This window comes from Flagellimonas meishanensis, from assembly GCF_019880545.1.
GTDB classification, from domain to species: domain Bacteria; phylum Bacteroidota; class Bacteroidia; order Flavobacteriales; family Flavobacteriaceae; genus Flagellimonas; species Flagellimonas meishanensis.
Window position 1 is genome coordinate 865,072 of sequence record NZ_JAINVW010000003.1, and the last position, 230,686, is coordinate 1,095,757.

Here is a 230,686-nt window from a genome sequence, read left to right on the forward strand (position 1 = left end):
TTTATCACGGAGATACAACTGGAAGCATCCCCGCATTTTAGAAATTGAAATGGAAAAATTCAAGACCTCCAAAGAATCCCGGGTGTCCATCACCGAGCTCATGCTCCCCTCCCACTCCAATTTTGGGGGAAAGGTGCACGGTGGGCACATTCTCAATTTGATGGATCAAATTGCCTTCGCCTGTGCTTCCAAACACTCCCAAAGTTACTGCGTAACGGCATCGGTGAATCGGGTTGATTTTTTAAACCCCATTGATGTTGGTGAATTGGTCACCCTCAAGGCCTCTATAAACTATACGGGGGAAACCTCAATGGTGGTAGGCGTTCGGGTGGAATCGGAAAACATTACCAGTGGCGAGGTAAGGCATTGCAACTCCTCTTATTTTACCATGGTCGCCAAGGACAGGAATGGAAAGAACAAGGCCATTCCAGGGCTGATACTAAAAACCAAGCAGGATATCCGTCGCTTTGCCCGAAGCAAGGAGCGGAAACAATCCGCTTTTCAGCGGGATAGTAAATACGAGTCGCAAAACTTTAAAGTGGAAGAGTACCTTGAATTCCTGGACGGAGAAAATGTAAGACTGGACTTGGACTAATCCAGTTGTGAGGCCGCATCCTTGTCCAAAAACCAAATGAGTTTCCCCGATTTCGGATTGACCAGTGTGGCTGGATATTTTTCAGAGCCACTCTTTCGTTCAATAACCGACTTCACCTTCTCCTTTTTTGATGCCCCCGTGACCAAAAAGACCACCTCCTTCGCCTGATTGATCACCTTGCCGTTTATGGATACCCGTCTCTGTCCGGATTCAGGATGCCTGGCCACCACACAATGGTCCGCTTCATCCCAAAGGTCAATTTCATGGGGGAAAATTGAAGCGGTATGGCCATCATCGCCCATGCCTAGGATAACCAAATCGAATTGGGGAATTTCCTCTACCCTATCCAAATTGATTTCCAATAAATTGGCATAACGCATCGCCTCGGAATGCGGATCGTTTTCTCCCAAAATTCTGTGAATGTTTTCCTTGGGCACCTGAATTTTGGAAAAAAGGTGCTCCACCGTCATTTTATAGTTGCTTTGGTCATCCGTAGGTGGTACACAGCGCTCATCACCCCAATAAAAATGAATCTTGCCCCAATCTATTTTATTAGAAAAGTTTTCAGCCAACACATCAAAAACAATTTTTGGTGTGCTCCCTCCGGAAAGTGCGACATGAAAGACCCCATCTGCATTGGCCGTTTCAGCAAAATAGGCCGAAAACTGCTCGGCAACTTCCTGTTTATCCTTATAGACGTTTATTTCCATGAAACTGTAATTTTTTTAACTAAGCCCTTATTCTCGACAGTGCTCGAACCGACATGCGTTAACGATAAAAGTTCTAACAAATAACGCAGAACCCCGGGTCATCTGCCAAGTTCTCTCCCGGATTGCGCCAAAATCCATTGCCTTCAATCAGGTCATCTGCGTTTTCCGGACCCCAGACCCCTGCCGCATAGCCATACATACGGACATCCTTGCCATTTTTCCAATAATCGAGAATCGGGTCGACAAATTCCCAAGCTGCCTCTACCTCATCAGCACGGGCATATAAGGTCGCATCTCCCTGCATGGCATCCAACAACAGGCGCTCATAGGCTTCCATAACATACGTCTGAGTCAAACTGGAATAGTAAAAATCCAAGTTGGCACGCTCCACCTTGAAGCCCTGCCCAGGGACCTTTACCCCAAACTTGATCAGTATGCCTTCATCGGGCTGTATTCGGATTATCAACTTGTTGTCCTTGTTGTTCATTCCAGAATCCTTAAAAATCTGATGGTGGGGCGACTTAAAATGAACCACCACTTCGGTCACCTTGGTCGGCATCCGCTTTGCGGTCCGCACATAGAATGGAACCCCCTGCCAACGCCAATTGTTTACATAAAACTTAATGGCAGCGTAGGTTTCGGTAGTGGAATTGGCCTCCACCCCATCTTCCTCGCGATAGCCTTTTACCTTTTTTCCATTCACCTCCGAAGCTACATATTGCGCCCTTATGGTGTGCTTATACAGCGTTTCTTCATCCCTCATAACCTGCAAGGATTTCAAGGCCTTTACTTTCTCATTCCGTATTTCCTCGGGTTCATCACCAATGGGAGGTTCCATCACCACCAAAGAAACAATCTGCAATAAATGGTTTTGGAACATGTCTCTGAGCGCTCCTGATTTATCATAATAGCCACCCCTTTTTTCGACACCCACACTTTCTGCATTCGTGATTTCCACATGTTTGATGTAGTTTCTGTTCCAAAGAGGTTCAAAAATGCTATTGGAAAATCGGGTGACCAACAGGTTTTGCACGGTTTCCTTTCCCAAATAATGATCTATTCGGTATATCTGGTGCTCATTGAAATACTGGTGCAATCCCTTGTTCAGCTTTTTGGCGCTATCCAGGCTATAACCGAACGGTTTTTCCACTATTAATCGCTTCCATCCATTATTCTGTGTGCTCATGCCAGCATCGGCCAAATTGTGTGCAATGGTTTCATATAGTCTTGGGGGTGTGGATAGGTAATATATTATATTGCCCGAGGTGTTGTATTCCTCCTTCAGGGTTTCAACCCTTTTCCGAAGATTGCCATAATCGGTATCGTAATCACCTCCCAAATCCTGGTAAAACAACATATTGGCAAAACTTTCGGCCCTTCCGTTTTCAAGAGTTCCCAGTTTTTCTTTCAAATAAGGACTCTGGTGTACAACTCGGTTTCGAAAATCTTCATCGGTTAAATCGCTGCGACTGGTCCCCAAAACCACAAAATTCTCCGGAAGTTGCCCCGCCAAATACAGATTGAAGAGGCCGGGAATCAATTTCCTTGCCGTTAAATCGCCAGAAGCACCAAAAATTACCAGTATTTGATTGTCGGTCTTTTTCATATAGTTTCAAAGCTAAAAAGATGTTCTAAACCGCCACATCCTTTGTGATGATGGCATTTATATTTGAGCGTAACGAATATAACGTTTATTTTAGGTTCGAAATTCAGCACAAGGGGTTCATCGTGTTGTCTTAACATAAATGCATAAAGATGTAAAATATGCCAGGTACGTATGATTTTGGCCTTGTGGGCCTTGGGGTAATGGGCCGTAACTTTATTTTGAATGTTGCAGACAATGGTTTTACCGCTTTCGGAAACGATTTGGATGAGGAAAAAGTGAACGCACTTATTGAAGAGGGGGGCGACACCAAACGAGTGAATGCCCATACCAATGTTGAAACTTTTGTTGGTGCACTTACGACTCCCCGTAAAATCATGTTGCTGGTACCTGCCGGAAAAATTGTGGATAAGGTCATTGAAACCTTGCTACCCCATTTGGATGAAGGGGATATCATAATCGATGGTGGCAATTCATTCTACACCGATACAGACCGGCGTGAGGAATCCCTGAAAGAAAAAGGCATCAATTTTTTCGGCGCAGGTGTCTCCGGTGGTGCCGAAGGGGCCCGCAGAGGACCTAGTATAATGCCAGGGGGCTCAAGGGAAGCATATCAACATGTGAAGCCGATTTTTGAGGCGGTGGCGGCCAAGTATCAGGGTGAACCCTGTGTGGCCTATTTGGGACCGAAATCCGCTGGAAACTATGTGAAAATGGTGCACAATGGCATCGAGTACGGACTGATGCAGCTTACTTCGGAAATCTACGATTTGCTCAAAAAATCCGCAGGTCTTACCAATGAGGAGCTACATGCAACCTTTGCCAGCTGGAATGAAGGTAGACTACAATCCTTTTTGGTGGAAATCACATCAAAAATATTCAGTAGGAAAGATGATTTGGGAACAGGCCATTTGGTGGATAAAATTCTGGATAAGGCCAAACAAAAAGGGACCGGAAAATGGACCTCGCAAAACGCCATGGATCTCGGTATCCCCATACCCACCATTGATATTGCCGTAAGCATGCGCCAAATCTCGGCACTAAAGGAGGACCGTATAAAAGCTGATGCGCTATATGACCGCCCCTCACCACAGAAGGTGGATAAGGACCGTTTTGTGGAAAAAACGGAACAGGCGCTCTATTTTGCTTTCATAATCACCTATGCCCAAGGTATGCACCAATTGGCAGATGCATCCAAAGAGTATGGATATGAATTGAAACTTGGGGAAATCGCAAAGATTTGGCGTGCAGGATGCATAATCCGAGCTACCCTATTAGCTGATATCACCAAGGCGTACCAAGAGAACGACAAATTGGAAAACCTCCTGCTTTCCCCCACTTTTCATCAAAAGGTGGAACAGACAGTGGCCTCGGCAAGGGAATTGGTGGCCTATGGAGCCACAAATGGGATTCCATTGCCCGGACTTTCCAATGCACTCACCTATTTTGACTCGTACACCAGTGCCCGACTGCCCCTTAACTTAATACAGGCCCAGCGTGACTTCTTTGGTTCACATACCTATGAGCGCATGGATAGGGATGGTATTTTTCATACCGAGTGGGAAAAATAAAATAGTAGCATCCTCAAATAAAAGTTATTCAGACTGCAGGGACCCAAAAAGCTATTTTGATGCTGTGTCAAACACTTATTATGAAACAAAACATTGGAATCTGTTGCTTATTGATTTTGGGAATTCTTCTCGGATCGTGCATCGATTCAAAAAAGAATGGAAAAAGTCCAGCCCAAAGTGCTGAAAGTGGCTTTCAGCAGGTGACCGTAAACAACGAGTATGTGCTCTCCCTTCCCAAGTATATGGAGCAGGCTTCGGGACTGAACAATGAGGCATCCTTGCAATATCAAAATAATACCAAGGCAACATATACGATTGTCCTTTCAGAGTCAAAAGAAGGTCTTGAACAACTTTTGGTTCCGAAAAAAGGAGATAACACAGATGTTTCATTGATTTCCCAGTATGGTAAAATGCAACTGAGGCTGTTGAATGAGAGCATGAAAATAAAAAGAAAAAACACTCCTTCCAGCTTGAACATAAATGGAATGGATGCAGAAATGTTGGAAATTGAAGGTGCCGTTCCCGGTGTGGAAAACGATATTTTTTATCTGTTGACCATCATTGAGGGTAAATCCAAAATCTATATGGTTATGTCATGGACTTTGAGCGATAACAAACAGGTGTATTCAAATACGTTTGATCAAATTGCCAAGTCATTCGAGTTGATGAATTAAGGTTCCAGTATGCTTTTTACAGGATTGAAACCCTTACAGCGATTTAGTCTGCATTTCATCTAAATTATGATATTTTCCAGCATTTTATTTTAAGGTTCTGCCAACGCTTTCCTACATTTGTAAGTCAAAAATAACCCCCAATGACCTGCACAAAAAGTTTTCTTTCATTTCGATTTGGAACCATTCTATTTGCCCTTTCCCTTTTTGTAGCCTGTAGCCCTGAAGATGGTGCCGACGGAACCAATGGTAGAGATGGTACAGATGGTACAAATGGGGCAAACGGGCTCAATAGCCTAATAACCACCTTAATTGAACAACCGGGTGAGAACTGTTCCAACGGTGGCTATAAAATTGAGGTCGGATTGGATTCGAATGCCAATGGTCAGTTGGAGGCCTCCGAAGTGGATGCTACCGAATTTCTTTGTAATGGGGATACTACAGGGGCATCTTTTCTTTCTTATGTTTCTTTGATCAACCAAACTGGGTCCCAAGACCCCACAACCACGGTGCTCGAAAACACACTTAATCTTTCGATTGTTTGGACTCGTGAGTCACAAGGAAAGTATGTGGGATCCCTGGATCGGACCATCGATATAGGGAAGACCGTTATTTTTTATACCACGCCCACCACGCATACCGGTGTGCGGGGAGAAATTGTGGGCGCCAATGAAGTGCGCATCGAACTGCAAAATGGGATCAATGCTTTTGCAGATGATTTTAGCAATCTATCTTTTGAATTAAGAGAATACGAATAGGTCCCTGTAAATCCAATAAAGTTTTTATAGAATTATGAAAAAAGTTACCCCAATCCAAACAATTCTCCTCTTGCTTGTTGGCACTTTGTCCTTTGGACAGAATTCGTTTCCAGCTTCCGGTAATGTAGGTATTGGTACATTGACCCCTGGATATAGTCTTGAAGTTCTGGGCACCATCAATGCAACGCAGCTTTTCGTAAATGGAACTGCCATGCAAAGCTCTCCTTGGAACGTGGCTGGGGCTAGCGTTTTTTATAACACGGGAAATGTGGGAATAGGCACCAACACCCCCGGGTTCGCACTGGACGTGAACGGCACGATCAACGCCGCCGACATACTGATAAACGGAGGGGCACTGCCATCCTCACCCTGGAGCCTGGCCGGGAACAATGCCTTCTATAATCTCGGAAACGTGGGGATAGGCACCAACACCCCCGGGTTCGCACTGGACGTGAACGGCACGATCAACGCCACCGACATACTGATAAACGGAGGGGCACTGCCATCCTCACCCTGGAGCCTGGCCGGGAACAATGCCTTCTATAATCTCGGAAACGTGGGGATAGGCACCAACACCCCGGGCTTCGCACTGGACGTGAACGGCACGATCAACGCTACCGACATACTGATAAACGGAGGGGCACTGCCATCCTCACCCTGGAGCCTGGCCGGGAACAATGCTTTCTATAACGCGGGAAATGTGGGTATAGGCACCAACACCCCCGGGTTCGCACTGGACGTGAACGGCACGATCAATGCCGCCGACATACTGATAAACGGAGGGGCACTGCCATCCTCACCCTGGAGCCTGGCCGGGAACAATGCCTTCTATAGCGCGGGAAATGTGGGTATAGGCACCAACACCCCGAGCTTCGCACTGGACGTGAACGGCACGATCAATGCCACCGACATACTGATAAACGGAGGGGCACTGCCATCCTCACCCTGGAGCCTGGCCGGAAACAATGCCTTCTATAGCGCGGGAAATGTGGGTATAGGCACCAACACCCCGGGCTTCGCACTGGACGTGAACGGCACGATTAACGCCACCGACATACTGATAAATGGAGCAGCACTTCCCATATCTCCGTGGAGTGTGGCTGGCAACGATGTTTCCTATTCCACAGGCAACGTAGGGATAGGTACATCAAATACCCAAGGATACCTTTTGGCAGTGGCTGGCAATATGATTGCCGAAAGTGTAAAGGTTGAACTTCAGGGTAATTGGCCCGATTTTGTCTTCGAAAATGGGTATGACCTCCCAAGTTTGCATTTCATTGAAAACTACATTAAGACCAATGGTCATCTTCCCAATATCCCCAGTGCTAAGGAAGTGCGCGAAACCGGTATTGAACTAGGGGAAATGAATGCCAAATTGCTCCAAAAGATTGAAGAGCTCACCCTGCACACCATTCAACAGCAAAAAGAATTGGACAGTTTGAAAGCAATCAACCAAGCGCTTGCTGAGCAGAATAAATGGATAAAGGAATTATCTGAGAGGTTGGAAAAACTGGAACAGAACAAACATTAAAAAAAGGCCGCTGAAATTCAGCGGCCTTTTTCATATATATATGTTTGGTTTCATCCTACTTGCTCAAATACATCTTTCTTCTGGAGTAAAGATTATAGAACTCATCATCCTTAAGACTGTCTATAAATAGGATGCTTTCTCCGGTACTCTTCATCTCCGGCCCGAGGTTCTTGTTCACGTTCGGGAATTTATTGAATGAGAACACCGGCTGCTTTATGGCAAACCCCTCCAATTTGGGATTAAACGTGAAATCCTTGATTTTCTTTTCGCCCAACATTACCTTGGTGGCATAATTCACATAAGGCTCTCCATAGGCTTTCGCAATAAAAGGAACCGTTCTGGAGGCCCTTGGGTTGGCCTCGATGATGTATACCATGTCATCTTTAATGGCAAATTGTATGTTTATCAACCCCACGGTGTTCAATGCCAATGCAATCTTTCGGGTGTGGTCCTTGATCTGTTGCATTACAAATTCCCCCAAATTGAACGGTGGCAAAGTGGCGTTGGAATCCCCTGAATGGATGCCACAAGGTTCTATATGTTCCATTATCCCGATGATGTATACCTCCTCACCATCACAAATCGCATCCGCCTCGGCCTCTATGGCCCCATCCAGGTAATGGTCAAGAAGCAGCTTGTTATTCGGTATTTTACGGAGTAAATCCACTACATGCGCCTCCAATTCCTCTTTGTTTATGACAATTTTCATGCCCTGGCCTCCCAAAACGTATGAAGGTCTTACCAAAAGAGGGAAATTTAGTTCATCGGCAAGGGCCAAGGCTTCGTCAGCGGTTTCTGCAACCCCAAATCTTGGATATGGAATGCCATTATCTTTCAACAAGGTGGAAAAACTTCCCCGGTCCTCGGCCAAATCCAAAGACTTGAAGCTTGTACCTATGATGTTTATGCCATATTTATCCAATTTCTCAGCTAACTTCAAGGCAGTTTGCCCGCCCAACTGCACAATCACACCTTCAGGCTTTTCATGTCGGATAATATCGTAGATATGTTCCCAGAAAACGGGTTCAAAATAAAGCTTGTCCGCCGTATCAAAATCCGTGGAAACCGTTTCAGGGTTACAGTTGATCATGATGGTCTCGTAGCCACATTCAGCAGCGGCCAACACCCCGTGTACACAGCAATAGTCAAACTCAATACCTTGCCCAATTCTATTGGGTCCCGATCCAAGTACCACTATTTTCTTTTTATCGGTGACGATGCTGTCGTTGGCTACAAATCGTTGCCCGTCGGGCGTTTCTATTTCTTCCTCAAAGGTGGAGTAGTAATAGGGAGTAACCGCCTTGAACTCGGCAGCGCAGGTATCCACCAGCTTGTAAACCCGATTTATACCAAGATCTACCCGTTTGGCATGAACCTCGCTCTCCCAACAATCCAACATGTGGGCTATTTGGCGATCGGCAAAACCTTTTTGTTTGGCTTCCAGCAAAAGGGATTTTGACAAACTTTCAATGGTGTGCTTTGAAATTTCCTGTTCCAAATAATGCAATTCCTCATACTGCTTAAGGAACCACATATCAATTTTGGTGATGTCATTGATGGTCTTTAGCGGAATTCCGAGCTGTATCGCATCATAAATGACGAATACCCTATCCCAACTGGGCACCTTCAATTTTTGGATAATGGTATCATAATCCTTGTACCCTTTGCCATCGGCACCAAGGCCATTGCGCTTGATCTCAAGCGACTGGGTGGCCTTGTGCAAGGCTTCCTGAAAAGATCGTCCGATACCCATTACCTCGCCCACGGACTTCATCTGCAGTCCAAGGGTTCTATCGGAACCTTCAAATTTGTCAAAGTTCCAACGTGGAATTTTTACTATGACATAATCCAAAGTGGGTTCAAAAAGTGCCGAAGTTGATTTTGTAATCTGATTTTCCAGTTCGTCCAACGTGTAGCCAATCGCTAGCTTGGCGGCTATTTTGGCTATAGGATATCCCGTTGCTTTGGAGGCCAGTGCCGAGGAACGCGAGACCCTTGGATTGATCTCAATCGCGATTATATCCTCTTTCTCATCGGGACTTACGGCAAATTGCACATTACATCCTCCCGCAAAATCCCCTATGCTGCGCATCATGTGGATGGCCATATCCCGCATACGTTGAAACGTACGATCCGAAAGTGTCATGGCAGGCGCCACCGTAATGGAATCTCCCGTATGGATGCCCATGGGATCCATATTCTCGATGGTACAGATAATGACCACGTTATCGTTCTTATCGCGAAGAAGTTCCAGTTCATATTCCTTCCAGCCCATCATCGCCTTATCGATCATCACTTCGTGGATTGGCGACACCTCCAGTCCGTGACTTAGCAAGCGATCAAAATCCTTGGGATCATAGACTATGGAGGCTCCTGCCCCACCCAAGGTAAATGAGGCCCGGATTACCAGTGGAAAACCAAATTCCTGGGCAATTTCTTTTCCTTTTAGAAAAGAGGTGGCGGTGGCCTGGGGCGCCATGCCCACGCCAATCTTTGTCATCAGCTCCCTAAACTTTTCCCTATCCTCGGTAATGTTTATGGCATCAATATCCACCCCGATGATCTCCACACCAAAATCTTCCCAAATACCTTTGTCGTCCGCTTCAATGCATAGGTTCAATGCGGTCTGGCCTCCCATGGTCGGGAGCACGGCATCAACGTTGGGGTGTTTCTTTAAAATCTCTATGATCGATTTGGTGGTCAATGGTTTCAGGTAGATATGGTCCGCCATTACCGGGTCGGTCATGATCGTGGCTGGATTGCTATTGATCAGGATGGTTTCAATCCCATCTTCTTTTAAGGACCGAAGTGCTTGGGATCCGGAATAATCAAACTCACATGCCTGGCCAATGACAATGGGACCAGAACCAATAATCAAAATGGATTTTAAATCTTCTCTTCTAGGCATTCTACTGGGTTACTCGTGGTTAAAAATTTAAAAATAGGTCAAAAAAAAGGTGCTAATCTTGATAAAGTAGCACCTTTAATTAAAAGTTATTGACAGTCATTATTTTTTGTGTCTTGGCTCAGAGGATACAGTTAGTTTTTTTCTTCCCTTGGCTCTTCTTCTGGCCAGAACTTTTCTTCCATTGGCAGTCGCCATGCGTTCCCTAAAACCATGTTTGTTTCTTCTCTTCCTCTTTGAAGGCTGATACGTTCTTTTCATTTCCCGAACTTTTTACTGGATTTTTGCTTTGACGGAAGGTTTTTACTTCCCGAAAAATTCTGGGCGCAAATATACAAAGAGTTTTTACTTTGGCAAACGCCCTCCAATTTTTTTTAATTTAGTTTTTAGTACTTTTGCCTCTTCTTAATCCTAGCTAAAATTACCTGTAGAACCATGTTCAACAAAAATATAAAACTCGTTATCGCCGCATTGATCATTGGATATGCCATTTATCAGTTCGTGGAGGGATTTATTGGCAACGGCATTGCACTTATCCTGCTTTCCCTGGTCTTTATTTTCCTTTATTTTAGAAATGAGTTTATCCTATTGGCCTTTCTCCGCATGCGAAAACAGGATATGGAGGGCACCCAAAAGTGGTTGGGCAAGATCAAGAACCCTGATTCGGCCTTGACTAAAAAACAACAAGGGTACTTCAACTATCTACATGGGATCATTTATTCCCAGAAAAACCTGACCCAGGCGGAAAAGTATTTTAAAAAGGCGCTGAAGTTTGGGCTCACCATGGATTATGACGTGGCTATGGCCAAATTGAGCTTGGCCGGCATCGCCATGCAAAAAAGAAGGAAGCGCGAGGCCACCCAGTTACTCCAGGAAGCTAAAAAGTTGGACAAGAACAACATGCTTGGCGAACAAATCAAGATGATGCAGCAGCAGATGAAGAAAATTTAGCGCCTATTTTGCACTTCTGTAATACCCTTTATTGGGTATTTCCACCACATATTTTTTGCCCGTGGAGTTGTTTAGATGGGGTTCCCTTAACCAGGGATTATGCCTTTTCAAAACCTTGTAACTGATTTCGTATTCTTGCGCAAAATCTGCCCAACTGGCCACAGCGGTATCCACTTCCACCGAGAATGAGGGCACGGCTTCGTAGAGATCATCCTTTTCCAGTTTAAAGCCATACTTTTCTGGATTTGAAATGATTTCCTTAATAGCCATGATACGGAATACATAGCGCCCGGTCTCCTCACCCAGCAATAGATCATAATAGTTGTCAGCCTTTTGGATTCCCATGTACTTGCGGATTCCCGAAGGTCCGGCATTGTAGGCCGCAGCGGTCAAGGTCCAGGTACCAAAGCGTTCTTTCCACTTTTTAAGGTAATCGCAGGCCACTTGCGTGGCTTTTTCCACATGATAGCGCTCGTCCACATTATCATTGACTTCCAAACCATATTCTTTTCCGGTGGCTTTCATGATCTGCCAAATTCCGGTGGCTCCTGCCGGAGAAACGGCATTCGTCAACCCGCTTTCGGCCATGGCGAGATATTTAAAATCATCGGGGATGCCATTTTTGGCTAAAATCGGTTCGATAATGGGAAAATACTTGTTGGCCCTCTTCATAAGCAACAGGGCGTTGGACTGCCAATAGGTGTTCACTAAAAACTCACGGTCTACGCGTTCCAAAACTTCCGGGTCATCAATGGGAACCAGCTCTCCTGCGAAATTGAGGTCTTCAGGAATTTCTATGGCACTGACTTGGTAGCCCTCGGCCACATTTTTATCATTGGTTTCCTCGGCCTGTGGTTCCACTTTTTCAACAGCATCCGATTGTACGGCAAAAATCAGGGAACTGAGCACAGCTACCAATCCAATGGCAGCCAATATATTTTTTAGGGATTTCATATCAATCTTTATTCTTTTACTATCAAAGATACTAATATAGAACTTCCCTATTCCAAAATAATTGCCGGCAGTCGCTCATTGAACCATTTGGCCCGATGAATGATCATGGTATGTGTGCCATTTTTAACGGTAATGCATTCCTTGATGTTTCCGATGGGAAATACAGCGTCTTTTTCGCCATGAATGTGCACCAAGTTTGTGGGAGGCTCATCTTGTTTCCAGTTTACAATTTGGTCCAACGACCAATCGATGTACCGTTTATCGCGAACGGACAGATATTTTTCATACAGTTCCAACCGCTTGGTCACGGTTTCGCCAAAGGCATATTTGGCCAAAAGTTCCACATTGGTCACCAGTCCTGTGGGCAACAATTTGTGGGCCTTGGTGTATTTGGCAAAGATCATGCGTTTGGGCAGCTCGCTATGGTTTTTAACGGAGGAAACGATAATGGTCCTGGAAGGTTGGCAAAATTTGGCCATTTCCTGTACCAAAAGCCCCCCAAAAGAAACTCCCAACAATACCGGATTGCTATGATGGATCTTTTTGCACATTTTTTCGGCGTAGGCACTCAGGGACATGCCCTTATCGGGAACGAACCAATGCAATTTATGGGTTACGAATTGGTCTTGGGGCAGTGCTATGCCATCAAAAATGGAAGGATTGGCTGCCATTCCCGGCATCAAATAGATATGCTTTTTATTGTCGGGCATTTCTCGCCAAATATCGAATAAAACTAGGAAATTAGTCATTTTTTGACTACTTTTGTATCCCTTTTGCAAATAGCCCCGCAAAAAAATAACATAACATCATAAAGGGCGCCGACCTGGATTCACTGTGTTGGTATTGTGACCGAATCAATTTAAAATAAAACTATATGACAGAAATGGAAATCAATGACAATAGTTTCTTGCGCCAATTCGAAACAAAAGTAGATGGGCATTTAGCAAAAATTGAGTACTCTTCCCAAGAACGAAAGGTATTTTTGACCAAACTGGTAATTCCCGAAGAAATTGAACAAGAAGGCTTTAAAGAAACTTTTATCAAAGCCGTTCTGCACCACATCCAAGAACAGAACCTGAGGGTAGTGCCTACGAGCCCACATATTGCAGGTTTTTTGAGAAAGAACAGACAGTATAAGGAAATGTTGCCCGTGGGCATCCGCATTTGATAGTGTGGCCCTTAAGATTACCAACCTCCTTTTAGGAGGTTTTTTTATGCCAAGACTTTATCGGAAACAAATTCAAAGCGCACCAATCCGTCCTCATCAATTTCCGTGAGTTCCACCTGATGCAGGGTGTTCACCAAAGCTGGATCCCAGGGTGCTTTTACCTTTACATAGTTCTCGGTAAATCCATGAATATAGCCCGATTTGTTCTCGCCCTCGAACAAAACGGTTCGCACACTGCCCAACTGACCTTCGTAAAACGCCCTTCTTTTCTTTGCTGAAAGGCCTCGAAGCATTTTGCTGCGCTTTCTGCGGACATTTTGAGGCACCACATCTTCCATTTCCGCGGCCAGGGTATTGTCACGCTCCGAGTAGGTGAACACGTGGAGGTAAGAGATGTCCAAGGCATTCAAAAAGTGATAGGTTTCCAAAAAATGCTCGTCCGTTTCCCCGGGAAAGCCCACGATCACATCCACCCCGATACAGGCATGGGGCATGGTCTCCTTGATCTGTTTAACCCGGTCCACATAAAGATTGGTGAGATAGCGACGGCGCATTTTTTTCAAAATGGCATCGCTTCCGCTTTGTAATGGGATATGGAAATGCGGCACAAAACTATTGCTCTTGGCCACAAAATGGATGGTCTCGTTTTTCAACAAATTGGGTTCTATGGATGAAATTCGCAACCTGTGGATGCCCTCCACCTCGTCCAACGCCTTTACCAAATCCAAAAAGGTGTGCCCATGCTTTTTGTTGCCAAACTCCCCTTTCCCATAATCCCCGATGTTCACCCCGGTCAATACAATCTCCTTAATGTCCTGCGCAGCGATTTCCCGGGCATTCTGCAGCACATTTTCCAAACTATCACTACGTGATATGCCCCGGGCCAAGGGTATGGTGCAATAGGTGCACTTGTAGTCGCAGCCGTCCTGCACTTTTAAAAAAGCACGGGTGCGGTCGCCAATGGCATAGCTGCCCACATAAAAATCAGCTTCCTCTATTTCGCAGGAATGCACTTCACCGTGGTCATTTTTGGAAAGGTCGTTGAGGTAATCGGTAATTTTGAACTTTTCAGTGGCGCCAAGTACCAAATCCACACCGTCCACGGCAGCAAGTTCCTCGGGTTTTAATTGGGCATAGCAGCCCACTGCGGCCACAAAGGCATTGGGATTGCGCTGCTGGGCCTGCTTTACGATGGTCTTGAACCGTTTGTCCGCATTTTCGGTGACGGAGCAGGTATTGATGACGTAAATGTCCGCCTTTTCGGAAAAGTCCACCCGCTCAAAATCCTCCTTTTCAAAACTCCGTGCAATGGTAGAGGTTTCGGAAAAGTTGAGTTTGCATCCCAATGTATAAAAAGCGACCTTTCTGTTCATGCGTAAGCTTGTAAAAGGTTTGCAAAGATAGTAATTTGATTGAAGTGCATTTTTTGAAAACACCTAGCTCAAAAGATAAGTTTTGGAAATCAGCCATATAAGAAATTGCTGACCAAATTAATAATCTTTACAAGCAATATTTTATCAAAAAAACATATTATTGTTGAAGATAATTAAGTCGCAGATCTTACAATCGTTTTGGTTTTGTTCTGCGGTTTTCGAAAAACCTCCTCATGAGAATTACAATATTGGTTTTTGCTGCCTTCTTTCTGTTACAAAGCTGTCAAGTCTACAGACCAAGGCAAATTTCGGAAATGAAAAACGGAAAGACCTACGAGTTGACCCTATACAATGGACAGACCGTTGAAGGCATATGTTCTAAAATCACCGAGAACAGCATTTACTTAAAAACCAACGAGAACATTGTAGCGTTCCCTAAGGAAAAAGTAAGCAGTTTAAAACGAAGGAAAACGAACTTTGTGGCTTTGGTGGGAGGGATTGCTTTGGTGACGGCGGGCACCATATTTTTGATTAACAATTCAGAAGAAAAAGCCATTCCATTCCAGATTGCGGATTAAGAAAAGTTGAAAACAAGTGTTCGGTTTAAGTGGGTCCCTGAGCATGCGTTTTCAATTGACATTAATAATACAATGAAGCCATTTCTTTCTAACTCTAACCTCCTATTTCTGACTTCGCACTTCAAACTTCTGACTTCTGATTTCTGATTTCAGACTTCTAACTTCTAACTTCCGACTTCGTACTTCTAACTTCCGACTTCAGACTTCCGACTTCACCCTTCACCACTTTGGCCTCAAAACTTGCCCTTGAACTTAAGAATCTGTTGATAACTACTTAAAACCTAAGGCAAAGCCCCTATTGAAATTGTAATCCATTTCAACTAACTTCGTTATCGGTCGATATAATTCATTAAAACGGAATCATATCTTAAGCGTTGCCAGTAATTTGAATGAACCACTTCAATATCATATCAAGTCTAATTTTATTCGGATTATCAATCCTATGTTTTTGGCTTCCTTTTAAGAACGGAAATAAAAAAACTGGAATTGTAACTGGAACTATTTTGAGCTTATTAATTGCTTGGACTATATTGGCAGAACTAGAATTTCTTGTGATTTTTATTTGGCCATTTATTTTGGCCTTTCAAATTGTATTTCTGACTTACTGGATATTTAGAGTATTTAAAAGACCGAAAACTGGAAAATATGTTTCGTTATTGCTGACTTTTGGTTTCATATTATTATTTATGTCACCTTGGATTAGTGACTGGATTTTTAGTAAAAATGACGCAAGGAAATTATTAGCGGAACATAACATTGAGCTAAAAGACGACTTTAAAATATTGAAAAATGAAAGTGGTGGATTTATGGATTACTCACATACTCTAAAAATCCAAATTTCGGAATCAGATAAAGTAAGAATAGCAAAGGAAATTAGGGAATCAAAAGGATTTTTGGAGTTTAAAGATTACAAAAAGGACTTTCCATCAGCAAACTATGAGACTTTTGAAAAATTGAATTACGAAACCGAAAATCACCTAAATAGAGAATATTGGACTGAAAAACCAATGGAAGATGGAACAAGTCATTTTTATTTTCAACTCTCAAAAACAAAAAACGAATTACAATATATTGGAACTGACTATTAAAAAAACTACTGGCAACACCGTATAAAATTAATTGCTGGTGCAAGCCTACTTACGAAAATCCTCGCGGATTTTCTATTCCGTTTGTATTTGCTAAATTAGTTGCTTAAAACACGCAACTAATCTTATACAATCACGATAACGAAACTTCCAAGATTTTTTAGTAATTCCGCCACTTTTTCGTCAGTTCAAAAACGGTCTCCAAAATGCGCTGTTCCTTTTCATCAAAGGCAAAGCCACGGCGTTCCATCATGGCAATGGCCACCTCAAAGGCCTTTTTGGGCAAAAACGTGGTAAAGCCGGAGGCACCGCCCCAACTAAAGGAGGGCACAAAGTTGCGGGGAAAGCCGCTGCCAAATATATTGGCACTCACCCCGATCACCGTTCCGGTGTTGAACATGGTATCGATGCCACATTTGCTGTGGTCGCCCATCATCAAGCCGCAAAATTGAAGCCCTGTTTTGGCAAAACCTTCGGTTTTGTAGCTCCATAAGCGTACGGGTGCGTAGTTGTTCTTTAGGTTGGAGGTGTTGGTGTCTGCACCCAAATTACACCACTCGCCCAACACGGAGTTGCCCAAAAAACCGTCGTGCCCTTTATTGGAATACGCAAATAGTACGGAATTGTTCACCTCTCCACCCAGTTTGCAATAGGGTCCGGCCGTAGTGGGGCCGTAGATCTTCGCACCCATCTTCAAAACGGCATGGTCGCAAAGGGCGAACCCGCCGCGTATGGAACAGCCCTCCATGATCTCTGCGTTTTTGCCAATGTAAATGGGCCCGGTGGAAGCGTTCAAAATGCTGAACTCCACTTTGGAGCCCTCTTCCAGGAAAATGTTTTCAGGGTTAAGCACCCGGTTGGTCTTGGAAAGCGGTTGACTCTTCCGTCCCGCTGTCAACAGGTCAAAATCGGCCTGCAGGGCCTCGCCGTTTTTGGAGAAAATATCCCAGGTGTTTTCAATCTGCATCACCTCCGCTTGGTACGGCACCGACCGATAATCTGAAAAAATGAAGTCCTTTTCGGGATGAGCCGTAGCATAGGCTATGGGATTTCCTTCGGAAACCAGCACCTCGCCGAGCTTCAGCTGCCCGATGCTTTCCACCAAAGCTTTGTTTGGCAGGTATTTCCCATAGATCACCACATTGGTTCCCGAGGCTTTCAACGGAAATTTTTCGGATAGGTAGGGTTCTGTCTTGCTGCTGCACGAAGTTCCCAACCATTTTTCCCACTTTTCGCGTACAGTCAAAATACCTACCCTGATATCCGCAACGGGTCTGGTAAAGGTAAAGGGCAATAGGGATTCACGCGTGGTTCCGTCCGCAAGGATATAGTTCATGGTGGTGTGGTATATGCACAAAAATAAAAAACGCCCCTGAAAACCATCAGGAGCGTCGGAGTTATTTCGTTGAAAAGGTAAACCTACTCGGCCTTCTTCTCTTCTTGATTGAATTTCTTGTACTTGTTCTTGAACTTATCGATCCTACCGGCGGTATCCACCAATTTGGTCTTACCAGTGTAATAAGGATGTGATGTTCTCGAAATTTCCAACTTCACCAAAGGATACTCAACGCCATCCACGGTAATGGTTTCCTTGGCCTCTGCAGTGGATTTTGTGATGAACACATCGTCATTGGACATGTCCTTGAATGCCACCAATCTATAATTTTCCGGGTGTATGCCTTTTCTCATCGTCTTAAATACTTATTCTCAGAATTTTCGAGGTGCAAATTTAATGATTTCTTTTATACGGACAACCCAAAGTTCTTAAAAAAGAAAAAAAGTAACTTTAACTGTAACAAATACTTCGCAAAGGCCACTAACCTATCGCAATCAACACTAAAAAACAAGACATGGAAGAACAACAACCAAAAACAGGAAAATTTTCCCTGAATTACGGGCTGATTCTCGGAGGCATAAGTGTAGTTTTCGGGATTATGCTCTACACACAGGAGATGCACACCTCACAGAGCTCGGCACTTATGGTAATCGGAATTGCCATTGCCGCTGTGGTGACCTTTTTGGGCATTTCGGCCTTTAAAAAGGCCAACGGCAGCTACCTTAGCTTGTCGGAGGCCCTGAAAATCGGTGCCGGTATTGCCCTTATCGCCGGTATAATCGGTATTGTGTACAACATTGTATTGGTAAACTATATTGACCCCGATGCACCATCAAAAATCATGGACGCACGTTTGGGCCCAGCCCTGATGAATGGGGAGATCACCCAGGAGGAATTTGATATGCAAAAAGAGCAGAGCATCAAGTTTTGGTGGATGGGCTATCCCATAATCTTGATCATAAATATCTTGATCGGTCTTGTGCTCGGTTTGGTTACGGGACTCATCCTGAAAAAGTCCAAGCCCGCCTATTAAGCCAAAAAAGTGCTACTTTTGAAGGGAATTCCAGAAAAGAGCAATGCAAATTTCCATTGTTATCCCTTTGCTTAACGAGCAAGAATCGTTGAACGAATTACATGATTGGATTGTACAGGTGATGCAATCCAATCATTTTTTATACGAGATCATCTTTATTGACGATGGCAGTACCGATGGCTCATGGGACACCATTACCGAGCTCTCCCAAAAGAACAAGAGCGTCAAGGGCATTCGTTTTTTAAAGAATTTTGGAAAGTCTCAAGCACTGCATGCCGGTTTCAAGACTGCCCAGGGCGAGGTGGTGATCACCATGGACGCCGATCTGCAGGACAATCCGGAGGAGATACCCGAACTCTATAGGATGGTGCATGAAAACGGTCATCATTTGGTGTCAGGTTGGAAGAAGAAACGGTATGATGCCATCATCACCAAAAACATACCCTCCAAACTGTTCAATTGGGCAGCAAGAAAGACTTCCGGTGTTCGCCTGCACGATTTCAACTGCGGACTCAAGGCATTTGACCAAGATGTGATCAAAACCATTGAAGTATCTGGCGAAATGCACCGATACATCCCCGTTTTGGCAAAAAACGCAGGGTTTTCCAATATTGCGGAGAAAGTGGTACAGCACCAAGCGCGTAAATATGGTAAGACAAAATTTGGAGCCGAACGTTTCATCAACGGTTTCCTGGACCTGGTCACCATTTGGTTTGTTTCAAAATTTGGACGCCGGCCCATGCACTTGTTCGGTGCGCTTGGTGTGCTCATGTTCATTGTTGGCTTCGGTTTCGCCCTGTATTTGGGCATAGACAAACTATTCCTGAATCCTACGGGAAGATTGATAACCAATCGTCCGCAATTCTTCATTGCACTGGCTGCCATGACCATCGGGACCCAGTTTTTTCTGGCTGGTTTTTTAGGTGAGATCATCGTACGGACCAGAAAAAATGACACCCGCTACACCGTATCGGACAAAATTAATTTATAAGCGGTTCTTAAACCCGTAAACTTTGTATTTTTAAATTCACAAATACGACCTTATGGATGCTATCGAAACCACGGCCAAATCTTGGCTCACCGATTTTTTTGATGAAGACACCAAAGTTGAGATTCAGAATCTTTTAAAAAACAATCGCGAGGAGCTGAAGGAGCGTTTCTATAAAAACCTGGAATTTGGTACCGGGGGAATGCGTGGCGTTATGGGCGTTGGCACCAACCGCATCAACAAATATACACTGGGAAAAAGTACTCAGGGCCTGAGCAACTACCTCAAAAAAACAAATTCCGATGATCGGCTGAAAGTGGTCATTGCCTACGATTGCAGGCACAATTCGGATACCTTGGCCCAAGTCGTGGCAGAGGTTTTTTCCGCCAATGGAATAACTGTTTATCTTTTTTCGGAGCTACGCACTACGCCCGAGCTGTCTTTTGCTGTCAGACATTTAGGGTGCCATGCCGGAATCGTGCTGACCGCCTCCCATAATCCACCAGAATATAACGGCTATAAGGTCTATTGGTCTGATGGTGGTCAAATTGTGCCGCCACAGGATGGCGAAATCATCGCGGAAATCAATGCAATTTCTTTTGAGGACATAAATTTCAATGCCGATAAAAGCCTGATACATAATATTGACAAGGAAGTGGACGAAGCCTTTTTTGAGGCGTCCGTTCAAAATGGAAATTTCAACGCCAAGGGCAAGGATGATTTTAAGATAGTATTCACCTCGTTACACGGTACTTCAATAACAGCGATTCCAGAAGTTTTGAAAAGGGCCGGTTACAGCAATGTAACGACCATAGCGGAACAGGCAAAACCTGATGGGTCATTTCCAACGGTAGAGTCCCCAAATCCCGAAGAGCCCGAAGCACTTTCCATGGCTATTAAAAAAGCTGAGGAAATTGGGGCCGACATGGTTGTGGGCACGGACCCGGACAGTGACCGATTAGGGATTGCGGTGCGCAATTTGGATGGTGAAATGGAATTGCTCAACGGTAACCAAACCATGGTGTTGATGACCAAATTTCTTCTAGATCAATACAAGAAAAAAGGTTTTAGGGGCAATGAGTTCATCGCCACCACCATTGTGTCCACCCCCATGATGGAACAAATGGCAAAAGCCTATAACGTGGAATTCAAAACTGCGCTTACGGGATTCAAGTGGATCGGAAAAATGATCAAGGATTTTCCAGAATCCACATTTATCGGAGGTGGTGAGGAAAGCTTCGGATACATGGTGGGGGATTTTGTTCGCGACAAGGATGCGGTCACCTCTACCCTACTGGCCTGTGAAATTGCAGCTGATGCCAAAGCCAAGGGCAGTTCATTTTATGAAGAATTGATTGACTGCTACGTCCAATTTGGTTTTTACAAGGAAAAATTGATCTCCCTCACCAAAAAAGGCATCAGTGGCGCCGAGGAAATAAAGCAGATGTTGGTCGATTTCAAGGAAAACCCTGTGGAATCTGTGCAAGGCTCCAATGTGGTCTGGATTGAGGATTACAATACCTCCATTGCCAAAAATGTGCGAACCGGGGAAGAAAAAACAATCGATTTGCCCAAATCCAACGTGCTTATCTATGAAATGGAAGATGGCACCCGCATTGCAGCCAGGCCCAGTGGCACCGAGCCCAAGGTGAAGTTTTATATGAGCACCAACGCAAAACTGGGGAGAGCAGAGGATTTTAAATCCGTAAATTCGCAGTTGGAAGCCAAACTGGATGGCATCCGGTCCGAATTGAACTTATAGGTGAATGAACTACTTTAAAAAGATTCTCCGTTTTGCGGGACCCTATCGCAGATATGGTGCGTTGAACATATTCTTCAATATACTTTATGCATTGTTCAGTGCGCTGTCCTTTGCGGCGCTAATCCCTATGCTGGATGTGCTTTTCAAGCCCGAACACAAAGTCTACACCGAACCTGTCTATGAAGGTTTTGGCAACCTAAAGGATTACCTTCAGGATTATATCAACTATCGGGTCACCGCATACTCCGGGGATGATGACATGAAAGGACTGGTGTTGGTGATTAGTCTTGTATTGGCCCTCTTTCTGTTTAAAAACCTGTTTAATTATTTGGCCATGTACTTCATCACCTTTTTGAGAAATGGGGTGCTCAAGGACATTCGCAACAAAATGTACCAAAAAATAGTGGACCTTCCCGTTTCTTTCTTTTCAGAAAAGAGAAAAGGGGACGTTATTGCCCGTATCACTTCGGACGTATTGGAAATACAACATTCCTTTCTATCCATCCTGGAGTTGATCGTGAGGGAACCCTTGACCATCTTTTTTACCATTTTGGTCATGTTTGGAATCAGTGCCAAACTCACCCTTTTCGTTTTCATTTTCATCCCGGTAGCCGGAATGATAATCTCAAGGATTGGAAAATCATTGAAGCGAAAATCCGATAGGGTACAAAAAGAGCAGGGTGAACTTCTCTCCATTGTTGAGGAAACCCTAAGTGGTCTCAGGGTGGTAAAGGCCTTTAATGCGGAATCAAAATTCTTCAGCACCTTCAAAAACTCCACGGAAAGATTCTTCAAGTTTTCCAACTCATTGTTGAACCGTCAAAATTTGGCCTCCCCAACAGGAGAGTTCCTCGGTATTCTTGTTATTGGGGTACTGCTCTGGTTTGGTGGTAAAATGGTGTTGGTGGACCAAACCCTCGATGCTTCCTCATTCATAGCCTATATGGGATTGGCTTACAACATTTTAACTCCGGCCAAGGCTATTAGTAAGGCATCCTACGGCGTAAAGAAAGGAAATGCAGCCGCAGAGCGGGTCCTGGAGATATTGGAGGCTGATAATCCCATTAAAGATGCAGAAAATGCTATCCAAAAGAATGATTTCAATGCGTGCATCACACTTCAAAATATTTCCTTTAAATATGAGGATGACTACGTACTGAAGGATTTTGACCTAAAAGTGAATAAAGGGCAGACCGTCGCATTGGTCGGTCAGTCAGGAAGTGGGAAAAGTACCATTGCCAACTTGGTTACGCGGTTTTATGATGTGAACAAGGGTGAAATACAAATAGACGGGGTCAATATCAAGGAGATCAGTAAAAAATCGTTGCGGGGCCTTATGGGATTGGTAACCCAGGATTCCATCCTTTTCAATGATACCGTTAAGAACAATATAGCCCTGGGCAAAGAAAATGCCACCTTGGAAGAAATCATGGAAGCGGCCAAAGTGGCCAATGCGCATGATTTTATTTTGGAACTTCCCCACGGGTACGATACGAATATTGGTGACAGCGGAAACAAGCTCAGTGGGGGCCAAAAACAACGACTGTCCATAGCAAGGGCCGTGCTTAAAAATCCACCCATAATGATTTTGGACGAGGCCACCTCCGCCCTGGATACCGAAAGTGAGCGTTTGGTGCAGGATGCCTTGGAGAAGATGATGCAGAACAGGACCTCATTGGTTATTGCGCATCGTTTGTCCACCATTCAAAATGCAGACTCCATTGTGGTCATGAAAAATGGAAAAATTGTGGAGCAAGGCACCCATGACGAACTGATGAAATCCAAAAAAGGGTACAAGAAATTGGTGGAAATGCAATCCTTTTGAAACAACATTTCCATGAAACACTAGTATGATTTCCCGACTGCACTTGAAATGCCAATACGGTCTGTCAAATTGGTTGTCGAAAATATTTCATCCATTGTTACACATTCCTAATTGATGATTCGTAATAGATAAATGCACATTGCCAATTGTTCATCGAAAAATTAAACCTTTTAACTTTACAGGAGTCAAAGCAGCAAATTGCATGGACAATTGATCACTGAGGAAACCTTAGTCAAAGAGCTCAAACAACAAGAAACACAGGCCAGGGCCTTTGAGGTGTTGGTGGACGCCTACAAAGAACGCCTATATTGGCATATTCGGAGGATTGTGCTCGATCATGACGATGCGGATGACGTGCTTCAGAACACATTCATCAAAGTGTATCGAAACATTGAGGGATTTAAGGGTGAAAGCAAGTTGTTTTCCTGGATGTACCGCATCGCTACCAACGAATCCCTTACTTTTTTGAAACAAAAATCGAAAAAATTGGGCCTCAGCGATGACGAATTGAAGAACAGCATGGTTGAGAATCTTCAATCCGATGTATATTTTGAAGGAGATGCCATCCAACTGAAATTGCAAAAAGCGATGGCAACGCTCCCCGATAAGCAAAAATTGGTCTTTACCATGAAATATTTTCAGGAAATGAAGTATGAGGACATTTCGGAGGTATTGGACACGTCCGTAGGTGGATTGAAAGCTTCCTATCATTTGGCGGTAAAGAAAATAGAAGCGTATCTTAAGGAAGATTAAACCTTTGGATAAAGAAAAGGTCAAAACAAAAATGAAAAAGGACAAAAAAAATAGTTTTAACACTCCGGAAGGTTATTTTGAAGGCTTCCATGACCGACTCATGGACAAAATAAACCAAGAGGAAATCGAGGAAATCTCTGTCCTGATCCCAGAATCGGATGGATTTGTGGTTCCCGATGACTATTTTGAAACGCTTTCCGAAAAACTGACTGTCAAATTAGCCAAAACCCAATCAGGGAAAGTTATCCAACTAAAACCCTATAAAAAATTCTTTTATGCAGCTGCGGCGGTCGCCGCAGTTATTTTGCTGATTTTCGTTCCCACGTGGAAATCGGACACTCCAATTGCCTTCGAGGATTTGGCCAGCACCGAGATTGAGACCTATTTGAACTCCTCGGCTTTGGATATGAGCAGTTACGAGATAGCCGAGGTGATTTCCCTTGAAAGCTTGGAGCTTAACGATGTGTTGGAAAGCGAACTAGAGGAGCAGAACATTTTGGACTATTTGAACGAAAATGTGGAGGATATTGAAGAATTAAATTTAGATTACAGTGAATATGAATAAAAACATACTCTTTCTAGCTCTGTTTTTGGGTGGCCTCTTCTGGTCACAGGCCCAAGGTCCGGTCAGGGAGCGCATAAAAACACTCAAGGTTGCCTTTATTACCGAAAGGGTTGGCCTAACCAGCAAAGAGGCCCAAGAATTTTGGCCTGTTTACAATGAACATGAGGAGCAATTGGAATCCATCCGGCAAAGGGAACGGGCAGAGTTTGGTTCCAGGGCCTCATCCCCTCAATCCCTTTCCGATGCCGAATCCGCTGCACTTTTGGACGAACTGATTGCCCTTGAAAGCGAAAAACACCAAATGAATCAAGATTTCATAGCACGGATGCGAAAAGTGATACCTCCTAGAAAGGTTTTACTTTTGATTCAAGCCGAAGAAGATTTTAAAAAACGACTGTTGCAACAGTTCCGCAAGCGACAAGGGGGAGGGTAAAAATGGAGGTCTTTTGATGCTTCCAGCAAGGTGCACGAAAACTCACGGTCTTCATCATCCCAAGAAAATACTGAGACATTGGGCCAGTCTTTTTTTCGGCCTGCACTAACCCCAGAAATGATACCTTTGCAACCTTATCACATACCATGCGCTTACATCGAAACCTTGTTTTTGCCGTAATAGATGCCCTGAACATGATTTTCAATCAGGGAGAATATGCCGATAAGGTCATAGAAAAGGTATTGCGGTACGACAAACGTTGGGGTGCCCGTGACCGCGCCTTCATTGCAGAGACCACCTATGACATTGTGCGATGGAAAAGGCTATACACCGAAATAGCGGAAGCCAATGACCCCTATTCCCGACAGCACTTGTTTCGTCTTTTTGCCGTTTGGTGTGTATTGCGCGGCATTCGACTTCCCGATTGGAAACAATTGGAAGAGACCCCAGAGCGTCGTATAAAGGGCAGGTTCGATGAGCTTTCAAAAATCAGAAAATTTCGGGAATCCATTCCAGATTGGCTGGATGAACTGGGGGAAAAATCCCTTGGAGATGCCCTTTGGACCAAAGAAATTGCCGCTTTGAACAAGCAGGCCGACGTCATTCTCAGAACCAATACCCTGAAAATCCAAAAAAAAGGATTGCAGGCTTTGCTCGATGCTGAAGAGATTGCTACTGAAACCCTGGAAGGCTACCCGGATGCCTTGAGGCTCAAGGAACGGAAAAATGTATTTACCACCCAAGCCTTTAAAGATGGTTTATTCGAAGTCCAGGACGCGTCTTCCCAATTGGTGGCTCCCTATCTGGATGTGAAGCCGGGACAGCGGGTCATTGATGCCTGCGCGGGTGCCGGAGGAAAAACATTGCATTTGGCTGCCCAGATGGAAAACAAGGGGCAACTGATTGCCATGGACATTTATGAAAGCAAGCTTAAAAAACTCAAGATCCGGGCAAGAAGAAATGGTGTGCACAACATGGAAACCCGTGCCATAGATTCAACGAAGGTCATCAAGAAATTATATGGGAGCGCCGATAGATTGTTGTTGGATGCACCCTGTTCAGGATTGGGCGTTTTAAGGAGAAATCCAGATTCAAAATGGAAATTGGAACCTGAATTCATAGACCGCATCATGGGTGTACAGCAAGATATCCTTCAAAGTTACAGTAGAATGCTCAAAAAAGGAGGGCAAATGGTCTACGCCACATGCTCCATCCTGCCCCAAGAAAATTCCAAACAAGTATATCGATTTTTGGAATCGGAAAGTGGTCAAGGTTTTGAACTCGTCAAAGAGCAAAATATCTATGCTTCCAAAAGCGGTTTTGACGGCTTTTATATGGCGCTGCTTTCCAAATCCCAATAATTGTTTGATTTGCGTAACTTTGTGGTATGGACAAAAAGGTATCCATAGAGGAATTCTATCAATCCACACAGCATTACGTCCCTGAAAGGGTAAAAACGGGCATTGGGCATTTCAATGTGTTCAAGCTGGACGAATTTGCCGGGCCAAAACCCAAGGCCATGCCCTTCAATCGTCGGGACTATTACAAAATCAGTTTGGTAAAAGGCCGCAGTCGGGTGCACTATGCGGATAAGATTGTTCCCGTTGAAAAACAAGTGCTGGTGTTCTCCAATCCGCAGATACCCTATAATTGGGAACGTATTGACGAACAATTGACCGGTTATTTTTGTGTCTTTACGGATAGCTTTTTTCACCAATTCGGCGATTTGAACCAATACCCTGTCTTTCAGCCCCATGGCAATCCGGTATTTCCCTTGACGGATGAACAAATGCAGACCGTGATTCCCATTTTTAAGCGCATGTTCGCAGAAATTGATTCGGATTATGCCTATAAATATGACCTGCTTCGGAATATGGTGTTTGAGCTCATCCATGCCGGTCTTAAAATGCAGCCAGCAAGCGAACTGAAAAACAGTGGTTCCAATGCCGCAGAACGCATTTCAGCATTATTCATGGAGTTGTTGGAACGTCAATTCCCGATTGAAAGCCCCATGCAGCGTATGCAACTGCGCTCGGCCTCGGATTTTGCCAATCAGTTGAGCGTGCACGTGAATCACCTCAACCGGGCCCTTAAGGAAACCAAGCAAAAAAACACCTCGGGCCTAATCACAGATCGCGTTATGCAAGAAGCGAAAATACTACTGCGGCATACCAACTGGAACATCTCGGAGATTGCCAATTCCCTTCGCTTTGAAGAAACGGCCCACTTCTCCAATTTCTTCAAAAAATACGCTGGGCACTCCCCTGTCTCTTTCCGTAAATTGGAGATTGTTTGATTTTTACAACTCTTTGATTCTTCCATACAACCCGTTTGGGGAAACTCGAGGGAACTTTGTGGTGTTCATAATTAAAATGTAAAACACCATGAGTACAAAAAAGATAGCACTGGTCACCGGGGGAAGCCGTGGACTCGGTAAAGACATGGCCATCAATCTGGCGAAAAAGGGATTGGACGTGGTTATCACGTACAATGCCAACAAAGAGGCTGCATTAAGCACGATTGAATCCATTGAGGAAGTGGGTGGCAAAGCAATCGCGATACAGTTGGACGCAAGAAACAACAAAGCCTTTGCCGATTTCAAAAAGGAATTAAGCAAACAATTGGAGACCAACTTCAAAACTTCAACCATTGATTATTTGATCAATAACGCTGGCTTTGGTCATCACGGTACCGTAGCGGATACCACGGAAGAGGCTTTTGACGATTTGATGAATGTCCATTTCAAGGGTGTCTATTTCCTTACGCAAACCCTGCTAGACATATTAAACAATGGTGGGGGAATCGTCAATATTTCCAGCGGGTTGGCCCGATTTTCATTGCCAGGGTATTCCGCCTATGCCAGTATGAAGGGGGCCATAGAGGTTTATACCCGCTACTTGGCCAAGGAATTGGGTGAGCGAAAAATAAGGGCCAATACGGTGGCTCCTGGAGCCATCAATACCGATTTCAACAAAGAACGGTTTGAAAAAGCCCCTCAAGTTGTGGACATCATTGCGTCACTGACTGCTTTGGGAAGAGTGGGAGAAAGTGAGGACATTGGTTCCATTGTGGCTTTCCTTTGTACCGATGATGCCGCTTGGATAAATGGCCAACGCATAGAGGCTTCCGGAGGAATGTTTGTATAAACTCCTCTTATTTTTAAGTAAAAAAGCCCCAAAATTGGGGCTTTTTTATTGTCAGGGCTTTGGATTTATTCTTTTAATGTAGGGTACTCTATCCCCAATTGTTCCAAGTAGGAATCATATTGGGTTTCGTCATAATAAAATTTCTCCAACGCACTTCTAAACTGGTCCTGCTTGTCCTTGTTCAGGTAGGTCGGAGGCATATCATCCTCGGAAATCATGGGCTCGTATTTTTGTTCCTTGCTCTGTTCGTTGTTGAAATAATCCCAAGCCTGTTTCACCAATTCCGGTTTCAGCAGAAAATCCAAAATGGTCATGGCCTCAGCCTTTGCCCCTGCGGTCACGCCTTTATGGGCTATTGGTGTAGCCATAGCAATGGCATTGCTCCAATGATGTCCTTGTAATCCAGGAATATTGGAAGGGAAACGCATGGTAACCGTAGGTATTTTCCAAGATACGTCCCCAATATCATCCGAACCACCACTTTTGGGCTCTTTTACCGGCAATCCCAATTCTGATAATTCCATGGCCAATCCGGTAGTGTCCTTTGAATTGACCTCTTTCTGAACCGCCTTGGCCAAAGCTTGATCGGCTTCGGACCAGGTGGGCAGCCCCACCTTCTCAATATTGCCATACATGGTCTCGGCAATCACCTTGTTGAAATGTCGTGGCCATGCGGCACCCAATACTTTCGATTTCATCGTGGTTCCTGTCATTAGGGCGGCACCTTTGGCCATATCGTTGGCCATGGCATACATATCCATGATACCCTGGTATTCCACATCCCTAAAATAGAACCAGATGCTGGCCTGGGAAGGCACCACATTGGGCTGGTCCCCTGCATCGGTAAAGATGGAATGCGAACGTTTTAGTGGGTGCAAATGTTCTCGTTTGTAGTTCCAGGCAATGTTCATCAGCTCGGCAGCATCTAGGGCACTTCGCCCCCGCCAGGGTGCTCCTGCGGAATGTGCCGCTTCCCCTTCAAAGGAATATTCCACAGAAATGAGGCCCGTGCCCCATGCCTGCCCCCACGAAACGCTGAGGTTGTTGCTTACATGGGTAAATATGCACATATCGATATCATCAAAAAGGCCGTCGCGCACATACCAGGCCTTGGCCGCCACCAACTCCTCGGCGATACCCGGCCATACAATCAAAGTGCCCGGAATATTTTCCCTTTCCATAAGCTGCTTAACGGCCAACACAGCGGTAATGTTCAACGGAATTCCGGAATTATGCCCTTCTCCATGACCAGGCGCTCCATCCACCATGGGCTTGTGATAGGCTACCCCGGGATATTGGGAAGCTTTTGGGATACAGTCCACGTCACTGCCCAAAGCGATTACCGGACCTTCCCCGTTGCTCCATTTGGCAAACCAAGATGTCGGGATGTTGCTCACGGAGTGTTCAATTTCAAAACCGTTTTCCTCCAAAATCCCAGTGAGATATTTGGAACTTTCCACTTCTTGAAAGCCCAGTTCAGCAAAGCTGAAGATTTTGTCCACCATCACCTGGCTCTGTTTGTGGTTGGCCTCCACAATCTGCGCCGCTTCGCTTTTGAGTTTTTCAATTTGTTTTTTGGAGTATTTTTTTTGGGCAAACGTTAAGGTTGCACAAAAACAGCACAACAATCCCAAAAACACAAGTTTCCGAGTTTTCATAGGGTTGGATTTAGAATTAGCATCAATGCTTCTAAGATAGGGAAACCATGGGGATTTTTAATTCACTTATAGTTTGAAATAGAAATTTTAAAAAGTTGTCAAAAATTCCTACATTTAGGTGCTTTATAAGCATTTCTCCCCACCTCTTACAGTATTCATTCATAATGTTAGCATTGCCTACTATTGAATTAAGAATAAATAAAATTAACTATGAGTGATGACATTTTAAGAGAATTAAGGAACCATTCTAATTCAATCTTTAAAAACTTAAATACTGAGCTGTCAGAAGTTTCGGCAAGAGACTTTAATGAAATGCTTCAAGCTTCTGCGAATAGAATGACCCGTGAAAGGAGGACATCTTCGGAAGATATCCGTATCGCCAAAGAAGCATATACAAGGTATATAAACAATTTGCACTTGCTTAGAGAAAGAAGGACTTCGGGGAAAGATATTATTCGATACGAAGCTTTAAATAAATCTAGAAGTAGTTTGTGTCCATTATGGCCAATATGCTAAAATGAGTGAAGATTTACGAAAAAAAGCGTTTGATTTTGCCTCTGCAACAGTAAAACAGTTGATTACCTTATCTACTGCTTTGATAGCGCTATCAATCACGTTTAGAGGTGACTTTGACAATATGGGCAGTGAGACCTTATTATTAATCTGCTGGATTTGTTTTTTTATATCAGTACTTTTTGGAATAATGACACTAATGGCGTTGACTGGGACATTAGAAAAGTGTGCGGAAAAAAGTGAAAACGAAGTGAGTCTAAGCATTTATGGTCCCAATGTTAAAAGGCCTTCAGCTTTTCAAATATTATTTTTCTTATTTGGTCTTTTGTTCTTAGGAGTTTATGGTGCTCAGTCAATTTTTGGAAATAAAAACGAAAACAATAAAACGGATGAAATTAGAATAATTAAAGAGTCGACTTATAAATTAGTAAAGCCTAAACAGATTGATACCCTAAAAGTCGAATAGTATTTTCAGATTGCCCCCAATATAGGTTGAGTTTTCTTTTACTAATATCAACAACCTCCGTTAACAACTCCCCTATTCCATTGCTCAAAATCCATCCCAAAATCGTAAATTTGCACTTTCTTAAACCGCTCAACGCAAAAATTGTATGATCCATTTTTTTGGGGACAGGGCGACCAAAGTCTTTGCTGTCCAGACCACTAAAGAAATCTCCCAAGAAGACACTACAAAATTGATATGGTTGTTCGGCAACCAACCCCGAATAGAAGCGGCGTCCCTGGACGCCTTTTTTGTTGGGCCACGCGCCGCCATGGTCACCCCGTGGAGCACCAATGCCACTGAGATTACACAGAACATGGGCATTTCCGGAATCATTAGGATTGAGGAATACCATGCCGTACCCGAAAACTATGCGGATTACGACCCCATGCTCTCCCAAAAATACAAGGGCCTGGACCAGGACATTTTTACAATCGACATAGTACCAGAAGCCATTTTGGAGATTGATGACATCGCCGCTTACAACCAGAAAGAAGGTTTGGCCTTGAACGACGAGGAAATCGACTATTTGGAAAACCTTGCCCGAAAATTGGGTCGCAAGTTGACGGATTCTGAAGTGTTTGGATTCAGTCAGGTGAATTCTGAGCACTGCAGACATAAAATTTTCAACGGAACATTTATTATTGATGGCAAAGAAATGCCATCCTCATTATTCAAACTCATCAAAAAAACCTCCGAGGCCAATCCCAACGATATTGTTTCAGCCTATAAAGACAATGTAGCGTTCATCAAAGGTCCAAAAGCAGTACAATTTGCCCCGAAAAGTGCCGATAAGCCCGACTATTATGAAGAAAAGGAATTTGACTCCGTTTTATCGCTAAAAGCCGAGACCCATAACTTCCCAACTACCGTGGAGCCCTTCAATGGTGCGGCCACCGGTTCGGGAGGGGAGATTCGGGATCGTTTGGCAGGCGGAAAAGGATCGTTGCCTTTGGCAGGAACCGCTGTTTATATGACTTCATACTCCCGTTTGGAGGAAAATCGTCCTTGGGAAAAGGGCATGGCAGCACGAGAGTGGCTCTACCAAACCCCGATGGACATTTTAATTAAAGCATCCAATGGGGCATCAGATTTTGGGAACAAATTTGGCCAACCTTTGATTGCCGGCTCTGTGCTCACCTTTGAACATAAGGAGGAAGCCAGACGTTTGGGCTTTGACAAGGTGATCATGCTCGCGGGCGGAATTGGTTACGGCAAAACAGACCAAGCCTTGAAGGATATACCAAAAAACGGAGACAGAATAGTCATTCTAGGTGGGGACAACTACCGCATTGGGATGGGTGGCGCAGCTGTTTCCAGTGCAGATACTGGGGAGTTCAGTTCGGCTATTGAGTTGAATGCCGTGCAGCGTTCCAACCCCGAAATGCAAAAAAGGGCATCCAACGCCATCAGGGGATTGGTGGAAAGTCATGAAAATCCTATTGTTTCCATACACGATCACGGTGCGGGCGGGCACCTCAACTGCTTATCCGAATTGGTGGAGGAAACCGGGGGCAATATCAACACCGACAAACTGCCCATTGGCGACCCTACCCTCTCAAAAAAAGAATTGATTGGTAACGAGTCTCAGGAACGTATGGGATTGGTGATCGGTGAAAAGGACCTGGATCTTCTAGATCGAGTTGCGGCCCGCGAGCGTTCGCCCATGTACAACGTGGGACAGGTTACCGGGGACCATCGATTTACTTTTGAATCCCATCAAACGGGAGAAAAACCTATGGATTTGGACTTGGTTGACATGTTTGGAAGTTCGCCAAAGACCATTATGGAAGATACTTCCGTACAGCAGTCCTACCCTGCCCTATCCTATTCTTTGGAGCATTTTCACGACTATCTGGAGCAGGTGTTACAATTGGAAGCAGTCGCCTGCAAGGATTGGTTGACCAACAAAGTGGACCGTTGTGTGGGCGGTCGGGTTGCAAAGCAACAATGTGCAGGTCCGCTGCAATTGCCACTGAACAATTGTGGTGTGATGGCTTTGGACTTCAAGGGCAAGGAAGGAATTGCAACCTCAATTGGGCACTCCCCAATTTCTGGTTTGATTGATCCCATTGCGGGAAGTCGGAACAGCGTGGCCGAAGCCCTGACCAATTTGGTTTGGGCTCCTTTGAAAGATGGATTGAAATCAATCTCGCTTTCTGCCAATTGGATGTGGCCCTGCCGCAATGAAGGCGAGGATGCGCGATTGTACGAAGCCGTAAAAGCATTATCCGATTTTTCCATTGCACTTGGCATCAATGTGCCCACAGGCAAGGATTCGCTTTCCATGAAACAGAAATACAAGGATGGTGATGTGATTTCACCCGGAACGGTAATTGTTTCAGCAACAGCGCATTGCAACAACATTACCAAAGTTGTGGAACCCGTGTTTCAGAAAGATGGCGGTACAATCTATTACATCAACCTTTCAAAAGATGGCCATAAATTGGGTGGTTCTTCCTTTGCACAGATATTGAATGGTGTGGGTGATGAGGCTCCTTCGGTTTTGGATGCGGATTATGTAAAAACGGTCTTCAACACCCTTCAGGGATTGATCAAAAATGACCAAATTTTGGCCGGGCACGATGTGGCTTCTGGTGGATTGATTACCACCTTGTTGGAAATGTGCTTTGCGGACCAAGATTTGGGGGCGAGTCTAGATTTGTCCTCAATCGGCGAAGCGAATACCATCAAACTGTTGTTCTCGGAAAACTCTGGATTGGTTTTTCAAGCTAAGGATGGTTCGGTAGAACCGATTTTGAAAGAAGCAAACATTGAATTTGTGACTATTGGTTCGGTCCGCCCTGGAAATGATTTACAAATCAAAAACAACGGCATTGAAATCGGCCTGAATATTTCCTCACTCCGTGATGTTTGGTTTAAAACTTCCTATTTGTTGGACGACAAACAAACCGCCCACAGTTTGGCCAAAGACCGTTACGACAATTACAAAAATCAACCCCTTCAATACGTTTTCCCAAAAGGTTTTGATGGTAAGGCCCCCAATAGACCACAATCCCGACTAAAAGCAGCCATTCTGCGAGAGAAAGGAAGCAATTCGGAACGTGAAATGGCCAATGCCATGTATTTGGCAGGATTTGATGTGAAGGATGTGCACATGACAGACCTGATCTCGGGCAGGGAGACTTTGGAAGACATTCAGTTTCTAGGAGCTGTGGGTGGTTTTTCCAATTCGGATGTTCTAGGAAGTGCCAAAGGCTGGGCGGGTGCCATCAAGTACAATGAAAAGGCCAACAAGGTCATCAAGGAGTTCTTCTCTCGACCTGATACGCTTTCTGTAGGTATTTGCAATGGCTGCCAATTGTTCATGGAACTGGACCTCATCAATCCTGAACACGAGACCCATGGCAGAATGACCTATAATGAATCACACAAACACGAAAGCAATTTCACTTCTGTGAAGATTCAGGAAAACAATTCTGTAATGCTATCCAACATGGCCGGGACTACTTTGGGCGTCTGGATTTCCCATGGTGAGGGCAAGTTCAGTTTTCCGCATAGCGAAGATCACTATTACATTGTTGCCAAATACGGCTATGAAGACTATCCCGCCAATCCCAATGGTAGCGATTACAACACAGCAATGCTCTGCGACAAAACGGGAAGACATTTGGTAACCATGCCCCATATTGAACGATCTACCTTCCCATGGAACTGGGCGTACTATCCAAAGGATAGAAATGATGAAGTGTCGCCATGGTTGCAAGCTTTTATAAATGCCAGAGAATGGATAGAAAACGTGAACAGTGAAGATTAGAAGGGCACAAAAAGATGATGTTCCTGCCATTGTAGAGATGTTGGCCCATGACAAATTGGGAAAGCTACGGGAGGATTACAGGACGCCCCTTCCAGATACATACCTGAAAGCGTTTGATAACATATCCAGAGACCCCAACCAAGAACTTGTGGTCATTGAAAACGAGCAGAATCAAGTCATTGGAACATTGCAATTGAGCTTTATCCAATATCTTACCTATCAAGGCGGCATCCGAGCGCAAATTGAAGCCGTTCGCATCCACGAGGATTACCGAGGAAAGAGAATCGGAAAAAAGTTGTTCCAATGGGCCATTGAAAAATCCAAACAAAAAGGAGCCCATGTGGTGCAATTGACCACGGATAAGAAGCGTCCCGAAGCATTGTCCTTTTACCAATCACTTGGGTTTGTGGATTCCCATGAAGGCTTGAAATTGCATTTATTGTGATATTATAAAAGAATTAGCATCCTTTTTGAATTCCCGATTTTAAAATCCCACTTCCTTTCCCTATTTTGCAATTACCTAATAGAAACTTAGTATGCAAAATGTTACCCGATTATTCGATTTCCCCTATTACCAGATGGAACATCTTCCCCTGGAAAAGTCGTTGGTCACCAAATACAACGGCAAATGGGTAGCAACCTCAACCAAAGAGTACATCGACAAGGCCAATGCCATAAGTAGGGCCTTGTTGCGAATGGGCGTTAAACCCAATGACAAAATCGCCGTGATCTCAAGTACCAATCGCACAGAATGGAACATTTTGGATATTGCCGTGCTGCAGGTTGGGGCACAAAATGTTCCCATTTATCCTACCATGTCCGAGGAAGATTACGAATATGTGATAAACCATTCAGAATCCATATACTGTTTTGTTTCCTGCGATGAAGTGTTGCAAAAGGTACTGAGTATCAGCCCGAAACTTAAAAAACTTAAAGAGGTCTATTCTTTTGACCAACTGGACAACTGTGAAAACTGGAGCAAGGTTCTTGATTTGGGAAAAGACACCTCCAACCAAAAAGATGTGGAAAAAAGAATGTCCGAGGTTAAACCCTCCGACCTGGCCACTTTGATCTATACTTCCGGAACTACCGGAAGACCCAAGGGTGTTATGCTTACACACGATAATATTGTTAGCAATGTGGTGGCCAGTAAGAAACGGGTTCCTTTTGATCCCGGTGCCAATGCACTGAGTTTTTTACCAGTCTGCCATATTTTTGAACGAATGATCATATACCTCTACCAGTATTGCAGTATTGAAATCCATTTTGCCGAAGGTTTGGATAAAATCAGCGATAACATCAAAGAAGTGAAGCCAAACGTTATGACCGTTGTTCCCAGATTGTTGGAGAAGGTTTATGATGCCATTATCGCAAAAGGGACCTTGCTTACAGGCATTAAAAAGAAACTCTTCTTTTGGGCCGTAGAGCTCGGGCTGAAATTTGAGCCCTATGGAAAAAATGGTTGGTGGTATGAAAAACAACTAGGCATTGCCCGAAAATTGATCTTCAGTAAGTGGAAAGAAGGATTGGGGGGCAACTTAAAAGTCATGGTCTCCGGTGGAGCGGCCTTACAGCCAAGACTGGCCAGGGTGTTCGCCGCCGCGGGGATACCGGTAATGGAAGGTTATGGCCTCACAGAGACATCGCCCGTTATTACGGTGAACGACGAACGGGAACACGGATGGAAAATTGGGTCCGTGGGTAAGGTCATCGATATGGTTGAGGTTAAAATTGCCAGTGATGGTGAAATTCTGTGCAAGGGCCCAAATGTGATGCTGGGTTATTACAAGGACAAAGAGCGTACAGATGAAGTCTTAAAGGACGGATACTTCCACACAGGGGACATCGGCGAGATTGATTCCGACGACTTTTTAAGGATCACCGATCGTAAAAAAGAAATGTTCAAGACTTCAGGAGGAAAATATGTGGCGCCCCAGTTATTGGAGAATCGCATTAAACAATCCCGCTTTGTGGAACAGATCATGGTGGTAGGTGAAGGTGAAAAAATGCCCGCTGCGTTGATCCAGCCCAGCTTTGAGTTTGTTCGTGAATGGGGCGAAAGGCACGGGCACGAGTTGGGCGACAATGCCAATTTGGTGAAGAATCCGCATGTAATTAAACGCATTCAAGAGGAATTGGATAGCGCCAACGAGGATTTTGCCAAGTGGGAAAAGGTGAAACAGTTCCGCTTGACCCCAGAAGTCTGGACAGTGGATGGGGGGCAGCTTACGCCAAAACTGAGTTTGAAAAGAAAGAAGATAAAGGAAAAGTATTTGGATTTGTACAATGACATCTACGGTCATTAGCACAACCTTTATTAAACACAATCGGAATGTGCCCACTTAAGTGGGCACATTTTTTTTGCACGCTATTTTGATACATTTATTATGCATGCATAATAAATTTTGCCTATATTTGAATCCCTCAACCTAGGTTCATGAAAGAATTGACCATAGACTACGCACTGCGTGCCACATGGCAAGCGGTAAGCAAAATGTACAACGAAGAAGCCAAAAACTATGGCCTCACCATGGCCATAGGCTTTACCTTGTTGAGCATCGACCCAAAACAAGGAACACCAAGCACTGCGCTGGGACCCAAAATGGGTATGGAAGCAACAAGCCTATCCCGAATTTTGAAGAGTATTGAAGAAAAGGGATACATTGAACGAAGACCCAATCCCAATGATGGTCGTGGCGTTTTGATTCACTTGACGGCCTTGGGCCTTGAAAAACGCAAAGACTCCAAAGATGTGGTGTTGCGATTCAATGAAGTGGTCAGGGAACATGTTTCTGGAGAGGATCTGGCAAGTTTTTTCAAAACCACCGACATAATTAACAAACTTATCGCAGATAAGAAAATATACCTTAAAACAACTAATTAATATCAACTGCTAATGAAAAGGCATATCAATAAAGTTGCCGTAATCGGTTCAGGTATCATGGGAAGTGGCATCGCCTGTCATTTTGCCAATATCGGGGTTGAGGTTTTATTGTTGGATATAGTCCCTAGGGAACTCACCGAAAAAGAGAAAGCCAAGGGACTTACCTTGGAGAACAAAGCGGTACGCAACCGTTTGGTAAACGATTCGTTGACCGCCGCCCTAAGATCAAAACCCTCCCCTATTTATCATAGTAAGTTTGCGGAACGAATCACCACCGGCAATCTGGAGGACGATATTTCCAAAGTGAGCGAAGTGGATTGGATCATAGAGGTGGTCGTGGAACGGTTGGATATCAAAAAACAGGTGTTCGAAAAGTTGGACAAACATCGCAAGCCCGGCACTTTGATTACCTCGAACACCTCCGGTATTCCCATCAAGTTTATGAACGAGGGACGAAGTGAGGATTTTCAAAAACATTTCTGTGGAACGCATTTCTTCAACCCGGCACGCTACTTAAAACTTTTTGAGATCATCCCGGGTCCAAAAACATCCAAAGAAGTATTGGAATTCTTGAATGGTTATGGAGAGCAATATTTGGGTAAGACCTCTGTGGTGGCCAAAGACACTCCGGCCTTTATCGGGAACAGGATTGGAATTTTCAGTATTCAAAGCCTCTTCCATACAGTAAAGGATTTGGGAATGACCGTGGAAGAAGTGGACAAACTTACCGGACCTGTCATCGGACGGCCCAAATCGGCCACGTTCAGGACTGTTGATGTTGTTGGTTTGGACACTTTGGTGCATGTGGCCAACGGTATTTATGAAAACTGTAAGGACGATGAACGTCACGACATTTTCAAACTGCCAGACTTTATCAAGACTATGGTGGACAACCAATGGTTGGGCAGCAAATCCGGTCAAGGTTTCTACAAAAAGGTCACCGGCAGTGATGGTAAAAGCGAAATCCTTACCCTGGATTTGGACACGATGGACTATCGCTCCAAAAAGAGTGCAAAATTCGCCACATTGGAGTTGACCAAGACCATCGACAAGGTCATCGACCGTTTTCCAGTACTTGTAAATGGCAAGGATAAAGCGGGGGAATTCTACAGAAAAAGTTTTGGTGCCCTTTTTGCCTATGTCACGCATCGCATCCCTGAGATATCCGACGAAATCTACAAGATTGATGATGCCATGAAGGCGGGATTTGGCTGGGAGCATGGCCCATTCCAAATTTGGGATGCCGTGGGTCTGGAAAAGGGTCTGGAATTGATTAAGGCTGAAGGATTGGAAGTTGCATCTTGGGTCGATGAAATGAAATCGGCCGGGATCGATTCCTTTTATAGTGTTAAGGATGGAGCAACCTATTTCTATGATATTCCTAAAAAAGCGATGGAGAAAATTCCGGGTCAGGATGCCTTCATCATTTTGGACAACATCAGAAAATCCAATGAAGTATTCAAGAACAGTGGTGTGGTCATCGAAGATTTGGGCGATGGCATTCTCAACTGTGAGTTCCAATCCAAAATGAATACCATAGGCGGTGATGTGCTGGCAGGTCTGAACAAAGCTGTTGACTTAGCCGAAAAGGATTTTCAAGGTTTGGTAATTGGCAATCAAGCTGCAAATTTCTCCGTTGGAGCCAATATTGGAATGATTTTCATGATGGCCGTTGAGCAAGAATATGACGAACTCAACATGGCCATAAAATACTTTCAAGACACCATGATGCGCATGCGCTATTCCTCAATTCCTACCGTTGCCGCACCGCACGGTATGTGTTTGGGAGGCGGCTGCGAGCTTTCACTGCATGCGGATAAAGTTGTGGCTGCGGCTGAAACTTACATAGGTTTGGTGGAATTTGGGGTCGGAGTCATTCCAGGTGGCGGAGGTTCCAAAGAAATGGCACTTAGAGCCTCGGATACCTTTAGAAAAAATGATGTGGAACTGAATGTGCTTCAGGAATACTTCCTTACCATAGGAATGGCCAAGGTGTCCACTTCAGCATATGAGGCCTTTGATTTGGGCATTCTACAAAAAGGAAAAGATGTGGTAGTGGTCAACAAGGACCGACAGATTGCTACGGCCAAAGCCTATGCCAAACTGATGGCAGAAGCAGGCTATACCAAGCCACCCAAAAGAAAGGATGTAAAAGTGCTCGGAAAACAGGCTTTGGGTATGTTCCTCGTGGGAACAGATTCGATGGAAGCCGGACATTATATTTCCGAGCATGACAAAAAAATTGCGGATAAGCTGGCCTATGTGATGGCAGGTGGTGATCTTTCCGAAGCGACCCTGGTAACCGAACAATATTTATTGGATTTGGAACGCGAAGCCTTCCTATCATTATGTACCGAAAGGAAAACGTTGGAACGTATCCAGCATATGTTGAAAACGGGTAAGCCACTAAGAAATTAAAAATGTTGAATTATGGATTTTTAAGATCCAACATTGAAAATCAAGCATTCAAAATCAAGACATGAAAACAGCATATATAGTAAAAGCCTACAGGACAGCGGTCGGGAAAGCCCCCCGGGGACTGTTCCGATTTAAAAGACCCGATGAATTGGCCGCGGAGACCATCGAATACATGATGAAGGAACTCCCACAATTGGATAAAAAACGTATCGACGATGTTATAGTGGGGAATGCCATGCCCGAGGCCGAACAAGGGTTGAACATGGCCAGACTTATCTCGCTTATGGGATTGAACATTGAAGATGTTCCTGGAGTGACCGTGAACCGATATTGCGCCTCTGGATTGGAAACCATTGGTATAGCAACGGCTAAAATCCAGTCCGGAATGGCAGATTGCATCATCGCCGGAGGCTCGGAAAGTATGAGTTACATTCCCATGGGAGGTTACAAACCCACGCCTGACTATGCTACTGCAAAAGAAGGCCATGAAGATTACTACTGGGGAATGGGCCTCACCGCCGAAGCGGTGGCCAAACAGTTCAAGGTGTCCAGGGAAGATCAGGACGTGTTTGCATACAATTCGCACATGAAGGCGCTTAAAGCCCAAGAAGAGAACCGTTTCCAGGACCAGATTGTGCCCATTGAGGTCGAACATACTTTCGTTAACGAAGCTGGAAAAAAGGAAACCAAAACCTACACCGTAAACAAGGATGAAGGCCCAAGAGGTGACACCAACATTCCAACCCTGAACAAACTTAGGCCAGTTTTCGCCGCTGACGGAAGCGTGACCGCTGGGAATTCATCACAAATGAGTGACGGAGCCGCTTTCGTTTTGGTCATGAGCGAGGAAATGGTGAAAGAACTCAACCTAGAACCTATTGCCCGATTGGTCAATTATGCTGCGGCAGGAGTTGAGCCAAGGATTATGGGCATTGGGCCTGTAAAGGCCATTCCAAAAGCACTTAAGCAAGCAGGATTGAAACAAAGCGATGTCGAACTGATTGAATTGAATGAAGCTTTTGCATCCCAATCCCTAGCTGTAATTAGAGAATTGGACCTGAACCAAGAAATTGTGAATGTAAACGGAGGCGCCATTGCCTTGGGTCATCCGTTGGGATGCACTGGGGCAAAACTGTCCGTACAACTGTTTGACGAAATGCGAAAAAGAGACATGAAAGGAAAATACGGTATGGTCACCATGTGTGTTGGAACCGGACAAGGGGCCGCGGGTATATATGAATTTCTTAACTAAATACGACAGATTTGAGATTTTGAATGTTGAATTTTCTATGAAGGAAGATAATCTTATAGTAACAAAAACATTTGATTTTTCATTAGCCATCATTGAGTTATTTAAGACGCTAAAAGTGAACAAAGAATTTGTTTTATCAAAACAACTTTTGCGAAGTGGAACAAGTATTGGAGCCAATGTGAATGAGGCAACGGCAGCCCAATCAAAAAAAGATTTTATCCATAAAATGGCTATTGCGTCCAAGGAGGCAAGGGAAACAAAGTACTGGCTTTATCTCCTAAATGAATCTAAATTGGGCAACGTGAGCTGTGAAAAGGAGATTGATGAAATCAATTCAATAATTAACATTCTAACCAAGATTGTAAAGACATCGCAAGAAAACTTAAAGATTAAATCCAACATTTAAAATTTAACATTAAAAATATTTTGCCATGGAAACCCTAAACAAAGATATTTTAAGAGGCGGTCAATTTCTGGTCAAAGAAACCAACTGCGAAGATATTTTCACATTGGAGGACCTCAATGAGGAACAAAAAATGATGCGTGAGAGCACCAAGGAATTTGTGGATCGTGAACTTTGGGCGCATTGGGAGCGTTTTGAGAAAAAAGACTACGCCTATACCGAGGAATGCATGCGAAAAGCAGGCGAATTGGGATTGTTGAGCGTTGCAGTGCCAGAAGCCTATGGCGGAATGGGAATGGGATTTGTCTCTACCATGTTGGTCTGCGACTATATTTCGGGTGCCACAGGTTCTTTTAGTACCGCATTTGGAGCGCACACAGGAATCGGCACCATGCCCATCACGCTATATGGAACCGAAGAACAAAAACAGAAATATGTTCCCAAACTGGCTTCTGGAGAATGGTTCGGAGCCTATTGTTTGACCGAACCCGGAGCAGGTTCCGATGCCAATTCAGGCAAAACCAAGGCCGTTCTTTCGAAAGACGGCAAATACTACAGCATCACCGGACAAAAAATGTGGATTTCCAATGCAGGATTCTGCAATTTGTTCATTGTTTTTGCCAGAATTGAAGACGACAAGAACATCACCGGGTTTATCGTGGAGAATGATCCTGAAAATGGTATCACATTAGGGGATGAAGAGAAAAAATTGGGCATCCACTCCTCCTCTACCCGTCAGGTTTTCTTTAGTGAAACCAAAGTTCCTGTGGAAAACATGCTGTCTGAACGTGGAAATGGCTTTAAAATAGCCATGAACGCCCTGAATGTTGGTCGTATCAAACTGGCCGCCGCCTGTTTGGAAGCACAGCGCAGGGTCATCAATGAGGCCGTTAAATATGCCAACGAGCGTGTTCAGTTTAAAACCCCTATTATAAACTTTGGTGCCATAAAGGCAAAGATTGCCGATATGGTCACCAATGTTTATGTTGATGAATCGGCCTGCTACCGTGCGGCCAAGGATATTGAGGACAGGATAGCCATTCGCGAAGCCAGTGGAAATTCGCATCAGGAAGCCGAATTGAAGGGCGTGGAGGAATATGCCATTGAATGTTCCATCCTAAAAGTGGCCGTTTCCGAACATGTACAGCACACAACCGATGAGGGCATCCAGATTTTTGGCGGGATGGGCTTTAGCGCCGATACCCCAATGGAATCTGCCTGGCGTGATGCCAGAATCTCCAGGATCTATGAGGGCACCAACGAAATCAACCGTATGTTGGCCGTGGGCATGTTGGTTAAAAAGGCCATGAAAGGCCATGTGGACCTTTTGGGTCCTGCTACTGCCGTTGGGGAAGAGTTGATGGGAATCCCATCATTTGACACTCCCGATTTTTCAGCACTCTTTGCCGAGGAAAAGGATATGATAGTGCGGTTGAAAAAAGTTTTCCTGATGATTGCCGGAAGTGCCGTACAAAAATTTGGGCCGGATCTTGAAAAACATCAAATGGTGTTGTTATCGGCATCCGATATATTGATACAGGTCTATCTTGCAGAATCTGCGATTTTGAGGACTGAAAAGAATGCAAAACGCTTTGGGGAAGAATCACAGGCCGCACAGATTGCCATGTCCAAACTGTACCTTTACAGAGCGGTGGACACCATCATCCAAAAAGGTAAGGAAGCGATCGTATCCTTTGCAGAAGGTGATGAACAACGCATGATGCTCATGGGATTGAAACGGTTTACGAAATATGCAAACCAACCCAATGTAGTTGCACTGCGCACACAAATTGCGGACAAAGTGGCCGCAGATAATGAATATACCTTTGACTAATTCAAATAATGCTCTTCTGAGTTTTTTTGAAGGCCGCCCCAAAAGGGCGGTTTTTTTTGTTTACCCAATCGATTCCAATATCCGTTCCTCGCTCATTTTTTTGGAGAAATTGATGGCGCATTCAATCAAGGCCAAATGCGAGTAAGCTTGCGGAAAATTCCCCAATAGGCGTTTTGTTTTAAAATCGATATCCTCACTGAAAAGCCCCAAATGGTTACTGTACCCCAATAATCGATCAAAAAGTTTCAGTGCCTTTTCTTCCTCCCCTATCTTAAAAAGACTGTTGATAAACCAAAAAGTGCAGATGGTGAAGGATGAGGAGGGCAATCCAAAATCATCCTCATTTTTATAGCGATAAAGAAGTCCATCATTGCTGAGGTTTTCCTCTATGGCCCTTACCGTGCTTACGTATTTTGGGTCCTTGGCATGGATAAACCCATAGGGTTCCATTAGGAGTACCGAAGCATCCAAGTGCTTGGATCCATAGGATTGAACAAAAGCGTTCGTGTCCTTGTTCCATGCATTTTGGTGAATGTCCCGCTTTATTTCTTGCTCCAGAGCGGACCATTTCTCAATCTTTCTTTGCTTTCCGAACATTTTGGCCACTTTTATGGCCCTATCCAACGCCACCCAGCACAACACTTTGGAAAAAGTGAAATGCCTGTCCTCTCCCCTGAACTCCCAAATGCCCTTATCGGGCTCCTTCCAGTGCTTGGCCACGATCCAAACAATCCCCTTGGTGATGCTCCAGAGTTCTTCCACATTCTCAATATCGTTGCTGAACTTAACCAGTTGCTCATAAATAACATCCATCAGAATGCCATAAATGTCGTTCTGCCGTTGTTTATAGGCTGCATTTCCGACACGCACAGGTTTGGAGCCTTTATATCCATCAAGATGGTCCAGAGTACGTTCCGTCAGTGTTTTTTGCTTGTTGATGCCATACATGATCTGAAGCTTCTCATCCTTGTCTGGCATCAAATCAATGATAAATTGAAGGTATCGTTTCGCGGAATTTTTATGCCCGAGTTCAGAGACCACCTTGATTACCATGGAGGCATCGCGAATCCAACAAAATCGGTAGTCCCAGTTACGCACCTCACCAATGGTCTCCGGCAAGGACGTGGTCGCTGCGGCCAGCACCGCCCCTGTTTTATCGTAGGTAAGCAGCTTCAAAGTGATGCCACTTCGCGTGATTTCCTCGTTGAATTGCTTATATGTGGGTGCTTTGGCAACCCAGTCCAACCAATACACCTTGGTCCTTTCAAGCTCCAAGGCCATCCTATCAATGCTGGGTTTTAGAATTTTCTCATTGTAGCACATCAGAAAAAAACCATCTTCCTTCAGCGTAATCTCCCCACCGTCCATTACGATGTTTTTGTTGAACGAAGTGTAAAGGAACAAGGTGTCAAATTTTTGTTTATGCGTTAAGCTGACCACATAATTTGCCTTTATGTAGTGTGTGGTCAATCCCATTCCATACTCCAGTCTGGGGTCGTAATACACTGAAAACTTGGGAGCGCCGGAAATATATTTGACATAACGGACCACTTCAGGTGGCGCATTGTACTTGCCATTGGGCTTATGGTGGCGGGGCATAAAATCGTGGATCTCAAAAATATCATCTCCGTCAGCGAACCGGGTGACCAGAATGGCGGTGTTTTTATGATATTCCTGACGTATTTCGTATTTAGCGTCCGTTTTTATCTCAAAACTACCTCCTTTGCTTTCATCAAGCAGTTTTGCAAAGACCGAGGGGGAGTCAAATTCTGGAAGGCAGCACCAATCCAACGATCCGGTTTTTGAAATCAAGGCCGCGCTTCTACAATTACCGATAATACCGTAATCCAAGTTATCCATAGGCTAAATATCCGCAAAACGTTTGGAATGAATTGCTTTTGCCGTCGAATTTCACGAATTTTAAAAAAACTTAAAAGCAAACCCTGCCAAAAGCATCCTTTTATGGGCAAAACTATCATAATCTCAAATCGACTACCTGTTCAATTGCAAATTAGCAATGGAAAAATCAATGCCGTGCCCAGTGTGGGAGGATTAGCTACTGGGATGAAATCCGTGCACAGCGGTGGCGAGAGCCTTTGGATAGGTTGGTCGGGGTTAACCGATGAGGAAACACCCCCGGAACTGGAGCAAGACATTGATGCGGCCCTTGCCGAACATGGCTGCGCCAAGGTCACCCTAAATGCCACTGAGGTGGATGGCTTTTATTTTGGGTTCAGTAACCGGACCATTTGGCCCCTTTTCCATTATTTCATGGAATATTCTGAGTTTGAGCTCGATTTTTGGGAAACCTATAAAGCCGTGAACCAAAAGTTTGCCGATGCCATCATTGAAAAATCCGAAGACGGTGACATCATCTGGGTGCATGATTATCAGCTATTGCTGGTGCCCCAGATGGTCCGTGAAAAAAGACCAAAAACATCCATTGGATTCTTTCTGCACATTCCCTTTCCCTCCTATGAGATTTTCAGGACGCTGCCCTGGCGGGAAGAAGTCCTGGAGGGATTACTCGGAGCGGACCTTATCGGTTTCCATACCTACGACTACGAACGTCATTTTCTGAGTGCGGTTAGAAGAATTCTGGGCCTGGAAGTAAACTTTAACGATGTTTTTGTTGACAATCGCGTAATAAAGGTAGATTCCTTTCCCATGGGAATCGACTACAAGAAATTCAGGAAGGCGGCCCTTGATCACGATAAAAATAAGAAAAGTGACCTCCAAGAACGTCTGGACAGTCATAAGGCCTCTGCACCGGACACCAAGCTCATTCTCTCCATAGACCGTTTGGATTACAGTAAGGGAATTGCCAAAAGGATAAACGCATTCGAATACTTTTTGAACAAGTATCCAGAGTACAAGGAAAAGGTTAGGTTGATCATTTTGGCAGTACCTTCGCGTTCCAATGTGCCCCAATATCAATTGTTGAAAAAGGAAATTGACGAACTGGTGGGGCGCATCAATGGTGAGCTATCCACCGTCAATTGGACACCGATCTGGTATTTCTACAGGTCCTTGCCCTTCAAAAGCTTGATCGATCTTTATACCTCAAGCGATATCGCCTGGCTCACACCACTGCGTGACGGCATGAATTTGGTGGCCAAGGAATATATTGCCACCCGCACCGACAAAACAGGGGTGCTTATTTTAAGTGAAATGGCTGGGTCGGCCTACGAAATGAACGAGTCCCTGCTCATCAACCCCAACAATTTTGAGCAACAGGCAGATACCCTTAATCAGGCCATCAACATGCCCAAGGAGGAACAGATTTCAAGGAATACCTTTCTTCAAAACCGTTTGGAACGCTACAATGTAGAGGTCTGGGCCAATGAATTTATGAAGGCCCTAAAGGACAAGAGCAATGTTGCCCTCAATACCGTTGTGGCCAAAAAGGTAACGGATGGCATATTACAGGAAATGGGCAAAAAATATAGAGCCGCCAAAAACCGCCTGCTCTTCCTGGATTATGACGGCACTTTGGCCGGATTCCATAAGGATCCCCAAAAAGCATCCCCCGATGGTGAACTTTATGAGCTTTTGGACAAAATCAGTGCACAGGAAAATACCACGCTCTTTTTGATAAGCGGAAGGGACAAACAGACTTTCGGAAGGTGGTTCCTTCCCAAGAAATATAACATGATCGTGGAACACGGCGTTTGGATCTCTAAAAATGGGGAGGAATTCAAAATGCTGGAAAAAGTGAAGGGAGAGTGGATGGAGAAAATTCGTCCCGTACTGGAATCTTTCGTGGATAGGACACCTGGTTCTTTTGTGGAGGAAAAAAATTATTCCCTGGCATGGCACTATCGAAACACCGACCCTGATTTTGGTGACAAAAGGGCATCCGAACTCAATACCGTACTAAGAAGCCTAATAGGCAACGATGATATCAGTGTGCTAAACGGCAATAAGGTGATGGAGGTGAAGAGCAGCAATGTGAACAAGGGCCGTGCGGCGATACGGATGTTGAGCGAAAACGACTATGATTTTGTATTCGCCATAGGCGATGACTGGACGGATGAGTACATGTTCCAAGAGCTTCCCGATTCTACCCTCACCGTGAAAGTTGGGTTCCAAAAAACCCATGCCAAATATTATGTTGAGAATACTAAACGCGTAAGAGAACTTTTAAAACAGTTTGAGTAACTATGAGCAATAGATTGTTTGTCCTCTTTGGCCTATTTGCAGGGTCGATAGCACTGGGGCAAGGAAACACCGAAGTATATTTATTTGATCTCGAATGGAAAAATGGGGCACCCATTCTTTCCAATCCGAAAAACATCTCCAATAATGAAGGGTATGATAACCAGCCCTCTTTCTGGGATGATGATACCGTTTTATTCTCATCCACACGGGCGGACCAAACCGATGTACTGCGTTTCAACATCAGTAAGGGAAGCACCTCGGAATGGATTACAAATACTCCCATTGGCAGTGAATATTCGCCATTGCGAATACCAAATTCCAAAAACATATCGGCCATACGACTGGATCTGGATGGACTCCAAAGACTCTATGAATACGATGTCCATACAGGAGAATCCGAACCATTGAACAACCTGAAGATTGGTTATCATGTGTGGCACAACGATCATATTTTGGTTTCTTCAGTCTTGGTTGAGAACCGTTTGGACTTGGTAGTCAGCAATCTTAAGGATGGTTCCAACCACACCCATCAGAAGAATGTTGGCCGATCATTACATAAAATTCCGGGAACGAACCTTATTGGATATATCAGCAAGGAGAAAAAAACCTGGGAAATAAAATCCATGGACCCCATTTCTGGGGCTACACAAAAAATTGCGGAGGTATACAAAAATGAGGAGGACATCTGTTGGTTGGATGAAAACACCCTACTAACAGGAGCTGGAAAAACACTTTTAATGTTTGATACCCAAAACGGGGTGGACTGGGAACAGCTTTTTCGTTTTCAAGAGGAAGAAATCAACAACATTTCCCGAATTGCGGTGAACAATGGGAGGACCAGGTTGGCCTTTGTTGCCGAGGAATCACCAAAAATAATTGTCCAGAAACAGTTGGAAGCCTATAATACAAGGGACATCGACGCTTTCATGGACACCTATTCCGAAGACGTAAAACTGTATAACTTCCCCAACACCCTTTTTTCAGAAGGAAAGGAAAAAATGCGCCAACGCTACGCTACTTTTTTTGAAAACACGCCCGATCTTCATTGTGAAATCAAAAATCGAATGGTCATCGGAAATAAAGTGGTCGATGAGGAATATGTCCGGATAAATGGTACATACATCAGCGCAGTGGCGATTTATGAAGTTGAAAATGGCAAAATTGCCAAGGTCACTTTCATTAGATAAATTTTTCATAGCTTCAGATTTTAAAAATCCCATTAGAATGAAAACATTATGTTCCTTACTATGTTTTTGGATATCAATACAATGTTTTGCCCAATCCGACCCAAGAGTATACGAAATCATCAACGCCGTTTCCTCCGAAAGGATTGAAAAGGATGTTACCACCCTTGTGGGCTTCGGCACAAGACATACCTTGAGCGACACCATCTCCGAAAAAAGGGGAATAGGTGCTGCCCGCAGATGGATCAAGTCCGAATTTGATAAAATCTCATCCAATTGCAACGATTGTTTAGAGGTGTTCTATCAAAAAGACCTGGTAAAAGAAGGAGACGGTCGAAGAATTATCAAAGATGTTTGGGTGGTCAATGTGGTTGCGATACAGCGGGGAACCAAATATCCCAACCGGTTTATCATCATGAGCGGGGATATTGATTCCCGTGTCAGTGATCCCGTCGATTTTACATCAGATTCACCAGGAGCCAACGACAATGCCAGCGGTATGGCAGGCACTATTGAAGCAGCACGTGTACTTTCAAAGTATCAGTTTGAGAGCAGCATTATCTTCGTAGGCCTTTCCGGAGAGGAACAAGGACTTTACGGTGGAAGGGGGCTTACGGCCCATGCCAAGGAAAAAGGTTGGGACATTGTTGGCATCCTCAATAACGATATGATTGGTAATATAACAGGAGTAGATGGTGTGGTAAGCAACAGGGATTTCAGAATATTCTCCGAACCAGTTCCGCCCACGGAAACCGAAGATGAACGACAGGCCCGACGATTTTACGGAGGTGAGGTGGATGGCATAAGCCGTCAATTGGCCCGCTACGTCCACAAAACGACAAGAGCGTATATGCCCGAAATGAATCCAATGCTCATTTATCGCTTGGATCGCTTTGGAAGAGGCGGGCATCACAGACCTTTCAACGATGCAGGCTTTGCCGGAATCCGGATTATGGAAGCCCATGAAAACTATACCCAACAACATCAAGATATCCGGGTTGAGGATGGCATCGCTTATGGTGATGTGTTGGAGCACGTTAATTTTGAATATGCCAAGAAATTGACAGCGGTAAATGCCATTTCCCTGGCGTCCATTGCATGGGGTCCCCCTGCACCATCCACCGTTGAGATTGGGGGAATTGTGGAACCATCCACCAAACTAAAGTGGAACAAAGTAGATGGCGCCGCGGGATATAAAATCTATTGGCGGGATACCACCTCTCCCACTTGGGACAACTTCAAGTATGTGGGTGATGTCACCGAGCACACCCTGGACGGCATAGTTATTGACAACTACTTTTTCGGGGTGGCATCCGTGGGCAAAGATGGACATGAAAGCCCGGTGGTTTTTCCCAATAAGGTGTTTAGATAATCAAGCTTTTAAACTGCGAATCATTTTTATAGTATGAAGCACTTTTTTTTACTGACATTGGCCATTCTTGGCGGCTATTTTGTTTCGGCCCAAAATTTTACACGTCAGGACACCCTCCGGGGAAGCATTACCCCGGAACGGGAATGGTGGGATTTAAACTATTACCATCTAAAAGTTGAAGTGGACCCAAACAACGAGTTTATTTCTGGAAGCAACACGGTACGTTATCAGGTGTTGAAGCCTTCCAACATCTTGCAGATTGATTTGCAGGAACCCATGCAGATAGCATCCGTGACCCAAGACGGAAAAAAACTTGATTTCACCTCTGAGGGAGCCGCACATTTCATCGAATTGAATAAAAAACAACGTCCAGGGGACTTCAACCAAATAGAAATTGAATACTCGGGACACCCACGAAAAGCCGTTAGGGCACCTTGGGATGGAGGTTTCTCATGGAAACAGGATGAAAATGGCAATCCATTTGTGGCCACCTCCTGCCAACGACTCGGGGCCAGTGTTTGGTGGCCCAACAAGGACCATATGTACGATGAAGTGGACAGCATGCGCATTAGTGTGACCGTTCCCAAAAACCTAATGGATGTTTCCAACGGAAAATTGGAAAAAGTGGAGGAAATTGGAAACCAAAAAACCTTTCACTGGTTTGTTTCCAATCCCATCAACAACTATGGTGTCAATGTGAACATTGGTAATTATGTCCATTTTGGAGAAAAATACGAAGGAGAAAAAGGATTTCTGGACTTGGACTACTATGTATTGCCCGAGAACTTGGAAAAGGCCAAGGAACAGTTTAAGCAAACTCGTATGATGTTGGATGCCTTTGAGCATTGGTTCGGTCCTTACCCCTTTTACGAAGATGGATTCAAGTTGGTGGAAGTCCCATACCTCGGCATGGAACACCAGAGCTCCGTTACTTATGGCAATGGATATCAAAATGGGTACCTGGGCCGAGATCTTTCCGGTTCTGGTTGGGGATTGAAGTTTGATTTTATCATCATACATGAAGCAGGCCACGAATGGTTCGCCAACAACATCACCTATAAAGACATTGCCGATATGTGGATTCATGAGGGATTCACCGCCTATTCGGAAAATTTATACTTGGATTATCATTTTGGCCCAAAGGCGGCCTCTGAATATGTGATTGGGACACGTGCAAACATTCAAAACGACAGACCCATAATTGGGCCATACCACGTCAATAAAAGCGGTTCGGGGGATATGTACTACAAAGGGGCCAACATCCTCCATACGCTTAGGCAATTGATAGAGGATGACGCGCTTTGGCGACAAGCTCTCAGGGGCCTCAATTCCGAGTTTTATCATCAAACCGTGACTACCAAGCAAATCGAAGATTATCTAAGCGAGAAAACAGGGAAGGACCTCTCGGCGTTCTTTGACCAATATCTTAGAACCACCATGATTCCCAAATTGGAATTCAAGTTGGAAGGAAATTCCATCACCTATCACTACATAAATGTGGTTACCGATTTTGATATGCCCATACGCTTATTTGTGGATGGCAAAGAGTACTGGCTTTTCCCCAATAATAATTGGAAAACTGAGCATTTGGAAGGAGAAGAATTGATTTTTGACGACAATTTTTACATCGAAATCGAAAAAATCTGATTTGGACCAGCTCGACGAACACTATTTTAGAAATGATGGTGAATGGCGCGAATGGCTCCATGAAAATCACAAGGTATCGTCGGGAATTCACTTGATTTTTTACAAAGTGGAGCACGAAAACGATAGCATGCGATGGGAAGAAGCAGTTCGCGTAGCACTTTGCTATGGTTGGATAGATAGCACTGTAAAGAGTCTGGGCAACGGGAAACGGCGTCAATACTTTTGCCCCAGAAAACCCAAAAGTGTCTGGAGCAAGGTCAACAAACAACATATAAAAGAACTAAAAGCTGATGGCCTAATGCACGCCAGTGGTTTGAAAGCCATCAAAATTGCAAAAAAGAATGGGTCATGGACTGCTTTGGATGATGTGGAAAATGGAGTGCTTCCAGAAGACCTGCAAGCCGCATTTGGTACGAATAAAACGGCACTTACAAATTTCAAAAACTTTACCCGTGGACAGCGTAAAAGCTATTTGTATTGGTTGAACCAAGCCAAACGGGAAGAAACTCGGGCCAAGAGAATTTCCGAAATTATTTCCCTATCGGAACAAAACATAAAATCCAGAAATCCGGGCAATAGGTAGGGCCTTAACAACACTTTAAGAGTTCCAAAACCGCTTTTACTTATCTTTAAGCGACTAATTAACTTCCAAAAATGAGAAAGCCAATTTTCCTGTTGATGCTACTAGCGTCGACCCACCTCTTTTCACAAGAAAAAAAAGATGAAGCCAAGTGGGATGTTGCCAATCCTGCTGGGGATTTTAACTACCAGGATCATGCATTTACCACGGATGAAGGCACGTGGATGAACCTGGATGTAAGTCAGGATGGCAAAACAATTGTTTTTGACCTTTTGGGCGACATCTACACCATGCCCGTCACCGGTGGCAAAGCAAAGGCTCTACGCACCGGTATTCCTTTTGAGATTCAGCCCCGTTTCAGCCCAGATGGTTCCAAAATTTCCTTTACCAGTGATGCCGGGGGTGGTGACAACATTTGGATTATGGATACCGACGGTTCCAATGCCAAGCAGGTCACTGAGGAGGATTTCAGGCTACTGAACAACCCGTATTGGATGCCCAACGGCAATTTTTTGGTGGCCCGGAAGCATTTTACTTCACAGCGATCCCTTGGGGCGGGGGAAATTTGGCAATACCATATCACTGGTGGTTCTGGACTGCAGCTAACCACGCGAAAAAATGACCAACAGGATGTCAACGAACCCTGCGTTTCACCCGATGGTCGATATTTATATTATAGCGAGGATATGTATCCGGGCGGCTTTTTTCAATACAATAAAGATCCCAATACGCAGATTTATGCCATAAAACGATATGATTTTGAAACCGGGGAAACCATCACTGTGACCGGTGGACCTGGGGGCGCTGCAAGACCTCAAGTTTCAAGGGATGGAAAATTGTTGGCTTTTGTGAAAAGGGTTCGGACCAAATCGGTGTTGTACCTGCATGATTTGCAAACTGGCGAGGAATGGCCCCTATTTGATGACCTAAACAAGGACCAGCAAGAAGCTTGGGCCATATTTGGTGTCTATCCCAACTTTGGTTGGATGCCCAATAATCGCGAAATCGTGTTCTGGAACAAGGGCAAAATCCATAAAATTGATGTCGCCTCCCTGGAAGTTACCCCTATTCCTTTTAGTGTGGATGCAAAGATCAAGATTGCAGAGACCTTACGGGTTGATTCTCCAGTGGCGCCGGATCAGTTCACGGCCAAGGTAATCCGGCATGCCGTAACCTCTCCCGATGAAAAAACACTGGTATTCAATGCTTTGGGCTATTTATGGACTAAAAAACTGCCCGACGGAACACCCAAACGCCTGACCAAAGGGACGGACTTTGAATTTGAGCCTGCTTTTTCCCCGGATGGAAAGACCATAGTTTTCGTGACCTGGAACGATGAAAACTTGGGGGCCATTCACACAATACCTGCCTCCGGAGGCACATCAACTCCCCTAACATCCGAAAAAGGAATCTATCGCACCCCTTCTTTTAACGCCAATGGCAAAGAAGTCACTTTCAGAAAAGAATCTGGTAACCAAGATCAAGGCTTGGCTTTTGCCAAGAAATCTGGAATCTATACCATGAATACCAATGGTTCCAATAAAAAATGGATCGTTGAGGAAGGTGAATATCCCACTTTTTCCAAAAATGGGGACCGCATCTTTTACCAAACTGGAGGCCTTTATTTTGGTGATCTGACCAAGGAATTGAAATCCGTCAACCTGAATGGAAAGGATGGACGAGTGCACTTAAAATCCAAATACGCGAACCGACTGGTTCCCAGTCCCAATAACGAATGGATAGCTTTTACCATCCTTCACAAGGCCTATATTGCGCCTTTGGTGCTCAATGGCAAAGAAATTGACTTGGACAATAAGTCCAAAGCGGTACCTGTATCCCAAATTTCAAAAGATGCCGGAATCAACCTGCATTGGTCAGCGGACAGCAAAAGGGTATTTTGGACGCTGGGTGATGAATATTTTTCCAACGACATCAAAAACCGCTATACTTTTCTCCCTGGCTCCCCAGAGGAACCCGAAAAGATGGATAGTGTTGGCATAAAGGTCAACTTGGTGCAAAAGACCCACAAACCATCGGGCAGGATTGCCTTTACCAATGCTCGAATCATTACCATGGAAGGTGACGAGGTCATTGAAAATGGCACTTTGGTGGTCAATGGGAATCAGATTGAATATTTGGGCAAGGCAGACGAAATCAACATTCCTTCCAATGCCAAGGTCTTTGATGTATCTGGAAAGACCATTATGCCCGGAATTGTGGATGCCCATGCGCACGTTGGCGGTTTCCGTTATGGGCTGACTACTCAAAAACATTGGCAACTCTATGCCAATTTGGCTTTTGGCGTCACCACTTCCCATGATCCATCGGCAAATACAGAGTCTATTTTTGCCATGTCCGAATTGATTAAAAGTGGCGATATGGTCGGTCCTCGATTGTACTCCACAGGAATCATTCTTTATGGTGCCGACGGCGATTTCAAAGCGGTGATCAACAATTTGGACGATGCCCGTTCAGCCATTCGAAGAACCAAGGCTTTCGGTGCCAAATCGGTAAAAAGTTACAACCAACCTCGACGCGATCAGCGCCAACAGGTGATGCAAGCGGCCAGGGAATTGGGCATCAATGTGGTCCCGGAAGGAGGTTCTACTTTTTATCATAATATGACCATGATCATGGACGGTCACACAGGAGTGGAGCACAATATCCCCGTGGCACCGGTATATAAGGATGTTTTGGAACTCTGGAAGACCAGCAATTCGGGATACACACCCACCCTTATCGTGAACTATGGCGGCATTAATGGTGAGTACTGGTTCTATCAAAAAGACAACGTTTGGGAAAATGAAAAACTTTTGAAATATACCCCGAGAGGATTGGTCGATGCCAGATCTCGTTACCGGACCATGGTTCCTGATGAAGAGTATGAAAATGGACATATTTTGGTTTCAAAAACTGCTACTGCTCTCGCCAATGAGGGCGTAAAAGTGAATATGGGTGCCCATGGTCAGCTGCAAGGGCTTGGAGCCCACTGGGAACTGTGGATGCTGCACCAGGGTGGCATGACCAACATGCAGGCATTACAGGCAGCCACTATCAATGGTGCAAATTACATTGGAGCTGGGAACGATATCGGTTCACTAAAAGTGGGCAAACTGGCCGATTTGATTGTTCTGGATAAAAATCCTTTGGATGATATCCGGAATACCGAAACCGTAAAATATACCATGGTAAACGGTCGCCTGTTTGATACTGAAACCATGAATGAAATTGGCAATTCCGAATCAAATAGAACAAAGTTTTGGTGGGAAAACAATAAATATAATGCTGCCTTTCCCTGGCACGAAGATGTTCAAAGTTTCACCAGACCCGGATGTGGTTGCCATGTAGGCCATCAATAATCAAAAAAACAAACCCAAACTAAACATATGCAACGAATTATTTTCTTCCTATCATTTTTATTGACAGTTCCACTTTCGTCACAAGAATTTTCATTGGATTTGGTCCAGGATATGAAACCAAGAAACATTGGCCCCGCTGGGATGAGCGGCAGGGTCACTGCCATAGATGTGGTACACGCCAATCCGGATATCATGTATGTGGGCACCGCTTCTGGCGGCCTGTGGAAATCCACTTCGGGAGGCATCAAATGGAGCCCCATTTTTGATGAGGAAGTCACTGCTTCCATAGGTGCAGTAGCCATTCAGCAATCCAATCCTTCTGTAATTTGGGTGGGTACCGGGGAAGGCAACCCAAGAAACAGTTTAAATGGCGGGTATGGAATATACAAATCCTTGGATGGAGGAAAATCCTGGAAATCCATGGGACTGGAAAAAACAAGACACATCCATCGGGTGATTATAGACCCAACTAATCCTGACGTGGTCTATGTAGGTGCTATCGGTTCCCCGTGGGGCGAGCATCCGGAACGGGGTGTCTTCAAAACAACCGACGGAGGCAAAACCTGGAACAAAATTCTTTTTGCCAACAACAGAACCGGGGTAGCCGATTTGATCATGGACCCAACAAACCCCAACAAACTCATCGCTGCCCTGTGGGAACACAAACGTGATCCTTGGTTCTTTAAGTCAGGCGGTGAGGGCAGTGGCCTTCATATCACCCATGATGGCGGGGCAACCTGGAAGAAACTATCCGAGGAAGATGGACTGCCCAAAGGAGAATTGGGAAGAATTGGCGTTGCCATTGCCAAAAACAAACCCAACATAGTCTATGCCTTGGTCGAGGCTAAAAAGAATGCGCTATATAGGTCTGAAGACGGTGGGTTTACATGGAAAAAAGTCAATGATAAAAACGACATTGGCAATCGTCCGTTCTATTATTCCGAAATTTATGTTGATCCCGAAAATGAAAATCGGGTTTTCTCCATTTTCACCTATGTGAATGTATCGGAGGATGGTGGCAAAAACTTTGAACAATTGATGCCTGCTTACCAAGTGGACAATGGCGTACACCCGGACCACCATGCCTGGTGGATACATCCTGAAAATGGACAATTTATGATCGATGGCAATGACGGCGGCATGAACATCACCAAAGATGGTGGCAAAACCTGGCGATTCATTGGCAATCTGCCCGTAGCGCAGTTCTATCACATAAGTGTTGACAACGAGTATCCCTATAATGTTTATGGTGGAATGCAAGATAATGGATCGTGGCGCGGACCTGCCTATGTTTGGCGTGACCAAGGCATTCGCAATAGCTATTGGCAAGAAATAGCTTTTGGAGATGGTTTTGATGTGGTTCCAGATCTGGATGACAGTCGATATGGCTACGCCATGAGTCAACAAGGGTACGTGCGACGATACGATTGGATGACAGGCAACAACTACACCGTACGACCTACCCCACCGGATGCGGATACAGAACTTCGTTTCAATTGGAATGCAGGTATCGGGCAGGACCCTTTTGACAATAGCACCATCTATTTTGGAAGTCAATTTGTACACAAATCCACGGATAAAGGGTTGACTTGGGAAGTGATTTCTCCAGATTTGACCACCAACGATCCGGAAAAGCAGAAACAAAGTGAAAGCGGAGGACTCACCATGGATGCCACTGGTGCAGAAAACCATTGTACCATTTTGGTGATAGAGCCCTCCACAGTTGAAAAAAACATGATGTGGGTCGGAACCGATGATGGTAGGGTGCACTTCACCCAAAATGGCGGGAGCACGTGGACCGAGGTCACACAAAACATCAAAGGTCTACCAACGGGAAGCTGGATTGCCCAGATAAAAGCTTCAAAGAAAAATAAAGGTGAAGCCTTGTTGATTGCCAACGATTATCGCAGGTTCAATTACACACCCTACGCCTATAGAACCAAGGACTATGGAAAGACTTGGACCCGTATTGTGGACCAGACTGACGTGAAAAGCTATACACTGTCCATAATAGAAGACGACGAAAATCCCAATCTAATGTTTTTGGGCACCGATGATGGACTATATATTTCATTCAATGCAGGCAATGACTGGCAAAAATGGAACAAAGGTTTTCCAACGGTTTCCACAAAGGATTTAGCCATTCATCCCAGGGAACAAGATTTGATCATTGGCACCTTTGGACGCGCAGCATGGGTATTGGATGATATAAGACCATTGCGGGCCTTGGCAAGCAATAGTTCCATTCTAGAAAAAGAAATCAGCCTTTTTAAAAGTCCAGATGCCTATTTGGCCGCCTATCAGCAACCGACCGGAAGCAGATTTGGTGGCGATGCCCTCTACAATGGCGAGAACCGAAAAGAAGGAGCCATGATCACCTATTATTTAAAAGAGGGCAAGAAAGACCCAAAAGATGAATCCGAAGACAAAGAAAACAAAGATGCCAACGGGAATGGTGAAGCAACGGAGAAAAGTGAAAAGGACAAAGATTCCATCATCTTCAAGTTTTATGATGGAAACCGATTGATTCGAACTTTGAAGCAAAAGACCCCAAAAGAGGCTGGTTTCCATCGCATGTACTGGACATTGGATGAAAAAGGTCCCGATACCCCTGCACGAAAAATCAGTAAAAAGACGGAAGAATCAGGCGGTGTCACTGTAAAGCCCGGAACATACAAAGTGGTGGCCCATTACAAGAAAACAAAGGATTCTACACAAGTTACTGTAAAAACGGACCCTAGACTTAAGGTTTCCATAGCCTCCATCAATGAAGTCTATGAGCTAGGCAAAAAGTTGGAAGACTATACGCAAAAAGCAGCGGATGCAGTAAAACAATTGGTGCTGGGCAAAGATTTGGCCAACAAATACCAAAAGGAACTGAAGGAGTTGGACGAGGAAAGATTCAAGGAGCAAATCGAGGCGTCCAAAAATATAGCGAAGGAAGTAGACTCCGTAGTTGCCCTTTTTATTGGAAAGGAGGACAAGCGGCAAGGTATCACAAGAAATCCCCAAACCTCGGTAATGCAGCGATTGAACACCGCAACTTCCTATGTGAACAGCCGTAAATCAGGCATCACCAAGACCGAGGAACGTCTAGTAGCCTTCGCAAAGGAAGAACTGGAAAAAGCACTGGGGAAAACCAACGCTTTTTTCAACGAAAATTGGAAATCCTATAGAGAATCCATGGAATCTTTGGACCTTTCACCCTTTAAGGCAATAGAAACCTTTAGTTTGGATTGATGCAAAAAAACAATAGGATATCATCAGCGGTCCTTATCCTGCTAATGGGCACACTAAGGTTGGTTGCCCAAAACCCGGGTGAAGAGGAATTCGGCATTTGGTATATGTATTTTGGCACCAACCGGGTCTCGGAAAAGCTTAGCGTGCATTCCGAGGGACAATTTCGGTATTACGAAGTTCCAGATAATTTCAACCAATTGTTGCTCCGTACTGGGTTAAACTATCATATCGATGCCAATGCCATGGCCACCGGAGGCTATGCCTATATCAAAACCGATGGAAGCTTTTCGGAGCCTGAAGGTGCTTTTGACAGTAGGGAGCATAGGATTTTTGAACAGTTCATTTTGCGAAACCAGGTCTGGAAGTTGCTTTTTGAGCATCGATATCGGTTGGAGCAGCGTTTTCTCGATTTTGGCCCGACCCGGGATACCCAACATCGCGCCCGGTATCGAATTCAAGTGACCCTACCCCTATCGGATAAGTTCTTCCTGAACTTTTATGATGAACTGTTCGTGAATCTTCAAGACGATCTATTTGGACAAAACCGACTGTATGGCGCGGTTGGATTGCATCTCAATAAAATCAGCAGCATGCAATTCGGATATTTGAGAAACCAGTTTGCCAATGCCGTTTTTGATCGTTGGCAGATAGGTTTTTTCTTTAATCCCGACCTAAGAGATATCTTTAAGAAAAAAGAGGCTCCTTGATCTAAAAGTTTAGGATAGTTTACTTCCCAAGCTGTGGACAATGGGATTGCCTCATAACCAAAATACATTTCGTCATGGGGCTTCAAAAGGTAAATTTCAAAAACAAAAGTGGTCAAACCTTGGTGGGCAGATTGGAACTTCCCGTTGATCAGCATCCCCATAATTTTGTGGTCTTTGCCCATTGCTTTACCTGCACTAAGAATTTGCTTGCCGTTAAGAACATAAGCAAGGCACTTACCTCGAATGGATTTGGTGTGCTTCGTTTCGATTTTACCGGTTTGGGGGAGAGCGAAGGTGATTTTGCCAACACCAACTTTTCCGGCAATGTGGAAGATCTGGTTGCCGCTGCCGACTATCTGAAAGAGCACTATGAAGCCCCTACCCTGCTGATTGGACATTCCCTTGGCGGGGCCGCTGTGCTGTTTGCCGCTGCGCAGATACCCGCTGTCAATGCTATTGCCACCATTGGGGCACCATCCAATCCCGTGCACGTGAAGCATCTTTTTAAAAGCGAGTTGGATGAAATCCAAAAACAGGGAGAGGCCACAGTAAATCTTGGTGGGCGTGATTTTAAAATAAAACGGCAATTTGTGGAAGACCTGGAGCGTAAATCTTTGCCAGAAACAGTAAAGGCCCTACGAAAACCGCTGCTGATCATGCATTCTCCCCAAGATGATACCGTGGGCATAAAAAATGCAGAAGAAATCTACATTGCGGCACACCATCCCAAGAGCTTCGTTTCGTTGGATGGAGCGGATCATTTATTGTCCAAAAAGGAAGATTCCCGCTACGTGGGCGAGGTGATTTCAGGATGGGCCAGGCGTTATTTGGATATTCAGGATGTTCTCAATAACAATCTGGCGACCAAGCACCAAGTGGTAGCCAGTTTGGACAAGGAAGATGCGTTTACCACCTCAATGAAGGTAGGCAACCATTACATGATTGCCGACGAACCGGAAGATTACGGGGGAAATGACTTTGGGCCATCGCCCTACGAGCTTGTATCGGCGGGGCTCTCTGCATGTACTGCCATGACCGTTCAAATGTATGCCAAACGAAAGGAATGGCCCTTGGAGAACATCGAGGTGCATACTTCTTATGGAAAAACGCATGCCCAAGACTGCCAAAACTGTGAAACGGAAGGCTCCAAGATAGATACCTTCCATCGGGAGATCAAACTGGTGGGCAATCTTGATGAAAAGCAAAAGGAACGCATTATGCAGATAGCGGACAAATGCCCCGTGCACAAAACATTGCACAGTCAGATTCAGATAGTAAGTAAATTGATTGAATAGCGGCCTACAAGCGCATGTGAAGGATGTCAAAATAGTCCAGTTCCAGCTCCAATGCCGCCCTGTGAATACTGCGGAGCGATCTCACATAATTGTGCTGGTCTATATATCCCCTGAACTTATCCTTCTTTAAACGGTGGTATCCCTTGCAAAAAGCCCGTCGCTTGCTGCAATACATAAAGAATTTGATATAGTTGGACACCTTATCGGGCAAAATGTGGGTATTTGGCTTTGTGACTCATGTTTACCTCTCTTTGAAACTAACGGGATAATTGACAGATCATTATATCGTGATGAATATGGCCATCCGTGGCAAACAAACGAAGCCCAAAAAAATTGACACCTCCATGAATTATGATTACCTTAGGGGAAAACCTAAAAATACCTAGAATGAAAAAAATACAATCCGTGATCTTAGGGTTATTGTTGATCACCGCGTTCAGTTGTAAAAAAGTAAAAAAAGAGGCGGATGAGGCCTCTGAAATGGTTGAGGAAACCGTTGAAGAAATAGTGGAAGAAGTGGAAAAGAAAGAACTCACCTTTAAAATGGAGCCCAAAAGCGACAGCTATGTTGAAGGTGAGGTGACTTTTACCGAAGAAAACGGAGTGGTCATCATGAAGGCCACATTTTCTGGACTTACTCCAGGGGAACATGCTATCCACATTCATGAAAAAGCGGATTGCTCCTCGGCCGATGGAACCTCCACAGGCGGGCATTGGAACCCTACCTTTCAACCGCATGCCAAATGGGGTGCCGAAGGTGGTTATCACAAAGGGGACATTGGAAATTTTGTGGCCGAAGCCGACGGAAATGCCACCGTGGATTTTGCAACAGATCAATGGTGCATCGGATGTGATGATGAAACCAAAAATATTGTGGGCAAGGCCGTTATCGTGCACCAAGGGGTGGATGATTTCACCTCCCAACCCAGTGGGGCCGCCGGGCCAAGAATTTCATGTGCCGGAATCATCCAATAGCGGAAGACCAAAATTTTATAAAGAAGCCGCATGCTGCGGCTTTTTTTATTCAATGCTTCAAAATAAATTTCTAAAGAGAGATTTAATTTATGTAACTGGTTACGTATTTTTCATATATTTGTTGAGTTTTTATAAGTACCATGAAAAACGATTTCCTAACCAGCCTAAACCACATGGGGTTTACGGCCCGCATGAAGCGGATGAACGAGAAAATAGCCTCCAGTACAGTGGAACACTATACCCGCATGCAATTGGAGATAGAACCCAATTGGCATGTGGTCTTTTTGCTTCTGAAGGAGAAAAAAAGGCTCACGGTTACCGAAATGGCCTCCAGTTTGGGTTTTTCCCACCCGGCGCTTATCAAAATAACCCAGAAAATGAAATCCAAAGGCTATCTTGAACGTCATAAGGATTCCAATGATGGCAGAAAAACACAGCTACAGCTTTCCAAAAAAGGCGAATCAGCACTTGCCCATTTGGAAGCAGAATGGCAAAAAATTGAAGAAATATTGAAGGAATTGGTCCCTGCAGATTTTCTGAAGCAGCTGAATTATTTGGAGATGGCCTTCGATGAACGGAGTTTTAGGGAGCGTTACGATAAACGTTTCAACAGCAGGCCATCGTTCACTATTAGAAATGCCAGGGAGTCTGAGTTCAAGAAGATTGGCAAATTAATGGTCGAAGTATATTCCAGTCTGGAAGGATTCCCCAAACCCAGTGAACAGCCAGCCTATTATGACACCCTAGCAAACATAGGCGGGTTTACGAAAAAACCCAACACCCAGCTTTTGGTCGCCATTTCCCATGAAGGCAATCTTTTAGGCGCAGTGCTATATTTTGATGATATGCAATATTATGGCTCCGGAGGTACGGCCACTCAGGAAAAGAATGCTTCAGGGTTCAGGCTTTTGGCCGTTTCTCCATCCGCTAGGGGTTTGGGAGTTGGCAAAGCCTTAAGCGAAACCTGTATTAAAAAAGCCAAATCTTTTGGAAACCATCATCTAATCATCCATACGACCGATTATATGAAAATTGCCTGGAAAATATACGAAAACCTGGGCTTCATACGATACAGCGACCTTGATTTCAAACAAGGTGATCTAAAAGTCTACGGGTTTCGGTTGAAGTTAGATCAACCCTAACGGGTACAAAGCATCCATTGTACGGTACCTATAAAAAACGGCTTGGAGTTCCAAGCCGTCTTCGTTTCAATTACAATCTAAACCACTCATAGTTTCACCCCCACGCCAAAGCCAAAAATCCATGGATTGATGTCAACGTCGGCATCCACTGTGGCACCAAGCGCAGTGGTTGCATTCACAGTGGCGGTGGTGTTCAAGAATAATTTTTTTAGATCAACATTCAAGAACCATTTATCATTCAGCATAAAATCAAAACCGCCTTGCAATGCAAAGCCAAGTGCCGAATCATAATCCACGTCATCCGCTGTGGGGCCCTCATCCACGCCATAAAAGATGGTGAAGTTCACACCTGCTCCAAGATATGGAACAAAATCCCCACCTGTAAAATGGTACTGCCCTGTTAAGGTCGGAGGCAGTAACCACACATGCCCCAAATCTATATCACCAACAGCTGTGCCGACAGCGGTGACATCGTGCTTGGCAGTTGCCAAGATGAGTTCCACGGACCAGTTTTCATCAAAAAAGTAGGAAATGTCCAATTCGGGCACAAAGGCGGTCGAAATATCAGCATCCCCTCCAATAGCTTCAATATCAGCACTTTCGTCAGGAGCAACCACAATTCCCCTAAGTCGAAATTGCCATTTACTTCCGTTACTGTCGCTTGTGTCATCTTGGGCTAGTGTCAGGTTTGCAAATCCCATCAAAAAAGCCAATGCAATTGTTACTGCTTTTCTCATCATGTTCTGTTTTAAGGTTCCGGCAAAATTACCTTCCGCTTTTTTTAAGGAATATGATGTTTATCATTGGAGGAATTTGGACAGAAAACTTATTTGTCCCATATACCGAAGATTATGGTCGTTTATGGCATGGGAGCCCATTTGGACATGGTTTATTTTAGGGTAAGAATGGATGTTTTTTAAAAAAATAAATCCTAAAACCATTTTTTGCGCTTAAAAATGATGATAGTGACCACGGCGACAAAAATCATGATTCCCAACAGCACAAAATATCCATGGGCCCATTTTAGCTCGGGTATATTTTCGAAGTTCATGCCATAAATTCCCGCCAAAAAGGTAAGCGGAATAAAAATTACTGAAAAAATGGTCAAGGTCTTCATCACCTCATTAAGCCTATGTCCCTGTATACTGAAAAACAGGTTGATTTGGCTCTCCAACTCCTGAATGTCCGATTCAATTTCGTTCAAAAGTCCATTGACCTGTTCGCGCAGTTCACTGAAGTACTTGTTTTGGAAGCCTTTTACCTCAACGCTCTCCAGTTTTACCACCACATCGCGAAGTCCATGCCCTGCTTTCTTAAACTGATGGATAATTGCTTTCTTCTGCTCCACTTCTACCATAAACTGGGGTGTGGGCTCTTGTTTGGTGGTGTAGACCAGGTCATCCATTATCACCATTTCCTCATACTTTTGTTTGTAATTGTTCACGATCGTCTCCAAAATGAAAAAGAGCAGATAGTCCGCCTTCTTCTTCCTAATGATTCCCTTGTTGTCGAAAATCCGTTTTCGGATCCAATCAAAATGATCCCCCTGCTTTTCCTGGATGCACCATACAAAATCCTTGGCAACCACAAAGAACATTTGTTCCGCTTCCAGCTCATTATCCTCCGTTTTTAATATCCTTGCCGCCAAAAAGAGCTGGTCCTCCAATTCTATCACCTTGTTGCCTAAATTGGGATTGAGCAAGAGCCTTAGCAAAAAGTCGTCCAGTTCATTGCCCAGCACCATCTTCCTGAACTCTTCCGGGAAGTCCAAACCATAGGTGTTTACCCAGGTTATGGTCTTGTCGCCCTTGGATAACCGCCCATCGGCTTCCAGGGAAAACTTGCGGTTGTAATAGCTTTCTTGAGAATAATTTATTACCCAAGTATTGTTTTCAAATTCAGTGGCCATCGTGTAGAAATAAAGGATGTTATTTGTAGTTTAGAGCAATAAGTTAATTTAAAAAATTTGAATAATGTCATGCTAGACGTAATGCCCTTTAAAACCGAAATCCTGATGACCATCGTTTTGCTGGTTTTGATTTTTGTGATCAACTCCTTGGGGAAACGTGCCATACGAAGATTTGGCAGGATCAGTTCCATCGACATGAACAACCGCAAAATAATTTTTTATCTCCACAACCTTATGTTTTATGCTCTTGCTCTGGTCGGCATCTCCATAATCTGGGGAGTCAACCTGCAGGAGTTCTCCGTTTTCCTTTCATCTATTTTGGCCATTTTGGGCGTTGGTTTTGTGGCCCAATGGTCCATACTTTCCAATTTGACCGCCAGTGTCATCTTGTTTTTTAACCATCCTCTGCGACTCGGGGACCGTATCAGGGTATTGGACAAGGATTTTGACTGGACCGGAAAAGTAGAGGACCTTAGTGGTTTTTATCTTTTTATGCGGACCGATGACGGAAGAAGAATTACCATTCCTACCAATTTGGTCATACAAAAAGGCATCGAAATCCTACAGCCCGAGGTAGAGGCTTTTGATGATGAGGGGGAATTTTGATATGGAGTTTCGTTTGGTGCGAATGAACTGCTCAATAATTAGCTTGAAATCATAACCCATTTTTAACATGGATACCCGGTTAAATTCCATTAAGTAGCATATTTTGCTTTTCTTTGATAGGTAAATCTTGCCCCATGAACCCTTCTGCTTCCGGTTGGATAAAAAAGTTTGGACACCTCGTTGATGATGGACCCAAAGCCTTCGATAACTTCGAAGGGCTGTACCATGAGCTGAAGAAAAATGGGTTTGTTTATGGCATCCATCTTGACATTCCAGCCTTTATTGAAGTGGAACACACCTTGACGGAGGACGAGGCCGCCAAAATAAATCTGCTAACCGCCCTTTATTTTTCCTACCTCTTTGAAACCCGAAACACGGATTTCGACACTTTCGTAAACACTGTTTTTGATTACTATAAATCGCTGGAGGTTGGTAAGATTTCCTTTTTGAACAAAATACTGAGTGGTACGCATACAGTTTCGAAACTGGAGAAACTGATGGATTCCAGGATCTATATGGGTGGAAATGCCTTCAGCAGGGCCTTTGGCAACAGCATCACCAATTCCCTTTTGTTTGTGGACATCCTCATTTTCCAGAACTATCTTAAAAATCCGGGGCAAACCATGGAGCATGCCCAGTTGTTGGAATATGTTACCATGAACATTGTATACAGGGCACTGAGTTCCAAAAAAACCCATGAAACCGACGAAAAACTGATTCAGGTCTTGGCTGCATCTTTGACCTATGTGGACTTAAATGATGCAAAATTCGATGGGTCATATAGAGCGCTTTTCCAGAAAAACTTTACGGAATACGAAAAAGATTATTTTCTGGATATGGCCTGCCTGACCATTTGGGAGGACAAGGCATTGGACTATACCGAATCGGATTACATTTTTAACCTTGGACTGGACTTGGATAAGTCAAAAATCGAGGTGAGATCTGCATTGAATTTTGTGCAGGATTTTTTTCAGAAAAACGCCTCAAGGGTACCCTATTTGAATGACAAAAATTTGGCCGTACAGTTCTATGAAGGAATGTCAAAAAGTGTGAGCAAACTCATCTTGAGAAACAGCAAAAGACTCAAAAAAGAGCTTGCTGAAAGTCGGGAATTGGTCACTCTATTGTCTAAATCCACCGTTAAGGAATTGGACCCTGAAGAGCGAAAAAAAGTGCAGAAACAATTGATCGATGTTTTTAAGAGCATCCCTTCCTTGGCCATTTTTATGCTTCCTGGAGGTGCCGTATTGTTGCCCATTTTCATAAAGCTGATCCCAAAATTGCTCCCTTCCGCATTTGACGAGAACCGGGTGGAGGATTCTTAGCTCTTTTTGCCCTAAAAAAGCACTATAAGAAATATTTATAGTGCTTTATTTATGAAATCAACAATTTGTTTTCCAGTACTTTTACTCCATTTATTCCAACCATAGCTTAAAGTCTCTTACGCGCTCCCTGCTTACGATGATTTCTTGCTCATCGAACCGGTTCAGCTTGATTTTTAAGCGGGAATTGGCATAGGCAATGATGTCTTTTATATGGTTTAGGTTCACATAAAACTTCCTGCTCACCCTAAAAAAAGTCTTTGGCGATAACTCCTCTTCCAACTGCTCAAGGGTTGTGTCCAACAAATAATTTCTACCGTCGGAAGTGGCCGCGTAGGTGCCCTTGTTTTCACTGTAAAAACATTCCACATCATCGGCGTTCACAATTTTGATATGCTGGCCCACTTTGACCGTGAACCGCTTTTTGTATTCCCGTTCCAAAGGGTTAACCAAAAGCTTTTTTATATCTTCAAAATCGATGGACATATTGTTGGAATTGTTCTGAAGATTCCGGTACTTTTTTACCGCTCTTTCCAACTCTTCATCATCGATGGGTTTCAACAAATAATCAATGCTATTCAACTTGAAAGCCTGCAGGGCATATTCATCAAAAGCGGTGGTAAAAATAATGGCGCTGCTCACATCGATCATGTCAAAAATCTCGAAGGACAATCCATCCGATAATTGAATGTCCAGAAATATGAGGTCTGGGTGCGGATTGTTCTGAAACCATTCAATGGATTCGTCCACCGAATGGAGCATGGTCGATACCTGTACATCCAAAGCCTCCAACAATCGGTTCAGACGTCTTGCCGCAGGCTTTTCGTCCTCTATTATGATTACCTTCATTTTTACCATTTGAAACTACCTGTATCGTTCATGTTCCTTCCCATTCTCCTTCTCGATGTATTTTTGAATCTGTCGTTCCTCCCATTTTTGTGTCAACGGCCAATAGAAAACCCAAAGTCCATGTGCCACAAGAATCAGTCCCCAGATGATTGGGGTAGAAATGATTTCCCAATCCAACCAATGGGCCACATAAAAATCCACGCCGTCAATCTTGTTCTTCAGATAGCCCAAAACTTCCAATTTCAATACGATCAGCGCAATATTGACCACTATGAAAGCCACGATATGGGAATAGAATTTCTTTAACTGTTTTACCCGTTTCTTGGCCTGTTCCAACCTATTGTATGCCTCTTCCATGATTATTTGAACTTGTCCATTCTCTTTTTGTCCTCATCGATGTACTTCTGAATCTGCCTTTCCTCCCACTTCTTGCCAAATAGTAGGTTAAACCCAAAGGTTTTGGAGGCATGGAACAGTAAACCTATTCCCCAACCAAACAGTGTGATGAAGTGGGGCCATTGCCAAAAATGGTCGGTGTGGAGGTAAATGTTGACCAAAACAAAGGCATTGATGATTATGTAGATCGAAAGATGCACATAAAAGCCCTTAATTTCCTCAACCTGCTTTTTTGCCCGTTCCAATTTATTCTGTTCCAAATCCATGGTCACTTCCATTTTTTTGATTCCTCCTCGTCTTTCATCAGCTCCTTTATTTTTCGCTCTTCCCATCCTTTACCAAAAAACGGGTTCAGGTTGAAAGTGCCCACTGCGTGGAAGAACACCCCTATTCCCCATCCAAAAGCAGCCCATAAAAACCACATATAACTAAATCCGTTGGTAAGGTAATTGATAAGTGCCAATGCGGATATCACCAAAATGTATGACCATAGATTGGCATAAAACTTTTTCAGTTCGTCCACCCGTTCCTTGGCCCTTATATACTTATTTTCTTTGCTATTGTTTTCCATGATATTGGTTTGATCGATACTTATTAAAGATACGGATTCATCAGAATTCCTCTTTGTCCATTAGTTCTCGGATCTTGCGTTTTTCCCAATTGGCTCCTAAAATGTAATCTGCGCCATACACATGTAGCCAATGTCCAATCAACCCCAAACCCCATCCCAATGCAGGGAAAAACACCCACAAGTAATCCGCCGTCATAACGTTGATGAATGCCAAGAATGTAATCACCACAATATAGACCAACAAATGCACGTGAAAGGATTTTATGCACCTCACTTTCTGCTTGGCCCTTTTGTATTTGTATTCGTCCATGTTTTCCATATTCGTTTTCTTTTGATTGATGCTTAACTTAATCCTTGAACAAACTTAAGAGCAAGGCTACAGAATTTAAAAAATGGATTCGCGAACTGTTGTTTTTTGGGGATGAACTGTGAATGGGCTTAAAATGGGCTTTGCTTCCTTGCTAAAAGTTTGTCATCAGCATACCATTGTTCCCTAAAAACCATCCTTGTCCATCAATTCCTGGATTTTCCGCTCTTCCCAACGTTTGCCCCACAATGGATTGTAACCAAAGGCCTCCATGCCATGTGCAAGCACCCCAAATCCCCAACCCAATGTGGGGAAAAAAGCCCACAAGAAATCTGTGGTCCTTAGATTGAGCCACCACAAAAAGGGAATCACAATACAATAGGCAATCAAATTGCTGTAAAAATCTTTGATGTTCTTTACCCTTTCCTTTGCCTTCAGGTATCTTTTCTCTTCTATATAACTTTGTTGGGTTTCCATAACGGAAATCTGCTTGGTCAGCATGGGCAGCCCCACACTGAACTGGCTGGGTGTTTTGTTTATCGTCACTTCCCTGTCGGTCAAAATGTTGTAGCGTTGCCTTATGTTCTGCAGCCCCACGCCACTGCTTTTTTTCACCACTTGCTTCTCCTGCAGATTGTTACTGACTATTAGCATTCCATCCTCCTCATAAACCTTTAAATAGAGTGGTTTTGAAGCCGTGACAATATTGTGCTTAACGGCATTTTCCAAAAGCAACTGCAGGGAAAGTGGCACAATCTTGGCCTCGGGATTGGAGCAATTTTCAGGAATATCGAAAACTATACTGTCCTCAAAACGCATTTTTAGCAAGCGGACATAGGTCCTGGCAAAATTGAGCTCCTCATCCACCGTGACCAGATCCTTGTTTTTCTGCTCCAGTACATACCGATACACTTTGGACAGGGAAGTGGTGAATTTTTGGGCCTGCTCGGGTTCTTCCTCGATCAAACTGGTGAGCACATTTAGGCTGTTGAACAAAAAATGGGGATCCAATTGATTCTTCAGGGCATCGAAGCGGGCAGAGGCCGAGCCGGCAATGATCTTTTGCTCCTTGACCTTTTTCTCCTGCCAACTTTTATAAAAATAGAAAGCATGGAAAAAAACGGTCACCACAATGGTTATCAAAAGTGCCACTACATAGAAAATGGGTCTTTCCCCATCCACAAACTCTTCCCAACTTTCGCCCTCAAATCCGATATTGGTGGTGATGCGGATCCATAGGATGCCCAACATGGTAATGGCCACACCTCCCAAACCCGTGATCCATAATCGATATTTGGCATATTTCTTCCAAACCACTTTATGGTTCAGGTAATCAAAATATAAGCTATTGAGAAACGTAAGTACCACAGAATAAAAAATATAGTACCCCACTTCTCGGAGGAAACTCCCATCGAAGATGATCGGCTCGCCGGAAAGGGCCTCCAATCCATTGAAAATGATTGCCAAAACCAATCCAATGGCAATGGCAACCAATAATAACTTTACCAGATATGTTGTTGTTTTCCTAATCACCGCACTGTTTATAAACCATTTCTGCACGTTCCTTGCCCCATGAAGGATAAAAAGGTGTATCAACGCTAAAATTAGCAAAAAGTTCCAGTGCCCGTTCCACATCCTTGCAATATGGTGTGGTATCCTTCCCAAAATAGCGGGCACTGCCCATATCCCACTCAGCCTTTGAGAAAACCACCCTGGGATTTTCAGGTGCAAGGGCCAACGCCTGCTGGTACAGCTGTGCGTTCAATGGGGACAATGTCATTCCATAAGTGGCCCCATCAAATGAGATCCATGCCGTATTGATCATGGCCTCCTGCACCAAGAGCTCAGGGTTATCGGGAGATATGGCCTTGGATAAATCCAAAAACTCCTTGGCCTTTTCCAATTGTCTGGTCAATTTTTCCTTGTCCTTTTCGCCAAAGGAGATTAGGGTGTTCAGCTGCGTTACGTAGTAATGGGGTAGCCAGTTATCGGGTTCCGCCATTGCAATCCGTTCAAAAAGGTTGGATGCCTCCACCACTTTTTGGTCTTTCCATAGTTGAAAGGCCTTTTGCATTCCCTGGCTATAGCGATCTTGTGCCAATGCGATGCTGGACACGGCCAAAAAGGCCAACGCGATACATTTTTTCATGACTGTTCTGTTTTTGTTCGATTGTTCTGGAGCAAAGATGTGCACCATCTACCGGTTGACAAATAAGTAATTACCGAACTGTATATTTTAAGGGATGAACTGTGCCGGGCGACACCCAAAACCCTTTTGATAATGGCCCGGTTTCTAAACCTATTCCATTTTTTGTTTCTTTTTTGGTGAAAAGGCCTGCATTTCTGTAAGAAAAGGGAGCGTGCATCAGGTTTTTATTAACAATTTTAACATTATTGCCTTTTTAAATAATTCATTTTCAGATTTTTACTATATTAGAAAGCCGATAACTAAGCATATCATCGCTTCAAAATATCTTCGGTTAGTTTCCCGCTCATAATAGACCCTTACTTGCAGTTGAGGATGGTATATGGTATTTGAAATTTAGCAAGTTGTTGCCCGACATTTCAAATATGACTGATTTCGTTATCCAGTAATCCGGCTAAACCATCAGTTCCCGAATTGTAGTCTATTTCTATAGAAATCAACCTTAAATCCATAAAACAATGAAAAAAATGATTCTTCAATGCACCCTGTTGGTGTTAGTGTTAAGTGCCTGTCAACAAGCCCCTGTGAGGTATACCCAGAATTCACCCGAAATTGAAACGGTCAAGCAACTTATTTCCAATTACGATAGCAAAAACTACGATACCAGTATGTATGCCGATACCTCCAAGACGTATTACAATACCAAGGACAATCCGATGAGCGCCAACGAGGCCATGGATTTCCATAAGGATTCAGATACCAACTATATCTCCCGAGGATTTGGCGGTTCGCACCAAGAGTATGAAATGGTTATTACCGATAAAGGGGAGACTTGGGTGAACTCTTGGCTGGATTGGAAAGGAACTTTGGCCGCCAACGGTAAAGAAATCGATATCCCAATACACCTGACCTTTCAATTTGTAGATGGAAAAATAGTGAGGGAACACGGTTATTGGGATCCCACCACGGTGGTTTTAGAGCTACAAAAAATTGAAATGGAAGCCAAAATGGCCGAAGAGGAACAAACAGAATAATCACTAACTAAATATCAACCTAAAACTGTAAAAATGAAAAAAGTACTGATTACATTATCATTGATTCCCTTTTTAATGTGGGGGCAAGAGAGCCAGCAGGCGCCTATTTTTATGAACGTTATGATGACCCCGCATCCGGAAAAAATTGCGGCCTTTGAGATGGGAATTGCCGAACACAACAAAACCTATCATGGCCCGGGAGCAAGCCAGGTAAGCGTTTTTTGGGTGACAAGCGGGAAAAATTCCGGTAAATATATTTGGAGCTTGGGGCCAACCGCTTGGGCGGCGATGGACGAGGCGAACAACTATGATGAGGCCCACACCAAACACTGGAATGAAAAAGTAGCTGCCAATGCCCTTCCAGAAATGGAGACCACCTATTGGAAAAACAGCTTAAAATACTCCAATTTCACCAAGGATTTCAGCTTGAAAAACCTTTCAATCTTCATGATAGATGTCAAAAGGTTCAAGTACAGGGAAATGATGTCCGTTTTAGATCGTGTGCACAAAGTGTTCAAGACCAAAGATCCGGATCATCAATGGGGCGTTTATTTCAATGAGCTTAACAATATGGATGGACAAGATATGGTCTGGGTGGACTTTTTTGACCAATCAGCTTGGATGGGAAGAGATGACATGTTCCCACAGTGGTATGAGGAAGTGCACGGTGCCGGAAGTTTTCCAGAATTCTTAAAGGATCTGGATGATACCACTCATGGTGATTCTGCGGAACTCTGGGTTTTCAGAAAAGACCTTAGCGGGGCAACTGGCGATGTGCCTGGTCCAAACAATTAAAAAATAATTGTCAAAAAAAAAGCAGAAAGGCCCTTAAAAAGGGCCTTTTTTCATTTGAAGCTAAATCTCCAAAACAGGACAAGGTAAAATCATTTACTTCTGATTATCAAGTGCTTCTGCCCTGTATTTCATCGAAAAAAAACATAGAAGCTATAGTTTTGAGGTCATATTTGCCATATTTGCTCCCATTAGTTTATCAAATAAAACCCCATACTATGAAAATGAAGTTCTTATTTATTGCCAGTTTTTTTCTGTTGGCATTTACAAATTGTTCCGAGGACAACAATGGCACTTCCGATACTGGAAGACTGACCTTGCAACTTACCGATGCCCCTTTTCCATTTGATTTAGTGGCCGAGGCCAATGTAACTGTGTTCAAAGTGGATGCAAGACTTGCGGATGGTGAAGCCAATCAGGATGAAGAATCCATGGATGACGAAAATGAAGGTTCCGAATTCATAACCTTAATGGAGCAGGAAGTTCCTGTTAACCTGCTCGATTTGACCAACGGCACGACCGAACAATTGGCCGATGTGGAAGTTCCGGTCGGCACTTATGATTTGATTCGCGTATACGTGCGTGGAATCAACGTGGTGTTGACCGACGGAAGGACCTTTGACCTTAAAGTACCCAGTGGGGCCCAAACAGGAATCAAAATTTTCATCGCCCCCGCCCTTACCATTGCCGGGGGAATCAGCAGCGATCTTCTCTTGGACTTTGATGTGAGCCGTTCCTTTGTTGCCAAGGGCAACACGAAAACAGTGGATGGCATCAACGGTTTCAATTTTAAACCTGTGATCAAAGTGAGCAATCTCTCCACCGCGGGAACATTATATGGAACCGTTACCACCTTGGAAGAAGAGGCCAATGTACCGCTGGAAAATGCACAAATTTCCGTTTTCGATATTAACGATGCGCCTGTTACTTCAGGAGTAACAGATGCTGATGGGAATTATATGATTATGGGACTTGATGCAGGCAGCTATAAAGTGTTCGCGTCTTTAAATGGGTTCGTTGACAGCGAAATGATGGATGTGGAAATCGTTGCTGGAAACAAAACAACCCAGGACTTCATTCTGGACCCAGAGGGATAATTTGCTTTTTTAAAAATGACATGGGCGGGAGTTTTCCCGCCTTTTTTTTGCATCCTTCGGAAAGTTTTTTCAATCCTGCACAATCAGGTCCGCAAAACCGTAGTATTTATATCTTTGTCGGTTCAATGGATTGCCATTCATCTTAATCAGTAACATGTACATTCCCCATTATTATAAAAATGAAAACCTGGATGAAGTAAAAGGTTTCATAAAACAAAACAGTTTTGGAATTTTGATCAACCAAGTGGATGGAAAACCCTGGGCCACGCACATCCCCTTGGAATTGGAAAAGGATGAAAATGGTAAGGATGTCCTTGTGGGCCATATGGCCAAGGCCAATCCACAATGGAATAATTTTCAAGATTCGCCCGAAGTGCTTTGCATCTTCAATGGGCCGCATGCCTATGTTTCTTCTTCTTGGTACCGGGAAGAAGAAGTCCCAACATGGAACTACATTGCTGTGCATGTGTATGGAAAGATACTTATACTGAATGAGGCTGAAACCATGGCATCCTTGCACAGGTTAGTGGACAACTATGAGCAAGGCTCCAAAAATCCGGTGTCATTGGAGAAGATGTCCCCGAAAACCTTGCGACAGGTAAAAGGTGTTGTGGGCTTCCGAATTCAAATTTCTGACATTCAGGCCGCATATAAACTTTCACAGACCCGTACGGAGGACCATGCGAAGATAATTTCAGAATTATCGCAAAAAGATGATGCCTCTAGCCAGGCCATTGCAGATCACATGGCCAACAACAAGAAATAACACCTGGTTTTTACTCATTGTCCTGGAACATGGTATCTGCCCAATTTGAATATCTGGGATTCTCCACGTGCATGATCCAAATATCATCGGTGTACTGGCCTTTCATTTTTGAACGATAGGCTGCGTAGGCTTCCTCATTTTTTTGGTATTTGGCCAAGTACACGTAGTTGAGACCATTATCCGGGTTCTTGAAATACCTGGCATCCAACCCCTGCGACTTGAGCTTGGCCATAAAGTTTTTAAGGTACTTTTCGTTCTTGAACACATTGGCAACTATATAATGTCCTTTACCTACCCCATCCAAATTGATGAAACGTTCAATGGGCATGTAGTCGCCCCCGGTGAAGGTTCCCTTGGTGTGTGCTTTTTCTTCCTGTTTTAGCGTTGGGGAATCGTTGGAGGCCACCCGATCGGTCTCCATCTTGTTGTAAATGGAGTCAAGATCTTCATTCTTTGCCAAATATAGTTTTTGGGCCTTCGCTTCAATTTCAGGACTTTCATCGTTGGTGTGCCTTTTTACCATGCGCATGACCATTTCGAACCGTTTTTCCAAATCCCTCTGCCTATGTTCCTCAAGGGAATCCATCTTAAAGATCAGCTCATTGATCACAGCATAGTTATCCTGCTGTTGTGCTTTCAGTTCTTCAATCTGTGCTTCCCAAAATGCCAGATCTTCCTTGTTTGTGGGACGCAAGGTGGTCTTGGCATCCAACCTGTCCTTTTTTTCAATTTTTTGGTCCTTTGTATCTGCACCAAAAGTTCCCTGGATTGGCTTAGGGTCTGTGTTCGTATCTGCAACTATCATCACGTTCTTGGACAGATTGGGTATAAACGTATACGCTATGGACACCTCATGGGTGACACCCAGATTGGTAAGATCGCTGCTTATGTTCTTTTCAAAGTTGTACCCAAAGGAAAGTCTTCGGTTCAGGTTGAATCCCGTCCCCGCGGAGGCTCCATAAAATTGGTCATATCCTCCCTGTATCCAACCCAGCTTGGGCAAGTCAAGAATCAGTCCGCCACCGAAAATGGGGTCTTGGTTGGCTTCAAATCGGGCCCTTGCCAAAGGCAATAACCTCCCATCTTCCAAAATACCAGCACCATTCTCAAACTCATGGGCAAATTGGATGTGACCGGAAAAGGTCTTCTCGTTCAACTCGGTCAGGGATTTCCCTGTGTTGAGATTGTAATCCACCAAGTTTTGCGCAAATAGCCCAAAGTCAAATTTTCCTACGGAAAGGTTTATTCCCGGTTGCAAGGAAATGATCGATGTCTGCGTGGCATCATTTAGCAAGGGATCATCATCCAAAGCCACTGCCCTATCCGGATCAAAATTGCTCACATAATAGGGAATATTGACCCCAAAGGTAAGGCTGCTCTTCTGCCCCAGCCGAATGCCGTGGGCATAATTTGCCATAACGCCGAGGTTGGATATGATTCCTTCCTGCTGATTATAAAGACTCAATCCGAGCCCAATTCTTTCATTCAATCTGCCACTATAACTCAAAAAATAGTTTTGATTGTTATTGTCAAAGCTGGCACTTTGGCTTCTGTGGAACAGGTTTACATAGGATTTGTCCTCCCTGACCACCGAAAATGTAGGGTTGATCAAGAACCGATTGAATTTCAACAGATTTTGAAATGGTACATTGTAGCTCACATACGGATTGTTTTCCTGTGCGGAGGACATATTGCACAGAAACAGGCTCACCGCTATCAATAAGAGAATCCAGCGGGCATTATAAGCTATTAAGAATTTTTGGAATAGGGGTAGTTTTATTTCCATAGCCGAGAACTTTTTGTAGGTTAACCGACCTGCAGGGGACAGGTATGTGTATTTTAATTAAACTCATTAGTAAGATTTGGGATACTTATAAAGAGATTTTCAATATTTCATTATAATTTTACGGCAATTCTCGCTAAAATCCCAATTTACTCGTTGAACGGCGCAAAAAATTAGGGTATAAAATCCTCCCAAAGGCCAACTTGACTTTCCATTTCATCGATTCGCCCTTTTTTCCAATAAATTTTTATTTGTCCTGCTTTTCATTTGCATTAATTTTGATAGGATGTTCGCATACTAAATTGGTCATGAACAATAGTGTGAAAATTGTACCCTTCTCTGAGGAATATGGCGGGGCTTTTAAGGCATTGAACGAGGAATGGATTGTCAAATACTTCAAGATGGAGGAGATGGACCATATCTCCCTGAACCGACCTAAGGAATACATCCTCGACAAGGGAGGCTATATTGCCATAGCCCTATGGAACGACGAGGCTGTGGGAGTCTGTGCCCTTATTCCCAGCGATCGCGAAGGGTTCCAATTTGAATTGGCCAAAATGGGTGTCTCTCCGAAAGCACAGGGTAAAGGTATTGGCAAATTACTGGGAAACCACATAATAGCAAAGGCCAAGAGCCTTGGTTGCACAAAACTCTATCTGGAAAGCAACCGAATCTTGAAACCTGCCATCAATCTGTACCTAAAACTGGGCTTTGTGGAAATGGTAGGAGCCAAATCACCCTACGAACGCAGTGATATCCAAATGGAGTTGGATATGGGCAAGTAACCTTCCGAAGAACTTTTTCCCATTCATCACATATACCACAAAACACCGGGAATCGATATTTCCTGGGATTCGATAAGGTTATTCATTCTGTGCATCTACACAAAAAAGATGGGAAAAGTATTTATATATCACTAAAAATGAGTACCTTAAGATAGGGTTATTAAATTTGGGTATCATGGGAACAGTTAAAAATTTGAACAAATGGGCAAATGCCCACACATATTATCCTTTGGATTTGCTCCGGGTGGCCTTCGGCGTTTTTCTATTTGTTAAAGGCGTAGAATTTATGTCGAACCATGAGCAAATGATGGTCATGGCGGCACCATTTGAGGACATGCCGGGTGGTATGATCATTTTACATTACATCGCCCCTGCACATTTTGTAGGTGGATTTTTGATTGTGGTGGGCTTGTTGACCCGCTGGGCCTCCATTGCACAGCTGCCCATTTTGTTGGGTGCGATTCTCACAAATTTCCTCGGTGAGATGAACACGGTCAATTTGATTATGGCTCTAGTGGCTTTTATGGTCTGTATTTTCTTTATTGTCTATGGTTCCGGCAAACACTCGGCAGATTACTATCTGAAGATGCAAAAATAGGGTCTACAGATTGTCCAACTGGTTGCTTTTGCCATCGGAACTAATGGTCCAAAAGAAACCCACAAAGAAAAAACTATCCGCTGCGGGCCTAATGGCCCTGCGGTCAAAAATGCCATTGGCATTGGGCACATCGGCGTATTGGTAATTGTTGACGTTATTGAACCCCAACACATTATTCACAGAAAAATAAAGGATTTTTTGCTGGTCTATAAGATAGGCCCAGTTAAAGCTCAAGCTGTTGAACGCCTTTGTTTTTTCTGCCATAAATTCGGGCGTGTTCGGGTTATTGTATGGCCTGCCGGAGGCAAAGGAATAGGAAAATCCCACTTGGGACCGTAAATCATCCACCCAATATTTGGTTACCAGCGAAGCATTGTGCCTCGGTGCAAAGTTTGGCGTTGCCCTCTCCGTAAAATCCCTGAAGTCTCTTTCTGTGTCCAGATAGGAATAGGAAAGCCAATAGTCCAGGTTTTTTACACTTTTATTGTCCCTCCAAAAAATATCCAATCCGGTGGCATAGCCAGACCCATTATTGTCAAAAATCGAATTGAATTGGGGCTGCTGTGTATCATGCTTCACCAAATTGTGGTAGTCCTTGAAATACGCCTCCGCCCTGAACGTCTTTCCATTATCCAAGTATTGATAATTAAGGATATAGTGCGATGTTCTTTCAGATACCGGTGTTTCATCAAATTTGAGCACTTCATTTCTGGGGTTTTGGTAAAAATCACCATAGGCCAAGGAAAACTGACCTTTTTCCCCAGGCTTGTAGGCCAGCGAAACACGGGGAGAAATAGTGAAATTGGCCAAAAGTGAGCTGTATTCTCCCCTTGTCCCCACCTTCATGGCCAATTGGTTGTTGAAAAAAATGTTGGTCTCGGCAAATCCCGCCCACAGTTCATCGTTGAAACCACTCCCAAAAAGCTGCCCTTCGGATGAGAAAAGGGTATCCTCGTAGTCGACAACAAAAAGTTCGCTGCCCATGTCCAGTTCCAATCTGCTGCTGAAACTTTTGTGCAACTTCACTTTGGCATGCATTGCCGTTTCCCGGGTTTCTATGGTGTCCCCAAGCAGCACAATGTCGTTGGTGTCCCAAGTAACCGAAGCTCCAACGGTCATGCTCCAGTCATTTTCAAAGAAATGTTTGTAGGAGCTGTTGACATATAGGTTATCATTCGTCAATTGAAATCGGACAAAATCAACAAAGTTGATATCCTCTTGTTCTATATCCAATTCCGCATGATTGAAAGCCGTGTAAAATTTGAACATGCTTCGGTCACCCTTGCTCCTGAAAACGGCTTCGCCCGATATGGATTCATAGGGGCTGTTCCAACGAACACCCTGTGTGGATGGAATCAGACTTTCATAAGGCGCCAAGTTGATATATGAGGTGTTCAAGCTCAACGATTGATCTCCCCAAATCTTGGTATGGCCCAAACCCGCTCCTACCGACATGGCAGAAACATCGGTTTTTTCCTGAACGGGCACATCCGAGGTATTCAACAAGAGTACGCTGGATAGGGCTTGGCCGTACTCGGCGGAATACCCGCCTGTGCTGAAGGTAATCCCCTTGAACAAAAATGGGGAAAATCTACCGCGTGTGGGAATGTTGTTGGCGGTCGCATTGAAAGGTTGAAAAACCCTGAGTCCATCCACAAATACTTGGGTCTCACTGGCATCCCCACCTCGCACAAACAGTCGACCATCCTCATTGACCGTGGTGGTGCCCGGCAAGGTTTGCAACGCTCCCACAAAATCGCCCACAGCACCAGCCGTGGTCACGATGTCCAAGGGTTTCAGCACAGAAACTTTGGAATTGTCGCCGGCCTCAAAAGTTCCTGCGGTCAATGTAACCCCCGTCAACGTGTTGATGGATTCCACCAAAGCAATTTTCAAGGCATTGAGGTAATTCACGTCACCCAACTCGTAATGGGGTTCGTAGGAAAGCATGGAAACCACCAAAGTTTGGGTCCCTGTTTCGGTGGTCGCAAAACTAAAATATCCATTTTCATCGGTGGAGGCACCATCATAAGTGCCCTCCAGGTACACATTCGCACCTGCAATGGAGTTTCCCTTCATATCGGTCACCAATCCGGATATGTCCGTTTGGGCGTGTAGGTTGATAACAAAAAATAAGCTGCTCCAAAATACTAGGTGTTTCATGACCACTTTTTTGATGGATCAAAATTGCCCCATCATCTTTTGAAGAACTAAAAGGAAATACTGAATTGTCCATTTTAAAGGATGAATTGAATCTCGTTTTCTTGCAGTACAATTCAGTGTAAAAAAACTACAATTCGGTCATGAAGATTTCTTTCGTGAAGGCTGCCGGACCAATTTTGGGACCATAATCAAATTAAAAAATACATTATGAAAACTGTAGTACTATCATTGACACTTATGTTGGCAGGTCTAATGGGATATGCCCAAGAAAACGAAGGAATCCAAATTAAGGTTACCATTGACAATGTAACCAGTGATGAAGGTCAGGTCTTGGCCAGCTTGCACACTGAGGATACTTTTATGAAAGGTCCGGGAATCCAAAACATGGCGCACACTATTGAAAATGGCACGGTGACATTTACCTTTAGTGGTGTTGCACCGGGCATGTATGCCATTATGGCCCTTCATGATGCCAATACGAACAACAGAATGGATTACGAGGATAATGGCATGCCCAAGGAAAGCTATGGACTTTCCGGAAACAAAGCTGCTTATGGCCCGCCTAACTTTGAAATAGCAAAGTTTGAGGTCGCGCAAGAGGATCTGGAGCTCAGCATTCGGTTCTAAAAGTTCGTCTTCCTCTAATCGAAAAGCCTGCTTCTCGCGGGCTTTTTTATTTTCTCAAAAAACATTTACTAACTATAAGATTTATTGATGGTTTTTCATATTTTTATATTTCAAACTTATTGTTTATGACCATTACCCAACTTCAATATGTGCTTGCTGTGGCCGAGTATAGGAATTTTACGCTGGCCGCTGAAAAAAGTTTTGTTACCCAACCTACGCTGAGCATGCAGGTGCAAAAATTGGAGGATGAACTCGACGTACTCATCTTTGACCGTAGCAAAAAGCCCATATCCATTACGGAGGTTGGAAAAAAAATTGTGGCCCAGGCCAAAAATATCGTTGCCGAAGCGGAACGCATCAAAGATATTGTGGATCAGGACAAAGGGTTTATTGGTGGGGACTATACCCTGGGAATAATCCCAACGGTTATGCCGACCTTGCTCCCCATGTTCCTGAACACCTTCATCAAGAAATATCCGAAAGTGAACCTTATTATCAAGGAACAGCCCACCGACGTAATGATCCGTAACATTTTGGATGGCCATCTGGATGCTGGCATTGCGGCCACGCCCTTGGAGATAGAGTTTATCAAGGAGCGCCCATTGTACTATGAGCCTTTTGTGGGTTATGTGCCAAAAAACCATCGCCTTTCCGGGGAAAAATCATTGACCACCGAGCATTTGAATTTGAACGACATCCTGCTCTTGCAAGACGGGCATTGTTTTCGGGATGGTGTCATCAATCTATGCCAGTCGCCCAAAAACAATAATGGCGAACAGTTCAGGATTGAAAGTGGCAGTTTTGAAACTTTGGTCAGTTTGGCGGACGAAGGCATGGGCATGACCCTTTTGCCCTACCTGAACACCCTACAACTTGAATCCGGTAAAAAAGCATTCCTAAAACCATTTGACAATCCATCTCCGGCTCGGGAAATTAGCCTGATCTACCACAAAAGCGAGCTGAAGATTCAAATTACCGAAGCGCTGAAAGAAGTCATTTCCAGCATTGTACGCGGTGCAATAGCCTTTCAGGATGTGAAAATCATCAGCCCATTGTCAAAAAATTAGCGGACTCGCAAATAAAAAGGGCCACTAAAAAGTGACCCTGGATATTCATGCTTTCAAAAGCAGCAGCGTGGGCTGCAATTCTGGCTTATCAACGATAAAATACCGAAGCCAGATCTTAAGTTCTTCTATTTCATCAGGTAACAACCGTGAAACAGCTTTCTTCAATTCTTTCGCGAAGAGTTTGGCATCAAAACTAACTTTCTGAAGTACGGTTTTGGTGTAATCTAACATAGCTCTGGGCATGGGAATTTTGTTTTGTTTAAAAATTGGTTGCTATCGAAATTAAGGAAAAACAGCCTTATTTGTTCATTCAGCCAGTTAAAAATTGGATAAATTCGTGTTAAATTCGATAAACAACCTTATGCAAAAACTTGGATTCAAATGTTTTAACTGTTTGATTGCCATTTTTTTATGTGGTTCATTTTTGTTTTTTGGATGCTCCTCGCTCAAAAAATCCTTGGATGCCAACCTCAATATCGAACCATTCGGGAATTCCTTGCATGGATTGGTCGTTGTTGATGGAAATACCAAAAAACCGGTTTACCAGCGTTTGGGCAATACTTACTTTACCCCAGCGAGCAATGTAAAGATCTTTACTTTCTACACTGGCCTAAAATTGCTCCCTGAGCGCATCCCCACGCTCCGGTATGCCTCGGTAAACGACACCCTGTTCGTAGAGGGCACCGGTGACCCCACATGGATGCATCCTTATTTTAAGGATAGCACGGTGATTGCCTGGCTGCAAACACAACCCGTGATCGCCCTTCATCTTAAAAATTTTGAAGGAGAACGTTTTGGGCCTGGATGGGCCTGGGAAGATTACGATCTCTACTTTTCACCAGAAAACAACGCCATGCCATTTTACGGGAATGTGGTTTCCCTGATCAATGTGGACAGTTTGAAGGTTTTCCCTGCACATTTCAAGCAACAAGTGATCGAGAAAGATACCTCCATGGCCAGGGATGAATACTCCAATACTTTTTATCTGGGAACGGACCAGGACAGTCTTCAAGTTCCATTTAGGACCAGCGATGGACTGACCCATCAATTCCTTGAAAAACTGTTGAAAAGAAAAATCACTCTTGTGAACAAGTTTCCAGCCCGTGAGAAAAAAATGCTCTATGGCATGGAAACCGATTCCATTTACAAGAGGATGTTGCTGAAAAGCGACAATTTTTTGGCAGAGCAACTCTTGATAACGGCCTCATCAACACGCTCTGACACCCTGGGTATCCAAAGGGTAATTACATACATGCTTGAAAACGATTTAAGGGATTTGGACAACGAACCACGATGGGTGGATGGTTCCGGACTGTCACGTTACAACCTGTTCACCCCAAAATCCATAGTGCAGGTGCTGCAGAAACTATATGACGAAGTTCCAGAACAGCGCTTGTTTTCCTTGTTTCCGATGTGGGATTCCACGGGAACGGTTGAAAAATGGAAGGATTTGGACACCAAGCCGTTTGTTTTTGCCAAATCCGGTTCCTTGGGCAATAACTACAACCTTAGTGGATACCTCAAGACAAAATCCGGCAAGCTGTTGATCTTCAGTTTTATGAACAATCATTTCCGAATATCTACCGAGGAAGTACGCCATCAGATATACCAAACCTTAAAAGTCCTGCGCGAGCGTTATTGACGCAACAGATTGTTAATTTGGGCATATTGCAATAGCATGATGGTCTTAGCATCCCGTATTTCACCCGTCCGGATCATTTCAAGTGCTTTTGGGAACGACATTTCCAAAACCTCAATATGCTCCGTCTCGTCTTCAGCACCTCCTCCCTCGCCCACTTTCATCCGGTCTTCGTATTCAGCAATAAAAAAGTGAAGGATTTCGGTCACGGAACCCGGCGACATATAAGATTCGAACACTTTTTTTACCTTATCCAACTTATATCCGGTCTCCTCCTCCACTTCTTTTTTAATGGTTGCTTCGGCATTGTTCTTTTCCAAGAGTCCTGCGCAGGCTTCAATCATCATACCATCTGGGTTTCCGTTTACGTAGGTTGGCATCCTGAACTGCCGTGTGAGCACCACCGTATTCTTCACGCAATTATATAATAAAATGGCTGCCCCATTGCCACGATCGTAGGCTTCCCGGACCTGGGTCTCCCATGTACCATCTTCCCGTTGATATTCAAAAGTAATCTTATGCAACGTGTACCAGTTGTCGGACAGCAGCTCTTTTCCAATATTTCGGACGTTTCCGTATTTCATGATTTGATCTTAAATGGATACCGCCTGATTCAGGTAACGGCGAAAGGGGAGCATCTCCATATATACTTGAATTATTTTTTCCTTAAAATCACTTCGGAATATCGCTTCCCTTTTTAGTTGATGCTCAACGCCGAAGGTTTTGTTCCTGAGCAGTTCAATATGGGGGTGGTCATTTGAAAAACCCTTGGGCGCCTGGGTTAATTTTTCATCTTCGTACAGACTCCCGAATATTTTTTTAAAGGAAGGTTTGTCCAGTATGGCCTGCAGTTCCTCGCCATCATAATCAATGCCCTCCCGAATACTGCGAAGGGTCTTGGCATCGGGCCGCCATAACCCTCCGGCCAAAAGACATTGTTTCAACCCGATTTCGATATAAAAATCGGCTGAACCGGGCGCTTTGTCCAACCCGGCACCAAAATGATCTTTGTACACCGGCTTGTGCGGATGGAACATTAAATTATTGTTGATGCGGTTTATCCCCCGCTTGCCAGGAGTGGGGTAATAATCATCGTGCAGCTGTGCGGCGGTTACGTCCAAATCATCCAACCAAAGTATGAATTCCGCCCGAAGCGAATGGTACCACTTGCGATTGGCATCCATCCATTCCTTGTTGTTGTTCTTTTGGAGTTGTTCCAGAAAATCAAAAAGATTGTGAAAATCCATGTTGCGAACATAGAAAAAAGACACCTATTTTTTGGTTTTGCCAACCCTTAATTTCAAATGGTGCAAAAAGATTTCGCACTTCCATTTTATTCGGTTCGAAATGACCAAAAGTATCTTTTCAAGAAACATCCAACTTCCTGAGCCAGCATTCCAACTCCTTTATCCCAAACCCTAACCCCTTTTGCTTGTGTTCTTGCCATTGACTTCAAAATCCGCCATCTCGCATTCAAAATCTAGAATCTATTATCCCCATCCAACAAGTCCCCCAGACCTCCTAAAATGCTTCCTTCGCCTTTATCTTTTCCGCCTCCCTTGGGTGCAGCGGCCCAAACGCGTCCTGCCAATCGGCTAAAGGGCAGCGATTGAATATAAACGGTTCCTGGCCCACGAAGTGTGGCAAAGAAAAGTCCTTCGCCTCCAAAGACGGTATTGCGGATGCCACCGATAAATTCGATATCATAATCAACCGTCTGTGAAAAGCCAACAATGCACCCGGTATCCACTTTTAACACCTCGCCTGCGGCCAGTTCCTTTTTTGCCAAGGTTCCCCCGGCATGCACAAAGGCCATTCCATCACCCTCCAGCTTTTGCATGATGAATCCCTCACCGCCAAAAAGCCCGCGGCCCAGACGCTTCGAGAACTCAATCCCAACGGAAACCCCTTTCGCTGCGCATAAAAAAGCATCTTTTTGACAGATGAACTTGCCTCCCTTTTCGAAAAGGTCTATGGGCAGTATTTTTCCCGGATAGGGCGAAGCAAAGCTTACTTGTTTTTTTCCTTGGCCCACATTCAGAAAAGCTGTCATAAACAGGCTTTCACCAGTTAAAATACGTTTGCCTGCGGAGAAAATCTTTCCCAACACCCCAGAATCCTGTCCTGAACCATCGCCAAAAATGGTGCTCATTTTAATATCGCTGTCCATCATCATAAAACTGCCGGCCTCCGCAACCACCGCCTCTTGGGGGTCGAGTTCTATTTCCACATATTGCATTTCTTCGCCGTAGATTTCATAGTCTATTTCGTGTGCATTCATTTTTTGATTGTTTTTTGTTTACTGCCCAATAAGTTGATCAGTTTCTCAATTTGTTACGGTTTTGTGCAACAAAAAAGCAGTCCGAAAGACTGCCTTTATGATGCTGGAAGGCTATTTTGATGCCTAAATTTCCACTACAGCTGCATCCGGTGCATTTTTCTTCACCGATGCAATGCCATTTTCCATGGCAGAAGTAGAGGTGTACATTTCACTTTTGCCAATGACCTGTCCGTTGGACGCCTTTAAGTTGAAATATGGACTGCCATCCTTGGCGGTCTTACGCTCAAAGCGGTCGTCGTTCTGAGAATTGGTCCTTACGGACTCAATGCCGTTCTCGCAGGCCGACTTACTGTTGTAAGATTCGCTGGTGAGGATAACCTGACCGTTTCCGGCCTTTAGGTTGAACATTGTTTTGCCAGAACTTGTGGATTTAATTTCAAATTTTCCCATGGGTATTAAATTTCTGTTTTAGTGTTGGAAATGAAATTACTAAAAATTAACATATATAAAAAGAAGATGTTCAGCTTTTCACCTTCACTGTCCATTCAAAATGAAAAGTGGACACCGTTACGCCTTCAGAATTTACCCCGACCGACTTCATCCAAAGGGTCTGCCCCTCCCCTGTTTCAATGGTTTTTTGAATAGCCTGGGCAATTGAATCTCCATCCTCGCAGGTAAAGATGATCCTGCCCGTGGCTTTTTTGGTGAAAGTTGCCTTGTTGTTCGCCACCAACATGGATATGTTCTTTCCACTTTTGTGAATCTCATTCATTACCATGGCGCCAGTGCTCAACTCGGCGGCCATTCCCTGCACTGCCCAAAACATGGATTTGAACGGGTTTTGATTGAACCATCTGTGTTTCACACGGGTTACTGCCTTTTTTTCATCAATATGGGTCAAACGTACCCCGCACCACCATGCGGATGGAAGTTTAAGAAAAGTGAACGTGTTGATTTTGCTAGGTGTCAATGCCATGTCATCCATTTAGTGCATGCTAAAATACCTAAAATAATAACTACAATGATATGTTAAATAAATGTTAATTAATAGTACTTTGTTTTGCATAGTACCATCTTTTGGATATATATTTGCATCGTAAGCTAATAGGTAAACTAATTTGTATTCAAAAATCATCGATCAAAAATGGCTGCAACTTTAACCAAACACGAAAGAAACCTGTCCGCAATAATCCATGCGTCCACCTTCTCGAAGTATTTTATTCCCTTTGGGAACTTCATACTTCCCTTGATTTTGTGGACCGCAAATAAAAAGGAGCATCAATTTGTGGACTACAATGGAAAACAGGCCCTCAACTTTCAGATAAGCATGTTGCTCTACTCGATTGTCGCCGGCTTGATCAGCATCCCATTTTTTATCGGTTTTTTACCGGATATGTTCGATTGGGATTTTTTTCGTCTACATAAGCTGAGTGATCTGAACAATTTGAACATCCACATCAGCAGTGACGATTTTAGGTTTGGAAGATTGTTCTGGCCAGCGGGCATAAGCGGTTTGCTTCAAGTGGCCCTGGCGGTGATCAATATAGTTTATACCATTTTGGCGACCATTAGAACCAATGAGGGGCAAACTTTCAAGTATCCATTAACCATAAAATTCATCAAGTAATGGGGAAGCTGCTGATTATTGGAATATTCTTGACTATGGGGATGCTTTCGCTTAGTGCCCAAGTCTCAAAAGATTCAAAGTTGTACCAAGAAATAGTTAAAATGGACCAAATTTATTTTGGTGCCTACAATGAGTGCGACATGGCAAAACAAGCAGAGCTATATGATGAGGATATTGAATTCTACCACGATTCAGGCGGCTTGGAAACCAACAAAGTAGCATTATTGCAAAGCATTGAAGATAATATCTGTGGAAAAGTGACCAGGGCATTGGTGCCCAATAGTATTGAAGTTCACCCGATACCTGGTTTAGGTGCCGTAGAGATAGGGAAGCATAGCTTCTTTAATAATCAAGAGCCTGATGCTAAATCGGATGCGAGTAAATTCATCATCATTTGGAAACAAAATGAAAACAATTGGAAAATAAGTAGGGTCATCAGCCTACACTGATCTAAAATAAAAAGGAGTTTAATCACTTGCCCTGAACGAAGTCGAGGGGCCAATCAAAAAACGAACAAATCATCAATCAAAAAATCAATCAATCAAAAAACGTTTCCACTCCCCTGCTCATCACAGGGGACTGGAGTGGAAACAAAAAAAACGAACAGTAATTAAATAAGAACCATGAAGTTATGAACATAGAAAACACAAAGGCACAAATGCGCAAAGGGGTTCTGGAGTATTGCATACTCTCCATCATCAAGGATGAGGACAAGTATGCCTCCGAAATTCTTGAAGCCCTAAAAGACGCTAAGATGCTGGTGGTGGAAGGGACCATTTATCCCTTGCTGACAAGGCTGAAGAACGCTGGACTGCTCAACTACCGTTGGGAAGAATCCACCTCTGGGCCACCCCGCAAATATTACGCCCTTACGGAAACAGGCCAATTGTTCCTAAAGGAACTCAACGGCACCTGGGACGAACTAAGAAATGCAGTGAATCTGGTAACCAACACTAAATAAGAACTTAAAGCAATGAACAAGACAGTAAATATAAATCTCGCCAATTCGCTTTTTCACATAGATGAAAACGCGTACAACAAATTGAGGCGGTACCTGGAATCCATAAAACGCTCCTTCGCCGGCACCACGGGAAGTGAAGAGATCATAGCCGATATAGAGGCACGTATTGCCGAGCTCTTTTTGGAGAAGATGGAAAACGAACGTCAGGTAATCACCCAAAAGGAGGTGGACTCCGTAATAAACATCATGGGCCAGCCCGAGGACTATATGGTGGACGAGGACATTTTTGAGGACGAGCCCAAAAAGAGCTTCGAACAGCCAACATCAAGGACCAAAAAACTCTATCGGGATATTAACCAAAAATACATCGGTGGTGTCTGCGCAGGCCTGGAACACTATCTAGGTTTTGATGCCCTATGGATCAGGCTAATCTTTATTCTATTGGCGGTATTCACAGGTTTCGGACTTATTGCCTACCTGCTCCTTTGGATCTTGGTGCCCGAAGCGGCCACAACTTCCCAAAAACTGGATATGCGGGGAGAGCCCATCAACATCAGCAATATAGAACGCAAAGTTAAAGAGGGGTTTGATGATGTTGCGGACAAAGTAAAAAGTGTTGACTACGAAAAAGTGGGCAACAAGGTCAAAAGCGGCTCCAAGACCTTTTTTGATGCCATTGGCGACATTATTATGTTCCTGTTCAAGGTATTTGGCAAATTCATCGGCATTTTGCTGATAATCATTGGTGCAACTACCCTTATTGGATTGTTCATCGCCCTGTTTACCATAGGTATGGTCAATGCAGTGAACTTGCCCGGTGTGGATTTCTATGACATTGTGCTTACCACAGGGGCCCCGGTTTGGGTAGTATCGCTGCTATTGTTCTTTACCTTGGGCATCCCGTTCTTCTTCTTGCTCTATCTGGGCTTAAAGATTTTGGTGAACAACATAAAATCCATCGGGAACATTGCCAAGTTTTCCCTATTGGGGCTTTGGTTGATCTCTTTGGGAATCCTTATTGCCCTCGGCATTCGACAAACGGCTGAATTTGCCAACGTGGGCAGTGTTAGCATCAAGGACCAAATGGTTATGGAAAATACCTCGGACACACTTCGTATTAAAATGAAGGATTCCGAATTGGATTATGGAATGGAAAACATGCACTTTGGAAGAATGGCCTTTGCCTATGATAACAATGACAACAAGATTCTGATTTCGGATGAAGTGGAAATAAGGGTGCGCGAGGCTGAGGATTCCATTGTGCACATCAATGTAAGAAAGGATGCGCATGGCAATACGGCACTTGCTGCCCGCGAAAGGGCCAAGCAAATCAATTATGGATATGCGTTCGAGGGCAACCAAATCATTTTGGATGAGTTCCTCACCACGGACCCTGCCAACAAGGCACGGAACCAAGAGGTGACCTCCACCATATATATTCCCAAGGGCATGGTGGTGGTGTTCGACGAATCGACTCGTGGATATGTTGGACGCGGTATTTCAAACGACAGGGATTATTACAGAAGCAACATGGTGGGATATACCTGGGTAATGGGAGATGATGGGGAACTGAAGTGCCTGGACTGTCCGGAAGAAGAGGAAGAACAAACGGATGAGGAAGAAGAAGGCGGTAAGATCATCATTAATGAAGACGGTGTGAACATCGATGTAAAAGATCGGAAAGATTCCTTTAAAATGAGAATAGACCAAGACGGGGTAGAAATCAAAGCTGGAGAAAAGAACAACAATTGAGTCACGCTTTTTGACAGTTCGGTAACCTTTCTTAAGACAACCTTAGAATAAACAAGAATTTTGAATCAATCATTAAAAACAACAATCATGACAACACTAGCTAAAATTGCAATTGCCATCTTCTTTTCCATTTTTGCATCTTCCTGTATGTTCGATGTTAACTTTGGCGATGGCAAACGAGGAAATGGAAACGTGGTGGAAGAAACCCGAAACGTGAAGGAGGATTTTACCGTGGTTTCCGCTTCAGAGGGCCTCGATGTATTTGTTACCCAAGGTGCCGACTACAAAATATCTGTGGAGGCCGATGAGAATATCATAGATTTGATAGGAACGGATATCCGAGAAGGAAGGCTACGGGTACATGCCATAGAAAACATTGGCAGGGCCACCAAAAAAGTATATGTTACACTTCCCAAGGTCACCGCCCTAAAAAGTTCCAGTGGTGCAGACCTTATCGCTCAGAATGTAATTGAGTCCGAAAGCATTGAACTGGAGGCCAGCAGCGGTTCGGACCTTCATGTGGAATTGAACGCACAGGATGTTACCGCGCAAGCCAGTAGCGGTGCCGACATCAAAATTGCAGGACAGACAGATTATCTGTATGCGGATGCCAGCAGCGGCGCGGACATAAAGGCACGTGATCTTACAGCCAAAAATTGCAATGCGGAGGCCAGCAGTGGTGCGGATATTTCGGTCAACGTTTCCGAATCCTTGATAGCGGATGCCAGCAGCGGCGCCGACATTTCATACACTGGGGAGGCTAGCGTGGAAAAGAAAAAATCGGTTTCCGGCAGCGTCCGTAAATATTGATTGGGCAAGATGTAATATAAGGGCATTTGTCCTTTGCCACCAACCAAATCGACCTAACCAAGTGAAGACCCGGCATAAATCGGGTCTTTTCATTGCTATATTCTCATTTTTTTAATACAACACTTGATTCATTATTAGAAATTATTGTACCTTATTAGAGCAATCTCAACAAATTCTCAACTATGAAGAAAATACTAGCCTTGGCCGTATTGATGCTTTTTTTGGTATCGGCCTCAAGATTTGACCCGCCAACACCGGTGCATATGCATTCCATTGAAGGAACTTGGGAATTGCAAAGCTTTTATAACTACGATGATGGAGTGAACATCTCCGATACCGTGCCCAAAACGGAAGGTTACAGACAGGTAAAAATGTATTATAATGGAAAAGTGATGTGGTCCAGATACGTACCCAATGAGTCCAATGGCAGATTTGGCTATGGTTCCTACTACATTACGGATGACGAACTACACGAAACCATTATCTATGGGGATTCCGAAATGATGAAGGCCCTGGACACCTTGACGGAGTTTGTTTTTGAGCTAGACCTTAAAAGTGATACCTACAGTCAAATAAGTTTGGATGAAAATGGGAACAGAACTTTTTCGGAGAACTATAAGCGAATTGATTAAATGAATTAGCACTCCATTAAAAAAGGGCATCTTATCTAAGATGCCCTTTTTGTTTTTCCACTGATTTAGCCACTACTCCGTATCCACGGTTTCCTTGCTTTCCACAAGGGCCAGATAGCGTTCCGCATCCAAGGCTGCCATACAGCCGGTCCCGGCCGCAGTAACCGCCTGTCGGTATTCCTTATCTTGAACATCGCCGCTGGCGAAGACCCCAGGTTTGTTTGTTTTTGTGGATTTTCCCCGGGTGATGATATACCCTGTCTCGTCCATTTCCAATTGTCCCTTGAATATATCGGTATTGGGCTTATGACCGATGGCGATAAACAGTCCGGTAATGGCAATTTCTTCCTTCTCCCCTGTTTGGTTGTTCACCATCCTAAGACCTTCCACAACTTGATCACCCAAGACCTCGTCGACCTCTGTGTTATATCGTATTTCTATGTTGTCCAGGCTATTTACCCGATGCTGCATCGCTTTGGAGGCCCTCATGTGGTCTTTCCTGACCAACATGGTAACTTTTTTACAAATATTGGCCAAATAGGACGCTTCTTCGGCTGCGGTATCACCTCCACCCACAATGGCAACTTCTTGACCTTTATAAAAGAATCCATCGCAAACCGCACATGCGGAAACCCCTCCGCCCCGTAAACGTTGTTCACTGGGTGTATTTAGATATTTTGCGGAAGCCCCGGTTGAGATAATGACCGTTTCTGCTTCTATCTGTTTGGAATCGTCCACCGTGATTTTGTGAATACCTCCATTTTCGTCGCTAAACTCAACGGCGGTGACCATACCAACCCGTACTTCTGTTCCAAAACGTTCGGCCTGCTGCTGCAACTGTACCATCATTGTGGGACCATCAACCCCTTCGGGGTATCCTGGAAAATTGTCCACCTCGGTAGTAGTGGTCAACTGGCCTCCTGGTTCCATGCCCGTATAGACCACAGGTTTCAAATCTGCCCTTGCAGCATATATGGCTGCGGTATACCCCGCAGGACCGGAGCCTATGATCAACGTTTTTATTCTTTCAACTGGTTCTGACATAACTGATAACTTCCTAAATAGGTTAGACTACAAAAGTAGGTTTTTTGAACAAAAACTTACAGGTACACAGGCTGGTTTGAGGGGGCATTTTCTTAAAAGATGTGAACAATCCCATTTGAAAACTACAAGCTTCTTTGCGGTGGGCACAAAATAGAAAAGAAGCCATGGAAGACTTCTTTTTCGGTAAGCAGGCTAAATGTTTGGCTATTATATTCCAGAAAACCGTCACAACCAAGGGGCTCAACCTCAAAAACCCCTTGGCGCAACGGGAACCTCATTTAAACAAGATGATTATAGGTAAAGAACACTAAAAGTACCCTACAAATTACCCCATCCTATTTGGAGGTTATTCAGTTTAATAACTAAGAACTTTTGTTTACTGGGACAAACATACCATGATAGCATGCTTAAATAAGCTCGGAATTAATCAATGGGGCATATCTCTTAACGAATGGGCCATTTGAGTTCATATTTTTTTTGACCACCCTTTTTTTGATGGAAAAAAAACCGAAAAAATTCACAAAAAAGTTTGTAGCCCGATCTAGTTCTTAAGGATTAGGGCAACTTTAATGAAAATAATCTGTACAATGGGATGGATATGCGAAGTCAAAATCAAAAAAGCGAGCATCTTAGGCATCACTTTCAAAAATGACCAACCTGCTTTTTACATGGGCAGCTCCAGATCTGAGATTATGAGCACTTTGGCCCCTTCCCCATCACCAGATTGGGATTTGTAGATGATTCGGAACATTTTTCCAACATGTTCTTTGGACTGCATATCATATTTCTGTGAAGCGGTGTCCTCAATGGCGAAGAACCGAAAAGCCCGGTCTTCATCATCCACAAAAAGATACTCTTGGGAATCATATCCCTTGTAAGTGGCATAAATGGTGGAATCTTGCTCAATACCTTGATGGGTAATCGCAAGCAGTGAAATTAGGAGGATGTAAATTGCTTTCATGCCGAAACGTAATGGTTAATAAGGCTTTTTTTTTGACCTCTATTGAAGACTGATCAGTTTTACGCACTTTAGTAGTTACTCCTGCCTGAGCAATTAACTACTTGCTTTCATCATGTTCTTCTTCACCAAGGTCTTCATTAGGAACGCTGGAACCGGTCGAATATTTTGTGGATTGAAGTTTAGATCAGCGTATTTCTCTTGTAAAACAAAAATCAACAACCTTTTTCAAAATAAGCTGTGTTGCAAAAGGTAAATCTTAATCACATTCAAGCGGGTCACATATCCAAAAGATAAGCGAAAATCAATGGGGCCACTATGGTGGCATCCGACTCCACAATGAACTTTGGTGTTTCAATCCCGAGTTTTCCCCAAGTTATCTTCTCATTGGGCACGGCACCTGAATAGGAGCCATAACTGGTAGTGGAGTCACTTATCTGGCAAAAATAGCTCCAAAAGGGGGTGTCGGTTTCTTCCATATCCTGGTAGAGCATGGGGACGACGCAAATGGGAAAATCCCCGGCGATACCGCCTCCTATTTGGAAGAAACCAATACCGGCACCTGAATTTTTCCTATACCAATCTGCAAGCATGGTCATGTACTCTATACCCGATTTCACGGTACTTGCCTTTAGTTCCCCTTTCAATACATAACTGGCAAAAATGTTGCCCATGGTACTGTCTTCCCATCCCGGCACTACCATGGGCAGGTTTTTTTTGGCCGCAGCGTACATCCACGAATCCTTTATCGGTATTTCATAGTACTCTTCCAACACGCCTGATAAAAGCAATTGGTACATAAACTCATGTGGAAAATATCGTTTGCCTTCCTGTTCTGCCTTTTTCCACAGCTTAACAATGTGTTTTTGCAGTCTTCTAAAAGCCTCTTCTTCTGGAATACAGGTGTCCGTGACCCGGTTCAATCCTTCCTCAAGCAATGCCCACTCATCCTGTGGTGTCAAATCGCGATAATTGGGCACACGTTTGTAGTGGGAATGTGCCACCAGGTTCATGATGTCCTCCTCGAGATTGGCCCCCGTACATGAAATGATATGCACTTTTTCTGACCGGATTATTTCAGCGAAAATCTTGCCCAGCTCCCCAGTGCTCATAGCGCCGGCCAATGAAACCAACATTTTTGATCCTTGTTCCAATTGGTCTTCATATCCCTTGGCGGCATCGACCAGCGCAGCTGCGTTGAAATGAAGAAAGTGTTTTTGGATGAACTGGGATATTTGCCCCTTACTTTTCGTCATAATCCTGTGATAGGTTGTTTTCTTTTTTGAACTGTTCCTTGGTGTCAAGGAAATCGTCACCATCATCAACAGTATCCGATGGGGCAAATTTATAGCTCAACATTTTATAGTACAGTTTTGCGGCCAAAAAATCTGAGGATTTTTCATTTTGTTTGGGACACAGTTCCACTATATCAAAACCGACCACATTTTTTTCATTAAAAACCCTTTTTAGGAACTCCAGGGTCTCATACCAAAAGAGTCCGCCAGGTTCGGGAGTACCAGTCGATGGCAAAATGGAAGGGTCCAGGGCGTCCAAATCGAAGGTGATGTAGACATTGTCGGTCAGCAGTTCGAGCACGTTATCCATCCAAAAATCATCAGAGACCATTTCATGGGCAAAAAAGACTTTGTCCTCATCCATTACAAACGTTTCCGCCTTGTCCATACTCCTAATCCCGACCTGTACCAAGTTGGTAGTCTGACTGGCCTCATACATGGCACATGCGTGGTTGTATTTGGAACCATTGTACTCTTTTCTCAAATCCGCATGGGCATCGATCTGAAGTATGGTCAAATCTTCATAATACTCATTAAAGGCGCGAATGGAACCAATGGAAATGGAGTGTTCCCCGCCTACCATGGTCACCAGTTTTTTTCGGTTTATATATCCTTTCACCACCTTATGTACCTTTTCCACCATATCCTCAGGCGAATTGAAATCTGTTAAGGTATTGGTGAGATAAATCCCTTGTTCATAAACCTCGGAGTCGGTCTCTATATCATAAAGTTCCATGTTTTCCGAGGCATCAAGAAAAGCCTCAGGACCTTTGTCGGCTCCCTTTCCCCAGGTACTTGTACCATCATAGGAAACAGGGATCAACACTATCTTCGATTTTTCAGCAGTTGCAAATTCCTCTGGAATTCCAGCATAAGTTCTTTCTGATCTCATGGTATTTTGTGTATTAATATCCGCTTTTTTGGTAGTTTAAATTTTCTTTGGCATGATGGATTTCTTCCTTGGGTCGACCGTATCCCAGAATGGACAAAAAATCCGAGGCCGTTTGCTGTTCGGAAAAGACCGAGGTAACCAGGTTCCCTTCACCATCCTTGTCAATCAAAATATGTTTTGGCTGGGGAATAAGGCAGTGTTGTAGCCCGCCAAACCCGCCAATGGTTTCTTGATAGGCTCCCGTGTTGAAAAATCCGATGTACAAGGGTTTTTCCTTTTTGTATTTGGGAAGGTAAATGGCATTTAAATGCTGTTCCGAGTTGTAGTAGTCATCACTGTCGCAGGTGAGCCCACCCAACAGGACTCGCTCATATTCGTCTTCCCATCTATTAATGGCCAGCATAATAAAGCGTCTGCTGATTGCCCATGCATCCGGCATGGTGGTAATGAACGACGAATTGATCATATTCCACTTTTCCCTGTCGTTTTGTTGTTTCTGATACAAGACCTCATAAATGGTTCCCCCGCTTTCACCTACGGTGAAACTTCCAAACTCGGTAAAAATGTCCGGCACATCAACTTCGGCCTCACCGCATGCCTGTTGTATCTGGTTTACGATTTCATCCACCATATAGGGATAGTCATAATCGAAGGCCAGGGAATTTTTTATCGGAAATCCTCCCCCAATGTTCAAACTATCAAGTGATGGGCAGATTTTCTTGAGACTGATGTATACCTTAAGGCACTTGAGGAGCTCGTTCCAGTAGTAGGCAGTGTCCCTTATGCCGGTATTTATGAAAAAGTGGAGCATTTTCAGTTGCACATTGGGATTGTCCTTTAGGGCCCTTGTGTAGAATGGCACAATATTTTTGTAACCAATGCCCAATCGGGAGGTATAAAACTCAAACTTTGGCTCTTCCTCAGAAGCAATTCGAATGCCCACTTTAAAGGGGCCGTTTATTTTTTCCTCCAAAAGGCCCAGTTCTTCATAATTGTCTATGATCGGGATGCAGTTTTCATGTCCCGTATTGATCAAGGTAGCAATGTTTTCCACGTATTGATCACGTTTAAACCCGTTGCAGAGAATATAGGTCGAATCTGAAATCTTTCCCTTGCGCTTCAGATTTTCCACAATGTCAATATCAAATGCGGATGAGGTCTCTATATGAATGTCGTTTTTTAAGGCCTCATTGAGCACATGCTCAAAATGCGAACTCTTGGTGCAGTAACTATAATGGTATGCCCCTGCATATTTATGTTTTTTCATGGCTTCTTGGAACCATGTCTTGGCCCTTTGTATGTTCTCCGATATTTTGGGCAAATAGGTGAATTTTAAGGGTGCGCCATACTGTTCAATCAGTTTGGAAAGGTCTATGCCATGAAACTGCAATTTATTGTTGTTCAGCTGAAATTCCTCTTGCGGAAAGTCATAGGTTTGTTCGATAAGATCGATGTATTTCGTCTTCATTAGTACTTAGCATTAAAAATAGGAAAATGAGTGGTTTCGATGATAATCAACCTACAATCAAATGCGAAATACAAAAACCTTATACACTGGTGAATTTGAAGTACCCAAATACGACATGCGGATTGCAGCAAATGTCGTGGAAGTCAGCCCTATGATCCGGTGTCTTATCCTTAAGACGGCTTTTTGGCTAGACTTCCTTATCGCCAAAAGCCCGAACTTGAAAAAAGTTTCCAAAATAAAAGGGAATCCATCTTTTAGTGATGGATTAAATAACCGTGTAAACTTACTTAAAAAATGAATATTTAAAACCATGTGCCAAAAATTATTTAACATCCATAATATTATAAATTTCAACCCGTTGCCCTGAAAATAGGTGCGTCTTCAAGCCCATCGTCCACCGTTTGGCCATCAAGTTGGACACCATGCGGTTTTGCTCCTCCATAAATCCAGCCGTTGGTACTGGAGCCCGTCAAACCAATACCCTTCCAGGGCAGATCCATCCCCCTTACAGATTTATAAATCCGTATGAGTTTTATAGAAATCCAAGAGCGGGACTTTTAAATGCATTCCATATTTGGGACATAGTTCAGAAAAACGAATATGTCCATGGAAAATAGAGCACCTCTTAGGATTCGAACATGCTGTATAGGATTGCTATTGATCTTAGCCGGCTGCATCAAAGACGGTCCAAAGCTTATATTCGAGGGTGAAGAAGGCAGGTTTGAACTGGAAATGGTGGCGGACAGCATCCAAGTTCCCTTCGGAATGTGTTTTTTGCCCAACAACCACATGTTGGTTGCCAATCGGTTCCGAGGAGAAATAATCCGAATAGATCTTGATTCTGGAAAAAAAACCGTGCTTCGGGGAGTTCCCAAATCCTATTGTCGCGGCGACGGAGGGGCATTGGACATCCTGCCACATCCAAAATACAAAGAGAATGGCTGGCTTTATTTTGCCCACTCCATTGGGGATTCCATAGCCAGCACCATGGCCATCGAACGTGGGAAGATCAAAGGCGATTCACTGACCCAAATAGAACGGATTTTTACCGCCTTTCCCTACTACAGTTCTCCAAGTCATTATGGAACAAGAATGGTCATACAAGATGAATACCTTTTCTTTACCATGGGCGACCGTTATGATCTTATGGACTCGGCCCAGACGTTGGACAATCACCTGGGAAAGGTAATGCGCATTTTTGATGATGGGAGAATTCCGAAGGATAATCCGTTTGTGGGCAGACCAAACTCAAAACCGGAAATATGGAGCTACGGGCATCGAAATCCACAAGGTTTGACCCTCCATCCTGAAACAAAAAAGCTCTGGTTGCACGAGCACGGGCCAAAAGGTGGGGATGAGCTCAACTTGATCCAACCTGGCATCAACTATGGTTGGCCCATTATCTGCCATGGAATAGACTACGACGATACACCAATTGGAGCGGGCATTACGCACAAAGAGGGCATGGAGCAGCCCACACATTATTATGTGCCATCGATAGCACCAAGCGGCATGGAGTTTTACACAGGGAGCAAATTTGAAAAATGGCAGGGTAATCTTTTTATTGGGGCCATGGCACTAACACATCTCAATCGTCTCATTCTGGATAAGGACCAGGTGGTTCATGAGGAACGGCTTCTGCAGGATTTTGGCCGAAGAATCCGCGTGGTACGGCAGGGACCCGATGGATATCTATACATTGGGATTGATGGCGGTGGGATTTACAGGCTTAAGCCCATTGATGGGTAGCTTTGCCATTTCTCCAAAAAAATACCCATCTGATAACTTCCCGGTACTATAAATTAGGTTTGCTTATTCCTTCTGATAATTGAAATTGGGCTCCGATAAGAATCCAAATGCGTCCTTTACCTCTTTTCATGTGAACTCAAAAGTTGAGAATATAATTGGTTTCCTTAAAATTAAAAACACTGAAAATCAAATGATTAACAGTGTTTTGGTTTTACTTAAAGCGATTGAGTCGGGATAACTGGATTAATATTTCTTCGCAATACATTAAATATCAGTACTTTACACTTATGCCAAAATTGCTTCGCAAAACTCTAAACCGTATTCAAATCAGCACATTTTGATGCAAAATCTTTGGGTGTTTTAGCATCTATGAATATACAAAGAAGAAAACATTTAAAAAGCACGTATCCATCTGTTTTGCCTACCCCCCGAGCACGGTGCTCAACTTGAACATGGGCAGGTACATGGATACAAGTATAACGCCCACGAAGATTCCTATGACCACAATGATGAGGGGCTCCATGATGGTCGAGAGCAATTTTGACCTTTGTTGCACCTCGGATACATATTGTTGGTTGAGCTTTTCGAAGATGAACTCCGTTTGATTGGTCTCCTCGGCCACTTTGATCAGGGACACCATCCTGTTGTCGAACATTTGGCTGCCCTTGAAACTCTCATGTAGGCTTGCCCCTTTCATTATTTTGGACTCCATTGCGTCTAGGGCACTTTGCAGCGGGTGGAAACCCACCATCCGCCTTACCATCTGGACACTGCTGAGCATTGGGACCTTGGAGGAGGTCAGCAGTGCCAATGCCTGGGTGAACTGAGCCAGGTACACGGCACGGACAAATTTGCCCACATAGGGTATTTTAAGGAGGAGGAAATCCCACTTTTTCTGGATTCCCCCGATCTTTAGGATGGGTTTTCTCAGAACAATGGCCAATATCAAAACCATGATGGCCAACCATCCATGATCTTTTATAAAATTGGAGATGGAGATGATCCATTTTGTAATGGCCGGAAGTCCCACCCCGTTCTGCCTGAAGATGTCCTCAAACATGGGCACCACCATGCGAAGCATGAAGATGACCACCAGGATGGCGGTGCCCAAGATGATCATGGGATAGGTGAGCGCGTTGACCAGATTGCGCCGCTGTTCGTTCTTTTGGGCAAAGAAAGTGGCCAGTTCCCGTGCGATCTTGGCCAGGTTGCCGCTCTCCTCACCGATTTGGATGGAATACTGTTCATATTCGGAGAATTCCTTTCGGGTTTTCATAATCTCCGAAAGGCTTTGGCCCGAATCCAGTTCATCCAGCATCTGGGCATGGAATTCCTTGAGCCTTTCTTTCTTCTCGTTTTCCCCAAGCAGTCCAAGGGCCTCCCGCAGGTGCACCCCCGCCTTTAACAAAAGGGCCAGTTCGCTATAAAAGTCCTCTTTTCGCCTATTGTTGAACAGGGTGCCGAAAAGCGTGAACTCCCTTTTAAGCAAACCTTCCAAATCCTGTTTTTGGGAGGTCCCAGAGGTCTTTCTGTCCAGGGTATGTTCCAATTTAAATCCCATCCTGTCTGTTCAAATAACTGGTTGCTGCGTTTCTTTTGAATACAAAGATCCTGTGCCCTCCATGTTCCTTGGCGGTATGGAGGTCCAAAGCGTCGATTTCGCCCGAGAACCTTGCCTCTCCATTGAAGTAGCGGGACTTTTCCATGATCTTTATATGGAAGGTGTCCCTGTCCCTGACCACAAGTCCATCATAAAAATGATAGGTACGGGTCTCAACCTCGTTCACAAACAGCAATTGCTGTCGGGGCGCATCGAACCGAACCCTGTCGAACCGGTTGAAATCCATCCAGAGGCCCTGCCGCAAAAGGTCGACCTGTGTGTTCCTCTCAAAATTGACCGATATGCCGTACATCTGCTGTTGCACCAGTCGCAATACGCTAAAAGCCATGCCCACCACGATTGTGGTAATGAGCAGTGCCACCATCACTTCGTTTAGGGTAAAGGCCGTTATTTTTTTAAGGTATCTACTCATTTCGAATTTCAAAGCTTATTTCTCTATTGTTTTCTTTATGGACGGCCATAAACAAGGTTCGCTTATCGGACTGCCATTCCTCATGGGTCACCTGAACATTCCAAGGCCCAACCTCACCATAGTAGGGTACCTCCAGCTTGCCATGTCCATAGCGGTATTGCAATAGCAGGAGTTCTTGACGGATAGCGTCATCCCTTTGGGATATCCCTTCCACAAAAAGGGAATTAAGCAACATACTTGCCACCATGAACACAATCACGATCAATACCGTGGCCACAAGAGTCTCCATCAATGTGGAGGATGTTATGCGTTTCAATAGAGCCATTTCATTACTTGGTTTGCTGGTTGGTCTGCCAAGGGCAGTGCTGCATATTCTGATGGAAGCGAAGGCGCGTCTATCCTTCCATGGAACAGGTGGTTCTGATAAATGTTTCCATTTTCCAACGCAACTAAGGCATTGGTGGTGACACTGCCCACAACACTTCCCTTCAATTCCAGATTTTGGGTGCAGTACACCTCTCCCAAAACCTGCGCATTTTCTTCTATTTTGATATGGGCCCTCAGTCCGTTTTCCTCATTTTCATCCAGATAGACCACCATTCCGGATACCGATGTGCCTTTCTCCAAAAAAATGTTTGGGGTATTGGATTGATCTTTTTCCTTGCTGTAGGTTTTCGGTCGTTGTACCGCCAATACCGAAGGATAATCCAACAGGCAATTTTTGCCCACCGCAATCTGCTCACTCGCCAGGGCCTGGAAATTTCCACTGACACCATCTTGAATCTGGATATGGGGCGCGACCAAAATCACATCCTGTAACTGGGCAGAACTATGGACCACAATTTTGTTGGTGGCCCAAACCATGATGTTCCCCGTAAGTTGGGTCAGTTCTAAATCAATTAGGAAACCTTTAATGATCTGGGTCTCTTCCTTAAAACTATTTTTGACGACCATTCCCTTTTTGTAACCCACCTCATTGCCTTGGGGCTCAAAGGAGAATTGAGTCGTTTTCTTGAGTTGTTGTGTAACCGCTTCGTCCAATTCGGGTAGTTTGGAAGTGCTACGCTGTTTTTCGCCATAGATCAGTTGGGATTTTGTGTAGCCATATCCTTGGATGTTTCCCATTTTTATGCCGCGCTCTGGTAGATAGGCCGTTCCGGTGATTTTTGCATCCCCTGCTATGACCATGGGTCTCTGGTTTTCCTTCAGGTATAATGCTGGCCTGTTTTCGTTGGCCTGGCCGACAAAACCCATCTTGGTAAACTGTAATTTTCCTTTTTGGGCCGATGCGCTTCGCAGTTCCAAAATCCCCCAATGGTTTCTTTGGATTTTGGTCTGGATTCCGATTCCATTGTCTTTTGGATTTTCCAAAACTTCATTGGAAGACCATAGTTTTCCAAAAGAATATTCCAAACCCTTGTCCGCAGCCTGAATCAATTCCACGGTGACATCGGTTTTTTTCTTAAAAAGTATATGGGAATAGGACAGCAACACAAAGGCCATCAGCAGAACTGCGATCAGTGCTCCTATAAAGAGCACAAACTGCAATGCCCCTCCCCGTATTTTTTTGGCCCAGATCATTCGGTCAATGCAATGGTTTCGACGATACTTCCGTACCTGATGGTAATTTGTTCCGCATTTCCGCGAAGGAGTCTAATGCCATCTAACTCTTCTCCTTTAGAAATTATATGCTGCGTTCCATCAACGGTCAGGAAGAACATCTTGTTGCCCGAGCCGGACTGTGCCACCATACCGGAATACAGTATGTTGCGTTTTGGGGCAGAGCTTTTTTTGACCGCTTTCCGCAGTGTCTTTTTGGAGGTGGGAAGTGTCCCCAGAAAAGGGTCCCGATAGTTGGCAATCAGACTAAAGGTGTCCTTTTTGTTAACGAGTCTAGCAATCTCGGCAACAGGCTCTGGAACCAACACGGGAACTGGTTCAGGGGAAAGGGCTCCGACCATCTTAAAACCGATGATTCCCCATACAATCAATACTAGGCCCAACAGCAGATATGTTTTTGTCTGTTTTTTCAATTGGTGATGTTAAGGTTGAAGGGGGTACTCGCTTCGCTTTCATTCCCTGCTGCGTCATAGGCCCGCACGAACCAATAATAGGTGCCCTCGGTTAGTTCCGTTGAATAAGTCTTATTTGCCCCAAGGCCCTTAATGGCCAAATTTTGCAGTGCCTCGTCCAAAAAAATAAAGATACTGTCCCGCTCGGCAGTTCCGGAAATATCCTCCCGGGTCCAAACAAAGCTGACCTGCGTTTCCGCTTGAGAGGAAGCATTGGCAGGACTGACCAATTGGGGCGTGTTTGGAGCAACCAAATCGAGGTCGTCATCTCCATTTACTTGGAAGGAATTGACGGTATAACCAGTTTCAAATCCAGAATTGAACGCCTTGATACGCCATTGGTAGTTACCATTGAACAGGTTTTGATCAATTCGGGTGGCGACATTGCCCAGGGAGTCCACAGCCACCACGCTGTCCAATACCAATTGTACGGCATTTTCAAAGTCCGGGGTTGCAATCTGGATGTTGTATGCCGTGGCATCCTCCACGGTCTCCCAATCGAAGCCAACCGCATTGGTGGTCAACACGCTGCCCTCGGTGGGGGCCAAAATAGGAACCGTCTGGTCCGAGATATCCGGTACTTCCAGAATATCCTCACAACTCCATATGAGCAGGGCAAGACCTACGAGAATATATACACTTCTTTGCATGTTCATAGTTTTAAGTAGGTTTTGGTCCTGTTCAACTTGTTAGGGTCACTTTCTGTTTGGCCGGGACAGGAATTTCCATCCAAAAGAATGGCGGCAATTTCGGGATTGCCACTTTGGTCCAATTTCCAGCACAGACCTGATACCTCAAAATCGAATATTTGAAGGGAGGACATCTTAATTTGGGACTTTATAAGACCACTGTGCAACTCCAAGGTCAATGCACCATTGACTTCCCGTAGGTAGTAATGCTCAGAGGCATGGATTATGTGCTTTGTTTCCTCATCGGTTACAAACGAAATTCCGGTCAATAGGACCAAGTCCTTGTCTTCCTTTAGGTAATCCTGCACAATCTGATTGGTTGAACTGTTCAACTGGGCCGTTAGGCCCATAGCATCGCTAATTTGCGCTGTAAAGAATCGAGCTTGGACCTCAGTGGAATCCCCATAGGCTGTTTTGGGTTTGTTGCCTTGCTTTTCTTCATGTTTGTTGTACCTGGACCATAGGGCAGGGGTGAAAGCCACGGACTGTAGCGATACTGCAATGGGTTGCTCCAAAGATGGTTCGCCCATTTTTTGAAAATCTTTTGTAAAAAGCTTGGAACGGTATTTTCCTATGGCCCCTATACAGGGAATGTTGGATTCTACTTTTTGCATGTTGCCCAGCGGGCCACAGGAATGGAGCCCCAATACCAGGAGCATAACAGCGATTGTAGGTTTCATTGATAAGATTCTGTAAGGCTTTAACGCTTTTTTCGTTAAAGTGTTGTGTGAAATGCCTTTAAATTTTGACGGAACCTCCCGATCCATTTTTTGGGGAAACTCACAAGAATTTTCAGCGCCCCTTGGCTTCCTGAGGACTTCGGCGCCCTTTTTTAAATATTCTTATACTTGGCAACCGCTCGTTACAGATTGCTGGGAGAGGCTACACTAAATTTTATACTTAAGCCCTACTTGAAGTCCTATGGAATTTGTTTTTATTTCCCCGTTATCGGGCAATTCTACTTCACTTACATTGGTAAGTCCCAAAAATTGCCGGGCCCCAATATCCAAATAAAGACTGTCGGTCAACAAAATTTTAAGCCCCGTTGCCAAGGCCAAACCAAAGTCTGTTGTTTTTGTGTTTTCAGTATTGTCCACTACGGTTTCCGATTCACTATTGGGAGTGGTGAATATGGAAATGTTTTCCTGTTTTAATAAAATGCCCACAAATCCGCCGGCACTCGCATAAAACTGGGTTCTGCCGTTGGTCTTGTACCCCAATAGTAAGGGCAGGTTCAGATATTCGTAGTTCTGCGTATTTTCATTTTCGCTGACAAACGTGCGATCACCCAGTGTAACCGTAGTGGTGCGAATGACGCTTTTATTTTCATAGGCTATTCCACTGGATAAAAACCAATTATCGGAAAAATTATAGTCCAGGGTCAGTCCTGGTGATACGTTGAACCGTTTATGGAAATTCCTATCGATGTCATCGGTGCCTCTTAGCCAGGTTACCACTGGGGTTATACTGACACCGATATCCAGTTTGGATTGTTGTGCATAACTAAAACTTATAAAGAACAGGGCCAGTAGGCAGGTATTGTAAGGGGTCATAAAAAATGATTGGTGTTTGTGATGGGTTGATTTCAAAGGATATATAGTATTTTATTTTTTAGTAAGATATTTTATAATCAAAAATCTTGTTTTCAAACATTTTAGGGTTCTCCTTTTACGCATTAATACCCCCCTAGATACAATCTAGGGGGAGCGGAGTAGTGAATCAATTAAATTTCCCTTTCTATAATATTTAACCTCAAGTGTATCCCCCGTATCATAATCAAATATGTATTCAGGCCCATCTTTCAATCCATTGATATAATATGTCTTTCGGGTCAGTAACCCTTTGGGATTAAAATGTACACTAACCCCTTCCTTCTTGCCATCCAAAAAAGTGTCCATATAATTTAAAGAACCATCATCGTAAAATCTTATTGACGGACCATTTATCAAACTATCATTTTTCAAATAAATGAAAGACCTCAAATTCCCATTTTCTTGAAAATTCAAAGATGCTCCTGTTATTTTGCCGTTATTATCATAGTACTTTATCAATCTTGGTTTACCGTTTTTTGATCTCATTTCATAATAGCCCCTTTTAATATCATGTTGTGGGCATTTACATGAAGATTGGAAAAGAAAAAAAAGAGTAAAAAAAATAAATTTAATATGGTATAAGCCAAAAATATTTTTAAGCATGACATTTAGTTATTACATCTACAAGGTTTTTTTTCATTTGTACTACCTAGGTTCCATTTGAGAAAATTCCATGAGGCTTGATTATTGTTTATAAAACTTTGCTGCATTTCATACAGACGGGGTCCCATACGCTTTTGTAAACCTTCTAAATCATTTTGATTAAAAGCAGCCTCTATAAATCCACCAAATTTATATGTCATCATTCCTTTTTGAAAAATAGTTAAGCCTGTCGCTCCTCCTGAACTCCATGGGTTTTTAGTTATTGCTAAAGATCCGGCATAAATTATAAAATCAAAGAATGCAGATCCGGCTTTTCTCTCTGCCAAGTTACCCGTTGCCCGGGCTTCTGCTAACAATTCGGGATTTTTCCAATGGGTTTCTTTCGCCCTTTGTACCATTTTATTGTAGACATCATCATCATTGTAAAGTGCCAGAGCTATCAAATCTATTTGCGCTAATCGCAAAACTAAAAACTCAGGCATTCTAGAATTATCATAAATTTTGCCATACTTGTCTTCTGGTCCAATCCCATCTAATGCTTCAAAATATGGCATCGGCAATAATGTATTGGTTATTTGCTGTCCTTCACTATCAAAGAAAATATTAAAAGGGTCAGAAGTTTCCTTTATTAAAACCAATTGTCCATCTTTGGTTAGTTGCCACCAATCTGATCCTCTTAGTTCAAATCCGTTAATAGCGTTATTACCCATACCTAGATATGGACTATAATATTGATTGGAAGGGTCTGTTGTCAACCAACGTCCTATACGGCTATCCCATAAACGTAATTCAAAGGCTTCTTTACCGGTTTCAGAATCTTTTTCCTGTCCTTGGAAGGCATAACGGTAGGCTTCTGGGCCCAATAGGCTCCTACCTGGCATGGACATGCCAAAAGGGTAGTAGTCCGTAAACCCATCCCCATAACCGCTTTGGGCGCCACTTTTGGTAAACACGGCCCGTACATTGCCCAAATGATCTGTCAATTCATAGACATAGGAGCGGTTCTCGACTGCACCTAAACCGGCATAGGCCACCCCAATACGGCCACCGCCGTAAACAGGTTGTTCGGCCAAGGCCATACTACCCGCTCTATCATCATAGATGGCCATGACCTGTCCGGCCGCATCCCTTACATAATAGGTGGTACTGGCCAAACTGCCACTGACATAACTTTCCTTTTTTACCCTATGGTTCCTGTCATTGTAAAAGAACTTCACCAAGGGCTGGCCATCTTTTCCTACTTCAGTGACCAAACCGCTGGCATTGTAAATATAGAAAATTCCTTCAGATAGGTTGTCGGTCAACTGTCCAATACTGTTATATTGGTAATTATCCGTAGCGGTCTGGTTGCCAATGTCCTCTGCATTGGCCACATCGCCTTCGGTGTCCAACACCTGTTGCAATTGGTTGGGTTTTGCGGAGCTGTATACATAGGTGAGCGCATCCATGGCATTGCTGCCATCCTGTGAGCCCTTGTTACGCACCAAGCTTTGAATGTTTCCATTGGCATCGTAGGTGATGTTGCTCACATCGTAATCGCCTTCCATGATACTGCCCCCTCCGGTACTGTTGATATGCACTGTAACGGTACTACCCTCTTGGGCATGAAAGCTTGGGGTAAGCGTAAAGCGCTGTGTGGCTTCCAATAATCCGGATTGGCCCGAGGTAAAGGTTGCACTGCTGCTGTCGATATCCAGAATTCCCCCGGTTCCCACAGCGGAACTGCTTGGGTCAAAATTCGCCGCCGTAAGCCAATTGTTACGGTCATAGCTGTACACGTACTCGCTCTCCCCAATATAGGGATGGCCACTGTTCCAGCGTATCCCTTTGATGTTTCCGTTGTATTGGTCCACACCATAGGTGGAATGGCCAATATTGGTCAACGGTCTAGCAAAATCGTTGTTGTGGTAATCTACCTGCATGCCAAAAAGGTCGTTGCCATCACTGCCGGGATCATTGGCCATGTTCAAGGCTGGATGGTTGATACTCTTCAACTGTCCGGCCAAATTGTAGACATAATCCACACCTTGTGCACCAGCAGCTAGCTGCACCCTTTTGAGCCCTCCGGTTTCGTAATAGTAGTATTCCGCGTGCAATTCGTAGGCCGCATCATCGGTGGAGGTTTCCACTTTGATCAAACGATCTTTGCTGTCATACCCATAGCGGTGGATGAACTGTTCTCCCGTAACCCCCTTTTGGAAGATCACTCGGGTCACCAGACCGGTTAGGGGGTCGTATTCATAATCTATGGTCTTTGCCCCAAGTCCCTGAATATTCTGTACCAACCATTTTACCCTACCGTAAACGTCATAACTGTACCAGGTTTCGCTGATATCATTATGGGTCTGTGCCACGTTCCCCGACACAAAGCTTTGGGAAGGGTACTGGGCTGCCCGTGACCCCAAGGCAGTGGCCATGGCCGCATCGTCCGCAAAGTCATAGGTGGTGAACTGTTGTTCTTTTTTAGTGCCGATAGGCAATATTCCATCCGGATCCGCGGCATCAAAACCAGTGCTTACCAACACCCCACTTTCAATAGGTCTGCCAAAGTCATCGTATTCGGTATATGAGAATTCGGCATCCGCAAAGTTGCTGTCTTCATTGGGGTCTCTCTGTTTACTGTTCTGCGAGAAGCGAATCTGTCCATCCTCACGATATTTGAACCAAGCTTCACCTTTGTCGGGACTAATGGTATGCACCAATTGCCCCAGAGCGTTGTATATGTACTCTGTAAAGGGCTTTGTTGCTTTGGTGGTCCCTATGGGCTGATAGGATTTCACCAGACGATCGGCCTCATCGTATTCGTTAAGGCTGTAGTCATAATAATTCACATCATGAGTTACCAAATAGGGCTCGGAACCATCATAAGCTCTGGCACCTACAGCTATTCTGTAAAAGCCACTCTGTAAAGTGGACAATGATTGGAAGATTTTAGTATCGGCAACCAAATCATACACATCTATTCGATAGAAGCCAGAACTTGGCCCTTCCGATAGTGTGACACCGCTACATCCTTTTGGGATATGAATATCAACATATGCCTGTTCGCCAATAGAAAGGGTTACACTATATTTTTGCTGATTTGGATTTTGTTCGTTTCCACTTCTAGCACTCGCAAGCACCTTTCCATCGGTATCCACAAAGACTACATTTTCAGTTCCATGAACATCCCGAGTTATCGTTTTGGATATTTTTAGATTGTTGTAGGTTGATGATCCAAAAGCCATGATCTGTGAAAGTTCTTGGCCTGCCGGCATAGTAAAACTGTAGGCTTGCGGCCATAGATCTCCAGGACCGATAGAACCGTCTCCACTAGTGTCAACTTTATTACCTCCAATGGATTTAAGGACACTTCCTGGGTTCAATGTGCTATAAATGGTACGCGAGAATGGATGATCTGTGATGTCCTGATAATCATTACCTAGATAGAATCCATTATTATTTTGTTCGCTGTAATACCATCCCAGCGTACCATAAGCTTCTCCTACTATTGATGGATCGCTTGTGGTATCGGCAAAGTCCGCTAAGGAATAGGTGCTTCCACTTCTGCGCGACATCGTTTCCGAGTGAGGTTGCACCGCCTTGGTTGTACCCTTTGTGCTTTAGGCCGAAAGGGTAGTAGTTGTTCTCCTCCACGATTTGAAAACCAACAACTTACAGCATATTCTGGAACCCCAAGGAACACTGCTTGGGCACTTTCAAAGAACATTGTTTTGAAAAAATAACGGAAATAACCAAAACCGCAAAAACTTTCAATGCAGCTCGTCCGCTTAACCAGCTTTAAAAAGGGGGAGCGGTATGGGTGGGTGAAAAAACAGCAACCGGAAAAGGGTTGCTGTTGTAATCTATGTTATACCACTGGTTCATAACCAAGAGATTCAGGAGTTGCTAAATCAATCTGGGATATCTATATCTTTATAAGAATTCAATTTAAAATCAGATGGATATATCGTGACTTTGGCTATGAGATATAAACTCAAATCTTTTGAACCATCATATATTAATTCCCAGAATTTATCATAAAAATTTGGGTACATTTTCCCATTCTTATCTATCATAATAATCTCGTGTAAATGCTCATCTATTCTACGATATTCCCACCCCTCACCGTCTATCTCATTGTAAATTGTTGAAAAAAGATATGCAAATATTTGGGGGCTAAGATCTAAAATATCGTCATGAGCAAGTCTTTTTAAATGTGAGTCTAACAATTGTAATTTTTGTATTCTATCACTACATGAGATTTTGAGATTAGTCTTTTTGGCAAGTTCATTAATAAGTGTTTCCTTATTTGAAATTAACTCTTCAATATCAGATAGATAACGGCTCTTACCAATATCTGAACTCATGAAATCCAAAAAAAATTCTTTAGACGGAAAGAGTACTGCTTCATCTACAAAATCGTAAATAACTAGGAATGTTTTATCTTCTAAAATGTAATACTTCTCTACCTCTCTACTTAACTGTTGATCAGTATCTTCCCGATATGACATTTTATTTAAAATCTCTTCAGCCTCAATTCTAGATATCTTTCGCATCACCTTTTGATTTTGTGCTGACATAGAGAAAAATAATAAACTAACAAATAAACAATATAATATTTTTATTTTCTTCATTAATCAAATCTTAGAGGAACACTACTAGGACCTGGCATACCAATTGGAGCATGAACCTTTTGTCTAGGTATATTAGGAGATAGCGTTACTGCAGGTGAAAAATACAAATTTCCATTTGACATTTGAAAAGCAATAGATTGTCTCACAGTGACATTTAATCTAGTAGCATATGCCACAACGCTGGGATCTATAATTGTGTTGGCAGTAGTATAAAAGTTCACTATTGCCCGACCTTGTTTCCCACCAGGGGTTGAATTAGCAGCTGCGTCAATTAGTCCTAATACTTGATAATCCGAAGAACCAGATTTTAGAGAAATAGTACCACTGACGGCTTTCACCTCATGAAAAAAACTGTTTGGAAGGACAGTAGTACCAAACAATGTTACCACCTTTGTCGAAGTAACTGCGTCTGGCTTTACGGCTCCAAATTTTCCGCCAGTTAATGCTTTTCTTCGTTTTGATTCAAATGTTTTGTTTTGATTTGAAAAAAGAAGAAAAAAGTCCAAAGCAGCTCTTTCAAAAGCTAAACCTGCCTCTTGCTTGCTAGTTACACCTGCTGCCGCTGCTTGGGCAAACAACATATGAGTAGTAAAGGGAGTGATAAAATCCCCTTCACCAGGTTCAACAGTCCCAACCGATATAGGATTAGCTGCCGCATCGGCCTCCATCTGTCCAACTCTACTCAAGTCAGCCATATTTCCTTTGGCCACATTTTTTGCGGCACTGGAACTGACACCTCCACCACCGCGGGATAAATCCAACCATTGGTCATTCGTCAAGCCATCGGCTCCATAATTTCGACCAAGTAAGTTGGTAACGCTATTTGCACCACTCGGATCAGCCCAGAACACAGGATTATTATCAAACCCTTGATAGGTCGATAGAGAATAATGGACAACTGGGTCCACTCTGTTAAACCTGCCTATTGCCGGATCATATCCTCTCAACGGCATCTCATACAACCCTGTTGTCTCATCGAGTTCCACCCCATTATACTTCCACTTCTGCGCCACATCGTTGCCCAGCGGTGAAGTGCCTTGGTTGTACCCTTTGTGCTTAAGGCCGAAAGGGTAGTAGTTGTTCTCCTCCACAATTTGAAAACCAACAACTTACAGCATATTCTGGAACCCCAAGGAACACTGCTTGGGCACTTTCAAAGAACATTGTTTTGAAAAAATAACGGAAATAACCAAAACCGCAAAAACTTTCAATGCAGCTCGTCCGCTTAACCAGCTTTAAAAGGGGGGAGCGGTATGGGTGGGTGAAAAAACAGCAACCGGAAAAGGGTTGCTGTTGTAATGTATCTTAACCACTAGTTGCTCCTGTACTGAGCCTGTCAAAGTAAACTGACGGGAGTGTGGAAAAAACAATTCGTTACATTACTCTTAATCTTTACTTATTATTTTTGACTTGGAAATTGCTGACTAGGAACAAATGAATATCGAACTAAAAAAAGGTGATATTACCAAATTAAATGTGGATGCCATTGTAAATGCAGCTAATACTTCCTTGCTTGGGGGAGGTGGGGTTGACGGTGCCATACATCGTGCAGGGGGCAATGCAATTTTAAAAGAATGTGAACAAATACGGGACAAACAGGGAGGGTGTAAAATAGGAGAAGCTGTTATAACCTCGGGGGGTAATCTACCTTGTAAATATGTGATACATACCGTAGGGCCCAAATGGAATGATGGCAAAAGTAACGAGGAAGAACTTCTTCGATTATCATACGTCAATAGTCTTAGATTAGCTTTAAAATATGGTTTAAAGACTATTGCATTTCCCAATATTAGTACTGGCATATTTGGCTTTCCGAAGGAAAAAGCTGCACAAATAGCCATAAAAGTAGTAAGGGAGTTAATGAAAACGCCAGGCAAAATAGACGAGCTCACGTTTATTTGTTTTGATAATGAAAATTATGCTATCTATAAAAAGATAATGGAATCATTAAATCCAAAGAAGTAGCATATTAAATATTTGAACTACTTCTTTGGAATATTTCAACTCAGAGAATAGGGAAGAAATCTATCTTTCCATCATAAAATCAGACTTTCCAGTTTTTTAAAAGAACTTTCCAGTTCTTCTTTTTCATCTGGTGCATGCAATATGTTTAGCAATTCTTTCTGATTACTATTATCCCATACATGTATTCCTATCCAACCCAAACTCCAAAAATCAACTGTACCATCTATTCTTTCAGAATTAAATTCAGCTTGGACAAGAGAACCTAAATCGCCTTCTTTCTCGAAAGATTTATATTTTACTTCATAGCTCTTCAAAAGCGGTGCAACACTCTTTTTAAACCAATCAATATTTTTTAATACATCCATAATCTATTTGGTTGCAAGAACCTTTGTTATATTTTTTACTTCAGGGAGCATAGCTCCTCCTTGTTTTTGTAATGAACTTTGCATTGCCTTGCTTGCGTTAGGCCCTATTATCTTGAACCAATTCGCCCTACCTCCTTGTAATAAACTTGTGGCGGGAACTTGGAACTCTACATATACAGAACCTGCTCTAGCTGCGGTAAAAGAAGTACTTCCCCCTACGGAAACAAAAGTTTGCCCGCCAGCACCTTCAACCATACGTCCCGTTTCTCTCATTACCGCTAATTCGTCCGCAGACATCCATCTTCCTACTGTAACCCATTTTGAGCCAGTTCCGGCGGCACCTGCAATTCCCGAAGAAAAAGGAGCTCTTGCTCCACCTACTGGGGCTCTTACAGGAAAGAAAATGTTACCAACAAAAACCATGCCATAGGAAACGAATAGATTCTTGGTTAGCATTGTGACTTCTGCATTGTGGTTGCGAACAAATGCGTTATAGGCTTCCGTTGTTTCAGCAACTATACCCCCATCTCTTGTATAGGTAAAGCCCATTGCTGATAACATATCTTCAATATCACCCACAGTAGCATCGGCACCACCTACCCAAATTTTTCCCTGTCTGGTTAAATCTTGACTTCCATCTATCAATTCAACCCTCCCCGATTTAAGGTCCAAGTAATGATTTTTGCATTCATCACAATCAGCAGACTGACCCTTGTTACTAGAAAAAGTTCCGTCGCTATTGTTTGTCCATTTTTCATTATTTGATGACCTTCTGAACAAATCTAAAACGAAAGATTCCGCATCAGCTCCACTTGGATCAGTCCAAAAAACAGGGTTATTGTCAAAACCTGAATAGGTAGAATACTCAAAATGAACAACTGGATCCATTGAAGTAAATCTACCCAACGCAGCATCACACTGCCTAAAATCCATCTCATACAACCCTGTTGTTTCGTCCAGCTCCACCCCATTATACTTCCACTTCTGTGCCACATCGTTGCCCAGTGTGGATCCGCCCTGGTTGTACCCTTTGTGCTTAAGGCCGAAAGGGTAGTAGTTGTTTTCCTCCACAATTTCCAAGGTGCCGTTATTGTCCACATAGCTCAACCGTACATTGCCCAAATGGTCCTTGTACTGGTACACGTAGTCATAGCCGCCCATACCGTCTGGCGTAACGTACCCCTCCGGTTGGTTAAAGAACTGCAAGGTGCCGCCTTGGTACACATGGTTGCCCGCATAGTCTGTCACAGAACCTCCCCCGGATACCGACTTTTGCAACTTGGCACCCGTGGCATCGTAAATATATGAAATAGTACCAGAACCTGTCACAATTGTTGTAGGAAGATTCAGATGATTATAGCTAATGCTTGTAATTCCCTTATTGTCGTCCCGGGTCATGTTGCCGTTGGCGTCATAGGTATAATCCGTGTCGTCCACCGCACTGTCCTTAAAACCATAGGTGTCGTTGCCGTCATCCCTGACCTGGGTCAACTGGTTTCCATTATACATGTATGTTAGGTCATCCATTATATTAAAATGGGAAGTGGTCGCCAGGTCTGGACTTGGTACCACATGCCCCATCCTAAGCAAGTTTTCAATATTGCCGTTCTTGTCATAGGTGACAGGGTCTGCGATGCCTCCTAAATTGAACTTACCATCATTGCCAATACCCATGGTGATACGGTTCAGCGCATCATAGGCGTAGCTGTACCAACGTTGGGTGTTGTCGTTGGCCGTTTCCCATTCGGTCTCGCTGATATTGCCATTGAACAGGGGTGTGCCTCCATGGGCAACGGTGTTGTAATTGATTCCAAAATTGAACAGGTCGTTGTCTGCATTGGCATCGTTATTTATGGCTTTGAGCCATCCCCTCACGTTATATGCATAGTCCACGGTCTGCAGTCCTTGGGTACCCGCATAGTCGGTACCGGGTGTGCCACCCACTTTTTTCTGTACCAACTGGCCCAGTTCGTCGTACTGGTTAAAGACGATGAGCTCTTCGGCTCCGCCGCTTCCCCCGGCGTTGGCATCCACCCTAAGGGTGAGGGTACCACTCAGGGTCACGGGATTGTTCGTTGCCTTGACCTCGATTCTGTTCGTGGCTGTTTGGGAACTGGAATAGGTGGCCGCCAAAAGTTCCAAGTTGTTCTGTACTGTGACCGGCTCGCAGTTATACCCCAAGGCTTCGTTCCCGATGCATTGGGTCTGCGTTAACAAGCGGCCCACGTGGTCGTAGGTAAAGTTTTCCAAAGTGGCCACAGTGGCACCATTGCGGGTGTGCTCGATACGCACCCTCAATGGTTTTCCCACAAAGTCCAATTCGGTTTCCACGATGTCCGTGGTGCCCAAGTAGTCATTTTCGCTGCGGGTATAGATGGGCCTTCCTTTCTCATCGTAATAGGTGGTTGCGGTAATCCAGTCGGTTGTTCCCAATACTTTCACACGACTTCCGGTAGCGAGCCCTTTTGTGCGTGTTGTATTGCTCACACCAAAAGAGGTTATGCCCGTTGCCGAAGTGGGATTGAAATCATAATTGTCGTAATAGTTTATAGTCAACACTTCTGCCAAGTCAACCAATCTTCCTGGAAGAATGTTGTTCGGGTAAGCGGTATTGTCATAAAAAATAGAAACAGATTCGCTGAACGCGCTGTTTTGGTCCGTTTCCTGGGAAGTTACCCAAAGGATTCCAGCAAATCCATTGACCTCATCCTGAACATCGGTACGCAAAATGCCCTCCGCGGTGGTCGCAATACCGGTATAGGCGACCCTGCCGTAAGAGTCATATTTGGTAAACAGCCATTCATCGGAGTTAGTATCCTTATCCCTTTGGTTAGCATCCTGGGTTAAAATGGGCTGGTCGAGGTTGTTGTAAACAATGTACTCCCTTTCCTTACCTGGTAGTTTCTTTTCTACCAAGCGGTTGCGGTGGTCGTACACGTATTGGTACCCCAACGCTGCAAGATTAGCGTTCAAGTTGGATAAGGTCGCTGTGGTGGCCTCCATTTTAGGGGGCAGCACATAGCTAAGGTTTCCATAATCGTCATAGACGTAATAGGTGTCGTGGCGCACTTCGGTCTGTGCCCCAACATCGGCATAGGTGCGTTTGAGCACTACCCTACCTTGCTTATCGGTGAATTCCTCGGTGCTGTGGTTTTTTCCAGAGGTATGGTTTTCATCGTAGGTGATGGTCTTGTACAGTTCACCCTCGGTATATTCCAAACCAGCACTGTCTTCCGTCAACGATGGTGTGTAGGTATTGTTGGCAAAATTGGTCGTGACCTCAAACTGGCGTACATCATCGTCCACTGCATTGGTCTGGTATTCAAACTGGATTTCATGTCCTTGGCCCAGGGCCCAATCGTTGCCTGGTGCCGCCTGTTTGAGTACCCGGTTCAATGGGGAGGCTTCGAGTTCTTTTTGGGAAAAGGGATTCGCAGTATTTTCATAGGTTGAGGTATTGTACCACAAAATTATATCTGAAAGGGCATTTATTTTATAACTACCTATGGTGCCCTCCGAACTGGCATAGGGAAGGTGCTCCTTCTCCAAACGACCAAAATCATCATACTCCGTATGGGTCACAACATCATTGTATGCCGGAGATTGTTCCATACCTATCTGCTGTATCGGTCGCCCCAGACCATCAAAGTAGGTAATTTGTTGTATCAGGGTGTCATTCGATACAAAATAATCAGGAAAAGCTGCTGTCTTTGGCTCTTGATAAGAACGGACATATACATAATTATCTCCAGATATGTTGACGGTAAAGTTAGGGGTGCAATTCGTAAACGTACCACAGTCATTCTCTGGATTGTATACTGTGTTGTTATCACAGTCACCAAAACTCTGTGCGTTCATTACATAACCATTTCCTGGACTTGTGCACCGTTGTTGGCTGGAGGTATAATGCCCGTCCCCATCGGGATCAAAATACCACCAAGTTTCTGGATTGATGTTGAATCCGGTGGTTGGATCATCATTACAATCTCCAGTACCTGTAACAGATAAAACATAATCGGTGCTAGGCTTTTCACATTGTTGTATACTTGAACCAGAATAGCCGTCACCATCTGCATCCAAATACCATACAGTTCCAGGATTTATTTGCATGCCAGTGGCCAGGGAGTCATCACAATCCCCAGGGCCAATAACCGAAGTGACCCATATTACTGGATCGGGATTCTGACATGCAACAACCTCTCCCGCGGAATAGCCATCACGATCCTCATCCCTGTAAAAGGTGGTTAAATTATTTACTGTCACCTGACGGGAAGCTGAAGAAGCACCCCCGCAATCATTAGTGGCCAGCACAGCAACAGTTGCGGTTCCAACAAAAGATGCATTCCAATCCACTGTTCCGGTTGACGTTGATATTGTTCCAGCATTTGATGGAGAAATACTCCATTCATAATCGGTAGCGTTGCTTGCATTTGCCGTATAGTTGGATTGTCCGGTCCCGATACACCGTTCCACTACTCCAGAAGTAATGGAAGCATTGCCAAGAGGGTAGCCGGCTGTTAAGGTAATTGAGGCATCTTGCCAAATATTGCAACCATTTTGAGCACTTACTGTTATCGTTTGGGTACTGCCAGCTGCCATAAATACTTCTCTTGATTGCGCTCCCCAACTTGAATTGATGCCACTTGTATATAAGGTAACCGTTGTATTTGGACAAACATTATTTATGTCACTTACATTGGCACTTATTGTTACATCATTAACCGTCCGAACAGCAATAGTCCACTGGTTGTTCATCTCTATAGAAGGTTTTGTTCCACAAACATCACCATGTGTTGCAATTACCTTGTAGGTACCTGGTATCGCTCCTGACCAAGATATGGAGGAACCTGTTCCCGATATTACAGAACCGAAAGTGGAATTGTTCCTATAAAGACGATAAGAGACTCCATACTGGGAATCTGATAAGGTGACCGTTCCGGAAGAATTTGAACAGACCTCAGAAGGTCCTGAGAGGTTGAACTGTTGTGGATTTGGGTTTACAGCATTATCAATAATACCATCACAATTGTTGTCCTTTCCATCACATAGTTCAATATGGTCAGGATTGCTCAAATTGCCATCAAAGGCGTTATCGTCACAATCCCCTGATTTGATTGCTCTATACACCCCTGACGGATAACTGGCATATTGAAAATTGCCTGTTCCCCAACCATCACCATCCTTGTCTTCATACCATTTTATCTGTCCGCTACCCTGTGCATTTCCTGCCAGACATAAAAGAACAGTGAATGTTGTAAGTAAAAGTTGTTTTTTCATGGTGATTTGGGATTAATTTTGCGTGACACTGATATCCAAATACTGATAGTCATAATCTGTGATCAGATTATTTTGTTCGTCCCGCACTTCTTTTAAACGGTTGTTAGCATCGTAGTGGTAGTAGATGGTATAACCTCTGGGGTCAGTAATGCTTGTAACCCCTATCAATGGATCATAGGTATATGTTGTTATCATTGCGTGCGATAGATTGGGGTTGGTACGCAGACCATCCAGCGAACCCCTAAGCAGGCCCTCTTGACCGTTGCTGCCTATAGTATGATCATTATCATTGTTAGAGTTTGCAATTATACTGCCCAAATTGGGAATATTATCATATTCAACATTTTCTAATTGCGCTATAGGGTACATCCCATTATATCCCCAAATCAATGAAACAGGGGCACCGTCAGCCTTTCTGTATTGTATTAGGTTTCCATTACCATCATATTTTTCATAAAGCAAACGCAATTCGGTAGGATTGGTCTGGCTATCCTCGATTCCTTTATGACTTATTTGACTGCTTGGCATGGGAATATTACCCATTGCTGTTTGCATACTATAAGCAGTGTATTGACTGAATAGTTTGATTTCATTGGATTCATCCGCATCTGCCAAGAATTGTTCTGATCTTATAGTTGCACGCGTTCGATTTTGAGCGAGAAGATCTGGCATGTTGGCTTCGCTCTGTACATCATGTGGATAGTAGAGATGACTGGTAAGAATCTTGCCTTTACTATTTCGCATTACCTTTTTTGTGAGTTGTCTATGTACAGACTTTTCATAAAAATATTCTGTATAATTCTCCTCTATACCATTAGGGAAATAGGTTCTGACCATTGAACTCTTCAGACGTTGAATGCTTCCCTGCTTTATTTCGTCCGCGCTTATTATTTCGTATGGATCGGGAACAAGAAAACCTGATTTAAACCAAGACATTATAGGCATATTAAAGAATGGCTCTTGTCCTCTATCATATTCGTTGTACTCGTAAAATATTGATTGCTTTAACTCTCCAGTTCTGGAATAAATGGAATCCGTTATGACGCTGCCGTTGATATGAGAGTTCGTATTTGGAAGCTTTCCCAAAATATATACCTCCCCATAACCAACATCATAGTGGTCATAGCATGTTTCAAAGTCTTCTGCCTCTACATAGCCTCCAGGGATAGTTGGATTGCAGCCTCCACTAGACAGTCCTAAAAGAACATGAGATAACCCTACATCTCTTTTAATATAATCGTTAGGTCGGTTTACATAAGTACTCACCTTATAACCATTGGAGGCACCAGTTCCATCCAAGAATGTCTCCGTGACTTTTGAATATCCGATATGGCTTCCAGATGCAGCGTTCACAGTTCTTAGTTTATTTTCTGAACTTAAGTACATGGAAAAATCTTGACTGTTAAATGTGATTGCGGTATCAGGTGAATATTCGAAAAGACTACTTGTTGGAGACCAAAAAATCAAATCGTCCATGAGCACTCCACTAGACTTTTTACCACCATCGGGAAAGGTCATGTCATAGTAATACTCTTTAGTTTCCAGAATAACACCATTAACGTCTTTATTAATGATCTTTGCCAATCTTGCACCACCCACTTCAAATTCTTCATATACATCTGATGGCGGATCAATTGCATTACCAGTCCAAACAGTCGCATAAGCAGATGCATAAACTGCTTGGGTCCCTGATGGACTCTGCCATGTTGTACTATACAGTTTGTAATTGCCTATTGGAAGTGAATACTTTCTGGTTAAGTTGCTTGAACTGTATGAACTAAAATCTATAGGGTTAATAGCGTTTTCACCAGTAGCGGTATTAACAATCCAGATTGCTTGCCCAACAGGGGTAATGTTATCACAATTTGGGGCACAACCAAAAGTTGCAGTAACCTCAATATTCAACACATTTCCTTGATTATCTACATATTCACTGTTATCACAAAGATCTGTGTCCACCACTTGAAAAGTCGTGCCATTTTGTGAAGCATTAATAGATATAGTGTTAATACTACAATTAACATAGGCAGATTCTTCAAAAGAATACGTGGAATCATCAGCCATTTTTAAAAGCTGGTAAGGGAAATTATATGATTTGGAACTCCTTAAACCAGATGATTTTAAACCTCCTCCGGAGTTAAAAGTTGGGGTGTAATAGTTTTTCTTTAAAGTTGTCTTGTTGGGTTCATATACAAATTCCGTAGTCCCCCCGGTAGGATATATAACTTTACTAAGAATTCCTTTGCGTCCAAAAAGAAAATTGGTGCTCTTATCCGCTCCGATCATCTTAAAAAAAGCTTCATATGACTCTTCATTACCCGTTGGCGGCACCAGCATGAATCGTTGAAAATTCGCTATTCTTGTAGTGTTGCTATCCATGCCATTATAAAAACCCCAGTAGTCAGTGCCTTTGGTATCTTTGGCAGGTAATTCGTTGGGACATTCATAATCGAAAATGTATTTTTGGTCCTGAATCTGAAAGCTATCCAATTTTAGGCGCAAAAACCTTACCTTATCGATTTGATTTTGTTTGTCCTGGTTGAAATAAGAATACTCAAATTGTGCGCCTTTTATTAGATTGTTGTGGTAATCGTAAAGATTGATTCTCTGTAAACTATGACTTTCTAAATTATTTGGATTATAACTACTAAGATTCCATTGAGTATTGGTCAGTGCATAAAATGCATCAGTGTCAAAATCATCCTCTCTGACTCCTAAAATAAACTTCAACCGACCAAAATCGCCTTGGATTTCATCCAGAAACAGAATTTTATTGCCGGATAGGGAAGTCGAAATCTTTTGAGGTGTAGTTACAGTTTTAATTCTGTCAAATGATGCTGCATTTGAATTAAAGCCAGAAATCTCGTTATAAATAGGAAAATTTATATGAAGTCCCTCGGAATAATAAAACCGAAGTACCGCATTGTCGACTACAGGGTCATTTAAAGGAGACTCTATTCTAGAAACTTTCCATGAAGTGATCAAATCTCTAGAATGAAGCCTAGCTTGTCCAGTTACTTTATTTAGAGCGTCCATTTCCGTCAATCCAGTAGTATTTGGATTAGAAATAAAAGAGGTTGACAGTTCCGGTTGGTCAAAATGGTATATAAACCCCATAGGGTCGACCACCTTAAATCTTTTGCTATTAACAAAGTAGTCGACTTTGAAATTAAGCTCACCAAGTGTAGTCGCAGTAATAACCGTATCATTTACTACTTTTTTTCTTAGGTAGAAATTTACTGATCCATTTGGAGTATGTGCGGTAAATAAATCAGGCTCTAAATCTCTTGGGGCGTCTTGGTCATATTCTGTATGCAGCAGAAAAAGTTCATCCCTATCCAATTTAAATTGTGAGTCATTAGGACCTGTTGGAGACAACAAGTCTTCGGAATAAATCCAGCCTTGGTTTTCATTTCCTGTATCGGATCCAACCCTTAAATCATCAAAACCATTTATTTGTCTTGTAATAACAATACCTTCAGAGAGGTTCCAACCTAATCCTACCCATGAAGCCTCTTGATTAAACCGAACTCCAGAAGTATTATACTGAAGGTTGATAGGAATTTTCAATCCATCCAGTTCTACTGTGTGAAATGGAATATTTATGTTGGCCGTGCCATTGTATTTATTGACTGGGGTGTCACCAAATTTACCCAAGCTTGCCACCTCTGGATTGCCAGGAACCAATTGCACCTCATAAGATGAAGGTCCTATGTTTCCAGGGTTTGTTTGTGCGATTGTCAAAAAAGTTGACATCGTCCCAAGTATAGTGATATATAACTTCCTTATTTTCATAATAATCAACCTATTCTTTTGATGTTTCCAGTTCCTTTATTCTTTTTTCTTGATTCAATATGTGCAAAGTCAACTCCTCAATCTTCTCCAAAAGCAACCTGTTCATCTCACCTAATTCTATACCATTGGCTTGAACCTCTTTTGCAGACGGTATATTCGGTAAATGACCCTTTTCTTCTATATGTTTTTGGATCTCTTTTAAGGAAGGTAGCTCGTAGTCCTTCTCAAACACATAATCTGGCCAGGTACCCGATAGTTCTACCCGCACCTCTTCGGTGATGAGCTTTCCGTCCACGGCCATTTTGTACCCGGTGGGCACCGACGTGGTCCCAACAGCGACCTCTCCGGAATAGCTGGCCGTGGCACCAGTTTCAGTCCAAACGGATGTCCCCCCACCCGAAGCGGCATTGGTGGTCACCGATAGGATATTGCTGTCCACACTCTCGTTGCCGGAAGCATCCAGGGCACGCACCTTGAAATCGTAGGAAGTGGAAGCTGTGAGTCCGGTAGCTTGATACGTAGTAGCTGTTATATCATTGGCGATGATTGCACCATCACGGTACACATCATATCCGGTCACCCCGACATTGTCCGTGGCCCCGCTCCATGAGAGATTGACAGTGGTGTCCGTTTGACCATTACTTGAGATTGACGGGGCGGTTGGAGCTTCGGTGTCCGAACCGCTGTTGGTTGTCACAGAAACTATATTGCTGTCAACGCTCGCATTTCCAGCAGCATCCAGGGCACGAACCTTGAAATCGAAGGGTGTAGAGGCAGCAAGTCCCGTGACCTGATAAGTGGAGGTACTGACATTGTTTGCTATGATGACTCCATTTTGATAAACATCGTATCCGGTCACCCCCACATTGTCCGTTGCCCCGCTCCAGGAAAGGTCGACAGTGGTCTGGGATTGGCCAGTACTTGATAAGGTAGGTGCAGTTGGAGCTTCCGTGTCTGGTGTACCTTGAAGAGTAATCGAGACGCGATCGATGTACAGTTCGTCACCCACTGCACCTCCTGCATGAGATCCAGTAAAGACATAAATCGTGGGATTCGCAGATGTTGCAGTGACAATAAAGGTGTATTCGGTCCAGTTGCTACTTGTTGTAATCAGTGTGGGGTTTGTGAATCCAGTTACCCCGGTCCAGGATGCGAATGCGGGATCTGAAAACTGGCTACCCGACTTGGCCCAAATACTGATATCATAGGTCTCACCGACCGTGGCAGAATAGGTGTACTCTACCCGACGACTGGCGGTCGCGTTTCCAGTTCCTGTAGATACCACCTTCATGGCATAGGATCCGTTATAAGGATTTGAAGTGTCCGCTGTAATTGTGGCGCTACTGGTCCATCCAGCCGTAGAATTGGATTCGTTGTTGACACTCACGGCATTGCTATGTGTGTGTAAATCTTGGGAACGTACAGAGACGGTCCCAAACCAAAGTAAAGTGCATACAAGAAGTGGATGAAGATTTTTCATGATTGAAATTGTGGAGTTAATAAAAAGTTTGTTCGAAATGGGGGATTGAAAATCTCCCTTTAAGGTTGAAAGTGTCCATAAGTAGGTTATTAAAATAAAGTAAAAACTTACTTTGGGAATAAGCTATTACATCACAATTATATAAAAACTTTCATCCAACATTAACAAAATTTTAATTTTTTCGATGAACTACAGAAAAAGTTGAAAAAGCTTACAATAATTAAGATGAAGTATAATAATTGCCATTTTTTACAGTTATTTCTTGCACCAGATCTAATGAATAACCTATGCTTGCTTTAAATAATGTAAGAAAAATACAGGCGTTGAACCTGCAGGAAACCCTGATCGTTCTGGCCATCATCGGCATATTGTTGCTGTTGGCCCTGCCGAACCTGATGCCCTTGATATCCAAGGCCAAGGCCATTGAGGCCCAGACGCAGCTCAAGGCCATCCACAATGCCCAGACCACGCACCGATATATGTACAGCAGGTTCACCGCCGATATAAATGAGCTGGACTTTGTGCCCCCAAAAACAGTCGCGGAAAACGGCACAGCCAACTATCGGTACGAGATAGTCGCGGCCACCGCAGCCACCTTCAGGGCCAGGGCGGAAGCGGTAACCGACTTTGACGGCGATGGCGTGCTCAACGTGTGGGAGATCGACGAGAACGGTAACCCCAAACAACTTATCAAGGACTGATGCTGATTTTACAAGTGCTCACCATGCTGGGCTGCGGAATGGTCGCGGTCCAGGACCTGCGCGACCGCGAGGTGATGTGGGTGTTTTTCCCCATTATCGCCGTGCTGCTGGCAAGTATCCATGTCCATCACTTGGGCATGGACAACTTTATTTTCTTCGCGCTCAACAATGTCATCTTAGTCAGTTGTGTGTTGGCGCTGCTCTGGGCAATAACGAGATTTGTGTTCGGGAAGGAGTTCCTGAACGTGAGCTTTGGGCTGGGCGACATGCTCCTAATGTACGCCCTTGCCGTTGGCTTTCCCACGGTGACCTTTATTGTCCTGTTCGTGGGCTCCATCCTTTTTTCATCAATCGCCTTTATTGTGCTCAGAATGTGTACCAAGACCAAGACCGAGACCGTGCCGCTGGCTGGCCTTATGTGCATTTTCCTGATTGCCATACTGCTCATGGCCCATTGGTCCAATATGCCCTCTCTCTATATGATATAAATGCTGGAAAACCGATACAAGATACCGTCCCATTTGCAACAGTGCATCTCCGCGGAGCAAGCGTTCCACTACCGGATAGTCCCGGTGGGCAGGGATGGGAACGGGTTGCACCTGAAGACCGATGCCGGATCCCTTGGGGACCTGCTCAATGAACTGAACATTGTGCTGGATTCCAGGATTTCCCTGGAACCATGCGACAGTGATGAACTGCAACAATACCTCACGGCCAACTACAGACAGCAAACGGACAGGGAGGCCTCCAGATTGGCATATTCCAATGACTTTTTGGAAAGGATCCTCCAGGAGGCCAAGGCCATAGGGAGCAGTGATATCCATTTTGAGCCCTTCGAGACCAGGTGCAGGGTACGCCTTAGATTGGACGGCAGGCTCTTGGAATACTACACCATACCCCTACAGGATTATCCCACCATGGTGAACAAGGTCAAGATAAGGGCCAATCTGGACATTGCCGAAAAACGATTGCCCCAGGACGGTCGGATCACCATAAAATCAAGTGGGGAAGAATTCGATATCAGGGTATCTTCCCTACCCACCCTCCATGGGGAAAAATTGGTGCTGCGGATTTTGAGCAGGGATACAGGGGCCGTTGAACTGGATGGGCTTGGAATGACGGCCGTGGAGCTGCGCAGGTACCGGGAAGGCATAAAAAGACCCAACGGCATCGTGCTGATATCCGGGCCCACCGGTTCGGGAAAGACCACTACCCTCTACGCCACGCTCAAGCTTTTGAACGATGGCACATCCAACATTCTGACCATTGAGGACCCCATAGAGTATACCCTAGAAGGGATAAACCAGGTACAGCTCAAGGAGAACATCGGCCTGGATTTCCCGAACTCCCTGCGCACGTTCCTCAGACAGGACCCGGACATCATTATGGTGGGGGAGATCCGCGATGTGAATACGGCCAATATGGCAATAAGGGCCGCGCTCACGGGACACCTGGTACTCTCCACCATACACACCAACTCGGCATGGGGCACCGTTTCAAGGCTGATAGATATGGGCGTTCCGCCCTTTCTTATCGCCAGTACCCTGAACATGAGCGTGGCCCAGCGATTGGTGCGAAAGCTGTGCAGTGCATGCAAACAAAAGGCATTGGTCGACAGGACCGTATTTCCAATGGGGTTTGATGTTCCCGGTTCACTGGAACACCACTTTCGGCCCGTAGGATGCAATGACTGCCACCATACAGGGTACAGTGGAAGGAAGGCCATTTATGAGATCCTCCCCGTTGACAGTGGGTTGGAAAGTGCCATAAAAAACAACCAGCTGCAGATTGAAGAACATTTCACCGAGAACGGCATCCCTACGTTGAAGACCAACGCCATTGCCCTGGTGCAACAGGGCATCACCTCCATTGAGGAGGTATACCCCCTATTAAGTGACCGATAGATGAAAAGAATTGTCCTCATATCATTCCTGTTTGTCCAATATGCGGTTTTCGCGCAATATGGAGGGGATAGGATACAGAACATAAAGAACAACCTGGAGCTCCTGGCATCGGATCATCCGGCCTATAACGAGACCCTGAAACTGGAGGTGAACGTGTCCAATGTGGCCCTGCCGAATTTCTTGATCGCCGTTTCCAAGGTACACAATCTGAACCTGAGTGTCTCCAACGATGTTTCCAACATCAACATTGTGAACAATTTCTCCGATGTAACGGTTTCCGACCTGCTCATCTTTCTATGCAAGGAATATGGGCTGACCATCGATTTCACGGGGAGCATTCTCTCCATCAAACGGTATGTTCCCCCGCAGCCTGAGATTGTCGAAAAGACCTTTCAGGTGCAGATGCAGCCGGATACAGGGACAATCACCCTGGATGTGAGCGACATTCCCCTGGAAAGGGTTTTTAGAAAAGTTATGGAGGTCTCCGGAAAGAACCTCCTCTATGCCAATGCCCTCAGGGAAAGGCCGTTGAACATCTACATCAAGGATGCTCCCCTTGATCTGGCAATGGAAAAAATGGCTGAGCTCAACGGGCTCGACCATTCCAAGTCTCGGGACGGTTTCTATCTTTTCAGCAGCCCCGATGGTCAAGTGGCCAATCAGGGACAGGGCCTGTTCAAAAAAGGGATGTACTATGAAGTATTGGATACGGTGAACAAGATCTTGAACGTGGATTTTAACGGAGCCCCAATAGCGAATATAATTGAGGCACTGAGCGTTGAGCTAAATCTGGACGTCTATACGGCAACACCATTGGAGCAGGCCGGGGAGGTAACTTTTAATGCCAGGAACATTTACTTTGATGATCTGCTGTCCCATATGTTCGAGAGCCAACAAAAAGGGACTGCCCCATTGGCTGATGGCAACAACCCAAATGGACGTGGCCGGGCCGGAAACTACAATAATGCCACCACAGTCCAAAACAATGGACCATCTTCAAATTTTACCTTTAAAAAGGAAAACGACATCTACTTTTTTGGAACTGCCGACCAGTTGAGCCTAAGAAAAGTGGAGATCGTCCAGATGATGCACCGCTCGGTGGAACTGATGAGCGATCCAAGATCCTATTCCGGGGGATATCGGACAGCGGGAAGGACCAATACGGGAAATGTCAACTATTTTGGCAACGGCCAACAAGGGTCCGACTTCCAGGGCCCCCAACAAAATTTGGGCAGCCAGCGAAGCCTGAATACCAGAAGCGGCGATTTTGGAGACTATCGGGACGGGGCCGAGGCCCTAGTGAACATTCTGCCCGATGAGATCAAGTCCGATCTTGACATCAGGGTCGACTTTGAGCTCAACAGCTTCTTTGTAAGCGGTCCCTCGGCAAACATCGAACGATTCAAAAGTTTCATAAAGGAGATTGACAGGCCCGTGCCCGTGGTCCTGATAGAGGTCATGATCATCGAGGTGCGAAGGTCATCCATTGTGGAGACCGGGATCAGCTGGGGCATCGGTGACGGGCCCATTGGGACCAAGGGAAACCTGTTTCCGGATACCGAACTCACCCTGGGTGCAAATACCGTGAACAAGGTCATAGGCGGCTTTGATGGTTTCGGTTCCTTTAACATTGGAAAAGTGGTGCCCGAGTTCTTTGCCACTATAAAGGCCTTGGAGGAAAACGGGAACATCAAGATCCGTTCCACACCAAAACTATCAACCCTTAATGGACATAGGGCCAATCTTTCCATTGGGGAGACCACATACTATGTGATAACCAACCAGAACTTCTTTGGGTCCCAAGTGCCCACTACCTCCGAGATCAGGAACTATGCCCCAATCGATGCGGAACTGGGGGTTAGTATCAAACCACTGGTCTCAGGCGATGGACAGGTGACCTTGGAAATCAATGTCATCCAATCTGATTTCAGTGGGGAACGTATCGAGGAGGATGCCCCGCCGGGCCTGACCTCCAGGGAATTCAGTTCCATCATCCGGATGCAGAACCAAGACCTGGCCATATTGGGTGGGCTCGAGGAAAAGATAAAAAATGATTCTGGGAGCGGGGTACCTCTCCTTGCCAGGATCCCTGTCATCAAATGGCTGTTCAGCAAGAGAAAGCGGGAGGACACGAAACAAAAATTGACCATTTTGATAAAGCCGACCGTCATCTACTGAAAATGAGGCACTGGTTCCAACATATCATAGAAGGTTCGGTATATCAGGGATTGGAAATCTTTGAAGTGGATGACAGTATCTATTTTTCATTGCTGAAGGTGCAGAAAAAAAATGGGGAACTCAACACTGTCTTTGAAAGGGCATTTCATACAATCGAGGAGTTGACGGGGCATATCAATGCAAAAAATGTAATCCTGTTGGTCATCAACTCGTCCAAAATATTGAAGAAGCAGGTCTCCCTAGATCCAAAGTTGGATGTCGGGCAATGGGTCGTCAACGCTTTCCCAAATCTGGACCTTGAAAGTTTTTATTATGGAATATTGGATGTCGGGGGACTCGGCATTGTTTCCATTGGGAAAAAAGAGGACATAGATGGAACATTGGATATGCTGAAAGGCCATGGAATCGTCCCGTCAAGGGTTTCTTTGGGCATTTCCGACCTCCAAAACAGCATTCCCCATTTGCAAGTATCCAACATCCTTGGATCCAACTTTCAACTTAGGAACATAAGCGCTTCCGATTTCGTTTTCGAACCCAAAGGTTCAACCCAACAAAATCCGATGAAAATAGGTGGATTGACCATATCCACAACGGGCCTACTCCCTTTTTCAAGTGTGTTGGGATACCTAAAGGGCTCTAGGGAAGAATCCAACCTATCGGTACTTAACCGACGATTCGATAACAACTTTAAGAACCATCGCCTTTACAGTGTTGGCCTTAAATTGGGAATCGGGGTTCTATTGACGGCTTTGCTTTTGAACTTTCTGCTGTTCACCCACTATAGGGCGAAGGTGGAGTCCATGGAAACCTTGTCGAGCTCCGAACAGCAACTCAGTATGTTGAAGACGATCAAAGATCGGATTGCCACAAAAGAACAGAGGCTAAATATGCTCCTGGGGTCTTCAAACTCAAGATCGACATTTTACATGGACAGGATCGCACTTGGGTTGCCAACCTCCATTCAATTGGACCAAATGGAATACCAACCACTGTTAAAACCGGTCCGTGAAGGCAAATTGATAGCGTTGGACCAAAACAACATCCAAATTTCCGGACAATCCAATGATAAGGACGGATTTGCCCAATGGATGGAAAAATTGGATCGAGAAGATTGGGTAGAAAAAATGAAGATATTGGGCTATGAGTATGCCGACAAGAATTCTGACAGGTTCTCCTTAAAGATTGAAATCAATGAAGCTGGACAATAAAAACAAATTATTGGCGGGAGTCTTCTTTATGCTACTTTTTTTGAGCTACCCATTGGCTTTTAAAAAAACCATGGCACTGAGGGAGGAATACACTACCAATGCTGACAAACAGCAGTTAGCTGCACATGTCCCGCAAGAACTCTCGATGATGACACAAAAAGAAAAGTATCTGGACGCACAATTCAAAGCGTTCAATCTGGGGACCTCATCACTTCAGAACGACCTACTTAAGTTTTTGAACGAAATTACCGTGACCAGGAATGTAAAGATCATCGAGTTTAAGTCGCCACATCGGTTCTGGGAAAAGGATTCTCAGGTAAAAACCTATATTTTTAGTCTGGAAGGAGGTTTCATGGACATCCTGAAGGTTTTGCATGCCTTGGAAGAACAGGCGGGCTTTGGAACAATTTCACATGCAGCCTTTGAAAAGAAGAAAGACCATAGAAGGGGGAAAAGCCATCTACAAGTGCTCGTGTTTTTGGAGCATGTGGAGTAAACTTCTGTACTTTTTATCCACTATTTTTTTTCATCCATAAATCTTAAACCAATCATATTGGTCCTAAATCAGCAGAAACCAGCGAGTGAAACCGAGCTTTTCGCTGCAAGGGTCCTAAACCTTGCTAAATCAATACTACCTAGAAGAACATTATTAAAAAAAATGTACTTCTTAAAAATTGTATTGTCCTCCCATGTTTATGGAAATAAAAAAGCCGAGCATATTGCTCGGCTTTTTGGTCGGGATGACTGGATTCGAACCAGCGACCACACGCACCCCATGCGTGTACGCTACCAGACTGCGCCACATCCCGAAAACGGATTGCAAAAATATAAATTAATATGGAATGGTATTCCTATTTCAACACAATTTTAAAAACTCAACCCATTCCCTTAAGTAAGGGTTGTGGGTTGAGCTTCCATAACTGAAACAGTGGCTTTATTCATTTAACGATACAGGGTGAAATGGCCAACATATTGCTGCCTTTCCCGGTCATTGGCATTTACCACATACCAATAATCACCGGTTGGCAAAGGATTCCCGTCATAGGTGCCATCCCATTTTTTTACTTGGTCCAATCGGGCCACTACCCTACCATAGCGATCGTAGATCACCACATCGATATTGGGGAAGAATTCGCGGTTTTTTGGATACCAAAAATCATTGAGATTATCCCCATCCGGAGTAAAGAATGGCGGCATTTCTGGCATTCCCTCAAAATTGAAAGGCATTACCAGACTGGCGACACACCCATTCCTATCCCGAACCATGATGGTAATACTCTCATCGGTAGTGGTATTGAAAACATTCACCTCACCGTAGGATTCTCCCTGGAAGAAGAATTCATAGCCTCCAAAGCCACCAGTGGCGACGGCTGTTATTTCGTCCGCACCTGTTTTCGTGGCCTCCAAGGTCAGGGGTTCATAAGCATCTATTTCAAACTCTACGAAGGTCACACATCCATTTTGGTGATAGATGTATACGGTATGGCCTCCAGGGGGAAGGTCCCCAAAGGTCCGTTGGTCTGTGGCGAGTGCCACATCATCCACATCCAAAGAAAACAGTAGGTTGGGCAGCAACGATTGATCCGCTATGGAAACGGTGGCCGTACTGTTGGGGAATATGCCATCACAGCCATACTCCACAATGGGCTCTGCAATCAATTCGATGCCTATTCCGATTTCTGCCACCACGCTGGTTTGACAGCCATTGGAATCCCTAACAAAAATGACATAGGTCTCACCACCCAACAGGTTGTCGAAGAACATGGTGCTGTTCTGAACAAAGTCGGCATCATCAGCCGAATTGACACTTGTGAAGTACGGCGCAGTTCCTCCACTTACCTGCAAGGTCATGGTGCCATCCGCATCGCCCAAACAGGTTTCGGGAGTAGTAGACACTACGCCTGCGACCAATTCCATGGGTTGGGTAATCTCTACGGTACGTGTTATGGTACAACCCAAATCATCCTGAATAATGATGTCATAGGTTCTTGGTGATAGGTCTGTGAAGGTTTTTCTATTTGGATTCGTCGGGTCGTCACCTTCAAAGAATTCGCTCAACGTATCGGAAATGGAATATCGTATGGCTCCGGTTCCCCCGCTAGCTTCTATGATAATCTGGCCATTGGTGTCCCCAGCACACAAAACGGGGACGGCTTCCAAATATTCCAAAACCAATGGTGGTTTGGGTTCAATGACAATGGGGTCTGAGATGGCCTCACATCCCCCACTCTGGGCATACACGTAGTAGGTTCCGGGATTCAGTTCCCTAAAGATACCTGAGGTTTGTGCTGGCCTAACTGTATTGGCGACCGTCGGGTTAGGAGGTGTGTTTGAGTTTAGCAAAGTGTACACGTAGCTCCCGATTCCACCGAAAGCTTCGGAGCGGATAATACCAGTCGCCTCCCCAGCACAGTTGATGGTAGCGTTGGTCAAATCCAAAGCTATTACCAACGGTGCCGCGGGATCTAAGGATATTTGATTAGATCGTTCAAAAGGACACCCATTGGAATTTTGGACATCGTATTGGAAAGGTCCGGGATCCACTGTGATATCCACTACAATCTGAACGCTGGTCATTCCCGCACCAAAGGGAATAAATGGGTCCGCAGTTCCCGATCGGCGATAGAAATAATCCACACCAACCTCAGGATTGGTCACCGTCAACCCCATTCTTCCCAAATCCCCACAACCTGGTGGTTGCAATTCCACCAACTCGGCCACTACAATTTCGGGATCTTGAACGGTAATGGGAACCGTGGTGAAACTACAGTTCCATCCATCAAATATGGTTATGGTGTAGTCCCCTGCTGAAAGATTGGCAAATGTTGGTGTTGTTTGAAGTCCACTGTTCGTACCATCGGTAATTCTGTTCAATTGGTACAAATAGTTGCCTGGACCCTGTCCTCCAGTCACATTGAATGTTTCTATAATTCCATTGTTGTCATTATTACAGGCCAATCCCTGAACCACTTGTATATCGGCGGTAATTGGTGTGGGCAAGGGCAAATCAACTGTGGTACTGGTTACACATCCCCTGGCATCTCTAACGTTGACAGTATAAAGTCCTGTTGACAGTCCTTGGAAAATGGGATTTGTGTTTGGATAATCTACCAGAACAGTGATTCCATCAGGGTCAACCAACTGATATTCATAAGAACCCCATCCTCCATCACCGGAGGCTGTGATTTCACCTATTCCAGGTACATTACAGGTTACCGGAGAAGTCTGGTTTGCATCAACTGTCAAGGCCCTATCTGGAGATCTTACAGTGGTTACGTTACTTACCACATCACAGAAAGGGGAATCCAGCGCTTCCACATGAACCACTAAATTTCCAGCGGGCAGGCCTGTGATTATCTCCGGGGTATTGATAGGAGCATTGGTGTCGAAAGTTCCTGTTACCCCGGTTGATGTTTCCACACCAGCGTTGTCCCTTGTGAACACTTCATAATTGTATGTTCCGCTGTAATTGTTGATTGCCAAACTTATCTGTCCATCATTTCCATTGAAACAGGTAACCGGCTGTACCTCGGCTATTAAGGCTTCAATGGTATTGTATTCGGGCATATTGATGGTGGCAGTCAAATAGGTACAACCTCCACTTCCAATATCGGTCACTGCAAAAATGTAGTCTCCCGGAGTGGCTATGTCCCAATTCACACGGTCTGTTCCTCCTGAATTACGGGCAGGCTCGGAACCCAATGGCAAAATCTCAACTTCATAGTTTCCAGGGCCCTCATTGACAATGATGTCTATGCTTCCGGGATTTACTCCGGTTCCAGTTGCATCACAGGTAATTGGATTTACATTGTAGCTGAAAGTGATATCCGTCGGGGTGTTGATGGTCACCGTAGCCGTTTCTTCACATCCGTTCTGATCCCTAGCGGTTAAAATAATGGTTTGATTGGTACCATTATCAATTACCTCAAAGGTATTGCTGGTCTGGAAGTTGGTCCCATCGAACTGAGGAGTGCCATCGTTCATGCTATAGGTGTAAGGCCCCGTTCCCGTAGCCGTTCCACTTCCATCACCATTGGTATCTGTAAATATGGTAATCGTGGCCGTACTGAACTGATTGCTGGATGGATTACAGGTGAATTCCGTGTTTGTGGCATTTACTTGTAAAATTGTGGGCTCGCCAATAATAATGTTTCCAGACCGATCCGTACAACCACGGTCAGAGACCACCTCCACTTGATAGGTGTTTGGAGCCAAATTATCAAACAATGGGGATGCTTGCGGACCCGCAAGGACTGTGGCACTAGCACCATCATATAGAACATAGCTAAGTGGTGTATCAGTGTCACTGCCTGGTTGCAGTTCCACGGCGATGGTACCATCATTGGCCCCATTACAGGTGACATCGCTATTTGGAGTGGCGCTGATTATTGGTGTATTCACCGTGGATACACTAACCAGAGCCTCGTCGGTGCACAATGGAGTGGTATTGGAACTCAAATCGGTTACCAAAATGTTATAATCCCCAGGAAGTACATTGTTGAACACATTGGAACTTTGGGCAGGACCTATGTTGGCCAACGTCCCCGCATTCCTGAGCTGATATTCAAAATTACTACTGCCTCCGGAAGTGTTCACGGTAATAACACCATCTCCGGCATTACAGGTTGGCAATGATGTGGCATCGGCTGTTATGGCAAAGAAATCAAAGACTTCTGCTGTAACCGTATTGGTACATCCGTTGCCGTCCCTAACAGTTATAAGGTAACTTCCGGGATTGGGCACAATAAATGTCGTCGCAGTTTGGTAACCACTACCTATGTCATATTGGAAAGTTTCCTCGGGAAGTCCAGAACCCGTGGACAGCGGTGAAACCATATGAATTTGATACCCACTGGTTGCAGTACATTGGTTCACCACGTCAATTACAGGGGTAGGCACACCTGCTTCCTGCGTAACGGTCAAAGTGGTCAATGCGGTGCATCCGTTGGCATCTTGCACATAAAAATCATAATCGGCCGGATAAGGACCCGCTATTTCAAAGGTGGTCTCGGGATTGAAAGCGGTTGGAGCCGGATTTCCCGTAGGGACATAAGCATAGTTAAAAGGAGCGGTTCCGCCAAATCCTCGTACGGTGACCAAAGCACCGGCATTACAAGTGGCCTCCACAAAATTATCAATGGTTATGGACGGCGAACTGAATCCTATGAAAACCAAAGTACTAGCACTACAGTTTGTATCAGTATCCGTTACAATAATCTGATAATTCCCAGGAGCCAGACCATTAAAAGTGCTAGTAAAAGGTAAAGGTACATTGGTAAAGGTTGTAGGTCCTGATACTGTCGCTCCGGTGTCCGTATTTTGCAATGTCACCGTAAAGTTGGCTGGGTTTGCGGGCAAACCAGTTACTTCGTAATCAATAGAGCCACTTCCGGCAACATTACAAGATGCCGTTGTAGCTATGGCGGTTACCGATGCTGGATTTAGCGGTCCTATGGGGTCGATTTCTTCAATATAAGTACATCCAAGTGCATCCCTGACCTCAACAAAGTAGGTTACCCCAGGAACTACCAGACCGGTAACATCGAAAATATCATTTCCGGCACCCGTTCCTGGTGTAAATATGGGATCCCCTACCAATCTAAATTCATACGGTGCAGTACCACCTGTGGCCTGTACTCTATATGGAAAAGAAGTATCTGAACATAATCCTGGGTCAGGGTCCAATGGAATAAGATCCAATACGTTTTGGTCCAGCACCACGTCGTCCCTGTCCTCACATCCCTGGGCATCGGTAGTGACTATGGTGTAATTGCCCACGGGAAGATTGGGGAAATTAACGGTTGTACTTCCTGTAGCCATGGAAGAGGCCACTAAATTTCCGGCAGCATCCAAAAGGATGTAGTCAAAAGGCGCCACTCCGTTGTTTATTGTTGTTGAGATGGAACCGTTTACGGAACCGGCAGAACAAACTGCATCAATCAGGGTAACGGTTGCATCCAAAGGATCACTGGGTCCAATAGTCACAGAGTAGGCAGGACTTACGCAGCCTCTGCTGTCCCGGATCATAAATCCGCCATGAGTACCGGGTCCATATCCTGAAAATATATTTTGGGTGCTGAACGTGGCACCATTATCATTACTGAATTCATAAGGTGGCACCCCTTGCGTAGTGTCAGGAATCACTTCCACAATACCGCTGGTGTTATCCCCACATTGGGTATCGGTTCCCACAACGGAACCAGCTATGGTTTCCGGAGGTGATATGGTCACCACATTAGTCTCAGTGGTACATCCCCTGCTATCCGTAATCAAGAATTGATAGGTGGTGTCGGCAATAATGGACCCATCATTGGGAATACTATATATAAAGGAGTTTCCGGTTATGTTGTTATTGTTCGATGTGTAAGGAGCACCGTTGATGCTCACTTCATAAATATCATAATTTCCACTTGAAGTGTATCCATTGCTGATATTTACCTGGATTTGGGCCGGTGGTCCGGCACAGTCCAATTCTTGAATGGTAGTAGCATTGGCAATAACCTGTGGTTCAATGGTAGCTGTAACAGTATCACGGCAATCATTGGCATCCACTACTTCAATGGTATATGTGCCAGGTGTCAATCCCGAAAAAGTATTGCTTGCTCCAAGAGTTCCCGAATTGATGCGATATTGATATGGGGCCGAACCTCCTGCTGCGTTAACTACCAAAGTCGCCGCAGTGAAATTGTCGTAACAAAAATCCGAGGCTCCATTATCCAAGGTCAATGTGGGCGCATCCAAACGGGTCAGGGTAAAACTATCGGTCACCGTACAGCCATTGGCATCGGTTACGCTAACTTGGTAAAGCCCATCTTGGGAAAGATTGGAGAAGGTGCTTCCGTTTTTAGGTCCTCTGGTCGATCCATCAGGTTGGGTCAAGGTATAGCGATTACCTCCCCATCCCCCAACCGTGTTTATCTGTACGGAACCTATATTACCATTCTGGCAACTCATCGCAGTCACATTGAGTCCAGAAATGGCAAATGGCGTCGCAGGTTCTTCAATCACCAAAGTAGCGGTATCGGTGCAGTTGGTCTCTTCATCGGTAACGGAAATCACGTAGCTTCCCGCGGACAGTCCTGTCAATGGAATAATGCTACTGTTTTGACCTGTTGACACTGGACCTCCATCTATACTATAGCTATAGGTCGTGTTAAATCCGTCCACCAGATAGCGTCCTTCACCATCGGAATCCCCAACACACGTCACCACTCGGGTCTGTTGGGCCTGTACCCCAATGGAACTTATGTCGGTAATGGCATAATTCTCGTCATAAAAACAACCTTCGTTGTCGGTGACCCTAAAAGTATAGGTTCCCAATCCCAAACCACCAAAGGTGTTGTTTGTTCCATTGTTCACTGCACTGGCTGCCGGTGCAATAATTTCATAGGTATAGGGACTTGTTCCTCCAGTAACTGTCAATCCCACTGTGGCGGTAGTGGTGATACAATTCAAACTGGAAATGGTAAAATCCAAATCGGTGGGCCTATTGAGGGCATTGAACACAACATCCGGAAGGGATTGCACACAACCATTGGCATCCCTAATCAATGGCGTATAACTTCCCACTCCTAGATTGGTGAAAACAGGATTGGTCCCAAAGCCGGCTCCTATACTATATTCATAAGGTGCTGTTCCACCCGACACTCCAGAAATGGTGATTTGACCTCCATTCTCATTTAAACAGGTCGGAACAGTATTCGGGGTGGCCGTTGCAGCAATGGTCGTTGGTGTCCCTATCGTAGCTGATTGCGGAGTTGTAGTACAGGTAAAGGTGTCCTGTTGATAACGTAGTACAACATTGTAACTTCCCGGGGCCAAGTTGGAGAACACATTGCTTATTTGGTAGTTTGAACCATTGTCGATACTATATGTTATTTCATAACCAAATCCGTTGGTTACATTTACAATGATTCTACCATCATTGGCGCCTCCGCAGTTGGCATCTTCCTCTGTAATATTGAAGATAGGTGGCGGAATGTCCTGAACATCAACGGAAGCACTTCGCTGACATCCATTGGCATCTTCAACCAAAATGGCATAGGTTCCGGAAGTGGTAACTGTAAACGTGGTGGAACCTGTGTAGGTAGCACCGAACGGACCTCCATCAACGCTAAAGCGATAGGGGGCCGTACCTCCGGATGTGGTTAGGTTCACATCTACCGATGTAGCACCACAACCAAAACTATCGGAAGCCGTTGCAGATACATCCAAAGGGCTGATACCGTTCCCTATTTCAATGATGTCCCCGTTGATGTCGGTGGTAATCGTTTCGGAACAGTTGTTTGTATCCACACGGATACTGTACACACCGGGGCTGACATTGGCAAAGGTATAGGTGTTTGATCCATTGGGTCCAAAAGTATCCACAGTCACCCCATTTTTCACTAGGCGATAGGTATAAAAACCAGGGACTCCGGATACCTGAACATCAATACTACCCAGTTCGCTACTGCACAAAATATCGTTTGCGGTCACATCCACATTGATATCCAAGTCGTTCACCGTTACCACATTGGATGGAAAAACACAAGCACTGGCGGAAACATTTTTCAATCGCACATAAACCCTGTAGTTTCCGGGGGAGGTAATGTCGAAGAATGGATCATCTTGATACGGTCCCGCGGTACTGTTCAAGCTGTATTCGTAACCTGCGGGTACATTGGTGACCTCCACCCTACCGGGATTGCCACAAATAATATCCTCCTTGATTAACTGGGGGTTCAATGGATTCAGGGTAGATTTGAAATAGAAATACTGTCCTGAGTTAACCCGCACCCTAAACTCTCCTGCAGCGGAAAGGTCAAAGGTTGGTCCGGTACCCACGGTGTTCCAAGTACAGGCTGCGTTAATGGTAGGGCAATCATCCACGACCGTTGGGGCACAGGTGTTGGGGTCCAAACGTTGCCATTGGTAACTGCTTCCAGATTGGCTCAGGGTAATTGTCCTGATATCGCTGGTACCACATAGGAAGAATTTGGCCAGTGTGCTACCATCGTTTGGACACACGACCTCTTCATCAGCGCCTTGTATAATGGTCATGAACATGGCACTGGTGGGTAAAAATGTCTTGTCGGCCTCATCCAATGGATGGTTCGTCTTAGGTTGAGCAGTGGGTTCGGAAACGGAGAAAAGCGCGGTAAGCTTTCCTGATATTTCCGTTTTTGCTAATACCGTGGAGCAAAATATTGATATGAACGCCAACAACACGGCATATAGCAAATGCCTTGTTTTTTGTGGGAGCATAGGTTAAGTTTCGTTTTGGCAGAATACTTAGGATTTGGGACCTTTATATTCTAAATAGTAATTGTCTAAACTTATAATTTCTTGTTATCTTTCAATCCCATTGGATTGCAGTTCGTCTATAAAATCTATTATTTCAACGTTAAATTATGAAAAAAAGTGCTATCGCTGCTTATTTTTTCGTTGTACTGCTTAGTACGTCCTGTGCGCAAAATTCGAATTCGGGCGCAAAAACTCCCAAAAGTGTTGATTTTACTGCGGAAATCGTGGTTGAGGGTATCCAGAACCCTTGGGGCATGGCATTTCTCCCAGATGGCGCCATACTCATCACTGAAAAGGCGGGACAACTACTTCTCTACAAGGACGGAAAGACCATAAAAATTGAAGGGCTTCCGGACATTTATGTCCGCGGGCAAGGCGGATTGATGGATGTTGAACTACATCCCGATTATCCCAAGAATGGATGGATTTATCTAACCTATGCGTCCCCGGAAGGAATAGGTAAAGGCGGCAATACGGCACTCATGAGAGCCAAACTGGACGGAAACCGGCTTTTGGACAGTCAACTGCTCTATAAAGGAGTGCCCAATACTAGCCGTGGACAACATTTTGGGTCCCGCATTGTATTTGATGACGAAGGATTTCTATATTTTTCGATTGGGGACAGGGGAAATAGGGACGTTAATCCACAGGATATTTCGGAAGACGGGGGCAAAATCTATCGGCTCCATGATGATGGCCGCGTACCAAACGACAATCCTTTTGTTGGTGAAAAAGGCGCTAAAGAGGCCATTTTCAGTTATGGGCACAGAAATCCGCAAGGATTGGCAAAACACCCAGAAACTGGACGGATCTGGGCACACGAGCATGGTCCCCGGGGAGGAGATGAAATCAACATAATCGGGAAAGGAAAAAACTACGGATGGCCGGTTATCACATATGGAATAAACTATAGTGGTACTAAGATCACCAATGAAACCTCACGCCCTAGCATGGAACAGCCCATATACCAATGGACACCCTCCATTGCTCCCTGCGGAATGACCTTTGTGACCTCGGATAAATATCCCGGTTGGAAGGGCAATCTCCTGGTTGGTTCCCTGTCCTTTCAATATTTGGAACGTCTTGTGCTGGAGAATGACAAGGTGGTGTATCGCGAAAAACTATTGGATGGCATGGGAAGGCTTCGAAATGTAAACCAAGCCCCGGATGGGTTTATTTATGTAGGTATTGAGGGAAAGGGAATTTACCGATTGGTTCCGAAATAGTAGCTTTTGTTCCTATTTTTGGGCGTCGATGGCGCGTCTGACCGATCCGTATTTCTTTAGCATTTTTTCCGCCTCGTCGTAGTCCAGACCAAGCTCTTCCATCAAATAACGGGTACCTCTGTTCACAAGCTTGTTGTTGCTCAATTGCATATTTACCATCTTGTTTCCCTTTACCCGGCCAATGCGGATCATGAGCGCCGTTGATATCATATTCAGAACCATCTTCTGACTTGTCCCACTCTTCATTCTTGTGCTTCCGGTCAAAAATTCGGGGCCCACCACTATTTCCATGACAATGTCACTTTCAACAGCCAAAGGGGAACCAGGATTGTTGGTTATTCCTGCGGTTAAAATACCGTGCTTTTTGGCATCCTCGATTCCGCCCAACACATAAGGTGTTGTACCGGAAGCCGCTATACCCACCAAAACATCATTTGAATTGATATTGTATTCCTGTAGATCCTTCCAAGCCTGCTTGGTATCATCCTCTGCAAACTCCACAGCTTTTCTTATGGCTACATCACCCCCGGCGATCAGCCCAATGACCCTATCATGGGGAAGACCAAATGTTGGCGGTATTTCCGAAGCGTCCAGAATGCCCAGGCGGCCACTGGTACCGGCTCCGATATAGAAGAGACGGCCACCTTTTTCAAAACGGGGAACCAGGGCGTCCACCAATTTTGAAATCTGTGGTAAAACCAGTTCCACAGCGTCGGCTACCTTTTTGTCCTCATTGTTGATGCTGGTGATGATATCGAGTGTGTCCATCTGTTCCAACTTGTCGTACAAAGAGGGTCTCTCAGTTATCTTAAGGTGTTTGTCGGCCATTTTTATAACAGTTGGATGTTCATAGTTTTAAAGACTTCAAGTTTGGAATCCCAAGGTTCAAGTTCAGTGATAAGTACGTCAATATCTTCCACCCCACATATTTTGTATCGTTGCATGGACCCTATTTTTTCAGAGATACATGGCGAAACCACTTTGCGCGAACTATGTATCATCGCCTTTTTCATCTGCACTATTTCCCAGTCAAACTCAGTTAACCCTTCGTTGGGATGAATCGAATTTGTTCCTAAAAAGCAAATATCCACTTTTATTTCGGATAGCATATTAATGGCGCTACCGCCAATGGTTATTTGCGAATCCCTGGACAATCTACCACCAATAAATATGGTTTCCACATTCGATTTGCTCAGCAGTTGCACGGCAATGGGAAGACTAGGGGTGAAACAGGTGAGCTTCATTTTGGAAGGCAACCTTCGGGCCAGTTCCAGATTTGTGGTACCTCCGCTTAACAGGATTACCTGACCTTCTTTGATCAGCTTGATTGCCTTCTCGGCAATTAAAGCCTTTTTCTCCAAAGAATAAATCTTTTGTCCAATGGGATTGTAATTGTTGAACCCCAAAGAAACTGCTCCTCCATGTACTTTCTTGAGCTGTTCGGAACTGTCAAGTTCCTTGATGTCACGACGAACAGTATCTACAGAGACATTCAGCAAGTCGGCCATATCGGTCAACAATACCTTATTATGTATCCGCACTTCGTTTAAAATAAACTGTTGCCTTTCCTCCTTGAGCATATGGTGTGCAAAGTTAAATAAATCTTAAATCCTGCATCAATAACAGCAAAATACGGCAAAAATTGATGACCAGAGAATAATTTTTGAAAAAAAATTGCATTATATTGCATATCATGCCGTTTTTTATCTACATTTGATAAAGTAACTTCGATATTTTGCAAGAACACTATATTGATTTTCCATGATAGAAAACTATCCAGAGACACAGAGGTTCGAAAAAATACGTACCATAATCCATGAAGATTCCAATATGGCCTCACTTTTCGTGGCCAATGAGATTGCTAGCTTAATCAATGAAAAACAAAAGCGAGGTGAGAAAACTGTCATTGGACTTGCTACCGGTTCCACCCCAACCAAGGTCTATGATTATCTAGTAAAATTCCACAAAGAAGGAAAATTGACCTTCAAAAATGTGGTCACCTTTAATCTGGATGAATACTTCCCGATGGAACCAGACTCTATTCACAGTTATGTCAGGTTCATGAACGAACATCTTTTTGACCATATTGACATAGATCGCAAAAACGTACATATTCCAGATGGGAGCCTTAAGGCCGATGAGGTGCGACAGTATTGTATGGATTATGAGGAAAAAATTCAGAATGTTGGGGGAATCGACATTCAAATTCTCGGTATTGGACGCACAGGGCATATTGGGTTCAATGAGCCTGGTTCTTCCCAGAACAGTAAAACCAGGCTTATCCGTCTGGACAGGATCACTCGTTTGGACGCGGCAAGCGATTTCTTCGGTGAAGAAAATGTACCAAGAAAGGCCATTACCATGGGTGTTGGCACTATTATGGGTGCCAAACGAATCATTCTCATGGCTTGGGGTGAGGGGAAATCGGCCATCATTAAGGAAGCTGTGGAGGGAAAGATCAAAGAATCCGTGCCCGCTACCTTTCTGCAGCATCATGAAAATTGTGATTTTGTACTTGACGATGCCTCCGCCTCCTCGTTGACCCGTATAAAAACACCATGGCTGGTATCCGATTGTGAATGGGATGAAAGGCTCATCAAAAGGGCATCGATTTGGCTTTCCGAAAAATTGGGCAAGGCCATTTTGAAGCTCACCAACGAGGATTACAACGAGTATGGAATGGGGAACCTCGTCGCGGAAATTGGTTCTGCCGAACAAATAAATCTTACAGTGTTCAACCATTTACAGCGTACCATAACGGGATGGCCCGGAGGTAAGCCGAACGCAGACGACAGCCAACGACCTGAAAGGGCTTTACCATTTCCCAAGACTTCCCTTATTTTCAGTCCACATCCCGATGACGATGTTATCTCCATGGGAGGCACTTTGCTCAGGCTCGTGGACCAAGGCCATGATGTGCACGTGGCGTATCAAACTTCGGGCAATATTGCCGTTTTTGATGACGAGGTGATCCGTTTTCTGGATTTTGCCACCGATGTCCAGCAAGACAACAAAGAACTCAAAAAGAAGTTTAAGGAGGTACGGACCTTTTTGGCATCCAAAAAACCAGGTCAGGTAGATAGTGATCAAATACAACAGTTCAAAGGCTTGATCAGAAAGGGAGAAGCTTTGGCGGCTTGCCGTTACTGTGGTATTCCGGAAAAGAATGCCCATTTTCAAAACCTCCCCTTTTATGAAACAGGGGCTGTCCGCAAAAAACCCTATTCAGAAAAAGATATCCAGATTACTTATGATTTGCTAAATAAACTAAGGCCACATCAAATATTTGCTGCTGGAGACCTCTCGGACCCACACGGCACACACCGGGTCTGCTTGCAGGTAATCTATGAGACCATTGACCGATTTATGAAGGAAGGAGCCGAGTGGATAAGGCACTGCTATGTTTGGCTCTACCGAGGCGCATGGCAGGAATGGGAAATTGCGGACATGGAGATGGCCGTTCCCATTGGCCCCAAGGATATGGATCGGAAAATCAATGCCATTTTCAAGCATCAGTCCCAAAAGGACAGTGCGATGTTTCCGGGACACGATGAACGGGAATTTTGGCAGCGCGCCGAACAAAGAAACAAAGAAACCGCTAACCGATATAATGCCCTTGGCATGGCCGAATATGAGGCCATCGAAGGGTTCGTTAGGTATAACTTCAACATTAACTAAAACTGACTTATTTATGGGAAAACTTCACAAAAATGCAGGAAAAACTAGGTTCCGGCTACTGTTGGTCCTTCTATTGGCGATAACGCCGGTAGCTTTTGGACAAAGCCAGTACACCTTTAACGGAACCGTCACCGAAAGTGGTACAAATGTGCCTATTTCCGGGGCTTCGGTATATGTTCAAGGAACCGCTTTTGGGGCCGTTAGCGATTTTGATGGTAATTACAATTTTACGGCCAACTTGGATTCCGGGTCATACACGTTGACTATCAGTTCAATTGGCTTTTCTACCCAAAACTTAAGTGTTGATTTGGGCAGTAGTTCCACTATTTCAAACGACATTGTGCTTCAAGAAGACCTCTTAAGTTTAGATGAGGTAGTAGTAACCGGAACGGGTGCGGGAGCCAACAAAAGAACTTTGGGAAATGCCATTTCCACAATCAGATCCGAGGAACTCGTAAACAACGGGGCAATTGCGGTTGATCAGGCCATCTCCGGTAAAATTTCGGGTGCCTTGGTACAACAAAACTCGGGTGATCCCGCAGGAGGCATCAGCATCCGTTTGCGAGGACCCAGTACTGTTCTCGGAAATTCAGATCCATTATACATTGTGGACGGAATCATTGTGAGCAACTCAAGTAATAGCAATGATCTTGTTGATTTGGGAGGAAACTCACAAAACCGTTTGGTGGATCTAAACCCCAACGACATTGAACGTATTGAGGTAATAAAGGGTGCTGCGGCAGCAGCTATTTATGGATCACGGGCAAGTAATGGGGTGGTTCAAATCTTTACCAAAAAAGGACGGGCCGGTGATCCCAAGTTCAGCTTTTCCACAAATGTACGCATCAATGAACTTCGAAAGGAAATTGATTACAACACCGTTCCCCTGGCTTGGATGGACCCTTTTGACAGAACAAATCTAGAGACGACCCCAGTCCAACGTTTCAACTATCAAGATGACTTCTTCGAATCTGGTTTTGGCATCGAGAACAACTTATCCGTTTCCGGAGGTAATGAGAAAACTACATATTACATTTCAGGTTCTTTTTTGGACAATGAGGGGATTATCAAGAACACCGATTTTCAAAGAATCGGTTTCAAAACAAATATCACCCAAAAAGCATGGGATTGGTTGGAGATCAATGCTGGTCTAAATTTCACTCGCAGTGTTAGCAACGATGTGCCCAACGGAGGTATCAATGCAGCTTACGGAGCTATTACAGGTTTTGTTTTTAGCGATAACTCTGTGAATCCAGATCCAGACGAATCCGGGGTTTATCCTGTCACATCATTGTTGGTTCCCAGGACCAATCCCTTGGAGGCAGTAAACAGATTTGACTTTGGCCAAAAAGTCAACCGTGTGATTACGAATATTGGATTAAATGCAGACATCACAAAGAACTTAAAAGCTAACTATTTGTTGGGGCTCGATTTTTACAATCAATCGGCTACGGCGTTTATTCCAATAAACAACACCTCCCCTAATGGCGATGGTTTTGCGAGAAGGGCGGACATCAACAGCTTTCAGTACAATAGCGATTTAAATCTGACATATCAAATCCCTATTAACGAAGATATCCAGTCCACAACAACGTTGGGTGGATCCTGGCAATATGAAGAGTTTGACAGAGTGGCTATTGAGGCCGATGGTCTTGCTCCAGTGGTCGAGGTAGCGTCAGATGGTAGTATCTTGGCCCAGGGAGAAACCCGTTCACAAATTTCCTATTGGGGCTCTTTTTTACAACAGTCTTTTAGCTTTAGGGATAAACTTTATTTAAATGGTGCGATACGGCTTGATGGGGCCTCTACTTTTGGAGAGGATGAGCGCAATCAACTATATGCCAAGGCCAGTGTCTCTTATGTGATTTCTGAAGAAGATTTTTGGCAAAATACATTTGGTGATGCTTTCAATACCTTTAAAATAAGGGGGTCTTGGGGACAAGCAGGTAACTTGACCGCATTGTCTGCATTCCAAAGATTTACGGTATTAAATCCATCATCAATCAATGGTTTACCCAGTCTGATTTCAGATACCCAACAAGGCGACCTCAATATAGCTCCTGAAAGACAAGAGGAAATTGAATTTGGTTTCGATGCTGGATTGTTAAATAATCGTTTAGGTATTGAATTTACCTACTACAAGCAAGATGTTTCCGATTTATTGCTTCCTCGTGAACTTGCACCTTCCGCGGGCTTTAATTCAAGGATTGAAAACGTTGGAGACTTGGAAAACAAAGGTATTGAATTGCTTCTACGAGGTGTGCCGATAAAATCGGATGATTTCTCATGGGATGTTACGGCAACATTCTCTAAAAATGAGAACGTAGTGACCAATGTCGCTGGGGGAGGACAGTTTGCCTTGGCAGGGAGTTTTGCCACCAACTTTGTAATCGAAGGTGAACCTTTGGGCGTATTCTACCGCCAATTCTATGCCCGTGATCCCGATGGAAGTATTTCATTGGATGAAGATGGGTATCCGTTTAGGGGAACCACAGAAGATGGGGAAGGTTCGAAAGTCATAGGAGATCCCAATCCCGATTGGTTTGGTTCGTTGATCAACGAGTTTACCTATAAGAATTTCAAGCTCAGGATACAATTGGATGCCGTACAAGGCTTCGATGTCTTTAACTGGAACCGACGACTTTTGGACAATGTGATTTTTGGTGGAGGGTCCAATGTCGGTGAAGAACTTTTAGGAAATAGACCCAAAGGCTTTGGGGGTGCCCAAGCCGGTATTTTCGAGGAATTTGTGGAAGATGGTTCATTTGTGAAATTAAGGGAGTTGGCCTTGAGTTATAACTTTAAACCTCCTATCGATCATATTGACAATGTCCAGCTGAGTTTAGTTGGAAGAAACTTAATTTCCTGGGACGATTATAGTGGATGGGATCCGGAAATCAACACCCCGGGACAAAGCAATGGAGTTAGAGGCTTCGATTTTGCCGGTGTACCCATTCCGAGGACTTATCAATTGGGAATCAACGTAAGTTTCTAAATCAAAAAAAAGTACAATGAAAAACTATATAAGATTATTTATCATTTGCATTTCACTTACTTTGGGATTGGTGTCCTGTGAAACCGATTTTGAAAATCCCAACGCCGCTACGGAAGATCAAGTATTCTCTTCACGCGAAGGTATCTTTGCTGCGGCAGTAGGTTTACAACAGCTCTACTCCACTACCGGTATTCGCTGGATTGTGGAAACACCTGCCGTAACCACCCGTGAGGGAGGCATCACCACAACATTTCAGAACATGATTGAATTGGAGGATGGAGGCACTGCATTGCCAAATTTTAATTCCAACGTGCAGGGTTTGTGGTCCACTATGCTAAGGGTCATCAAAATTGCTGAGGATATCGAGGCCAACGCCAACACGATTGAATTGGAAGCAGGCACACAAAGTGGCCTTATTGCACATGCAAAACTGTTTAAGGCAATGGCGATTGGCAGCTTGGCCCAAAACTATGAACAGGTAATTGTAGAAACCAGCAATGACAACGATGCAAGCTTTGTTTCCAGAACGGAGGGATTCCAAACCGCTATCACCCTGTTATCCGAAGCAGCTACCCAAATAGCCGCTACTGCCCCGTCATCGGAATTCATCAATGGCATAACATTGGGCAATATCGATTTGCCAAATACCATTGCAGCGATGACAGCCCGGTACAATCTTTTTGCCGGAAACTATGATGCTGCCATTTCCGCTGCAAATTCGGTTGATCAGAGTGTCACTTCAATCTTTGCATACGATTCACAGAACCAAAATCCCATTTGGGCAAGGGTTATCCAAAACGATGCACCTAATTTTAAACCTAGGGATAATTTTGGGCTTCCAGCGGAATTTGTGTTTGATCTTGCGGATGGTCGATTGGCATTCTATTTAGTTCCTTTGGATGAAACCAATCAAAATGGACTTCCAATTGAGGACATTTCAGGATTTTTTAATGAAATTACAGAGCCTATCCCTGTCTATTTGCCCGATGAGATGAACCTTATCATTGCTGAGGCCAATTTGCGCTCGGGATCACCCAACTTGGGTGCTGCAACCGCTGCTTTGAACGAGGTGCTCACGGACACCGATGATCCTTTTGATGTAAATGCAGCTGTGGGAGCGTATGCTGGGCCCAATACAGTTGATGATTTACTTGATGAAATCTATAAAAACAGAAGGGCTGAGCTTTTCCTAACCGGAATGAGTTTAGAGGATAGCCGAAGATTTGGAAGACCACAACCCAGTGGAGCAGCAATGAATTATGACGAAGAACGCAATAGGAATTTTTATCCGTATCCGGATTTGGAGCGAAACAGCAATCCAAATACTCCTGATGACCCTTCAATTTAACAACAAATTATTTTGAGTTGGTGTTAGTTTTAATTTAATCCAAGCGAAAGGCCTACTTTTAAACCAATTGTAGGCCTTTTTTATAATCCTATGCAAAAAATCGCATACATACTTCTCCTTCTTTTTTTGGGTGCCTGCGGGGCACATAAAGTGCCTGAAGAAGAACTCAGGGGGGTATGGGTCGCTACCGTGGTCAATATTGACTGGCCAAAAAATGCACAGGACGGCGGCACCAAAAAAAAAGAGGACTTTATCAAAATATTGGATTTTTACCAAGATTTGAACTTCAATGCAGCCATTGTCCAAATCCGCGCAGCGGGAGATGCCTTTTACCCTTCCAACCTGGCTCCTTGGTCCAAATATCTAAGTGGCAAGGAAGGAAATCCGCCACAGGATTTTGAAAACCCCTTGGAATGGATGATTGACGAAACCCATAAACGAGGCATGGAATTCCATGCCTGGCTCAATCCCTATCGCGCAACATTCGACCTGGATACGCTTGCTTTGGATGCCTCCCACGACTTTTATCAACACCCCGATTGGATGGTGAAATATGGCAAAAAGTATTATTACAATCCAGGATTGCCAGAGGTACAGCAAAAATTTGTGGAGGTTGTGCAAGAACTTGTCACAAAATATGAGATAGACGCCATTCATTTTGATGATTATTTTTATCCCTACAAAATTGAGGGGGAAGTTTTTGATGATGCCGCTACTTTTGAGACATATGCCCTGCCCGAACAGTCCTTGGACGATTGGCGCAGGAGCAATGTGGATTCTTTGGTAAGTAAGGTGTATGCAACCATTAAAAAAAACAAACCTTGGGTGCAGTTTGGAATAAGCCCCTTTGGAGTTTGGAAGAACAAGAGCACCGACCCTAAAGGGTCGGATACCAATGCGGGACAAACCAATTATGAGGATTTGTACGCCGACCCCCTACTCTGGTCAGAGAAGGGCTGGTTGGATTATCTGGCACCGCAGGCATATTGGAGCATGGACTATGCGCCGGCCTCGCATAGAAATGTTGTTTCCTGGTGGTCTCAAAATCTGGAAAAGACCCATCTTTATATAGGAAATGGAACATACAAGATAAAGAACAACAAAGACAAAGCGTGGAAGAGAAAAAATGAGATTCCCAAACAACTGTCCTTTTCCAGTGAACAAAACAATGTTAAAGGCAATATTTTTTTCAGCGCAAAATCATTGATTGGACAGCATGAAGGCATTACCAAAAAGTTGAAGCGAAAGTTCTATCGCTATCCAGCCAAGAACCCGCCACCTTTAAATAAATTGCAGCGAACAGTGACCGAACCAATGGTAAAAAAAATAACCAGGAACAAAAACAGCTTGGAATTGACCATAAGGCATCTTGATTCCATTCCGCGATTTGTGGACTATTATGCCATGGATAAATCCAAAACAAAAGAAAACCTATTGGAGCGTTGTTATTTATCAGCGGATCAAAAAGAACTGGTCACCAAATTGATCATGGCCAAAAAAAGACTAAAAAATGGTATAGGCATCAGTATTAGCGATGTATATGGCAATGAAAGTGCCATGGTGCCCATCAACCTTGAAAAAGAATGATCATGCGGGGTATGCTAGTCCAACTTTTGGAACTTCCCCGCATTTCGACAGTGATAGAGAAATCGGAAAAAAGCATGTATCAGAACCTATTAAAAAGCCCTAAATAATGGTTGAAAAGGACAAAGGCGCCTGGGGATGGATTCCGACCCTATATTTTACACAGGGAATTCCGTATATAATGGTGGTCACTGTTTCGGTGATCATGTACAAAAGACTTGGTATCAGCAATGTGGATATAGGTCTGTACACCAGCTGGTTGTACCTTCCCTGGGTAATTAAACCCCTGTGGAGCCCAATAGTGGACCTAAGGGGCACCAAAAGAAATTGGTTTCTGGGGATGCAACTCGTAGTGGCGCTTGCATTTCTTGGCATTGGCCTATTCTTGCCTTCCAATGCCTTTTTCACCATAACATTGGCCTTTTTCTGGATGGCAGCCTTTGCTTCTGCCACCAACGATATTGCCTCGGACGGTTACTATATGATTGGCCTAACGCAGAAAAAACAATCCTTTTTTATTGGATTACGAAGCACTTTTTATCGTCTGGCCATGGTGACCGGACAGGGGCTCTTGGTCATTCTGGCCGGATTTTTGGAGAATCTGTACGGCGACAACACCAAAGCGTGGTCCATCACCATGATATTCACTGCCCTTCTGATGTTGCTACTGACGATAACAAACTTCTTTGTGGCGCCCAAGTACGAATCCAACAATGAAAAAGTGACCAAAAAACCTGAAAGCTTCATTCAGGTTTTCACCAGTTTTTTTGAAAAGAAACAGATTTGGGTGGCCTTGCTCTTTATCCTTACCTATCGTTTGGGAGAGTCCCAATTGGTAAAAATGGCTTCACCTTTTCTCTTGGACAAACTGGAGGTCGGGGGATTGGCGTATTCCACAGAGGCAGTAGGCACCATTTATGGCACTTTTGGGGTGATCATGCTCTCGCTTGGGGGCATTACAGGAGGCATTTTAATTTCTAGGGATGGCCTTAAAAAATGGATGTTGCCCATGATGTTGGCACTGAACATTCCCAATGCACTGTATGCCATCTTAGCCTATACCCAATCCACCAGCCTTGTTGCAGTGGCGGGCACTGTGATTTTGGAGCAATTTGGATACGGGTTCGGATTTGCGGCTTTTTTGATTTTTCTCATTTATATTTCCGAGGGAATCTCAAAGACCTCCCACTATGCCATTGCCACGGGTTTTATGGCCCTCGGGATGATGTTGCCCGGAATGCTGAGCGGCTACATCCAAGAATGGCTCGGCTATGATGGATTCTTCCTTTGGGTAGTACTGGCAGCGATACCGGCCTTTGTGGTGCTTAGGTACTTGCAATATCCTGCGGATTATGGCAAAAAAATAAATGACTCCGATGAATGAGAAGCTCCAACGATACGGGGACATAAAGGAAACCCTCTCTTTGCATCAAAAAGTGGGGCAATTGTTCATGCCTGCGGTTTTCATCAACGATTCCGATGAGGAAATCCAAAAAATGGAGCATCTAATTCAAAAATTCCATATCGGCTCACTTTGCTTTTTCCATAGTCGTGCGAGTGCCGCCACCAATTTTGAAGGAAAGAAAAAAATTGAATATAACGCAAAAAGCCTCGACCGGCTCAAGCAACTCATCGCCCGTTATCAAAAAGCGTCCAAAATACCTCTTTTGATTGCCATTGATGCGGAATGGGGACTGGCCATGCGGGTTGAAGAAACGCCACAGTACCCCTATGCCATTACCCTAGGCGCTTTAGAGCATAAAAATGAACTCATTCATGATGTGGCCCGGAACATTGGTATGGATTGCAAGGACGCTGGGATTCATTGGAACCTCGCCCCTGTGGTCGACATTAATAGCAATCCAGATAATCCGGTCATTGGTTATCGTTCCTTGGGTGACGACAAGGCCAAAGTGATTTCAAAAGCTGAGGCTTTTATTGCAGGAATGCGCACAACCGGGATCTTGAATTCATTGAAACATTTTCCAGGACATGGGGATACGGCCATCGATTCGCATTTGGGGCTTCCCGTTATCAATAAATCTCTGGAAACGCTGAAAGAAAATGAGCTTGCTCCCTTTCAACAGCTTATAGACCGAGGAGTGGATTCCATTATGGTAGGACATATGTCCCTGCCACAATTGGATGGCAAAAATCCCACAACTGTTTCTACCACTATAATACAAGGTTTGCTTAGGGAGGAAATGGGTTTCAAAGGATTGATCATTTCAGATGCGCTGAACATGCGCGCGGTATCCAAACTATATCCTGAAAGGGGCCAGCTTGAAGCTGCTGCCTTTGCCGCGGGAATGGATGTGTTTTGTTTTAGTGAGTTTCCAGCGGATGGCATACAAAAAATAGTGGCATCTGCCTCTAAAGAAAGGATTGAAGAAAGTTTCAAGAGGGTGTGGGGTCTTAAGGAAAATGTATTTCTAAAAGCCCCTTCTGCGAGTACTTTGAAAAGAAAAGATCATTCAAGGCTAAACAAGAAAATAGCGAAGGGCGCCATCACCGAGCTATTTGGAAGCCCAAAAGCTGTCAAAGAAATTTCTTCCAAACATTTCATGAACCTATCGTTGGAAAATGGGAAAAATAATTTCTTCTCCACCAAAATACACAAAGCCTTCGGCCAGAAGAAGTGGGATATGAATGGAAATCTCGATGCAATCAAGGCCGCATGGAATGGATATGATCTTGCGGTTTTGGCACTTTTTCCCTTCGCCGTGAAACCAAAGGATCGGTTTGGGTTCAAGATTGAAGAATTAACCCTCATACGACGTTTGGTCCAGGAAAAAAATACCTTAATCTATCTTTTTGGCAATCCCTATGCGCTGGACATCCTTGGACTACCGCCCACCTCCAACGTGGTTTTGGCGTACCAGGACTTCCCAGAATTCCAAGAGGTTGCCTTTGACCATTTCCAAGGCATTCAAAAAGCCAAGGGCAAATTACCTGTCACATTAAAAACAAGGGAATCATGAAATCCAACATTATAGATTCATGGAAAAAGAATGCATCAGAATGGATCAAGGTCATCCAAAACCAAGACATACCTTCCCGAAAATTTACCAATAAGGCCATTGAAGAAACCATAATAGGAATTAAGGGCAAAAATATGGTGGATATTGGATGTGGCGAAGGTTGGCTTGTTAGAAAAATGGGAGCCTTGGGCTGGCAGGCCACAGGATTGGATGCCATACCGGACCTTGTTGACGAGGCAAAACGTAAAAGCAAAGATTCATTTTATGTGTTCACCTACGAAGATATCATAAGTGGAAAATCAATTCCCAATGGTCCTTTTGATGTGGCAACCTTCAATTTTTGCATTTATGCCAAAGAAGGATTGCAACCGCTGTTAAAGAATACATTGGCCCAACTTGCCACAAAGGGCACCCTGGTGATCCAAACGCTTCATCCATATTTTTTAATGGCCAATGCACTTGTCTACAAGAGCCAGTGGCTTCAGGATTCTTGGAAAGGCCTGCCAGGAAACTTTGAGGACGGCCATACCTGGTACGCGCGGACCATGGAAGATTGGATCGCTGAAATTCAACAGTTGCCAAACACAGATTTTGAAATTAAGGAAGTCATAAACGATGAGGGGAAACCCATATCATTGATTATTAAAATAAAAAAACAATGAGCATATACAAAGTCCTAGGTTTAATGTCCGGCACCTCACTGGATGGATTGGACATGGCCTATTGTCACCTGTGGGAACAGGACGGACGCTGGAGTTTCGATATAAGGAAAGCCAAGGATATCCCCTATTCCAGCGAAATGCGGGAATATCTTAAAAACGCCATCCATCTCTCCGAGAAAGACCACCTGCAGCTCCATAAAGACTATGGCGTTTGGCTAGGAGAGCGGGTAAACGAATTTCTGGATGAATTCCATGAGGAAGTCGATTTTGTTGCCAGCCATGGACATACCTCCCATCACAGGCCCGAAGATGGCTTCACGTTTCAATTGGGAGATGGACAGTTTTTGGCCAATACCTGTGGCATGCAAGTGGTCTGCGATTTTAGGACCAAAGATGTTTCTTTAGGTGGGCAAGGGGCCCCCTTGGTGCCGATTGGGGATCAATTGTTGTTCTACAACTATGATGTTTGTCTCAACCTGGGAGGCATAAGCAACATATCTTTTGAAAGAAATGGAAAACGAATCGCCTACGATATTGGCTTGGCCAATATGCCCTTGAACCACATCACCCAAAAAATGGACCTGGCCTTTGATGAAGATGGAAAAATTGCCCGCACTGGACAATTGGACCACGATTTGCTCCAACAGCTCAATGATTTGGCGTATTATAAACTTCCCTATCCCAAATCCACTGGTTATGAATGGTTTATTGGTGACATTGTGCCCCTTATAGAAAATTCAAGAACTTCGGAAGCGGACCTGCTCCACACGTTTATCCACCACAACTGCGAGCAAATTGCCTTAGCGGTCAAAAAAAATAACATCAAATCCGGAAATAAGCTCTTGGCTACCGGAGGTGGTGCCATGAACTCTTTTTTTATGGACGTCCTGCAAGAAAAATTGGGTCCGTCAATAAGCGTGGAAGTTCCAGGCAAAAAACTGATAGCCTACAAGGAAGCCCTGGTTTTTGCCCTAATGGGGGTGTTGCGTTTACAAGGGGAAACCAATGTACTGAGTTCTGTTACCGGTGCCTCGGAAGACTCCTGTAGTGGTGAGGTATTTTTTCCCGAAGGTTAGGCAGTAGCCACTTTTTTCGTTTTTTTCGCCAATCGGAACAGCAATAGGGAAACCAATCCACAAAGGCCCAATCCCGCAAAAAGGGGCCAAACCGTGACATCCACAAAATTTCCAATAAAAGTGGCAATGGGTATGGCCAGTATCGTGGACACAAAACCATTTATGGCGGCACCGATTCCCGCTATATGTCCGATGGGTTCCATGGCAATGGAACGATAGTTCCCCCACATAAATCCAAGGCAAAAGAACTGTAAGGAAAGGAAGGTGATTAAAACAAATATGCTGGGATTCGGGGAATTCAGGAAAACCAATGCGTAGAAAAGTCCAATCAAGGTAAAGGCACAAGTGGCCATCCAGGAAAGCTTCCGCATTCCAAAGCGCATCACCAAAGTTCCGTTCAAGAGTGTGGACAGACCAATGGAAATGGCCAGTCCCGCAAAAATATAAGGAAAGCTATCTTTCAGGGTGTATTGATTTTCAAAAATATGTTGCGCAGCACTGAGGTATACCAAAAATGATCCAGTAACCAATCCGGATATGAATGTAAACACAACGGTTTCCCTATACTTTACAAATTCCTTAAGCCCATCAACAAAAACATGGCTCGAAATGGGTACCTTATACTCCGGCCGTAGGGTCTCGCCTTGTCTTCTCCAAAACCAAAGTGCGGTCAACAAAGCGAAAAGGAGCTGGACATAAAAAATGGCCTCCCAGCCAAAATTGTCCAGGATGATTTTTCCAATGGCCGGCGCCACTACCGGGACAAGTATAAAAAATGCCACAACAAAAGAAATCACCCGGGCCATGTAATCGCCTTTATAGGTATCCCTAATGATGGAAATAGCGATGGTCCGTGGAGCTGAAAGCCCCATTCCCTGCAAAATTCTACCAAATACCATCACCTCGAGCGAGCTTGCCCCCAAGCAAATTAAACTTGCAACGAAAAAGAGTATGAACCCGGCATAGACCATAGGTTTTCTGCCATAACAGTCCGATAAAGGTCCGAAGAACAACTGCCCCACACCAAGTCCCAAAAAAATCATGGTGACCAGCATTTGGTTGTCCGTGGGATTCAGGCTGTTGATGGTCACCCCAATATCGGCAATGGCTGGTAATATGGCATCTATTGCCAAGGCCACGATGGACATTAGTGCTGCCATCAAGGCAATAAATTCAAAGTTGGGCTTCTGGGCTTGCTTTTGCATGGCGCAAAAGTAGTTATCCCATTTGCATTCATGAAGCTTTTAAGATTTTATTATCGTTACCAAACTGATTATGGGGATTCGCAATAATTCTGGTCTTAATGGTGGATGCTGTAATCCGATTGGATATTCCTTTCTTAACAAAAGCATAGTTGGCTATCTTTATACTCAATCCTAATGAAATGAATCCGTTAAGAACTTTGGTTGTGGGCTGTGGCAACATGGGAACTTCGCATGCACGAGCCTATCAAAAGTTAAAGGGTTTTGAACTTGCAGGCTTGGTAAGCCGAGGTAACGAAAGCCGTGAAAGATTGGCCAAGGAGCTTGGCGGGATTCCCACTTTTTCAGATTATGAACAGGCATTGAAGACTACCCGGCCCGATGCGGTATCCATCAACACCTATCCCGACACCCATCATAAATTTGTGGAGATGGCTTTATCATCCGGAGCCCATGTTTTTGTGGAAAAACCATTGGCCCTGACGGTGAAGGAGGCAGAGCACCTGGTGCAATTGTCCCGTCAAAAACAAAGAAAGCTGGTGGTTGGGTATATTTTGAGGGTCCACCCAACCTGGACAAAATTTATAAAAATGGCCCAAAATCTTGGAAAGCCATTGGTCATGCGAATGAACCTGAACCAGCAGAGTTCTGGGCAAGCATGGTATACCCACAAACAGCTTATGAAGTCCATGTCACCCATCGTGGACTGCGGTGTACACTACGTGGATGTCATGTGTTCCATGACCCAATCGCGTCCAATCAGCGTTTCGGCCATAGGCATACGTATGACCAAGGAAATTGATCCTGCCATGTACAACTACGGACAGCTACAGGTAAAGTTTGAGGATGGTTCCATAGGTTGGTATGAAGCGGGTTGGGGTCCCATGATGAGCGAGACCGCTTTTTTCATCAAGGATGTTATTGGGCCCAAAGGAAGCGTTTCCATCAATGATATGGACAAAGGAGCCTCCAAAGATATTGAGGGGCACACCAAAACTGGAAACCTTCGACTACATCATAGTGCATTGGATGTCCATGGCAACTTTGTCAAAAAAGATGAAATCATCGATTCGGGAGATGAACCTGACCACGATGGTCTTTGCCTATTGGAACAAGAATTTTTTCTGCGTGCCATTCTAGAGGACTTGGACCTGACCAACCATTTGAATGATGCCATAAACAGCCTTAAAATTGTGTTAGCCGCTGATGAATCGGTCAGGACAGGGAAAACCGTCCCACTTTAAGAAAGTGCATTATCTTCGATGTTAGGTCGAGCGCAGTCGAGACCCCAATAATTTTTCATCTATCTTGGGTGTCAGGTCGGGCGCGGTCGAGACCTCTTTCAGGTATGAAATTCTATTATGTCTATATCCTCCTTTGTGCCGATGGCCATACCTATACGGGCATCACAGATGATATGGCCCGTAGGTTTGCTGAACACCAAAACGGGCTAAACAAAACCGCTTTCACTTACCGAAGAAGACCTGTTAAGCTCATTTTTCAACAAGAATTTAATGACGTACTGCAAGCCATCTATTTTGAAAAGAAAATCAAAAGATGGAGTGCGCAAAAAAAATTGGCTTTGGCCAATGGAAATTTGGATTTGTTACAGATTTTGGCTGAATGCCGAAATGCTTCGCATTATAAGTATAGCCCTGACCAAGATTGAGGTCTCGACTGCGCTCGACCTGACAAAACTTCATAATGACAGAATATTACTTATTTTTAGAAAGTAAATTCTAACCATGGTTATAAAATTTATTGAATCCACTTATGATTCCGTAAAGGATAAGCTCAAAAACCCATTTTATGGAACTCTGTTTGTTGTTTGGGTAATCCGAAACAGGGAGTTTATCTATAATGTCTTTTTTAATGAGGATTGTACTTCAGATCAACGACTTGAAATAATTAGGTCTCACTTTTTAAACTGGGATTCTTTGCAAAGTTTTATTGAAACCATTTTTATCAGTTTGGGATTGATGGTTTTAATTTATGCCTCCCTAAACCTATCTAGATTTATTGTGGAGTTCTCCGAAAGAAAGTTAAAACCATGGATTCAAAAGCTTTTTAGCTCAACTAGCATCGTGAGTAGAGAAGATTTTCAAGCCATGGAAAAGGAACGTGATTATTTTCAAAAGAAATACTCTGAAGAAAGAATAGAAAAAATAGGACTTCAAAGAGAGCTTGACCAATTACAAGAACAAAAAATCATAAAAGTAGACTCCCCTCAAAATTCATCTTCAACAGAAAACTTTAAAGCAAGAAACGATTCAGAAAATAAAGCAAAAAAGATAGTCGATAGATGGAAAAGGCTAAGACCAAGCTATTTTGAAGATTTCAAAACGCTTATGAAACATGATCATAACAAACTAACTGTCAGTCTGATAGAAAGTACAATGAAAGACTTAGCCTCAATACGGGAGTTCAAGGACAAAGGAATTATCGAGACAATCGATCACAACAACTTTTATTATTACAACTTCACTGAATTTGGGGATGAATTCGTTCATTATGTTTCCAACATGCTTTCTGAAAAAACTTAAAATTTCACAACGGAATATTCCCATGCTTTTTCTTCGGTGGTTCCACCTGCTTTTTCTCGAGCATGGCAAAAGCTTTCAGCAGTTTGCGCCTGGTCTCTTTTGGAAGGATCACCTCATCAATAAATCCCCTTTGTGCCGCTCGATATGGATTGGCAAATTTTTCCGCATACTCGGTCTCTTTCTCCTTCAATTTGGCCTCAGGGTCTTCCGAATCAGCAATCTCCCTCCTAAAAATGATCTCGCTGGCCCCTTTAGCCCCCATTACGGCAATTTCGGCCGTGGGCCATGCAAAATTGAAATCCGCACCAATATGCTTGGAGTTCATTACGTCGTAAGCACCTCCATAAGCCTTCCTTGTGATCACAGTGACCCGGGGCACGGTAGCTTCACTAAGGGCATACAGTAATTTGGCCCCATGCACGATGATCCCATTCCATTCCTGGTCCGTTCCAGGCAAAAATCCGGGCACATCCACCAACACCAGCAGTGGGATGTTGAATGCATCACAAAAGCGGGTAAACCGTGCCGCTTTTTTGGAACTGTTGACCCCCAATACACCAGCTAGGAACATGGGTTGGTTGGCAATGATCCCGATACTCCTGCCCCCCAATCGGGCAAATCCCACAATGATGTTTTCTGCATAGTCCTTATGAATTTCGTAGAAAGAATCTTCATCTATTATTCCACGAATCACATCATGCATGTCATAAGGCTTGTTCGGATTATCCGGGACGATAGCAGAGAGTTCTTCCCTAAGTTCCTCGCCCAAAACGCAGTCCTTCATGCTTGGGCGTTCCCTATTGTTTTGGGGCAAATAGTCCAGCAGTTTTTTGATGTCATCCAAACAAGAAGCATCATTGGACGACGTCTTGTGTGCTACCCCGGATTTTATGGCATGGGCACTTGCGCCCCCCAGTTCTTCGGAGGTAACCTCCTCATTGGTGACCGTTTTTACCACATTGGGACCGGTAACGAACATATAACTTGCGCCTTCCACCATAATGATGAAGTCCGTCATGGCCGGGGAATACACCGCCCCACCCGCGCAGGGCCCCATGACCGCCGAAATTTGCGGTACCACCCCAGAGGCTTGGACGTTCCGATAAAATATATCGGCATAGCCGCCTAGTGATCGCACACCCTCTTGGATACGTGCGCCCCCGGAATCGTTCAATCCAATAATGGGTGCTCCCACTTTCATGGCCAAATCCATCACTTTACAGATTTTCTCTGCATGGGTTTCCGAAAGTGCCCCGCCAAAAACGGTAAAATCCTGGGCATACACATAGACCAATCTGCCATGGATGGTTCCATAACCAGTAATGACGCCATCACCATAGTAGATTTCCCTGTCCATACCAAAATCTGCCGTGCGGTGGGTAACCAATATGCCCATTTCCTCAAAGGAACCTTCATCCAAAAGATATTGTATGCGTTCCCTTGCAGTCAGTTTTTTCTTTTGATGCTGCTTTTCAATCCGCTTTTCGCCCCCTCCCAAATGGGCTTGGGCAACCAGTGCTTCTAACTTCTTCAGTTTATCATCCATTAAAATCAGTTTGTTGGCAGTTTTACGATTTTTTTGTCCTCATGATATTGGTACAGGGCCATCATTGCAGCAATTTCGGCTTCCACAATTGCCTTCTCTTGGATTTTCTGTGGTGAATAATGGTCTTTCACAAAGTGGGTATCGAACTTTCCGGAGCGAAAGGCTTCATGGGCCATTACAAAACTTCCAAAGGGCAATGTGGTCTGAACCCCTTTGACCTTATAATTGCGAATGGCATCCAACATCAATTCTATTGCCTCTTCCCTCGTTTTTCCGTAGGTGACCAGTTTGGAAAGCATTGGATCGTAGTAAATGGGGATGTCCATGCCTTCCTCAAAACCGTTGTCCACCCGTATTCCTTCTCCCTCCGGTAATCGGTACACTTCCAGATTACCAACACTGGGAAGAAAATCGTTCAAGGGATCCTCGGCATAGACCCTAAGTTCCATGGCATGCCCGGTTATTTTCAATTCTTCCTGTTTCATGGGCAACACTTCTCCCCTCGCCACCTTGATCTGGAGTTCAACCAAATCGACACCCGTAATCATTTCCGTGACCGGGTGCTCCACCTGCAAGCGGGTGTTCATTTCCAGAAAATAGAAGTTTAGATCGGCATCCATCAGAAATTCCACGGTTCCAGCTCCCACATAATCGCATGCTTTGGCCACTTTGGTTGCCGCCACTCCCATTTTCTCCCGTAATTCTGTGGTCAAAATGGAGGACGGTGCCTCCTCCACCACTTTTTGGTGCCTACGTTGTACACTGCACTCCCTTTCAAAAAAGTGGAGCACATTGCCATGTGTATCGGCCATTACCTGTACCTCGATGTGGCGCGGAGAGGTGACATATTTTTCCACAAAAACGGAACCATCACCAAAGGCGGAAGTAGCTTCACTGATGGCACGCTGCATCCCGGATTCCAAATCGGCTTCTTTTTCGATGATTCGCATACCCTTGCCCCCTCCCCCGGCAGAAGCTTTGATAAGCACGGGATATCCAATTTCATTGGCGATTTTTTTTGCCTTTTTTACATCGGTGATGGCTTCATCGATACCTGGCACCATTGGGATGCCATATTTTTTTACGGCCTCCTTGGCGGCCAATTTGCTTCCCATGATTCGGATGGCCTTGGATTTGGGTCCGATGAAAACCAATCCATTTTTTTCGACAGCTTCGGCAAAATCCGCATTCTCGCTCAAAAATCCATACCCTGGATGAATTCCATCGACATTAAGCTGCTTCGCCACCTCTATAATTTTATCTCCTCGCAAATAGGATTGGTTGGATGGGGCCTCACCAATGCACAAGGCTTCATCGGCGAACCGCACATGTGGTGCGTTCCGGTCCACCTCCGAAAACACTGCCACGGTCCGAATGCCCATCTTTTTTGCGGTTTTCATGACCCGCAGGGCTATCTCCCCGCGATTGGCAACCAAAATTTTCTGCATAACCTACTGTTCAAATTCTATTAGAAGTTGTTTTTTATCCACAGCCTCCCCTTGTTTGACCGCTATTTTTTTTATGATACCATTTCTTGGTGAAGTGATAATATTCTCCATTTTCATGGCCTCCAAGACCAATAGTTGATCTTCTTCTCTCACTTCTTGACCGACTTTGGTGAAAATATCCAAAATCAGTCCCGGCATGGGCGCCATGATCGAATCGATATTTTTTGAGCCATTGGAAGCAAAGCCCATTTGCTCGATTAGCGCACCCAAAGGGTCATTTATGGTGACGTTATGCTCGTTTCCATTAACGGAGACTGTGTAGCTTCGCGAGGTGAAATCGGATTTTAGGATTTTAAGGTGATAGGAAACCCCATTCTTCAACAAATGAAAATTTGCATTCCCTGTTTTGATAAGGTCCAATGCGGAAATATCTTTTTTGGCAAGTTGAAAATCCAGGCTGTCGTCCACACGGATTCTATAGGATTCTTCCATATAAATAGTGCAATGGGTTATTTCCCTAAATATAAGGTTAATGTGAGAAATCCATGCAAAGCTATCTTCAATAACTTTTTAAGATTATGATAAAGGTCATTCGATTTTTAATTATTCCATGCTAACTATGCATTGGCATGCAAAAAAGGCTCAAATCTTCCCAATTGCTTACTTTTGGGATTAAAATCATCATTATGTTGATCATTGGGATTGCAGGGGGCACCGGTTGTGGAAAAACCACGGTTGTCAACCAAATTGTGGACCAACTGCCCAAGGAGGAGGTATGCATCATCTCACAGGATTCCTATTACAACGACCTGTCGCACTTAAGCATTGAAGAACGGGGAAAAATCAACTTTGACCATCCCAACTCCATAGATTTTGACCTGCTGATTTCGCATTTAAAACAATTGAGAAAGGGAGAATCCATTGACAAACCCATGTACTCCTTTGTTGAGGAGACCCGATTAGAGAAAACCGTTCGGATACATCCAAAAAAAGTGGTCATAGTTGAGGGCATCCTAGTCTTGAGCAATCCCCAGCTTCGGGACATGTTCGACATTAAGATCTTTGTCCATGCTGACAGCGATGAGCGACTGATCCGCAGATTGCAGCGCGACATCCGCGAAAGGGGCCACGATCTGGAAAAAGTCCTCACACGATACCAAACTGCCGTTAAGCCCATGCACCAACAGTTTATTGAACCATCCAAAGAATTTGCGGACATTATTATCCCAAACAACCATTACAACAAAGTTGCGGTGGATTTGGTAAGGACCATTATCAACAACAATTTGGGAAAACCATGGGATTGAAACAATTGAAAAGCAAAAAGTGGTTCAAGGTAATGACCAATATGTATGTGCTGGTCCTGACCATTTTTGTTATCTGGATGGCCTTTTTTGATACGAACTCCCTGTTGATTCATCTTGAACTCAGGAATGAGATAAAGAAATTGGAAAAGCAGAAGGAATTTCTTCAGGACGAAATTGCCAAGGACAAGGAAATTCTGGAAAAAATGTCGGATGAAAACGAATTGGAAAAACTGGCACGGGAAAAATATTACATGAAGAAGGAAAATGAGGAGATATTCCTTATTGAGTTTGAAGACAGCATAAAGAACAAAAACAATGAGTAGCAAAGGTTTGTTTAGTGAGTTCCCCGATGTATCCGCCAAACAGTGGAAGCAGAAAATCCAAATGGATCTAAAAGGTGCAGACTACAACGACAGTTTGGTATGGGAATCCTTGGAGGGAATCAAAGTAAAGCCTTTTTACCATGCCGAAGACCTGAAGGCGCTGGGAGACTATCAGCTTCCAAAAGGGCATTCATGGCGAATTGCGCAAAGCATATATGCCAGTGATATGGAAAAAGCCAACTCAAAAGCACTGGAGGCACTGGATAAGGGTGCGGAAAGCCTAATTTTCACCATTCCCGATGAAGAGACCAATTTTGAGAAGCTCCTAGCCAAAATCGACCTGGAATCTGTGCCGGTTCACTTCAATTTTGAGTTTTTGGCTGTTGCGCCGATAAAAAGATTGCTATCCAATTTAGATGGGAAAAAAGGAGAGTCCCATCTAAACATCGATATCATTGGAAATTTGGCCAAAACCGGAAATTGGTATCATAAGCTGGAAGAGGACCACAAACTATTGGCGGAGTTATATAAATCCGCTCCTTCAAACAACAAAGTTTCGTTGGCAAGTGTGGATTTGGGGCTGTACCAAAATGCAGGAGCAAACATGGTACAGCAATTGGCCTATGCCATGGCCCATGCCCATGAATATTTATCCCATTTTAAACAGCAAAGTACCTTTCCAATAACTTTCAAGGTTGCCGTTGGCAGCAATTATTTCTTTGAAATCGCCAAATTACGGGCGCTTCGTTGGCTTTGGAGAACCCTTGCACAAACCTATGGCGTAAGCAATGATTGCCACATCTTGGCATATCCCACCAAAAGGAACAAAACACTTTATGATTACAATGTGAACATGCTGCGCACCACTTCCGAATGCATGTCGGCCGTACTGGGCGGCGCCGATACGGTATGCAATTTGCCCTACGATGCCATTTACCACAAAGACAACGAATTTGGGGATCGCATTGCCAGGAACCAGTTGCTGTTGCTCAAGGAAGAAAGCCACATGAACGAAGCGGCCCAAATCTCGGAAGGAACTTATTACGTAGCATCACTTACAGAGCAATTGGCAGAAAAAGCATTGGCACTTCTAAAACAAATTGAAACTTCTGGAGGCTTTTTGGATGCAATCAAAAAAGGAACCATACAGCAAAAAATAGCAGAGAGTGCCAAAAAAGAACAACAACAATTTGATGAAGGGCAATTGATTCTGGTGGGCACCAACAAATTCCAGAATCCGGGTGACCGCATGAAGGACAATATTGAACTATATCCTTTTGTAAAAACCAAGCCGAGAAAGACATTGATTGTGCCCATCATCGAAAAAAGATTGGCCGAGGCTACCGAACAAAAAAGATTGGATGATGAGTAGAAAAAATCTTCAAAATATATCGCTTTCTTCCTATGTTCAATCGAGCGCAGTAGAGACCCAAAATCCCGAATGTTTCAACTTTGCAGCGGGTATAGCGCCTTTTCTTAGGGGGCCCTACTCCACCATGTATGTCCAAAGGCCATGGACCATAAGGCAATATGCCGGTTTCTCCACCGCAGAGGAAAGCAATGCTTTCTACCGAAGAAACTTGGAAGCCGGACAAAAAGGGCTTTCAGTTGCATTTGACCTGCCCACGCATCGTGGTTATGATTCCGACAATGAGCGCGTGGTTGGTGATGTAGGCAAAGCTGGGGTAGCCATTGATTCCGTGGAGGACATGAAAATCCTTTTCGACGGCATTCCATTGGATCAAATGTCCGTTTCCATGACCATGAATGGGGCAGTCATACCCATTTTGGCGTTTTATATCGTTGCTGCGCTCGAGCAGGGTGTTTCCATGGAAAAACTTGCTGGAACCATTCAAAATGATATCCTTAAGGAGTTCATGGTAAGGAATACCTACATCTACCCCCCCACACCGTCCATGCAATTGGTTGCCGATATTTTTGAATTCACGAGCAAACATATGCCCCGCTTCAATAGCATTAGCATTTCTGGATATCACATGCACGAGGCAGGAGCTCCCGCTGCCATGGAACTGGCCTATACCCTGGCAGATGGGGTCGAATATATCCGTACGGGAATCAAAGCCGGGTTGAAGATTGATGAATTTGCCCCTAGACTTTCATTTTTCTGGGGTATCGGCATGAACCATTTCACCGAAATCGCCAAAATGAGGGCAGGCAGGATGCTCTGGGCCAAATTGGTAAAGCAATTTGAACCAAAAAACGAAAAGTCCCTAATGCTCCGCACCCACAGCCAGACAAGCGGCTGGAGCTTGACCGAACAAGATCCCTTCAACAATGTGGCCCGAACCACCATTGAGGCCATGGCAGCCGTTTTTGGCGGAACACAGAGCCTTCATACGAACGCATTGGATGAGGCAATTGCCCTTCCCACCGATTTTTCTGCCCGAATAGCTCGAAATACACAGATTTACCTTCAGCAAGAAACTTACATTACAAAAACCGTGGACCCATGGGCCGGAAGTCATTTAGTGGAAAAATTGACCGATGAAATAGCCCTGGAAGCCTGGAAACTTATTGAGGAAGTCGAAAAATTGGGCGGCATGACCAAGGCCATTGAAACGGGAATCCCAAAAATGAGGATTGAAGAAGCCTCAGCCAAAAAGCAAGCCCGCATCGATAGTGGCCAAGAAGTCATAGTGGGGGTAAACAAATATCGATTGGACCACGAAGACGACCTTCAAATACTGGAAGTGGACAATACCAAAGTGCGGCGTCAACAAATGGAACGATTGCAACAAATAAAATCGACGAGGGATACAAAAGCGGTTAAGGATGTTTTGTACGCGATCAGAGTTGCTTCCAAAAAGGCATTGGAAAATGCCAATGACCGCGAAAATTTGTTAGCTTTAGCCGTAGAGGCGGCCAAAGCACGGGCCACGTTGGGCGAGATCAGTGATGCCATGGAAAGTGCCTTCGGTCGTTACAAAGCCAAAATCCAATCATTTACAGGAGTGTATTCCAAAGAAATAAAGAACGATACAAGTTTTAAAAAGGCCCAGAAAATGGCTGATGATTTTGCGGACCAAGAAGGTCGGAGACCGCGGATCATGGTTGCCAAAATGGGTCAGGATGGTCACGATCGGGGAGCCAAAGTTGTGGCAACGGGCTATGCCGACCTGGGTTTTGATGTGGATATAGGACCCTTGTTCCAAACTCCTTCCGAAGTTGCCAAACAGGCCATAGAGAACGATGTGCACATCCTTGGAATCTCGTCACTGGCGGGGGGCCACAAAACCTTGGTCCCAGAAGTGGTGGCGGAACTCAAAAAATATGGAAGGGAAGATATCGTGGTCATTGTGGGCGGTGTGATCCCAAAACAAGATTATGGATATCTTCTGGACAACGGTGCTGCAGCTGTTTTTGGGCCTGGCACAAAAATAAGTGACGCAGCCATTGAAATCCTTACTATTTTAATGGATTGATGCCCCTAACAAGCTTTTGTCCAAATGTTTAACTTTCTTTAACGTAAAAAGCGCCTGTTATTCACTTGCTGTTAACAAAATACATTTTTTGGCATCTTAAATAATCGTATTTTTAGCCCCTAACTTACTATGAAATGGGCAAGATTATTGCTATTGCAAACCAAAAGGGTGGCGTTGGCAAAACCACAACAACTGTCAACCTTGCCGCTTCCCTTGGGGTATTGGAGAAAAAAGTATTATTGATCGATGCGGACCCCCAGGCCAATGCCACTTCAGGCTTGGGCATTGATGTGGATGCCGTGGAACACGGTACCTATCAGTTGCTGGAGCATACCATGCATGTTGATGATGTGATCATACCCACGGATTCCCCGAACGTTGACCTTATTCCTGCACATATCGACTTGGTCGCCATCGAAATCGAACTGGTAGACAAGGACAACCGTGAGTATATGATGAAGGAAGCGCTCCAGGATCTCGGAGACCGATACGATTTCGTATTGATAGATTGCGCCCCTTCTTTGGGTCTGTTGACCCTGAATGCCCTGACGGCTGCTGATTCGGTCATGATACCCATACAATGTGAATATTTTGCCCTGGAAGGTCTTGGAAAATTGTTGAACACGGTAAAAAGTGTACAAAAAATACACAATAATGACTTGGACATTGAGGGCATGCTCTTGACCATGTACGATTCCAGACTTCGCCTATCAAACCAAGTGGTGGAGGAAGTGAAAAAGCACTTTGCCGACATGGTGTTCGACACCATTATCCAACGCAATGTGAGGTTGAGCGAAGCACCAAGCTATGGAGAAAGCATTATTAAATACGACGCCAGCAGCAAGGGTGCATCCAATTACCTCAACCTGGCCAATGAAATATTGAAGAAAAACAAGGAGAAAGTTTAAATGGCGAAAGCAACCAAAAAACAGGCTCTCGGAAGAGGCCTGTCCGCTCTATTGAAAGATCCCGCGAACGATATCAAGTCGGTTTCGGACAAAAATGCGGACAAGGTTATTGGGAACGTGGTAGAATTGGACATCGATTCCATAGAAGTGAACCCGTTCCAGCCCAGGTCCAATTTCAATGATGAGGCATTGGAAGAATTGGCAAGTTCCATTCGGGAGTTGGGCATCATCCAGCCCATAACAGTCCGTAAATTAGGGTTCAACAAATTTCAGTTGGTCTCAGGAGAGCGAAGGTACCGGGCCTCAAAGTTGGTGGGATTGGAAACCATTCCTTCCTACATACGAATTGCCAATGACCAGGAATCCCTGGAAATGGCCCTTGTGGAGAACATCCAGAGGCAAGATCTTGATCCCATTGAAATAGCCCTTTCATACCAAAGGCTGATTGATGAAATACAGGTGACCCAAGAAAAATTGAGTGACCGGGTTGGAAAAAAACGTTCCACCATCACCAATTATCTCCGTCTTTTAAAATTGGATCCTATAATACAAACGGGAATGCGCGATGGTTTCATCAGCATGGGACATGGTCGGGCGCTCATCAACATAGACAAGAAAAAAGACCAACTCGCCATATACGAGAAGGTTGTTTCCAATGGTCTTTCCGTTCGGGAAACCGAGCAACTGGTAAAGACATTCAAAGAACCGAAAGTAGCATCCTCCCAAGCAAAACAAACCGAAAAAGCCAATGTGCCGACCTTTGTTTCGGAAGGAATGGCTGAGTTGAAGGAGCATCTATCCACCAAAGTGGATGTTAGCTCCTCCTCCAGCGGAAAAGGCAAAATCGTTATCCCATTCCATTCCAAAGAGGAATTCCAGCGCTTAAAAAAATTGATGACAGGTGAATAAAGGCCTCTTCTTGCCGTGCTTCCTTATATTTTTCCTCAATATGGGTTTTTCCCAGCAGGATGGGAAAAAGAAAACCGAAGAACAGCCCGTCCCGACCGCCATAGATTCCCTGGCCATGGATTTGGAAGGCGAGGGCATCACCATTGAAGAGGTCACCTATGAAAAAAAGAGGATAAACCCATTGGGTCCCAGTAAGGCTGCCTTTTATTCCGCAGTACTGCCCGGACTGGGGCAAGCCTACAACAGAAAATATTGGAAAGTACCGCTGGTTTATGGCGCTCTTGGCACGGGTATTTACGTCTATTCCATCAACAATACCGAATATAGAAAGGCCCGGGAAGCATTTAAGCGCAGGCGTGCCGGTTTTACGGATGACGAATTCTACGACATTAACGGCGATGGAAATGGTCCTGATATTTCATCGGAAGCCTTGCAAGATGCACAGGAAGCCCGACAACGTGACCGTGATTTGGCCCTCGTGGTGACCATAGCGCTTTACGCACTCAACATCATAGATGCCAACGTGGATGCACACCTAAAACAATATAACGTGGATGAGGACCTTTCGCTTGATTTTAAACCTTATTTGGATTTGAATCCCTGGACCAATGAACCTAACTATGGCATGGCACTGCTCATAAAATTTTAGAAAATGAACATTGGTCTATTCGGATATGGGAAAATGGGGAAAATGATTGAGCAAATAGCTCAAGATAGGGGCCATACCATTGTGGCGAAGGTAGATGTTGACACTGAGGAAATTGACTTTTCCAAGATGGATGTGGCCATCGACTTCAGCACCCCGGCAGCAGCTCTTCAAAATATCACAAGTTGTCTTAAAAATGGAGTGCCCGTTATTTCCGGTACCACAGGATGGCTGGGACAATACGGGGAAGCTGTAGAATATTGTCACAAAAAAAAGGGTGCCTTTATATATGCTTCCAATTTCAGTTTGGGGGTAAATCTCTTCTTTGAATTGAATGAACAGCTCTCCAGGATGATGTCCAAATTGGACCAGTACCGTGTTTCCATGGAGGAAATACATCATACCCAAAAATTGGACGCTCCAAGTGGAACTGCCATTACTTTGGCAGAAGGAATCATTGAAAATAGTCCCTATGAAACTTGGAAATTGGACACGACGGATGAAAAAAGTATTCCCATTAGTTCAAGAAGAGAGGGTGCCGTTGCTGGTACCCATATTGTTTCCTATGAAAGTGAAGTGGACAAGATTGAAATAAAACACGTCGCCCACAATCGGAAAGGCTTTGCCTTGGGTGCAGTGATCGCGGCAGAGTGGATACTTGGGAAAACCGGTGTGTTTTCAATGAAAGACGTGTTAAACCTAACATAAAAAACGTAACAATAGAGAGGACGTTAAGTCCTACAAAGAAACATTGATATGGACGGCACACAGTGGATTATTTTCATCTTGATCATTCAGATCATTCATTTTTTGGGAACATGGAAGCTTTACCAAAAGACAGGAAGAAAGGCGTGGGAAGCCGCCATCCCCATCTACAATGGCATTGTTCTAATGAAAATAATCAACCGCCCTTGGTGGTGGGTACTGTTGTTGTTCATTCCCATAATCAACTTGTTGATGTTTCCCGTTGTTTGGGTGGAGACCATCCGCAGTTTTGGAAAAAATAAGCTTGCACACACTTGGGCAGTGATACTTACATTGGGCTTTTACATCTATTACATCAACTATGTTGAAGATGTTACCTACATTGAGGACCGGAGCCTAAAACCAAGAACAGGGCTTGGCGAGTGGGTAAGTTCCATTGTTTTTGCCATTGTGGCGGCCACTTTTGTGCACACCTATTTCATACAACCCTATGTGATTCCCACGGGTTCCCTTGAGCGTACGTTGCGCATTGGGGATTTTCTGTTCGTGAGCAAGTTTCATTATGGGGCAAGGGTGCCCATGACCACTTTGGCTGCGCCCATGGTGCACGATACCCTGCCAGGACTAAAAACGCGATCGTACATTGCCGATGTTAACCCGGCCACCTATAAAACCTCCTGGAAAAACAAGTTGCGATTGCCCTATTTGCGGTTGCCCGGATTCCAAACAGTAAAGAAAAACGATATCGTGGTCTTCAGCCTGCCCGCGGATACTTTGGTGCAATTTTTTAGGGCCGACAAACCCGTAAAAAAACCCATCGATAAAAAATCGAACTATGTAAAGCGGTGCGTTGGAACCCCTGGTGATTCCCTTGCGGTAATCAATGGCACGGTCTATATCAATGGAGAACAATTCCAGCTGTCGGACAGGGCCAAAGTGATGTATGACCATACCATATATGCAAAAAATGGAGTGTCAAGCAGGTTGTTGGATGAGGTGGATGCCTCGGATTATTTCAGAAAATACATAGCGGACAATCTCAACCAAAACCAGTACAATGCTCTGGCACCGTTTGTTCTAGGAGCAAACCGAACCGCCGATGGCAAAATCGAACTCGTAACACAGGAAAAAGGCATCCCAACAGATGTGATAAGGCAATTGCGCCTGGCCTTGACCGAAGAAAAACCAAGGTCCAGAGTGGCCAACCTAACCCAGGAAATGGTGCAAGCGCTGCGCGAAAACCCTGCGATTGATTCCGTGGTACGCACTGTGGAACCCAAAGGTGAATATGGAGGGGCGTTCCCGCAAAGACCCAACATCTATCCGTGGAACAACGATAATTTTGGCCCCATATATATTCCGAAAGCCGGAACGACCGTAAAGATTGACTATAGAACCATTCCGTTATACAAGAAGATAATCAGGGACTATGAGGGCAATGAGGTTGCGGTTTCAGGGCAAAAAGTGTACATCAATGGCCAGGAAGCCAGTTCCTATACCTTTGGCCAAGATTATTATTGGATGATGGGTGATAACCGAGATCATTCCGAGGACAGCCGAACATGGGGCTACGTTCCCGCCGACCATATTGTGGGCAAGCCCGTTTTTTTATGGATGAGCTTTGATAATTTCAACGAGGGAATTGCCAATTGGAAGCCCCGATGGGATCGCATCTTCACTACAGTTGGAGGTAGCGGTGAACCGGTTTCCTATCTGAAATATTTTCTTGCGCTGTTAGTGGGCTGGTTTATATTTAATTTTATCAGAAAACGAAGGAAAAAGAAACAAAATGGGTAGACTGTTGATTTGTTTATCCGAACCATCTGCCCATGTATACCTACTCTTTTGAAAAACTTGAAGTTTGGAAAGAGGCCAAAGAATTTGCCAAGGAGGTTTATAGGGTGACCTTAGGGTTTCCAGAAGATGAAAAGTTTGGCCTTACCTCACAGTTAAGAAGAGCTTCGGTTTCAGTTTGTTCCAACATCGCGGAAGGTTCAGCTAGGAAAACAAATAAGGACAAGGCGCACTTCACGACCCTTTCCTTTAGTTCGGCCGTTGAAATATTGAATCAATTGATTCTAGCTTTGGAATTTGGCTTTGTATCCATCGATACTTATAAAGATTTAAGGTATCGATTGGAGAGTATTACCAACAAACTCAATTCATTAAGAAATTATCAGACAAAATAAGTGGCTCCTGACCTTTTCACAATCGAATCTACGCATAAACGAATGGTATTGCATCCCTCATATTTTCCCAGCATCGCAACTTTCGTCGCCATAATACAGAACAATGTGGTTTGGGAGTCCCAGGACAACTTTCAAAAACAGACCTATCGCAATCGCTGCTATATTTGCACAGATCAAGGCAAACACATGCTCAACATTCCAGTGAAGCATGTGGGGGACAAAGAAGGACGGCAAAAATATGGTGAGGTTCAAATGGACAATAGCTATAATTGGAAGAAGAATCATTGGCGCACCTTGGAAACAGCCTATCGGACCTCTCCCTTTTTTGAGTTTTATGAGGATGATATTCAACCGCTGTTTGAGGGGTCGGACGACCTTCTATATGACTTTAACATGAAAACCATAGAAAAGATTGGAAGCTGTTTGGGCATTGAAATACCCAAATCAAAAACCAGCACATACGAGCTGTACCCTGTGGAGCATCTTGACGGGCGTTTTTTAGTACATGCAAAAAAGGAACCTGATTTTAATTTTGCACATTACACCCAGGTTTTTGGGGACCGGCACGATTTTGTGCCCAATCTTAGCATTTTAGATCTTTTGTTCAACGAAGGCCCCAATGCAGTTTCCTATTTGAAAAACCAAAATCTGGATTTTCCACATGCTTAGACATCTTATCCATTATGGCATTCATTTCTTGGTTCCGGTCCTGATCGCCCTTTGGTTTTTTCGGGATAATCGCATAAGGGTAATGCTTATTCTTTTGGCGGGAATCTTGATCGATGTGGACCATTTTTTTGCCACTCCCATTTTTGATTCCGGCCGTTGCAGCATAGGCCACCACCCCTTGCACAGTTATTGGGCGATCACGGCCTATTCAATATTGCCTTTTTTTAAAAAGACACGATTGTTGGGACTTGCTCTGATAATTCACATAATAGCGGATATGACGGATTGTGTGCTACTCCGCCTTTAGTCGTAAAGTGGCCATTATGGGATAATGGTCCGATAGTTTTTCGCTAAAATTCTGATGGGTGAGCACCTCAAACTCAGGGTCTGCCAAGATATAATCGATTCGGATGGGAAAACCCAGCAGATCATAGGTGCGTCCAAAACCTTGTCCTTTTTCCAAAAAAGTATCTTGCATCCCTCCTTTTATGGTCCTATATACATTGGAATATTGGGTATTGTTGAAATCGCCAACCACCAATTTCTTGAAGTGATTCTCTTCCATGTCCGCACGCACAAGATTGACCTGCTCATACTGTTTTAACATTACCCTTCTAGACTTTGCGAACAGTCTGGATGATTGTTCATTTTTGATGGTATTTAATTCAGGTACAATCCTAAAGGATTGAAGATGGAGATTGTAAACTCTTATAGTATCCTTATTAAACAGGATATCAGCAAATATGGCTTTATTGGAGCTATTGGGAAAATCAACGGAATCGACGTTGGCAATTGGATATTTGGAATAAATGGCTTGTATAACCTTTCCACTATGTTTTCCATATACATAATCGACAAACTTGTATTTGTATTGGCTCAAAGCGTTGTTACGCTTCATGGCATAGTAACACTCTTGAAAGCACAGAATATCTGGATCCTTTTGGGCAACAAAATTGAGGATAAGGCTATCAACATTTTCAACGTCCATCTGTTTTAAATCATTAAAGCTTCTGGCATTGAATGACATAATGGAAAAAGTGTCGCCATCAATTTCATGCCCATTACCATTCGAAAACTGAAAAAATGGGCCCAAGAAAAAGTACCAAAACAACAAAAGTGTACCAGAAAGTAGAAAATTTCTTTTTCCCACCAAGATCCAATAGCCAAAGAAGAGAAAGTTCAACACGATCAATAATGGAAAAATCAAACTCAACACCGAAAGGGCAGGTATTGCCGTCACGGGAACAAATGGCACCAATATGGCAATGAAGGTGACCAACGCCAAAATGGTGTTTATAAAGAAAACTACTTTATTGAAAGGAGAAAGCTTTGCCACAGATCAATCCTCTTTACCTGCCTTGAACAAAAAGTCCTTTTCCGCTTTGGACAGACTCTCATAACCCGATTTGCTTATCTTGTCCAAAATAGTGTCTATTTTCTTTTGACGTACTTCCCTTTCATAGTTGGCATTTTTTTCCTGTGAATTGTTTTTTTTATACACTGTTTTTAGTGGTGCTGTTCGTTCTTTTGGTTTGAATAGATCTAGGATACCACTCCATAATTTACCAAAAGCGGAGCCTATATCCCTGCCATGCAATAACTGACGTGCATACAGATACCCCAGAAAAGCTCCTCCCAAATGTGCCAACCTACCGCCCACATTTCCCCCGTAGGGAATCTGGATCAAGTCTATCAGCACAAAGAAGGCGCCAACATACCAAAGCTTCACATTGAAAAATATGACCCGGACCTCTTGGTTGGGAATATAGGCACAGATAAATATCAACACCGCGGTAACACCGGCAGAAGCACCTATCAAAGCCGTATTGGTCTGGACCAAGGTGGGGAACAGATTGTAGCTTGCCAGAAAGACAATGCCGCCGACAATCACACCCAAAAAATACACATTGATAAACCGCACTTTGTCAAAAAGGTTCAAAAAGATGCGTCCGGTAAAATAAAGCATGATCATGTTCCAGAAAATATGCCCCAACCCACCATGAAAAAATGCATAGGTGACCAAGGACCAAGGTTGTCCCAAAAATTCCATGAGGTCCTTGGGCAAATGGAACCAATCCGAAACGGAATGTCCCAAGAGGGCCTTGGACAATCCATCCAAAACAAAGATAACCACGTTGATGGCTATCAGCTTTTCAGCTATGCTGAGTCTAGCAAAGTTGTATCGAAGCCCTCCAGTTGCCATAGGTCAATCCCAGTGTTTATCATTAAACTCGTTCTTTTTCCAGTACCACATCATAAGAAAACCTATCAGCGCACCACCGATATGTGCAAAGTGCGCAATCCCAGTATTAACGTTTCCAATTCCAAATATAAGGTCCACCGCTATCAACAAGGGAACAAAATATTTTGCCTTGATGGGAACGGGCAAAAAAATCAACATCAATCGGGCTTCGGAGTACATAAAGGCAAAAGCGACCAAAATACCATAAATGGCTCCCGAAGCACCAGCGCCTTTTCCATAGTAAGAGGAAACAAAATTATCTACGACGTCAGAAGGAGCGTACTTCTTTAATATTTCTGAGTCAATCCCATTGGGACTTGCGAGTGCTTCCATTAGTTGAGACTTGGTAAATCCAGCATTAATAAGTGTATCAAGGCCTTGATTAAAAAAATAATAATTAACACTGGTATATAATATAACCGAACCTAATCCAGCTGAAAAATAGAAGAACAAAAACTTATTCCTTCCCCAATTTTGTTCTAAAGGCGTTCCAAAAGCCCAAAGCGCATACATATTAAACAATATATGGACTACACTCCAATGCATAAACATATGAGATATAATCTGCCACCACCTAAAACCATTACTCTCTGGAAATGAAAGAGCCAACCACTCCTGCATTTGTCCCCCATAAATCATTGTGGCGAAAAACAAGATCACATTAATGATCAGCAAGTGTTTTACGGCCTCGGTCAATCTTCCCATTTATATAAACTTTTTATTGATATCCCCTTCGGAGATTATTGTATATGTCAATTTGTTGAAAGGACTGAAACCTGGCTCTTTGCACGCAAATAAATTGTTTACCAGTGCCATCTGCGATTCTTGGTCCAATAAATCCCCGGTCCGTACGGCCAGATTTTTGGCCAATACCTTTGCCAAGATTTCGGCCTGGGAACTTGAACCACCCTCAAATCCTTCCTTATAGTCAGCAATTAAACGGTCCAATACCGTGCCAATACCGCTTTCTGGAACCAATATTGGCATACCTGTCACTTTAACAGTTTCCGCTTCCAGACTATCAAAAGCAAAACCAATGTTTGTCAGACTTTCCCTTATTTCCATCAAAATTCCGAGTTCCTGTTTGCTAAAAGTCAGTTCCAAAGGAAACAAGAGCTGTTGACTCACGCCTTGCTTAACCGTGATCTCACCGAGGAATTTTTCAAAGAGCACCCTTTCATGGGCCCGGTTCTGATGGATTACCAACATGCCGGACATCACCGTACTTACCACATATTTGCGTTTTAGCTGAAATGTGGTGGCCCCTTGTACAGTTTCCCCGTCATCCAAGTTCATCGCTTCCTGTCCACCACCATCCGACTCTATGGTAAGACTACTAAACGCGTCATCATAAACATCTCTTTCCAGGCCTTCATACAAACCCTCCCAGCCTTGACTGCTTGTTTTTTGATATACCCGCTGATTACCATAACTCACAGCCCCAGTACCCTTGCCCCTTTCCAGAAAGGGATTGAAAGTGGGGTCCACCGTAACTTGGGGCAGTACGGCTCCTTTTTCCTTAAAGGAATAGGGGGTGTCCAAATTGGGATCATGCTCAAAATCCAGGGCCGGGGCCACATTGAACTGTCCCAAACTGTGCTTTATGGTGGACCTCAATATGGCGTACAGCGTGTTCTCATCATCAAACTTCACCTCCGTTTTTGTGGGATGTATGTTGATATCGATGGAAGCCGGGTCCACTTCCAGATAAAGAAAATATCCCGGATACATTTCAGATTTTATCAACCCTTCAAAGGCAGCGGTCACCGCATGGTGCAGATATGGACTTTTTATGAATCGATGATTGGCGAAAAAAAACTGTTCGCCCCTACTTTTTTTGGCAAACTCCGGTTTGCAGATAAATCCGGATATGTTGACAACCTCGGTTTGCTCGCTCACAGGGACCAACCTATTTTCCATGCGACTGCCAAAAATATGCGAAATCCGTTGTCGATGTTTGGCCTTGGGCAGGTTGAATATCTCGGACCCATTATTGTAAAAATGGAACTCAATGTTGGGGTGTGCCAGCGCAACCCTATGAAATTCATCCGTGATGTGGCGTAACTCCACTTGGTTGGATTTCAGAAAATTTCGTCGCGCGGGAATATTGAAGAATAGATTTTTAACAGCTATCGATGTTCCCTTGGGGGCGGTCACCACCTCTTGGGAAACTACCTTGCTTCCCTCTATTTTAATATGTGTAGCCAGCTCTTGCAATTCGGTGCGTGTCTGCATGTCCACATGGGCAATGGCGGCAATGGAGGCCAAGGCCTCTCCGCGAAATCCCTTGGTATGCAAGTTAAAAAGGTCTTGGGCACTGGAAATCTTAGAGGTGGCGTGCCTTTCAAAAGACAGCCTAGCATCGGTCTCGCTCATCCCCAGCCCATTGTCCACCACTTGCACCAACGTCCTTCCACCATCCTTTACAATCAATTTGATGACCGTGGCACCCGCGTCTATGGCATTTTCCAATAACTCCTTGACCACAGAGGCCGGTCGTTGAACCACCTCCCCTGCTGCAATCTGATTGGCGACATGGTCCGGTAAAAGTCTGATGATGTCAGCCATTATGGATTCAGGAATATCGACAAATCGAAGTCTATCACAAAGAGAAAAAGCAGTAATAAAATGGCGACAATTACCAGCAAACGGAGTTTGAGGTTCCTATCACCTTCCACCTTTAGGTCATCCATAGCGGACGAAAACTTATTCTTGAGCCCTCTTTTTGTATGTGCCGTACTTCGGAATTTATCCAGTTTGTGTTCAATTTTGAAAGGACTGCCATCACCCTTGTAATATCGCGGCGAATAATTGAACGTTTTGTTTTTTTTTAGTTTTAAAGGGTTTCGCATGGTGTCCTTTTCCGTTGATTTCAAAGTTACTCAAATTAGCAAAAAAGGATTGGCGTACATTCCCAAAAAATGTTAACAGGGGTTGGGTTTAAGTTTGGGCAGAAGTACAGGTCCCGTGTGAAAGTCTAATTTCAAGGTATTGAATACATCCAGATTTGGGCTTAACGGGCGATTCCTTCACCTATTTTCCCAACATCGCCATTTGAACTGCGGCAACGGCCGCTTCAGTCCCCTTGTTGCCATGCTTTCCACCGCTTCTGTCCTTGGCCTGTTGCCAGGTATCATCGGTAAGCACGCAGAAAATGACCGGTACATCTTGGGAGAGGTTCAAATCCTTGATGCCTTGTGCAGTGGCACTACAGACAAAATCAAAATGACTCGTTTCACCACGAATGACGCTGCCAATGGCAATAACGGCATCCACATTTTGCGTGGCAACCATTTTTTTGCAGCCAAAAGTCAATTCAAAACTACCGGGTACGTTCCACCGGATTATGTTATTGGACAGTGCTCCACAATCCAACAAAGCCTCTTGGGCCCCTTCAAAAAGGGCTTCTGTTATTTCTGCGTTCCACTCGGAAACAACAATCCCAAATCGCAGTTGCGCCGCATTTGGGATTTTACTTTTGTCGTAGACGGATAGATTTTTGTTCTCCGTGGCCATGGTTTAATTTTTGGCCAGGCCAATCAGGGCATCGATACCCACCCCATCTTGGGTCTCAGGATATTCTTCCTTTATTCTTTCAAAAAAACCAAGGGCTTTTTCCTTTTGGCCCAAGTTCAAAGCCATAATACCGGCCTTGCGAAGAAATCTGGGCGTGGTGAACCCATTGTTGTCATGGGCTATGGCTTTTTCATAATAGTCCAAGGCATCCTCTGGTTGATTCAATTGGGTAAAGGCATCCCCTATTCCTCCCTTCGCCATGGCGCCAAGAATGGCGTCATCCGAGGAGAAATTTTCCAAATGGGCAATCGCCTCATCGTACTGCTGTAGGTTCAAATATGTCATCCCGGCTGAATACTGGGCAAGATTGGCCGCCTTGGTACCCTTATATTCCTCAATAATGTCCAAAAACCCAAACTTCCCCTCTGCACCGTTGAGTGCAAGGGAGAACAAAGAATCCTTTGCGGTTTCGTTTGACAATGCCTGGTCAAAATACTGCTGAGGATAAAAAAGCTCATTGGCCGCAGTGGCCTCCTTTGGTTTTTGGATGAACTGATGATAGCCCAAATAGGCCAACACACCAACGGCTATGGCACCAATAACCCCCAAAATGTAGTTCTGGTTTTTTTGCACCCAGGCCTCGGTCTTGGAAGCACTTTCGTCAAGTGTTTGGAACACTTCCGCCGTTGTGCTTTCCATTTGTTCTATCTGGTCTTCTTCTGCCTTGTTCTTTGGCTTAAAGCCTCGCTTCTTGTATGTTGCCATCCGTCATTAAATTGGTCGCGCAAAAATAAAGTTTTTATCCAAAACCAAAAGGTAATTTATTCGTTATTTTTGGAATCTTTAATGGCCATCCCCACTATTCAAAACATGGTTTTTCTTTATTTTTTATGTTTTTAAGGCATTTATCTTTAGTCAATTACAAAAATTTTGATTCCAGTAACCTTGAACTGGACCCTGTGATCAATTGCCTTGTGGGCAACAATGGCGTGGGCAAGACCAACATTTTGGATGCCATTTACCACCTATGCTTTGGAAAAAGTTACTTCAATCCCGTTTCCACGCAGAACATAAAGCATGACACGGATTTTTTTGTGATTGAAGGGGAATTTGAAAAAGAGGGACGGACGGAAAAAATTATATGCAGCTTCAAGCGGGGCACCAAAAAAGTCATCAAAAGAAATGGCAAGGCCTATGAAAAATTTTCGGAGCACATTGGCTTTTTGCCTTTGGTGATCATTTCTCCTGCTGACAGAGATCTAATCCTGGAGGGTAGCGACACCAGGAGGAAATTCATGGATGGTGTGATTTCCCAGTCCGATAGGGCCTACCTCCAGTCCTTGATCAAATACAATAAGGTATTGGTGCAGCGGAATTCCTTGTTGAAATACTTCGCCGTGAACAATACCTTTGACTTGGATACACTAAGCATTTACAATGAACAGCTTCACATTTTGGGTACCGAAATCCATAAAAAGCGCTCAGCTTTTATTGCCTCTTTCATTCCCATTTTTATGGAACAATATGCCCATATTACCAATAAAGATGAGGCAATTATGCTATCCTATGAAAGCCAGCTCATGGAAGAGGGCCTTTTATCGCTTTTGGAATCTTCCATCAACAAGGACAGGGCTTTGCAATATACCTCTGCTGGAGTACATAAGGACGATTTACTGTTTACCATTGCAGGGCATCCCATCAAAAAATTTGGGAGCCAGGGACAGCAAAAATCCTTTCTGATCGCTTTGAAACTGGCCCAGTTCCATTTGGTGAAACAGCAATCCAAAACCACTCCCATACTGCTGTTGGATGACATTTTTGACAAATTGGATGAAAACCGTGTCGCCCAAATCGTGAGCTTGGTGAAGGACGATAATTTTGGGCAGATCTTCATCACGGATACCCATGCTGACCGAACCGAAAATGTGGTAAAAAGTATCCACCAGAGCTATAAAATATTTACCTTGTGAACATGGTCCGGATTTTTGTATTTAGTATGTTTTTGCTTCTATGGAGCTGCAAAAAGACCACCATCTCAGCGGATGATCTAAAATATTTGAATGGATATTGGGAAATTGCGGAGGTAGGGTTTCCCGATGGCTCGAAGAAACAATATGCCGTGAATCCGAGCATCGATTTTATCCACCTTGAGAATAAAAAAGGGTTTCGCAAAAAGGTCCAACCCAACTTTGACGGTAGCTATAATGCCTCTAATGATGCTGAACTTCTTTTTGTTGAAACATCGGAAGGGGGCTTCATTTTGAAATATTCCAACGATTTTAGTGAATGGGAGGAAAAATTGGTTCATCTCGATTCCACATCGTTTTCGGTTATCAACCAGGAAACCATCCACTATACCTATAAGCGTTTTCAACCCATTGCAATTCCAAAATAATGGCCAAGCGACACAACTCCCACTTGCCTTTGGGCGCAGCGCTCAACGAGTTCATCAAGGAAAATAGATTGCAATCCGGGATGGACAAGGTGGATGCCAAAGATGCCTGGGTCAAATTGATGGGCAATGGCGTGAACAATTATACCTCCTCCGTGGAACTCAAAAACGAAACGCTTTATGTGTCCCTTACCTCTTCGGTGCTCCGGGAAGAATTGAGCATGGGCAAAACCAAGATCATAGCCATGATCAACGAGGAATTGGGCAGGGAATTGGTCAAGAAACTCGTGCTGCGTTAAATTACAGATCAATTGAAAATCATTACCGAAACAGATCGATTGCGCATTATGGAGGCCGACCAGGCTGATGCTGGTTTTATTTTAGAGCTTTTGAACAGCCCCACTTGGCTGGAATTTATCGGTAATAAAGGGGTTTCCACTATAGAACAGGCCCTAGGGTACATTAATCAAAACCTGTTGGGATCCTATAAAGCACATGGTTTTGGGCTGTACAAGGTATGTCTAAAAGGGACCTTGGAACCCATTGGGCTTTGTGGCTTCCTGCAGCGTGACTATCTGGAAAGTCCCGATATCGGTTTTGCCCTCTTGCCCGAGTACGAGGGAAACGGATTTATGGGTGAAGCTGGCCAGGCCATAATGGAATTTGGAAAATCCCACCTGAAATTGGACCATATCCTGGCGATTGTAATGCCGGAAAATGATCGTTCAAAACGATTGCTTGAAAAAATTGGTTTCAAAGCTATTGGCATGATAAATCCAAGGGGAAGTGATGGGGAATTGATGCTTTTTTCAAACGAAAAAAGCCACCCGAAGTGAGTGGCTTAGCATTTCTATTCCAATAGTGTGGTTAAAATACTTCCCTGCCGGAAAAATGGAAAGCGCCTTCTATGGCCGCATTTTCATCACTGTCCGATCCATGTACCGCATTTTCACCAATATCCTTTGCATACAGCTTTCGAATGGTCCCCTCTGCAGCTTCAGCAGGGTTGGTAGCCCCAATGAGGGCACGGAAATCGTCCACGGCATTGGCTTTCTCCAAAATAGCCGCAACAATGGGCCCACGGGTCATAAAATCCACCAATTCACCAAAAAAAGGACGGTCTTTATGGATGGCATAAAACTCTTTGGCATCCCTTCTGCTTAACTGCGTATATTTCATGGCCACTATCTTGAATCCAGCGGCTGTTATTTTTTCCAAGATCGCACCGATGTATCCGTTTTCAACTGCATCTGGCTTAATCATGGTAAATGTTCTATTTCCAGTCATTTTTTAAAAATTTTGCGCAAACTTACACTTTTTAGACCAACAGGCAAGGCTTGGCCGGTCTGTTTTAATTCTTTGGCAGTACTGTTCCATCAAACAAAATGAAGCAGATCAGGTGAGCACTATACGATAATATTGTATCTTTGCGCGCATGAATTTAGCGGATATCACGGCAGTTAAGTCGATTCTTTCCCTACCTCAAAAAATCGTAATTGTCCCCCATAAAAATCCAGATGGAGACGCTATGGGCTCCTGCTTGGCACTATACGCCTTCTTAAAAGGAATGGGGCAGACCGTGCACGTAGTGGCACCCAACGATTACCCCAAGTTCCTTAAATGGTTGCCCGGCAATGAACATGTGCTGAACTTTGAAAGGGAAAACAATGAAGCCTTGGCAGCGCTGCAGGAAGCCACCGTTATTTTTACTTTGGATTTCAACGATCTATCCCGATGCGGACAGATGGAACCCATTCTTAAAGCGTCCAATGCGGATTTCATCATGATCGATCACCATCAACAACCAGGTGATTATGCCTTGGTGGCCTATTCGGATGTGTGTATGAGCTCAACTTGCGAGATGGTGTACAACTTCATTGAATATTTGGACGGATTGGATTCCTTGGACAAGGACATTGCCACGAATATTTATGCCGGCATCATGACGGATACTGGATCTTTTAAATATCGATCAACATCAAGCAGAACCCATCGTGTGGTGGCCGATCTTATCGACCGGGGAGCGGACAATATGGACATCCATCGCCAGGTTTTTGATACCAATTCACCGTCACGGCTTCATCTGTTGGGCGTTGCCCTGAGCAATATGGTAATCCTATCCGAATACTGCACTGCTTATATTACCCTAACGCAGGAGGAGTTGGACCAATATGATTTCAAAAAAGGGGATACCGAAGGTTTTGTCAATTATGGTTTGACCCTGGAAGGAATTATTTTTGCTGTCATTTTCATTGAAAACCGCGAAGAAGGTATCATTAAGATTTCCTTCCGATCTGTGGGAGATTTTTCGGTGAACGAATTTGCAAGGGAACATTTTAACGGAGGTGGCCACGACAATGCAGCCGGGGGACGAAGCGAGGACAGCATGGAAGTGACCATAGACCGGTTCACCACGATTTTAAAAAATTACAAAAGCAAGTTAAATCCATGAGGATACCGCTGATACTATTTTTGGGATTGCTCTTTTGGCAATGCGGGGGACCGGAACCCAGAAAACCTGTCGAGGTCAAGTCCGGAAGCTTTTTCAAGGAATCGGTGGAGCGTAGCAAGGCTCTATTGGCCCATGAAGAGCAAATGATCAAAGAGATCATGGCCAATGATTCGGTCAACGAATACCTGACAAGTCCCAACGGATTTTGGTATTATATGGAGTCAATCAACGACACGGCCACCTACACCCCAAAACCCAAAGATCAAATTTTGTTTTCATACAATTTGATGACACTCGGCAACGATACCATCTACACGGCTGAAGCCATAGGGCCCACATCGTATGTAGTGGACAAGGAACAACTTTTTCCAGGATTGCAAAAGGCTGTTAAGCTGTTGAAAATCAACGAAAAAGCCACATTTCTTTTTCCCTCTTTACAAGCTTACGGGTATCAGGGAGACGGAAACGCCATCGGCCCAAAAACCCCTGTTAAATCCTCAGTGGAATTGCATACAATCATTATTGATAACGATAGTTTAAACTAAAACCATAAACAACATGAAACAAACCCTTTTTATGATCACCCTACTATCCGTGATCTTTTTTGGATGTAAATCCAGCCAATACGCCGAATTGGGAGATGGTATCTTCGCGGATATCCAGACATCGGAAGGCGACATCATCGTTAGACTCGAGCATGCAAAAACACCAGTCACCGTGGCAAACTTTGTATCCTTGGCAGAAGGAAACAACCCTTTTGTAAGTGACAGCCTCAAGGGCAAAAAATATTACGATGGCCTTATCTTCCATAGAGTGATCAAAGATTTCATGATACAAGGGGGCGATCCTTCGGGAACAGGAAGCGGGAATCCCGGTTACAAATTCAAGGATGAGTTCCACGATTCGCTTGCCCACAGTAAAAAGGGCATACTCTCCATGGCCAATTCCGGTCCCAAAACCAATGGAAGCCAATTTTTTATCACGCACAAGCCCACCCCTTGGCTCAACGGCCGTCATACGGTTTTTGGCGAGGTGGTCAGCGGTATGCAGGTGGTGGATTCCATTGCCGGTATAGAAACCCAGACCGGGGATAGGCCCAAAGTGGATGTGGTAATGAAAAAGGTGGAAATTGTTAGAAACGGCAGGGAGGCCAAAAACTTTGATGCAGTACAGATCCTAACGGACTATTTTGCAGAGGAAGAAGCGGCCCAGGCAGCCTTCCAAAAAATGAAGGAAGAATTGGTCGCCGAGTTCAACACCCAAAAAGAGGCAGCGCAAGTGACCGAGTCTGGCCTGCGCATTTACTCCTTGGTTGAAGGCAACGGCGAACAACCCAAGATTGGACAAAAAGTAATGGTCAACTATGCAGGCTGGTTGCCGAACGGAGATTTGTTCGATAGCAACTACGAAGAAGTCGCAAAAAAATTCAACAATTTTGACCTGCAGCGCAAGCAAGGCGGTGGATATGAGGCTTTCCCAATGGACTACAGCCCCGACGCACGGCTTATTCCCGGGTTCAAGGAAGGCTTGCAAACCATGAAGGTGGGCGACAAAGTCCGCTTGTTCATCCCTTCGCATTTGGGCTATGGGGCCCAAGGAGGTGGGCCGATACCCCCAAATTCAGACTTGGTCTTTGACCTTGAGATCACGGGCTTACAGGAATAAAACATGATAAGGGCCACAATTGAATTTGTGGCCCTTTCAATTGCTTAGCCAAATGATTTTGGACTCCATTAAAACTCCAAAGGCGAAGACGATTCTGGCACTGGCTTTGCCGGTCCAGATTGCATTGGTCAAATGGATTGGCAATTATCCCGACTTTGTGGAACAATACTACAGCAAGGGTACTTATCCCGTGGTTTCCCAAATGCTCAGGACGCTTTTGGGTTGGATTCCTTTTTCCATCGGAGACATTTTTTATCTGGGTCTGTTCGTTTTGGTGGTCAGTCATATTTTCAAGCACAGAAAAACCATCAAAAAGAAACCACTGCTATTTTTAAAGGACATCGCCGTATTTCTTTCCATAGTTTTTTTCGCCTTTCACCTGCTCTGGGGCATGAATTATTATAGAAAACCCATCCATGAAAAGTTCGGTATCCAAAGGGAATATGAAGTAACCGAGTTGATTGGATTCACCAAATATTTGGCGGAAAAAACCAACCAATATCAACACCAACTGGCCGGGGACACGGCAACGGCGGTAAAAATTCCCTATTCCCGGGCCGAAATATTCAAAAAGACTGAAGCGGGTTATGCCAGTTTTAAGGAGAGCTTCCCGGATTTTGAATACAAACGGTCCAGCCTTAAAGCTTCCCTGTTCAGCCTGCCCCTCACCTACATGGGTTACGGTGGCTATCTAAATCCTTTTACCAATGAAGCACATGTGAACGGATTGACCCCCTTGTTTCGATTGCCCACGGTGAGCGGACACGAGGTGGGTCATCAATTGGGCTATGCCGCGGAAGGCGCTACCAATTTTATAGGCTTTTTGGTCACCGAACAGCATGAAGATCCCTATTTCAAATATGCGGCCTATCACCATGCCCTTGGATATTGTTTGTCAGATCTGCAAAGAAAAGACGAGGAGGCCTCCAAAGAAATTATTGCCTTGTTGAACCCAGGAGTGAAGAAAAACTTTCAAGAACTCAAGGAATTTTGGGAAAAATATCAAAATCCACTTGAACCGATGTTCAAGTTCATCTTCAGTACTTTTTTAAAGGCGAACAACCAAGATGAAGGCATACAGAGCTATCAGGCAGTGGTGGCCTATATGGTAAACTATCACAAGAATAATTCATCCCGAAAAACCCTGCAATAGCCAACGCAACAGCTTGGATGGGCTTCCGCATACAGCCAACTTTTTATTCCATCAGCTTTTTTTGACCTCAACCGGAGCCGCATTTTCTGGTTTTTTATAAAACTCTTTGGGTTTTGCCATGCTGGAAAGTGTCACATTATTAAATGGCAAGGTATCCCTTGCATCCAAAATTGTGCTTCCCTCATAATTGTGCCAGGTAATGGTTTTTGGAAGCATCAGCCCCTCAACCGATTGCCAATCATCATAACGAATCCATCTAACATTATCAGACGGCTCGCCGCTCATATACGTGACCGTGTAACCCAACCATTCCATTCTATACGTTTCGGGGTTATAATGAACAAAATATTCATCCTTTGATGATATCCCGACTCCTGTTTCATAGCCAATCTTAATTCCCGGGTATGACACATTTTCAAAAACCAGAGGCTCCGTTTCAGAATAAACTATACCATCATCGGCCAACACAAAGGGCATAGCATAGAAATAAAACATGAGGTTATGATAAAATGCAGCATCTCCCTTATAGACATCCTGTGGGTCACTCAACCAAACATCCTGCCCATCATACCCCATGGAAAATTTATCGGTGGCTACGTGATCCTGCCTCGACCATAGATCTATAGTGTGTGTTTCTACACCTTCTGGATTTGGTATTTCGAAGGAAAGTGTGCGCATTTCATTCCACCTTTCCAGCTCTCCATGCAAGGCAAAAACCTTGCTAAGATCGGTGGGGTATTTTTGTGATTGACTTACTTCGTCAGCTTGAACTTTGGGTTCCGTAGATGCTTTCCTAGGCTCCGTTTTACATGCCATAAGTGCAAAGGCAATCAATACAAAGGACAATTTTTTCATGATTTTGTTTTGGCGCTTGGTCGAAAACTGCTTGAAGGACTTACAATAATAGCTACTTTTGATTTTATCATGGAGACCAAACTTATCAGTAGTGTCCAAAATCCTTTGGTCAAGCAGGTCCTGCTTTTGAAGGAAAAGTCTAGGGAGCGGAAAAAAACCGGACGCTTTGTTGTGGAGGGAAAGCGCGAAATAATGTTGGCTCTTAAGGGAGGCTATCATATGGAAACCCTGCTGTATAACCCAACAATTGCATCCAATCGTGATATCGATACGCTGGTCCAGGATAAACGGGTCAATAGCGTTGAGGTCACCTCCCAGGTATATGAAAAAATTGCCCATAGGGAAACCACGGAAGGAATCTTGGCAATTGCAAGGCACAAACCGCACAGCCTGGAAAGTCTTGCTCTAAAAAAGGAAAAACCTTTGATTTTGGTTGCCGAAGCTCCAGAAAAGCCTGGCAACATCGGTGCTTTGTTGCGGACCGCTGATGCCGCGGCACTGGATGCCGTGCTGATAGCCAATCCGAGAACCGATCTTTATAACCCAAACATCATACGTTCCAGCGTGGGCTGCCTTTTTACCAACCAAGTGGGCATGGGAAGTACAGAGGAGATCATTGCGTACCTAAAGCTGAACAACATCAAGATTCTTTGTGCTGCCCTTTCAGCATCCAAGCATTACACGGACTGTGATTATGGGGAGGCCTCTGCAATTGTTGTGGGTACGGAATCCACCGGATTGAGCACAGAATGGCTGGAGAACTCGGATCAGAACATCAAAATACCCATGAAGGGTGAAATTGACTCTATGAACGTATCGGTGTCGGCGGCAATACTTATATTTGAAGCCATGCGGCAACGCGGATTTTAAGCTATGGAAAAAACGACGCTCTTTTATGTGATCATTGGGATTTTGTTGGTGCAATATCTTGTTCACCAACTCTTGGAGTTCCTGAACGCCAGACATTTTAAGGCCCAGGTACCCCAGGAACTGAGCGATGTGTTCAACGAAAATGAGTATAAAAAATCGCAAGCCTATAAAAAGACAAATTACAAATTCGGTTTGCTGTCCGACGGCTTTTCCCTTTTGTTCACCCTTGTTTTTTTGCTCCTGGGCGGTTTTGAGTGGTTGGACCAACTTACCCGATCGTTTACTAAAGGTGAGGTTGCCACTACACTGCTCTTTTTTGGATTTGTGTTCTTTGGAAGCACCTTGTTGGGCCTGCCCTTTTCCTATTACAAAACCTTTGTGATTGAGGAAAAATATGGTTTCAACACCACACCCAGAAGGCTTTTTTTCCTGGATAAGTTAAAGGGAATGGTCCTGACCTTGGTCTTGGGCGGTGCCATGCTTTACCTTTTCATTTTATTTTACCAATGGACAGGCTCCCGTTTTTGGGTATATGCCTGGATTTTTATCGGGGTCTTCATCTTGTTCATCAATCTATTTTATAGCAGGCTGATTGTCCCACTTTTCAACAAACAGACCCCATTGCAGGAGGGTAGCTTAAAAAACGCGATAGAAAGCTATGCCCGTAAGGCCGGCTTTGAACTCAAAAATATTTTCGTGATCGATGGGTCCAAACGGTCAACCAAGGCCAATGCCTACTTTTCTGGATTCGGTCGGGAAAAACGTATCACGCTCTTCGACACACTGATCAATGACCTGGATGAGGATGAAATTGTGGCAGTTTTGGCCCATGAAGTAGGGCATTACAAACGCAAACATGTTGTTTTCAACCTAGTGGTCAGTATACTGTTGACAGGATTTACACTGTATATACTTTCCCTTTTCATCAATGATCCGCAGATTTCACTGGCCATCGGTGTAAGCCAGCCCAGCTTTCATGCGGGGTTGGTGGGTTTTGCCCTCTTGTACAGCCCCATTTCCGAGGTTACCGGCCTGGCCATGAACTATTTATCAAGAAAATTTGAGTTCCAGGCGGATGATTTTGCCAAAAACACCTTTGCGGCCAAACCCTTGGTCACCTCATTGAAAAAGCTGTCAAAGAACAGCCTTAGCAATTTAACCCCCCATCCGGCATACGTTTTCGTGCATTATTCCCATCCACCTCTAGTGGAACGCATTAGAAATTTAAAGGCATAATTTTTGTTGTCCAGCAGTAAAGATTGTGGTAATTTTAATTTACTATGACGGAGGCTGCGATTGAAAAAGAAAACAAGGAAATTGCGAAGCAATACAAAGAGTTGCTACGCATCAGCTATCAGAATTTGACCCCTGAGGACAAAAAACTGATACGCTCTGCCTTTGATGTTGCCGTAGACGCCCACAAGGACCAAAGGCGAAAATCTGGGGAAGCCTACATATTCCATCCCATTGCCGTGGCCAAGATTGTTGCCTCCAAAATTGGCTTGGATGCCGTTTCCATCGCCTCTGCCCTGCTTCATGATGTGGTAGAGGACACCCGATATACCCTGGATGACATTGAAAGGATGTTCGGCGAGACTGTAGCACGTATCGTGAACGGACTCACCAAAATAGCCCACCTTAAGAAAGACAAGGACATCAGTCAGCAAGCAGAGAATTTTAGAAAAATGCTGTTGACCCTGCATGATGATGTCCGGGTAATCATCATCAAGATTGCGGACCGCTACCACAACATGCTCACCATGGATTCCATGCCGGAGCACAAGCAGGTGAAAGTAGCTTCGGAAACCCTCTACATCTACGCCCCGCTGGCCCATCGCATTGGCTTGTACAATATAAAGACCCATTTGGAGGACCTCAGTTTAAAATATACTGAGCCTGAGGTGTACAAGGATATCCAGGCCAAGATCGAGGATACGGAGGAAGAACAACTGGCCTACATTGAAGATTTTTCCAATGTGATTAGGAATTCGCTGGACAAAGAGGGCCTTAATTACGAAATCAAGGGACGCATGAAATCCATCTTTTCCATAAGAAGGAAAATGAAGGCACAGAACGTTTCCTTTGAAGAGGTCTATGACAAGTTCGCCATACGGATCATCTATAAATCGGACAGGAAGAATGAAAAGTTCCTTGCATGGAAAATATATTCCATTGTGACGGACCATTTCACCCCCAATCCCATTCGGTTGAGGGATTGGATCACCTCACCAAAATCCACAGGGTATGAAGCGCTGCACATTACCGTGATGGGACCCAAGGGAAAATGGGTAGAGGTACAGATACGGAGTGAGCGGATGCATGAAATTGCCGAAAAAGGCTACGCTGCCCACTTCAAATACAAACATGGTGAGCAAAAGGAACAAGGGATTGACGAATGGCTGAACCGCTTGCAGGAGGCCTTGGAGACAGCCAATGGCAATGCAGTGGATTTTGTGGAAGAATTCAAACTGAACCTGTATTCCAAGGAAATATTTGTGTTCACCCCCAAGGGTGAATTAAAATCCATGCCCAAAGGCTCCACTCCCCTGGATTTCGCCTTTCACATTCATACCGAAATTGGGATGAAGACGCGTGGTGTTAAGGTCAACGGTAAATTGGTCCCCCTGGGATCTGAGCTTCAAAGTGGCGACCAGGTGGAAATTATTACCTCGGAGAGTGCAAAACCCAATCAAAGTTGGTTGGACTATACCACGACGGCAAGGGCAAGGGCCAAAATAAAGTCATCATTAAGGGAAGAGAAAAAGAGCATTGCAGAAGAAGGCAGGGAAATTTTGCGAAGAAAGCTAAAATCGCAAAAAATAAACCTCACGGAGGACACTGTGAACAAATTGGTCGTCTTTTTCAAACTCAAGACCAGTCTGGACCTGTTCTATCGGGTTGGTATAGGTGTCATCGACAATGAAAAAATCAAGGATTTCGCCTCGTCCTACAATAACGCGTTCCTCAACTTTTTCAAAAACCGTATCCGTAGGACCCCATCCCCCAAAGATGTTGACAAAGAAGAAATCACATCCAAATACGACATGCTCGTTTTTGGCAAGGAGGAAGAAAAACTCGGCTACAAACTATCCCAATGCTGCAATCCCATTCCCGGCGATGAGGTTTTCGGGTTCTTGAGCGTAAATGACGGCATCAAGGTGCACAAAAAGAACTGTCCGAACGCCATTTCACTACAATCCAATTATGCGTACAGGATCATGGGCGCCAAATGGATAGATTCTTCCCAAGAAGAATTTTCAGTGGATATCCAACTAACAGGAATCGACAATTTGGGATTGGTGAACGATATTACCAATATCATCTCCGAACACATGCACGTGAATATGCGCAATCTCAATTTCAGTGCAGATGGCGGCACCTTCAAAGGCAAGATTACCCTGGTGGTTAAAAACAACAGTATCCTTAAAAAACTGATGGACAAATTGAAGCGTGTGGAGGGAATTGACAAAGTAAGCAGAATTTAATTTTTAACTGTACCTTTGCATTCTAGCAGAGGTCACAAAGCCATGGGGAACAACAAAAATCAGGAAATTGTAAAAAATGTGTTCACTTCCTTTCTTGAGGAAAAAGGGCACCGCAAAACACCTGAACGCTATGCTATTTTGCAGGAAATCTATAACAGTGACGACCATTTTGACGTAGAATCGCTCTACATTAAGATGAAGACCAAAAACTACCGGGTAAGTCGTGCCACGCTGTACAATACCATAGAACTGCTCTTGGAATGCAAGCTGGTGCGAAAGCATCAGTTTGGAAAAAACCAGGCGCAGTATGAAAAATCCTATTTTGACCACCAGCACGATCATGTGATACTTACCGATACCGGTGAAGTGGTCGAGTTTTGCGACCCCAGGATCCAATCCATCAAAAAAACCATTGAGGAGGTTTTTGATATTAAGATAAACAACCACTCACTCTATTTTTACGGCACCCGAAACAAACAAGAAAACCTAACCGAATAACCAGCACATTTCATGGTAGATTTATTGCTTGGACTCCAATGGGGGGACGAAGGAAAAGGAAAAATCGTTGATGTACTTACCAAGGATTATGATATTATAGCCCGTTTTCAGGGTGGTCCCAATGCAGGCCACACCTTGGAATTTGATGGAATAAAACATGTGCTGCATACCATTCCCTCCGGAATTTTTCATAAAAATGCCATCAACATTGTAGGCAATGGGGTGGTCATAGACCCGGTCATCTTCAGAAAAGAGCTGGATAATCTGAAAAAATTCAACATAGACATTGTTTCCAAACTACTCATATCCCGAAAGGCGCACCTGATTCTCCCTACCCACCGCTTATTGGATGCGGCCTCGGAGGCGGCCAAGGGAAAGGCCAAAATTGGATCTACCCTAAAGGGTATCGGGCCAACTTATATGGATAAAACGGGGAGGAACGGAATGCGTGTGGGAGATTTGGAATTCAGTGATTGGAAGCAAAAATATCGGGCCCTGGCCGATAAGCATGAGGCCATGATCGGTTTTTACAATGTGGACGTGCAATATGATCTTGCCGAATTGGAAACCGAATTCTTTGAAGCCATAGAATCCTTGAGGAAACTTACATTCATCGATAGCGAACAGTACCTTTTCAATGCACAGGCAGAGGGCAAGAAGATTTTGGCAGAAGGGGCCCAAGGTTCCTTGTTGGACATTGATTTTGGCACATATCCCTATGTCACCTCCTCAAATACCACTGCTGCAGGTGCCTGCACCGGACTGGGCGTTCCCCCAAACAAAATAGAGCGTGTGTTCGGCATATTTAAGGCCTATGCAACAAGGGTGGGAAGCGGACCTTTTCCTACCGAACTTTTTGATCAGGATGGTGAGACCATGGGGCGGGTCGGTAACGAATTTGGTGCTACAACGGGCAGGCCCAGACGCTGCGGATGGTTGGATTTGGTAGCCTTGAAATATGCGGTACAGATCAATGGCGTTACCGATCTTATGATGATGAAGGCCGATGTGCTCAGTGGCTTTGACAAAATCAAGGTGTGTACGGCCTATCATTACAAAGGGGAAAGCATAGACCACCTGCCCTATAATATTGAAAGCAACCATGTGACTCCGATCTATACCGAACTAAAAGGTTGGTCGGCAGATCTTACCAAGTTGAACCATGCCACGGATTTGCCCAAGGCACTGAACGATTACATCGCCTTTTTGGAAAAAGAGTTGCAAGTGCCCATCAAAATCGTCTCCGTAGGTCCGGACAGGCTTCAAACCATTCACAGGTAGGTTTCCCAAACCTTTCTAAACGTTTGTGCCACTTGCACTAAAAGTCATACTTTTGGCGAAAATTCCATGGGTTTGAACAGGATATTTTTTATGGTCTGTGTTTTCAATCTTTTGGGTGTTTACGCCCAAGAAGAGTCAGCCAAAACACAAGGCAGACAGATAAACATTGTGTACGGGGCCAACTTTACCAAAGATGAAGCCCAATTTCCCGGTGCATCCATCTTTAACAAGGATGATGAGCGCCAGGTACAATTTGAGCACCAAGGTGCAGACCTATGGTGCGATATTGCCATTTTCTATTCCCAAGAAAACAGGCTGCGGGCCATAGGCAACATACGCCTGCAACAGGGAGACTCCATAGAAATGAACAGCGGTAAAATTGATTATGACGGCAATACCAAACTGGCCAAGGCATGGGAAAAGGTGGACTTGACCAACGGTCAGATGACCTTGACCACCGATACGTTGTATTTTGACAGAGAAAAACAGGAATCCTACTACCGTTCGGGAGGTAAGGTCGTTGATTCCGTAAATGTATTGACAAGCCGGGTGGGCACGTACTTCATGACGCCGAAAAAATACCAGTTCAGGAACAGTGTCCATATCGATAATCCGGATTACATCATCGATTCCGAGCAGTTGGATTACTATACCAATTCTAAAAATGCCTACATGTACGGTCCATCTACCATTACCGGGGAGGAGTATAAAATTTATTGTGAACGGGGCTTTTATGATACCAAGATTGAGCAGGGCTATGGCATAAAGAACACCAAAATCAATTATGACAACAAAATCATTGAGGGTGACAGTCTTTATTTTGATAAGGCCTCGGAGTTTGCCTCTGCGGTAAATAACATTAAAATAACCGATACCATAAACAATGGAGTGATCAGGGCGCACTATGCCGAGGTGCACAAAGCCAAAGACTCGGTTTTTGCTACCAAAAGGGCGGTTTCCATTAGTTTGGTGGAACAAGATTCCCTTTATATGCACGGTGATACCCTAATGGTGACCGGGAAGCCGGAAGAACGCATCCTGAGGGCCTTTAGAAATGCCAAATTCTATAAAACGGACCTGAGCGGTAAATGCGATTCCATACATTTCAACCAGAAAACGGGAATCACCCAATTGATCACCAACCCTATTCTTTGGAATGTGGAAAACCAGATAACCGGGGACAGCATCCACCTCATTTCGGATATGGAAACCGAAAAACTGGATTCCCTCAAGGTAATCGAGAATGCCTTCATCATCTCGTTGGATACCATCAGCAATGAAGGCTATAACCAGGCCAAGGGAAAGAATCTATTTGGAAAATTTATTGACAATGAATTGAAAATCATTGATTTGGTTCAGAATACAGAGGTAATCTACTATGTCTACAATGATGATAATGAGCTGGTTGGGATAGACAAGACCATTTGCAGCAAGATCCGTTTGCTGATGGCCAACAATGACATCGAGGACATCACTTTTTTTGTGAACCCGGATGGTGATATCTTTCCCGAGACCGATTTGCCGGTAGAAAGTAGAAAACTGAAAGGCTTTGTATGGCGGGGAGATGAACGCTTATTGTCCAAGGATGAAATTTTTGATGAGGATGACAACAATATCGTTTTGGCGAAAATTCGGGGCATCGAAAACCCTATCGATATTGATGCTGAGGAGCAAGAACGACAGCAAAATGAAAATGATCCCGTGAACAATATACAGCGTTCCAAAGCGCTTAAGCCCAAAAAACCTGCGATTAAAAAAGCTTCGGCACAGCAATGATCCAAGAAGATTTTTTTACATATCAGGCGCAAACCACGCCACATCCGTTGGGTCTAAAAGTCTCCCGCGCCAAGGGCAGCTATATTTTTGATCAAGAAAGTCATGCGCATTTGGACTTTGTAGCTGGTGTATCGGCCTGTGGCCTTGGGCATTGCCATCCGCGGGTAGTACATGCGATAAAGCAACAGGTTGACCAATACATGCATGTAATGGTCTATGGGGAATTCATACAATCACCGGCGGTGGAATTCACTAAACTTTTGGCTTCCCATCTTCCAGAAAACCTGGAAACCACCTATTTGGTAAACTCAGGTACCGAAGCCATGGAAGGGGCACTTAAGTTGGCCCGTAGATTTACCGGGCGCACTCAGCTAATCGCGTCCCACCACGCCTATCATGGCAATACCATGGGGAGTCTGAGCATTATGGGATTCGAGGAGCGAAAAAGTGCATTCAGGCCATTGGTCCCTGACGTTCGCTTTATTAGTTTCAATAAGGAATCAGATTTGGAAAAAATCACGAAAAAAACTGCTGCCGTGGTATTGGAGACCATTCAAGGGGGGGCAGGATTCATCGTTCCGAAGGACGACTATCTTAAAAAGGTAAGGGAACGCTGCAATCAGGTTGGTGCACTGCTGATTTTGGACGAAATCCAGCCCGGGTTTGGAAGAACAGGAAAGCTTTTCGCCTTTGAACACTATGATTGCGTCCCGGACATATTGGTCCTCGGCAAGGGCATGGCCTCAGGAATGCCTGTAGGTGCCTTTGTGGCATCAAAAGAAATGATGGCCAGCTTGCAGGACCATCCAAAACTGGGCCATATCACCACATTTGGGGGCAATCCGGTCATTGCGGCTGCCAGTCTGGCAACGTTGAAGGAACTCACTGAATCACAGCTTATTGAACAAACCCTAGAGAAGGAAAAACTTTTCCGGCGGCTTTTGGTACACCCTTTGATTAAAGAAATACGGGGCAAGGGATTAATGCTCGCCCTTATTTTGGAAAACAAGGAAATGGTGGATTATCTGGTGCTCACTGCGGCCAAAAAAAGGCTAATTCTGTTCTGGTTGCTATTTGAACCGAAGGCGGTACGAATATCGCCGCCCCTTACCATTTCCATGAAAGAAATAGAGGAAGGTTGCGACCAAATCATGGGTATATTAAATGAGTACAAACCTGCTTCTGTTAACTAATTTGTTGATAACATACCCAAATTTCGGGCTTGAACACCTAGTCAAAGGGTTAATTTTAAGTCCATAGTATAACCAAATACGTTCCTATGGCGTTAGATTCTAACGAATATCCTGATAAATCCATTAGCAAATTTGAGTCCATGCTGAAGACGGATGACGTCTATTTCTTTGATGCGGAGGACTTTGAGGAAATCATTCACCATTACCTGAACATCGGAAAAATATCGCTGGGAAAGAAGGCCATTCAAATTGGTTTGGAGCAACATCCCAATTCCTTGGAACTGAAACTACTACAAGTTGAAGTCCTGACTTTTGAGGATAAATACGAAGCTGCCGAGAAATTACTGGATGAAATTCAACGCATCGATGCCAATAACGAGGAAGTCTATATTCAACGTGCCAACATTTATTCCAAGCAGGACAACCACAAAAAGGCTGTGAATCTGTTATTGGAAGCCTTGCACCTTTCTGAGGATAGTTTCGACATCTATTCCCTATTGGGCATGGAATACCTTTTTATGGATGACTATGACAGTGCCAAGGAGAGCTTTATGAAATGTGTGGAGATGGACGACAGCGACTATTCCTCCCTCTACAATGTGGTCTACTGCTTTGAGTTCATGGAAGATTTTGATGGGGCCATACGGTATTTGAACGATTACTTGGAAAGAAATCCATACTCCGAGGTAGCTTGGCATCAATTGGGCAAGATGTACTATGCTTTGGACATGTTCCCTGAAGCCCTCGCAGCCTTTGACTTTGCCATTATTTCTGATGACACCTTCATGGGTGCCTATTTTGAAAAAGGGAAAGTGCTTGAAAAATTGGGGCGCTACAATGAGGCCGTTGAAAACTACGAAACCACTATTTCCATTGAGGACCCCACTTCACATGCCTATCTACGGATTGGTAAGTGCCACGAAAAGCTGGGAAACACCGATTTGGCGAAATACTATTACTACAACACGGTCCACGAGGACCCTTTGTTGGACAAGGGTTGGTTGGCCATTACCGATTTCTACTATCGGCAAAAGGACTATGAAAAGGCACTTCACTATATCAACAAGGCCATAAATATAGATGGGGAAAACCCTTTATACTGGAAAAAAGCCGCCAAAACCTATATTGCATTGAAAAACCTGGACGAAGCGGATTTCGCATTCAAGCAGGCCGTGGATTTGGGAAATTACGAATTGGATACCTGGCTGGGTTGGGCAGAAGTGTTGAAAAATTTAACCGACTACGCCTCCTCTGCCCAAGTGTTGACCCAAGGGCTTGAATTTTATCCCGAAAGTCCAGAACTGCACTATAAACTTGCTGGGGTCCACTTCAGGAACAAGGAAACCATGGCAGCCAGGGAAAACTTGGTAAAGGCGATGCATGCGGATATGGAGCGGTTGCAATCGTTCAAGGAAGAATTTCCGGAATTTAAAAAGTTCAAGTGGCTTCAAATATTGGTCTCTGAAGTAAAAAAGACCACAACCTAACCAAAGCCATCCTCACCAAAATCCATGAAGTCACGTCAATTGCTTGATTATATAATCATAACCCTAAAAGGCATGGCCATGGGTGCCGCGGACGTGGTACCGGGCGTTTCAGGGGGAACCATTGCATTTATTTCTGGTATTTACGAGGAGCTCATAACTTCCATCAACAATATTGACCTATCCCTTTTTACCACCTTAAAAAAAGAGGGTGTAAAAGCCTTTTGGAAGCAACTGAACGGTAATTTTTTGGTGGCCCTGTTCTTGGGCATTTTTATCAGCGTGCTATCCCTTGCCAAATTTCTCAGTTGGTTGTTGGAGCACCAGCCAATTTTGCTCTGGTCTTTCTTTTTCGGTCTGGTATTGGCCAGTATCATTTTTGTCGGAAAAGAAATAACCCAATGGAACATGGGAACAGGTTTTGTGTTCGTTGCTGGTGCGCTGTTGGCCTACTTCATTACCGTACTCCCCGCCAATGAAAATGTGGACAGTTTGCCCTATCTCTTTTTGTCCGGGGCTTTGGCCGTATGTGCCATGATATTGCCCGGGATATCCGGCGCCTTTATATTGGTCCTATTAGGTTCATACAAAACCATATTGGATGCCGTCCACCAGCGTGATTTTACCATAGTCATGATAGTCGGGGCCGGGGCCGTTTTTGGCCTGTTGAGCTTTGCAAGGCTGCTCAAATGGATGTTCAACCATCACAAGAACCTTACCTTGGCCCTTTTGACCGGATTTATCTTGGGGTCCCTCAACAAAATCTGGCCGTGGAAAAAAGTGTTGGAGAGTAAAATGTTTGGGGAAAAGTCCGTGGTAATAAACGATATGAACGTCTGGCCCACCTCCTTTGAGGGAAACAACCAGTTAATCCCGGCCCTAATACTAGCCATGATAGGTTTTTCGCTTATTTTTATCCTGGAAAGGCTAGCTTCCAGAAAATAGTAAAACCCATATTGGTATATGCGTCAGCCTAGAACATTTCTAGACAAATTCTTTTTGGTAATCAAAGGACTGTGCATGGGTGCGGCCAACAAGGTTCCAGGGGTTTCCGGTGGAATTGTAGCCTTTGTGGGAGGGTTTTATGAAGAATTCATTTACTCTCTTCAAAAACTGAATGGAAAGGCCATCAAACTGCTCTTCAACGGAAGAATAAAGAGCTTTTTACGATACACCAACGCCCAATTTCTTGTCCTGTTGATTTTTGGAATGCTCGTCAGCTATTTCAGTGTTTCCCAAGTGTTGGATTATTTTTTGGAGCGGAAGGAACTGTTTGTCTGGGCCTCTTTTTTTGGTATGATCCTGGGGTCCATTTATTACATTGGCAAAGATTACAAACCTTGGAACCGAAGAACAATCTTTGCAGCCGTTCTTGGGCTGATAATCGGTATTTCCATTAGTTTTCTAAGCCCCGCCAAAGAAAATGACAACCTATTGTTCATATTTTTTTGCGGTATTATCAGTGTGTCTGGGATGACTCTTCCCGGTCTCTCAGGATCATTTATATTGATTCTCTTGGGAAACTATGTGTTGCTGTTGGTAGACTCGGTCAATGCATTGTACGATACCATCAAAGACGTTTTTTCAGGGAATTTTGAGTTTTTGGATAATTCGGAACGTATTGATACCCTCAAGATATTGGCTGTTTTTACCTTGGGATCAGCCACTGGATTGGTAAGCTTTTCCCATATTTTGAGTTTTGTGCTTAAGCACTTCAAAACGACCGCGACAGCGGTAATTTTAGGCTTCATCACAGGTTCGCTGGGCGTGCTCTGGCCATGGAAACGCACCCTGTACAAAGAAGATGCCCTGGGAAATGCCCTTGTGGATTCCAATGGGGATAAAATAATACTCAATTACCAGCGGTACTTTCCCGATTTTGCAGACATGGAAACCTGGTGGGCGCTTTGCTTTGTAGTACTTGGGATCATGGTGCTATTGATATTGGATTGGTATGGAAAAAACAGAAAAGAAAGGAAACCGGTACGGACTGCTAGGTAGGAACATAGCATACTCCTTCTCCAAGGGTTATTTCACTGAAAAGTTTCAAGACTTGGGTTTGGATGGCCACACCTATGAAAATTTTGACATCCCTACAATTTCTGATGTTGAAGGTGTCCTTGGTCAGAAGAGGTTAAAAGGACTTAACGTGACCATACCCTATAAGGAGGAAATCATTCCCTACTTGGACGAGCTGGACCCCATTGCAGAGAAAATAGGTGCCGTGAATACCATCAAATTTACCTCCCGGGGATTAAAAGGCTACAATACCGACGCCTATGGATTTGAGCAAGCCCTGATGCCCTTTTTGAGGCCCCATCATAAAAAAGCACTGGTTTTGGGGACTGGGGGAGCGTCCAAAGCGATATGTTTTGTGCTGGAACAACTCGGCTTAGCTCACATGTACGTGTCCAGGAGCAAAAAGAAAAACCAATTGCACTATGATGAGCTGGATAAAAAAGTCATGCAGACCCATTTGCTTATCATCAACTGTACACCTTTGGGAACATATCCAAATGTTTCGGACAAACCGCCTATACCTTACCAATATATTGGCGAGGACCATCTGCTGTTCGATTTGATCTACAACCCGGCCAAAACCACCTTTCTTACCCTGGGCGAACAGAATGGCGCAGCCATATGCAACGGAGAGTCCATGTTGATCAGCCAGGCCGAGAAGGCTTGGGAGATCTGGAACACCCTCTGATCAGTTTTATATTTTCCCGATTTATCGGCGTCGGAAGAGCTCCGCAATTCCCCAAAAGAAGCATAAATACTTTTGTGAATGGGCAATTTAGTTGTTAACTTGGCTATGCGATCTAAGCAAGAATACACTACTCATGCAGGAAAATGAACAAAAACTTCAGGAATCTGAAGGTGGTATAGACAACAGCTCCGATAAGCTGAGCCCTTCATTGGAAGAAAGCCCCATACCCGCTTCCAATACGTCTGAAAAAGTCAATGAAAAGGACAATCCGGAGCCAAAATTAACGGAAGAAACGGTTTCCAATGATGATGATACCGGAGATGCGGATGATGATGAAAAGGTCATTCAGGAAATCGATGAATCCAACGCGGAAGATGCGGAAGATACTGAAAATGAAAAAAGGCACTACATACCCCTATTGGATTATCATCCCATGCCCATGGAGAACCTGGTCGGGGAATTGCAAAGGCTGGTCAAAAACGAGAAGGTCCAGGCCATTGGCAAACATGTGAGTTCCATAAAACATGAGTTCGACCAAAAATTTCAGGAATTCATCGAGCATAAAAAGGAAGAATTTGTGGCCAATGGTGGCAACGAAATTGATTTCAAGTACAATTCCGTGGCCAAGAGGCAGTTCAATGAGGTATATTCTGAATATCGCGAAAAAAGGGACCAGTACTACAAGCAACTGGAGCACAACCTGAAAAACAACCTTCAGAACCGATTGGAAATCATTGAAGAGCTCAAGGGCCTCATCAATGTGGAGGAAGACATCAACACCACATACAAAAACTTTAAAGATCTTCAGGAACGCTGGAAAAATGCAGGCCCAGTGCCAAGAAATCACTACAACGATGTTTGGCGCACATACCACCATCACATGGAGATTTTTTACGATTTTCTCCATTTGAACCGCGAATTAAGGGATCTGGATTTTAAGCACAATCTTGAAGAAAAAATAAAGTTGGCGGAAAGGGCCGAAAGCCTAGCTGACGAACCCGATCTAAGCAAGGCATTCAGGGAACTGCAGACCCTTCACAAAATATGGAAGGAAGACGTTGGCCCTGTGGCCAAGGAACAGCGTGAGGAAATATGGGAGCGTTTCAGCAATGCCACCAAAACAATCCATCTTCGCAGGCAGGATTACTTCAAGGACATGGAAAAATCCTATGAAAAAAACCTGGAGAAAAAACAAGAAATCATTGCTGCCATTGATGCCATTGCGGACAGTGTTTCCAACAACCATCGGGGTATCCAACAACAGATCAGGGAAGTGGAAGCGCTGCGCGATGCCTTCTTCAAAGCCGGAAAAGTGCCCCAAAGGGTAAATGAGGAAACCTGGTCCTCCTTTAAGGCGACGGTGCGCAAATTCAACAGAAACAAGAACTCGTTCTATAAAAACCAAAAGAAGGACCAGCATACCAATCTGGAAAAGAAAAGGGAATTGCTGAACCGTGCCCTGGCCATAAAGGATAGTGACGATTGGGAAACCGTTACCCCAGAGATGAAGCGCATACAGGGTGAATGGAAGAAAATTGGCCATGTGCCAAGAAAGTACTCCGATAAAATATGGAATGAGTTCAAAAATGCATGCAACCACTATTTTGACCGCCTGCATGCGGAAAAAAACGAGGCCCATAAGGAAGAGTACGAAAATCTTGAGAAGAAAGAGGACTGTTTGACACGTCTCAAGGAATTCCAATTGAGCGGGAACAAGGACAAAGATCTAGAAAGTGTGAAGGCCTTTCTTGAAGAATGGAAAAAATATGGCAGAATTCCATACAACAAGAAGCATGTCAATGGCAAGTTCAACAAAATAGTGGATGCCCTTTTAAAGAAAATCGGTGTAAGCAAACAGGAATCCGAGCTGTTGAAATACGGGAACAAAGTCCAGCAATTGGCCAAGATCGAGGACGAATATGCCATAGGCAATGAACGGGTCTTTGTGAAGAAAAAAATCGACGAGAGCAAATCGGAAATACGGCAATTGGAAAACAATCTTCAGTTTTTCTCCAATGCTTCCGAGGGAAATCCATTGGTACAAGAGGTGGTTGACAAAATCGACAAGCACAAGGCCGCCTTGGAAACTTGGAAGGCAAAGCTTAAAAAGCTCAATATCCTTGAAAACAGATTGAACAAGGAAGCCGAGGAAGACAGCTCTGAAGAGGAATAGGACGCCTTTTCCCCCTTTATTGAACATGGAATACTGGGTAGATGCCCTTTTTGGTAAATATTGACTTGGTTTGGTACCGTTCTTTTATTCCAATAAATAATTGATAAGGTCTGTGGTGGTCACGATGCCAACCAATTCATCGTTTTCTATTACTGGCAATGCATGAAACTCCCTTTTTGATAAAAATTTTGCCACATCCTTGATGGAGGTATCCGGGGATACGCTTACCACATCGTGCACCATCACCTGGGGAAGGCTGAACATTTCATAGACCTCATCATCCAAAGACTCGCCATCCAAACTCAGGGCATCAGCAAAGCTGATTCGCAGCAGGTCGGTATAGCTCAGCATACCAACAACATGTTTATCCTTTACCACGGGAATGTGCCTTATGCGATTTTTTTTGAAACGCTCCTCCGCGGTGACCAAACTGTCACTTAAACTTAAAGTGATCACGTTCTTGGTCATGATCTCTGAAACGGGTGTCGTCTTCTTCATCTTGGAATGGATTTAATACTCCAATGAAGTTAGCCCGTTTCACTTGGGAAAAGCATGATATTTATCAGGATTATTTGGCAACGTTCACCGAGCGCGTTTCCCTGATAACGGTGACCTTTACTTGACCTGGATACGTCATGTCGGTTTGGATTTTTTGTGAAATTTCAAAGGAAAGCTCAGCGGCTTTATCGTCGCTAACCTTATCACTCTCCACAATCACACGGAGCTCCCGCCCTGCCTGGATGGCGTATGCCTTTTGCACCCCATTGAAGGCAAAGGCTATATCTTCCAGATCCTTCAGTCGCTGGATATAGGAATCCAGCACCTGTCTGCGTGCTCCGGGGCGAGCCCCACTAATGGCATCACAGACCTGCACTATCGGGGAAATCAAGGTGGTCATCTCTATCTCGTCGTGGTGGGCGCCGATTGCGTTGCAGACTTCTTTCTTCTCCCCATATTTTTGGGCCCATTGCATCCCTAGGATGGCATGGGGGGTCTCAATCTCTACTTCGGCCATGGGCACTTTGCCTATATCGTGCAAAAGCCCTGCCCGCTTGGCCAACTTTGGGTTCAATCCCAATTCAGCTGCCATAACACCACAGAGTTTGGCCACTTCCCGAGAATGCTGCAATAAGTTTTGGCCATAGGATGAACGGTATTTCATTCGGCCCACAGCCTTTATCAATTCTGGGTGCAGACCGTGTATGCCAAGATCGATCACGGTACGTTTGCCAATTTCGGCAATCTCCTCATTGATTTGCTTCTCGGTCTTTTTTACAATCTCTTCAATGCGTGCAGGGTGTATTCGCCCATCGGTCACCAAACGGTGCAACGATAAACGGGCCACTTCCCTCCTAACCGAATCAAAACAGGAAAGTATGATGGCCTCTGGGGTATCATCAACAATGATCTCCACACCCGTAGCGGCTTCCAAAGCTCTAATGTTACGTCCTTCACGACCTATTATGCGTCCCTTTACATCATCGGATTCCAGATTGAACACAGACACACAGTTTTCCACTGCTTCTTCCGTTCCTATGCGCTGAATGGTATTGATAACTATTTTGCGGGCCTCTTGTTGTGCCGTTAGTTTTACCTCTTCCAGCGTGTTCTGCAAATAGGCCATGGCATCCGTTTTGGCGGTTTCCTTCAAAGATTCCATTAATTGGCTCTTGGCATCCTCGGCAGACAAACCAGAAATGACCTCCAGCTGTTGTACCTGGCTCTTGTGGAGTTTTTCCAACTCGGACTGCTTTTTTTCCAGGATCTCGTTCTTATAGGTAACCTCTCTTATCTGCTCCTCCAGCCGTTCATTCAGTTTCTTGTTTTTGGAGAGTTCACTGCTCACCTGTGATTCCTTATCGCGGGTTCGCTTTTCGGTCTCCAAAATCTTCTTATCCTTGCTGATGATGACCTTTTCATGCTCGGCCTTTAATTCAAGAAATTTTTCCTTGGCCTGGAATATTTTGTCCTTTTTTATGTTCTCCCCTTCCTTTTTGGCTTCTTTGATGATGTCCGCTGCCTCCTTTTTTGCATTGGCAATGGTCTTGGTCGCCTTGCCCTTCTCCATGATCTTGGCAACGGCAAAGCCGATTGCAAGACCGACCAGTGCAGCTATTCCTATTATGATATTAGTATCCATTTTTGGTGATATTTGGTTATAAAAAAAGCCCACATTGGGCGAAGTCTTGTGCAAACTCCAAATTACAGGTTTAGGGCTAACAGGCTGCTCAAGAATCCCTATACGGGTAGGGCCCGCTTTTACAACCTAAACTCACCCTCTTTAATTATAATCGTGTTGAGTTTGTCAAAAATATATTACCAATGTGGGCAGTAACAATATACTATTTTAAAGAACTTATTCTCCAAGTTTGGAATGCACCAAATCGTCAAGTGCCCTAAGGCGTTCCAACGCTGTTTTGGTGTTTTCGGAACTGTCTATTCCGCCTTGCTCAATTTTTGATGCAAACTGTAAGGCACACATGGCCAATACATCCTGTTTGTCCCTAACGGCATAGTTTTGCTCAAACTTTTTTGCCAAATTCTCAATGTTCTTGGCCGCTTTCCGCAATCCTTCCTCCTGCTTGGGGTCTATCGTCAAAGGATATACCCGGTCCGCTATGGAAAGCTTAATTTTGAGCTTCTCGTCCATAATTCTGGTACAAACTAATCTGCAAGCTTTGCTATGCAAACATCCAGTTCGCGAATCAATGTATTTATCTTGAGCTTAGCTTCTGTTTTACTCGTTTTACTACCCAGCATTGTGTTTGCCATTTTCAAGGAATTGTACTTTTCTTCCCATTCCTGCACAGCGCTCTCCTTAAGTTGGGTTTCCTCTTTGGCGAGGTTCAATTCTTCTTTTAACTTGGTATTGGCCTGGTGCAAAACTTCCAATTTGTGCAACAGCTTGCTAACCTTGTTCTCCAAAGAATCCACAATCTCAACAAGTTCGCTCATATGCAAACATCAATGCGTATTGAACAAATTTAACGATACTGGGGTAACTTCACAATACTTTTATGGATTATTATTCCAGTTTTGACTTAAGTTGCACAATCCTTTTTTCATAAATCAAAACATTGGTTACTTTCGTAAGTAATTAGAAATACCTTATGCGTCTTACCCTGTCTGGACTTCTATTTTTGTTCTCCCTTGCCATTGTTGCCCAAGAAAAGTACCCCACGGATGCCTTCGGACCTCCTTTGAACGTTCCGTTGATACTTGCCGGGACTTTTGGCGAACTGCGTTCCAATCATTTTCACTCCGGAATAGATATAAAAACCCAGGGCAGGGAGGGCCTGCCCATAATTGCCATTGCCGATGGGACCGTTACGCGGATCAAGGTTTCCCATTGGGGGTATGGCAAGGCCCTTTACGTGGCGCATCCCAACGGATACACTTCGGTATATGCACACCTCCAAAAATATGGGCCCGGGATTGAGGAGTATGTAAAAAAGGCACAGTATCAAAAACAAGCGTACGAGGTGGAACTTTTTCCGGATTATGGCGAATTAAAGGTCTCCAAGGGAAGTACGATTGCCTTTTCCGGAAATACAGGAGGTTCCTCGGGGCCGCATCTCCATTTCGAGATCAGGAGCAGCGTCACCGAAAAACCCACCAACCCGCTATTATATGGCTATGATATCAGGGATGCCACCAACCCAACCCTCTCGGGACTTTTTGCATATCCCCTGGGTGAAAATACAGTAGTTAATAAAAGTGCGGAAAAAGTCCAGTTAAATTTCACCAAACAACCGGATGGTTCCTTTTTGGCCGATAAAGTTACCGCCAACGGGACCATTGGTTTCGGTTTCGATGGCTTCGACCGTCAGGACATGGCCGCCAACAAAAATGGGGTTTATGCAGTAAAGCAGGTGGTGAACGGAAGGGTATATACGGAATACGATTTTGAGACTTTCTCCTTTGGAGAAACGCTCTATATCAACACATTGATTGATTATGATCATTTTGGAAAATTTAGACAACGTATCCAAAAATGTTTTAAGGAACCCTATAATCGCCTGGCCATCTACAAAACGCTCTACAACGATGGTAAAATTGATATTAGGGAAGGTCTTTCCTATAATGTGGAACTATTCATTTCGGATATTGAGGGAAATGAGATAAAAGTGTTGATTCCGGTGGAGGGTAAAAGTGAGTGGGCGCAAATCCAAAAAGAACAAGTCCCAACTTCGGACTTTGTGTTTGCAGGCAAACCCAGCAGTTTCGATTTGGGTGCCGCAAAGGTGTATTTTCCTGCGAACACGTTTTATGAGGACTTTCCAATACAACTTCAAAAAGGAAACGACACCATCACCGTGCATAACAATACCGTGGCGGCACATCGCAATTTTACCATCAGTTTTGATGCAACCCGGTTTACGCCAGAAGAAAGAAAACAGCTTTTCATAGCCAGGCTGGACGAAAATCTGAGACCCTCACATTCAAAAACCTACAAACGGGACGATTCCTTCACCACCAGAACCCGTAAATTGGGCACCTATACCTTGGCCAAGGATACCATTGCCCCTACAATTGTTCCAAAAAACTTTAAAGAGCGCCAGTGGCTTACCAATTACCGATATTTGAGCGTTTCCATAACGGACGACCTAAGCGGAATAAATTCGTACAACGCTTGGTTGAACGGGGAGTGGATCCTAATGGAATATGAACCAAAGACCAATACCATTACCTATAATTTTGATGATGATGTTGCCAAAGAAACGCAATGTGAGCTTCGAATCGTCGTTACAGATAATGTAGGCAATTCCAGTACTTTTACCAGTACCTTCTTCAGAAAATAACGTTTTGACCGACCCTCGCGCCATACTGATCCTTTTGTTGATGCTTTTGGCGCCTTCCCTTAGGGCACAGACAGCCACGGTTTACGGCATTGTCCTGGACGAAAACCAAAATCCAATATCCCAGGTGAACATAGTTGTTGGGAATAGGGGCACCAATTCCGATATTAATGGACACTATATCATAGAGGTCGTATCCGAAAAGAAGAACACGCTGACATTTTCCCATTTGGGCCATGAAAATGTGGTATTGGAAGATTTGATCCTGAACACGAACGAGACCTATGAGTTCAATCCAGTGATGAAAACAGGTGTCATTCAGGTTGCTGGGGTGGATGTATCCGCCACAGGCACCAAAAGTATAGATGGCATCACCACGGTAAGTCCAGAAATTGTACGTAAGATCCCTGGGGCCAATGCCGGGGTGGAAAACATCCTTAAGCTTTTGCCCGGTGTCTCCTTCAACAATGAGTTGAGCACACAATACCATGTGCGGGGTGGTAATTTTGATGAAAATCTGGTGTATGTGAACGGAATTGAGGTATACCGCCCCTTTTTGATACGTTCGGCACAGCAAGAAGGCCTTAGCTTTGTCAACAGTGACATGATTTCTGGATTGAAGTTTTCCGCAGGTGGATTTCAATCCAAATATGGTGATCGGCTCTCCTCTGTTCTTGATATTACCTACAAAACCCCGGTTAAATTTGGCCTACGCCTGGATGGCAGCTTATTGGGGGCCAGCGGCACATTGGAAACTGCATCAGAGAACCAACGGTTTACCACCATAACCGGATTACGGTACCGCAACAACAGCCTTTTGGTGAACAGTCAACAGACCGAAACCAACCTAAACCCAACATTTGTGGATCTACAGACTTGGCTCACCTATCGTTTCTCAAAAAAATTCCACCTAAACTTTTTGGGCACCTACTCCATAAATGATTATGAAAACGAACCTCTCACGCGTCAAACCAATTTTGGTACTTTGAATGACCCTCAGTTGCTCCTGGTTTTTTATGAGGGCATGGAAAACAACAAATATAACAGCGCTTTGGGAGCAATAAAGGCTGATTATTTTGTTCAGGACAACACCAAATTATCGTTTACAGGCTCTGCTTATCATACCCAAGAGCGGGAATTCTCGGATGTTATCGCCTCTTACGAACTGGGTCAGGTGGATACCGATCTCGGGAGTCCCAATTTGGGCGATGCCATTTCCACCAGAGGGGTTGGGTCACAACTGAACCGGGCGCGCAACCAGTTGGATGCCCTTATCTTCAATTTTTCACATCGAGGGGTGCACAAAAGGAACGGTGCCTCACTGGAATGGGGATTAAAATATGCCCACGAGGATTTCCGCGACCAACTCCGTGAATCCGAATTTGTAGACTCCGCTGGTTTTTTTATTCGTCCTTCAGAACCCGATTTTGTCAACAATCAGCCGGAAGAACCTTTTACGGCAGATATTGTACCCATAGAATCGGCCAGGGCGACGAATTTTGTCAAAACAAATCGGTTTTTGGGTTTTGTACAATATGGATCACATATGCAATGGGGCCGCAGTGACATTTATTGGAACCTTGGAGTGCGCGCACAGCATTGGAGGTTGAGTGGTGATGGAATAAGCACTACGTCTCAGACCATCTGGAGTCCCCGTGGCCAATTTTCGATCAAGCCGGATTGGAAAAGTGACGTACTCTTCCGTTTTGCCGTGGGGAGTTACCAACAACCCCCCTTTTATCGGGAGCTGCGCAATCGCACTGGGGAGATCAATCCCAATGTTGAGGCGCAAAAATCAATTCATTATGTGTTGGGAAGTGAGTATAGTTTCAACCTTTGGGAACAACCGTTCACACTCATCGGAGAGGCTTACTACAAGAATTTGTACAATGTAAACCCCTATACCATCGAGGACGTTAGGATTCGCTACGCCGCGGAGAACAATGCCAAAGCCTATGCCTATGGATTCGATTTCAGGTTGACAGGTGCTTTTGTGCCTGGGACCCAGTCGTGGGTAAGTCTTGGGTATTTGCAAACTGAGGAAAACATAGCGGGGCGGGGATACATATCAAGGCCAACGGACCAACGTTTTAAACTGGCCGTACTCTTTCAAGATTACGTGCCGAGCATTCCCAATCTCAAGCTTTATCTCAATCTTGTTTACAACACCGGTGTTCCCGGTGGTTCCCCCAATAATGCGGACCCATATAATTTTCAGAATAGATTAAGAGACTACAGGAGGGCCGATATGGGAATTTCCTATATTTTTGCAGACGAAAAAAACAACCACCCCAAAGGACACTGGTTGCATATATTTGAAGAGTTCCACGTTGGTTTTGAGATTTTCAACATGTTCAACAACCAGAACTCCATAACAAATACTTGGGTTAGGGACGTAGACACAAGGCAGCAGTTCGCTGTTCCCAATTTTTTGACCAGTCGTATCCTCAACCTCAGGTTTGGGATGCGTTTTTAAACAAAACCGATGAAAAAAATCTTTATTCTTATCATGTTTTTTGCCATAGCCCTGGTTTCAGCGCAAAAAAACATTTATGAGCATAGAAGATTTGATGCTCTTTCCGAAGACCACGAAGTTTTGGCCATAATTCCATTCATTGCCAATTTGGACCTTGACAACGAGGTGGATGCCAATGAGTTGGCCAACTTGGCCGAACGGGAGGGGTTTGCTGTACAAAATGCGCTTGAAACTTATTTTTCCAAGCGGAAGAAACGGAAAAAGTTCAACGTGGAGTTCCAGAATATCGAGGACACCAATGCCCTATTGTCCCAAAAAGGGGTAACCTATGGTAATTTGGACATCTATACAACCCAACAGTTGTGCGACATACTGAAGGTAGATGGAATCATAAGTGGCACGCTGACCTTGAATATCCTGCTTTCAGAGGGTGTTCCCACTACTTTTAGCCTTTTGGATTATTTTGGTGGTAATGCCGACTACGGACGAATTGGCATCAAGGTAAGTGATGGCACCACAGGGAAGTTATTGTGGAAATACGAGAAGGGAATTACCAAAAAAACGGGCAAGAACACCACGGAACTCATAGACCGAATGATGAAAATGGCTTCCCGAAAATTTCCTTACGACAAGGAGAAAAAGAAAAAAAACAAGAACTGATCAGCCCAACGCAAATTCCTTGAGGATGCCCACAGTGTAATCCAGTTCCTCCTTGGTATTGTACTTTGAAAAAGAAAAGCGAAGGGATGGTTTTTCCAACTCTCCGGGAGGCAAAATTTCGGTCAACACATGCGACCCCAGATTACTTCCGGACTGACAGGCGCTTCCCTTGGAACACGCAATGCCCTTCAAATCGAGATGAAACAACAGCATAAGCCCTTTTTGTTTGTCAAAGGGCAATCGCACATTGGCCAGCGTATAGGTGCTTTTGTCCAAATCGCCGGATAGTCCATTAAATTGTACCTCTGGGATTTCTTTTTTGATATTTTCAACAAAATAGCGTTTCAAGTCTTTCACGTATTGCATTTCCTGCTGCAAGTTTTCATAGGCCTGGACAAAGGCTTCCTCAAGGCCCACAATATTGTGGAAGGGTTCCGTTCCCGCTCTAAAACCGCGTTCCTGAGATCCCCCAAAAATAAATGGTTTGAGTCCTGCATTTTTTCTGATGAAAGCAAATCCTATTCCCTTCGGACCATGGAATTTATGTGCCGCAGCGGTCATAAAATCAATGGGAATGGACTGCACGTCCCAAGGATAATGCCCGATGGATTGTACCGTGTCGGAATGGAAAAGTGCTCCATATTGCCTACAAAGCGTCCCTATCCCTTCAATGTCCAGTATGTTTCCGATTTCATTGTTCACATGCATCAGACTCACCAACTTATTGCTATCGTTTGATGACAAAAGGGGCTCCAAATGGCTTAGCTTGGGATTCCCATGCTCGTCCAAATCCACAAACTCCAACGCAATCCCGTATTCTTTTTTCAATTCCTCGGCCGTATGCAAAACGGCATGATGCTCCACTTTGGACGTAATTACTGTCTGTACCCCAAGGTCGCGAACCGCGCAGCGCAGAATCATATTGTCAGCCTCAGTGCCTCCCGATGTGAAAATAATCTCCGAAGGCTGTGCATTCATCGTCTTGGCAATGGTCTTACGGGCTTTTTCAACGGCCGTTTTCGCAGACCGGCCAAAACTATGTGTGGAGGACGGGTTTCCGTAAAACTCCGCCAAGGCCTGTTGCATCTTGGCAATCACCTCGGGTCTCACCTGGGTGGTGGCCGCGTTATCGAGATATATTTTTTGCATGAATTGCTATCGTTTACACAAGACCAAAAATAGGGGATTTAAGTTAATTTCATTTAAAGTATCGGGAATGAGTAGGCTATTAAAATGGAATTCCTTTAAATTTGGAGCATGGTAAAATTTTTAAAAGCAGTGCCTATTTTTTGCCTCGCGATGTCCTGTGGCGATGGCGACCTTCAAATCGAAACTATCGATTTTGATAGTGCATCGGTGCAGTTTTGTGACGCTCCCCAGGCGGAGGGCACCAATCTCCTGTTCAAATTGAATGCTTCGGAGAGCCTTATCCTTGAACTACAGAGCGGAGTCCTCAACAAGGGCATTGTGGGCGAAGTCATCACTACCGAAAGTACCGTTCCGGGACAGTCCAAGCTTACCTACCGAATTTTTGATGCCAATGTAAGTACCAATTATTTTTGTGATGAACTGCCACCTGTATCCCCTCTTGTTTTGGATGAAATTGAGGCCCAGGACGGCCTTGTCATCATAGAGACCAGAGCCAATGAAGGCAGCACCAATTTTGTGCACACCATAAGCTTAAGTGGGGTGACCTTTGTAACAGAGTCCGGCGAGCGCATCACCAATCTTTCCATAAATGAGTTCGGGGAAGTGACCACCGCTGTTCCCGATTAGGCATTTTGGAAAATATATACCTCCGTTGCCCCTAATCCATATTTTTGATAATCTGCATCGTAATACTCCAGGTTATCGTACTTTTTGAAGAGATAATATAGTTCTTCCTTAAGTATGCCCTCCCCAACGCCATGAATAAAGACTACTTTTTGGATACGTTTGTCAATGGCAAAATCCAATTGCCGCTTTGCGGTTTCCAGTTGAAGGTTCAATATGTCGAACTTGCCCATTCCCCTGGTAGATTTCACCAATTGGTGAATGTGCAAATCCACTTCCATCTTAGGGGCATTCCTCTGTTTAGGCTTTGTTGATGGAACCTTGCCCCTTTTTTGCTGTTCTTTTTGTTCCTTTACCTGGGCCACCTCAAAATTGCTGACCGTAATGCCATCCTCCACCTTTACCACTTCATGAATGGGATACCTAAGGGGAAAACCATCCTGTCCCACCAGAACCACCTCATTTCCATGCAAAGCCTCAACCCTTCCCGAAATGGCCTCGTCCAGGACTTCCACATAATCCCCTACTTTAATGTTGCTCATGATATACGTTGTTCAAAAAGTTGCAGGAAAGTTCATCAGAAAGCAAAAATAATAGTATTTTTCTTGGCAGTAATAGCAAGCATGTACCTTAAACCAACCATTTATCTGCTCAGCGCAAAGGACTATATGTTGCCATGCCTCAACAAGGAGTTGTTGGGCCTGGAATGCCCCGGATGTGGGTTACAACGGTCGGTATTGCTGCTTTTTGAAGGGCAATTTTTGGAAGCTTTCAAAATGTACCCAGCTATTTTCACCTTGATTCCCTTTGTACTGCTATTGGCAAGCAGTAAAATTTTCAGTGCCAAACATCTCAACCCTTGGATAATTGGTCTTGGAGTGGCCAGTGTGGGCTTGATCTTAATAAATTTCATCATAAAATTGATACCTTAAACTTTATATTATGGAACAAAAAAATTTACCCAACGTTACCATTGCCTTGGTTTTGGCCATTCTTTCCTTTGTTTGTTGCTGCTTTGGAGGGGTCCCGGGACTTCTTCTAGCGGGAATAGCCTTCTTTCTGGTAAAAAAGGATGAAAAGACCTATGCCGAAAATCCTGATATGTATTCCAATTATAAGACATTGAAAACGGTCAAGACCGTCGCGATCATAGGGATGATCTTGGGTGCACTTTACTTCTTCTATTCAATGTGGTCCATCAATCAAATGGGTGGATGGGACGGATACATGGAGAAAGTGAACGAAATGATGGAACAATACCAATAACATTAAAACTATGAGCCAACAACCTTTACCAGGCGCTGGAACCGTGCTGACAATGGGCATCTTGTCCATTGTTGGTACCTTGTTCTGCTGCGGACCCTTCGGGGCAATTTTTAGCATTATAGGATTGACCAAAGCGAAGACCGCTACACAACTCTATGAACAGAATCCAGAGGGGTACACCGATTTTAGCAATGTGAAAACGGGCAAGATATTGTCCTATATAGGGTTGGCCTTGGCGGTCATCTCCTTGATTTTGCTTATCCTTTACTTTGGATTTATCGCAGCCATGATTTCTGCCGGTGAATGGAGTGGCGATTACTAGTTCGCCACTTCACTGATGAATTTGAGACGGTACAGGCGTAGCTCCTCATCTTCATAATCGCCTTCGAATTCTTCTATAGCATCCGAAATGGAATCGGTTGCGGCCTCCAAGAAGTATTCGTGGATTTCCTCTTGCTGGTCCTCGTCCAGGATTTCATCTATCCAGTAACCAATGTTCAATTTGGTCCCACTGAAAACGATCTGTTCCATTTCTTTGATGAGTTCCTGAAGTTCCAACCCTTTGGCAGAAGCTATATCGTCCAGGGGCAGCTTTCGGTCGATACTTTGGATCACGTAGAGCTTTAGTCCAGAATTGGCCCCTGTACTTTTTACCACAAGGTCATCGGGCCGCACTACATCATTTTCTTCCACATAGGTAGTAATAAGGTCAACGAAGGGTTTGCCATATTTTTTGGCCTTACCCTCACCCACTCCTTGTATATTGACCAACTCGTCAATGGATATGGGGTATTTCAAAGCCATATCCTCCAACGACGGATCTTGGAAGACCACAAAGGGTGGCACTTCCATTTTTTTGGCTTCTTTTTTGCGCAGATCTTTGAGCAACCTTAGAAGCATTTCATCGGCCACTGCCCCATTAGACTTTGCCGCCATGATCTCTGCTTGGTCGTTCTCCGCGGAATACACATGGTCCTTTGTCATTAGAAAGGATTGTGGTGCTTTTAGAAACTCCTCCCCTTCCCGGGTCAGGTGCAAGATCCCATACCTTTCTATTTCCTTTTTTAGGAGCCCGGCCACAAGAACCTGCCTTGCCAGGGCCATCCAATAGGCTTTGTCCCTTTCGGCACCAATGCCAAAAAACTCCTTTTCATCCGTTTTGTGGGAAGAAATCATCGCATTGACCTTTCCCACCAAAATTTTGACTATTTCCTTGGTCTTGAATTTTTCATTGGTCTCCTTTACGACCCGAAGGAGTTTTACCACTTCCTCCCCTGCCTCTTCTTTGGGCTTAGGATTCCTGGCGTTGTCATCCATGTCAGCGCCTTCGCCGTTCACCGCATCAAATTCCTCCCCAAAATAATGGAGTATGAACTTTCTACGGGACATGGATGTTTCGGCATAGGCCACAATTTCCTGTAGCAAGGCATTGCCAATTTCTTGCTCCGCTACAGGTTTTCCAGACATGAACTTCTCCAGTTTCTCCACATCTTTATAGGAATAAAAGGCCAAGCAATGGCCCTCCCCGCCATCGCGACCGGCTCGGCCCGTTTCCTGGTAGTAACTCTCAATGCTCTTGGGGATATCGTGATGTATTACAAAACGGACATCGGGTTTATCTATGCCCATCCCAAAGGCTATGGTGGCCACTACCACGTTTACTTCCTCCATAAGGAACATGTCCTGATATCTGGCCCGGGTCTTGGCATCGAATCCTGCGTGATAGGGAACGGCACTGATACCATTTACTTGGAGCACCTGTGCCAATTCCTCCACACGTTTTCTGCTGAGGCAATAAATGATTCCCGATTTTCCCTGATACTGTTTTACAAATCGGATGATGTCCGCGTCCACGTTTTGGGTCTTGGGTCGCACTTCGTAAAACAAATTGGGCCTGTTGAACGAAGCTTTGAACACTTTGGCATCCGTCATGCCCAAATTCTTGATAATGTCCTCTTGCACCTTGGGTGTTGCCGTGGCCGTAAGGCCTATAATGGGAATATCATCACCCAAACGATCTATTATGCCCCTGAGATTTCTGTATTCCGGCCTAAAGTCATGGCCCCATTCCGAAATGCAGTGGGCCTCATCCACCGCAACGAAGGATAGCCGAACATTTTTCAAAAACTCCACGTTCTCGTCTTTCGTAAGGGATTCTGGGGCTACATACAGCAGTTTGGTAAGTCCGTTGACCACATCTTCCTTCACCTGTTTCACCTCGGTCTTGGTCAAGGACGAATTAAGTACATGGGCAATGCCTCTTTGTTCAGAAATTCCGCGAATGGCATCCACTTGATTCTTCATCAGGGCTATCAATGGCGACACCACAATGGCAGTGCCCTCCTTCATGATGGCCGGTAGCTGGTAGCACAATGATTTTCCCCCTCCGGTGGGCATGATCACAAATGTATCCTTGTCCTCTAGAATGTTGTGTATCACCTTTTCTTGCAGGCCCTTGAACTTTGAAAAACCAAAATATTTTTTTAGGGAGGAATGTAACTCGGTACTCGTAAGGCTCATTTCCGTATTTTCAATTTATATCAACCTGAGAAGGCTGGAAAGGTTCAAATTTCCAATATCAATCCAACACAAAAGGTATTCCATCTTTCTTCGTGGTTTGTAAAAGATAGTTTGATTAGTTTTGTAATCTTAAATATAACATATTCTTTTAGGAATACAATCTAGCTAATCAGTTAATTACATTGAGCGATATCCAATCCATTTTATCGATTGCAAAACGGACCCTTGAGACGGAAAGCAAGGCCATTTATAACCTAATTGGACAACTTGATGAACAATTTGCCCAAACGGTGCAGCACATTTTTGATTCCAAGGGCAGGGTGGTAGTTTCCGGAGTGGGAAAAAGTGCCATTATTGCTTCTAAAATTGTTGCAACCCTAAATTCAACCGGGACACCTGCCATATTTATGCACGCCGCGGATGCCATCCATGGAGACCTCGGCACCATCCAGGAGGATGATATTGTGATCTGTCTTTCCAAAAGTGGGAACACTCCAGAGATAAAGGCACTGCTTCCCTTAATCAAAATAGGAAAGAACAAATTGGTGGGCGTAACCGGAAACATGGACTCGATTTTGGCCAAACAGGCCGATTTTGTTTTGAACAGCTACGTGGAAAAAGAAGCCTGCCCCAACAATCTGGCGCCGACCACCAGTACCACGGCCCAAATGGCGTTGGGAGATGCGCTGGCCATCTGCCTTTTGGAATTGAGGGGCTTTAGCAGTTCCGATTTTGCCAAATACCATCCTGGGGGCGCCTTGGGCAAAAAACTCTATTTGAGGGTTGCGGATATTGTAATCAACAACCAGAAACCGCAAGTGGACATCAATACTAGTGTGAAACAGGTAATTGTTGAAATTTCAGAAAAAATGTTGGGCGTCACGGCGGTGATGGACCAAGGAAAAGTAGTGGGCATTGTCACCGATGGTGATATCCGTAGGATGCTCAGCAAGCACGATAACATCAGCAATCTTGTTGCCAAGGACATCATGACCTCCAATCCAAAATCCGTGGAGGTGGATACCCTGGCCGTAAAAGCGTTGAACTTGCTTCAACAGCAGGGCATTTCACAGCTCCTGGCCTTTGACAATGGTTCGTATGCCGGTGTGGTCCATATCCATAATCTTATAAACGAGGGAATCCTGTAATGGCAAAGGCATTGAAGAAAAATCCCGACGAAATGTCCTTTTTGGACCATTTGGAGGAGCTGCGCTGGCACCTGATACGCTCCACACTGGCCATCGTAATTGTGGGGTGTGCGGCTTTTTTTGCCAAGGATTTCATTTTTGATACCGTCATTTTCGGCCCCAAGAAAATGGATTTCCCCACATACAGATTCTTCTGCAAGATCGCGACCTTTTTTGGAATCGATTCAGAATTTTGTAGTGACTCCTTGCCGTTTACAATCCAAAACCGGACCATGGCAGGGCAGTTTTCGGCCCATATCTGGACATCCATTTGGGCCGGGTTCATCATTGCGTTCCCCTACGTGTTATGGGAACTATGGCGTTTTATAAGCCCTGGGCTTTATGAAAAGGAACGGAAATACTCCAGAGGGTTTATATTGACCGCCTCTTTTCTGTTCTTTTTGGGAGTCCTTTTCGGATACTACGTGGTCGCACCCTTGTCCATCAATTTTTTGGGGACTTACCAAGTGAGCAAGGAGGTGCTCAACGAAATTGATATCAGCTCGTTCATCTCCACGGTAAGGGCCTCGGTGATTGCTTGTGGGATTATGTTTGAACTGCCCATCATCATATTTTTTATGACCAAAGTGGGACTTGTGACCCCAGAGATCCTTAAAAAGTATAGAAAAATTGCCTTGGTGATCGTCCTGGTCTTCTCTGCGATAATCACCCCGCCTGATGTGGCCAGCCAAATTGTGGTTGCCGTTCCCGTCCTAATCCTGTATCAGATCAGTATCTATATTTCCAAATTAGTCCTTAAAAGGGAAGCCAAAAAAGAGAAAAAAAATGCCAAATAAAATAGAAGAATTCAATGCCTATCGTTCCAAGATGAACGAAAAGCTACTGGCTGAAAACAACAAACTGATCAAGCGCATCTTCAATCTGGACACCAACGCCTATATGGCAGGTGCTTTGGACGTAAAGACCAAAGAACTGCTCGGATTGGTGGCATCCGCCGTGCTGCGTTGCGATGATTGTGTAAAATACCACCTCGAAAGTTCCAGAAAAGCCGGTGCAAACAAGGAAGAGATAATGGAAACCTTGGGAATTGCCACCCTGGTGGGCGGCACAATCGTAGTCCCCCACTTGCGAAGAGCCTACGAATTTTGGGAGGCCCTTGAAGAACATGGAGCTTAAAAAAATCCCAAAGACCTATCCATAGAAACAGAATATGTTTAGTTTTGGCACATCCGTATGAAGCTACGCGCAGACAATATAACAAAGGCCTATAGGGGCCGAAGAGTGGTCAAAGGCATATCGCTGGAGGTAAATCAAGGTGAGATCGTTGGTCTTTTGGGACCCAATGGAGCGGGCAAGACCACTTCATTCTACATGATTGTTGGCTTGATAAAGCCCAATGGGGGCAAAATCTTTTTGGATGACATGGAGATCACCGACTTCCCCATGTACAAAAGGGCACAAAATGGCATTGGCTACTTGGCGCAGGAAGCATCGGTTTTCAGAAAATTGAGCATTGAGGACAACATTTTGAGTGTGCTGCAATTGACAAAGTTGAGCAAAAAGGAACAGCACATGAAAATGGAATCCCTGATCGATGAATTCGGGTTGGGCCATATAAGAAAAAACCGGGGGGATTTGCTCTCGGGCGGGGAGCGCAGACGTACCGAAATAGCGCGGGCACTGGCAACCGACCCAAAATTTATCCTTTTGGACGAGCCCTTTGCCGGGGTGGACCCCGTCGCTGTTGAGGATATCCAACGTATTGTGGCGCAACTGAAAAATAAAAACATTGGTATACTGATCACGGACCACAATGTACAAGAGACCTTGGCCATTACCGAGCGTTCGTACCTCATGTTTGAGGGAGGAATCTTAAAAGCCGGTGTTCCCGAGGAATTGGCCGTGGATGAAATGGTCCGCAAAGTGTACCTTGGACAGAATTTTGAGCTTCGAAAAAAGAAATTGGACTTTTAGGCTGTACCGTTTTTGGGCATCAACATAGAAGCCAAAATATAAAATACGATAATCAGAGGTATTGCCAAAAACTTGAGGGTCAACAACAGAACCAGACTTCCTATCAAAAACAAATAGCGCATCCCATTGTCCTTAAAACTCCAGTTGTCAAATTTTAGTGCAAAAAGGTCGATGCTTGAATTCAAGAGGTAAGCACTGACCAAGGTCAGCCCTACTAAAAACCATTGGTTCAGAATAATGCCGCTCAAAAACTCATTGTTGTGATACAACAAAATCAGTGGCAGGGAAAGAATCAACAATGCATTGGCAGGGGTCGGCAATCCCTTGAATGACGACACTTGGTTTTCATCCACATTGAACTTGGCCAGCCGGTACGCGGAGGCCATCGTTATCACAAATCCCAAAAAAGGAAGCAAGGTCATTTCGGTATCATGGCCAAAAAAACCAAGATTCCAACCCCCTCGCTGTGCCATATCCAACAATTGAAACATGACAATACCGGGGGTAAGACCACTTGTGATCATATCGGCAAGAGAATCCAATTGCACACCAACCTCGCTTTGCACGCCAAGCTTTCTCGCAGCCAATCCGTCCAAAAAATCAAAAAGTATACCTATAAAAACAAAAAGTGCTGCCAGTTCCAGGTGGTTCAGGACGGCAAACAGGACGGCGACACAGCCACTAAAAACATTGAGTAAGGTCAGAAAGTTGGGAACATATTGCTTCATAGGGTCACATTTTCGTAAAAATAAGCGAAAAAACAAAGAGATTCGTTTTGATGTACCGCAGTGCCATATTTATTTTGATATTTGCCAGACAATTGTTGAAATGAAACTCCGCAGTGTTCTTTTTATAGGGTTCCTTTTGCTTGTAACAAAGGTGTTTGCCCAGGTGCCACAGCTTACGGACCGGGCCCAGATAAGTCTGCTCACCTGCGCAGCTGGGGATGAATTGTATTATTCATTCGGGCATACTGCCCTTAGGGTGCAAGACCCCGTGTTGGGCATAGATGTGGTCTATAACTACGGTACTTTTGATTTTAACCGGCCCAATTTCTACCTCAACTTCGTGAAGGGAAAATTGGTTTATTCGCTATCCAGAAGAAGTTTTGATGCTTTTTTATATGACTACGAACTTGAAAGGCGATGGGTGAAAGAACAGATCCTGGATTTGGACCTGGAGGAAAAAAATGGAATGCTGGCCTATCTTGAAAACAATTACCTACCCCAAAACCGCGACTACCTCTATGACCCCCTTTGGCACAACTGTTCCAGCATAACAGGGGATATTTTAAAAGATCTTTATGGGGATGCCATTGTTTTTGATGGTTCCCATCTTGAAAAAAGATACACCTTTAGGCAACTGGTACGGCAACATTTGGATATCAATTCATGGGGTGCATTTGGGATAGATGTGGCCTTTGGATCAGTGGTAGATCGCAAAGCGACGGTAAGGGAGCACATGTTTCTTCCCTACTACACCATGAGCCAAATGCGCAACACGACAAAAAATGGAAAACCGCTGTTACAAAGGGAACGGACGGTATTGGACTATGCCGAACATGTCAGTAACAGCTACTTTCCACTATCGCCCCTTTTCTGGTTTACTCTGCTTTTGATTTTCACCGCCACCATTACCTATTTCGACTACAAGCATAAGTCCAGAAGCCGCTGGTTGGATTTTTCTTTGTTACTGCTGACCGGTCATGTGGGCACTATCCTGTTCCTGCTGTGGGTGGCCACGGACCATACCTCCACCCCGTATAATTTCAATCTGCTTTGGGCCTTTCCCCTGAATCTGGTAGTGGGGTTTGTTTTGATTTTTCAACCCAAACTGCCTTCCTGGAGCATCACCTATTTTTGGTTTCTTCTGGTACTTTTTGCGATTTTGATCTTACTTTGGGTGCTGAAGATCCAGGTTTTCTCACCGGTCATAATCCCAATCATGTTGACTTTGGGCATCAGATATGCCTTTGGCATAAAAATGGCGCGGCCTTAACGCCATGAACAAACTTTTTGTATGAACCTGTTGACTGCAGAAAACATATCGAAGTCTTATGGCGAGCTTGTCCTTTTCTCCCACATATCCTTTGGAATCAACAAAGGGCAAAAAATAGCGCTTATTGCCAAAAACGGCAGTGGAAAAACCTCAATCCTAAACATCTTGTCGGGCAAGGACATTTCGGAGACGGGACAAGTGACCTTGAGAAAAAGCACACAGATCGCTTTCCTGGAACAAGAACCAGATCTAAATCCAGATCTCACCATTGAGGAAACCATACTTGCCACCGACAATGAGGTCCTAAAAATAATAGCTGCCTACGAAAAGGCCGTTGAAAACCCGAATGATGCCGAAAAGTATCAAAAGGCCTTTGAAGCCATGGAGAGGCATAACGCCTGGGATTTTGAGACCCAATACAAACAGATACTCTTCAAGCTGCAACTGACCGAACTCAGCGTGAAGGTGGGTACACTTTCCGGAGGACAAAAAAAACGCCTGGCACTTGCCAATGCACTGCTAAAAAATCCGGAGCTATTGATCTTGGATGAACCCACCAACCATTTGGACCTTGAAATGATAGAATGGTTGGAAGCTTATTTCACCAAAGAGAACATGACCTTGTTCATGGTCACGCACGACCGTTATTTTTTGGACCGGGTATGCAATGAAATAATCGAACTGGACAACAACCAGCTTTATACCTACAAGGGGAACTACTCCTATTACCTGAAGGAAAAAGAGGCCCGTATGGAACGTGAGGCCGTGGAACAACATAAATCCAAACTACTCTACAAGCAGGAACTGGATTGGATCAGGAGGCAGCCCAAGGCCCGGACCACCAAATCCAAATCCAGGATTGATGATTTCAATGAAATCAAGCAACGGGCGCACCAGCGTAGAAAAGAGCACCAAGTACAATTGGAGTTGAACATGGAACGCCTCGGGAGCAAGATATTGGAGTTGCACAGGGTTTCCAAATGCTATGGGGACAAATTGATACTGGACAAGTTCGATTATAGCTTCACCAAAGGTGAACGGGTTGGTATCATCGGGAAAAATGGCACCGGAAAATCCACTTTTTTGAACATAATCACTCAAAGCGAGACCATTGACGGTGGTAAAGTGGTTGTTGGCGATACCCTAAAATTTGGTTACTATACCCAAAAAGGGATTCATGTAAAAGAAGGGCAAAAAGTAATAGATGTGATCCGCGAGTATGGAGATTATATCCCATTGAAAAAAGGAAAACAGATATCGGCTCAACAATTGTTGGAACGCTTTCTTTTTGACCGTAAAAAACAGTATGACTTTGTTGAAAAACTAAGTGGTGGGGAACGAAAACGGCTCTATTTGTGTACCGTGCTCATCCAAAACCCCAATTTTTTGATTCTGGACGAACCAACCAACGATCTGGACATCGTGACCCTTAACGTGCTTGAGAATTTTTTGTTGGATTTTCCGGGATGCCTTATCGTGGTATCGCACGACCGCTACTTTATGGACAAAATCGTGGACCACTTATTTATATTTAAGGGCGATGGCGTAATTGATGACTTTCCTGGAAACTACTCCGATTACCGTGTTTATGAAAACAGCAAAGCTGCCGAGGAACGGGAAACTAAGGACAGTAGTGTTGACAAAACCCAAAAAACGCAGTGGAAGGAGAAAGACAATGCCAGAAAGCTTTCCTATCTGGAGCAAAAGGAGCACAAAAACCTGGAAAAGGAAATTCAAAAACTAGAGGAAGAAAAGGAGGCGTTACAGCAAAAGTTCGGTGATCCAGATCTAACCGGAGAGGAAATCGACCAACTCGCCATCAAGCTCGGGGAAATCACAGGTGCCATTGAGGAAAAAACAGAACGTTGGTTCGAGCTTTCATCCATTTTAGAAGGATAGAATGCGGTTCAGGATCATTTCATACCTAAGATTTCTGATTAAATCCACCAACGCCCATGGGGTGCACTCCCCTTTTGTGTTCAACTTTGTTACCCAATGTCTGTATTCCAAGAGGAGGTATTCCAACAACAGGGTCATCAATATCCTTTTGAACAGCATTGATTATTTTAAGGCGCGGAGTGTGTATCTGGAAAACCACGAAATGGCCAAAAAGGAAATTGAAAGCCGATTTCCTGGAATTGATTTTGATGCAGCTCTTTGCGACATCCTATTAATAAATCGATTGGACCAATCCGGGTTTTGCCAACTGCTTCATGAAGGAATACTTCACAATGATAGCATGATCTTGGTCGATTCCATTCATAAAAATACGGCGAAACTGGATGAATGGAAAACGTTGGTGGCACTACCAGAGATTACCGTCAGTGTGGATATGTATTTTTGCGGGGCGATTTTTATCCGAAAAGAACAGGTAAAACAACATTTTACCATTCGGATTTAAAAAGGTAATTTTAAACTATGGAATTCGCATCAACAGACAGCACAATTTGGTACGTTCTGGTGGTTTTGGGACTGATTTATCTTGTCATTCTCTTCCGCAACAAAAAAGCAACCAAACGAAGGAGGTCCCGCAGGTTCATGGAGGGCAAACGGAGACGGGACAATGAACAGTGAGCAATGTTCAATCAACAATAAAACTTCATAGCCCCCCAGACCAATATGAACTGATAATTGATTATTGTAAATTGATTATTGATAACTAATACCATGAAAATCTACACCAAAACCGGCGATAAGGGAACCACGGCACTGTTCACGGGGAAAAGGGTTCCCAAGCACCATATCCGAATAGAAAGTTACGGGACCATCGATGAACTCAACTCATTCCTTGGACTTATACGGGACCAAGAAATCGATGAACACGCTAAAAATATCATTGTACTGATTCAAAATAAGCTGTTCACGGTTGGTTCCATCCTTGCCACGGAACCCAAAAAGGACAATAGGTTAAAAATTCCAAGAATAAGTGATGAAGACATTGTGCTTCTGGAAAAGGAAATGGACAAAATGAACGAGGAACTTCCAGAAATGACACATTTTATACTTCCAGGTGGGCATCCCACTGTGTCATACTGTCATATTGCCAGAACCGTGTGTCGCAGGGCAGAACGCATGATCTCATACCTACATGAGGACGAACCGGTCCCAGACACCCTACTTTCCTATATTAACAGGCTTTCCGATTACCTCTTCGTATTGGCACGAAAGTTGTCAAAGGATTTGAAAGCCAAGGAAGTCAAGTGGATTCCTGAGAAATTGGACTAATAAAATCGCTTTTTCAGCGTTAGAATTTTGTCAGTTTCAAAATAATCTTTAATTATTTACGATTTTACTTGACAAATTGGGTTTAAAAATTATTTTTGCAAAAAATTTAAAATCAAACCGTTACTATGTACTGGACATTAGAACTAGCCTCATATTTAAGTGACGCACCGTGGCCAGCCACCAAAGACGAACTGATAGATTACGCTATCCGGACAGGAGCGCCGTTGGAGGTTGTGGAAAACCTACAGAGCATGGAAGAAGAAGGTGGTGAAATTTACGAGTCCATTGAGGAGATCTGGCCGGATTACCCCACTGAGGAAGATTACCTCTGGAACGAGGATGAATATTAACTTTCGGAAAAACAAACCCCATTGAAAAGTCTCTTTTGAGGCTTTTTTTTATGTAATTTTGACACCCTGGCAAAAGTTTCAACCATCACTCCAGACAATGGAACAGCTTTTGCAAATCAAAAGAAAAACAATTCATGAGCTTTATTAATTCCGTACTAAAGGTATTTGTAGGAGATAAATCGAAGAAAGACGTAAGGGCCCTGGAACCTTTGGTGAAAGAAATAAAATCCTTTGAGCAACAACTGGAGGGATTGACCCATGACGAGCTGCGTCAAAAAACCGTGGCATTCAAAGCAAAAATAGAGGCCGATTGTAAGGAAATCAATGACAAAATTGCCTCCTTGCACGATGAGGTCCAAAATTCCAACGACATAGACCGCAATGAAGAAATCTATGCCGAAATAGACAGTTTGGGCGAGGAAGCCTATAAAATTTCCGAAAAAACGCTCAACGATCTGCTTCCTGAGGCCTTTGCGGTCATCAAGGAAACTGCCAAACGCTTCGCGGCCAACGAGACCTTGACGGTTACGGCCACAGAATTTGACCGTTTGCTTTCCGGAAGCAAGGACTACGTTTCTTTGGAAGGAGACAATGCCATCTGGAAAAATTCTTGGGACGCAGCGGGCAAAGAGGTCACCTGGGACATGGTGCATTACGACGTGCAGCTTATCGGTGGTATTGCACTGCACCAAGGCAAAATTGCCGAAATGCAGACCGGGGAAGGTAAAACCTTGGTGGCAACACTCCCACTCTATCTGAACGCCTTGGCGGGCAAAGGAGCCCACTTGGTAACCGTCAACGATTATCTTGCTAAACGTGACAGCGCTTGGATGGCGCCCATTTTTGAGTTCCATGGGCTCTCCGTGGACTGTATAGACAAGCATCGTCCCAACTCCGATGGCCGACGCGATGCATACAATGCCGATATTACCTACGGTACCAATAACGAATTTGGGTTTGATTACCTGCGCGATAATATGGCACACACCCCAGGGGATTTGGTCCAACGCCCACATCACTATGCCATTGTGGATGAGGTGGATTCGGTATTGATCGATGACGCACGTACTCCATTGATCATATCTGGCCCCGTGCCCGAAGGCGACCGTCACGAATTCAATGAATTAAAACCAAAAGTTTCCGACATCGTCCAAAAACAGCGTCAATATTTGACCGGGGTCCTGGCCGAGGCCAAAAAGCTCATTAAAGAAGGTGATACCAAGGAAGGTGGTTTTTTACTGCTACGCGTGCATAGAGGGCTACCAAAAAACAAGGCACTCATCAAATTTTTGAGTGAAGAGGGCGTCAAGCAGCTCTTGCAGAAGACGGAGAACTTCTACATGCAGGACAACAATCGCGAGATGCCGAAGGTAGATGCCGAACTGCTCTTTGTGATCGATGAAAAAAACAACCAAATAGAACTTACCGATAAGGGGGTCGATTATATTTCTGGCGACCAGGATAAGGATTTCTTTGTGATGCCCGATATCGGAAGTGAAATTGCCAAGATAGAAGAACAAAATCTTGAAATAGAAAAAGAGGCAGAGCTCAAAGAAGACCTTTTTAAGGATTTTGCCATAAAAAGTGAACGTATCCACACCATGACCCAATTGCTCAAGGCTTACACGCTGTTTGAAAAGGATGTGGAATACGTAGTCATGGAAAACAAAGTAATGATCGTCGATGAGCAAACAGGGCGTATTATGGACGGGCGTCGATATTCCGATGGGCTCCACCAAGCCATTGAGGCAAAGGAAAATGTGAAGATCGAGGCCATGACCCAGACCTTCGCCACCATTACCCTGCAGAATTATTTCAGGATGTACAACAAACTGGCCGGGATGACAGGTACAGCGGTAACCGAAGCCGGGGAGTTTTGGGAAATCTACAAACTGGACGTTATGGAAATCCCAACAAACCGACCCATTGCCCGTGACGACCGAAACGATTTGATCTACAAGACCAAACGGGAAAAGTACAACGCCATCATTGAAGAAGTGACCGAATTGTCCAACGCAGGAAGACCTGTTTTGATTGGTACCACCTCGGTAGAAATTTCGGAATTGCTATCCAAATTATTGAGCGTTCGTAAAATTCCGCATAACGTATTGAACGCCAAACTCCATAAAAAAGAGGCCGATATTGTTGCAGAGGCAGGTAAATCCGGGATTGTGACCATTGCAACGAACATGGCAGGTCGTGGAACGGACATTAAGCTATCCGATGAGGTTAAAACGGCTGGTGGACTTGCCATTGTGGGCACCGAACGCCATGATTCCCGAAGGGTGGACCGACAGTTGAGAGGACGTTCTGGACGTCAAGGAGACCCAGGAAGCTCTCAGTTCTATGTTTCGTTGGAAGACAATCTTATGCGTTTGTTCGGTTCGGACCGCGTGGCCAAGATGATGGACCGCATGGGCCTTGAAGAAGGCGAAGTGATCCAGCACTCCATGATGACCAAATCCATTGAACGTGCCCAGAAAAAAGTGGAGGAGAACAACTTCGGTATCCGTAAGCGCCTGCTCGAGTATGACGATGTCATGAACGCACAGCGCGAAGTGGTATACAAGCGGAGAAGGCACGCTTTGCAGGGAGAACGCTTAAAGGTGGATATCGCCAACATGATCTATGACACCTGTGAGGTAATCGCAGAGACCAACAAGATGGCCGAGGATTACAAAAACTTTGAGTTTGAGCTCATCAAATATTTCTCCATCACCTCCCCAATCGATGAGGAGGATTTCAAAAGGCTGAGCTTCCAGGAAATTGCCAACAAGGTGTACAAGGCCGCTTACGACTTTTATCGACAGAAAATGGAACGCAGTGCCACCATTGCATTCCAGGTCATCAAAAAGGTGTATGAAGACCAATCGAACAAGTTTGAGCGTATCGTTGTGCCCTTTACCGATGGCATAAAAACCCTGAACGTGGTCACCAATCTGGAAAAGGCTTACAAAAGCGACGGAAAACAGTTGATCACTGATTTTGAGAAAAACATTTCCCTGGCTATCATCGATGATTCATGGAAAACACACTTGCGCAAGATGGACGAGCTGAAGCAATCCGTGCAATTGGCCGTTCATGAGCAAAAAGACCCCTTGTTGATCTACAAGTTCGAAGCCTTTGAACTTTTCAAGGAAATGATAGACAAAGTGAACAAGGAAGTGATATCGTTCTTGTTCAAAGGGGAACTTCCTTCTGAAAACACCGCTCAAATACAAGAGGCCAGAACGGTGCGAAGGCCCAAGGAGGACCTTAGAACATCCAAGGAAGAAATACCGAACAGCGACGAACTGGCCGCACAAAATCGGGCAGTGGGACAAACCCAGGGCAGAAGACCACAGATAACGGAGACGATAACCCGTGAGAAGCCAAAAATTGGACGAAACGAAAGGGTCACCATAAAGAACATCATGTCCGGGGAAAGCAAGACCGTAAAATACAAACAGGCCGAGCCCCTCATTGAAAAGGGAGAATGGGTGTTGATGGATGAATGACCCATAAGAGGACTAAACCTTACAGCGACAGCTTTTATAGCTGTCGCTTTTGATTATATCAAAAACAAAGTTTAGATTTACGGCAGAAACACCCCATAAATAGCTACTTTACTACTCTATTTTCAACCTTTTTTGTAGTATAAGAACAATATCAGCGCAGCAAATGAAGATTCCTATCAAGGACAGATATCGTTTACAAGACAAGGTAGATTTGATACTTAAGGTCAATTATAATTCTTCATTTTTTGCGATTCTATTTGGTATCGCATGCTACTCATTTCTCAATATAAAGGAAGTGATACCCTTTGTATTTATTGGGTTTGCCTTGTTGAACCTGCTCAACACCATATTGTATAAGTCTCACAAAAAACTATTGGTCACCTACAATATCACCTCTATTCTGGCCATGACGGGTGCCATTTTGGTGGTCCTGTTCAGCGGAGGAATACAAAGCCCTTTTGTTTTTGTTCTGGCCATAGTGGTTTTTGCAGGCTACGTGACCACCCAGGTGTATGGCCAGTTTTATCTCATCATCAATTTGGCGGTATTGGCCATCTTGTTTTTGTATGAACTGGGAGATTTTAGGATTTCCCAAAACATGGTCCCCGAAGAATCGAAAAACTGGTTTGCCTTTTTGAGTGCCATTTTTGCCATTTACCTCTTGGGCGGTGTTTTTGGAAGAAATCTATTGGCGGCGCACCATAAGCTGTACAAGTCCAGGAATGAGATCCAAGAGCGGATTCAGGAAAAAGAAACCCTGCTGAAAGAAGTACACCACAGGGTAAAGAACAACCTGCAGACCGTATCAAGCTTGCTGAGCATGCAATCGAGGACCATAGATGATGAAAAAATGAGCAGTATCATAAAAAGTAGCCAAAACAGGGTTGTTTCCATGGCCATGGTGCATGAGATGCTCTACAAACGTGATGATTATCTGTCCAAAATAGAGCTCAAACCCTATGTGAAGGAATTGTGCGACTACTTGGTCCGCTCCGTAAAAGGCAATACCCACCAAGTAAAGGTGAAATTGGATATCCCCGATAACAAACTGAGTATCGACACCGTTATCCCCTTGGGTCTAATCATCAATGAAACCATCACAAATGCCCTAAAATATGGCATTAAGGATGACAGTGAGGGTGAAATAGAGATTTCTTTGCGCAAACTTTTGGACAACCGGTACGAAATGTACCTTGGTGATAATGGTGTGGGCTATCCGGAGGATGTAACCTCTGGCAATTCAAAATCCCTGGGACTAAAACTAATCTATAACCTGGCCAGGCAACTTCGGGGTTCCATAACGCGTGACTACAAACGAAAAGGCACCTATTATAGAATGGTGTTCGAGGAAGTAATCGAAGTATTCAATTCGGTTGATTAAATCGTTTTCCTATCTTTAGAGGATTAACGATAATCTTCACCTAAATGTTTAAAAAATTACTGCTCGGAGTGCTTTTTTTGGCCACTTCGCTTTCTGCCCAAGATTACTTCTTTAAAAAATTCCATCCCTTTGAAACCAGCGTCCCATCCCCAGAAGCATTTTTGGGTTATGATATTGGGGAACATCACACGCGGCACGACCTGATCGTGGCCTATCTGACCAAACTTGCCGAGGTTTCGGACAGGGCTACCATCCAAGAATATGGAAAGACCCATGAAGGCCGAAAATTGGTCATGCTTACGGTGACCTCCCCGGAGAACCACGGTAAGCTTGACCAATTGAAACAACAACACCTCCGGTTTGTTGACCCTTCCCAGAATCCTTCCAATTACGATGAGGTTCCCATCTTTATCAATTTGGCATATAATGTTCACGGCAATGAGCCGTCCAGTTCAGAGGCCGCATTGTTGACAGCGTACACTTTTGTGGCATCCAATAACCCAGAAATCCTGAGCTATTTGGACAAGGCCGTCATCTTTGTTGACCCTACCATAAACCCCGACGGACGCGACCGCCATACCCAGTGGGCCAATATGTACCAAGGCAATCCGCTGGTGGCCGACCCGCAAGATGCCGAGCACAACGAATATTGGCCAAGGGGCAGGACCAACCATTATTGGTTCGACCTAAACCGGGACTGGCTCCTGGGCATCAATCCCGAAAGCCGTGGAAAATTGACTTGGTACCATCAATGGTACCCCAACGTGGTCACAGACTTTCACGAAATGGGAAGCCAGAGTTCCTATTTTTTTGAGCCTATGAAGGATAATGGATCTCTGAACCCCATCATGCCCAAGGAAAACTATATTGATTTGAACAACCTTTTCGGTGAATACTATTCAAAAGCCTTGGACAGCATCGGCTCGTTTTACTTCACCAAGGAAGTATTTGACGGCACCTATCCTGGTTATGGTTCCTCCTATCCCGATCTACAGGGTGGTCTTGGATTGCTCTTTGAACAGGCAAGCTCTCGGGGCCATAAGCAGACCACGGCATTTGGAGAGATTACTTTTCCCTTTTCCATAAGAAACCAATATACTTCCAGTATAACGACCGTAAAAGCCGCCGTGGAAAACAAGGCCCAGATGCGGAAATACCAGCAAGATTTCTTCAAAAGTGCCCTTAGCAATGCCTCTAAAAGCAGGATAAGGGGATATTCATTTGGGGATGCGCACGACCCTAATAGGGTAAAGGCGTTTCTGGATAAACTGTTACTTCATAAAATTGATGTTTACAAGTCCGGTGACAAATTCGTGGTTCCGACACAACAACCGCAGTACAGAATGGTGCAAACCATGTTCGAGACCTACGATACGTATCGCGACAGCGTATATTATGATGCTTCGGCTTGGTCAGTGGCAAACTTTTACAACATGAAGTATCAGCCCGTGACTACCTTGAATCTCGGTGAAAAAGTAACATCCCTGGACGATTTGGTAAAACCAAGCCCACTTCAAAAATCAAAGTATGCCTATATCATAGACTATGATGACTACAATGCCATGGCAGTTTTGAACTTTCTCCAGACCAAAAAACTGGTGG

The 230,686-nt window shown here is 44.3% G+C and carries 205 protein-coding genes, 1 tRNA gene, 1 other RNA gene and 1 pseudogene (2 of these 208 running past the window's edge); 130 read left to right on the forward strand and 78 right to left on the reverse strand.

What is annotated here, in order from left to right:
* Both K7G75_RS11910 and K7G75_RS11915 read left to right on the forward strand, forming a co-directional pair.
* Positions 1 to 48: the final stretch of a 6-phosphogluconate dehydrogenase gene (locus tag K7G75_RS11910; RefSeq protein ID WP_222984468.1), read on the forward strand. 318 nt of this gene lie to the left of the window's left edge; 48 of the gene's 366 nt are visible here — the last part of the coding sequence; the start codon falls outside the window, past its left edge; it ends in the stop codon at positions 46 to 48.
* A 1-nt stretch (position 49) separates the two neighbouring features.
* Positions 50 to 595 (forward strand): acyl-CoA thioesterase, encoded by a 546-nt coding sequence (locus tag K7G75_RS11915; RefSeq protein ID WP_222984469.1) that lies wholly within the window; start codon positions 50 to 52, stop codon positions 593 to 595.
* Here K7G75_RS11915 and pgl read toward each other — a convergent pair.
* Both pgl and zwf read right to left on the reverse strand, forming a co-directional pair.
* Positions 592 to 1,305 (reverse strand): 6-phosphogluconolactonase, encoded by a 714-nt coding sequence (gene pgl, locus K7G75_RS11920; protein WP_222984470.1) that lies wholly within the window; start codon positions 1,303 to 1,305, stop codon positions 592 to 594. The two genes, K7G75_RS11915 and pgl, sit on opposite strands and share 4 nt — an antisense overlap.
* Before the next feature lie 73 nt (positions 1,306 to 1,378).
* Positions 1,379 to 2,911 carry a glucose-6-phosphate dehydrogenase gene (gene zwf / locus K7G75_RS11925; protein ID WP_222984471.1) on the reverse strand — a complete coding sequence of 511 codons (1,533 nt, stop codon included), beginning with the start codon at positions 2,909 to 2,911 and terminating at the stop codon, positions 1,379 to 1,381.
* A gap of 158 nt (positions 2,912 to 3,069) precedes the next feature.
* Here zwf and gndA point away from each other — a divergent pair, with 158 nt between their 5' ends.
* From gndA to K7G75_RS11945, 4 genes are all read left to right on the forward strand, one after another.
* Positions 3,070 to 4,479, forward strand: a complete 1,410-nt coding sequence (gene gndA, locus K7G75_RS11930; RefSeq protein ID WP_222984472.1) for an NADP-dependent phosphogluconate dehydrogenase — start codon at positions 3,070 to 3,072, stop codon at positions 4,477 to 4,479.
* An 80-nt stretch (positions 4,480 to 4,559) separates the two neighbouring features.
* On the forward strand, positions 4,560 to 5,153 hold the full coding sequence (locus K7G75_RS11935) for a hypothetical protein (protein WP_222984473.1): 594 nt from the start codon (positions 4,560 to 4,562) through the stop codon (positions 5,151 to 5,153).
* 140 nt (positions 5,154 to 5,293) lie between these two features.
* Positions 5,294 to 5,908: a DUF7151 family protein gene (locus tag K7G75_RS11940; RefSeq protein WP_222984474.1), complete on the forward strand. Its 615-nt coding sequence runs from the start codon at positions 5,294 to 5,296 to the stop codon at positions 5,906 to 5,908.
* Between the two features lie 34 nt (positions 5,909 to 5,942).
* On the forward strand, positions 5,943 to 7,439 hold the full coding sequence (locus tag K7G75_RS11945) for a hypothetical protein (RefSeq protein ID WP_222984475.1): 1,497 nt from the start codon (positions 5,943 to 5,945) through the stop codon (positions 7,437 to 7,439).
* 55 nt (positions 7,440 to 7,494) lie between these two features.
* Here the strand turns inward: K7G75_RS11945 and carB are convergent, their stop codons facing one another.
* A complete protein-coding gene (carB, locus tag K7G75_RS11950; protein ID WP_222984476.1) occupies positions 7,495 to 10,347 on the reverse strand; it encodes a carbamoyl-phosphate synthase large subunit in 2,853 nt (950 codons plus the stop codon).
* 99 nt (positions 10,348 to 10,446) lie between these two features.
* Positions 10,447 to 10,605: a 50S ribosomal protein L34 gene (rpmH, locus tag K7G75_RS11955; RefSeq protein ID WP_082433296.1), complete on the reverse strand. Its 159-nt coding sequence runs from the start codon at positions 10,603 to 10,605 to the stop codon at positions 10,447 to 10,449.
* A gap of 174 nt (positions 10,606 to 10,779) precedes the next feature.
* On the opposite strand from rpmH, the gene K7G75_RS11960 reads away from it, so the two are divergent.
* Positions 10,780 to 11,295, forward strand: coding sequence for a DUF2892 domain-containing protein (locus tag K7G75_RS11960; protein ID WP_222984477.1), 516 nt, complete (start codon positions 10,780 to 10,782; stop codon positions 11,293 to 11,295).
* Between the two features lie 3 nt (positions 11,296 to 11,298).
* On the opposite strand, the gene K7G75_RS11965 is transcribed toward K7G75_RS11960, so the two are convergent.
* On the reverse strand, positions 11,299 to 12,249 hold the full coding sequence (locus tag K7G75_RS11965; RefSeq protein WP_222984478.1) for a lytic transglycosylase domain-containing protein: 951 nt from the start codon (positions 12,247 to 12,249) through the stop codon (positions 11,299 to 11,301).
* A 47-nt stretch (positions 12,250 to 12,296) separates the two neighbouring features.
* Positions 12,297 to 12,959 carry an alpha/beta hydrolase gene (locus tag K7G75_RS11970; protein WP_222985023.1) on the reverse strand — a complete coding sequence of 221 codons (663 nt, stop codon included), beginning with the start codon at positions 12,957 to 12,959 and terminating at the stop codon, positions 12,297 to 12,299.
* A gap of 164 nt (positions 12,960 to 13,123) precedes the next feature.
* Here K7G75_RS11970 and K7G75_RS11975 point away from each other — a divergent pair, with 164 nt between their 5' ends.
* A complete protein-coding gene (locus K7G75_RS11975; RefSeq protein ID WP_222984479.1) occupies positions 13,124 to 13,417 on the forward strand; it encodes a GNAT family N-acetyltransferase in 294 nt (97 codons plus the stop codon).
* A 44-nt stretch (positions 13,418 to 13,461) separates the two neighbouring features.
* Here K7G75_RS11975 and mtaB read toward each other — a convergent pair whose 3' ends face one another.
* On the reverse strand, positions 13,462 to 14,790 hold the full coding sequence (mtaB, locus tag K7G75_RS11980) for a tRNA (N(6)-L-threonylcarbamoyladenosine(37)-C(2))-methylthiotransferase MtaB (protein ID WP_222984480.1): 1,329 nt from the start codon (positions 14,788 to 14,790) through the stop codon (positions 13,462 to 13,464).
* Positions 14,791 to 15,104: 314 nt separating this feature from the next.
* Here mtaB and K7G75_RS11985 point away from each other — a divergent pair, with 314 nt between their 5' ends.
* Together K7G75_RS11985 and K7G75_RS11990 are read left to right on the forward strand one after the other, a co-directional pair.
* Positions 15,105 to 15,368 (forward strand): hypothetical protein, encoded by a 264-nt coding sequence (locus K7G75_RS11985; protein WP_222984481.1) that lies wholly within the window; start codon positions 15,105 to 15,107, stop codon positions 15,366 to 15,368.
* Positions 15,369 to 15,757: 389 nt separating this feature from the next.
* The gene (locus K7G75_RS11990; protein WP_222984482.1) at positions 15,758 to 16,456 is read left to right on the forward strand and encodes a hypothetical protein; all 699 of its coding nucleotides are present in this window, start codon (positions 15,758 to 15,760) and stop codon (positions 16,454 to 16,456) included.
* A 157-nt stretch (positions 16,457 to 16,613) separates the two neighbouring features.
* Here the strand turns inward: K7G75_RS11990 and K7G75_RS11995 are convergent, their stop codons facing one another.
* Both K7G75_RS11995 and K7G75_RS12000 read right to left on the reverse strand, forming a co-directional pair.
* Positions 16,614 to 17,789: a GlmU family protein gene (locus K7G75_RS11995; RefSeq protein ID WP_222984483.1), complete on the reverse strand. Its 1,176-nt coding sequence runs from the start codon at positions 17,787 to 17,789 to the stop codon at positions 16,614 to 16,616.
* An 83-nt stretch (positions 17,790 to 17,872) separates the two neighbouring features.
* The gene (locus K7G75_RS12000) at positions 17,873 to 18,142 is read right to left on the reverse strand and encodes a type B 50S ribosomal protein L31 (protein ID WP_222984484.1); all 270 of its coding nucleotides are present in this window, start codon (positions 18,140 to 18,142) and stop codon (positions 17,873 to 17,875) included.
* Between the two features lie 161 nt (positions 18,143 to 18,303).
* Here K7G75_RS12000 and K7G75_RS12005 point away from each other — a divergent pair, with 161 nt between their 5' ends.
* From K7G75_RS12005 to K7G75_RS12050, 10 genes are all read left to right on the forward strand, one after another.
* On the forward strand, positions 18,304 to 18,822 hold the full coding sequence (locus K7G75_RS12005) for a DUF4199 domain-containing protein (protein WP_222984485.1): 519 nt from the start codon (positions 18,304 to 18,306) through the stop codon (positions 18,820 to 18,822).
* A 43-nt stretch (positions 18,823 to 18,865) separates the two neighbouring features.
* The gene (locus K7G75_RS12010) at positions 18,866 to 19,813 is read left to right on the forward strand and encodes a glycosyltransferase family 2 protein (protein WP_222984486.1); all 948 of its coding nucleotides are present in this window, start codon (positions 18,866 to 18,868) and stop codon (positions 19,811 to 19,813) included.
* Positions 19,814 to 19,865: 52 nt separating this feature from the next.
* Positions 19,866 to 21,572, forward strand: coding sequence for a phospho-sugar mutase (locus K7G75_RS12015; RefSeq protein ID WP_222984487.1), 1,707 nt, complete (start codon positions 19,866 to 19,868; stop codon positions 21,570 to 21,572).
* A gap of 4 nt (positions 21,573 to 21,576) precedes the next feature.
* Positions 21,577 to 23,397 (forward strand): ABC transporter ATP-binding protein, encoded by a 1,821-nt coding sequence (locus tag K7G75_RS12020; protein ID WP_222984488.1) that lies wholly within the window; start codon positions 21,577 to 21,579, stop codon positions 23,395 to 23,397.
* 210 nt (positions 23,398 to 23,607) lie between these two features.
* Positions 23,608 to 24,150: an RNA polymerase sigma factor gene (locus K7G75_RS12025; protein WP_222984489.1), complete on the forward strand. Its 543-nt coding sequence runs from the start codon at positions 23,608 to 23,610 to the stop codon at positions 24,148 to 24,150.
* 31 nt (positions 24,151 to 24,181) lie between these two features.
* Complete coding sequence (locus tag K7G75_RS12030) at positions 24,182 to 24,715, forward strand: hypothetical protein (protein ID WP_222984490.1); 534 nt, start codon at positions 24,182 to 24,184, stop codon at positions 24,713 to 24,715.
* On the forward strand, positions 24,708 to 25,148 hold the full coding sequence (locus K7G75_RS12035) for a hypothetical protein (protein ID WP_222984491.1): 441 nt from the start codon (positions 24,708 to 24,710) through the stop codon (positions 25,146 to 25,148). The genes K7G75_RS12030 and K7G75_RS12035 overlap by 8 nt, the downstream gene beginning before the upstream one ends.
* Before the next feature lie 146 nt (positions 25,149 to 25,294).
* Positions 25,295 to 26,509, forward strand: coding sequence for an RsmB/NOP family class I SAM-dependent RNA methyltransferase (locus K7G75_RS12040; RefSeq protein WP_222984492.1), 1,215 nt, complete (start codon positions 25,295 to 25,297; stop codon positions 26,507 to 26,509).
* Positions 26,510 to 26,535: 26 nt separating this feature from the next.
* Positions 26,536 to 27,444 (forward strand): helix-turn-helix domain-containing protein, encoded by a 909-nt coding sequence (locus tag K7G75_RS12045; protein WP_222984493.1) that lies wholly within the window; start codon positions 26,536 to 26,538, stop codon positions 27,442 to 27,444.
* 88 nt (positions 27,445 to 27,532) lie between these two features.
* Positions 27,533 to 28,294 (forward strand): SDR family NAD(P)-dependent oxidoreductase, encoded by a 762-nt coding sequence (locus tag K7G75_RS12050; RefSeq protein ID WP_222984494.1) that lies wholly within the window; start codon positions 27,533 to 27,535, stop codon positions 28,292 to 28,294.
* A gap of 65 nt (positions 28,295 to 28,359) precedes the next feature.
* Here K7G75_RS12050 and K7G75_RS12055 read toward each other — a convergent pair whose 3' ends face one another.
* The gene (locus tag K7G75_RS12055; protein ID WP_222984495.1) at positions 28,360 to 29,952 is read right to left on the reverse strand and encodes a peptidase dimerization domain-containing protein; all 1,593 of its coding nucleotides are present in this window, start codon (positions 29,950 to 29,952) and stop codon (positions 28,360 to 28,362) included.
* A 210-nt stretch (positions 29,953 to 30,162) separates the two neighbouring features.
* Between K7G75_RS12055 and K7G75_RS12060 the strand changes: the two genes are divergently transcribed.
* The 10 genes from K7G75_RS12060 (at position 30,163) to K7G75_RS12105 (ending at position 43,536) form a co-directional block, all read left to right on the forward strand.
* Positions 30,163 to 30,468 carry a hypothetical protein gene (locus K7G75_RS12060; protein WP_222984496.1) on the forward strand — a complete coding sequence of 102 codons (306 nt, stop codon included), beginning with the start codon at positions 30,163 to 30,165 and terminating at the stop codon, positions 30,466 to 30,468.
* 1 nt (position 30,469) lies between these two features.
* On the forward strand, positions 30,470 to 30,931 hold the full coding sequence (locus K7G75_RS12065) for a hypothetical protein (RefSeq protein WP_222984497.1): 462 nt from the start codon (positions 30,470 to 30,472) through the stop codon (positions 30,929 to 30,931).
* Positions 30,932 to 31,076: 145 nt separating this feature from the next.
* Positions 31,077 to 34,745 carry a phosphoribosylformylglycinamidine synthase gene (gene purL / locus K7G75_RS12070; protein WP_222984498.1) on the forward strand — a complete coding sequence of 1,223 codons (3,669 nt, stop codon included), beginning with the start codon at positions 31,077 to 31,079 and terminating at the stop codon, positions 34,743 to 34,745.
* Complete coding sequence (locus K7G75_RS12075) at positions 34,735 to 35,190, forward strand: GNAT family N-acetyltransferase (RefSeq protein WP_313777835.1); 456 nt, start codon at positions 34,735 to 34,737, stop codon at positions 35,188 to 35,190. The genes purL and K7G75_RS12075 overlap by 11 nt, the downstream gene beginning before the upstream one ends.
* Positions 35,191 to 35,281: 91 nt before the next feature.
* Positions 35,282 to 37,051 carry an AMP-dependent synthetase/ligase gene (locus K7G75_RS12080; protein WP_222984499.1) on the forward strand — a complete coding sequence of 590 codons (1,770 nt, stop codon included), beginning with the start codon at positions 35,282 to 35,284 and terminating at the stop codon, positions 37,049 to 37,051.
* 131 nt (positions 37,052 to 37,182) lie between these two features.
* Entirely contained in the window at positions 37,183 to 37,629 is a 447-nt protein-coding gene (locus K7G75_RS12085; RefSeq protein ID WP_222984500.1) for a MarR family winged helix-turn-helix transcriptional regulator, read from the forward strand.
* Between the two features lie 12 nt (positions 37,630 to 37,641).
* Complete coding sequence (locus K7G75_RS12090) at positions 37,642 to 40,047, forward strand: 3-hydroxyacyl-CoA dehydrogenase/enoyl-CoA hydratase family protein (protein ID WP_222984501.1); 2,406 nt, start codon at positions 37,642 to 37,644, stop codon at positions 40,045 to 40,047.
* Positions 40,048 to 40,108: 61 nt separating this feature from the next.
* Positions 40,109 to 41,299, forward strand: coding sequence for an acetyl-CoA C-acyltransferase (locus K7G75_RS12095; RefSeq protein WP_222984502.1), 1,191 nt, complete (start codon positions 40,109 to 40,111; stop codon positions 41,297 to 41,299).
* Positions 41,300 to 41,336: 37 nt separating this feature from the next.
* On the forward strand, positions 41,337 to 41,705 hold the full coding sequence (locus K7G75_RS12100) for a four helix bundle protein (protein WP_222984503.1): 369 nt from the start codon (positions 41,337 to 41,339) through the stop codon (positions 41,703 to 41,705).
* A gap of 25 nt (positions 41,706 to 41,730) precedes the next feature.
* Positions 41,731 to 43,536, forward strand: coding sequence for an acyl-CoA dehydrogenase family protein (locus tag K7G75_RS12105; RefSeq protein WP_222984504.1), 1,806 nt, complete (start codon positions 41,731 to 41,733; stop codon positions 43,534 to 43,536).
* A 60-nt stretch (positions 43,537 to 43,596) separates the two neighbouring features.
* On the opposite strand, the gene K7G75_RS12110 is transcribed toward K7G75_RS12105, so the two are convergent.
* Positions 43,597 to 45,396 carry a glycoside hydrolase family 15 protein gene (locus K7G75_RS12110; protein WP_222984505.1) on the reverse strand — a complete coding sequence of 600 codons (1,800 nt, stop codon included), beginning with the start codon at positions 45,394 to 45,396 and terminating at the stop codon, positions 43,597 to 43,599.
* Positions 45,397 to 45,498: 102 nt separating this feature from the next.
* Between K7G75_RS12110 and K7G75_RS12115 the strand changes: the two genes are divergently transcribed.
* The 9 genes from K7G75_RS12115 to K7G75_RS12155 all read left to right on the forward strand — a co-directional run bounded on the left by K7G75_RS12115 (position 45,499) and on the right by K7G75_RS12155 (position 61,081).
* Entirely contained in the window at positions 45,499 to 47,697 is a 2,199-nt protein-coding gene (locus K7G75_RS12115) for a bifunctional alpha,alpha-trehalose-phosphate synthase (UDP-forming)/trehalose-phosphatase (protein WP_222984506.1), read from the forward strand.
* Positions 47,698 to 47,699: 2 nt separating this feature from the next.
* A complete protein-coding gene (locus tag K7G75_RS12120) occupies positions 47,700 to 48,884 on the forward strand; it encodes a nuclear transport factor 2 family protein (RefSeq protein WP_222984507.1) in 1,185 nt (394 codons plus the stop codon).
* Positions 48,885 to 48,921: 37 nt separating this feature from the next.
* Positions 48,922 to 50,253 (forward strand): M28 family peptidase, encoded by a 1,332-nt coding sequence (locus tag K7G75_RS12125; RefSeq protein ID WP_222984508.1) that lies wholly within the window; start codon positions 48,922 to 48,924, stop codon positions 50,251 to 50,253.
* Between the two features lie 33 nt (positions 50,254 to 50,286).
* On the forward strand, positions 50,287 to 51,900 hold the full coding sequence (locus tag K7G75_RS12130) for a M1 family metallopeptidase (protein ID WP_222984509.1): 1,614 nt from the start codon (positions 50,287 to 50,289) through the stop codon (positions 51,898 to 51,900).
* A gap of 1 nt (position 51,901) precedes the next feature.
* Entirely contained in the window at positions 51,902 to 52,483 is a 582-nt protein-coding gene (locus tag K7G75_RS12135) for a YdeI/OmpD-associated family protein (RefSeq protein ID WP_222984510.1), read from the forward strand.
* 95 nt (positions 52,484 to 52,578) lie between these two features.
* On the forward strand, positions 52,579 to 55,839 hold the full coding sequence (locus K7G75_RS12140) for an amidohydrolase family protein (protein WP_417950645.1): 3,261 nt from the start codon (positions 52,579 to 52,581) through the stop codon (positions 55,837 to 55,839).
* A gap of 27 nt (positions 55,840 to 55,866) precedes the next feature.
* Positions 55,867 to 59,079, forward strand: a complete 3,213-nt coding sequence (locus K7G75_RS12145; RefSeq protein ID WP_222984512.1) for a WD40/YVTN/BNR-like repeat-containing protein — start codon at positions 55,867 to 55,869, stop codon at positions 59,077 to 59,079.
* Complete coding sequence (locus K7G75_RS12150) at positions 59,079 to 59,786, forward strand: DUF2490 domain-containing protein (protein ID WP_222984513.1); 708 nt, start codon at positions 59,079 to 59,081, stop codon at positions 59,784 to 59,786. The genes K7G75_RS12145 and K7G75_RS12150 overlap by 1 nt, the downstream gene beginning before the upstream one ends.
* Before the next feature lie 74 nt (positions 59,787 to 59,860).
* A complete protein-coding gene (locus tag K7G75_RS12155; RefSeq protein WP_222984514.1) occupies positions 59,861 to 61,081 on the forward strand; it encodes a bifunctional alpha/beta hydrolase/OsmC family protein in 1,221 nt (406 codons plus the stop codon).
* Positions 61,082 to 61,085: 4 nt separating this feature from the next.
* Here K7G75_RS12155 and K7G75_RS12160 read toward each other — a convergent pair whose 3' ends face one another.
* Positions 61,086 to 61,292, reverse strand: coding sequence for a hypothetical protein (locus K7G75_RS12160; protein ID WP_222984515.1), 207 nt, complete (start codon positions 61,290 to 61,292; stop codon positions 61,086 to 61,088).
* Between the two features lie 176 nt (positions 61,293 to 61,468).
* On the opposite strand from K7G75_RS12160, the gene K7G75_RS12165 reads away from it, so the two are divergent.
* Both K7G75_RS12165 and K7G75_RS12170 read left to right on the forward strand, forming a co-directional pair.
* Positions 61,469 to 62,056 carry a superoxide dismutase family protein gene (locus K7G75_RS12165; protein WP_222984516.1) on the forward strand — a complete coding sequence of 196 codons (588 nt, stop codon included), beginning with the start codon at positions 61,469 to 61,471 and terminating at the stop codon, positions 62,054 to 62,056.
* A 140-nt stretch (positions 62,057 to 62,196) separates the two neighbouring features.
* Positions 62,197 to 63,198 carry a bifunctional helix-turn-helix transcriptional regulator/GNAT family N-acetyltransferase gene (locus tag K7G75_RS12170; protein ID WP_222984517.1) on the forward strand — a complete coding sequence of 334 codons (1,002 nt, stop codon included), beginning with the start codon at positions 62,197 to 62,199 and terminating at the stop codon, positions 63,196 to 63,198.
* Between the two features lie 86 nt (positions 63,199 to 63,284).
* Here the strand turns inward: K7G75_RS12170 and K7G75_RS12175 are convergent, their stop codons facing one another.
* Both K7G75_RS12175 and K7G75_RS12180 read right to left on the reverse strand, forming a co-directional pair.
* On the reverse strand, positions 63,285 to 63,935 hold the full coding sequence (locus K7G75_RS12175) for an OmpW/AlkL family protein (RefSeq protein ID WP_222984518.1): 651 nt from the start codon (positions 63,933 to 63,935) through the stop codon (positions 63,285 to 63,287).
* Positions 63,936 to 64,129: 194 nt separating this feature from the next.
* Entirely contained in the window at positions 64,130 to 65,107 is a 978-nt protein-coding gene (locus K7G75_RS12180; RefSeq protein ID WP_222984519.1) for a CorA family divalent cation transporter, read from the reverse strand.
* A gap of 69 nt (positions 65,108 to 65,176) precedes the next feature.
* Here K7G75_RS12180 and K7G75_RS12185 point away from each other — a divergent pair, with 69 nt between their 5' ends.
* Both K7G75_RS12185 and K7G75_RS12190 read left to right on the forward strand, forming a co-directional pair.
* Positions 65,177 to 65,713 carry a mechanosensitive ion channel family protein gene (locus K7G75_RS12185; RefSeq protein WP_222984520.1) on the forward strand — a complete coding sequence of 179 codons (537 nt, stop codon included), beginning with the start codon at positions 65,177 to 65,179 and terminating at the stop codon, positions 65,711 to 65,713.
* A gap of 134 nt (positions 65,714 to 65,847) precedes the next feature.
* Positions 65,848 to 67,038, forward strand: a complete 1,191-nt coding sequence (locus tag K7G75_RS12190; RefSeq protein ID WP_222984521.1) for an LETM1-related biofilm-associated protein — start codon at positions 65,848 to 65,850, stop codon at positions 67,036 to 67,038.
* 90 nt (positions 67,039 to 67,128) lie between these two features.
* On the opposite strand, the gene K7G75_RS12195 is transcribed toward K7G75_RS12190, so the two are convergent.
* From K7G75_RS12195 to K7G75_RS12225, 7 genes are all read right to left on the reverse strand, one after another.
* A complete protein-coding gene (locus K7G75_RS12195; RefSeq protein ID WP_222984522.1) occupies positions 67,129 to 67,884 on the reverse strand; it encodes a LytR/AlgR family response regulator transcription factor in 756 nt (251 codons plus the stop codon).
* A 15-nt stretch (positions 67,885 to 67,899) separates the two neighbouring features.
* Positions 67,900 to 68,241, reverse strand: coding sequence for a 2TM domain-containing protein (locus tag K7G75_RS12200; RefSeq protein ID WP_222984523.1), 342 nt, complete (start codon positions 68,239 to 68,241; stop codon positions 67,900 to 67,902).
* Between the two features lie 2 nt (positions 68,242 to 68,243).
* Positions 68,244 to 68,558, reverse strand: a complete 315-nt coding sequence (locus K7G75_RS12205; RefSeq protein WP_262420342.1) for a 2TM domain-containing protein — start codon at positions 68,556 to 68,558, stop codon at positions 68,244 to 68,246.
* Positions 68,549 to 68,851: a 2TM domain-containing protein gene (locus tag K7G75_RS12210; RefSeq protein WP_222984524.1), complete on the reverse strand. Its 303-nt coding sequence runs from the start codon at positions 68,849 to 68,851 to the stop codon at positions 68,549 to 68,551. The genes K7G75_RS12205 and K7G75_RS12210 overlap by 10 nt, the downstream gene beginning before the upstream one ends.
* A gap of 40 nt (positions 68,852 to 68,891) precedes the next feature.
* Complete coding sequence (locus K7G75_RS12215) at positions 68,892 to 69,170, reverse strand: 2TM domain-containing protein (RefSeq protein ID WP_222984525.1); 279 nt, start codon at positions 69,168 to 69,170, stop codon at positions 68,892 to 68,894.
* Between the two features lie 174 nt (positions 69,171 to 69,344).
* Positions 69,345 to 70,691: a 2TM domain-containing protein gene (locus tag K7G75_RS12220; RefSeq protein ID WP_313777837.1), complete on the reverse strand. Its 1,347-nt coding sequence runs from the start codon at positions 70,689 to 70,691 to the stop codon at positions 69,345 to 69,347.
* A complete protein-coding gene (locus K7G75_RS12225) occupies positions 70,684 to 71,307 on the reverse strand; it encodes a hypothetical protein (RefSeq protein WP_222984527.1) in 624 nt (207 codons plus the stop codon). Before K7G75_RS12225 ends, K7G75_RS12220 begins: the two co-directional genes overlap by 8 nt.
* A gap of 515 nt (positions 71,308 to 71,822) precedes the next feature.
* Between K7G75_RS12225 and K7G75_RS12230 the strand changes: the two genes are divergently transcribed.
* The 4 genes from K7G75_RS12230 (at position 71,823) to K7G75_RS12245 (ending at position 74,993) form a co-directional block, all read left to right on the forward strand.
* Complete coding sequence (locus K7G75_RS12230) at positions 71,823 to 72,338, forward strand: nuclear transport factor 2 family protein (protein ID WP_222984528.1); 516 nt, start codon at positions 71,823 to 71,825, stop codon at positions 72,336 to 72,338.
* Positions 72,339 to 72,371: 33 nt separating this feature from the next.
* The gene (locus K7G75_RS12235; protein WP_262420343.1) at positions 72,372 to 73,133 is read left to right on the forward strand and encodes a hypothetical protein; all 762 of its coding nucleotides are present in this window, start codon (positions 72,372 to 72,374) and stop codon (positions 73,131 to 73,133) included.
* A 221-nt stretch (positions 73,134 to 73,354) separates the two neighbouring features.
* Positions 73,355 to 74,227: a DUF4382 domain-containing protein gene (locus K7G75_RS12240; RefSeq protein ID WP_262420344.1), complete on the forward strand. Its 873-nt coding sequence runs from the start codon at positions 73,355 to 73,357 to the stop codon at positions 74,225 to 74,227.
* A 154-nt stretch (positions 74,228 to 74,381) separates the two neighbouring features.
* Positions 74,382 to 74,993, forward strand: coding sequence for an FMN-binding negative transcriptional regulator (locus tag K7G75_RS12245; RefSeq protein WP_222984530.1), 612 nt, complete (start codon positions 74,382 to 74,384; stop codon positions 74,991 to 74,993).
* 10 nt (positions 74,994 to 75,003) lie between these two features.
* On the opposite strand, the gene K7G75_RS12250 is transcribed toward K7G75_RS12245, so the two are convergent.
* On the reverse strand, positions 75,004 to 76,779 hold the full coding sequence (locus tag K7G75_RS12250) for a PorP/SprF family type IX secretion system membrane protein (RefSeq protein ID WP_222984531.1): 1,776 nt from the start codon (positions 76,777 to 76,779) through the stop codon (positions 75,004 to 75,006).
* A gap of 305 nt (positions 76,780 to 77,084) precedes the next feature.
* Here K7G75_RS12250 and K7G75_RS12255 point away from each other — a divergent pair, with 305 nt between their 5' ends.
* On the forward strand, positions 77,085 to 77,561 hold the full coding sequence (locus K7G75_RS12255; RefSeq protein ID WP_222984532.1) for a GNAT family N-acetyltransferase: 477 nt from the start codon (positions 77,085 to 77,087) through the stop codon (positions 77,559 to 77,561).
* 175 nt (positions 77,562 to 77,736) lie between these two features.
* Positions 77,737 to 78,159: a DoxX family protein gene (locus K7G75_RS12260; RefSeq protein ID WP_222984533.1), complete on the forward strand. Its 423-nt coding sequence runs from the start codon at positions 77,737 to 77,739 to the stop codon at positions 78,157 to 78,159.
* A 3-nt stretch (positions 78,160 to 78,162) separates the two neighbouring features.
* Here the strand turns inward: K7G75_RS12260 and K7G75_RS12265 are convergent, their stop codons facing one another.
* The gene (locus K7G75_RS12265; protein WP_222984534.1) at positions 78,163 to 80,322 is read right to left on the reverse strand and encodes a TonB-dependent receptor; all 2,160 of its coding nucleotides are present in this window, start codon (positions 80,320 to 80,322) and stop codon (positions 78,163 to 78,165) included.
* 207 nt (positions 80,323 to 80,529) lie between these two features.
* On the opposite strand from K7G75_RS12265, the gene K7G75_RS12270 reads away from it, so the two are divergent.
* Together K7G75_RS12270 and K7G75_RS12275 are read left to right on the forward strand one after the other, a co-directional pair.
* Positions 80,530 to 80,949: a DUF2141 domain-containing protein gene (locus tag K7G75_RS12270; RefSeq protein ID WP_222984535.1), complete on the forward strand. Its 420-nt coding sequence runs from the start codon at positions 80,530 to 80,532 to the stop codon at positions 80,947 to 80,949.
* Positions 80,950 to 81,074: 125 nt separating this feature from the next.
* Positions 81,075 to 82,016, forward strand: a complete 942-nt coding sequence (locus K7G75_RS12275) for a hydrogen peroxide-inducible genes activator (RefSeq protein ID WP_222984536.1) — start codon at positions 81,075 to 81,077, stop codon at positions 82,014 to 82,016.
* 45 nt (positions 82,017 to 82,061) lie between these two features.
* On the opposite strand, the gene K7G75_RS12280 is transcribed toward K7G75_RS12275, so the two are convergent.
* Positions 82,062 to 82,259 carry a hypothetical protein gene (locus K7G75_RS12280; protein WP_222984537.1) on the reverse strand — a complete coding sequence of 66 codons (198 nt, stop codon included), beginning with the start codon at positions 82,257 to 82,259 and terminating at the stop codon, positions 82,062 to 82,064.
* A gap of 118 nt (positions 82,260 to 82,377) precedes the next feature.
* Between K7G75_RS12280 and K7G75_RS12285 the strand changes: the two genes are divergently transcribed.
* Entirely contained in the window at positions 82,378 to 83,658 is a 1,281-nt protein-coding gene (locus tag K7G75_RS12285; protein ID WP_222984538.1) for a D-alanyl-D-alanine carboxypeptidase/D-alanyl-D-alanine-endopeptidase, read from the forward strand.
* Here the strand turns inward: K7G75_RS12285 and nudK are convergent.
* From nudK to K7G75_RS12310, 5 genes are all read right to left on the reverse strand, one after another.
* Positions 83,652 to 84,239, reverse strand: coding sequence for a GDP-mannose pyrophosphatase NudK (gene nudK / locus K7G75_RS12290; protein WP_222984539.1), 588 nt, complete (start codon positions 84,237 to 84,239; stop codon positions 83,652 to 83,654). The two genes, K7G75_RS12285 and nudK, sit on opposite strands and share 7 nt — an antisense overlap.
* Positions 84,240 to 84,248: 9 nt before the next feature.
* A complete protein-coding gene (locus K7G75_RS12295) occupies positions 84,249 to 84,902 on the reverse strand; it encodes a DUF2461 domain-containing protein (protein WP_222985027.1) in 654 nt (217 codons plus the stop codon).
* A gap of 233 nt (positions 84,903 to 85,135) precedes the next feature.
* Positions 85,136 to 85,936, reverse strand: a complete 801-nt coding sequence (locus tag K7G75_RS12300; RefSeq protein ID WP_222984540.1) for a TIGR00266 family protein — start codon at positions 85,934 to 85,936, stop codon at positions 85,136 to 85,138.
* 123 nt (positions 85,937 to 86,059) lie between these two features.
* Complete coding sequence (locus K7G75_RS12305) at positions 86,060 to 86,386, reverse strand: YegP family protein (RefSeq protein WP_222984541.1); 327 nt, start codon at positions 86,384 to 86,386, stop codon at positions 86,060 to 86,062.
* Positions 86,387 to 86,456: 70 nt separating this feature from the next.
* A complete protein-coding gene (locus tag K7G75_RS12310) occupies positions 86,457 to 86,912 on the reverse strand; it encodes a DUF4442 domain-containing protein (RefSeq protein ID WP_222984542.1) in 456 nt (151 codons plus the stop codon).
* Between the two features lie 168 nt (positions 86,913 to 87,080).
* On the opposite strand from K7G75_RS12310, the gene K7G75_RS12315 reads away from it, so the two are divergent.
* The 6 genes from K7G75_RS12315 (at position 87,081) to K7G75_RS12340 (ending at position 91,718) form a co-directional block, all read left to right on the forward strand.
* Entirely contained in the window at positions 87,081 to 87,563 is a 483-nt protein-coding gene (locus K7G75_RS12315) for a DUF4870 domain-containing protein (protein WP_222984543.1), read from the forward strand.
* Positions 87,563 to 88,012, forward strand: coding sequence for a nuclear transport factor 2 family protein (locus tag K7G75_RS12320; RefSeq protein ID WP_222984544.1), 450 nt, complete (start codon positions 87,563 to 87,565; stop codon positions 88,010 to 88,012). The genes K7G75_RS12315 and K7G75_RS12320 overlap by 1 nt, the downstream gene beginning before the upstream one ends.
* Before the next feature lie 182 nt (positions 88,013 to 88,194).
* On the forward strand, positions 88,195 to 88,524 hold the full coding sequence (locus tag K7G75_RS12325) for a PadR family transcriptional regulator (RefSeq protein ID WP_166521945.1): 330 nt from the start codon (positions 88,195 to 88,197) through the stop codon (positions 88,522 to 88,524).
* A gap of 12 nt (positions 88,525 to 88,536) precedes the next feature.
* Entirely contained in the window at positions 88,537 to 90,276 is a 1,740-nt protein-coding gene (locus K7G75_RS12330; protein WP_222984545.1) for a PspC domain-containing protein, read from the forward strand.
* Positions 90,277 to 90,363: 87 nt separating this feature from the next.
* Positions 90,364 to 91,086 (forward strand): head GIN domain-containing protein, encoded by a 723-nt coding sequence (locus K7G75_RS12335; protein ID WP_222984546.1) that lies wholly within the window; start codon positions 90,364 to 90,366, stop codon positions 91,084 to 91,086.
* Between the two features lie 182 nt (positions 91,087 to 91,268).
* Positions 91,269 to 91,718: a hypothetical protein gene (locus tag K7G75_RS12340; RefSeq protein WP_222984547.1), complete on the forward strand. Its 450-nt coding sequence runs from the start codon at positions 91,269 to 91,271 to the stop codon at positions 91,716 to 91,718.
* A gap of 72 nt (positions 91,719 to 91,790) precedes the next feature.
* On the opposite strand, the gene trxB is transcribed toward K7G75_RS12340, so the two are convergent.
* The 6 genes from trxB to K7G75_RS12370 all read right to left on the reverse strand — a co-directional run bounded on the left by trxB (position 91,791) and on the right by K7G75_RS12370 (position 97,875).
* Positions 91,791 to 92,762, reverse strand: coding sequence for a thioredoxin-disulfide reductase (gene trxB, locus K7G75_RS12345; RefSeq protein ID WP_222984548.1), 972 nt, complete (start codon positions 92,760 to 92,762; stop codon positions 91,791 to 91,793).
* 664 nt (positions 92,763 to 93,426) lie between these two features.
* Positions 93,427 to 93,723, reverse strand: a complete 297-nt coding sequence (locus K7G75_RS12350) for a hypothetical protein (protein ID WP_222984549.1) — start codon at positions 93,721 to 93,723, stop codon at positions 93,427 to 93,429.
* Positions 93,724 to 93,998: 275 nt separating this feature from the next.
* The gene (locus K7G75_RS12355; protein WP_222984550.1) at positions 93,999 to 94,976 is read right to left on the reverse strand and encodes a deoxyhypusine synthase family protein; all 978 of its coding nucleotides are present in this window, start codon (positions 94,974 to 94,976) and stop codon (positions 93,999 to 94,001) included.
* Positions 94,963 to 95,907: an agmatinase gene (speB, locus tag K7G75_RS12360; protein ID WP_222984551.1), complete on the reverse strand. Its 945-nt coding sequence runs from the start codon at positions 95,905 to 95,907 to the stop codon at positions 94,963 to 94,965. Before speB ends, K7G75_RS12355 begins: the two co-directional genes overlap by 14 nt.
* Positions 95,908 to 95,920: 13 nt before the next feature.
* Entirely contained in the window at positions 95,921 to 97,375 is a 1,455-nt protein-coding gene (locus K7G75_RS12365) for a type III PLP-dependent enzyme domain-containing protein (RefSeq protein ID WP_222984552.1), read from the reverse strand.
* 350 nt (positions 97,376 to 97,725) lie between these two features.
* Positions 97,726 to 97,875 carry a hypothetical protein gene (locus K7G75_RS12370; protein WP_222984553.1) on the reverse strand — a complete coding sequence of 50 codons (150 nt, stop codon included), beginning with the start codon at positions 97,873 to 97,875 and terminating at the stop codon, positions 97,726 to 97,728.
* Between the two features lie 106 nt (positions 97,876 to 97,981).
* Here K7G75_RS12370 and K7G75_RS12375 point away from each other — a divergent pair, with 106 nt between their 5' ends.
* A complete protein-coding gene (locus tag K7G75_RS12375) occupies positions 97,982 to 99,124 on the forward strand; it encodes a PQQ-dependent sugar dehydrogenase (RefSeq protein WP_222984554.1) in 1,143 nt (380 codons plus the stop codon).
* A gap of 421 nt (positions 99,125 to 99,545) precedes the next feature.
* Here the strand turns inward: K7G75_RS12375 and K7G75_RS12380 are convergent, their stop codons facing one another.
* From K7G75_RS12380 to K7G75_RS12435, 12 genes are all read right to left on the reverse strand, one after another.
* Positions 99,546 to 100,685 carry a type II secretion system F family protein gene (locus K7G75_RS12380; protein ID WP_222984555.1) on the reverse strand — a complete coding sequence of 380 codons (1,140 nt, stop codon included), beginning with the start codon at positions 100,683 to 100,685 and terminating at the stop codon, positions 99,546 to 99,548.
* A complete protein-coding gene (locus K7G75_RS12385) occupies positions 100,675 to 101,157 on the reverse strand; it encodes a PulJ/GspJ family protein (RefSeq protein ID WP_222984556.1) in 483 nt (160 codons plus the stop codon). Before K7G75_RS12385 ends, K7G75_RS12380 begins: the two co-directional genes overlap by 11 nt.
* Complete coding sequence (locus tag K7G75_RS12390) at positions 101,150 to 101,482, reverse strand: hypothetical protein (protein WP_222984557.1); 333 nt, start codon at positions 101,480 to 101,482, stop codon at positions 101,150 to 101,152. The genes K7G75_RS12385 and K7G75_RS12390 overlap by 8 nt, the downstream gene beginning before the upstream one ends.
* Entirely contained in the window at positions 101,470 to 102,738 is a 1,269-nt protein-coding gene (locus K7G75_RS12395) for a hypothetical protein (RefSeq protein WP_222984558.1), read from the reverse strand. Before K7G75_RS12395 ends, K7G75_RS12390 begins: the two co-directional genes overlap by 13 nt.
* Positions 102,735 to 103,190, reverse strand: a complete 456-nt coding sequence (locus K7G75_RS12400) for a hypothetical protein (protein WP_222984559.1) — start codon at positions 103,188 to 103,190, stop codon at positions 102,735 to 102,737. The genes K7G75_RS12395 and K7G75_RS12400 overlap by 4 nt, the downstream gene beginning before the upstream one ends.
* Positions 103,187 to 103,879, reverse strand: coding sequence for a fibronectin type III domain-containing protein (locus K7G75_RS12405; protein ID WP_222984560.1), 693 nt, complete (start codon positions 103,877 to 103,879; stop codon positions 103,187 to 103,189). Before K7G75_RS12405 ends, K7G75_RS12400 begins: the two co-directional genes overlap by 4 nt.
* Before the next feature lie 2 nt (positions 103,880 to 103,881).
* Positions 103,882 to 104,598, reverse strand: a complete 717-nt coding sequence (locus K7G75_RS12410; RefSeq protein ID WP_222984561.1) for a hypothetical protein — start codon at positions 104,596 to 104,598, stop codon at positions 103,882 to 103,884.
* A gap of 207 nt (positions 104,599 to 104,805) precedes the next feature.
* Positions 104,806 to 105,471, reverse strand: a complete 666-nt coding sequence (locus K7G75_RS12415) for a porin family protein (RefSeq protein WP_222984562.1) — start codon at positions 105,469 to 105,471, stop codon at positions 104,806 to 104,808.
* Between the two features lie 144 nt (positions 105,472 to 105,615).
* Positions 105,616 to 105,996 (reverse strand): toxin-antitoxin system YwqK family antitoxin, encoded by a 381-nt coding sequence (locus K7G75_RS12420; RefSeq protein WP_222984563.1) that lies wholly within the window; start codon positions 105,994 to 105,996, stop codon positions 105,616 to 105,618.
* 122 nt (positions 105,997 to 106,118) lie between these two features.
* Positions 106,119 to 109,670: an RHS repeat domain-containing protein gene (locus K7G75_RS12425; protein WP_222984564.1), complete on the reverse strand. Its 3,552-nt coding sequence runs from the start codon at positions 109,668 to 109,670 to the stop codon at positions 106,119 to 106,121.
* Positions 109,671 to 110,006: 336 nt separating this feature from the next.
* Entirely contained in the window at positions 110,007 to 110,729 is a 723-nt protein-coding gene (locus K7G75_RS12430) for a hypothetical protein (RefSeq protein ID WP_222984565.1), read from the reverse strand.
* Positions 110,729 to 111,820: an RHS repeat-associated core domain-containing protein gene (locus tag K7G75_RS12435; protein ID WP_222984566.1), complete on the reverse strand. Its 1,092-nt coding sequence runs from the start codon at positions 111,818 to 111,820 to the stop codon at positions 110,729 to 110,731. The genes K7G75_RS12430 and K7G75_RS12435 overlap by 1 nt, the downstream gene beginning before the upstream one ends.
* A gap of 343 nt (positions 111,821 to 112,163) precedes the next feature.
* Between K7G75_RS12435 and K7G75_RS12440 the strand changes: the two genes are divergently transcribed.
* A complete protein-coding gene (locus K7G75_RS12440; protein WP_222984567.1) occupies positions 112,164 to 112,694 on the forward strand; it encodes an O-acetyl-ADP-ribose deacetylase in 531 nt (176 codons plus the stop codon).
* Positions 112,695 to 112,765: 71 nt separating this feature from the next.
* Here K7G75_RS12440 and K7G75_RS12445 read toward each other — a convergent pair whose 3' ends face one another.
* From K7G75_RS12445 to K7G75_RS12460, 4 genes are read right to left on the reverse strand one after another with little or no spacing between them, the layout of a single operon-like run.
* Positions 112,766 to 113,059, reverse strand: coding sequence for a hypothetical protein (locus K7G75_RS12445; RefSeq protein WP_222984568.1), 294 nt, complete (start codon positions 113,057 to 113,059; stop codon positions 112,766 to 112,768).
* 3 nt (positions 113,060 to 113,062) lie between these two features.
* Positions 113,063 to 118,336 (reverse strand): DUF6443 domain-containing protein, encoded by a 5,274-nt coding sequence (locus tag K7G75_RS12450; RefSeq protein WP_222984569.1) that lies wholly within the window; start codon positions 118,334 to 118,336, stop codon positions 113,063 to 113,065.
* A 12-nt stretch (positions 118,337 to 118,348) separates the two neighbouring features.
* Positions 118,349 to 122,131 (reverse strand): RHS repeat domain-containing protein, encoded by a 3,783-nt coding sequence (locus K7G75_RS12455; RefSeq protein ID WP_222984570.1) that lies wholly within the window; start codon positions 122,129 to 122,131, stop codon positions 118,349 to 118,351.
* Positions 122,132 to 122,141: 10 nt separating this feature from the next.
* Complete coding sequence (locus K7G75_RS12460) at positions 122,142 to 123,611, reverse strand: fibronectin type III domain-containing protein (protein ID WP_222984571.1); 1,470 nt, start codon at positions 123,609 to 123,611, stop codon at positions 122,142 to 122,144.
* 287 nt (positions 123,612 to 123,898) lie between these two features.
* On the opposite strand from K7G75_RS12460, the gene K7G75_RS12465 reads away from it, so the two are divergent.
* Genes K7G75_RS12465 through K7G75_RS12490 form a run of 6 tightly spaced genes read left to right on the forward strand, consistent with a single transcriptional unit; the run spans position 123,899 to position 130,098 of the window.
* Entirely contained in the window at positions 123,899 to 124,312 is a 414-nt protein-coding gene (locus tag K7G75_RS12465) for a type IV pilin-like G/H family protein (protein ID WP_222984572.1), read from the forward strand.
* A gap of 38 nt (positions 124,313 to 124,350) precedes the next feature.
* Entirely contained in the window at positions 124,351 to 124,800 is a 450-nt protein-coding gene (locus K7G75_RS12470) for a hypothetical protein (RefSeq protein ID WP_222984573.1), read from the forward strand.
* Positions 124,801 to 126,216 carry a GspE/PulE family protein gene (locus tag K7G75_RS12475; protein ID WP_222984574.1) on the forward strand — a complete coding sequence of 472 codons (1,416 nt, stop codon included), beginning with the start codon at positions 124,801 to 124,803 and terminating at the stop codon, positions 126,214 to 126,216.
* Positions 126,217 to 128,394 carry a type II secretion system protein GspD gene (locus K7G75_RS12480; protein WP_222984575.1) on the forward strand — a complete coding sequence of 726 codons (2,178 nt, stop codon included), beginning with the start codon at positions 126,217 to 126,219 and terminating at the stop codon, positions 128,392 to 128,394.
* A gap of 2 nt (positions 128,395 to 128,396) precedes the next feature.
* Positions 128,397 to 129,602 carry a hypothetical protein gene (locus K7G75_RS12485; protein WP_222984576.1) on the forward strand — a complete coding sequence of 402 codons (1,206 nt, stop codon included), beginning with the start codon at positions 128,397 to 128,399 and terminating at the stop codon, positions 129,600 to 129,602.
* The gene (locus K7G75_RS12490; protein ID WP_222984577.1) at positions 129,586 to 130,098 is read left to right on the forward strand and encodes a hypothetical protein; all 513 of its coding nucleotides are present in this window, start codon (positions 129,586 to 129,588) and stop codon (positions 130,096 to 130,098) included. The genes K7G75_RS12485 and K7G75_RS12490 overlap by 17 nt, the downstream gene beginning before the upstream one ends.
* Positions 130,099 to 130,334: 236 nt before the next feature.
* Here the strand turns inward: K7G75_RS12490 and K7G75_RS12495 are convergent.
* Positions 130,335 to 130,411: transfer RNA gene (locus tag K7G75_RS12495), tRNA-Pro, on the reverse strand.
* A gap of 133 nt (positions 130,412 to 130,544) precedes the next feature.
* Entirely contained in the window at positions 130,545 to 138,848 is an 8,304-nt protein-coding gene (locus tag K7G75_RS12500; protein ID WP_222984578.1) for a T9SS type B sorting domain-containing protein, read from the reverse strand.
* A gap of 146 nt (positions 138,849 to 138,994) precedes the next feature.
* Here K7G75_RS12500 and K7G75_RS12505 point away from each other — a divergent pair, with 146 nt between their 5' ends.
* Positions 138,995 to 140,113, forward strand: a complete 1,119-nt coding sequence (locus K7G75_RS12505; RefSeq protein WP_222984579.1) for a PQQ-dependent sugar dehydrogenase — start codon at positions 138,995 to 138,997, stop codon at positions 140,111 to 140,113.
* A 12-nt stretch (positions 140,114 to 140,125) separates the two neighbouring features.
* Here the strand turns inward: K7G75_RS12505 and murQ are convergent, their stop codons facing one another.
* Both murQ and K7G75_RS12515 read right to left on the reverse strand, forming a co-directional pair.
* Positions 140,126 to 140,941 carry an N-acetylmuramic acid 6-phosphate etherase gene (gene murQ / locus K7G75_RS12510; RefSeq protein ID WP_222984580.1) on the reverse strand — a complete coding sequence of 272 codons (816 nt, stop codon included), beginning with the start codon at positions 140,939 to 140,941 and terminating at the stop codon, positions 140,126 to 140,128.
* Positions 140,942 to 140,943: 2 nt separating this feature from the next.
* On the reverse strand, positions 140,944 to 141,693 hold the full coding sequence (locus K7G75_RS12515; RefSeq protein WP_222984581.1) for a DeoR/GlpR family DNA-binding transcription regulator: 750 nt from the start codon (positions 141,691 to 141,693) through the stop codon (positions 140,944 to 140,946).
* Between the two features lie 181 nt (positions 141,694 to 141,874).
* Between K7G75_RS12515 and nagB the strand changes: the two genes are divergently transcribed.
* From nagB to K7G75_RS12555, 8 genes are all read left to right on the forward strand, one after another.
* Positions 141,875 to 143,791, forward strand: a complete 1,917-nt coding sequence (gene nagB / locus K7G75_RS12520) for a glucosamine-6-phosphate deaminase (RefSeq protein ID WP_222984582.1) — start codon at positions 141,875 to 141,877, stop codon at positions 143,789 to 143,791.
* Positions 143,792 to 143,804: 13 nt separating this feature from the next.
* Positions 143,805 to 146,786 carry a SusC/RagA family TonB-linked outer membrane protein gene (locus tag K7G75_RS12525; protein ID WP_222984583.1) on the forward strand — a complete coding sequence of 994 codons (2,982 nt, stop codon included), beginning with the start codon at positions 143,805 to 143,807 and terminating at the stop codon, positions 146,784 to 146,786.
* A gap of 16 nt (positions 146,787 to 146,802) precedes the next feature.
* Complete coding sequence (locus tag K7G75_RS12530; protein WP_222984584.1) at positions 146,803 to 148,134, forward strand: RagB/SusD family nutrient uptake outer membrane protein; 1,332 nt, start codon at positions 146,803 to 146,805, stop codon at positions 148,132 to 148,134.
* A 90-nt stretch (positions 148,135 to 148,224) separates the two neighbouring features.
* Positions 148,225 to 149,721, forward strand: a complete 1,497-nt coding sequence (locus tag K7G75_RS12535; protein WP_222984585.1) for a glycoside hydrolase family 10-like protein — start codon at positions 148,225 to 148,227, stop codon at positions 149,719 to 149,721.
* Positions 149,722 to 149,827: 106 nt separating this feature from the next.
* Positions 149,828 to 151,102 (forward strand): MFS transporter, encoded by a 1,275-nt coding sequence (locus K7G75_RS12540; RefSeq protein ID WP_222984586.1) that lies wholly within the window; start codon positions 149,828 to 149,830, stop codon positions 151,100 to 151,102.
* Complete coding sequence (locus tag K7G75_RS12545) at positions 151,095 to 152,699, forward strand: glycoside hydrolase family 3 protein (RefSeq protein WP_222984587.1); 1,605 nt, start codon at positions 151,095 to 151,097, stop codon at positions 152,697 to 152,699. Before K7G75_RS12540 ends, K7G75_RS12545 begins: the two co-directional genes overlap by 8 nt.
* Complete coding sequence (locus tag K7G75_RS12550) at positions 152,696 to 153,361, forward strand: class I SAM-dependent methyltransferase (RefSeq protein ID WP_222984588.1); 666 nt, start codon at positions 152,696 to 152,698, stop codon at positions 153,359 to 153,361. Before K7G75_RS12545 ends, K7G75_RS12550 begins: the two co-directional genes overlap by 4 nt.
* Complete coding sequence (locus K7G75_RS12555; protein ID WP_222984589.1) at positions 153,358 to 154,437, forward strand: anhydro-N-acetylmuramic acid kinase; 1,080 nt, start codon at positions 153,358 to 153,360, stop codon at positions 154,435 to 154,437. The genes K7G75_RS12550 and K7G75_RS12555 overlap by 4 nt, the downstream gene beginning before the upstream one ends.
* Here the strand turns inward: K7G75_RS12555 and K7G75_RS12560 are convergent.
* On the reverse strand, positions 154,434 to 155,642 hold the full coding sequence (locus tag K7G75_RS12560; RefSeq protein WP_222984590.1) for a multidrug effflux MFS transporter: 1,209 nt from the start codon (positions 155,640 to 155,642) through the stop codon (positions 154,434 to 154,436). The two genes, K7G75_RS12555 and K7G75_RS12560, sit on opposite strands and share 4 nt — an antisense overlap.
* A 179-nt stretch (positions 155,643 to 155,821) precedes the next feature.
* Between K7G75_RS12560 and K7G75_RS12565 the strand changes: the two genes are divergently transcribed.
* The 3 genes from K7G75_RS12565 (at position 155,822) to K7G75_RS12575 (ending at position 158,182) form a co-directional block, all read left to right on the forward strand.
* Positions 155,822 to 156,883 carry a Gfo/Idh/MocA family protein gene (locus K7G75_RS12565; RefSeq protein WP_222984591.1) on the forward strand — a complete coding sequence of 354 codons (1,062 nt, stop codon included), beginning with the start codon at positions 155,822 to 155,824 and terminating at the stop codon, positions 156,881 to 156,883.
* 104 nt (positions 156,884 to 156,987) lie between these two features.
* Complete coding sequence (locus tag K7G75_RS12570; RefSeq protein ID WP_222984592.1) at positions 156,988 to 157,308, forward strand: GIY-YIG nuclease family protein; 321 nt, start codon at positions 156,988 to 156,990, stop codon at positions 157,306 to 157,308.
* A gap of 76 nt (positions 157,309 to 157,384) precedes the next feature.
* Positions 157,385 to 158,182 (forward strand): hypothetical protein, encoded by a 798-nt coding sequence (locus K7G75_RS12575; RefSeq protein ID WP_222984593.1) that lies wholly within the window; start codon positions 157,385 to 157,387, stop codon positions 158,180 to 158,182.
* Between the two features lie 4 nt (positions 158,183 to 158,186).
* Here K7G75_RS12575 and K7G75_RS12580 read toward each other — a convergent pair whose 3' ends face one another.
* The 3 genes from K7G75_RS12580 to K7G75_RS12590 are packed head-to-tail and all read right to left on the reverse strand — an operon-like array spanning position 158,187 to position 161,668.
* A complete protein-coding gene (locus tag K7G75_RS12580) occupies positions 158,187 to 159,728 on the reverse strand; it encodes an acyl-CoA carboxylase subunit beta (protein ID WP_222984594.1) in 1,542 nt (513 codons plus the stop codon).
* Between the two features lie 5 nt (positions 159,729 to 159,733).
* Positions 159,734 to 161,176, reverse strand: a complete 1,443-nt coding sequence (gene accC / locus K7G75_RS12585; RefSeq protein WP_222984595.1) for an acetyl-CoA carboxylase biotin carboxylase subunit — start codon at positions 161,174 to 161,176, stop codon at positions 159,734 to 159,736.
* A 3-nt stretch (positions 161,177 to 161,179) separates the two neighbouring features.
* Positions 161,180 to 161,668: an acyl-CoA carboxylase biotin carboxyl carrier protein subunit gene (locus tag K7G75_RS12590; protein WP_222984596.1), complete on the reverse strand. Its 489-nt coding sequence runs from the start codon at positions 161,666 to 161,668 to the stop codon at positions 161,180 to 161,182.
* Positions 161,669 to 161,862: 194 nt separating this feature from the next.
* On the opposite strand from K7G75_RS12590, the gene udk reads away from it, so the two are divergent.
* From udk to K7G75_RS12650, 12 genes are all read left to right on the forward strand, one after another.
* Positions 161,863 to 162,483 carry a uridine kinase gene (gene udk / locus K7G75_RS12595; RefSeq protein WP_222985028.1) on the forward strand — a complete coding sequence of 207 codons (621 nt, stop codon included), beginning with the start codon at positions 161,863 to 161,865 and terminating at the stop codon, positions 162,481 to 162,483.
* Entirely contained in the window at positions 162,474 to 162,806 is a 333-nt protein-coding gene (locus tag K7G75_RS12600; protein ID WP_222984597.1) for an FtsB family cell division protein, read from the forward strand. Before udk ends, K7G75_RS12600 begins: the two co-directional genes overlap by 10 nt.
* Positions 162,799 to 164,178 (forward strand): methylmalonyl-CoA mutase subunit beta, encoded by a 1,380-nt coding sequence (locus tag K7G75_RS12605; protein WP_222984598.1) that lies wholly within the window; start codon positions 162,799 to 162,801, stop codon positions 164,176 to 164,178. Before K7G75_RS12600 ends, K7G75_RS12605 begins: the two co-directional genes overlap by 8 nt.
* Positions 164,171 to 166,249, forward strand: a complete 2,079-nt coding sequence (scpA, locus tag K7G75_RS12610) for a methylmalonyl-CoA mutase (protein WP_222985029.1) — start codon at positions 164,171 to 164,173, stop codon at positions 166,247 to 166,249. The genes K7G75_RS12605 and scpA overlap by 8 nt, the downstream gene beginning before the upstream one ends.
* Positions 166,250 to 166,383: 134 nt before the next feature.
* Positions 166,384 to 167,157, forward strand: a complete 774-nt coding sequence (locus K7G75_RS12615; protein ID WP_222984599.1) for a ParA family protein — start codon at positions 166,384 to 166,386, stop codon at positions 167,155 to 167,157.
* Complete coding sequence (locus K7G75_RS12620) at positions 167,158 to 168,066, forward strand: ParB/RepB/Spo0J family partition protein (RefSeq protein ID WP_222984600.1); 909 nt, start codon at positions 167,158 to 167,160, stop codon at positions 168,064 to 168,066.
* A gap of 40 nt (positions 168,067 to 168,106) precedes the next feature.
* Positions 168,107 to 168,715, forward strand: a complete 609-nt coding sequence (locus tag K7G75_RS12625; protein WP_222984601.1) for a DUF5683 domain-containing protein — start codon at positions 168,107 to 168,109, stop codon at positions 168,713 to 168,715.
* A gap of 3 nt (positions 168,716 to 168,718) precedes the next feature.
* Positions 168,719 to 169,420: a 4-hydroxy-tetrahydrodipicolinate reductase gene (gene dapB / locus K7G75_RS12630; protein ID WP_222984602.1), complete on the forward strand. Its 702-nt coding sequence runs from the start codon at positions 168,719 to 168,721 to the stop codon at positions 169,418 to 169,420.
* A 48-nt stretch (positions 169,421 to 169,468) separates the two neighbouring features.
* Positions 169,469 to 171,214 (forward strand): signal peptidase I, encoded by a 1,746-nt coding sequence (lepB, locus tag K7G75_RS12635; protein ID WP_222984603.1) that lies wholly within the window; start codon positions 169,469 to 169,471, stop codon positions 171,212 to 171,214.
* Between the two features lie 32 nt (positions 171,215 to 171,246).
* Positions 171,247 to 171,606 carry a four helix bundle protein gene (locus K7G75_RS12640; protein ID WP_222984604.1) on the forward strand — a complete coding sequence of 120 codons (360 nt, stop codon included), beginning with the start codon at positions 171,247 to 171,249 and terminating at the stop codon, positions 171,604 to 171,606.
* A 42-nt stretch (positions 171,607 to 171,648) separates the two neighbouring features.
* Positions 171,649 to 172,275 (forward strand): WbqC family protein, encoded by a 627-nt coding sequence (locus K7G75_RS12645; RefSeq protein WP_222984605.1) that lies wholly within the window; start codon positions 171,649 to 171,651, stop codon positions 172,273 to 172,275.
* Complete coding sequence (locus tag K7G75_RS12650) at positions 172,268 to 172,582, forward strand: DUF6122 family protein (RefSeq protein ID WP_222984606.1); 315 nt, start codon at positions 172,268 to 172,270, stop codon at positions 172,580 to 172,582. The genes K7G75_RS12645 and K7G75_RS12650 overlap by 8 nt, the downstream gene beginning before the upstream one ends.
* Here K7G75_RS12650 and K7G75_RS12655 read toward each other — a convergent pair.
* From K7G75_RS12655 to K7G75_RS12685, 8 genes and pseudogenes are all read right to left on the reverse strand, one after another.
* Positions 172,568 to 173,611: an endonuclease/exonuclease/phosphatase family protein gene (locus K7G75_RS12655; RefSeq protein ID WP_222984607.1), complete on the reverse strand. Its 1,044-nt coding sequence runs from the start codon at positions 173,609 to 173,611 to the stop codon at positions 172,568 to 172,570. The genes K7G75_RS12650 and K7G75_RS12655 overlap by 15 nt on opposite strands.
* Before the next feature lie 3 nt (positions 173,612 to 173,614).
* Positions 173,615 to 174,478, reverse strand: a complete 864-nt coding sequence (locus tag K7G75_RS12660) for a rhomboid family intramembrane serine protease (protein ID WP_222984608.1) — start codon at positions 174,476 to 174,478, stop codon at positions 173,615 to 173,617.
* Between the two features lie 3 nt (positions 174,479 to 174,481).
* Entirely contained in the window at positions 174,482 to 174,850 is a 369-nt protein-coding gene (locus K7G75_RS14895) for a rhomboid family intramembrane serine protease (protein ID WP_335341885.1), read from the reverse strand.
* Positions 174,851 to 174,916: 66 nt separating this feature from the next.
* Positions 174,917 to 175,222: pseudogene (locus K7G75_RS14900) on the reverse strand (rhomboid family intramembrane serine protease); the annotation flags it as partial.
* Positions 175,223 to 177,085: a DNA mismatch repair endonuclease MutL gene (mutL, locus tag K7G75_RS12670; protein ID WP_222984610.1), complete on the reverse strand. Its 1,863-nt coding sequence runs from the start codon at positions 177,083 to 177,085 to the stop codon at positions 175,223 to 175,225.
* Positions 177,085 to 177,369: a riboflavin synthase subunit beta gene (locus K7G75_RS12675; protein WP_222985030.1), complete on the reverse strand. Its 285-nt coding sequence runs from the start codon at positions 177,367 to 177,369 to the stop codon at positions 177,085 to 177,087. Before K7G75_RS12675 ends, mutL begins: the two co-directional genes overlap by 1 nt.
* 181 nt (positions 177,370 to 177,550) lie before the next feature.
* Positions 177,551 to 178,033: a 6,7-dimethyl-8-ribityllumazine synthase gene (gene ribH, locus K7G75_RS12680; protein WP_222984611.1), complete on the reverse strand. Its 483-nt coding sequence runs from the start codon at positions 178,031 to 178,033 to the stop codon at positions 177,551 to 177,553.
* 3 nt (positions 178,034 to 178,036) lie between these two features.
* Entirely contained in the window at positions 178,037 to 178,798 is a 762-nt protein-coding gene (locus tag K7G75_RS12685) for a tetratricopeptide repeat protein (protein ID WP_222984612.1), read from the reverse strand.
* A gap of 125 nt (positions 178,799 to 178,923) precedes the next feature.
* Between K7G75_RS12685 and recF the strand changes: the two genes are divergently transcribed.
* From recF to K7G75_RS12705, 4 genes are read left to right on the forward strand one after another with little or no spacing between them, the layout of a single operon-like run.
* Positions 178,924 to 180,003 carry a DNA replication/repair protein RecF gene (gene recF, locus K7G75_RS12690; RefSeq protein ID WP_222984613.1) on the forward strand — a complete coding sequence of 360 codons (1,080 nt, stop codon included), beginning with the start codon at positions 178,924 to 178,926 and terminating at the stop codon, positions 180,001 to 180,003.
* Positions 180,004 to 180,005: 2 nt separating this feature from the next.
* The gene (locus K7G75_RS12695) at positions 180,006 to 180,428 is read left to right on the forward strand and encodes a hypothetical protein (RefSeq protein WP_222984614.1); all 423 of its coding nucleotides are present in this window, start codon (positions 180,006 to 180,008) and stop codon (positions 180,426 to 180,428) included.
* Positions 180,428 to 180,724: a DciA family protein gene (locus tag K7G75_RS12700; protein ID WP_222984615.1), complete on the forward strand. Its 297-nt coding sequence runs from the start codon at positions 180,428 to 180,430 to the stop codon at positions 180,722 to 180,724. Before K7G75_RS12695 ends, K7G75_RS12700 begins: the two co-directional genes overlap by 1 nt.
* A 12-nt stretch (positions 180,725 to 180,736) precedes the next feature.
* A complete protein-coding gene (locus K7G75_RS12705; protein ID WP_222984616.1) occupies positions 180,737 to 181,261 on the forward strand; it encodes a GNAT family N-acetyltransferase in 525 nt (174 codons plus the stop codon).
* Positions 181,262 to 181,292: 31 nt separating this feature from the next.
* Here K7G75_RS12705 and K7G75_RS12710 read toward each other — a convergent pair whose 3' ends face one another.
* The gene (locus K7G75_RS12710; protein ID WP_222984617.1) at positions 181,293 to 181,712 is read right to left on the reverse strand and encodes a nucleoside-diphosphate kinase; all 420 of its coding nucleotides are present in this window, start codon (positions 181,710 to 181,712) and stop codon (positions 181,293 to 181,295) included.
* Positions 181,713 to 181,860: 148 nt separating this feature from the next.
* Here K7G75_RS12710 and K7G75_RS12715 point away from each other — a divergent pair, with 148 nt between their 5' ends.
* Genes K7G75_RS12715 through K7G75_RS12730 form a run of 4 tightly spaced genes read left to right on the forward strand, consistent with a single transcriptional unit; the run spans position 181,861 to position 185,695 of the window.
* Positions 181,861 to 182,877 carry a DHH family phosphoesterase gene (locus K7G75_RS12715; RefSeq protein WP_222984618.1) on the forward strand — a complete coding sequence of 339 codons (1,017 nt, stop codon included), beginning with the start codon at positions 181,861 to 181,863 and terminating at the stop codon, positions 182,875 to 182,877.
* Positions 182,874 to 183,422, forward strand: a complete 549-nt coding sequence (gene gldI, locus K7G75_RS12720; RefSeq protein WP_222984619.1) for a gliding motility-associated peptidyl-prolyl isomerase GldI — start codon at positions 182,874 to 182,876, stop codon at positions 183,420 to 183,422. The genes K7G75_RS12715 and gldI overlap by 4 nt, the downstream gene beginning before the upstream one ends.
* A gap of 13 nt (positions 183,423 to 183,435) precedes the next feature.
* Positions 183,436 to 184,542 (forward strand): peptidylprolyl isomerase, encoded by a 1,107-nt coding sequence (locus K7G75_RS12725; RefSeq protein ID WP_222984620.1) that lies wholly within the window; start codon positions 183,436 to 183,438, stop codon positions 184,540 to 184,542.
* A 52-nt stretch (positions 184,543 to 184,594) separates the two neighbouring features.
* The gene (locus K7G75_RS12730; protein ID WP_222984621.1) at positions 184,595 to 185,695 is read left to right on the forward strand and encodes a DUF3810 domain-containing protein; all 1,101 of its coding nucleotides are present in this window, start codon (positions 184,595 to 184,597) and stop codon (positions 185,693 to 185,695) included.
* A gap of 51 nt (positions 185,696 to 185,746) precedes the next feature.
* Here K7G75_RS12730 and K7G75_RS12735 read toward each other — a convergent pair whose 3' ends face one another.
* A complete protein-coding gene (locus K7G75_RS12735) occupies positions 185,747 to 186,550 on the reverse strand; it encodes a DUF6503 family protein (RefSeq protein ID WP_222984622.1) in 804 nt (267 codons plus the stop codon).
* Positions 186,551 to 186,619: 69 nt separating this feature from the next.
* On the opposite strand from K7G75_RS12735, the gene K7G75_RS12740 reads away from it, so the two are divergent.
* The 12 genes from K7G75_RS12740 to K7G75_RS12795 all read left to right on the forward strand — a co-directional run bounded on the left by K7G75_RS12740 (position 186,620) and on the right by K7G75_RS12795 (position 202,017).
* Positions 186,620 to 187,420: a TrmH family RNA methyltransferase gene (locus K7G75_RS12740; RefSeq protein WP_222984623.1), complete on the forward strand. Its 801-nt coding sequence runs from the start codon at positions 186,620 to 186,622 to the stop codon at positions 187,418 to 187,420.
* A gap of 3 nt (positions 187,421 to 187,423) precedes the next feature.
* Positions 187,424 to 188,656 carry a M48 family metallopeptidase gene (locus K7G75_RS12745; RefSeq protein WP_222984624.1) on the forward strand — a complete coding sequence of 411 codons (1,233 nt, stop codon included), beginning with the start codon at positions 187,424 to 187,426 and terminating at the stop codon, positions 188,654 to 188,656.
* 44 nt (positions 188,657 to 188,700) lie between these two features.
* A complete protein-coding gene (locus tag K7G75_RS12750; RefSeq protein ID WP_222984625.1) occupies positions 188,701 to 190,905 on the forward strand; it encodes a RelA/SpoT family protein in 2,205 nt (734 codons plus the stop codon).
* A gap of 42 nt (positions 190,906 to 190,947) precedes the next feature.
* Positions 190,948 to 191,403, forward strand: a complete 456-nt coding sequence (locus K7G75_RS12755; protein WP_222984626.1) for a Fur family transcriptional regulator — start codon at positions 190,948 to 190,950, stop codon at positions 191,401 to 191,403.
* A gap of 12 nt (positions 191,404 to 191,415) precedes the next feature.
* Positions 191,416 to 192,684, forward strand: a complete 1,269-nt coding sequence (locus K7G75_RS12760) for an adenylosuccinate synthase (RefSeq protein WP_222984627.1) — start codon at positions 191,416 to 191,418, stop codon at positions 192,682 to 192,684.
* Positions 192,685 to 192,774: 90 nt separating this feature from the next.
* Positions 192,775 to 194,460 carry an OstA-like protein gene (locus K7G75_RS12765; protein WP_222985031.1) on the forward strand — a complete coding sequence of 562 codons (1,686 nt, stop codon included), beginning with the start codon at positions 192,775 to 192,777 and terminating at the stop codon, positions 194,458 to 194,460.
* The gene (locus K7G75_RS12770) at positions 194,460 to 195,653 is read left to right on the forward strand and encodes an aspartate aminotransferase family protein (protein ID WP_222985032.1); all 1,194 of its coding nucleotides are present in this window, start codon (positions 194,460 to 194,462) and stop codon (positions 195,651 to 195,653) included. Before K7G75_RS12765 ends, K7G75_RS12770 begins: the two co-directional genes overlap by 1 nt.
* Positions 195,654 to 195,739: 86 nt before the next feature.
* A complete protein-coding gene (locus K7G75_RS12775; protein WP_222984628.1) occupies positions 195,740 to 197,140 on the forward strand; it encodes a tetratricopeptide repeat protein in 1,401 nt (466 codons plus the stop codon).
* Between the two features lie 24 nt (positions 197,141 to 197,164).
* On the forward strand, positions 197,165 to 198,082 hold the full coding sequence (locus K7G75_RS12780; RefSeq protein WP_222984629.1) for a polyprenyl-phosphate transporter: 918 nt from the start codon (positions 197,165 to 197,167) through the stop codon (positions 198,080 to 198,082).
* 18 nt (positions 198,083 to 198,100) lie between these two features.
* On the forward strand, positions 198,101 to 199,138 hold the full coding sequence (locus tag K7G75_RS12785) for a DUF368 domain-containing protein (RefSeq protein WP_222984630.1): 1,038 nt from the start codon (positions 198,101 to 198,103) through the stop codon (positions 199,136 to 199,138).
* A complete protein-coding gene (locus tag K7G75_RS12790; RefSeq protein ID WP_222984631.1) occupies positions 199,092 to 199,844 on the forward strand; it encodes a shikimate dehydrogenase family protein in 753 nt (250 codons plus the stop codon). Before K7G75_RS12785 ends, K7G75_RS12790 begins: the two co-directional genes overlap by 47 nt.
* A gap of 133 nt (positions 199,845 to 199,977) precedes the next feature.
* On the forward strand, positions 199,978 to 202,017 hold the full coding sequence (locus tag K7G75_RS12795) for a DUF349 domain-containing protein (protein ID WP_222984632.1): 2,040 nt from the start codon (positions 199,978 to 199,980) through the stop codon (positions 202,015 to 202,017).
* An 84-nt stretch (positions 202,018 to 202,101) separates the two neighbouring features.
* Here the strand turns inward: K7G75_RS12795 and K7G75_RS12800 are convergent, their stop codons facing one another.
* The 5 genes from K7G75_RS12800 to K7G75_RS12820 form a co-directional block, all read right to left on the reverse strand.
* Positions 202,102 to 202,515, reverse strand: a complete 414-nt coding sequence (locus tag K7G75_RS12800) for a CBS domain-containing protein (protein WP_222984633.1) — start codon at positions 202,513 to 202,515, stop codon at positions 202,102 to 202,104.
* 70 nt (positions 202,516 to 202,585) lie between these two features.
* Positions 202,586 to 204,157, reverse strand: a complete 1,572-nt coding sequence (rny, locus tag K7G75_RS12805; protein WP_222984634.1) for a ribonuclease Y — start codon at positions 204,155 to 204,157, stop codon at positions 202,586 to 202,588.
* A gap of 52 nt (positions 204,158 to 204,209) precedes the next feature.
* A non-coding RNA gene (ssrS, locus tag K7G75_RS12810) (6S RNA) lies at positions 204,210 to 204,319 on the reverse strand.
* Positions 204,320 to 204,373: 54 nt separating this feature from the next.
* Positions 204,374 to 204,667: a cell division protein ZapA gene (locus tag K7G75_RS12815; protein WP_222984635.1), complete on the reverse strand. Its 294-nt coding sequence runs from the start codon at positions 204,665 to 204,667 to the stop codon at positions 204,374 to 204,376.
* Positions 204,668 to 204,681: 14 nt separating this feature from the next.
* Entirely contained in the window at positions 204,682 to 204,972 is a 291-nt protein-coding gene (locus K7G75_RS12820; protein ID WP_222984636.1) for a hypothetical protein, read from the reverse strand.
* 155 nt (positions 204,973 to 205,127) lie between these two features.
* Here K7G75_RS12820 and K7G75_RS12825 point away from each other — a divergent pair, with 155 nt between their 5' ends.
* Genes K7G75_RS12825 through K7G75_RS12835 form a run of 3 tightly spaced genes read left to right on the forward strand, consistent with a single transcriptional unit; the run spans position 205,128 to position 209,952 of the window.
* Complete coding sequence (locus K7G75_RS12825; protein WP_222984637.1) at positions 205,128 to 206,819, forward strand: M23 family metallopeptidase; 1,692 nt, start codon at positions 205,128 to 205,130, stop codon at positions 206,817 to 206,819.
* A gap of 40 nt (positions 206,820 to 206,859) precedes the next feature.
* A complete protein-coding gene (locus tag K7G75_RS12830) occupies positions 206,860 to 209,292 on the forward strand; it encodes a TonB-dependent receptor (protein ID WP_222985033.1) in 2,433 nt (810 codons plus the stop codon).
* 9 nt (positions 209,293 to 209,301) lie between these two features.
* The gene (locus K7G75_RS12835; protein ID WP_222984638.1) at positions 209,302 to 209,952 is read left to right on the forward strand and encodes a hypothetical protein; all 651 of its coding nucleotides are present in this window, start codon (positions 209,302 to 209,304) and stop codon (positions 209,950 to 209,952) included.
* Here the strand turns inward: K7G75_RS12835 and K7G75_RS12840 are convergent, their stop codons facing one another.
* On the reverse strand, positions 209,953 to 211,101 hold the full coding sequence (locus K7G75_RS12840; protein ID WP_222984639.1) for a cysteine desulfurase family protein: 1,149 nt from the start codon (positions 211,099 to 211,101) through the stop codon (positions 209,953 to 209,955).
* Between the two features lie 108 nt (positions 211,102 to 211,209).
* Between K7G75_RS12840 and K7G75_RS12845 the strand changes: the two genes are divergently transcribed.
* The gene (locus tag K7G75_RS12845) at positions 211,210 to 211,728 is read left to right on the forward strand and encodes a hypothetical protein (protein ID WP_222984640.1); all 519 of its coding nucleotides are present in this window, start codon (positions 211,210 to 211,212) and stop codon (positions 211,726 to 211,728) included.
* Here K7G75_RS12845 and K7G75_RS12850 read toward each other — a convergent pair.
* Entirely contained in the window at positions 211,725 to 212,267 is a 543-nt protein-coding gene (locus K7G75_RS12850; RefSeq protein ID WP_222984641.1) for a Smr/MutS family protein, read from the reverse strand. The two genes, K7G75_RS12845 and K7G75_RS12850, sit on opposite strands and share 4 nt — an antisense overlap.
* Before the next feature lie 63 nt (positions 212,268 to 212,330).
* Between K7G75_RS12850 and K7G75_RS12855 the strand changes: the two genes are divergently transcribed.
* Genes K7G75_RS12855 through K7G75_RS12865 form a run of 3 tightly spaced genes read left to right on the forward strand, consistent with a single transcriptional unit; the run spans position 212,331 to position 213,313 of the window.
* A complete protein-coding gene (locus K7G75_RS12855; protein ID WP_262420347.1) occupies positions 212,331 to 212,657 on the forward strand; it encodes a DUF2752 domain-containing protein in 327 nt (108 codons plus the stop codon).
* A 10-nt stretch (positions 212,658 to 212,667) separates the two neighbouring features.
* A complete protein-coding gene (locus K7G75_RS12860; RefSeq protein WP_222984642.1) occupies positions 212,668 to 212,991 on the forward strand; it encodes a CCC motif membrane protein in 324 nt (107 codons plus the stop codon).
* A gap of 10 nt (positions 212,992 to 213,001) precedes the next feature.
* Positions 213,002 to 213,313 carry a CCC motif membrane protein gene (locus tag K7G75_RS12865; protein WP_222984643.1) on the forward strand — a complete coding sequence of 104 codons (312 nt, stop codon included), beginning with the start codon at positions 213,002 to 213,004 and terminating at the stop codon, positions 213,311 to 213,313.
* Here the strand turns inward: K7G75_RS12865 and K7G75_RS12870 are convergent.
* Entirely contained in the window at positions 213,310 to 215,511 is a 2,202-nt protein-coding gene (locus K7G75_RS12870) for an ATP-dependent DNA helicase RecQ (RefSeq protein WP_222984644.1), read from the reverse strand. The genes K7G75_RS12865 and K7G75_RS12870 overlap by 4 nt on opposite strands.
* A 182-nt stretch (positions 215,512 to 215,693) precedes the next feature.
* Here K7G75_RS12870 and K7G75_RS12875 point away from each other — a divergent pair, with 182 nt between their 5' ends.
* The 4 genes from K7G75_RS12875 to lptB are packed head-to-tail and all read left to right on the forward strand — an operon-like array spanning position 215,694 to position 218,633.
* Entirely contained in the window at positions 215,694 to 216,659 is a 966-nt protein-coding gene (locus K7G75_RS12875; protein ID WP_222984645.1) for a KpsF/GutQ family sugar-phosphate isomerase, read from the forward strand.
* Positions 216,659 to 217,495 carry a twin-arginine translocase subunit TatC gene (tatC, locus tag K7G75_RS12880; RefSeq protein WP_222984646.1) on the forward strand — a complete coding sequence of 279 codons (837 nt, stop codon included), beginning with the start codon at positions 216,659 to 216,661 and terminating at the stop codon, positions 217,493 to 217,495. Before K7G75_RS12875 ends, tatC begins: the two co-directional genes overlap by 1 nt.
* Complete coding sequence (locus tag K7G75_RS12885) at positions 217,485 to 217,835, forward strand: carboxymuconolactone decarboxylase family protein (protein WP_222984647.1); 351 nt, start codon at positions 217,485 to 217,487, stop codon at positions 217,833 to 217,835. The genes tatC and K7G75_RS12885 overlap by 11 nt, the downstream gene beginning before the upstream one ends.
* 57 nt (positions 217,836 to 217,892) lie before the next feature.
* On the forward strand, positions 217,893 to 218,633 hold the full coding sequence (lptB, locus tag K7G75_RS12890) for an LPS export ABC transporter ATP-binding protein (protein WP_222984648.1): 741 nt from the start codon (positions 217,893 to 217,895) through the stop codon (positions 218,631 to 218,633).
* On the opposite strand, the gene K7G75_RS12895 is transcribed toward lptB, so the two are convergent.
* Positions 218,630 to 219,361 (reverse strand): CDP-alcohol phosphatidyltransferase family protein, encoded by a 732-nt coding sequence (locus K7G75_RS12895; protein WP_222984649.1) that lies wholly within the window; start codon positions 219,359 to 219,361, stop codon positions 218,630 to 218,632. The genes lptB and K7G75_RS12895 overlap by 4 nt on opposite strands.
* 100 nt (positions 219,362 to 219,461) lie before the next feature.
* Here K7G75_RS12895 and K7G75_RS12900 point away from each other — a divergent pair, with 100 nt between their 5' ends.
* The 9 genes from K7G75_RS12900 to K7G75_RS12940 form a co-directional block, all read left to right on the forward strand.
* The gene (locus tag K7G75_RS12900; RefSeq protein WP_222984650.1) at positions 219,462 to 220,631 is read left to right on the forward strand and encodes a lipoprotein N-acyltransferase Lnb domain-containing protein; all 1,170 of its coding nucleotides are present in this window, start codon (positions 219,462 to 219,464) and stop codon (positions 220,629 to 220,631) included.
* 21 nt (positions 220,632 to 220,652) lie between these two features.
* Positions 220,653 to 222,530: an ABC-F family ATP-binding cassette domain-containing protein gene (locus K7G75_RS12905; RefSeq protein ID WP_222984651.1), complete on the forward strand. Its 1,878-nt coding sequence runs from the start codon at positions 220,653 to 220,655 to the stop codon at positions 222,528 to 222,530.
* 1 nt (position 222,531) lies between these two features.
* Complete coding sequence (locus K7G75_RS12910) at positions 222,532 to 223,032, forward strand: hypothetical protein (RefSeq protein ID WP_222984652.1); 501 nt, start codon at positions 222,532 to 222,534, stop codon at positions 223,030 to 223,032.
* 17 nt (positions 223,033 to 223,049) lie between these two features.
* A complete protein-coding gene (locus K7G75_RS12915) occupies positions 223,050 to 223,205 on the forward strand; it encodes a hypothetical protein (RefSeq protein WP_222984653.1) in 156 nt (51 codons plus the stop codon).
* Between the two features lie 93 nt (positions 223,206 to 223,298).
* On the forward strand, positions 223,299 to 223,856 hold the full coding sequence (locus K7G75_RS12920) for a cob(I)yrinic acid a,c-diamide adenosyltransferase (protein WP_222984654.1): 558 nt from the start codon (positions 223,299 to 223,301) through the stop codon (positions 223,854 to 223,856).
* 125 nt (positions 223,857 to 223,981) lie between these two features.
* Positions 223,982 to 224,206 carry a DUF2795 domain-containing protein gene (locus K7G75_RS12925; RefSeq protein ID WP_013551418.1) on the forward strand — a complete coding sequence of 75 codons (225 nt, stop codon included), beginning with the start codon at positions 223,982 to 223,984 and terminating at the stop codon, positions 224,204 to 224,206.
* Positions 224,207 to 224,340: 134 nt separating this feature from the next.
* Positions 224,341 to 227,703: a preprotein translocase subunit SecA gene (gene secA, locus K7G75_RS12930; RefSeq protein WP_222984655.1), complete on the forward strand. Its 3,363-nt coding sequence runs from the start codon at positions 224,341 to 224,343 to the stop codon at positions 227,701 to 227,703.
* A 163-nt stretch (positions 227,704 to 227,866) separates the two neighbouring features.
* Positions 227,867 to 229,084, forward strand: a complete 1,218-nt coding sequence (locus K7G75_RS12935) for a sensor histidine kinase (RefSeq protein WP_222984656.1) — start codon at positions 227,867 to 227,869, stop codon at positions 229,082 to 229,084.
* Between the two features lie 44 nt (positions 229,085 to 229,128).
* Positions 229,129 to 230,686, forward strand: partial view of a M14 family zinc carboxypeptidase gene (locus tag K7G75_RS12940; RefSeq protein WP_222984657.1) — the 5' portion only. 956 nt of this gene lie beyond the right edge of the window; 1,558 of the gene's 2,514 nt are visible here — the first part of the coding sequence; it begins with the start codon at positions 229,129 to 229,131; its stop codon lies off the right edge, out of view.

Excerpts from the sequence above, each read along its gene's own strand:
- K7G75_RS11915 (WP_222984469.1), top strand. The coding sequence starts at position 50 with ATGGAAAAATTCAAGACCTCCAAAGAATCCCGGGTGTCCATCACCGAG.
- pgl (WP_222984470.1), bottom strand. The coding sequence starts at position 1,305 with ATGGAAATAAACGTCTATAAGGATAAACAGGAAGTTGCCGAGCAGTTT.
- zwf (WP_222984471.1), bottom strand. The coding sequence starts at position 2,911 with ATGAAAAAGACCGACAATCAAATACTGGTAATTTTTGGTGCTTCTGGC.
- gndA (WP_222984472.1), top strand. The coding sequence starts at position 3,070 with ATGCCAGGTACGTATGATTTTGGCCTTGTGGGCCTTGGGGTAATGGGC.
- K7G75_RS11935 (WP_222984473.1), top strand. The coding sequence starts at position 4,560 with ATGAAACAAAACATTGGAATCTGTTGCTTATTGATTTTGGGAATTCTT.
- K7G75_RS11940 (WP_222984474.1), top strand. The coding sequence starts at position 5,294 with ATGACCTGCACAAAAAGTTTTCTTTCATTTCGATTTGGAACCATTCTA.
- K7G75_RS11945 (WP_222984475.1), top strand. The coding sequence starts at position 5,943 with ATGAAAAAAGTTACCCCAATCCAAACAATTCTCCTCTTGCTTGTTGGC.
- carB (WP_222984476.1), bottom strand. The coding sequence starts at position 10,347 with ATGCCTAGAAGAGAAGATTTAAAATCCATTTTGATTATTGGTTCTGGT.
- rpmH (WP_082433296.1), bottom strand. The coding sequence starts at position 10,605 with ATGAAAAGAACGTATCAGCCTTCAAAGAGGAAGAGAAGAAACAAACAT.
- K7G75_RS11960 (WP_222984477.1), top strand. The coding sequence starts at position 10,780 with ATGTTCAACAAAAATATAAAACTCGTTATCGCCGCATTGATCATTGGA.
- K7G75_RS11965 (WP_222984478.1), bottom strand. The coding sequence starts at position 12,249 with ATGAAATCCCTAAAAAATATATTGGCTGCCATTGGATTGGTAGCTGTG.
- K7G75_RS11970 (WP_222985023.1), bottom strand. The coding sequence starts at position 12,959 with ATGCCCGACAATAAAAAGCATATCTATTTGATGCCGGGAATGGCAGCC.
- K7G75_RS11975 (WP_222984479.1), top strand. The coding sequence starts at position 13,124 with ATGACAGAAATGGAAATCAATGACAATAGTTTCTTGCGCCAATTCGAA.
- mtaB (WP_222984480.1), bottom strand. The coding sequence starts at position 14,790 with ATGAACAGAAAGGTCGCTTTTTATACATTGGGATGCAAACTCAACTTT.
- K7G75_RS11985 (WP_222984481.1), top strand. The coding sequence starts at position 15,105 with ATGAAAAACGGAAAGACCTACGAGTTGACCCTATACAATGGACAGACC.
- K7G75_RS11990 (WP_222984482.1), top strand. The coding sequence starts at position 15,758 with ATGAACCACTTCAATATCATATCAAGTCTAATTTTATTCGGATTATCA.
- K7G75_RS11995 (WP_222984483.1), bottom strand. The coding sequence starts at position 17,789 with ATGAACTATATCCTTGCGGACGGAACCACGCGTGAATCCCTATTGCCC.
- K7G75_RS12000 (WP_222984484.1), bottom strand. The coding sequence starts at position 18,142 with ATGAGAAAAGGCATACACCCGGAAAATTATAGATTGGTGGCATTCAAG.
- K7G75_RS12005 (WP_222984485.1), top strand. The coding sequence starts at position 18,304 with ATGGAAGAACAACAACCAAAAACAGGAAAATTTTCCCTGAATTACGGG.
- K7G75_RS12010 (WP_222984486.1), top strand. The coding sequence starts at position 18,866 with ATGCAAATTTCCATTGTTATCCCTTTGCTTAACGAGCAAGAATCGTTG.
- K7G75_RS12015 (WP_222984487.1), top strand. The coding sequence starts at position 19,866 with ATGGATGCTATCGAAACCACGGCCAAATCTTGGCTCACCGATTTTTTT.
- K7G75_RS12020 (WP_222984488.1), top strand. The coding sequence starts at position 21,577 with ATGAACTACTTTAAAAAGATTCTCCGTTTTGCGGGACCCTATCGCAGA.
- K7G75_RS12030 (WP_222984490.1), top strand. The coding sequence starts at position 24,182 with ATGAAAAAGGACAAAAAAAATAGTTTTAACACTCCGGAAGGTTATTTT.
- K7G75_RS12035 (WP_222984491.1), top strand. The coding sequence starts at position 24,708 with ATGAATAAAAACATACTCTTTCTAGCTCTGTTTTTGGGTGGCCTCTTC.
- K7G75_RS12040 (WP_222984492.1), top strand. The coding sequence starts at position 25,295 with ATGCGCTTACATCGAAACCTTGTTTTTGCCGTAATAGATGCCCTGAAC.
- K7G75_RS12045 (WP_222984493.1), top strand. The coding sequence starts at position 26,536 with ATGGACAAAAAGGTATCCATAGAGGAATTCTATCAATCCACACAGCAT.
- K7G75_RS12050 (WP_222984494.1), top strand. The coding sequence starts at position 27,533 with ATGAGTACAAAAAAGATAGCACTGGTCACCGGGGGAAGCCGTGGACTC.
- K7G75_RS12055 (WP_222984495.1), bottom strand. The coding sequence starts at position 29,952 with ATGAAAACTCGGAAACTTGTGTTTTTGGGATTGTTGTGCTGTTTTTGT.
- K7G75_RS12060 (WP_222984496.1), top strand. The coding sequence starts at position 30,163 with ATGAGTGATGACATTTTAAGAGAATTAAGGAACCATTCTAATTCAATC.
- K7G75_RS12065 (WP_222984497.1), top strand. The coding sequence starts at position 30,470 with ATGAGTGAAGATTTACGAAAAAAAGCGTTTGATTTTGCCTCTGCAACA.
- purL (WP_222984498.1), top strand. The coding sequence starts at position 31,077 with ATGATCCATTTTTTTGGGGACAGGGCGACCAAAGTCTTTGCTGTCCAG.
- K7G75_RS12080 (WP_222984499.1), top strand. The coding sequence starts at position 35,282 with ATGCAAAATGTTACCCGATTATTCGATTTCCCCTATTACCAGATGGAA.
- K7G75_RS12085 (WP_222984500.1), top strand. The coding sequence starts at position 37,183 with ATGAAAGAATTGACCATAGACTACGCACTGCGTGCCACATGGCAAGCG.
- K7G75_RS12090 (WP_222984501.1), top strand. The coding sequence starts at position 37,642 with ATGAAAAGGCATATCAATAAAGTTGCCGTAATCGGTTCAGGTATCATG.
- K7G75_RS12095 (WP_222984502.1), top strand. The coding sequence starts at position 40,109 with ATGAAAACAGCATATATAGTAAAAGCCTACAGGACAGCGGTCGGGAAA.
- K7G75_RS12100 (WP_222984503.1), top strand. The coding sequence starts at position 41,337 with ATGAAGGAAGATAATCTTATAGTAACAAAAACATTTGATTTTTCATTA.
- K7G75_RS12105 (WP_222984504.1), top strand. The coding sequence starts at position 41,731 with ATGGAAACCCTAAACAAAGATATTTTAAGAGGCGGTCAATTTCTGGTC.
- K7G75_RS12110 (WP_222984505.1), bottom strand. The coding sequence starts at position 45,396 with ATGGATAACTTGGATTACGGTATTATCGGTAATTGTAGAAGCGCGGCC.
- K7G75_RS12115 (WP_222984506.1), top strand. The coding sequence starts at position 45,499 with ATGGGCAAAACTATCATAATCTCAAATCGACTACCTGTTCAATTGCAA.
- K7G75_RS12120 (WP_222984507.1), top strand. The coding sequence starts at position 47,700 with ATGAGCAATAGATTGTTTGTCCTCTTTGGCCTATTTGCAGGGTCGATA.
- K7G75_RS12125 (WP_222984508.1), top strand. The coding sequence starts at position 48,922 with ATGAAAACATTATGTTCCTTACTATGTTTTTGGATATCAATACAATGT.
- K7G75_RS12130 (WP_222984509.1), top strand. The coding sequence starts at position 50,287 with ATGAAGCACTTTTTTTTACTGACATTGGCCATTCTTGGCGGCTATTTT.
- K7G75_RS12140 (WP_417950645.1), top strand. The coding sequence starts at position 52,579 with ATGCTACTAGCGTCGACCCACCTCTTTTCACAAGAAAAAAAAGATGAA.
- K7G75_RS12145 (WP_222984512.1), top strand. The coding sequence starts at position 55,867 with ATGCAACGAATTATTTTCTTCCTATCATTTTTATTGACAGTTCCACTT.
- K7G75_RS12150 (WP_222984513.1), top strand. The coding sequence starts at position 59,079 with ATGCAAAAAAACAATAGGATATCATCAGCGGTCCTTATCCTGCTAATG.
- K7G75_RS12155 (WP_222984514.1), top strand. The coding sequence starts at position 59,861 with ATGGGGCTTCAAAAGGTAAATTTCAAAAACAAAAGTGGTCAAACCTTG.
- K7G75_RS12165 (WP_222984516.1), top strand. The coding sequence starts at position 61,469 with ATGAAAAAAATACAATCCGTGATCTTAGGGTTATTGTTGATCACCGCG.
- K7G75_RS12170 (WP_222984517.1), top strand. The coding sequence starts at position 62,197 with ATGAAAAACGATTTCCTAACCAGCCTAAACCACATGGGGTTTACGGCC.
- K7G75_RS12175 (WP_222984518.1), bottom strand. The coding sequence starts at position 63,935 with ATGAGAAAAGCAGTAACAATTGCATTGGCTTTTTTGATGGGATTTGCA.
- K7G75_RS12180 (WP_222984519.1), bottom strand. The coding sequence starts at position 65,107 with ATGGCCACTGAATTTGAAAACAATACTTGGGTAATAAATTATTCTCAA.
- K7G75_RS12185 (WP_222984520.1), top strand. The coding sequence starts at position 65,177 with ATGCTAGACGTAATGCCCTTTAAAACCGAAATCCTGATGACCATCGTT.
- K7G75_RS12190 (WP_222984521.1), top strand. The coding sequence starts at position 65,848 with ATGAACCCTTCTGCTTCCGGTTGGATAAAAAAGTTTGGACACCTCGTT.
- K7G75_RS12195 (WP_222984522.1), bottom strand. The coding sequence starts at position 67,884 with ATGAAGGTAATCATAATAGAGGACGAAAAGCCTGCGGCAAGACGTCTG.
- K7G75_RS12200 (WP_222984523.1), bottom strand. The coding sequence starts at position 68,241 with ATGGAAGAGGCATACAATAGGTTGGAACAGGCCAAGAAACGGGTAAAA.
- K7G75_RS12205 (WP_262420342.1), bottom strand. The coding sequence starts at position 68,558 with ATGGAAGTGACCATGGATTTGGAACAGAATAAATTGGAACGGGCAAAA.
- K7G75_RS12210 (WP_222984524.1), bottom strand. The coding sequence starts at position 68,851 with ATGGAAAACAATAGCAAAGAAAATAAGTATATAAGGGCCAAGGAACGG.
- K7G75_RS12215 (WP_222984525.1), bottom strand. The coding sequence starts at position 69,170 with ATGGAAAACATGGACGAATACAAATACAAAAGGGCCAAGCAGAAAGTG.
- K7G75_RS12225 (WP_222984527.1), bottom strand. The coding sequence starts at position 71,307 with ATGAAAAAATGTATCGCGTTGGCCTTTTTGGCCGTGTCCAGCATCGCA.
- K7G75_RS12230 (WP_222984528.1), top strand. The coding sequence starts at position 71,823 with ATGAAAAAAATGATTCTTCAATGCACCCTGTTGGTGTTAGTGTTAAGT.
- K7G75_RS12235 (WP_262420343.1), top strand. The coding sequence starts at position 72,372 with ATGAAAAAAGTACTGATTACATTATCATTGATTCCCTTTTTAATGTGG.
- K7G75_RS12240 (WP_262420344.1), top strand. The coding sequence starts at position 73,355 with ATGAAGTTCTTATTTATTGCCAGTTTTTTTCTGTTGGCATTTACAAAT.
- K7G75_RS12245 (WP_222984530.1), top strand. The coding sequence starts at position 74,382 with ATGTACATTCCCCATTATTATAAAAATGAAAACCTGGATGAAGTAAAA.
- K7G75_RS12250 (WP_222984531.1), bottom strand. The coding sequence starts at position 76,779 with ATGGAAATAAAACTACCCCTATTCCAAAAATTCTTAATAGCTTATAAT.
- K7G75_RS12255 (WP_222984532.1), top strand. The coding sequence starts at position 77,085 with ATGAACAATAGTGTGAAAATTGTACCCTTCTCTGAGGAATATGGCGGG.
- K7G75_RS12260 (WP_222984533.1), top strand. The coding sequence starts at position 77,737 with ATGGGAACAGTTAAAAATTTGAACAAATGGGCAAATGCCCACACATAT.
- K7G75_RS12265 (WP_222984534.1), bottom strand. The coding sequence starts at position 80,322 with ATGAAACACCTAGTATTTTGGAGCAGCTTATTTTTTGTTATCAACCTA.
- K7G75_RS12270 (WP_222984535.1), top strand. The coding sequence starts at position 80,530 with ATGAAAACTGTAGTACTATCATTGACACTTATGTTGGCAGGTCTAATG.
- K7G75_RS12275 (WP_222984536.1), top strand. The coding sequence starts at position 81,075 with ATGACCATTACCCAACTTCAATATGTGCTTGCTGTGGCCGAGTATAGG.
- K7G75_RS12280 (WP_222984537.1), bottom strand. The coding sequence starts at position 82,259 with ATGCCCAGAGCTATGTTAGATTACACCAAAACCGTACTTCAGAAAGTT.
- K7G75_RS12285 (WP_222984538.1), top strand. The coding sequence starts at position 82,378 with ATGCAAAAACTTGGATTCAAATGTTTTAACTGTTTGATTGCCATTTTT.
- nudK (WP_222984539.1), bottom strand. The coding sequence starts at position 84,239 with ATGAAATACGGAAACGTCCGAAATATTGGAAAAGAGCTGCTGTCCGAC.
- K7G75_RS12295 (WP_222985027.1), bottom strand. The coding sequence starts at position 84,902 with ATGGATTTTCACAATCTTTTTGATTTTCTGGAACAACTCCAAAAGAAC.
- K7G75_RS12300 (WP_222984540.1), bottom strand. The coding sequence starts at position 85,936 with ATGAATGCACACGAAATAGACTATGAAATCTACGGCGAAGAAATGCAA.
- K7G75_RS12305 (WP_222984541.1), bottom strand. The coding sequence starts at position 86,386 with ATGGGAAAATTTGAAATTAAATCCACAAGTTCTGGCAAAACAATGTTC.
- K7G75_RS12310 (WP_222984542.1), bottom strand. The coding sequence starts at position 86,912 with ATGGCATTGACACCTAGCAAAATCAACACGTTCACTTTTCTTAAACTT.
- K7G75_RS12315 (WP_222984543.1), top strand. The coding sequence starts at position 87,081 with ATGGCTGCAACTTTAACCAAACACGAAAGAAACCTGTCCGCAATAATC.
- K7G75_RS12320 (WP_222984544.1), top strand. The coding sequence starts at position 87,563 with ATGGGGAAGCTGCTGATTATTGGAATATTCTTGACTATGGGGATGCTT.
- K7G75_RS12325 (WP_166521945.1), top strand. The coding sequence starts at position 88,195 with ATGAACATAGAAAACACAAAGGCACAAATGCGCAAAGGGGTTCTGGAG.
- K7G75_RS12330 (WP_222984545.1), top strand. The coding sequence starts at position 88,537 with ATGAACAAGACAGTAAATATAAATCTCGCCAATTCGCTTTTTCACATA.
- K7G75_RS12335 (WP_222984546.1), top strand. The coding sequence starts at position 90,364 with ATGACAACACTAGCTAAAATTGCAATTGCCATCTTCTTTTCCATTTTT.
- K7G75_RS12340 (WP_222984547.1), top strand. The coding sequence starts at position 91,269 with ATGAAGAAAATACTAGCCTTGGCCGTATTGATGCTTTTTTTGGTATCG.
- trxB (WP_222984548.1), bottom strand. The coding sequence starts at position 92,762 with ATGTCAGAACCAGTTGAAAGAATAAAAACGTTGATCATAGGCTCCGGT.
- K7G75_RS12350 (WP_222984549.1), bottom strand. The coding sequence starts at position 93,723 with ATGAAAGCAATTTACATCCTCCTAATTTCACTGCTTGCGATTACCCAT.
- K7G75_RS12355 (WP_222984550.1), bottom strand. The coding sequence starts at position 94,976 with ATGACGAAAAGTAAGGGGCAAATATCCCAGTTCATCCAAAAACACTTT.
- speB (WP_222984551.1), bottom strand. The coding sequence starts at position 95,907 with ATGAGATCAGAAAGAACTTATGCTGGAATTCCAGAGGAATTTGCAACT.
- K7G75_RS12365 (WP_222984552.1), bottom strand. The coding sequence starts at position 97,375 with ATGAAGACGAAATACATCGATCTTATCGAACAAACCTATGACTTTCCG.
- K7G75_RS12370 (WP_222984553.1), bottom strand. The coding sequence starts at position 97,875 with ATGGATCTGCCCTGGAAGGGTATTGGTTTGACGGGCTCCAGTACCAAC.
- K7G75_RS12375 (WP_222984554.1), top strand. The coding sequence starts at position 97,982 with ATGGAAAATAGAGCACCTCTTAGGATTCGAACATGCTGTATAGGATTG.
- K7G75_RS12380 (WP_222984555.1), bottom strand. The coding sequence starts at position 100,685 with ATGGGATTTAAATTGGAACATACCCTGGACAGAAAGACCTCTGGGACC.
- K7G75_RS12385 (WP_222984556.1), bottom strand. The coding sequence starts at position 101,157 with ATGAGTAGATACCTTAAAAAAATAACGGCCTTTACCCTAAACGAAGTG.
- K7G75_RS12390 (WP_222984557.1), bottom strand. The coding sequence starts at position 101,482 with ATGGCTCTATTGAAACGCATAACATCCTCCACATTGATGGAGACTCTT.
- K7G75_RS12395 (WP_222984558.1), bottom strand. The coding sequence starts at position 102,738 with ATGATCTGGGCCAAAAAAATACGGGGAGGGGCATTGCAGTTTGTGCTC.
- K7G75_RS12405 (WP_222984560.1), bottom strand. The coding sequence starts at position 103,879 with ATGCAAAGAAGTGTATATATTCTCGTAGGTCTTGCCCTGCTCATATGG.
- K7G75_RS12410 (WP_222984561.1), bottom strand. The coding sequence starts at position 104,598 with ATGAAACCTACAATCGCTGTTATGCTCCTGGTATTGGGGCTCCATTCC.
- K7G75_RS12415 (WP_222984562.1), bottom strand. The coding sequence starts at position 105,471 with ATGACCCCTTACAATACCTGCCTACTGGCCCTGTTCTTTATAAGTTTT.
- K7G75_RS12420 (WP_222984563.1), bottom strand. The coding sequence starts at position 105,996 with ATGAGATCAAAAAACGGTAAACCAAGATTGATAAAGTACTATGATAAT.
- K7G75_RS12425 (WP_222984564.1), bottom strand. The coding sequence starts at position 109,670 with ATGTCGCGCAGAAGTGGAAGCACCTATTCCTTAGCGGACTTTGCCGAT.
- K7G75_RS12430 (WP_222984565.1), bottom strand. The coding sequence starts at position 110,729 with ATGAAGAAAATAAAAATATTATATTGTTTATTTGTTAGTTTATTATTT.
- K7G75_RS12440 (WP_222984567.1), top strand. The coding sequence starts at position 112,164 with ATGAATATCGAACTAAAAAAAGGTGATATTACCAAATTAAATGTGGAT.
- K7G75_RS12445 (WP_222984568.1), bottom strand. The coding sequence starts at position 113,059 with ATGGATGTATTAAAAAATATTGATTGGTTTAAAAAGAGTGTTGCACCG.
- K7G75_RS12450 (WP_222984569.1), bottom strand. The coding sequence starts at position 118,336 with ATGAAAAAACAACTTTTACTTACAACATTCACTGTTCTTTTATGTCTG.
- K7G75_RS12455 (WP_222984570.1), bottom strand. The coding sequence starts at position 122,131 with ATGAAAATAAGGAAGTTATATATCACTATACTTGGGACGATGTCAACT.
- K7G75_RS12460 (WP_222984571.1), bottom strand. The coding sequence starts at position 123,611 with ATGAAAAATCTTCATCCACTTCTTGTATGCACTTTACTTTGGTTTGGG.
- K7G75_RS12465 (WP_222984572.1), top strand. The coding sequence starts at position 123,899 with ATGCTTGCTTTAAATAATGTAAGAAAAATACAGGCGTTGAACCTGCAG.
- K7G75_RS12470 (WP_222984573.1), top strand. The coding sequence starts at position 124,351 with ATGGTCGCGGTCCAGGACCTGCGCGACCGCGAGGTGATGTGGGTGTTT.
- K7G75_RS12475 (WP_222984574.1), top strand. The coding sequence starts at position 124,801 with ATGCTGGAAAACCGATACAAGATACCGTCCCATTTGCAACAGTGCATC.
- K7G75_RS12480 (WP_222984575.1), top strand. The coding sequence starts at position 126,217 with ATGAAAAGAATTGTCCTCATATCATTCCTGTTTGTCCAATATGCGGTT.
- K7G75_RS12485 (WP_222984576.1), top strand. The coding sequence starts at position 128,397 with ATGAGGCACTGGTTCCAACATATCATAGAAGGTTCGGTATATCAGGGA.
- K7G75_RS12490 (WP_222984577.1), top strand. The coding sequence starts at position 129,586 with ATGAAGCTGGACAATAAAAACAAATTATTGGCGGGAGTCTTCTTTATG.
- K7G75_RS12500 (WP_222984578.1), bottom strand. The coding sequence starts at position 138,848 with ATGCTCCCACAAAAAACAAGGCATTTGCTATATGCCGTGTTGTTGGCG.
- K7G75_RS12505 (WP_222984579.1), top strand. The coding sequence starts at position 138,995 with ATGAAAAAAAGTGCTATCGCTGCTTATTTTTTCGTTGTACTGCTTAGT.
- murQ (WP_222984580.1), bottom strand. The coding sequence starts at position 140,941 with ATGGCCGACAAACACCTTAAGATAACTGAGAGACCCTCTTTGTACGAC.
- K7G75_RS12515 (WP_222984581.1), bottom strand. The coding sequence starts at position 141,693 with ATGCTCAAGGAGGAAAGGCAACAGTTTATTTTAAACGAAGTGCGGATA.
- nagB (WP_222984582.1), top strand. The coding sequence starts at position 141,875 with ATGATAGAAAACTATCCAGAGACACAGAGGTTCGAAAAAATACGTACC.
- K7G75_RS12525 (WP_222984583.1), top strand. The coding sequence starts at position 143,805 with ATGGGAAAACTTCACAAAAATGCAGGAAAAACTAGGTTCCGGCTACTG.
- K7G75_RS12530 (WP_222984584.1), top strand. The coding sequence starts at position 146,803 with ATGAAAAACTATATAAGATTATTTATCATTTGCATTTCACTTACTTTG.
- K7G75_RS12535 (WP_222984585.1), top strand. The coding sequence starts at position 148,225 with ATGCAAAAAATCGCATACATACTTCTCCTTCTTTTTTTGGGTGCCTGC.
- K7G75_RS12540 (WP_222984586.1), top strand. The coding sequence starts at position 149,828 with ATGGTTGAAAAGGACAAAGGCGCCTGGGGATGGATTCCGACCCTATAT.
- K7G75_RS12545 (WP_222984587.1), top strand. The coding sequence starts at position 151,095 with ATGAATGAGAAGCTCCAACGATACGGGGACATAAAGGAAACCCTCTCT.
- K7G75_RS12550 (WP_222984588.1), top strand. The coding sequence starts at position 152,696 with ATGAAATCCAACATTATAGATTCATGGAAAAAGAATGCATCAGAATGG.
- K7G75_RS12555 (WP_222984589.1), top strand. The coding sequence starts at position 153,358 with ATGAGCATATACAAAGTCCTAGGTTTAATGTCCGGCACCTCACTGGAT.
- K7G75_RS12560 (WP_222984590.1), bottom strand. The coding sequence starts at position 155,642 with ATGCAAAAGCAAGCCCAGAAGCCCAACTTTGAATTTATTGCCTTGATG.
- K7G75_RS12565 (WP_222984591.1), top strand. The coding sequence starts at position 155,822 with ATGAATCCGTTAAGAACTTTGGTTGTGGGCTGTGGCAACATGGGAACT.
- K7G75_RS12570 (WP_222984592.1), top strand. The coding sequence starts at position 156,988 with ATGAAATTCTATTATGTCTATATCCTCCTTTGTGCCGATGGCCATACC.
- K7G75_RS12575 (WP_222984593.1), top strand. The coding sequence starts at position 157,385 with ATGGTTATAAAATTTATTGAATCCACTTATGATTCCGTAAAGGATAAG.
- K7G75_RS12580 (WP_222984594.1), bottom strand. The coding sequence starts at position 159,728 with ATGGATGATAAACTGAAGAAGTTAGAAGCACTGGTTGCCCAAGCCCAT.
- accC (WP_222984595.1), bottom strand. The coding sequence starts at position 161,176 with ATGCAGAAAATTTTGGTTGCCAATCGCGGGGAGATAGCCCTGCGGGTC.
- K7G75_RS12590 (WP_222984596.1), bottom strand. The coding sequence starts at position 161,668 with ATGGAAGAATCCTATAGAATCCGTGTGGACGACAGCCTGGATTTTCAA.
- udk (WP_222985028.1), top strand. The coding sequence starts at position 161,863 with ATGTTGATCATTGGGATTGCAGGGGGCACCGGTTGTGGAAAAACCACG.
- K7G75_RS12600 (WP_222984597.1), top strand. The coding sequence starts at position 162,474 with ATGGGATTGAAACAATTGAAAAGCAAAAAGTGGTTCAAGGTAATGACC.
- K7G75_RS12605 (WP_222984598.1), top strand. The coding sequence starts at position 162,799 with ATGAGTAGCAAAGGTTTGTTTAGTGAGTTCCCCGATGTATCCGCCAAA.
- scpA (WP_222985029.1), top strand. The coding sequence starts at position 164,171 with ATGAGTAGAAAAAATCTTCAAAATATATCGCTTTCTTCCTATGTTCAA.
- K7G75_RS12615 (WP_222984599.1), top strand. The coding sequence starts at position 166,384 with ATGGGCAAGATTATTGCTATTGCAAACCAAAAGGGTGGCGTTGGCAAA.
- K7G75_RS12620 (WP_222984600.1), top strand. The coding sequence starts at position 167,158 with ATGGCGAAAGCAACCAAAAAACAGGCTCTCGGAAGAGGCCTGTCCGCT.
- K7G75_RS12625 (WP_222984601.1), top strand. The coding sequence starts at position 168,107 with ATGGGTTTTTCCCAGCAGGATGGGAAAAAGAAAACCGAAGAACAGCCC.
- dapB (WP_222984602.1), top strand. The coding sequence starts at position 168,719 with ATGAACATTGGTCTATTCGGATATGGGAAAATGGGGAAAATGATTGAG.
- lepB (WP_222984603.1), top strand. The coding sequence starts at position 169,469 with ATGGACGGCACACAGTGGATTATTTTCATCTTGATCATTCAGATCATT.
- K7G75_RS12640 (WP_222984604.1), top strand. The coding sequence starts at position 171,247 with ATGTATACCTACTCTTTTGAAAAACTTGAAGTTTGGAAAGAGGCCAAA.
- K7G75_RS12645 (WP_222984605.1), top strand. The coding sequence starts at position 171,649 with ATGGTATTGCATCCCTCATATTTTCCCAGCATCGCAACTTTCGTCGCC.
- K7G75_RS12650 (WP_222984606.1), top strand. The coding sequence starts at position 172,268 with ATGCTTAGACATCTTATCCATTATGGCATTCATTTCTTGGTTCCGGTC.
- K7G75_RS12660 (WP_222984608.1), bottom strand. The coding sequence starts at position 174,478 with ATGGCAACTGGAGGGCTTCGATACAACTTTGCTAGACTCAGCATAGCT.
- K7G75_RS14895 (WP_335341885.1), bottom strand. The coding sequence starts at position 174,850 with ATGGAAGCACTCGCAAGTCCCAATGGGATTGACTCAGAAATATTAAAG.
- mutL (WP_222984610.1), bottom strand. The coding sequence starts at position 177,085 with ATGGCTGACATCATCAGACTTTTACCGGACCATGTCGCCAATCAGATT.
- K7G75_RS12675 (WP_222985030.1), bottom strand. The coding sequence starts at position 177,369 with ATGCGAAACCCTTTAAAACTAAAAAAAAACAAAACGTTCAATTATTCG.
- ribH (WP_222984611.1), bottom strand. The coding sequence starts at position 178,033 with ATGGCCACGGAGAACAAAAATCTATCCGTCTACGACAAAAGTAAAATC.
- K7G75_RS12685 (WP_222984612.1), bottom strand. The coding sequence starts at position 178,798 with ATGGCAACATACAAGAAGCGAGGCTTTAAGCCAAAGAACAAGGCAGAA.
- recF (WP_222984613.1), top strand. The coding sequence starts at position 178,924 with ATGTTTTTAAGGCATTTATCTTTAGTCAATTACAAAAATTTTGATTCC.
- K7G75_RS12695 (WP_222984614.1), top strand. The coding sequence starts at position 180,006 with ATGGTCCGGATTTTTGTATTTAGTATGTTTTTGCTTCTATGGAGCTGC.
- K7G75_RS12700 (WP_222984615.1), top strand. The coding sequence starts at position 180,428 with ATGGCCAAGCGACACAACTCCCACTTGCCTTTGGGCGCAGCGCTCAAC.
- K7G75_RS12710 (WP_222984617.1), bottom strand. The coding sequence starts at position 181,712 with ATGACTGGAAATAGAACATTTACCATGATTAAGCCAGATGCAGTTGAA.
- K7G75_RS12715 (WP_222984618.1), top strand. The coding sequence starts at position 181,861 with ATGAATTTAGCGGATATCACGGCAGTTAAGTCGATTCTTTCCCTACCT.
- gldI (WP_222984619.1), top strand. The coding sequence starts at position 182,874 with ATGAGGATACCGCTGATACTATTTTTGGGATTGCTCTTTTGGCAATGC.
- K7G75_RS12725 (WP_222984620.1), top strand. The coding sequence starts at position 183,436 with ATGAAACAAACCCTTTTTATGATCACCCTACTATCCGTGATCTTTTTT.
- K7G75_RS12730 (WP_222984621.1), top strand. The coding sequence starts at position 184,595 with ATGATTTTGGACTCCATTAAAACTCCAAAGGCGAAGACGATTCTGGCA.
- K7G75_RS12735 (WP_222984622.1), bottom strand. The coding sequence starts at position 186,550 with ATGAAAAAATTGTCCTTTGTATTGATTGCCTTTGCACTTATGGCATGT.
- K7G75_RS12740 (WP_222984623.1), top strand. The coding sequence starts at position 186,620 with ATGGAGACCAAACTTATCAGTAGTGTCCAAAATCCTTTGGTCAAGCAG.
- K7G75_RS12745 (WP_222984624.1), top strand. The coding sequence starts at position 187,424 with ATGGAAAAAACGACGCTCTTTTATGTGATCATTGGGATTTTGTTGGTG.
- K7G75_RS12750 (WP_222984625.1), top strand. The coding sequence starts at position 188,701 with ATGACGGAGGCTGCGATTGAAAAAGAAAACAAGGAAATTGCGAAGCAA.
- K7G75_RS12755 (WP_222984626.1), top strand. The coding sequence starts at position 190,948 with ATGGGGAACAACAAAAATCAGGAAATTGTAAAAAATGTGTTCACTTCC.
- K7G75_RS12760 (WP_222984627.1), top strand. The coding sequence starts at position 191,416 with ATGGTAGATTTATTGCTTGGACTCCAATGGGGGGACGAAGGAAAAGGA.
- K7G75_RS12765 (WP_222985031.1), top strand. The coding sequence starts at position 192,775 with ATGGTCTGTGTTTTCAATCTTTTGGGTGTTTACGCCCAAGAAGAGTCA.
- K7G75_RS12775 (WP_222984628.1), top strand. The coding sequence starts at position 195,740 with ATGGCGTTAGATTCTAACGAATATCCTGATAAATCCATTAGCAAATTT.
- K7G75_RS12780 (WP_222984629.1), top strand. The coding sequence starts at position 197,165 with ATGAAGTCACGTCAATTGCTTGATTATATAATCATAACCCTAAAAGGC.
- K7G75_RS12785 (WP_222984630.1), top strand. The coding sequence starts at position 198,101 with ATGCGTCAGCCTAGAACATTTCTAGACAAATTCTTTTTGGTAATCAAA.
- K7G75_RS12790 (WP_222984631.1), top strand. The coding sequence starts at position 199,092 with ATGGAAAAAACAGAAAAGAAAGGAAACCGGTACGGACTGCTAGGTAGG.
- K7G75_RS12795 (WP_222984632.1), top strand. The coding sequence starts at position 199,978 with ATGCAGGAAAATGAACAAAAACTTCAGGAATCTGAAGGTGGTATAGAC.
- K7G75_RS12800 (WP_222984633.1), bottom strand. The coding sequence starts at position 202,515 with ATGAAGAAGACGACACCCGTTTCAGAGATCATGACCAAGAACGTGATC.
- rny (WP_222984634.1), bottom strand. The coding sequence starts at position 204,157 with ATGGATACTAATATCATAATAGGAATAGCTGCACTGGTCGGTCTTGCA.
- K7G75_RS12815 (WP_222984635.1), bottom strand. The coding sequence starts at position 204,667 with ATGGACGAGAAGCTCAAAATTAAGCTTTCCATAGCGGACCGGGTATAT.
- K7G75_RS12820 (WP_222984636.1), bottom strand. The coding sequence starts at position 204,972 with ATGAGCGAACTTGTTGAGATTGTGGATTCTTTGGAGAACAAGGTTAGC.
- K7G75_RS12825 (WP_222984637.1), top strand. The coding sequence starts at position 205,128 with ATGCGTCTTACCCTGTCTGGACTTCTATTTTTGTTCTCCCTTGCCATT.
- K7G75_RS12830 (WP_222985033.1), top strand. The coding sequence starts at position 206,860 with ATGCTTTTGGCGCCTTCCCTTAGGGCACAGACAGCCACGGTTTACGGC.
- K7G75_RS12835 (WP_222984638.1), top strand. The coding sequence starts at position 209,302 with ATGAAAAAAATCTTTATTCTTATCATGTTTTTTGCCATAGCCCTGGTT.
- K7G75_RS12840 (WP_222984639.1), bottom strand. The coding sequence starts at position 211,101 with ATGCAAAAAATATATCTCGATAACGCGGCCACCACCCAGGTGAGACCC.
- K7G75_RS12845 (WP_222984640.1), top strand. The coding sequence starts at position 211,210 with ATGGTAAAATTTTTAAAAGCAGTGCCTATTTTTTGCCTCGCGATGTCC.
- K7G75_RS12850 (WP_222984641.1), bottom strand. The coding sequence starts at position 212,267 with ATGAGCAACATTAAAGTAGGGGATTATGTGGAAGTCCTGGACGAGGCC.
- K7G75_RS12860 (WP_222984642.1), top strand. The coding sequence starts at position 212,668 with ATGGAACAAAAAAATTTACCCAACGTTACCATTGCCTTGGTTTTGGCC.
- K7G75_RS12865 (WP_222984643.1), top strand. The coding sequence starts at position 213,002 with ATGAGCCAACAACCTTTACCAGGCGCTGGAACCGTGCTGACAATGGGC.
- K7G75_RS12870 (WP_222984644.1), bottom strand. The coding sequence starts at position 215,511 with ATGAGCCTTACGAGTACCGAGTTACATTCCTCCCTAAAAAAATATTTT.
- tatC (WP_222984646.1), top strand. The coding sequence starts at position 216,659 with ATGGCAAAGGCATTGAAGAAAAATCCCGACGAAATGTCCTTTTTGGAC.
- K7G75_RS12885 (WP_222984647.1), top strand. The coding sequence starts at position 217,485 with ATGCCAAATAAAATAGAAGAATTCAATGCCTATCGTTCCAAGATGAAC.
- lptB (WP_222984648.1), top strand. The coding sequence starts at position 217,893 with ATGAAGCTACGCGCAGACAATATAACAAAGGCCTATAGGGGCCGAAGA.
- K7G75_RS12895 (WP_222984649.1), bottom strand. The coding sequence starts at position 219,361 with ATGAAGCAATATGTTCCCAACTTTCTGACCTTACTCAATGTTTTTAGT.
- K7G75_RS12900 (WP_222984650.1), top strand. The coding sequence starts at position 219,462 with ATGAAACTCCGCAGTGTTCTTTTTATAGGGTTCCTTTTGCTTGTAACA.
- K7G75_RS12905 (WP_222984651.1), top strand. The coding sequence starts at position 220,653 with ATGAACCTGTTGACTGCAGAAAACATATCGAAGTCTTATGGCGAGCTT.
- K7G75_RS12910 (WP_222984652.1), top strand. The coding sequence starts at position 222,532 with ATGCGGTTCAGGATCATTTCATACCTAAGATTTCTGATTAAATCCACC.
- K7G75_RS12915 (WP_222984653.1), top strand. The coding sequence starts at position 223,050 with ATGGAATTCGCATCAACAGACAGCACAATTTGGTACGTTCTGGTGGTT.
- K7G75_RS12920 (WP_222984654.1), top strand. The coding sequence starts at position 223,299 with ATGAAAATCTACACCAAAACCGGCGATAAGGGAACCACGGCACTGTTC.
- K7G75_RS12925 (WP_013551418.1), top strand. The coding sequence starts at position 223,982 with ATGTACTGGACATTAGAACTAGCCTCATATTTAAGTGACGCACCGTGG.
- secA (WP_222984655.1), top strand. The coding sequence starts at position 224,341 with ATGAGCTTTATTAATTCCGTACTAAAGGTATTTGTAGGAGATAAATCG.
- K7G75_RS12935 (WP_222984656.1), top strand. The coding sequence starts at position 227,867 with ATGAAGATTCCTATCAAGGACAGATATCGTTTACAAGACAAGGTAGAT.